General features: G+C 41.5%; 235 protein-coding genes, 8 tRNA genes, 2 pseudogenes, 1 riboswitch and 1 other annotated feature (2 of these 247 running past the window's edge). Of the genes and pseudogenes, 165 read left to right on the forward strand and 80 right to left on the reverse strand.

Annotated elements, in window-relative coordinates; genetic code table 11:
- The 19 genes and pseudogenes from LDO73_RS06710 to LDO73_RS06800 all read left to right on the forward strand — a co-directional run.
- On the forward strand, positions 1–1,187 hold the 3' portion of the coding sequence (locus LDO73_RS06710; protein ID WP_224060734.1) for a replicative DNA helicase. Its footprint begins 208 nt before the window's first position; the window shows 1,187 of its 1,395 coding nt (coding positions 209–1,395); the start codon falls outside the window, past its left edge; its stop codon occupies positions 1,185–1,187.
- Positions 1,188–1,439, forward strand: a complete 252-nt coding sequence (locus LDO73_RS06715; protein WP_224060735.1) for a hypothetical protein — start codon at positions 1,188–1,190, stop codon at positions 1,437–1,439.
- Positions 1,440–1,454: 15 nt separating this feature from the next.
- Positions 1,455–1,679, forward strand: coding sequence for a hypothetical protein (locus LDO73_RS06720; protein ID WP_224060736.1), 225 nt, complete (start codon positions 1,455–1,457; stop codon positions 1,677–1,679).
- A gap of 276 nt (positions 1,680–1,955) precedes the next feature.
- Complete coding sequence (locus LDO73_RS18105) at positions 1,956–2,195, forward strand: DUF551 domain-containing protein (protein ID WP_224060737.1); 240 nt, start codon at positions 1,956–1,958, stop codon at positions 2,193–2,195.
- Positions 2,195–2,362, forward strand: a complete 168-nt coding sequence (locus LDO73_RS06730; RefSeq protein WP_224061227.1) for a hypothetical protein — start codon at positions 2,195–2,197, stop codon at positions 2,360–2,362. Before LDO73_RS18105 ends, LDO73_RS06730 begins: the two co-directional genes overlap by 1 nt.
- A 2-nt stretch (positions 2,363–2,364) precedes the next feature.
- On the forward strand, positions 2,365–2,616 hold the full coding sequence (locus LDO73_RS06735; protein ID WP_224060738.1) for a DUF4752 family protein: 252 nt from the start codon (positions 2,365–2,367) through the stop codon (positions 2,614–2,616).
- A 9-nt stretch (positions 2,617–2,625) separates the two neighbouring features.
- Positions 2,626–3,069, forward strand: coding sequence for a recombination protein NinB (locus LDO73_RS06740; protein WP_224060739.1), 444 nt, complete (start codon positions 2,626–2,628; stop codon positions 3,067–3,069).
- Positions 3,066–3,281: a hypothetical protein gene (locus tag LDO73_RS06745; RefSeq protein WP_224060740.1), complete on the forward strand. Its 216-nt coding sequence runs from the start codon at positions 3,066–3,068 to the stop codon at positions 3,279–3,281. The genes LDO73_RS06740 and LDO73_RS06745 overlap by 4 nt, the downstream gene beginning before the upstream one ends.
- A 105-nt stretch (positions 3,282–3,386) precedes the next feature.
- Positions 3,387–3,980 (forward strand): annotated as a pseudogene (locus LDO73_RS06750) (recombination protein NinG).
- A 43-nt stretch (positions 3,981–4,023) separates the two neighbouring features.
- Complete coding sequence (locus LDO73_RS06755; protein WP_243441097.1) at positions 4,024–4,170, forward strand: phage NinH family protein; 147 nt, start codon at positions 4,024–4,026, stop codon at positions 4,168–4,170.
- Positions 4,167–4,766, forward strand: coding sequence for a DUF1133 family protein (locus LDO73_RS06760; RefSeq protein ID WP_224060741.1), 600 nt, complete (start codon positions 4,167–4,169; stop codon positions 4,764–4,766). Before LDO73_RS06755 ends, LDO73_RS06760 begins: the two co-directional genes overlap by 4 nt.
- Positions 4,767–5,042: 276 nt before the next feature.
- Positions 5,043–6,038, forward strand: a complete 996-nt coding sequence (locus tag LDO73_RS06765) for a YbgA family protein (RefSeq protein ID WP_224061144.1) — start codon at positions 5,043–5,045, stop codon at positions 6,036–6,038.
- A 522-nt stretch (positions 6,039–6,560) separates the two neighbouring features.
- Positions 6,561–6,896 (forward strand): phage holin, lambda family, encoded by a 336-nt coding sequence (locus LDO73_RS06770; RefSeq protein WP_224060742.1) that lies wholly within the window; start codon positions 6,561–6,563, stop codon positions 6,894–6,896.
- Entirely contained in the window at positions 6,893–7,225 is a 333-nt protein-coding gene (locus LDO73_RS06775) for a M15 family metallopeptidase (protein ID WP_224060743.1), read from the forward strand. The genes LDO73_RS06770 and LDO73_RS06775 overlap by 4 nt, the downstream gene beginning before the upstream one ends.
- Position 7,226: 1 nt before the next feature.
- The gene (locus LDO73_RS18110) at positions 7,227–7,574 is read left to right on the forward strand and encodes a hypothetical protein (RefSeq protein WP_224061228.1); all 348 of its coding nucleotides are present in this window, start codon (positions 7,227–7,229) and stop codon (positions 7,572–7,574) included.
- Positions 7,510–7,779: an Rz1-like lysis system protein LysC gene (lysC, locus tag LDO73_RS18195; RefSeq protein ID WP_224061145.1), complete on the forward strand. Its 270-nt coding sequence runs from the start codon at positions 7,510–7,512 to the stop codon at positions 7,777–7,779. Before LDO73_RS18110 ends, lysC begins: the two co-directional genes overlap by 65 nt.
- 403 nt (positions 7,780–8,182) lie before the next feature.
- Entirely contained in the window at positions 8,183–8,341 is a 159-nt protein-coding gene (locus LDO73_RS06790) for a hypothetical protein (RefSeq protein ID WP_224060744.1), read from the forward strand.
- 293 nt (positions 8,342–8,634) lie between these two features.
- On the forward strand, positions 8,635–9,147 hold the full coding sequence (locus tag LDO73_RS06795) for a KilA-N domain-containing protein (RefSeq protein WP_224060745.1): 513 nt from the start codon (positions 8,635–8,637) through the stop codon (positions 9,145–9,147).
- A gap of 403 nt (positions 9,148–9,550) precedes the next feature.
- Entirely contained in the window at positions 9,551–9,682 is a 132-nt protein-coding gene (locus tag LDO73_RS06800; protein WP_336431852.1) for a hypothetical protein, read from the forward strand.
- 71 nt (positions 9,683–9,753) lie between these two features.
- On the opposite strand, the gene LDO73_RS06805 is transcribed toward LDO73_RS06800, so the two are convergent.
- The gene (locus tag LDO73_RS06805; RefSeq protein ID WP_224060746.1) at positions 9,754–10,305 is read right to left on the reverse strand and encodes a YfbU family protein; all 552 of its coding nucleotides are present in this window, start codon (positions 10,303–10,305) and stop codon (positions 9,754–9,756) included.
- A gap of 64 nt (positions 10,306–10,369) precedes the next feature.
- Between LDO73_RS06805 and LDO73_RS06810 the strand changes: the two genes are divergently transcribed.
- From LDO73_RS06810 to LDO73_RS06885, 16 genes are all read left to right on the forward strand, one after another.
- Entirely contained in the window at positions 10,370–10,972 is a 603-nt protein-coding gene (locus LDO73_RS06810) for a hypothetical protein (RefSeq protein ID WP_224060747.1), read from the forward strand.
- Between the two features lie 2 nt (positions 10,973–10,974).
- A complete protein-coding gene (locus LDO73_RS06815) occupies positions 10,975–12,462 on the forward strand; it encodes a terminase (RefSeq protein ID WP_224060748.1) in 1,488 nt (495 codons plus the stop codon).
- Entirely contained in the window at positions 12,462–13,832 is a 1,371-nt protein-coding gene (locus LDO73_RS06820) for a DUF4055 domain-containing protein (RefSeq protein ID WP_224060749.1), read from the forward strand. Before LDO73_RS06815 ends, LDO73_RS06820 begins: the two co-directional genes overlap by 1 nt.
- Positions 13,829–14,950, forward strand: coding sequence for a phage minor head protein (locus tag LDO73_RS06825; protein ID WP_224060750.1), 1,122 nt, complete (start codon positions 13,829–13,831; stop codon positions 14,948–14,950). Before LDO73_RS06820 ends, LDO73_RS06825 begins: the two co-directional genes overlap by 4 nt.
- Positions 14,951–15,062: 112 nt before the next feature.
- Positions 15,063–15,839: a hypothetical protein gene (locus LDO73_RS06830; protein WP_224060751.1), complete on the forward strand. Its 777-nt coding sequence runs from the start codon at positions 15,063–15,065 to the stop codon at positions 15,837–15,839.
- Positions 15,840–15,852: 13 nt separating this feature from the next.
- A complete protein-coding gene (locus LDO73_RS06835; RefSeq protein ID WP_224060752.1) occupies positions 15,853–16,815 on the forward strand; it encodes a major capsid protein in 963 nt (320 codons plus the stop codon).
- 87 nt (positions 16,816–16,902) lie between these two features.
- Positions 16,903–17,382: a DnaT-like ssDNA-binding protein gene (locus LDO73_RS06840; RefSeq protein WP_224060753.1), complete on the forward strand. Its 480-nt coding sequence runs from the start codon at positions 16,903–16,905 to the stop codon at positions 17,380–17,382.
- 2 nt (positions 17,383–17,384) lie between these two features.
- Positions 17,385–17,735, forward strand: a complete 351-nt coding sequence (locus LDO73_RS06845; RefSeq protein WP_224060754.1) for a hypothetical protein — start codon at positions 17,385–17,387, stop codon at positions 17,733–17,735.
- Position 17,736: 1 nt separating this feature from the next.
- Complete coding sequence (locus tag LDO73_RS06850; protein ID WP_154599374.1) at positions 17,737–18,318, forward strand: hypothetical protein; 582 nt, start codon at positions 17,737–17,739, stop codon at positions 18,316–18,318.
- Positions 18,318–18,719: a phage tail terminator-like protein gene (locus tag LDO73_RS06855; RefSeq protein ID WP_224060755.1), complete on the forward strand. Its 402-nt coding sequence runs from the start codon at positions 18,318–18,320 to the stop codon at positions 18,717–18,719. Before LDO73_RS06850 ends, LDO73_RS06855 begins: the two co-directional genes overlap by 1 nt.
- A gap of 48 nt (positions 18,720–18,767) precedes the next feature.
- Positions 18,768–19,421, forward strand: coding sequence for a phage tail tube protein (locus tag LDO73_RS06860; protein WP_154599373.1), 654 nt, complete (start codon positions 18,768–18,770; stop codon positions 19,419–19,421).
- Positions 19,422–19,460: 39 nt separating this feature from the next.
- Positions 19,461–19,763 (forward strand): phage tail assembly chaperone, encoded by a 303-nt coding sequence (locus LDO73_RS06865; protein WP_224060756.1) that lies wholly within the window; start codon positions 19,461–19,463, stop codon positions 19,761–19,763.
- Positions 19,764–19,792: 29 nt separating this feature from the next.
- On the forward strand, positions 19,793–20,065 hold the full coding sequence (locus LDO73_RS06870) for a DUF1799 domain-containing protein (RefSeq protein WP_423810877.1): 273 nt from the start codon (positions 19,793–19,795) through the stop codon (positions 20,063–20,065).
- Between the two features lie 131 nt (positions 20,066–20,196).
- The gene (gene umuD / locus LDO73_RS06875) at positions 20,197–20,610 is read left to right on the forward strand and encodes a translesion error-prone DNA polymerase V autoproteolytic subunit (RefSeq protein ID WP_224060758.1); all 414 of its coding nucleotides are present in this window, start codon (positions 20,197–20,199) and stop codon (positions 20,608–20,610) included.
- Positions 20,610–21,872: a translesion error-prone DNA polymerase V subunit UmuC gene (gene umuC, locus LDO73_RS06880; protein WP_224060759.1), complete on the forward strand. Its 1,263-nt coding sequence runs from the start codon at positions 20,610–20,612 to the stop codon at positions 21,870–21,872. The genes umuD and umuC overlap by 1 nt, the downstream gene beginning before the upstream one ends.
- Before the next feature lie 160 nt (positions 21,873–22,032).
- On the forward strand, positions 22,033–24,492 hold the full coding sequence (locus LDO73_RS06885) for an AAA family ATPase (RefSeq protein ID WP_224060760.1): 2,460 nt from the start codon (positions 22,033–22,035) through the stop codon (positions 24,490–24,492).
- 350 nt (positions 24,493–24,842) lie between these two features.
- Here the strand turns inward: LDO73_RS06885 and LDO73_RS06890 are convergent, their stop codons facing one another.
- Positions 24,843–25,160: a hypothetical protein gene (locus tag LDO73_RS06890; RefSeq protein WP_224060761.1), complete on the reverse strand. Its 318-nt coding sequence runs from the start codon at positions 25,158–25,160 to the stop codon at positions 24,843–24,845.
- A gap of 82 nt (positions 25,161–25,242) precedes the next feature.
- Here LDO73_RS06890 and LDO73_RS06895 point away from each other — a divergent pair, with 82 nt between their 5' ends.
- The 8 genes from LDO73_RS06895 to LDO73_RS06930 all read left to right on the forward strand — a co-directional run bounded on the left by LDO73_RS06895 (position 25,243) and on the right by LDO73_RS06930 (position 32,841).
- Complete coding sequence (locus tag LDO73_RS06895) at positions 25,243–25,977, forward strand: ORF6N domain-containing protein (protein ID WP_224060762.1); 735 nt, start codon at positions 25,243–25,245, stop codon at positions 25,975–25,977.
- A 230-nt stretch (positions 25,978–26,207) separates the two neighbouring features.
- A complete protein-coding gene (locus LDO73_RS06900) occupies positions 26,208–27,071 on the forward strand; it encodes a TIGR04255 family protein (RefSeq protein ID WP_224060763.1) in 864 nt (287 codons plus the stop codon).
- 14 nt (positions 27,072–27,085) lie between these two features.
- Positions 27,086–27,715 carry a hypothetical protein gene (locus tag LDO73_RS06905; protein WP_224060764.1) on the forward strand — a complete coding sequence of 210 codons (630 nt, stop codon included), beginning with the start codon at positions 27,086–27,088 and terminating at the stop codon, positions 27,713–27,715.
- On the forward strand, positions 27,708–28,574 hold the full coding sequence (locus LDO73_RS06910; RefSeq protein WP_224060765.1) for a hypothetical protein: 867 nt from the start codon (positions 27,708–27,710) through the stop codon (positions 28,572–28,574). The genes LDO73_RS06905 and LDO73_RS06910 overlap by 8 nt, the downstream gene beginning before the upstream one ends.
- Positions 28,575–28,717: 143 nt before the next feature.
- Positions 28,718–29,173 (forward strand): hypothetical protein, encoded by a 456-nt coding sequence (locus LDO73_RS06915; RefSeq protein ID WP_224060766.1) that lies wholly within the window; start codon positions 28,718–28,720, stop codon positions 29,171–29,173.
- Positions 29,174–29,307: 134 nt separating this feature from the next.
- Positions 29,308–29,589: a hypothetical protein gene (locus tag LDO73_RS06920; RefSeq protein ID WP_224060767.1), complete on the forward strand. Its 282-nt coding sequence runs from the start codon at positions 29,308–29,310 to the stop codon at positions 29,587–29,589.
- 57 nt (positions 29,590–29,646) lie between these two features.
- Positions 29,647–32,586, forward strand: coding sequence for a phage tail tape measure protein (locus tag LDO73_RS06925; protein ID WP_224060768.1), 2,940 nt, complete (start codon positions 29,647–29,649; stop codon positions 32,584–32,586).
- A gap of 33 nt (positions 32,587–32,619) precedes the next feature.
- On the forward strand, positions 32,620–32,841 hold the full coding sequence (locus LDO73_RS06930; RefSeq protein WP_224060769.1) for a hypothetical protein: 222 nt from the start codon (positions 32,620–32,622) through the stop codon (positions 32,839–32,841).
- Here LDO73_RS06930 and LDO73_RS06935 read toward each other — a convergent pair.
- Positions 32,828–33,106, reverse strand: a complete 279-nt coding sequence (locus tag LDO73_RS06935; RefSeq protein ID WP_224060770.1) for a hypothetical protein — start codon at positions 33,104–33,106, stop codon at positions 32,828–32,830. The genes LDO73_RS06930 and LDO73_RS06935 overlap by 14 nt on opposite strands.
- Before the next feature lie 144 nt (positions 33,107–33,250).
- On the opposite strand from LDO73_RS06935, the gene LDO73_RS06940 reads away from it, so the two are divergent.
- From LDO73_RS06940 to LDO73_RS06965, 6 genes are all read left to right on the forward strand, one after another.
- Positions 33,251–33,595: a phage tail protein gene (locus LDO73_RS06940; RefSeq protein WP_224060771.1), complete on the forward strand. Its 345-nt coding sequence runs from the start codon at positions 33,251–33,253 to the stop codon at positions 33,593–33,595.
- On the forward strand, positions 33,592–34,335 hold the full coding sequence (locus LDO73_RS06945) for a phage minor tail protein L (protein ID WP_224060772.1): 744 nt from the start codon (positions 33,592–33,594) through the stop codon (positions 34,333–34,335). The genes LDO73_RS06940 and LDO73_RS06945 overlap by 4 nt, the downstream gene beginning before the upstream one ends.
- Positions 34,332–35,042, forward strand: coding sequence for a C40 family peptidase (locus tag LDO73_RS06950; RefSeq protein WP_224060773.1), 711 nt, complete (start codon positions 34,332–34,334; stop codon positions 35,040–35,042). Before LDO73_RS06945 ends, LDO73_RS06950 begins: the two co-directional genes overlap by 4 nt.
- Entirely contained in the window at positions 35,039–35,626 is a 588-nt protein-coding gene (locus tag LDO73_RS06955; protein ID WP_224060774.1) for a tail assembly protein, read from the forward strand. Before LDO73_RS06950 ends, LDO73_RS06955 begins: the two co-directional genes overlap by 4 nt.
- Positions 35,627–35,682: 56 nt before the next feature.
- A complete protein-coding gene (locus tag LDO73_RS06960; RefSeq protein WP_224060775.1) occupies positions 35,683–39,564 on the forward strand; it encodes a host specificity protein J in 3,882 nt (1,293 codons plus the stop codon).
- A 73-nt stretch (positions 39,565–39,637) separates the two neighbouring features.
- Positions 39,638–41,506 carry a hypothetical protein gene (locus tag LDO73_RS06965; protein ID WP_224060776.1) on the forward strand — a complete coding sequence of 623 codons (1,869 nt, stop codon included), beginning with the start codon at positions 39,638–39,640 and terminating at the stop codon, positions 41,504–41,506.
- A 4-nt stretch (positions 41,507–41,510) separates the two neighbouring features.
- On the opposite strand, the gene LDO73_RS06970 is transcribed toward LDO73_RS06965, so the two are convergent.
- Positions 41,511–41,726, reverse strand: coding sequence for a helix-turn-helix domain-containing protein (locus tag LDO73_RS06970; protein ID WP_224060777.1), 216 nt, complete (start codon positions 41,724–41,726; stop codon positions 41,511–41,513).
- A gap of 468 nt (positions 41,727–42,194) precedes the next feature.
- Between LDO73_RS06970 and LDO73_RS06975 the strand changes: the two genes are divergently transcribed.
- Genes LDO73_RS06975 through LDO73_RS06985 form a run of 3 tightly spaced genes read left to right on the forward strand, consistent with a single transcriptional unit; the run spans position 42,195 to position 43,416 of the window.
- Positions 42,195–42,608 (forward strand): hypothetical protein, encoded by a 414-nt coding sequence (locus LDO73_RS06975; protein WP_224060778.1) that lies wholly within the window; start codon positions 42,195–42,197, stop codon positions 42,606–42,608.
- A 24-nt stretch (positions 42,609–42,632) separates the two neighbouring features.
- The gene (locus tag LDO73_RS06980) at positions 42,633–43,046 is read left to right on the forward strand and encodes a hypothetical protein (protein WP_224060779.1); all 414 of its coding nucleotides are present in this window, start codon (positions 42,633–42,635) and stop codon (positions 43,044–43,046) included.
- A gap of 10 nt (positions 43,047–43,056) precedes the next feature.
- On the forward strand, positions 43,057–43,416 hold the full coding sequence (locus LDO73_RS06985) for a hypothetical protein (RefSeq protein ID WP_224060780.1): 360 nt from the start codon (positions 43,057–43,059) through the stop codon (positions 43,414–43,416).
- Positions 43,417–43,499: 83 nt separating this feature from the next.
- Here LDO73_RS06985 and LDO73_RS06990 read toward each other — a convergent pair whose 3' ends face one another.
- A complete protein-coding gene (locus tag LDO73_RS06990; RefSeq protein ID WP_224060781.1) occupies positions 43,500–43,976 on the reverse strand; it encodes a DUF1097 domain-containing protein in 477 nt (158 codons plus the stop codon).
- Between the two features lie 147 nt (positions 43,977–44,123).
- Between LDO73_RS06990 and LDO73_RS06995 the strand changes: the two are divergent.
- Positions 44,124–44,306, forward strand: a pseudogene (locus LDO73_RS06995) (peptidoglycan-binding protein); the annotation flags it as partial.
- 131 nt (positions 44,307–44,437) lie between these two features.
- On the opposite strand, the gene LDO73_RS18115 reads toward LDO73_RS06995, so the two are convergent.
- On the reverse strand, positions 44,438–45,601 hold the full coding sequence (locus LDO73_RS18115; RefSeq protein ID WP_224060782.1) for a YadA C-terminal domain-containing protein: 1,164 nt from the start codon (positions 45,599–45,601) through the stop codon (positions 44,438–44,440).
- Between the two features lie 289 nt (positions 45,602–45,890).
- The gene (locus LDO73_RS07005; RefSeq protein WP_224060783.1) at positions 45,891–46,373 is read right to left on the reverse strand and encodes a DUF4822 domain-containing protein; all 483 of its coding nucleotides are present in this window, start codon (positions 46,371–46,373) and stop codon (positions 45,891–45,893) included.
- Between the two features lie 562 nt (positions 46,374–46,935).
- On the opposite strand from LDO73_RS07005, the gene def reads away from it, so the two are divergent.
- On the forward strand, positions 46,936–47,442 hold the full coding sequence (gene def, locus LDO73_RS07010) for a peptide deformylase (protein ID WP_224060784.1): 507 nt from the start codon (positions 46,936–46,938) through the stop codon (positions 47,440–47,442).
- A 146-nt stretch (positions 47,443–47,588) separates the two neighbouring features.
- On the opposite strand, the gene fliT is transcribed toward def, so the two are convergent.
- The 3 genes from fliT to fliD are packed head-to-tail and all read right to left on the reverse strand — an operon-like array spanning position 47,589 to position 49,804.
- Positions 47,589–47,978 carry a flagellar protein FliT gene (fliT, locus tag LDO73_RS07015; protein WP_224060785.1) on the reverse strand — a complete coding sequence of 130 codons (390 nt, stop codon included), beginning with the start codon at positions 47,976–47,978 and terminating at the stop codon, positions 47,589–47,591.
- Positions 47,968–48,366: a flagellar export chaperone FliS gene (fliS, locus tag LDO73_RS07020; protein WP_224060786.1), complete on the reverse strand. Its 399-nt coding sequence runs from the start codon at positions 48,364–48,366 to the stop codon at positions 47,968–47,970. Before fliS ends, fliT begins: the two co-directional genes overlap by 11 nt.
- Before the next feature lie 4 nt (positions 48,367–48,370).
- A complete protein-coding gene (fliD, locus tag LDO73_RS07025; protein ID WP_224060787.1) occupies positions 48,371–49,804 on the reverse strand; it encodes a flagellar filament capping protein FliD in 1,434 nt (477 codons plus the stop codon).
- Between the two features lie 358 nt (positions 49,805–50,162).
- Between fliD and LDO73_RS07030 the strand changes: the two genes are divergently transcribed.
- The 3 genes from LDO73_RS07030 (at position 50,163) to LDO73_RS07040 (ending at position 52,396) form a co-directional block, all read left to right on the forward strand.
- The gene (locus LDO73_RS07030) at positions 50,163–51,275 is read left to right on the forward strand and encodes a FliC/FljB family flagellin (RefSeq protein ID WP_224060788.1); all 1,113 of its coding nucleotides are present in this window, start codon (positions 50,163–50,165) and stop codon (positions 51,273–51,275) included.
- A 176-nt stretch (positions 51,276–51,451) separates the two neighbouring features.
- Positions 51,452–51,619: a hypothetical protein gene (locus tag LDO73_RS18120; protein WP_224060789.1), complete on the forward strand. Its 168-nt coding sequence runs from the start codon at positions 51,452–51,454 to the stop codon at positions 51,617–51,619.
- Positions 51,620–51,679: 60 nt separating this feature from the next.
- Positions 51,680–52,396: an RNA polymerase sigma factor FliA gene (locus tag LDO73_RS07040; protein WP_224060790.1), complete on the forward strand. Its 717-nt coding sequence runs from the start codon at positions 51,680–51,682 to the stop codon at positions 52,394–52,396.
- A 204-nt stretch (positions 52,397–52,600) separates the two neighbouring features.
- On the opposite strand, the gene LDO73_RS07045 is transcribed toward LDO73_RS07040, so the two are convergent.
- Positions 52,601–53,041: a GNAT family N-acetyltransferase gene (locus LDO73_RS07045; RefSeq protein ID WP_224060791.1), complete on the reverse strand. Its 441-nt coding sequence runs from the start codon at positions 53,039–53,041 to the stop codon at positions 52,601–52,603.
- A gap of 305 nt (positions 53,042–53,346) precedes the next feature.
- Between LDO73_RS07045 and LDO73_RS07050 the strand changes: the two genes are divergently transcribed.
- Positions 53,347–53,709: a hypothetical protein gene (locus LDO73_RS07050; RefSeq protein ID WP_224060792.1), complete on the forward strand. Its 363-nt coding sequence runs from the start codon at positions 53,347–53,349 to the stop codon at positions 53,707–53,709.
- Between the two features lie 75 nt (positions 53,710–53,784).
- On the opposite strand, the gene LDO73_RS07055 is transcribed toward LDO73_RS07050, so the two are convergent.
- Positions 53,785–55,827, reverse strand: coding sequence for a choline transporter (locus tag LDO73_RS07055; RefSeq protein WP_224060793.1), 2,043 nt, complete (start codon positions 55,825–55,827; stop codon positions 53,785–53,787).
- A 209-nt stretch (positions 55,828–56,036) separates the two neighbouring features.
- Here LDO73_RS07055 and betI point away from each other — a divergent pair, with 209 nt between their 5' ends.
- The 3 genes from betI to betA are packed head-to-tail and all read left to right on the forward strand — an operon-like array spanning position 56,037 to position 59,840.
- Entirely contained in the window at positions 56,037–56,639 is a 603-nt protein-coding gene (gene betI, locus LDO73_RS07060; RefSeq protein WP_224060794.1) for a transcriptional regulator BetI, read from the forward strand.
- Positions 56,640–56,660: 21 nt separating this feature from the next.
- A complete protein-coding gene (gene betB, locus LDO73_RS07065) occupies positions 56,661–58,139 on the forward strand; it encodes a betaine-aldehyde dehydrogenase (protein WP_224060795.1) in 1,479 nt (492 codons plus the stop codon).
- A gap of 33 nt (positions 58,140–58,172) precedes the next feature.
- Positions 58,173–59,840, forward strand: a complete 1,668-nt coding sequence (betA, locus tag LDO73_RS07070) for a choline dehydrogenase (RefSeq protein ID WP_224060796.1) — start codon at positions 58,173–58,175, stop codon at positions 59,838–59,840.
- A gap of 45 nt (positions 59,841–59,885) precedes the next feature.
- Here betA and LDO73_RS07075 read toward each other — a convergent pair whose 3' ends face one another.
- On the reverse strand, positions 59,886–60,233 hold the full coding sequence (locus LDO73_RS07075) for a carboxymuconolactone decarboxylase family protein (protein ID WP_224060797.1): 348 nt from the start codon (positions 60,231–60,233) through the stop codon (positions 59,886–59,888).
- Between the two features lie 359 nt (positions 60,234–60,592).
- Positions 60,593–60,940: a divalent-cation tolerance protein CutA gene (gene cutA, locus LDO73_RS07080; RefSeq protein ID WP_224060798.1), complete on the reverse strand. Its 348-nt coding sequence runs from the start codon at positions 60,938–60,940 to the stop codon at positions 60,593–60,595.
- A gap of 697 nt (positions 60,941–61,637) precedes the next feature.
- Here cutA and LDO73_RS07085 point away from each other — a divergent pair.
- Together LDO73_RS07085 and LDO73_RS07090 are read left to right on the forward strand one after the other, a co-directional pair.
- Positions 61,638–63,110 carry an anion permease gene (locus LDO73_RS07085; protein WP_224060799.1) on the forward strand — a complete coding sequence of 491 codons (1,473 nt, stop codon included), beginning with the start codon at positions 61,638–61,640 and terminating at the stop codon, positions 63,108–63,110.
- Between the two features lie 274 nt (positions 63,111–63,384).
- Positions 63,385–63,705, forward strand: coding sequence for a lipoprotein (locus tag LDO73_RS07090; protein WP_036951331.1), 321 nt, complete (start codon positions 63,385–63,387; stop codon positions 63,703–63,705).
- Positions 63,706–63,795: 90 nt separating this feature from the next.
- On the opposite strand, the gene LDO73_RS07095 is transcribed toward LDO73_RS07090, so the two are convergent.
- Positions 63,796–64,887, reverse strand: a complete 1,092-nt coding sequence (locus LDO73_RS07095; RefSeq protein ID WP_224060800.1) for an NADH:flavin oxidoreductase/NADH oxidase — start codon at positions 64,885–64,887, stop codon at positions 63,796–63,798.
- A gap of 608 nt (positions 64,888–65,495) precedes the next feature.
- Between LDO73_RS07095 and LDO73_RS07100 the strand changes: the two genes are divergently transcribed.
- The 7 genes from LDO73_RS07100 to LDO73_RS07130 all read left to right on the forward strand — a co-directional run bounded on the left by LDO73_RS07100 (position 65,496) and on the right by LDO73_RS07130 (position 71,503).
- Positions 65,496–66,812, forward strand: coding sequence for a CitMHS family transporter (locus LDO73_RS07100; RefSeq protein WP_224060801.1), 1,317 nt, complete (start codon positions 65,496–65,498; stop codon positions 66,810–66,812).
- 425 nt (positions 66,813–67,237) lie between these two features.
- Positions 67,238–68,053, forward strand: coding sequence for a VanW family protein (locus LDO73_RS07105; protein WP_224060802.1), 816 nt, complete (start codon positions 67,238–67,240; stop codon positions 68,051–68,053).
- Positions 68,054–68,078: 25 nt separating this feature from the next.
- Positions 68,079–68,477, forward strand: coding sequence for a lipoprotein (locus LDO73_RS07110; protein ID WP_224060803.1), 399 nt, complete (start codon positions 68,079–68,081; stop codon positions 68,475–68,477).
- A gap of 38 nt (positions 68,478–68,515) precedes the next feature.
- A complete protein-coding gene (locus LDO73_RS07115) occupies positions 68,516–68,896 on the forward strand; it encodes a hypothetical protein (protein WP_224060804.1) in 381 nt (126 codons plus the stop codon).
- Between the two features lie 40 nt (positions 68,897–68,936).
- On the forward strand, positions 68,937–69,446 hold the full coding sequence (locus LDO73_RS07120; protein WP_224060805.1) for a beta/gamma crystallin-related protein: 510 nt from the start codon (positions 68,937–68,939) through the stop codon (positions 69,444–69,446).
- A gap of 216 nt (positions 69,447–69,662) precedes the next feature.
- Complete coding sequence (locus tag LDO73_RS07125; RefSeq protein WP_224060806.1) at positions 69,663–70,373, forward strand: RNA ligase family protein; 711 nt, start codon at positions 69,663–69,665, stop codon at positions 70,371–70,373.
- The gene (locus LDO73_RS07130) at positions 70,370–71,503 is read left to right on the forward strand and encodes an AAA family ATPase (protein ID WP_224060807.1); all 1,134 of its coding nucleotides are present in this window, start codon (positions 70,370–70,372) and stop codon (positions 71,501–71,503) included. Before LDO73_RS07125 ends, LDO73_RS07130 begins: the two co-directional genes overlap by 4 nt.
- 48 nt (positions 71,504–71,551) lie before the next feature.
- Here LDO73_RS07130 and LDO73_RS07135 read toward each other — a convergent pair whose 3' ends face one another.
- The 8 genes from LDO73_RS07135 to citC all read right to left on the reverse strand — a co-directional run bounded on the left by LDO73_RS07135 (position 71,552) and on the right by citC (position 79,620).
- Positions 71,552–72,607, reverse strand: coding sequence for a 4-oxalomesaconate tautomerase (locus tag LDO73_RS07135; protein ID WP_224060808.1), 1,056 nt, complete (start codon positions 72,605–72,607; stop codon positions 71,552–71,554).
- 85 nt (positions 72,608–72,692) lie between these two features.
- Positions 72,693–74,126 carry an anion permease gene (locus LDO73_RS07140; protein WP_224060809.1) on the reverse strand — a complete coding sequence of 478 codons (1,434 nt, stop codon included), beginning with the start codon at positions 74,124–74,126 and terminating at the stop codon, positions 72,693–72,695.
- 269 nt (positions 74,127–74,395) lie between these two features.
- A complete protein-coding gene (gene citG, locus LDO73_RS07145; protein ID WP_224060810.1) occupies positions 74,396–75,289 on the reverse strand; it encodes a triphosphoribosyl-dephospho-CoA synthase CitG in 894 nt (297 codons plus the stop codon).
- The gene (gene citX, locus LDO73_RS07150) at positions 75,270–75,815 is read right to left on the reverse strand and encodes a citrate lyase holo-[acyl-carrier protein] synthase (protein WP_181478433.1); all 546 of its coding nucleotides are present in this window, start codon (positions 75,813–75,815) and stop codon (positions 75,270–75,272) included. The genes citG and citX overlap by 20 nt, the downstream gene beginning before the upstream one ends.
- Positions 75,816–75,818: 3 nt before the next feature.
- Entirely contained in the window at positions 75,819–77,345 is a 1,527-nt protein-coding gene (gene citF, locus LDO73_RS07155; protein ID WP_108479053.1) for a citrate lyase subunit alpha, read from the reverse strand.
- Between the two features lie 11 nt (positions 77,346–77,356).
- On the reverse strand, positions 77,357–78,253 hold the full coding sequence (gene citE / locus LDO73_RS07160; protein WP_224060811.1) for a citrate (pro-3S)-lyase subunit beta: 897 nt from the start codon (positions 78,251–78,253) through the stop codon (positions 77,357–77,359).
- Positions 78,253–78,549, reverse strand: coding sequence for a citrate lyase acyl carrier protein (gene citD, locus LDO73_RS18125; protein WP_036951301.1), 297 nt, complete (start codon positions 78,547–78,549; stop codon positions 78,253–78,255). Before citD ends, citE begins: the two co-directional genes overlap by 1 nt.
- An 18-nt stretch (positions 78,550–78,567) precedes the next feature.
- Positions 78,568–79,620, reverse strand: a complete 1,053-nt coding sequence (citC, locus tag LDO73_RS07170; RefSeq protein ID WP_224060812.1) for a [citrate (pro-3S)-lyase] ligase — start codon at positions 79,618–79,620, stop codon at positions 78,568–78,570.
- 371 nt (positions 79,621–79,991) lie between these two features.
- Between citC and dpiB the strand changes: the two genes are divergently transcribed.
- From dpiB to LDO73_RS07215, 9 genes are all read left to right on the forward strand, one after another.
- Positions 79,992–81,629, forward strand: coding sequence for a sensor histidine kinase DpiB (gene dpiB / locus LDO73_RS07175; RefSeq protein WP_224060813.1), 1,638 nt, complete (start codon positions 79,992–79,994; stop codon positions 81,627–81,629).
- Entirely contained in the window at positions 81,622–82,305 is a 684-nt protein-coding gene (dpiA, locus tag LDO73_RS07180) for a two-component response regulator DpiA (RefSeq protein ID WP_224060814.1), read from the forward strand. The genes dpiB and dpiA overlap by 8 nt, the downstream gene beginning before the upstream one ends.
- A gap of 141 nt (positions 82,306–82,446) precedes the next feature.
- On the forward strand, positions 82,447–84,081 hold the full coding sequence (locus LDO73_RS07185) for an AAA family ATPase (RefSeq protein WP_224060815.1): 1,635 nt from the start codon (positions 82,447–82,449) through the stop codon (positions 84,079–84,081).
- Positions 84,074–84,934 carry an HNH endonuclease gene (locus tag LDO73_RS07190; protein ID WP_224060816.1) on the forward strand — a complete coding sequence of 287 codons (861 nt, stop codon included), beginning with the start codon at positions 84,074–84,076 and terminating at the stop codon, positions 84,932–84,934. Before LDO73_RS07185 ends, LDO73_RS07190 begins: the two co-directional genes overlap by 8 nt.
- Before the next feature lie 259 nt (positions 84,935–85,193).
- Entirely contained in the window at positions 85,194–86,348 is a 1,155-nt protein-coding gene (locus LDO73_RS07195; RefSeq protein ID WP_224060817.1) for a hypothetical protein, read from the forward strand.
- Entirely contained in the window at positions 86,345–87,484 is a 1,140-nt protein-coding gene (locus LDO73_RS07200; RefSeq protein ID WP_224060818.1) for a hypothetical protein, read from the forward strand. Before LDO73_RS07195 ends, LDO73_RS07200 begins: the two co-directional genes overlap by 4 nt.
- The gene (locus tag LDO73_RS07205) at positions 87,481–88,485 is read left to right on the forward strand and encodes a Rieske 2Fe-2S domain-containing protein (RefSeq protein WP_224060819.1); all 1,005 of its coding nucleotides are present in this window, start codon (positions 87,481–87,483) and stop codon (positions 88,483–88,485) included. The genes LDO73_RS07200 and LDO73_RS07205 overlap by 4 nt, the downstream gene beginning before the upstream one ends.
- A 304-nt stretch (positions 88,486–88,789) precedes the next feature.
- Positions 88,790–89,341, forward strand: a complete 552-nt coding sequence (locus tag LDO73_RS07210) for a helix-turn-helix transcriptional regulator (protein WP_224060820.1) — start codon at positions 88,790–88,792, stop codon at positions 89,339–89,341.
- Positions 89,342–89,365: 24 nt separating this feature from the next.
- A complete protein-coding gene (locus LDO73_RS07215; RefSeq protein WP_224060821.1) occupies positions 89,366–89,848 on the forward strand; it encodes a glutathione peroxidase in 483 nt (160 codons plus the stop codon).
- A gap of 23 nt (positions 89,849–89,871) precedes the next feature.
- Here the strand turns inward: LDO73_RS07215 and LDO73_RS07220 are convergent, their stop codons facing one another.
- The gene (locus tag LDO73_RS07220; protein ID WP_224060822.1) at positions 89,872–90,933 is read right to left on the reverse strand and encodes an SEL1-like repeat protein; all 1,062 of its coding nucleotides are present in this window, start codon (positions 90,931–90,933) and stop codon (positions 89,872–89,874) included.
- 1,018 nt (positions 90,934–91,951) lie between these two features.
- Here LDO73_RS07220 and dtpA point away from each other — a divergent pair.
- The gene (gene dtpA, locus LDO73_RS07225; protein WP_224060823.1) at positions 91,952–93,421 is read left to right on the forward strand and encodes a dipeptide/tripeptide permease DtpA; all 1,470 of its coding nucleotides are present in this window, start codon (positions 91,952–91,954) and stop codon (positions 93,419–93,421) included.
- Between the two features lie 95 nt (positions 93,422–93,516).
- On the opposite strand, the gene glpX is transcribed toward dtpA, so the two are convergent.
- Together glpX and LDO73_RS07235 are read right to left on the reverse strand one after the other, a co-directional pair.
- Complete coding sequence (gene glpX, locus LDO73_RS07230) at positions 93,517–94,494, reverse strand: class II fructose-bisphosphatase (protein WP_224061147.1); 978 nt, start codon at positions 94,492–94,494, stop codon at positions 93,517–93,519.
- 175 nt (positions 94,495–94,669) lie between these two features.
- The gene (locus LDO73_RS07235; protein ID WP_224060824.1) at positions 94,670–95,593 is read right to left on the reverse strand and encodes an AEC family transporter; all 924 of its coding nucleotides are present in this window, start codon (positions 95,591–95,593) and stop codon (positions 94,670–94,672) included.
- A 499-nt stretch (positions 95,594–96,092) separates the two neighbouring features.
- Between LDO73_RS07235 and LDO73_RS07240 the strand changes: the two genes are divergently transcribed.
- From LDO73_RS07240 to LDO73_RS07315, 16 genes are all read left to right on the forward strand, one after another.
- Positions 96,093–98,855, forward strand: a complete 2,763-nt coding sequence (locus LDO73_RS07240; protein ID WP_224060825.1) for a DUF2339 domain-containing protein — start codon at positions 96,093–96,095, stop codon at positions 98,853–98,855.
- 23 nt (positions 98,856–98,878) lie between these two features.
- A complete protein-coding gene (locus tag LDO73_RS07245) occupies positions 98,879–100,387 on the forward strand; it encodes a DUF3999 family protein (protein ID WP_224060826.1) in 1,509 nt (502 codons plus the stop codon).
- Positions 100,388–100,448: 61 nt separating this feature from the next.
- Positions 100,449–100,859: a GFA family protein gene (locus LDO73_RS07250; RefSeq protein ID WP_224060827.1), complete on the forward strand. Its 411-nt coding sequence runs from the start codon at positions 100,449–100,451 to the stop codon at positions 100,857–100,859.
- A 223-nt stretch (positions 100,860–101,082) separates the two neighbouring features.
- Entirely contained in the window at positions 101,083–101,490 is a 408-nt protein-coding gene (gene psiE / locus LDO73_RS07255) for a phosphate-starvation-inducible protein PsiE (protein WP_224061148.1), read from the forward strand.
- A gap of 295 nt (positions 101,491–101,785) precedes the next feature.
- Positions 101,786–103,339 (forward strand): AbgT family transporter, encoded by a 1,554-nt coding sequence (locus LDO73_RS07260; RefSeq protein ID WP_224060828.1) that lies wholly within the window; start codon positions 101,786–101,788, stop codon positions 103,337–103,339.
- A 16-nt stretch (positions 103,340–103,355) separates the two neighbouring features.
- Positions 103,356–104,588 (forward strand): peptidase T, encoded by a 1,233-nt coding sequence (gene pepT, locus LDO73_RS07265; protein WP_224060829.1) that lies wholly within the window; start codon positions 103,356–103,358, stop codon positions 104,586–104,588.
- A 229-nt stretch (positions 104,589–104,817) separates the two neighbouring features.
- Entirely contained in the window at positions 104,818–105,504 is a 687-nt protein-coding gene (locus LDO73_RS07270; RefSeq protein ID WP_224060830.1) for a LuxR C-terminal-related transcriptional regulator, read from the forward strand.
- Positions 105,471–107,303: an excinuclease ABC subunit UvrC gene (gene uvrC, locus LDO73_RS07275; RefSeq protein ID WP_224060831.1), complete on the forward strand. Its 1,833-nt coding sequence runs from the start codon at positions 105,471–105,473 to the stop codon at positions 107,301–107,303. The genes LDO73_RS07270 and uvrC overlap by 34 nt, the downstream gene beginning before the upstream one ends.
- 56 nt (positions 107,304–107,359) lie before the next feature.
- Complete coding sequence (gene pgsA / locus LDO73_RS07280; protein WP_224060832.1) at positions 107,360–107,908, forward strand: CDP-diacylglycerol--glycerol-3-phosphate 3-phosphatidyltransferase; 549 nt, start codon at positions 107,360–107,362, stop codon at positions 107,906–107,908.
- A 164-nt stretch (positions 107,909–108,072) separates the two neighbouring features.
- Positions 108,073–108,148: transfer RNA gene (locus LDO73_RS07285), tRNA-Gly, on the forward strand.
- 25 nt (positions 108,149–108,173) lie between these two features.
- A tRNA-Cys gene (locus LDO73_RS07290) sits at positions 108,174–108,247 on the forward strand.
- Positions 108,248–108,254: 7 nt separating this feature from the next.
- A tRNA-Leu gene (locus tag LDO73_RS07295) sits at positions 108,255–108,341 on the forward strand.
- A gap of 104 nt (positions 108,342–108,445) precedes the next feature.
- Positions 108,446–108,532: transfer RNA gene (locus tag LDO73_RS07300), tRNA-Leu, on the forward strand.
- 241 nt (positions 108,533–108,773) lie between these two features.
- Complete coding sequence (locus tag LDO73_RS07305; protein WP_154604110.1) at positions 108,774–108,932, forward strand: MbeCy; 159 nt, start codon at positions 108,774–108,776, stop codon at positions 108,930–108,932.
- 98 nt (positions 108,933–109,030) lie between these two features.
- A complete protein-coding gene (fabV, locus tag LDO73_RS07310) occupies positions 109,031–110,230 on the forward strand; it encodes an enoyl-ACP reductase FabV (RefSeq protein WP_224060833.1) in 1,200 nt (399 codons plus the stop codon).
- A gap of 131 nt (positions 110,231–110,361) precedes the next feature.
- Entirely contained in the window at positions 110,362–111,564 is a 1,203-nt protein-coding gene (locus LDO73_RS07315) for a nicotinamide mononucleotide deamidase-related protein YfaY (RefSeq protein ID WP_224061149.1), read from the forward strand.
- Positions 111,565–111,631: 67 nt separating this feature from the next.
- Here LDO73_RS07315 and LDO73_RS07320 read toward each other — a convergent pair whose 3' ends face one another.
- Positions 111,632–112,051 (reverse strand): DUF5339 family protein, encoded by a 420-nt coding sequence (locus tag LDO73_RS07320; RefSeq protein ID WP_224060834.1) that lies wholly within the window; start codon positions 112,049–112,051, stop codon positions 111,632–111,634.
- 300 nt (positions 112,052–112,351) lie between these two features.
- Here LDO73_RS07320 and map point away from each other — a divergent pair, with 300 nt between their 5' ends.
- Both map and LDO73_RS07330 read left to right on the forward strand, forming a co-directional pair.
- Positions 112,352–113,122: a type I methionyl aminopeptidase gene (gene map / locus LDO73_RS07325; RefSeq protein ID WP_224060835.1), complete on the forward strand. Its 771-nt coding sequence runs from the start codon at positions 112,352–112,354 to the stop codon at positions 113,120–113,122.
- A 268-nt stretch (positions 113,123–113,390) separates the two neighbouring features.
- Complete coding sequence (locus LDO73_RS07330) at positions 113,391–114,197, forward strand: hypothetical protein (RefSeq protein ID WP_224060836.1); 807 nt, start codon at positions 113,391–113,393, stop codon at positions 114,195–114,197.
- Positions 114,198–114,256: 59 nt separating this feature from the next.
- Here LDO73_RS07330 and LDO73_RS07335 read toward each other — a convergent pair whose 3' ends face one another.
- Genes LDO73_RS07335 through LDO73_RS07345 form a run of 3 tightly spaced genes read right to left on the reverse strand, consistent with a single transcriptional unit; the run spans position 114,257 to position 116,279 of the window.
- Positions 114,257–115,513: a PTS ascorbate transporter subunit IIC gene (locus LDO73_RS07335; protein ID WP_224060837.1), complete on the reverse strand. Its 1,257-nt coding sequence runs from the start codon at positions 115,511–115,513 to the stop codon at positions 114,257–114,259.
- A gap of 11 nt (positions 115,514–115,524) precedes the next feature.
- On the reverse strand, positions 115,525–115,812 hold the full coding sequence (locus LDO73_RS07340) for a PTS sugar transporter subunit IIB (protein ID WP_224060838.1): 288 nt from the start codon (positions 115,810–115,812) through the stop codon (positions 115,525–115,527).
- 20 nt (positions 115,813–115,832) lie between these two features.
- Positions 115,833–116,279 carry a PTS sugar transporter subunit IIA gene (locus LDO73_RS07345; RefSeq protein ID WP_036953691.1) on the reverse strand — a complete coding sequence of 149 codons (447 nt, stop codon included), beginning with the start codon at positions 116,277–116,279 and terminating at the stop codon, positions 115,833–115,835.
- A gap of 236 nt (positions 116,280–116,515) precedes the next feature.
- Between LDO73_RS07345 and LDO73_RS07350 the strand changes: the two genes are divergently transcribed.
- Positions 116,516–117,550 (forward strand): LacI family DNA-binding transcriptional regulator, encoded by a 1,035-nt coding sequence (locus LDO73_RS07350; protein ID WP_224060839.1) that lies wholly within the window; start codon positions 116,516–116,518, stop codon positions 117,548–117,550.
- Positions 117,551–117,773: 223 nt separating this feature from the next.
- Positions 117,774–118,667: an endonuclease/exonuclease/phosphatase family protein gene (locus LDO73_RS07355; protein WP_224060840.1), complete on the forward strand. Its 894-nt coding sequence runs from the start codon at positions 117,774–117,776 to the stop codon at positions 118,665–118,667.
- 54 nt (positions 118,668–118,721) lie between these two features.
- On the opposite strand, the gene LDO73_RS07360 is transcribed toward LDO73_RS07355, so the two are convergent.
- From LDO73_RS07360 to LDO73_RS07370, 3 genes are all read right to left on the reverse strand, one after another.
- Positions 118,722–119,009 carry a hypothetical protein gene (locus LDO73_RS07360; RefSeq protein ID WP_224060841.1) on the reverse strand — a complete coding sequence of 96 codons (288 nt, stop codon included), beginning with the start codon at positions 119,007–119,009 and terminating at the stop codon, positions 118,722–118,724.
- 596 nt (positions 119,010–119,605) lie between these two features.
- Positions 119,606–121,228: an FGGY-family carbohydrate kinase gene (locus LDO73_RS07365; protein WP_224060842.1), complete on the reverse strand. Its 1,623-nt coding sequence runs from the start codon at positions 121,226–121,228 to the stop codon at positions 119,606–119,608.
- Positions 121,229–121,264: 36 nt separating this feature from the next.
- On the reverse strand, positions 121,265–121,993 hold the full coding sequence (locus LDO73_RS07370) for an SDR family oxidoreductase (protein WP_224060843.1): 729 nt from the start codon (positions 121,991–121,993) through the stop codon (positions 121,265–121,267).
- A 238-nt stretch (positions 121,994–122,231) separates the two neighbouring features.
- On the opposite strand from LDO73_RS07370, the gene LDO73_RS07375 reads away from it, so the two are divergent.
- Positions 122,232–123,290, forward strand: coding sequence for a LacI family DNA-binding transcriptional regulator (locus LDO73_RS07375; protein ID WP_224060844.1), 1,059 nt, complete (start codon positions 122,232–122,234; stop codon positions 123,288–123,290).
- A 58-nt stretch (positions 123,291–123,348) separates the two neighbouring features.
- On the opposite strand, the gene fetB is transcribed toward LDO73_RS07375, so the two are convergent.
- Complete coding sequence (gene fetB / locus LDO73_RS07380) at positions 123,349–124,089, reverse strand: iron efflux ABC transporter permease subunit FetB (RefSeq protein ID WP_423810887.1); 741 nt, start codon at positions 124,087–124,089, stop codon at positions 123,349–123,351.
- 54 nt (positions 124,090–124,143) lie between these two features.
- Positions 124,144–124,797 carry an iron efflux ABC transporter ATP-binding subunit FetA gene (gene fetA / locus LDO73_RS07385; protein ID WP_224060846.1) on the reverse strand — a complete coding sequence of 218 codons (654 nt, stop codon included), beginning with the start codon at positions 124,795–124,797 and terminating at the stop codon, positions 124,144–124,146.
- A 144-nt stretch (positions 124,798–124,941) separates the two neighbouring features.
- A riboswitch (Fluoride riboswitch) is annotated at positions 124,942–125,011 on the forward strand.
- Positions 125,012–125,119: 108 nt separating this feature from the next.
- Between fetA and crcB the strand changes: the two genes are divergently transcribed.
- The 3 genes from crcB (at position 125,120) to LDO73_RS07400 (ending at position 128,585) form a co-directional block, all read left to right on the forward strand.
- Positions 125,120–125,500 (forward strand): fluoride efflux transporter CrcB, encoded by a 381-nt coding sequence (crcB, locus tag LDO73_RS07390; RefSeq protein WP_224060847.1) that lies wholly within the window; start codon positions 125,120–125,122, stop codon positions 125,498–125,500.
- Positions 125,501–126,096: 596 nt separating this feature from the next.
- Entirely contained in the window at positions 126,097–127,320 is a 1,224-nt protein-coding gene (locus LDO73_RS07395) for a hypothetical protein (protein ID WP_224060848.1), read from the forward strand.
- A gap of 80 nt (positions 127,321–127,400) precedes the next feature.
- A complete protein-coding gene (locus tag LDO73_RS07400) occupies positions 127,401–128,585 on the forward strand; it encodes a M20 family metallopeptidase (RefSeq protein WP_224060849.1) in 1,185 nt (394 codons plus the stop codon).
- 172 nt (positions 128,586–128,757) lie between these two features.
- On the opposite strand, the gene LDO73_RS07405 is transcribed toward LDO73_RS07400, so the two are convergent.
- Together LDO73_RS07405 and LDO73_RS07410 are read right to left on the reverse strand one after the other, a co-directional pair.
- Entirely contained in the window at positions 128,758–128,934 is a 177-nt protein-coding gene (locus tag LDO73_RS07405) for a DUF2526 family protein (RefSeq protein WP_224060850.1), read from the reverse strand.
- A gap of 27 nt (positions 128,935–128,961) precedes the next feature.
- Positions 128,962–129,531, reverse strand: a complete 570-nt coding sequence (locus LDO73_RS07410) for a helix-turn-helix domain-containing protein (RefSeq protein WP_224060851.1) — start codon at positions 129,529–129,531, stop codon at positions 128,962–128,964.
- Between the two features lie 99 nt (positions 129,532–129,630).
- On the opposite strand from LDO73_RS07410, the gene LDO73_RS07415 reads away from it, so the two are divergent.
- Together LDO73_RS07415 and LDO73_RS07420 are read left to right on the forward strand one after the other, a co-directional pair.
- Complete coding sequence (locus LDO73_RS07415) at positions 129,631–130,302, forward strand: AzlC family ABC transporter permease (protein ID WP_224060852.1); 672 nt, start codon at positions 129,631–129,633, stop codon at positions 130,300–130,302.
- A complete protein-coding gene (locus tag LDO73_RS07420) occupies positions 130,302–130,625 on the forward strand; it encodes an AzlD domain-containing protein (RefSeq protein WP_224060853.1) in 324 nt (107 codons plus the stop codon). The genes LDO73_RS07415 and LDO73_RS07420 overlap by 1 nt, the downstream gene beginning before the upstream one ends.
- A gap of 154 nt (positions 130,626–130,779) precedes the next feature.
- On the opposite strand, the gene LDO73_RS07425 is transcribed toward LDO73_RS07420, so the two are convergent.
- From LDO73_RS07425 to hxpB, 5 genes are all read right to left on the reverse strand, one after another.
- Positions 130,780–131,082, reverse strand: coding sequence for a hypothetical protein (locus LDO73_RS07425; RefSeq protein WP_224060854.1), 303 nt, complete (start codon positions 131,080–131,082; stop codon positions 130,780–130,782).
- A 212-nt stretch (positions 131,083–131,294) separates the two neighbouring features.
- A complete protein-coding gene (locus LDO73_RS07430) occupies positions 131,295–131,684 on the reverse strand; it encodes a YkgJ family cysteine cluster protein (protein WP_224060855.1) in 390 nt (129 codons plus the stop codon).
- A 284-nt stretch (positions 131,685–131,968) separates the two neighbouring features.
- Positions 131,969–133,360 (reverse strand): L-cystine transporter, encoded by a 1,392-nt coding sequence (locus LDO73_RS07435; protein ID WP_224060856.1) that lies wholly within the window; start codon positions 133,358–133,360, stop codon positions 131,969–131,971.
- Between the two features lie 166 nt (positions 133,361–133,526).
- A complete protein-coding gene (locus LDO73_RS07440; RefSeq protein ID WP_224060857.1) occupies positions 133,527–134,117 on the reverse strand; it encodes a metal-dependent hydrolase in 591 nt (196 codons plus the stop codon).
- Between the two features lie 192 nt (positions 134,118–134,309).
- Entirely contained in the window at positions 134,310–134,975 is a 666-nt protein-coding gene (gene hxpB, locus LDO73_RS07445; protein ID WP_224060858.1) for a hexitol phosphatase HxpB, read from the reverse strand.
- A gap of 303 nt (positions 134,976–135,278) precedes the next feature.
- Here hxpB and LDO73_RS07450 point away from each other — a divergent pair, with 303 nt between their 5' ends.
- Positions 135,279–135,818 (forward strand): YniB family protein, encoded by a 540-nt coding sequence (locus tag LDO73_RS07450; protein ID WP_036950502.1) that lies wholly within the window; start codon positions 135,279–135,281, stop codon positions 135,816–135,818.
- Positions 135,819–135,936: 118 nt separating this feature from the next.
- Here the strand turns inward: LDO73_RS07450 and LDO73_RS07455 are convergent, their stop codons facing one another.
- From LDO73_RS07455 to LDO73_RS07475, 5 genes are all read right to left on the reverse strand, one after another.
- Positions 135,937–136,806, reverse strand: a complete 870-nt coding sequence (locus LDO73_RS07455; RefSeq protein WP_224060859.1) for a fructosamine kinase family protein — start codon at positions 136,804–136,806, stop codon at positions 135,937–135,939.
- Positions 136,807–137,242: 436 nt separating this feature from the next.
- Positions 137,243–138,109, reverse strand: coding sequence for a metal ABC transporter permease (locus LDO73_RS07460; protein ID WP_224060860.1), 867 nt, complete (start codon positions 138,107–138,109; stop codon positions 137,243–137,245).
- Positions 138,102–138,992, reverse strand: a complete 891-nt coding sequence (locus tag LDO73_RS07465) for a metal ABC transporter permease (RefSeq protein WP_224060861.1) — start codon at positions 138,990–138,992, stop codon at positions 138,102–138,104. Before LDO73_RS07465 ends, LDO73_RS07460 begins: the two co-directional genes overlap by 8 nt.
- Positions 138,989–139,879: a manganese/iron ABC transporter ATP-binding protein gene (locus LDO73_RS07470; protein ID WP_224060862.1), complete on the reverse strand. Its 891-nt coding sequence runs from the start codon at positions 139,877–139,879 to the stop codon at positions 138,989–138,991. The genes LDO73_RS07465 and LDO73_RS07470 overlap by 4 nt, the downstream gene beginning before the upstream one ends.
- Positions 139,880–140,791 (reverse strand): metal ABC transporter substrate-binding protein, encoded by a 912-nt coding sequence (locus LDO73_RS07475; protein ID WP_154604085.1) that lies wholly within the window; start codon positions 140,789–140,791, stop codon positions 139,880–139,882.
- Positions 140,792–141,160: 369 nt separating this feature from the next.
- Here LDO73_RS07475 and LDO73_RS07480 point away from each other — a divergent pair, with 369 nt between their 5' ends.
- Entirely contained in the window at positions 141,161–141,820 is a 660-nt protein-coding gene (locus LDO73_RS07480) for a transglycosylase SLT domain-containing protein (protein WP_224060863.1), read from the forward strand.
- On the opposite strand, the gene LDO73_RS07485 is transcribed toward LDO73_RS07480, so the two are convergent.
- The gene (locus LDO73_RS07485) at positions 141,814–142,518 is read right to left on the reverse strand and encodes a MarC family NAAT transporter (protein WP_224060864.1); all 705 of its coding nucleotides are present in this window, start codon (positions 142,516–142,518) and stop codon (positions 141,814–141,816) included. The two genes, LDO73_RS07480 and LDO73_RS07485, sit on opposite strands and share 7 nt — an antisense overlap.
- A 543-nt stretch (positions 142,519–143,061) precedes the next feature.
- Between LDO73_RS07485 and LDO73_RS07490 the strand changes: the two genes are divergently transcribed.
- The 13 genes from LDO73_RS07490 (at position 143,062) to ihfA (ending at position 153,375) form a co-directional block, all read left to right on the forward strand.
- Entirely contained in the window at positions 143,062–143,460 is a 399-nt protein-coding gene (locus tag LDO73_RS07490; RefSeq protein WP_224060865.1) for a hypothetical protein, read from the forward strand.
- Between the two features lie 113 nt (positions 143,461–143,573).
- Complete coding sequence (locus tag LDO73_RS07495) at positions 143,574–144,023, forward strand: methyltransferase family protein (RefSeq protein ID WP_224060866.1); 450 nt, start codon at positions 143,574–143,576, stop codon at positions 144,021–144,023.
- 183 nt (positions 144,024–144,206) lie between these two features.
- Positions 144,207–144,569, forward strand: coding sequence for a hypothetical protein (locus tag LDO73_RS07500; protein WP_224060867.1), 363 nt, complete (start codon positions 144,207–144,209; stop codon positions 144,567–144,569).
- Positions 144,570–144,690: 121 nt separating this feature from the next.
- On the forward strand, positions 144,691–145,068 hold the full coding sequence (locus LDO73_RS07505; RefSeq protein ID WP_224060868.1) for a hypothetical protein: 378 nt from the start codon (positions 144,691–144,693) through the stop codon (positions 145,066–145,068).
- Positions 145,069–145,325: 257 nt separating this feature from the next.
- Positions 145,326–147,254 carry a threonine--tRNA ligase gene (gene thrS / locus LDO73_RS07510; RefSeq protein ID WP_224060869.1) on the forward strand — a complete coding sequence of 643 codons (1,929 nt, stop codon included), beginning with the start codon at positions 145,326–145,328 and terminating at the stop codon, positions 147,252–147,254.
- A gap of 3 nt (positions 147,255–147,257) precedes the next feature.
- Positions 147,258–147,797, forward strand: a complete 540-nt coding sequence (gene infC / locus LDO73_RS07515) for a translation initiation factor IF-3 (RefSeq protein WP_224061150.1) — start codon at positions 147,258–147,260, stop codon at positions 147,795–147,797.
- 287 nt (positions 147,798–148,084) lie between these two features.
- Positions 148,085–148,624 carry a translation initiation factor IF-3 gene (infC, locus tag LDO73_RS07520; RefSeq protein ID WP_224061151.1) on the forward strand — a complete coding sequence of 180 codons (540 nt, stop codon included), beginning with the start codon at positions 148,085–148,087 and terminating at the stop codon, positions 148,622–148,624.
- Positions 148,625–148,717: 93 nt separating this feature from the next.
- Positions 148,718–148,915: a 50S ribosomal protein L35 gene (gene rpmI / locus LDO73_RS07525; protein WP_005968897.1), complete on the forward strand. Its 198-nt coding sequence runs from the start codon at positions 148,718–148,720 to the stop codon at positions 148,913–148,915.
- Positions 148,916–148,961: 46 nt separating this feature from the next.
- The gene (gene rplT, locus LDO73_RS07530; protein ID WP_224060870.1) at positions 148,962–149,318 is read left to right on the forward strand and encodes a 50S ribosomal protein L20; all 357 of its coding nucleotides are present in this window, start codon (positions 148,962–148,964) and stop codon (positions 149,316–149,318) included.
- 120 nt (positions 149,319–149,438) lie between these two features.
- Positions 149,439–149,569, forward strand: a sequence feature (Phe leader region).
- The gene (gene pheM / locus LDO73_RS07535) at positions 149,445–149,489 is read left to right on the forward strand and encodes a pheST operon leader peptide PheM (RefSeq protein WP_126437459.1); all 45 of its coding nucleotides are present in this window, start codon (positions 149,445–149,447) and stop codon (positions 149,487–149,489) included. (Overlaps the previous feature by 45 nt.)
- Positions 149,570–149,688: 119 nt before the next feature.
- Entirely contained in the window at positions 149,689–150,672 is a 984-nt protein-coding gene (pheS, locus tag LDO73_RS07540; RefSeq protein ID WP_036950469.1) for a phenylalanine--tRNA ligase subunit alpha, read from the forward strand.
- A gap of 14 nt (positions 150,673–150,686) precedes the next feature.
- Complete coding sequence (pheT, locus tag LDO73_RS07545; protein WP_224060871.1) at positions 150,687–153,074, forward strand: phenylalanine--tRNA ligase subunit beta; 2,388 nt, start codon at positions 150,687–150,689, stop codon at positions 153,072–153,074.
- Positions 153,075–153,078: 4 nt separating this feature from the next.
- Complete coding sequence (gene ihfA, locus LDO73_RS07550; protein ID WP_004263721.1) at positions 153,079–153,375, forward strand: integration host factor subunit alpha; 297 nt, start codon at positions 153,079–153,081, stop codon at positions 153,373–153,375.
- Between the two features lie 72 nt (positions 153,376–153,447).
- Here the strand turns inward: ihfA and LDO73_RS07555 are convergent, their stop codons facing one another.
- Positions 153,448–154,596, reverse strand: coding sequence for a RhoGAP domain-containing protein (locus LDO73_RS07555; RefSeq protein WP_224060872.1), 1,149 nt, complete (start codon positions 154,594–154,596; stop codon positions 153,448–153,450).
- A 122-nt stretch (positions 154,597–154,718) separates the two neighbouring features.
- Between LDO73_RS07555 and btuC the strand changes: the two genes are divergently transcribed.
- The 11 genes from btuC (at position 154,719) to LDO73_RS07610 (ending at position 165,764) form a co-directional block, all read left to right on the forward strand.
- The gene (gene btuC / locus LDO73_RS07560; RefSeq protein WP_224060873.1) at positions 154,719–155,723 is read left to right on the forward strand and encodes a vitamin B12 ABC transporter permease BtuC; all 1,005 of its coding nucleotides are present in this window, start codon (positions 154,719–154,721) and stop codon (positions 155,721–155,723) included.
- Position 155,724: 1 nt separating this feature from the next.
- A complete protein-coding gene (locus tag LDO73_RS07565; RefSeq protein ID WP_224060874.1) occupies positions 155,725–156,492 on the forward strand; it encodes an ATP-binding cassette domain-containing protein in 768 nt (255 codons plus the stop codon).
- 124 nt (positions 156,493–156,616) lie between these two features.
- A complete protein-coding gene (gene arnB, locus LDO73_RS07570) occupies positions 156,617–157,762 on the forward strand; it encodes a UDP-4-amino-4-deoxy-L-arabinose aminotransferase (RefSeq protein ID WP_224060875.1) in 1,146 nt (381 codons plus the stop codon).
- On the forward strand, positions 157,762–158,754 hold the full coding sequence (gene arnC, locus LDO73_RS07575) for an undecaprenyl-phosphate 4-deoxy-4-formamido-L-arabinose transferase (RefSeq protein WP_036950457.1): 993 nt from the start codon (positions 157,762–157,764) through the stop codon (positions 158,752–158,754). The genes arnB and arnC overlap by 1 nt, the downstream gene beginning before the upstream one ends.
- Positions 158,754–160,739 (forward strand): bifunctional UDP-4-amino-4-deoxy-L-arabinose formyltransferase/UDP-glucuronic acid oxidase ArnA, encoded by a 1,986-nt coding sequence (arnA, locus tag LDO73_RS07580; protein WP_224060876.1) that lies wholly within the window; start codon positions 158,754–158,756, stop codon positions 160,737–160,739. Before arnC ends, arnA begins: the two co-directional genes overlap by 1 nt.
- Positions 160,739–161,632: a 4-deoxy-4-formamido-L-arabinose-phosphoundecaprenol deformylase gene (gene arnD / locus LDO73_RS07585; protein WP_224060877.1), complete on the forward strand. Its 894-nt coding sequence runs from the start codon at positions 160,739–160,741 to the stop codon at positions 161,630–161,632. The genes arnA and arnD overlap by 1 nt, the downstream gene beginning before the upstream one ends.
- A 7-nt stretch (positions 161,633–161,639) precedes the next feature.
- Positions 161,640–163,298: a lipid IV(A) 4-amino-4-deoxy-L-arabinosyltransferase gene (arnT, locus tag LDO73_RS07590; protein WP_224060878.1), complete on the forward strand. Its 1,659-nt coding sequence runs from the start codon at positions 161,640–161,642 to the stop codon at positions 163,296–163,298.
- The gene (gene arnE, locus LDO73_RS07595) at positions 163,295–163,642 is read left to right on the forward strand and encodes a 4-amino-4-deoxy-L-arabinose-phosphoundecaprenol flippase subunit ArnE (RefSeq protein WP_224060879.1); all 348 of its coding nucleotides are present in this window, start codon (positions 163,295–163,297) and stop codon (positions 163,640–163,642) included. The genes arnT and arnE overlap by 4 nt, the downstream gene beginning before the upstream one ends.
- Positions 163,639–164,046: a 4-amino-4-deoxy-L-arabinose-phosphoundecaprenol flippase subunit ArnF gene (gene arnF, locus LDO73_RS07600; protein WP_224060880.1), complete on the forward strand. Its 408-nt coding sequence runs from the start codon at positions 163,639–163,641 to the stop codon at positions 164,044–164,046. Before arnE ends, arnF begins: the two co-directional genes overlap by 4 nt.
- Before the next feature lie 141 nt (positions 164,047–164,187).
- A complete protein-coding gene (locus LDO73_RS07605; protein ID WP_224060881.1) occupies positions 164,188–164,673 on the forward strand; it encodes a C40 family peptidase in 486 nt (161 codons plus the stop codon).
- 74 nt (positions 164,674–164,747) lie between these two features.
- Positions 164,748–165,764 carry a lipoate--protein ligase A gene (locus tag LDO73_RS07610; protein WP_224060882.1) on the forward strand — a complete coding sequence of 339 codons (1,017 nt, stop codon included), beginning with the start codon at positions 164,748–164,750 and terminating at the stop codon, positions 165,762–165,764.
- Positions 165,765–165,848: 84 nt separating this feature from the next.
- On the opposite strand, the gene LDO73_RS07615 is transcribed toward LDO73_RS07610, so the two are convergent.
- From LDO73_RS07615 to ppsR, 4 genes are all read right to left on the reverse strand, one after another.
- Entirely contained in the window at positions 165,849–166,220 is a 372-nt protein-coding gene (locus LDO73_RS07615) for a helix-turn-helix domain-containing protein (protein WP_006813273.1), read from the reverse strand.
- Positions 166,221–166,711: 491 nt separating this feature from the next.
- On the reverse strand, positions 166,712–168,844 hold the full coding sequence (locus LDO73_RS07620) for a TonB-dependent receptor domain-containing protein (protein WP_224060883.1): 2,133 nt from the start codon (positions 168,842–168,844) through the stop codon (positions 166,712–166,714).
- A gap of 276 nt (positions 168,845–169,120) precedes the next feature.
- Positions 169,121–170,170, reverse strand: a complete 1,050-nt coding sequence (locus tag LDO73_RS07625; protein ID WP_224060884.1) for a 3-deoxy-7-phosphoheptulonate synthase — start codon at positions 170,168–170,170, stop codon at positions 169,121–169,123.
- A gap of 136 nt (positions 170,171–170,306) precedes the next feature.
- Positions 170,307–171,149 (reverse strand): posphoenolpyruvate synthetase regulatory kinase/phosphorylase PpsR, encoded by an 843-nt coding sequence (gene ppsR / locus LDO73_RS07630; RefSeq protein WP_224061152.1) that lies wholly within the window; start codon positions 171,147–171,149, stop codon positions 170,307–170,309.
- A gap of 280 nt (positions 171,150–171,429) precedes the next feature.
- Here ppsR and ppsA point away from each other — a divergent pair, with 280 nt between their 5' ends.
- On the forward strand, positions 171,430–173,808 hold the full coding sequence (gene ppsA / locus LDO73_RS07635; RefSeq protein ID WP_224060885.1) for a phosphoenolpyruvate synthase: 2,379 nt from the start codon (positions 171,430–171,432) through the stop codon (positions 173,806–173,808).
- 684 nt (positions 173,809–174,492) lie between these two features.
- Here ppsA and ydiK read toward each other — a convergent pair.
- Positions 174,493–175,608, reverse strand: a complete 1,116-nt coding sequence (ydiK, locus tag LDO73_RS07640) for an AI-2E family transporter YdiK (RefSeq protein WP_224060886.1) — start codon at positions 175,606–175,608, stop codon at positions 174,493–174,495.
- 254 nt (positions 175,609–175,862) lie between these two features.
- On the opposite strand from ydiK, the gene ydiJ reads away from it, so the two are divergent.
- From ydiJ to LDO73_RS07685, 9 genes are all read left to right on the forward strand, one after another.
- Positions 175,863–178,919, forward strand: coding sequence for a D-2-hydroxyglutarate dehydrogenase YdiJ (gene ydiJ, locus LDO73_RS07645; RefSeq protein WP_224060887.1), 3,057 nt, complete (start codon positions 175,863–175,865; stop codon positions 178,917–178,919).
- The gene (locus LDO73_RS07650) at positions 178,916–179,332 is read left to right on the forward strand and encodes a hotdog fold thioesterase (RefSeq protein ID WP_154627943.1); all 417 of its coding nucleotides are present in this window, start codon (positions 178,916–178,918) and stop codon (positions 179,330–179,332) included. The genes ydiJ and LDO73_RS07650 overlap by 4 nt, the downstream gene beginning before the upstream one ends.
- A 383-nt stretch (positions 179,333–179,715) precedes the next feature.
- On the forward strand, positions 179,716–180,084 hold the full coding sequence (sufA, locus tag LDO73_RS07655; RefSeq protein WP_224061153.1) for a Fe-S cluster assembly scaffold SufA: 369 nt from the start codon (positions 179,716–179,718) through the stop codon (positions 180,082–180,084).
- A gap of 16 nt (positions 180,085–180,100) precedes the next feature.
- Positions 180,101–181,600: a Fe-S cluster assembly protein SufB gene (gene sufB, locus LDO73_RS07660; protein WP_132494846.1), complete on the forward strand. Its 1,500-nt coding sequence runs from the start codon at positions 180,101–180,103 to the stop codon at positions 181,598–181,600.
- A 45-nt stretch (positions 181,601–181,645) separates the two neighbouring features.
- Complete coding sequence (gene sufC / locus LDO73_RS07665; RefSeq protein ID WP_036950422.1) at positions 181,646–182,392, forward strand: Fe-S cluster assembly ATPase SufC; 747 nt, start codon at positions 181,646–181,648, stop codon at positions 182,390–182,392.
- On the forward strand, positions 182,367–183,674 hold the full coding sequence (gene sufD / locus LDO73_RS07670; protein ID WP_224060888.1) for a Fe-S cluster assembly protein SufD: 1,308 nt from the start codon (positions 182,367–182,369) through the stop codon (positions 183,672–183,674). Before sufC ends, sufD begins: the two co-directional genes overlap by 26 nt.
- Before the next feature lie 4 nt (positions 183,675–183,678).
- Complete coding sequence (gene sufS, locus LDO73_RS07675; protein ID WP_224060889.1) at positions 183,679–184,917, forward strand: cysteine desulfurase SufS; 1,239 nt, start codon at positions 183,679–183,681, stop codon at positions 184,915–184,917.
- A gap of 72 nt (positions 184,918–184,989) precedes the next feature.
- The gene (gene sufE, locus LDO73_RS07680; RefSeq protein ID WP_154599990.1) at positions 184,990–185,406 is read left to right on the forward strand and encodes a cysteine desulfuration protein SufE; all 417 of its coding nucleotides are present in this window, start codon (positions 184,990–184,992) and stop codon (positions 185,404–185,406) included.
- Positions 185,407–185,656: 250 nt separating this feature from the next.
- A complete protein-coding gene (locus LDO73_RS07685) occupies positions 185,657–186,712 on the forward strand; it encodes a L,D-transpeptidase family protein (RefSeq protein WP_224060890.1) in 1,056 nt (351 codons plus the stop codon).
- A 107-nt stretch (positions 186,713–186,819) separates the two neighbouring features.
- On the opposite strand, the gene LDO73_RS07690 is transcribed toward LDO73_RS07685, so the two are convergent.
- The 6 genes from LDO73_RS07690 to LDO73_RS07715 all read right to left on the reverse strand — a co-directional run bounded on the left by LDO73_RS07690 (position 186,820) and on the right by LDO73_RS07715 (position 191,238).
- The gene (locus LDO73_RS07690; RefSeq protein ID WP_004263789.1) at positions 186,820–187,056 is read right to left on the reverse strand and encodes a major outer membrane lipoprotein; all 237 of its coding nucleotides are present in this window, start codon (positions 187,054–187,056) and stop codon (positions 186,820–186,822) included.
- Positions 187,057–187,530: 474 nt separating this feature from the next.
- A complete protein-coding gene (gene pykF, locus LDO73_RS07695; protein WP_224060891.1) occupies positions 187,531–188,943 on the reverse strand; it encodes a pyruvate kinase PykF in 1,413 nt (470 codons plus the stop codon).
- 449 nt (positions 188,944–189,392) lie between these two features.
- Positions 189,393–189,469, reverse strand: a tRNA-Val gene (locus LDO73_RS07700).
- A 41-nt stretch (positions 189,470–189,510) separates the two neighbouring features.
- A tRNA-Val gene (locus LDO73_RS07705) sits at positions 189,511–189,587 on the reverse strand.
- A 41-nt stretch (positions 189,588–189,628) separates the two neighbouring features.
- A tRNA-Val gene (locus LDO73_RS07710) sits at positions 189,629–189,705 on the reverse strand.
- 159 nt (positions 189,706–189,864) lie between these two features.
- On the reverse strand, positions 189,865–191,238 hold the full coding sequence (locus LDO73_RS07715; protein WP_224060892.1) for an MATE family efflux transporter: 1,374 nt from the start codon (positions 191,236–191,238) through the stop codon (positions 189,865–189,867).
- A gap of 282 nt (positions 191,239–191,520) precedes the next feature.
- Here LDO73_RS07715 and LDO73_RS07720 point away from each other — a divergent pair, with 282 nt between their 5' ends.
- Positions 191,521–192,198 (forward strand): riboflavin synthase subunit alpha, encoded by a 678-nt coding sequence (locus tag LDO73_RS07720; protein WP_224060893.1) that lies wholly within the window; start codon positions 191,521–191,523, stop codon positions 192,196–192,198.
- Positions 192,199–192,279: 81 nt separating this feature from the next.
- On the opposite strand, the gene LDO73_RS07725 is transcribed toward LDO73_RS07720, so the two are convergent.
- The 3 genes from LDO73_RS07725 to punC all read right to left on the reverse strand — a co-directional run bounded on the left by LDO73_RS07725 (position 192,280) and on the right by punC (position 194,719).
- Positions 192,280–192,552 carry a putative quinol monooxygenase gene (locus LDO73_RS07725; protein WP_224060894.1) on the reverse strand — a complete coding sequence of 91 codons (273 nt, stop codon included), beginning with the start codon at positions 192,550–192,552 and terminating at the stop codon, positions 192,280–192,282.
- Between the two features lie 24 nt (positions 192,553–192,576).
- Positions 192,577–193,332, reverse strand: a complete 756-nt coding sequence (locus tag LDO73_RS07730) for a helix-turn-helix transcriptional regulator (RefSeq protein ID WP_224060895.1) — start codon at positions 193,330–193,332, stop codon at positions 192,577–192,579.
- A gap of 163 nt (positions 193,333–193,495) precedes the next feature.
- Complete coding sequence (gene punC, locus LDO73_RS07735; protein ID WP_224060896.1) at positions 193,496–194,719, reverse strand: purine nucleoside transporter PunC; 1,224 nt, start codon at positions 194,717–194,719, stop codon at positions 193,496–193,498.
- A gap of 122 nt (positions 194,720–194,841) precedes the next feature.
- Here punC and punR point away from each other — a divergent pair, with 122 nt between their 5' ends.
- A complete protein-coding gene (punR, locus tag LDO73_RS07740; RefSeq protein ID WP_224060897.1) occupies positions 194,842–195,747 on the forward strand; it encodes a DNA-binding transcriptional activator PunR in 906 nt (301 codons plus the stop codon).
- A 15-nt stretch (positions 195,748–195,762) separates the two neighbouring features.
- Here punR and purR read toward each other — a convergent pair whose 3' ends face one another.
- Complete coding sequence (gene purR, locus LDO73_RS07745) at positions 195,763–196,788, reverse strand: HTH-type transcriptional repressor PurR (RefSeq protein WP_006660078.1); 1,026 nt, start codon at positions 196,786–196,788, stop codon at positions 195,763–195,765.
- A 267-nt stretch (positions 196,789–197,055) separates the two neighbouring features.
- Here purR and LDO73_RS18200 point away from each other — a divergent pair, with 267 nt between their 5' ends.
- On the forward strand, positions 197,056–197,139 hold the full coding sequence (locus LDO73_RS18200) for a YnhF family membrane protein (protein WP_108479009.1): 84 nt from the start codon (positions 197,056–197,058) through the stop codon (positions 197,137–197,139).
- Between the two features lie 88 nt (positions 197,140–197,227).
- On the opposite strand, the gene sodB is transcribed toward LDO73_RS18200, so the two are convergent.
- The gene (gene sodB, locus LDO73_RS07755; protein ID WP_224060898.1) at positions 197,228–197,806 is read right to left on the reverse strand and encodes a superoxide dismutase [Fe]; all 579 of its coding nucleotides are present in this window, start codon (positions 197,804–197,806) and stop codon (positions 197,228–197,230) included.
- 600 nt (positions 197,807–198,406) lie between these two features.
- Here sodB and LDO73_RS07760 point away from each other — a divergent pair.
- The gene (locus LDO73_RS07760) at positions 198,407–198,754 is read left to right on the forward strand and encodes a Grx4 family monothiol glutaredoxin (protein WP_036953526.1); all 348 of its coding nucleotides are present in this window, start codon (positions 198,407–198,409) and stop codon (positions 198,752–198,754) included.
- Between the two features lie 96 nt (positions 198,755–198,850).
- Here the strand turns inward: LDO73_RS07760 and rnt are convergent, their stop codons facing one another.
- The gene (rnt, locus tag LDO73_RS07765; protein ID WP_036953524.1) at positions 198,851–199,495 is read right to left on the reverse strand and encodes a ribonuclease T; all 645 of its coding nucleotides are present in this window, start codon (positions 199,493–199,495) and stop codon (positions 198,851–198,853) included.
- A 128-nt stretch (positions 199,496–199,623) separates the two neighbouring features.
- On the reverse strand, positions 199,624–200,031 hold the full coding sequence (gene gloA, locus LDO73_RS07770) for a lactoylglutathione lyase (RefSeq protein ID WP_224060899.1): 408 nt from the start codon (positions 200,029–200,031) through the stop codon (positions 199,624–199,626).
- 184 nt (positions 200,032–200,215) lie between these two features.
- Between gloA and LDO73_RS07775 the strand changes: the two genes are divergently transcribed.
- A complete protein-coding gene (locus LDO73_RS07775) occupies positions 200,216–200,455 on the forward strand; it encodes a DUF1289 domain-containing protein (RefSeq protein ID WP_224060900.1) in 240 nt (79 codons plus the stop codon).
- Positions 200,456–200,961: 506 nt separating this feature from the next.
- Entirely contained in the window at positions 200,962–201,396 is a 435-nt protein-coding gene (gene slyA / locus LDO73_RS07780) for a transcriptional regulator SlyA (RefSeq protein ID WP_224060901.1), read from the forward strand.
- 455 nt (positions 201,397–201,851) lie between these two features.
- Here slyA and LDO73_RS07785 read toward each other — a convergent pair whose 3' ends face one another.
- A complete protein-coding gene (locus LDO73_RS07785; RefSeq protein WP_036953512.1) occupies positions 201,852–202,319 on the reverse strand; it encodes a glycine zipper 2TM domain-containing protein in 468 nt (155 codons plus the stop codon).
- Between the two features lie 524 nt (positions 202,320–202,843).
- Here LDO73_RS07785 and anmK point away from each other — a divergent pair.
- The 4 genes from anmK (at position 202,844) to pdxY (ending at position 207,052) form a co-directional block, all read left to right on the forward strand.
- Positions 202,844–203,968 carry an anhydro-N-acetylmuramic acid kinase gene (gene anmK, locus LDO73_RS07790; protein WP_224060902.1) on the forward strand — a complete coding sequence of 375 codons (1,125 nt, stop codon included), beginning with the start codon at positions 202,844–202,846 and terminating at the stop codon, positions 203,966–203,968.
- Positions 203,969–203,988: 20 nt separating this feature from the next.
- Positions 203,989–204,642 (forward strand): pyridoxamine 5'-phosphate oxidase, encoded by a 654-nt coding sequence (gene pdxH, locus LDO73_RS07795; protein ID WP_224060903.1) that lies wholly within the window; start codon positions 203,989–203,991, stop codon positions 204,640–204,642.
- Between the two features lie 160 nt (positions 204,643–204,802).
- The gene (gene tyrS / locus LDO73_RS07800; RefSeq protein WP_224060904.1) at positions 204,803–206,077 is read left to right on the forward strand and encodes a tyrosine--tRNA ligase; all 1,275 of its coding nucleotides are present in this window, start codon (positions 204,803–204,805) and stop codon (positions 206,075–206,077) included.
- A gap of 111 nt (positions 206,078–206,188) precedes the next feature.
- Positions 206,189–207,052: a pyridoxal kinase PdxY gene (pdxY, locus tag LDO73_RS07805; protein ID WP_224060905.1), complete on the forward strand. Its 864-nt coding sequence runs from the start codon at positions 206,189–206,191 to the stop codon at positions 207,050–207,052.
- 226 nt (positions 207,053–207,278) lie between these two features.
- Here the strand turns inward: pdxY and gstA are convergent, their stop codons facing one another.
- Positions 207,279–207,893: a glutathione transferase GstA gene (gstA, locus tag LDO73_RS07810; protein WP_224061154.1), complete on the reverse strand. Its 615-nt coding sequence runs from the start codon at positions 207,891–207,893 to the stop codon at positions 207,279–207,281.
- Between the two features lie 290 nt (positions 207,894–208,183).
- Between gstA and LDO73_RS07815 the strand changes: the two genes are divergently transcribed.
- Entirely contained in the window at positions 208,184–209,050 is an 867-nt protein-coding gene (locus LDO73_RS07815; protein ID WP_220127910.1) for a DUF817 domain-containing protein, read from the forward strand.
- A gap of 50 nt (positions 209,051–209,100) precedes the next feature.
- Here the strand turns inward: LDO73_RS07815 and sapF are convergent, their stop codons facing one another.
- The 6 genes from sapF to pspF all read right to left on the reverse strand — a co-directional run bounded on the left by sapF (position 209,101) and on the right by pspF (position 215,797).
- Positions 209,101–209,904: a putrescine export ABC transporter ATP-binding protein SapF gene (gene sapF, locus LDO73_RS07820; RefSeq protein ID WP_224060906.1), complete on the reverse strand. Its 804-nt coding sequence runs from the start codon at positions 209,902–209,904 to the stop codon at positions 209,101–209,103.
- A complete protein-coding gene (sapD, locus tag LDO73_RS07825; RefSeq protein ID WP_036953491.1) occupies positions 209,904–210,899 on the reverse strand; it encodes a putrescine export ABC transporter ATP-binding protein SapD in 996 nt (331 codons plus the stop codon). Before sapD ends, sapF begins: the two co-directional genes overlap by 1 nt.
- Positions 210,899–211,789: a putrescine export ABC transporter permease SapC gene (gene sapC, locus LDO73_RS07830; protein ID WP_224060907.1), complete on the reverse strand. Its 891-nt coding sequence runs from the start codon at positions 211,787–211,789 to the stop codon at positions 210,899–210,901. The genes sapD and sapC overlap by 1 nt, the downstream gene beginning before the upstream one ends.
- The gene (gene sapB, locus LDO73_RS07835) at positions 211,776–212,741 is read right to left on the reverse strand and encodes a putrescine export ABC transporter permease SapB (RefSeq protein WP_224060908.1); all 966 of its coding nucleotides are present in this window, start codon (positions 212,739–212,741) and stop codon (positions 211,776–211,778) included. The genes sapC and sapB overlap by 14 nt, the downstream gene beginning before the upstream one ends.
- Positions 212,738–214,423 carry an ABC transporter substrate-binding protein SapA gene (sapA, locus tag LDO73_RS07840; protein WP_224060909.1) on the reverse strand — a complete coding sequence of 562 codons (1,686 nt, stop codon included), beginning with the start codon at positions 214,421–214,423 and terminating at the stop codon, positions 212,738–212,740. Before sapA ends, sapB begins: the two co-directional genes overlap by 4 nt.
- A gap of 372 nt (positions 214,424–214,795) precedes the next feature.
- Entirely contained in the window at positions 214,796–215,797 is a 1,002-nt protein-coding gene (pspF, locus tag LDO73_RS07845) for a phage shock protein operon transcriptional activator (protein WP_224060910.1), read from the reverse strand.
- Positions 215,798–216,082: 285 nt separating this feature from the next.
- Between pspF and pspA the strand changes: the two genes are divergently transcribed.
- From pspA to LDO73_RS07885, 8 genes are all read left to right on the forward strand, one after another.
- A complete protein-coding gene (gene pspA / locus LDO73_RS07850) occupies positions 216,083–216,748 on the forward strand; it encodes a phage shock protein PspA (RefSeq protein ID WP_224060911.1) in 666 nt (221 codons plus the stop codon).
- A 74-nt stretch (positions 216,749–216,822) separates the two neighbouring features.
- Positions 216,823–217,053, forward strand: coding sequence for an envelope stress response membrane protein PspB (gene pspB / locus LDO73_RS07855; protein ID WP_224060912.1), 231 nt, complete (start codon positions 216,823–216,825; stop codon positions 217,051–217,053).
- The gene (gene pspC, locus LDO73_RS07860) at positions 217,053–217,409 is read left to right on the forward strand and encodes an envelope stress response membrane protein PspC (RefSeq protein WP_224060913.1); all 357 of its coding nucleotides are present in this window, start codon (positions 217,053–217,055) and stop codon (positions 217,407–217,409) included. The genes pspB and pspC overlap by 1 nt, the downstream gene beginning before the upstream one ends.
- A 92-nt stretch (positions 217,410–217,501) precedes the next feature.
- Positions 217,502–218,899 (forward strand): YcjX family protein, encoded by a 1,398-nt coding sequence (locus LDO73_RS07865; RefSeq protein WP_224060914.1) that lies wholly within the window; start codon positions 217,502–217,504, stop codon positions 218,897–218,899.
- Positions 218,896–219,951: a YcjF family protein gene (locus LDO73_RS07870; protein ID WP_224060915.1), complete on the forward strand. Its 1,056-nt coding sequence runs from the start codon at positions 218,896–218,898 to the stop codon at positions 219,949–219,951. Before LDO73_RS07865 ends, LDO73_RS07870 begins: the two co-directional genes overlap by 4 nt.
- Before the next feature lie 231 nt (positions 219,952–220,182).
- On the forward strand, positions 220,183–221,748 hold the full coding sequence (gene tyrR / locus LDO73_RS07875; RefSeq protein WP_224061155.1) for a transcriptional regulator TyrR: 1,566 nt from the start codon (positions 220,183–220,185) through the stop codon (positions 221,746–221,748).
- Position 221,749: 1 nt separating this feature from the next.
- Positions 221,750–222,181, forward strand: coding sequence for a hypothetical protein (locus LDO73_RS07880; RefSeq protein ID WP_224060916.1), 432 nt, complete (start codon positions 221,750–221,752; stop codon positions 222,179–222,181).
- Positions 222,182–222,453: 272 nt separating this feature from the next.
- The gene (locus LDO73_RS07885; protein ID WP_181478522.1) at positions 222,454–222,828 is read left to right on the forward strand and encodes an ATP-binding protein; all 375 of its coding nucleotides are present in this window, start codon (positions 222,454–222,456) and stop codon (positions 222,826–222,828) included.
- A gap of 86 nt (positions 222,829–222,914) precedes the next feature.
- On the opposite strand, the gene tpx is transcribed toward LDO73_RS07885, so the two are convergent.
- Entirely contained in the window at positions 222,915–223,415 is a 501-nt protein-coding gene (gene tpx, locus LDO73_RS07890; protein ID WP_224060917.1) for a thiol peroxidase, read from the reverse strand.
- 461 nt (positions 223,416–223,876) lie between these two features.
- Here tpx and LDO73_RS07895 point away from each other — a divergent pair, with 461 nt between their 5' ends.
- Entirely contained in the window at positions 223,877–225,499 is a 1,623-nt protein-coding gene (locus LDO73_RS07895; RefSeq protein ID WP_224060918.1) for a peptide ABC transporter substrate-binding protein, read from the forward strand.
- 360 nt (positions 225,500–225,859) lie between these two features.
- The gene (gene zntB, locus LDO73_RS07900; protein ID WP_224060919.1) at positions 225,860–226,843 is read left to right on the forward strand and encodes a zinc transporter ZntB; all 984 of its coding nucleotides are present in this window, start codon (positions 225,860–225,862) and stop codon (positions 226,841–226,843) included.
- A gap of 266 nt (positions 226,844–227,109) precedes the next feature.
- Here zntB and ttcA read toward each other — a convergent pair whose 3' ends face one another.
- The 4 genes from ttcA to LDO73_RS07920 form a co-directional block, all read right to left on the reverse strand.
- Positions 227,110–228,024 (reverse strand): tRNA 2-thiocytidine(32) synthetase TtcA, encoded by a 915-nt coding sequence (ttcA, locus tag LDO73_RS07905; protein ID WP_224060920.1) that lies wholly within the window; start codon positions 228,022–228,024, stop codon positions 227,110–227,112.
- A gap of 628 nt (positions 228,025–228,652) precedes the next feature.
- Positions 228,653–229,303, reverse strand: coding sequence for a DUF421 domain-containing protein (locus tag LDO73_RS07910; RefSeq protein WP_224060921.1), 651 nt, complete (start codon positions 229,301–229,303; stop codon positions 228,653–228,655).
- Between the two features lie 8 nt (positions 229,304–229,311).
- Positions 229,312–229,758, reverse strand: a complete 447-nt coding sequence (locus LDO73_RS07915; protein WP_224060922.1) for a DUF3290 domain-containing protein — start codon at positions 229,756–229,758, stop codon at positions 229,312–229,314.
- A 226-nt stretch (positions 229,759–229,984) separates the two neighbouring features.
- Positions 229,985–230,059, reverse strand: a tRNA-Gly gene (locus LDO73_RS07920).
- A 214-nt stretch (positions 230,060–230,273) separates the two neighbouring features.
- Between LDO73_RS07920 and LDO73_RS18130 the strand changes: the two genes are divergently transcribed.
- A complete protein-coding gene (locus LDO73_RS18130; RefSeq protein ID WP_224060923.1) occupies positions 230,274–230,492 on the forward strand; it encodes a hypothetical protein in 219 nt (72 codons plus the stop codon).
- Between the two features lie 75 nt (positions 230,493–230,567).
- Positions 230,568–230,686, forward strand: the 5' portion of a protein-coding gene (locus tag LDO73_RS07930; RefSeq protein ID WP_211888131.1) for a hypothetical protein. 166 nt of this gene lie beyond the right edge of the window; 119 of the gene's 285 nt are visible here — the first part of the coding sequence; the start codon lies at positions 230,568–230,570; its stop codon lies beyond the right edge, outside the window.

A 230,686-nucleotide genomic window follows, 5' to 3' on the forward strand; every position in this document is an offset into this window, starting at 1 on the left:
GCTTGAAAGCAACTGGCAGCGAAGGAACTACTGGCGGATTAGGTTATCTGGCTGAAATTGCAAAGAACACACCAAGCGCTGCAAACGTGATCCACTACTCGAAGAAAATCAAAGAGTATGCCAGTGAGCGTTACGCTATTGAGAAAATCAACGAAGCCACTCGGTTACTGATTGAGCCAAGCACTCTAAGCTTTGGTGAAAAAATGGAGTTCGTTCAAAAGCTAGTAACTGACGCAAGCGAAAACGGCGTTACTGGTCGAAAATCTGGCTTGAAGAACATGGCTGAGCTATTGCCTGAATGGTTCGAGGGCGTAGAAAACATGTTTAATAATCCAGATCAGTTTATAGGACTCAAAACAGGCATTAAGCCACTTGATGACATGCTGGCACCTAAATTTGTCGTGCGAGGATCTCTGTTCGTTATCGGTGCGCGTCCAAAGATGGGTAAGACAACCGTTCTAACTGAAATGGCGAAGAACGTTTCTGATAATGGTCTGGCAGTGGCTTTGTTCAGCATGGAAATGTCCAATGAGCAATTGGTTGAACGGATGGTAAGCCAGAAGTCAGGCTTGAATTCAGACATGTTCTACGGCGGCACTGAGGATGATTTCGAATGGGCACTACTCGGCAAGGCTATTAGTGACTTGAGCGAAAAACCTAACATTTGGGTTGATGATACAGCGGGAATGACACTTGAACACATTCAGTCAGAGTGCAGAAAGCTGAAACGCAAGGTTGGAAAAATCGGTTTTATCGGCGTGGATTATTTAACACTGATGAAAGCTGGCAAAGCAGACCGCAACGATATCGCCTACGGTGAAATCACTAAAGGTCTCAAGCAACTGGCTAAAGAGCTTGATACCACAGTGGTATTGCTCACGCAGCTAAACCGCAAACTTGAAGATAGACCCAACAAGCGCCCCATGCCAAGTGATAGCCGTGATACTGGTCAAATCGAGCAGGATTGTGATTACTGGATGGGAATATACAAAGACTCAGTTTACAACGACAAAGCCGACAAGACGCTTACAGAGCTGATTGTAAGACTTAACCGTCACGGCAAAGCTGGAACCGCATTTGTAGACCAGAAAGGACTTTGTTTATTCGACACCGATCAAACCCACGCAATGGCTAGAGCTGATATGGCAACCGCCAACCGTAACACACCAAATCATAAGGACTTCTAGATGAGCGGATACGCAATTCTTCAAGAGTACATGTTTACTGACAAAGACAAACACGAATGGACTGATGCCATGTGCTACTTGCTAGGGAAGTATGACGAATTTCCTAGTGATATGGATGTGAATATTCAGCCTAAACCTGAACATAAAGATTTCAGATTCATCAAGTCGCCAGAGGGAAAAATACTTTTCGGTAATTGCATAGTGCCAGCAATAACAGCCGAGGATTTTTACCAGTTTAAAGCCATAAATTAAGCGAGGTGTTGAGTGATGAGAGTTAGATTATTAAATAATGGCGAGTTTGAGACGCTCGAACATTTGCAGTTTCCTATAGAGGTTAATGGCTCTAAACACGGCGACGGACGTCTTATTGAGGTTCCAGTTAACACGTTAATCGATATAGATGACGTTGATAGTAAAGCTCTTGAGCGTGATGTCCGTCCTCATGATTTTTATTTATTTGAGATTGGAACTGAGTGCGAGGTTATTGAGTGATGAAAGGAACAACGTTAACAGAGCTGAATAAAGCGTACTTGCGCCAAGGTAGATTTATAGCGGGTAGATACATTCATGCGAACGTTAAATATTTTAGGCAGCACACAGATGCAGTGTTTCTTGAACATGAGTTAGCAGCCGATAAGCATAGCCCTAGAGGCAAGGCGTATCAGAGAATAATGGCGATAGAGAATGCAGCCAGGATGATTAAGTTTCAAGAGCTACAGAAAATAATCACCTCTCGCACAAGCCAGAATAATTACAGGGAGGCATCTAATGCAGGGAACTAATTGGGTAAATAGGAAAGAGAAATCGCCTGATATCGATGGTAAGTATTTTACATTCGGATCTCATGGTCGGACTACTGCATGGTGGAAAGGCGATATCGAAAAGTTTCAAAATGCTGAATCTGGCGAAAATGAAGGAATGCAAGACATGGATGGTGAAGTTTACATGGTCACGCATTGGATGAATTTACCAGAAAAGCCACTCCCACCAATGCCAGAGGGTGAATGATGAACATCACCAAATTACCCATTGATAAAAAATTCCAAGCTAATGGTGAGCTATCTAAACGCCTGCTGGAATTAATTCACGAATATGACGGTGAAATTAGCTTAGCTGAAGCAATAGGGGTTATTGAGATTGTTAAGTTAACGCTGGTCGGTGAACAGGAGAGCTAACAGTGAGTGATGAAACATACAAATGGATAGTAGCCACGCTATCAATGATGGGCTACGTGTGGATTGTTACACAAGCGTTTTGCTGGTTCGTAAGTTTGATATTCAGCAAGCTATTTAAACGTAAATCAAAGGAACGCAAGCAAGCGGCAATTAATGAGCTGTACGATGCTTTTGAACTTGGCGAAATCAAAGATAACCAAACAATTAAGGTCGCAACCAAAGGCGGTTTAGTCATTATGATTTATCGTCAATAGGAGGCTAACTTGGAAGCAGATTTCCTCTTCCACGAATCAACCAAAAATACCGCATGGCAACATCTCAAAGAAGTTCTAGCAACAAACCAACCACACCGAATCATTATCAAGCCTTGGAAAAATCGCAGGTCATTATCTCAAAATTCACTTTCACATATGTGGTATGCCGAAATTAGTAAGCATTTGTGCAAGAACGGCATCAAACACACTGATGAGAGCGTTAAGGAGATGATGAAACATACCTTTTTAGGTTACGAAGAGGTTGAGATGATTAACGCTGTCACGGGCGATATAGAGCTAATTAGGCGGCTAAGAAAAACTTCTGATTTAGATACTGGCGATATGTATTTCTACATGGAGCAGGTCGAACGCTGGGCGGTAGATATTGGTTGTTTCGTGACAACCCCACACACAAGCGAATACATGAAACTCAAGGAGCAGCAAGAGCGATGAAACTAGAAAAAGGAAAGGTCTACGAGATATCAGAACAGGCTTTTGATTTTTACCACAAGCATAACCGAGCTGAATACCACTCTACATACCCAAGAGAAACTGATGGGGAGCCACTGCACAACGTAATTATAAGAATGGTTAGTGGAGATTTGGAAGCATCCATATTGCTTACCGACGAAATAGTCAAAGTTGCTGATATCCAAGAGGTGTAATGATGAAGCGTAAATACCCAAACTTAACACTCGGAGCCAAGTTATTTATGGTGGCCATATTAGCTTGTCTATTTGCATCGGCGTGGATATTTAAGGCGGCGATATATGGCTAAACCAATTCGACGGCGATGTGCAATATGCAAGGAATGGTTTCACCCAAAGTATGACAATATCGAGTGGTGTAGCCCAGAACACGGAGCAGAGTTAGGAATAAAACGACAGCGAAAGAAAAATGAAAAAGCACAGGCCAAGCTTAGAAAAGAACGGCAGCAAAAAGAAAAAGAATCCCGCGATAAACTAAAGATCAGAAAGCTAGCAGTAAAACCCCTCAAATACTTCACCCAGCAAGCTCAGAACGCATTTAACGCATACATCCGACATAGAGACCGAAATGAACCTTGCATCTCCTGTGAGCGATTTCACGAAGGTCAATATCATGCAGGTCACTATTGAACCACAGGCGCTAATCCTGAGCTTAGATTTAACGAGGACAACACTCACAAACAATGCGCCCCATGTAATAACCATCTATCAGGCAATATAGAAAAATACACTCCTAATTTGATAGCGAAAATCGGACAGGAGCGATTCGATATTCTGATGGGATTTCATGAGCTACCCAAGTGGAAGCGCGAGGACTATGAGCGAATACGCGACTACTACAGGAAGAAATTGAAGGAGCTGAAAGATGCAAGCTGAAATCACGACCATTCCTGAGTTACTTATTAAGCATTACGGGAATATGACCGCTGTTGCAAGAGAGCTTGGTGTTTATAGGGCAACAGTAAGGCGGTTCGCAAGGGATTTGAATGGTAGTGAACATTTGGTATCGCGCGGGCAGTTATTCACAATGTGCAGACAGCGTGGAACGTCGGGTAATAAATTATGAGAAGAGATGAGCCATTCTATTTGTTAACTCAGCATGCCAAAAAAAGCGATATTCGTAGGGTATGGTTTGGGCATCGTAAAAACATCAGTGACTCTCAACGTGTTTGGGTTAGATATATGCTTCTCTTATGGGGTAGGGTATATGGAGGTGATGATTACGCAGAAGGTGGTGAGTGTAGTGTCATCGGGCGGCTTATGGTTCACTCAGACTGGAATGAAAATGAAGGTAAGCGGATTATTCAGGTAGTTAATGACTTACATAAGATGGGTTACAAAGGTGATGAACTTTTTAAAAAGTCACACGAAATTCTAAATCCAAAAAGTATTTTAAGCGACCTCATCGCTCTCGCCAAAGAACAAGATGATGCCGCTTTTATTGAATCAGTCATTAACAAGACGTTTAAGTTAAGCAACCCAATTCGTCATGTAGCTATTAAACGATATTGTGATCGCAAATACCCGCAAAAAATGGCTCGCGAATTAAGGTTTGGTCAAAACGTTAGTATTCAGCAATGCACTCGACGTATTGAATGGGCGCTTGAAATACTGGAAGAAGAGCTATATTACGCAATAAAAAGAGAGGAACCGGAATATTAGCAATCGAACGATGCAATATTGGCTATTTTCGCAGAAGAAAGACTGGATATCGCGAAATTTACATGTAATATCTGTGATAAGCTCACGGCATTAAAACACAGAGCGGTAACAAGCTCAAAATAGAGCCTCTACTTCGGTAGGGGCTTTGTTGTTTGTTTTATTGTAATGTGGAGTAGTGATTTATAAAGCTAGTAAATAAAGTGCAATGTTACTAATATGAATTCAATTATTATAAATCAATTTCGTATATAAGTGATTTCATATAAGGTGGCAATGATGGTTAATATTCTTACCTCTAATGATAAGAGCAATACATCAGGTAAAAAAATCACTGTAGGTATTAGCTCATGCTTATTGGGCGATAGTGTTAGATTTGATGGTGGTCATAAGCGCTTTCATTTTGCTGTAGATGAGTTATCAGATTATTTCGAATACCAGCAAGCATGCCCGGAAATGGCGATTGGTTTACCAACACCTAGACCTGCATTGAGGCTAGTTAAATCTGACGAAGATAGCGTTAGACTCAAATTCAGCGATGGTCGTGAAGGCGATTTAACTGAAGAAATGCTTCAGTTTTCGACTACTTATTTGAGTAAACTTTTAAATTTAAGTGGTTATATTGTATGTAAAAACTCACCTAGCTGTGGTTTGGAAAGGGTTCGAGTATATGATTCTGTTGGCAATGGTAATAAAAAGTCTGGAATGGGGCTTTTTACTGAACAATTACTCAAAGCAATGCCTTGGTTGCCTGTTGAGGAAGATGGGAGGTTAAGCGACCCTCATATTCGAGAGAATTTTATTATACGGGTATTTGCTCTTCATGAGCTAAATGAACTAAAGAAAAACCCCTTCAATCGGCACTCATTAATCGACTTTCATACTCGATATAAGCTCCTTTTATTGGCGCATTCACAGCCTCTTTATCGAGAACTTGGTCGTTTTGTTGCTAGTAACAATGAATGGGATTCAATCGATTCTTATTTTGATGAGTATCGAAATAAGTTTATGAATTTATTACAACACCAAGCAACTAGGCGCAATCACACTAATGTGCTTATGCATATCCAAGGTTACTTTAAACGCTATCTGACATCAAACCAAAGACAAGCATTGAGTAAGTTAATCCTCGAATACCGCCAAGGAACACAGCCTTTATTGGCTCCATTAACATTAATTACGCACTATTTATCTGAATATCCAGATAACTATTTGAATAATCAAAAATATTTTCATCCTTATCCTCAGTCATTAAGACTGCGATATGGATTATGATATTAAAAATACTACTTCAGTATTTCAAAGTTGTTCATATGATTGGTTCTTCCGATCATATGAATATTAAACGTGACTTTACCTGCACCAGAATAAACATGAACCATCCATGATAAGCCTCACCTCGGTGGGGCTTTTTGCGTTGTAGATGTTTATATGCTTGATGAATATGAAGGCTTTGACGAGCATCCTGATTTTTAATTCCTCCGAATTCGAGGGAATAAACAGAACGTGGTAACAACGGGCATATCGCCCTAGTAAATCCCGACTGGTGCATGAGTAGCGCACCATGCCGTTAGCCCACGAAACGGGCATTAATTCCAACCTGTCGGTATGACCGACTAGTTCAAAATATCGTTGGCAAATAGTCCCAACAGAACAATATTTCAATAAGTCGCCTAGTGCGGCCTTTTTCGTATACGCCGCCACAGAATTCTAATCAACCAAACGAAAATTGACGCATAGAGATTGTGCGCGGCTATCTATTAACTTTAATCACGGAACACTCCGCAGGGGGTGAGTATGCGCATGCCTGAAAAAAATACCGAGTTCTGGGTGCAGGTCTGGGACTGGATAACAATTAATGCGCCACTTATCGCAGGCGTTTTGTTAGCCGCTATGACTGCGCTGACACGAGAAAAGAGAGATGGTGCAGGATGGAAGTCATCACTCGCCGAGGCCTTTATATGCGCCTGTATCAGTATTGGGATTATTACCGCTCTGGAGTATGCAAAGTTACCGATTAGCCTTGCTCAATTCTGCGGCGTATTCATCGGGTTTTTGGGTACCAAGAAAATTGGTGGAATTGTTGAGGTGGTAATGTCGTTCTTCAAAAATAAATTCGGAGTTAACAAATGACACTAGGTGAAAAACAACGCAAATTTACTCGTATGATTGCTGATTTGATTATCTTCGCGTACGACAATGGGTATGAGCTTTCATTCAATGAGGCTTACCGAACCCCAGAGCAAGCGGCGCTGAATGCCAAAAATGGCTCAGGCATTAAAAGTAGTCTGCACACTGAAAAGCTAGCAGTGGATTTTAACTTATTCAAAGATGGAAAATATCTAACAGCTACCAATGACCATAAATTACTTGGTGAGTATTGGGAATCTATCGGTGGTACGTGGGGCGGTCGATTCAATGACGGTAATCACTACTCGTTAGAGCACAACGGCGTGAAGTGATATGAGTGATATAGCCAAAGAGCTATTAAAGATATCGATAAAGTATTTGATTGCTTTCGTACCGATATTTGTAGTTCTCTTTTTCATTTACCAAAACTCAAAGTTAGAGCGTGAAATTAAGTCGCTGAATGGTGAGCTTTCGCGACAATCACTCATATCTGATAACGCCTACACCTCAATATCTATCTTTGACCGTATCTCTGGAGCAACCATTGATGCTAAACAACAAAACACACTGGACGCACAGGGAGCCAAGAAAGACGTCAAAGCTATTCTTGTGGATAATGACTGCGCTCCCGTTGCTGCTCCTGATAGTCTTATTAACAGGATGCGGCAATACAAAGACTGAATATGTATTAGCGCCTCACATCCCAATTCCTGCAAGCTTACTAGCTGATTGCCCGATACCAGATATCCCCGACAAAATGACGTGGGGTGATATTGCTGAATACAATATTGAGCTGATGTCGGTAATTAAGGCGTGCAACTTGGACAAGAAAGCAATACGGGAAATTGAGTATCATAGGTTACATGACAAGGGTGATAGTAATTAGAAATGCACCATACACTGATACAAGAATAAGCAGGATTCCAACCATAGATCTAAATGCCGCACCAGCGTTTGAAGCCTTTTTTATATCTTTGAAGCAATAGTATGCGCACATGATTAACATAAACTCTATGGCAATTCCTGTCATGTGATACTCGGTCATAATCAACTCCATCTGTTTGGTATGTTGCAATCAATTGTACATAAGCTAAATATTCATAGCCATAAGCTAAAAACAAAAATGCCCCAGATATCGGGGCAAAGTAGAGAATAATAGTTCATGAATGAGCGTCACTATACGTTAATCATGAATGACCACAACCTTGAAAAGGTAGTAATCTCAAGCGGATATTACAAATATGAGCCTCGCAAAATAGCGGGGCTTTTTAATATCAAAAGGAAATAAGATGTTTGAAATTATCATCCCGGTCATTACCGCAATCGCTGGATTCGTCGCTGGCGCTCTTGTCTATCGAAAGCACACAAAAGAAGCGGAACGAATCGTTCAGCAACTGAAAGCTGAGAAAGAGCGATTACAGAAGCGTTTAGATGAGCACAAGAAGTAATACGTCGCGAAGCTACCATTGCCAATGGTTGAGAATGCCACATATTTGTGGTTTTTAATGCCATTGGTATAAGAAAATAAATTCAATTAAATCAATACGCAAAAATACAACTTCATATAGGAAGACCCATTCATGCGTATTGATAACCCATCTACATAAAGCGTATCTCACGCGCAAATATCACAACCCGAGACCATTCACAAAAGCGACTTCAGAGGACTGCCTGTTTAGGTGTGCTCGGGTCAGGCTTGTTCTGTGAGAACTGAGGTCTCTTTTTTGAAAGGTAACATCCTATGAAAGAATTATCGGTTTTTAACACACCAGTAAGAGTGGGTGATGATGGATATATATCAATCACTGATATTTGGAAGGCTGCAAAGGCAGCGGGTATGAAAGTAGATAACTTACGACCAGTTGACTTCCTAAGAAGTTCAGTAACTCAGTCATTTATCAATGAGTTAGTAAAAGGTGGAAATTCTACACCTTTTATAATATTTAAAGGTCGCAACGGTGGAACGTTCGCAACTAAGTTCTTGGCTTATGAATATGCTGGATATATAGACCCTGCGTTCAAGGTTGGCGTTTACACGGTTCTGGATAAATATTTCTCTGGTGAGTTAATCTCAGTTGCTAGCTTTATGGCTGAAGCAAATATGGCAGGGTATATATTCAATCAAGAATCATCAGTTGTCAGTGACTGTGCGAGAACAATGAATTACTGGGGTAGAGGTGGAAGAAAAGCCCACTTGCTACACAATAAGCAAGAAGCAGAAAACAAACTGCAAATTGCACTGGATTACAAGTAGGTCGCTCAGCGGTCTTTTGTTATTCCCCTTGAGGCATGGTTGAAGTTTTTATTAAATTGGCCGCTATTTATATTTCAATGAATTTGAATAGCGAGTGAAGAAATGCCAGAAATACATAAATGGAACTCTGATGGTGAGGCAACAGCTTATATGCAATGTGGCTACTGCGAGCCAGGGAAAATGAAATATATGGGTGTTAAAAACGAAAAAGGGGAGCATCTACATAGGTGTGTTGAGTGTGATAAATCGGCGTATTACATGCATGAATATCCTTATCGTGATCCAGTATTTGATAGGTAAATATAGGAATCAACCCGCCAAGCGCGGGTTTTTTATTGGGTGGAATATGAAGAAATACACAGTAATCGCAACAAAGAAAGACGGCACTACATACGAAGGCCTGATGACAACGAAAGAGCCTCGTGTGACTAACGGCCTAATCGCAATTGCTCAGGCAGACGGTGCATGGATATACATTTCACCTGATGAAATCAGTAGCGTTGAATATGTGCCAGTGATTGAAGTAGCAGAATAACCAATCACAAAGCCAGTTCGAGTGAGCCGGCTTTTTAATTGGAATGTACGTAATATAGAGTAAGTCGATAGCTATCTATTACTCGGGTGAATTCGCTCTAACAGTATATCTATTAACTCTTGCTTGCGGATTCCTTCATTAAATACAAACTTATGACGTATAGGTAAAAATATATCTAACATTCGTCTATATGTTTCTACTGAGGGGGAGTGAGAGTTTTTAGTTAGTTCTGTACCTGAGAAACGCCCCATGGTTTTTAACAATCTACCTATTTGTATGTATTCAGATTCATTATTCCCATCGAAGCCAGGGAAAGTTAGAGAATATTCTGGAGAGAAATGAGGTACGGCTTCGCTGACATCTTTCTTATCCTCATCACTAAGTCTTTTATATGTATATGAAAGCATGTCATACATATCAACGGTATCACCAAATAATTTAACTTTAGATGGAGTTTCATCTTCAGTTTCTAGAGATGGGTATTCCCATGACAGGGCCCAATAGTTATCAGTGGAAATAGCCTCTTCAACGAGGTCAGGATTAAAACTATTTTCTATTCCCATAGCTCTGTAAATTTCACAAAGCATCATTAATTGAAGTTTTTCGGCTTGAGAATATTTCATTTATTGCTCCTATTTATGAACGAAAATCTACTATAGCATTAATTTAATTTATGGAAGGTGATGTATGGCTAAAAGACCAGATTGGGAGGCCATCGAGTCGGCTTACCGAGCTGGCGCGATGTCACTCCGAGAAATAGCTTCACAGCATGGCATATCTGAAGGAGCTATACGCAAAAGAGCAAAGAAAGATGATTGGTCGCGAGACCTTAACGCAAAGATAAAATCCCGTGCAGATGATTTGGTACGCAAAGAGGAAGTACGCAGGCAGGTACGCAGAGAAACAGTGCTTTCAGAGCGCGTACTTATTGAGGCGACCGCCGAAGTCATCGCTAGTGTTCGCATGGAGCACAGGGGAGATATTCGCAGGGCAAGAGAGTTGACCAATAACTTGTTTGATGAGCTATCGGCTGAATGTGCTGATGTGCCAGCTTTAAGTAAATTGGGCGAGCTAATGCTTAACCCTAATGATAACGGACGTGACAAGCTGAATGAAATTTATCATTCAATCATCTCTCTCCCTGAGCGAGTTAAGTCAGTCAAAGCGTTAAGTGAAACACTTAAAAATCTAGTCGGTCTTGAACGTCAAGCTTACGGGCTAGATGAAGTACAGCCGAATAAGACAGCTAGTCAGCTATCAGAACTAATGGACGACTTATCTAAGGAATAATCATGAAGCCAGAACATCTTGCATTATTGAGAGATAAACTCTGGCGATTGAATCATCTCTACTGGATCACCAACAAAGAAGGTAAGCCAGTTCGATTTAAAATGACGCCTGAGCAGCTTGAATACTTTGAAGGGATGCACACGCGAAACATTATCTTAAAGGCTCGTCAGCTGGGTTTCACGACTGAGGTCTGCATCATCCAATTAGATGCAGCGCTATTTGAGGCGGCTAAATGTGCATTGATAGCCCATACGTTAAATGATGCCAAGCGACTATTCAGGGAAAAGATAAAGTATGCCTATGAAAAGCTACCCGAAGAAATTAAAGCTGCAAATCCGGCGAGTAATGATGCGGCTGGTGAATTGGTTTTTAGCAAAGGCGGGTCACTTTATATCAGCACGTCATTTCGTGGCGGCACACTCCGATATTTACATGTATCTGAGTTCGGTAAGATATGTGCTAAGTACCCAGAGAAAGCCCGTGAGATTGTCACTGGTGCTTTTGAGGCGGTATCAAGCGATTGTTTCACGACGATTGAAAGCACAGCGGAAGGTCGAGCAGGTTATTTTTATGATTACTGCCAGTCTGCTGAGAAAGCGCAACTCCAGGATAAGAGATTATCTAACCTAGACTGGAAATTCTTTTTCTTCTCATGGTGGAAGAATCCTGAATATGCCATTGACCCTGTTGAGCAATTACCACAGCGATTAGTTGACTACTTTGATGAAATATCTAGTAAGCATGGCGTTCAATTAAACGAGCGCCAGAAAGCTTGGTATTACGCCAAAGAGAAAACACTTGGCGACGATATGAAACGGGAATACCCGTCAATACCGTCTGAGGCATTTCAGCAATCTGTTGAGGGTGCTTACTACGCTAAACAATTCCGTTTCCTGTACGAAAATAAACGCATTGGTTCACTCCCTGATAACTCACATTTACCCGTACATACGTATTGGGATATTGGCGTGGGTGACTCAACATCAATCTGGTTCATTCGTGAAGTTGGTGAGGAGTTTCACGTTATCGACCATTACTCAAACAGTGGCGAGGGTCTACGGCACTATATGAAAGTGTTGAAAGATAAAGGCTACAACTATGAGAGTCACAATGGGCCACACGATATTGAGAATAGGGAATTTGGTTCTGATGCTAAATCACGTAAAGAATTAGCGCGTGAAGGGTATGAGATTGACGGGCAGATTTACTCAATTCGATTTGAGGTCGTGCCAAGGGTGTCTATCGATGAAGGTATCGAGGCTGTGCGTGAAATATTGCCGCTCTGTGCTTTCGACGAGCATAAATGCGGAGATGGTATTGCTCACTTAGAAGCCTATCGCAAAGAGTGGGACGACAAGAAAGGGTGCTGGAAAGACAAGCCACTTCATGACTACACATCACACGATGCTGATGGGTTCCGTTATTTTGCTGTAAGTAGACGGAATGTTAAACGTCCAGCATTCGAAATTAACCTAGGAACAACCTTCTGATGAGTACAACAAATGTAGATTTTACTCGGCCAGAGTATAAAACGGCTGCTCCTCAGTGGGAGTTAGTACGCTCTGTTTGCCGAGGTGGCGAAGATGTAAAAAATTACCTTCCTGAGCTTGAAGAGCAGGACAGCAAGCGCAAAAAGAAACGAAATGAAGACTATCAGAGCCGGGCTGTGTTTTATCCCATAACGGGCAATACTCGAAACGGCATGATAGGGATGGCATTCAAGAAAGACCCATTAGTTGCGGTTACTGAAAAGCTATCTAGTTTAAAGGACGATGCTGATGGGGCTGGTTCAAGCATTTATCAACTAGCTCAGTCTTCACTAGAGTCTGTATTAGAAGTTGGTCGGCATGGTCTGTATGTTGATTACAACAGCGATTCGAAGCTCCCGTACATATTCCAATATCGCGCCGAAGATATCATTAATTGGCGTACTGACCGGATAAATGGTCGAACTATGTTAACGCTGGTGGTGTTGCGTGAAACAGTTGAAGAAGAAGACGGATTTGGATTTAAAGACATTCTTCAGTACCGCGTATTGGCTATTGAAGACGGTAAATTTATTTGTAGAGTATATCGCAAGCCCACTGGAAGTAGTGTATTTCAAATCGATTCTGAATACATTCCTGAACGTGCAGGCAATGGCCCATGGGATGAAATTCCATTTACGTTTATTGGCGCTCAGAATAACGATCACACCATCGATGAGGCTCCACTGTTGGGATTGGCAAAAATCAATCTAGGGCATTATCGAAACTCTGCTGATTATGAGGATTCAGTATTCTTCTGTGGGCAGGTTCAGCCGTATATTGGCGGACTCAATGAACAATGGCGTGACTGGTTACAAGAAAAAGGCGTAATGGTTGGCTCTCGTTCACCAATCTTGCTACCCGAAAAAGGGGATTATGGCTACGTTCAAGCTCAGCCAAATATGCTGGCTAAAGAGGCGATGGACAGCAAGCGCGATTACATGGTTGCTCTTGGTGCACAATTGGTTTCTGCTGATAGTAAAGTAAAAACAGTTATTCAATCTGTGGGTGAGCAGAACGCCCAAACCTCCATTCTCAGTATCTGTTGCTCAAATGTGTCAGAAGCACTGAGCAAAGCCTTAACATGGTGTGCTGAATATCTTGGATTAGACACGAAAGACATCTCCTTTGAAATTAACAAAGACCTCGTTAATCACATTGCTGATAGCGCGATGATCCGCGAAATTGTTGTAGCATGGCAATCGGGTGCAACACGTAAATCTGACCTAGTCAGAAGTTTGCAGAAATATGATGTTATCAATCCTGCTGATGATGTGGATGTGGTGGTGGATGAGCTTAATAATCAAGAGCCAACAATGGTAGGTGCGACATGAGTTCAGTGAATGAGCGGTTGATGGATGAATTAATTGCTCACTCGTTGTTCTCTGGTCGCTATTCTGCTGGTGTGGCAAGGCGAATGGTAAAAGCGCTGAATGAGTTTGATGCTGAATTAACGGCGTCTCTTATTGTGACCTTAGATGACGCCAATATTGATATTAATAGTTTCACGGCAAGGCGATTGGAATCATTGCTATCCAGTGTAAGAAGCATCAATAAGCGTGCTGTTGATAGTGCTTTTTCGTTACTTACGGAAGAAATGAGAGAGCATGCATTGCATGAATCAGACTATTACCCATCACTGTTTGATGCTTTATTACCAGAGTCGGTACTTCGCAAATATCCACTCATGAGTATCACAGAGGAGATGTTATTTTCTTCTGTAATGTCGCGGCCGTTTCAAGGAAAACTATTATCAGAATGGTCTAGTGGATTAGAAGCTGATCGCATGACTCGCATAAATAATGCAGTTCGCAATGGTTATTTGAATGGCGATAGCGCGTTAGATATTGGGCGTAAGATTCGTGGGCATGCAAACCAAGGCTATAAAGATGGAGCATTACAACTAAGTAGGGCGAATGCGACAACGATAGCCAAGACTGCCGTGAATCATCTTCAAGCTACGGCTAGAGAGCAGTTTGCAGAAGCTAACAAAGACATCATTGATTACAAGCAATGGCTTTCTACTCTCGATAGTAAAACATCCAATGATTGCATCGTCAGAGACAGATTAAAGTACACACTTGAAGGCAAGCCAATAGGACACAAAATACCCTACAAACAAGGCCCCGGTAAAATCCACTGGGGATGCCGCTCGACAGAAACATTAGTCACTAAATCATGGCGTGAACTAGGTATTGATTTAGATGAAATGGACTCAGGCACTCGAGCTTCAATGGATGGGCAAGTTCCAGCTAACACAACGTTTATTGAATGGATACAACGACAGCCGGAGTGGCGGCAGCGCCAAGTATTTGGAGAAACGAGATTCAGGCTTATGAAGGATGGAGGTATGAGCCCATCTGAGTTCTACACAGATAAAGGTGAGTTTATTTCCCTAGAGCAACTCAGAGAGATAGATGAGCAGGCATTTAAAACTGTTGGTTATCGGTAAGCAATGAATTTTCACACAAGGTCACTTCGGTGGCCTTTTTTATTACCTAAATTCAGCTTAGGGCTGAGTTATTTCAACGTGCTAGGCGCAAATCAAACCCAAGGGGTATCACATGTTATTTATGAATATTGAACGCAAATACTACTCACAGGCAGGTGGCGAGGATAAAGGAGGCGGTGCTGGTGGCGCGCCAGAAATCACTCCTGAAATTCAAACCATCATTGATAAGGCTGTAAGCGAGCAAGTATCTGGATTAAAAGCCAAGCGTGATGAGTTGTTAGGCAAGCTTAAAGAGCAAGGAGACAACTTAAAACGTTTTGATGGTATCGACCCTGAATCAGTGAAGGGAATGCTTAAACGTTTTGAAAATGACGAAGAAGCCAAGCTTATTGCAGATGGCAAGATTGATGAAGTCATTAATAAGCGTACTGAGCGTTTGCGTGGTGATGTTGATAAGCAATTGAAAGACGCGAACACCAAAGTTGAGAAGGCAGAAGCGTTTGCAAATAAATTTCGTGCGCGAGTTCTTGGCGATGAAATTCGCTCAGCATCTGGTAAAGCCGGGGCACTAACTAGTGCGCATGAAGACTTGATTTTACGAGCTAAAGGCATTTTCCAAATCAACGATGAAGGTCAGGCCGTAGCCGTTGATGACGATGGTAATCCAATCATGGGCAAAGATGGTCGCACGCCATTATCACCAATTGAGTGGGTTGAATCACTTAAAGAAAGCGCTCCTCACTTATTCCCTTCGGCTTCTGGTACGGATGCGGGGATGCATAAGCAAGGTGGCGCACATCTTAAACGTTCACAAATGTCCGCGCAGCAAAAAGCTGACTACCAGCGACGCTACGGGCGTGAAGCATATTTAAAACTTCCAAAAGAGTAAGGAAATATAAGCAATGACTACGACAACAAATAGCGATTTAGTAATTTATAACGACTTGGCACAGACAGCATTCTTAGAGCGTCGCCAAGATAATTTAGCCGTATTTAATCAGGCATCTAATGGCGCAATTGTGCTGGATAACCTGTTTATTGAAGGTGATTTCCGCAAACGTGCTTTCTATCAAATCGGTGGTTCTATTGAACATCGTGATGTTGATTCAACAAAAGCCGTGGAGAGCAAAAAAATTGGTGCAGGAGAATCAGTAGATGTGAAAGCGCCGTGGAAATACGGCCCTTATGCAACAACTGAAGAAGCATTTAAACGCCGAGGGCGTGATGTATCTGAGTTCTCTGAACTTGTAGGCACTGATGCAGCAGACGCTTCGTTAGAGGGCTACATTAAATACTCTTTAGCTGCTTTAGGTGCTGCGATTGGCAATAACAAAGAGATGGTTGTGACGGCTGATATTGCGACCGATGGCAAGAAAACACTGACAAAAGGATTGCGTAAATACGGTGATAAATTCAACCGTGTAAACCTGTTTGTCATGCACTCAACGACATATTTCGATATTGTCGATCAGGCCATTGATAACAAAGTGTATGAAGAGGCGGGGGTGGTTATCTATGGCGGTCAGCCCGGCACGTTAGGGAAGCCTGTTTTGGTGACGGATACAGCACCAGTCGAGGCTATCTTTGGTCTTGTCCCCGGAGCTGTCACTATCACTGAATCCCAAGAGCCTACTTTTCGCTCATTTGAAATCAATGACAAAGAGAACTTGGAGGTTGGTTATCGTGGTGAGGGTGTGGTTAACGTGGGTGTACTTGGCTATAGCTGGGATGAAGCTAAGGGTAAAAACCCTGACTTAACCAAGCTTGGAACAGCGGGGAACTGGAAAAAGCATTTCACGAGCGACAAAATGACAGCCGGTGTAATGATTAAACTAACTGCAGCTGGTGCAGAAACGGGAAAGTAACTAAGCCAAAGGTGGCAGAAACCAAGAAAGCTACTGATGGTAAATGACAATAGGGGTGTAATGCCCCTTTCTTATTTTGAGGGGATTATGATTGATTCAGATAAAACCTCAACGACCTTTAATAGCTATGCCAGCGTAGCGGATTTAAAGGCCTATGCTTCAGTAAGGCAGTTAACGCTCCCTAATGAGGGATTAGAAGGATTGCTCATTGTGGCCATGGACTATCTCGAATCCCAAAAGTGGTTAGGCAAGCGAACCGATGTTCATCAGCCGCTCTCTTTTCCGCGTACGGGATTAATTCGCGATGGTATTGCGGTTTCAAGTGAGGTTATCCCTCAGCAAGTTATCCAAGCCCAATGCCGCTTGGCGATTGAATCACAAGAGAGCGAGTTACAGCCAACATTAGGCGCTGAAGTTATCGCTGAGCGTATTGAGGGTGCAATTGACTTGAAGTATGCAGAAGGTACCAATACAGGCGCACCGAATTTCGCTTGGTTGAAAGGTTTGTTATCCGGCTTGATTGATATCTCTGATGGGTTTGCCATTAATACATTTGCAATGAGGTAGCCATGAATATTTATCAGCGCGGTTACCAAACAGCGTTACGAATGCTGAACAAGTATGGCGCTTCATATCAAGTTAAACGCGATGGAAAGCATTGGGTTGATGATGATGGCATAGAGCATCATGAGCCCGAGTCTCTCCTCTCTGTTACTGGTGTAAAGGTTCTGTACAAACCTTATGAAGTTGACGGAACTCTAATTCTCTCTACGGATATTAAAATAGTTCTTTCTCCAGACGTTGATATTCGAAAGGGCGATTCTATTCTTGTTGATGGTATATGGTTTCGCGTGCATAAGCCTAACCCGGTTAAACCTGCTGATATTATTATTTGCTACAAGTCTCAGCTGAGGGCTTGATATGGCTGATTCATTTATGACGTCCGTTAATTTGTTTGTAGAGAAATCTCAAGCAAATATGGAAACAGTAGTAAGTAAAACAGGGTTTAAGATTTTAGCTCAGTTAGTTGAAATGTCGCCAGTTGGTAACCCTGAGCTTTGGGAAGTTAATCAGACAGCGGTTAATTATAATCAAGCTGTATTTGATCATAACGAAGAGCTAAGAAAGGATCCGAAAAATCTTACCCATAAAAAGCGACAATTGAAAAAACGTGCCAGAATCAGTGATTCAATGGATGTTTATTCACCTCCGGGATATACAGGTGGACGCTTTAGAGGTAACTGGCAAGTCACTTTTGATGCGCCAGCTGAAGGCGAGACAGGGCGAATTGATAAATCAGGCAGGATGACAACAGCGGTTGGCAAATATGTACTGGAACAGTTTAAGGTTGGAATGAATGCCATCTATTTTACTAATAATGTTCCCTATGCCTATCGTTTGGAGGTGGAAGGTCATTCAAAGCAAGCGCCTAACGGGATGATAGCGGTAACTGCTGCTGATATTGGCAAATTCTTCAGGGAGGCGATAGCGGAGGTGAAATAGTGAAGCAATCCGATATTAATCAAGAAATACGCACGCTGGTAGCAAGAATTGCTAAGCAGAATGATGTGAAGGTTGCTTGGCCAAACATTGAGTTTAAAGATATTGGTGCACCATATCTGCAATTGCATATCATGCCTGCTGCTACAGAAAATCTAGGGCTTGGGCTGGATATGCTAGTTCTGAAAGGTGTCATTCAAATTAATGTGGTTGGTAAAGTTGGAAATGGTGATTCGGCAATTATGAGCTTGTCTGACAATATCAAAGAGCAACTAGAAAACGGTTTAACCATCACTAATACGCTGTATTTGGATGGTGAGCCAAATCAATTACCACCACTTATCAGTGATACAAATTACACAATTCCAATACGCACATCTTACCGATGTGATTCAGTTCGATAATCAACCGCCTAAATGGCGGTTTTTTTATGCATAAAAAAGAGGTTAATAATGGCTTATAACATTCCTAATGGCTCACGTGTTTATATAGCGAGCAAATACGGTAAAGATGTTGAGTTTACCGCTGCAAGTAATGCAACAGAGGCTGTTTTAACGGTTGCTGCATTAAACGGTATTAAAGCGGGTGATACTGTTCAGGTGGTTTCTGGCTGGAAGCGAATGTCTGGCGTATTTCGTGTCAAGGTTGCTGCTGATACAAGTGTGACACTAGAAAATGTGGATACATCTGATGTGGATCGCTTCCCTGTCGGTGGAGGCAAAGGGACGTTGAAAGCAGTTCAGGAGTGGGAGGTCATGCCGCAAGTTATGACTCTGTCTACTGAAGGCGGTGAGCAGCAAACACAAGAAATCCAATTCCTAGAAGATGAACAGGCTGAGACAGTTGATACCTATAAATCAGGTATCGTTCAGGTTTATACATTTGCACACGACGCTACATTGCCAATTCGTCCTTTGCTGATGAAACTGGATGACAATAAGCAACTGACAGCTATCCGTTTCCATAATAAGCGTGCTGGAGAAGATCGATATTATTCAGCAAGTGTATCATTTCAGCGCGTACCTAACACGGCAATTAATGAAGTTGAAAACGTGTCTGCTCGCTTCTCTCTTAAATCTGATATGCAAATTTACACTGCCGCATAAAAACAGCCCTTAACAGGGCTTAAATATTAAGGTCAATAAATGGCAAAGTTTACGTTAACGCCAAACCCAAAATTTAAAGCTGATGTGAAAATTCCGGTTGCCGGCAAAGAAAAGCCAGAGGTTGTGACATTCACATTCAATCACATGCCAATGAGTAAGCTAGAAGAATTACGAGATGATTCGATTGATGATTTCTTTAAAACGATTATTGCTGATTGGGCGATTGAAGAGTCATTCAACGAAGAAAATCTTAAATTGTTATTTGATAATTACCCATCAGCCGCTGGTGCAATTACCTCAACGTATTACAGCGAATTGCTTGGTAATCGCGAAAAAAACTAATTGCGGTCGCAGAGGCAATGTATGGAGGAATGACAAAGCAAGAGGCTGCAAGTTTTGAGAGAGCTTTTGGATTTCCTCCAGATATTGATGATATTGAAGTACTCCCTGATGTTTGGGATTCATATCAGGCATTCTCAGCCATGAGTACGCAGTGGAGAATAGGCATGAATGGTGCTACAGGTCTAGACTATGGTGCCATTCATCATGTTATGAAATTGCTCAATATAAAAAACGAAACGACCGTGTTTGATGACCTTCGAATTATGGAAATTAAAGCCTTAGAGCTGATGAATAAAAAATAGGGCAAGGATGCTCTAACGTTATTGAGTGGCCGGGTTGTGACGTGCGCACAGCGTTTGATGAGTTGAAATGATCTTTACAACTAAAATGCTTGGAATATACTGTATATAAATACAGTTATATTTGGTGTGTCATGAAGCTAGAACTTATCGATTCCGAGTCAATTCTCAATATTCCGTTATTCCTAGACCGTGTGCCTGCGGGGTTTCCATCGCCTGCAGCTGATTACATGGAGGAACGAATAAACCTTAACAGCACGCTGATTAAGCATCCTGACAGCACGTACATGTTACGCGTAGAAGGTAATTCGATGATTGATGCAAACATTAACGATGGTGACGTTGTTATTGTCGATAGCGCACTGGCGGCAAAGGATGGTGATATTGTAATTGCTAGCGTTGATGGCGAGTTCACTGTTAAAAGACTGAAGTCTCATCCGCCGATGCTGATGCCAATGAATCCTGATTTTCAGCCGATATTCATTGGTGATGCGCAGGACTTACAGATATTTGGTGTGGTTACATTCATTATTCACAAGGCTCAGTAATGTTTGCCTTGGTTGATGTTAATTCGTTTTATGCAAGCTGTGAGAAAGTATTCAGGCCAGACTTGGTAGGTAAGCCAGTCATCGTTCTGAGTAACAATGATGGTTGCGTAATTGCCAGGTCAGCCGAGGCAAAAAAACTCGGCGTGAAAATGGGTGAGCTCTACTATGAGCGACGAAGTTATTACCAACAAAACAACATCAATATATTTAGTTCTAACTACGCCTTATATGCGGACATGAGTAATAGAGTGATGTCTCTGTTATCAATGTATGCTCCGCGCTTAGAAATATATTCGATAGACGAAGCGTTTCTTGATTTCACTGGTATGACCCATACGTTTAATTTAGAAGAGTACGGTCGAGAAATTCAATCAACGATATTGCAGCGAACTCATTTACCCGTTGGCGTAGGAATAGGGCCAAGTAAAACACTGGCTAAGATTGCTAATCATGCAGCTAAAACGTGGAAGAAAACGGGTGGTGTTGTCGAGCTATCTGATAGAAGTCGGCAAAGAAAGCTGCTGTCACTTATTCCGATTGAGGAAGTATGGGGCATTGGTCGTAGAATTTCAGCTAAGTTGAGAGTTATGGGTATTTATACCGCTTTAGACTTAGCCAATGCGCCAGTGGCCACAATACGTAAAACGTTTGGTGTGACACTAGAAAGAACGCTCCGAGAGCTGAATGGCGAGTCCTGCATTGAGCTTGAAGAGGTCAGGAAAGTTAAGCAGCAAATACTATGTTCACGCTCGTTTGGTAAGAAGGTTTTAGATATTGAAACTATGCGCAAGGCCGTTTGTGACTATGCAGAACGAGCAGCGGAGAAGCTACGCGAAGAAAATCAGCGATGCCGAAGTATTGGTTTATTCATACAAACCAGTCGCCATGCATCAGGTGAAGATTACGCCAATAGTGCGAGCATCAAGCTTGAATACCCTAGCAGCGACACGAGAGACATCATCAATGCTGCGATGCGTGGGCTAGGCTCCATTTGGAGAGACGGTTATCGCTACTATAAAGCAGGGATAATGTTGTCCGACTTCACAAATGCAGACATTACTCAGTTCGATATGTTTTCGACGCAGAAGCCATTTAAGAATAGTGATGAACTGATGAAAACATTAGACACGATAAACAATAGTGGCCTAGGTAAAGTCTGGTTTGCTGCGAAAGGTGGCGATAGTGGGTACCAGATGAAGCGCGAAATGTTGTCACCAGCGTACACGACAAATTTCGATGAGTTGCCTTTGGTTAAGTGTTAATCCTTGCTCAAATGAACACAAAACTATAAATGGTAATATTGAGACTTAGATTTTATATTCAAACTATACAGGTGATAAATTTTAGTTAGTGACTATAATAATTTCCTTAACTATGAGCATCTCCATTCTGTCTAGTGAATGGATAATTCAGGAAATTAACATGAACTCACTTCATGAATCTTATGAAATTTTACGAGAATTATTAGCTACTCTTGATGATAATATTAAGGATTACAATGAAGCACAGACTAGATTTCATATTATAGATATTGTTCTTAAACAGTGTCTTAACTGGGATGGCGCTATAGAGGTAGAAAAACATGAGTCAAATAATGGGTTTACTGATTTTGAGCTAGGAAATCCAAGGAAAGTAATAGTTGAAGCCAAAAAGGAAGGAGTTAGTTTTGATATACCATCAGGAAAATCATTAAAAAATACAATTCCGATAAAATCACTAATCATGGCTAGTGACAATATCAAAAGAGCAATGGATCAGGTGCAACTCTATAGTTCTAGTCGGGGAGTTCCGATATCTATAATAACTAATGGACATCAATATATTGCATTTATATCAAGCAGGACTGACGGCATTAGTGTTCAAGACGGTAAGGCTTTAGTATTTACCTCTTTGCAGGACATCTTAAATAATTTTCCATTGTTTTGGGAGTGTTTATCATTACAAGGAATAGATGATAATAAATTGATGAGACAATTAACTGTTGGTGATGTTAGGTTGCCATCTAAGTTATCTAATAATTTAATTAAATACCCTAAAATACTTTATTCAAGTGAATTACAGACATCATTAAGGCAATTATCTGAGGTTTTTATTCAAGATATTGTTGAAGATCCAAATCTTGAATCATCATTTTATCAACAATGTTATTGCGAGAGTGGTAGACTAAACCAGTATTCATTATTAAGTAAAAATATTCTTAATTCTCGTTATGCCTCTATTTTCGCAGAAAATGAAAAACAACCATCGGTTCAGCCAATAAATGATAGAAAAAAATTAAACCTTGACGGTGCGATATTTGCTGATGCCATATCAAGAAGGCCTATTGTGTTAGTTGGCGATGTTGGTGTTGGAAAAACTTCATTTATCAAAAATTTAATACATAACAGCGCATCTAGTGAATTTAAAAAAGCCATCTACATCTACATAGATTTAGGTTCAAAAGCCACTTTAAATACAGATATCAAAAACCTCATTCTAAACGAAATTTGCTCCCAGCTTTACTCTAAGTATGATGTTGATATTGAAGAGTCTAGCTTTATAAAACGATTGTATGTAGAAGAAATAAGGAAGTTTGAAAGAGGCATCTATGGAGAGATGAAAGAAAGCAATCCTGTAGCATATAAAGAAAAACTTATAGATAAGTTATTTATGCTGCAAAGTGATAAAAACCAGCACACTCAAAAATCTGTTGCATTTATTTCAAAAGAACATAAAAAACAAATAATCATTTGTATTGATAATGCAGACCAAAGAAACTTTGATGTTCAGCAAGATGCTTTCATTATTTCTCAAGAATTATCTAAAGAATGGAGTGCTATAGTTTTCCTTTCAGTTAGGCCCCAAACATTTTATAAGTCAAAACATTCTGGTGCATTAAATGCATATCCACACAAGATATTTACAATATCCCCACCTCGAGTGGATGAGATGATTTCAAAAAGATTGAGGTACGCAGTAAGGCTAGCGAGAGGAGAAGAGGTTTCTCCATTGAATAATGCTAATGTAACCTCCGAGAATTTGGCTTTATTTTTAGAAGTACTTATATCTTCATTGCAAAAAAATAAAGAAATTAATGAGTTTTTGGATAATATTACAGGCGGAAACATACGTAAAGTCATAGAGTTTGTAACTGGATTTATTGGATCTCCAAATATAGATGCGGAAAAAATTATAGATATACAAGAAGAGCAAGGTAGATACATTATCCCAATTCATGAGTTCACCAAACAAGCTTTGCTTGGTGACTATTCACATTATAGTCGAGAAACATCATCTTCGATGAATGTATTAGACCTTAGTACACCAGATCAGAAAGAGCATTTTTTAGTGCCGCTAATTATAAGCTACTTGAGCTTCCAAGGTGATCACTTAGATAAGAATAGCTTTTGTAGATACACGAATATAATAGAAGAATTTCAAGCGTCAGGGTTCACTCCGAAACAGGTAGATGATGCTCTCAGGAGAACCACAAACAGAAAATTGATAGAAACCTCTCTGAGGGTGACGTTCGAAGAGGACGAAGATAAGGTGTTAATTGGTGATATGCCAGATAGCTTTAGGATAACAACGATAGGTGCTTATCATATTAAAAAATGGCTAGGTGATTTTGCATATTTGGATGCAATGCTTTTTGATACACCAATCTTAGTTTCGAGTGTTAGAGAGGCAATTTCAACAAATTTATCATCAATGGAAATAAAAGATCGATACCTCAGGGCATTAGAGTTTAAGAAATATTTATTGCAGTCTTGGAAACAATTTATAAGAGCTCCATCGTACTTTAACTTTGAAGAAATTTGTGAAGAGCAAAGTAGCGGCTTTGAAAGAGTAAAACAGCACTTAATTAATGTAAAAAAAATGAAGCCTAATGAGCTAGCTTAATGGACAATAAAAAAGCCTGTTTAACAGGCTTTTTTATTAAGATTTAACCATGCGAGATATCCATTTTTATTGAAAATAAAAATAAAAATTATGCCAGAGCAGCGTAATATCAAAACATTTACTTTGCAAGTAAATGTGATTAAAAATTGATATTGCTCAAAATGACATTTTTAAAGATAGAAAGCAAAATGGTTACTATCATGTACTTCTGGGATAAAAAGGGAAAAGCTGCGACTTTACTTTGAGGAAACTAACCTGCTTCGGCAGGTTTTTTGTTTGCTTCAGTTTGCACTCCAACATCGATGACACTTGGTGGATAGCTAGCCCGTCCTTGGGCTGGGTGGTTATTTTTATAGGGAATAATAGTCAAACTTTGAGAGTAAATAATCAGCCTCTTCATTAGTTATACAATCACCAACAATAGACATAAATTTATCTTTATCTTTAATTGACCAAAAACTTTCAAACGCAGAACGTACTTCTCTTAGCTTATCATCGGATATTTTAGACGTAATACTATGTGCTTTATAATACTGAGAATGCCTAGCCGTTGGGTCAAGTGATGTTATAGGTGAGTTGATTGGAGTTATATTGCAATATGGAGTTATGTACTTTCTGTACATATCCTCTGCAAATTTAACTGCAACGCCTTCATCTAGTCGTTGCACTTCGTTCTTAAGATTCCCTGTAGCAGGGCTTAGGAGGTGAATGCACTCGTGGCACAATTCATAGAAAACTGATTCCCAAGAAGTGCAAGCATTACAAGAAATCATACATGATGGTGTTCTTGTGGTAACAAGCGAAACATTAGCTCAATTATATGGGACGCAGGTGAACAATATAAAAGTTAATTATTCACGCAATGCTAATCGTTTTATTGAAGGGAAACATTATTTCCTTGTACAAGGCGATGAATTAAAAGAGCTAAAGGACTTACCATCTTTAAGAGGGTTAGTTGATAAACACACTCCAAAGTTAACATTATGGACTGAGCGCGGAGCATCACGCCACGCTAAAATGTTAGAGACAGACCAAGCTTGGGATTACTTCGAACTACTAGAAGAAACTTATTTTACATCACGTAAAAATTCTGGCTTGCCTGTTAACTATATTGAAGCTTTGGAAAACTTACTTCAGTCTGAGAAAGAGAAGGCTGTCATTGCAGCTGAACGTGACCATGCAGTAGAAACAAAAGCATGGATTGGACATAAGCGCGAAGCTACAGCAATGGACACTGCATCAAAGGCAGTGCGTGAAAAGAACGCTTTAGCGGCTAAGATTGGCGAAAGTAAAAAACATGCCACGGTTTTATCTGTAGAGAAGAAGCTAGACAAAAAGTTTAAATGGCATCCATTGCGTAAATGGTGTTTAGAAAATAACGTCACACCAATGGAAGTACATGACGACAGGTACGGTTCAGTAAAATCATGGCCTGCCGAAGCATGGAAAGCTGTTCACGGTGTCGAACTAGCCAAACTGTTCTAGCCACATAGCCCAAGGACGGGCTTGTACATTACCAAGTAGGTATTATTGTGTATGTATACAGTGTTTTTGCAAGGTAAGTTAACTAGTAAATTGGAAATAGATGAGGCGGTATTGATTTTCTTGGTTACTCATAAAAATCTAAAATGAGAGGCTGAGGCTTTTTTTTTATTGAATGTATAAAGATAAAAAGATACATTATTGTATAATTGACTGTCAATTTAAGGCTTAAGATGAAAAAATATATTTTAAAAAACTCTCCTTTGATTATGGTGATTTTCGACCTAAGATTCAGCGCAATCTTAGATGAAATACTTAATAATGGTATTGGCGAATTTAAAATGGCACTGTATAAGCTTGGGTATACAATGCAAGAAGAGACGATGATTAATAGTGTTGATGCTAGTCCTAGTAAAATTCAAGGGTTTGAATTTAAAATGGACACAAAAAAAAGATGGGATTTTATAACTATTAATAGAGATGCAGGTGTTGTTTTAACTGATTCAGGCTTATGTTTGCGTGTTACAAATTATAAATCTTTTGAAAACTTTCAAAGCGAGTGGGTAAAAGTATTAAAGTCATTTTTAGTTTGCTTTCCTGATGCAGTAAATGCTGGAATTAAAAGAGTTGGTTTAAGATATGTGGATGTATTCTTTCCCCACAAAGGCCGGCCATATTCTGACTTAATAGCTGAAAAATTCCTGAGTGAACATCAAAGAAATTTAAGTAACAATCAAGATTCACTTCATTTTAATATTCATAAACAGGATACAAAGCATGGAGTACTTAACTCTATTCTAGAAGAGAGATACCCAATAAATGGAGCATTCAATGTTTTTCCTGAAAATTTAATGGACCCAGACCAGCTAAGTATGACTTTACCACCAAAGCCGTTTTGGGAAGAGAATGCAACATTAGGTAAATACGCGATTTTAGACATAGACCATGCGTGGAAGTGTAAAGAGCAAACAATAAATCTCTCAGAAGAGAATGTATTGGACAAATTAACTAGCTTGCATAGTGATAGCTCATCTCTTTTTTGGGATTATTTGAGTGAATTTGCAGATGCTGCTTGGGAAAAACACTCAATTTCTTAATGCTTGGAGGGGATATGATAATCCAATCAAATTCATGCAAAAAAGGGCTGATTACATCTATATTAGGGGTAGGTGCAATCATTCTGTCTTCATCAATTTCTGCTGGTGAATTAGAAAGTAATTATAGTCACATGTCTGTAGAGGTCGCCGATAAAAATGCAAAATGGAATAGGCTAATTCAAGCAGAAAGTGGCAGCTTTGCCCCTATACGCTCCAATGAAGCAGATGAGTCAACATTGAGTGCGTCAGAAATGATTTCGACCGTTTTCTCTAGCCTAGGAGTTAGAGTTTCGGACTTAGAAGATGTTTTGAAGGTAAAAAGAGCTACCTTGTATAATTGGAAGAATGATGGTGACGTAAAATCAGATGAGAATATAAAAAGGTTAAAGTTAGTATACTCAATAGCAAATGAAATTAGTGAGTTTAGCGCCAAGCCTTTTGGCCGTCTGGCTAAAACACATTTGTATCATGGGAAAAGCTATTTAGAGAGATTGAGTGAAGATCAATTAGACACAAAATTAATTATTGAACACGCTAAAATATTGAGCGATATAGTAGTTGCAAGAAGGGTTGCAGGCAAAAAAACAGCTCATGCCATGAATGATATAGTGAATATATCAGGAGAGCTTGCGCCTTATGAGTGAAATTGAAAAGTTACGATCGAAGATTCTGAATAATAACTGGTTACAAGGAAGTGTAATTGATTGTTATACGCTTAAAGAAGCAGCTGCGAAGATCACCGATAGTAACATAGATGACTTTATTTTGGGCATAGAGGAAAGAGAGCAGTACTGTGTTGTTGTTATAAGTATGAGCTGTGATGTTGTTTATGGTAACTGCGATGCTCTACCTAATGTTGAGTGCTACATAAGTCCTGTAAAAAATGGAACCGCAAGAAATGAGAATATAGCCGATCCAAGAAGGATGGTGTTGAACCACAATGGAAAGAAACTTGAATTGGATATGGCAAAGAAAATATCTATTGATAGACGAATACTAGCAATAGTAGGCCCTGACTCTCAATTGGCTGGGAATGCAATTAATTCAATTATTAGATGGACTGTTTCACAATATAATAGACTAGGATTGCCTGAATCGTTAGTGCGCAGAATAGGTAATATATTAAGAGATAAGGATTTTTGTCGTTGGCTTTCTGAAAACTCAAATGTAATAGAAGGCATCTTTATTGAGCTACCAACTTTAAAAGAACTAGATGATGAAGAAGTTTATGAAATTGGGTTTGTTTGTTTAGCTGACTGCTCTGGACAAGAAGCCATTGAACTAGATGAATTAGAAAAAGAATTCTATGATGTATTTTTAACAAAATTGGATAAGATTGAAACGATTAAATTACTGAACCATACGGATTATAGTGATCAAGATATAAGTGCCGTGATAGCAACTGATGACTTTACATATGATATGCTAAAAAGATTTCGTCGTTATCATTTAGATCATTACTCATTAGATTCTGGCAAAAATGAAAATTTGGTGGTAGCTTGATATTATACTTGCTAAAAACCCACTCCGGTGGGTTTTTTATTGCCTGAAATCAGGCGGATGACCCAACTACATAAATAAAATTTACCTTGATTTACATTTATTCGTGCGTAACATAAGAAAAAATTAACTATTGTGGTGGGATGATGTGTAACTTTAAAAGTCAATATCCTAGTGAAGTTGAAGTGGATGTTAAAATAAAAGAAAAAAATGTGCTTAAGACTCTTATAAGCATCGCTGGTATGTATATAGGAACAACATTATTAACTTTTTCCATTGCATTCGTTGCTCCTTTTCTTATAACCCAAGTTTTTGGTGGCGGCGTAAGTGCGTATGAAAAACCAGCACTAATAGCAAGTATAATTACCTTTATATTCGTAAAAATATTGGATTTATACTTACTTAGTGATAAATATCAAAATAGCACTCTAAAAAATAGAGTGAGAATTTTAATTGTTCAGTATGGGCTAGATATAGTTACACCTATGTGCTTCATCGTAGGATTTTTAGGGTATTCAACATGGTGGTATGTGGTAGTTGGGGTAGTGTCATCCGCTATTATGGGTATTTCTTATGGACGTAAATTAGCGACTACTAATTAAAGTTTGTACGTCTATTCATTTTGTTATTTCAGTATGATGTATGAACGCTTTATATACCTCTTAACTGAGGTCTTTTGCGTTCAATTGCTACAACTATTTGCTAATATTCAATCATTGATAATTAAGAGGTATTGATGATGAAAAGAATATTATTAGGGCTATTGCTTTGTTCTGTTGGGTTTGGAGTTGCAGCTAGCGATGAAGATAAAGAAATAAAAGTCATTGAGCATGCGAAGCAAGAGGCGTGTAAAGGCGATAAAAATTGCGAAAAATATTTCGTTGACGCTATAGGAATATCAGCGATGGTAGCGCGTTATCATGGAGAGTGCATTGTTGATAAAGATACATCAGAACAATGCAAGGATGCCGAAAAGCTATATAGGCATATTATGAATAAATATGAGAGCAATGGCTAACTACCAAAATAAACATAACCACCCACGGGTGGTTTTTTTTCGACTGGAGAAAGGTAAATGACAGATATTGCAACGATTTCGCTCAAGGCTGATACCTCAGATTTAGAGAGAGGGACACAGAAACTAAAAGAATTTGGTAGTGCTGCCGAAAAAGTTAATAGTTCGACAGAAGATTTAAATGAACAAATGAATAAGGGCGTTAGTCATCAAAAGAAAATATCTGATGCAGTAAAGAGGCAAAGGAAGGATTTTGATGACCTGCTAGATTCTATAAACCCGACTAACAAAGCATTTCAAAAATTAGACGAGTGGCAAGCTAAATTAGCTAGCGCTGGCAAAAAAGGACTTTACCTCAGTGACGAACTTTCAACATACAACAAGATACTCGATCAGACTAGAGATAAATTAATACGAGTTGAGATGTCTCTTACTGCTGAAGGGCAGGCGTTGTTAGCTCAAGAGGCTGCGACAAATAGAGCAAAGCAGGCTGCGGATGATTTCCTTAATTCATTAAAAAATCAGACCGATATTCTTGGAAAGACAAGAACTGAAATTCTTGAACTGAAAGCAGCTCAAATGGGCGTTTCGCAACAAGCAGCTCCAATGATAGCCAAACTGAAAGAACAAGAAAAAGCTTTCATGAATGGCTCTGTGACGATCGGGCAATACAAGCAAGCAATGCGACAGCTTCCAATGCAAATGACCGACATTGTGACATCGCTTGCATCTGGAATGCCAGTATGGATGGTAATGATTCAACAGGGCGGACAGATAAAGGACTCGTTTGGTGGCGTAGGTAACTCACTGAAAGCTTTGACATCGCTTATTACCCCGGCAAGAGTTGCAATGCTTGGGTTTTCTGGCGCTGCGGCAGCTGTTGCGATAGCCGCATATCAAGGGTCTAAAGAGTTTGGTGAATTCAACAAGCAGATTATTCTAACTGGAGGATACGCAGGGAAAACGGCATCACAACTTGATGCTTTAGCTAGAAGCCTATCTGGGAATGGCATCACGCAACATAGTATGGCAGATGCAATTTCGAAAGTGGTTGGGTCTGGCTCATTTTCTGGCGGCGTTGTTGATATGGTGTCAAAAACAGCAACTGCGATGGAGAAGGCAGTTGGCCAATCAGTAGATGAAACAATTAAACAATTTCAAAAGCTGAAAGATGACCCTGTGAGAGCTGTGACTGAATTAGATAAGTCTCTTCATTTTTTAACTGCCACTCAGCTAGAGCAAATAATGACACTGCAAGAGCAAGGCAAAGAGCAGGATGCCGCTAAGATAGCTATGGAGTCATACGCTAATGCCATGCAAGACCGCAGTAAGCAAATTAAAGATAATTTAGGGTCTCTTGAGTCCGCATGGGAAGGCGTGAAGGAAATGGCAAGCGGAGCATGGGATGCGATGCTAAATATTGGTCGAGAAAGAACGTTAGACCAGCAAATTAGAGAGTATGAAGAAAAGCTTGTTGAGTTTCAGGTAAATGTAGCCTCAAAAGGAATACACTTCAACAATACAGGCCAAACAGCTGACGACTTGCGTTATGAACTAGGGATACTTAAAGAGAAAAAATACCAGCGTGATATTGAGTCCGCAAGGGAAAATGGTGAAAGGTTAAGGGATGAAAAGGAGAAGGAAAGACTAAGAACTAGAGATGATTTGCAAAACAAGTACGCCAATAAAAAAATGCGCAGAGAAATTGACTATGCAAATCTAGAATCAAAAAAATGGGCGCTGACAAAAGAAGAGTATGAAGCCTATAAAAAAGAAATAGGCAGAAAGCATGCCGACCCAAGAACTCCTAAAACACCAAAAGGTAAAGAATACCGTCCAGATTATGGAACTCGAGCCGATGAATCAGCTAATGAAGCGCTTGTCTCTCTCCAGTCTCAACTGAAAGTATTGAAGGAGCATAAAACTGTTGCTGATGTGATAAGTGCAGAGCGCAAAAAGCTTTGGGATATGGAAGCTAAAATATCAGTAATAGAAGAAGCAAGGTCAACACGCAAACTCACCAAAGATGAGCAGGCACTATTAGCGAAGAAAGAAAGTGTCCTTGAATCACAAAAGGCATTAGCAGTTGCCGGGGATGCTGTCGAGCTTCAGAAGCAACATAACCGAGAGCTGGATAGACAACTCAAACGAGTAGAAGAAATCAATGCTAGAAGTCGTGCGTTGGATGTTGGGGCTGGTAAATCTGACCGCATGTACCAGCGTGATATCGCTCTTGAGCAAGCTAAATCACCAGCAGAGAAAAAGGCACTAGAGGATTATTACGGAAAAGAGGATTCTCTACGAGCCAATTGGGAAGCTGGGGTTAAAAAGGGGTTCGCAGAATTCCAAGACCAAGCGACGAATGTTTACGGTAACGTGGCTCAAATCAGTCAGTCTTTCTTTCAAGGAATGAGCAACAGCCTTTCAGACTTTGTTATCACAGGTAAAGCGAACTTAGGTGACTTCACTCGTTCATTCTTAGAAATGACCACTAAGATGCTAATGCAAATGGCGATGCTGAATGCAATGAAGGCTGCATTTGGTGGAACGGCAGTCGGTGGTTTCCTAGGGTTCGCTGGCGGCGGGTACACTGGTGATGGAGGCAAGTATGACGCCGCTGGAGTTGTCCATAGAGGTGAGTTCGTATTCGACAAGGACAGCACAGCCAAGCTAGGTAAAGCCAACCTATACCGTCTGATGGACGCTGGTAAGAAAGGCTACGCTTCAGGTGGTTATGTTGGTGGCTCTCAGCCAATGTCAGTTAATCAACCACGAGTTCAGGTTTACGGTGCTCAACCTGCTGGTGGGGTTAACGTGAATGTTAACCTTGGTGGTATTAGTGTTGAGGGAGGCGGTCGGCAACAAGGTTCTATGCAGAACACAGATATGAAAGCTGCTGAGCAGTCATTAACAAATAAGATTAAACGCCTAATGGTCTCCGAAAGTCGTGAAGGCGGCGATTTATACAAGATAATCAAAGCTGTTTCTGGTGGAAGATAAGAGCAGCAATTACATTGAAAATAAGAGGTAGTTATGAATATCGAAACATTACAACGTGAAATTATGAGCTTGAAAGAATCGGCGCTCATCCAGTCCAATCAAATCACCACATTGCAAATGCAGGTCGCCGACATGCAAAAGGTAGCGACCTGTGATGACGGAACTAAAAAAAATATTTTGGCCGCACTGGCTAAATCAGTATCTGATGAAAACAGTGCATTTTATGATGTTATACCGAGAGTTATGACTTCTTAAATTTATTTAGAATAATATTTAAGTGATTGATTTTATATGCATGGTTCTCTTTGTGAATTTGGATATCATCACCACTTTTAACTAGTGTTTCTAGTGTCTCATCAAGTATTTTTCTTACTAAAGATAAATCGTTTTCATCTAAGTATTTAGTGGTAAGGATGCCAAGTATCGTGGCATGAACAATCAATTTATTCTGAATGTCATAAATAATAGGGATGATTGATTCTAATTCATTTCCTGCATCAATCTGATGTTTTTTATCCATGTAAAACCTCACGCCGAAGCTAATCAGCCATCACTTCGGTTAAATTCACTGGGCTGACCTTTAACCATAAACCAAATTTAACTATTTAATATCCTGATATTTGATCATTAGGCTGATTCGTATCGTCTATTTAAGAGGTAATCCATGATTGAAGAATTTAAGTGGCGAACTCAAACGCAAGACGCGCCAACCGGCGAATTCAAACATCGAATAAAAGAGGTTGAATTTGGTGATGGATATAAGCAAGTGGCAGGCGATGGTATTAATACAGAGTCTCAATCATGGCCTATCACCTACACAGGGCATAAATCTGAGGTGATGCCTATTTTTTCCTTTATCCGAACACACACAGCAAAATCATTTATCTGGACACCGCCATTTGGTGATAAAGGGCTGTATCGAGTGAAAGCGGATTCAATCACGCTGAAACCGATTGGTGGTAGCTCTATCACCATATCTGCAACGTTTGAACAGGCATTTAGTGCATGAACATAACATCTGATATTCAAAGGTTAGAGCCGGGCAATAAAGTTCAGTTGATTGAAGTAGACGGCAGTGAATTTGATGGTCCAGTTCTTCGATTCCATGCTTACAACCTACCGCACACGCCAGAAGAAATTGACGCCTCTAGGGGTAACATCAAACCTAAACCTATTTGGTGGCAAGGCAATGAGTACGGTGCGTGGTCTTATGAAGTCGAAGGGATAGCGAAAAATAGCGATGGAAGTCCTGCTAGGCCTATATTGAGAGTGGCTAACATTGATGGGCTCATCTCTTCTCTGTGCTTGCAATTTGATGACATGGCATTAGCAAAAGTCACTATTTATGAAACCTTTGCTCACTATCTTGATGATAAAAATTTCCCAGATGGAAACCCAGCGGCTAACCCTGAAGAGTGTTTTAAACAAGTTTATTACATTGACCGCAAGACTAGTGAAGTCGCCGGGGAATCTGTTGAATTTGAGCTGTCCAGCCCATTCGATTTGCAGGGGATAATGATACCCGTTCGCCAGATACACAACCTCTGCTACTGGTGCATGAAAGGTGATTACCGAAGCGGTCGAGGGTGTAATTATACGGGGAATAAATACTTCGATGAGCGTGGCGAACCTGTCGATGATCCAGCATTAGATAAATGCGGTGGACTCATCGGTGATTGTAAAAAACGCTTTGGTGAAAATGAACCTTTAGATTTTGGAGGGTTCCCTGCGGCGGGATTAATACGATGATCACAATAAAATTAACTGAGGCGATATTTCAGCATGTAAAAGCTGAATATCCCAAAGAGGCGTGTGGCATTATTTGCCAAAAAAGCAGAGTTAAAAAATACTTCCCCTGCCGTAATCTATCCGATAATCCCATTGAACACTTTGAGCTTTCCCCTGAAGACTATGCCAATGCTGAAGATTGGGGCAATCCTATAGCGATAGTGCATAGTCATTGCGGGGATGGCGTGACGTCTCAGCCGAGTGAAATTGATAAGTTACAGTGTGATGCGACAGGGTTGTCGTGGGTAATAGCGTCATGGCCAGAAGGTGATATTCGTACTATTCAGCCTCGCGTAGAACGTGAGTTAGAGGGGCGTCCGTTTGTGTTGGGTCATGCGGATTGCTGGTCGCTCATCATGGATTACTACCGACAAACTCACGGCATAGTGCTGCGTAACTACAGCGTCGAAAATCACTGGTGGGAAGAGGGCGGAAACCTGTACATGGACAACTGGCAGCAAGAGGGCTTTGTTGAGTTCTCCGGTGACTTGAAAGAAGGTGATATGGTCATTATGCAAGTACAGGCGGACGTTCCGAACCATGCGGGGGTGATAGTGAATGGCATGTTACTTCATCACTTGTACGGACAGCTCAGCCGAATAGTTCCTTACAGTGATTACTGGCGCGATAGAACGGTAAAAATAGTCAGACGCAAGGAGTTGGCATGAGTTTAAAAACAATACGGCTCTATGGCATTTTGGGTGCCAAGTTTGGACGTGAGCATAGACTTGCTATCGATTCACCACGCGAAGCAATTAAGGCGCTATCTGTTCTCTATGATGGGTTTGAACAGTTCTTGGCAAATGCACACCTGAGGGGGCTAGAGTTTGCTGTGTTCAAAGGCAAGCGAAATATTGAAGAAGATGAATTGCATCTTGATACCTGCGAAGAAATTCGCATTGCTCCTGTAATCAAAGGTAGTAAGCGTGGTGGTTTCTTCCAGACTATTTTAGGTGTGGCACTAATTGGTGTTGCCATGTTTGCGCCGTGGGGAGCTGCACTGTGGGCCAGCGACATGATTGGTGCGATTGGTGCCGCAGTGGCATTGGGTGGTGTTGTCCAAATGCTATCCCCTCAACCAAAAGGCCTGTCAATGCGACAAGATGCGGACAATAAGCCATCCTATGCTTTTGGCGGATCAGTGAACACAACAGCACAGGGTAATCCGGTACCGCTTTTGTATGGGCTAGACCGACGTGAGGTCGGTGGGGCGATTATCTCTGCGGGGATATATACCGAAGACCAAAAATAGCGAGATAAACAGAACAATATTAGCGGCTTAAATGCCGCTTTTTTTATGGGTGAAATATGGAAACGATATACGGTGCCAAAGGTGGCGGTGGTGGCGGTCATACGCCCGTCGAATCAAAAGACAGCTTACTCTCCGAATCTACCGCAAAAATTCTGTTAGCGGTCTCTGAAGGTGAAATTGCAGGCGGGCTGGATGATACTCGTATTTTCCTCGACGATACACCGATAGGCAACTCAGACGGTACCAAAAACTTCGAAGGCGTGACGTGGGAGTTTAGACCGGGCAGCGAGCAGCAAGAATATATTCAGGGTATTCCCTCTGTCGATAATGATATTTCTGTCGGCATGGAGCTGAAAGACGACCAACCGTATGTCAGAATGATTAACAATACTCAGCTATCCGCCGTTCGTGTTCGCTTGTCGGTACCGCAATTAATGCGGCAGCATGATAATGGGGACACGACAGGCTACCTCATTGATTACGCTATTGATTTATCGACGGATGGAACAGGATATAAAGAACTCGTTAAGTCAGCGTTTGATGGAAAAACAACAAGCGAATACCAACGCACCCATCGCGTTGATTTACCCAAAGCCACCACTGGTTGGCAATTGCGTATTCGTCGGCTTACGAAGAATCAGAACACTGCTCGCATCGCTGATAAAGTCACGATTGCGGCTCTAACTGAGGTGATTGATGCAAAGTTGCGTTACCCAAACACAGCACTTCTCTTTATCACATTCAATGCACGCCAATTTAATAATCGCATCCCTAAAATCAGTGTTCGTCCGAAAGGTGGATTACTGATTAAAGTACCTAATAACTATGATCCGGTTAATCGAACTTACTCAGGTGTATGGGATGGCACCTTTAAGCTGGCCGCAACCAATAATCCAGCGTGGGTGTTCTATGATTTAGTGCTCAATAATCGCTATGGTTGCGGTGACCGGATCAAGGCTTCTCAGATTGAAAAGTGGGACTTGTATAAGATTGCACAATATTGTGATGAACTAGTGCCGGATGGGCGCGGTGGTGACGGTAAAGAGCCTCGTTTCTTGTGTGATGTGTATATCCAATCGCAAGAGTCAGCCTACACCGTACTGCGTGACATTGCGGCGATATTCCGCGGTATGACGTTTTGGGCTGATAATAAAGTGAATGCAGTTGCAGACATGCCATCCAGTATCTTCCGTACGTTCACCAATGCCAATATTGTCGGCGGTAAACCATCATATTCAGGTGGCAGTATCCAGAATCGCTATACGCAAGCACTGGTATCTTTTACTGATACAGATAATCACAGTAATGATGATGTTGAAGCGGTTGCTGACCTAAAGCTTCAGCGTCGTTATGGTGTACGCAAAACTGAGTTATCCGCGATTGGCTGCACCCGTAGAAGTGAAGCAAATCGTCGCGGACGTTGGGCATTACTCACAAATGCGAATGACCGCATGATCACCTTTGCTACAGGACTAGAAGGGGCTATTCCTTCTCCTGGTCATATTATCGCGGTAGCCGATTCAAATTTGGCTGGGCGTGATACCGGTGGGCGTATCTCTTCTGCGAATGGGAGAAATATTACCCTCGATAGAGTCACCTCAATTAAAGCGGGTGACCGCCTGATCATCAACTTGCCTGATGGGAAGTCAGAGGGGCGAACCGTTACTTCGGTAAACAAAAAAGTGGTCACGGTTTCCGTTGAGTATTCGCAAGTACCGCAAAAAGAGGCTGTATGGGTCGTTGATTCGGATGATTTAGCCGTCCAACTATATCGAGTGATTAATATCAGCGACAACGGCGATAACACTTACACTATCAGTGGTGCCATTCATAACCCTGACAATTATGAACACATTGACTCCGGCGCACGAATTGATGAGCGTCCTATTACCGTTATTCCTCCAAGTGTTCAGTCAGCGCCAATAAATGTGAAAATTTCTTCTTACTCAAGGATTGATCAAGGCATAGCATTTTCAACATTAAGTGTCAGTTGGGAAGCGCCTGTGAGTGCTATTGCGTATGAGGCACAGTGGCGTCGTGATAACAGTAACTGGGTCAATGTACCTAGAACTTCATCACTGGGATTTGATGTTGACGGGATTTACTCTGGACGATATCAAGTGCGTGTTAGGGCGATTAATGCGTCTGAAATTTCCAGTATTTGGGCAAATGCGCCAGAAACCACATTAACAGGAAAGGTAGGAAACCCACCGAAGCCAGTAAACTTTAGGGCCTCACCACTTGTGCTCGGTATTAAGCTTGATTGGGGATTGGGTGATAACACGGGTGATACGTTAAAAACAGAGATTCAGTACAGTAAAACCAATGATGGCAATGGGCTCATGTTGCTTGCAGATGTTCCTTACCCATCGCGTTCTCATGAGTTAGCGGGTTTAGCTGCGGGCATTGCTTTTTACTTCAGGGCGAGGCTGGTGGATAAATCAGGCAATGAATCGGAATGGACTTCATTTGTTCGCGGGGAGTCTGAGTTTGACGTTGACACTATCATGCCTGTGCTGGACGAACATTTCATGTCATCTGAGGCGGGGAAGCAATTAGATAAAAAGCTCGAATGGTTAAATGAAGCCGCATTAATTAATAGTGCAGCGACCTATGAACTTCAAGAGAGTTTACTTACTCTTCATGGCGATTCTAGAGCCGAAGTTAAAGAATTGAAGCGTGTCTATGCAGACAGTGAGAAAGCGTGGGCAGAGAAGTACACGACTGTTACTGCTTCAATTAACGGGGTTCAATCTGAAATCAAGAGATTAGACCAAGCGATTTCTACGTTAGATAGTGCATTTTCTCAATCAATCACCGAAGTTACAGCATCAATTAATCAAGTTGACAAATCACTGGGAGAAACAAATAAATCGGTTTCTGCCATTGAAGCGGGTGTAGTCAAACAAGATAAAGCGATTGCTGAATTAAATAAGTCATTCGCTGAGTCTCAAGCCCAAGTGCAAGTGAAGTTTAAAGACCAGGAAGCGTTAATCAATACCAAGATGCAAGCTGAGTTCGAACAGGGAGCAGGCTATGCGATGCACAGTACGAATATCACTATTGTTGTTGATGGTAAAAAATACAATGCCGCAGGTATGGTGATTAGTGCTGAATTAAAGGCGGGTAAGGTCGAGTCATTCATCGGTTTCAATGCGAATAATTTTGCTTTCTACAATCCTACGAGTGGAAAGATGGAGATATTCATGTATATGAAAAATGGACAACTTTTTGTTAAAGAAGCCTTTATCGCAGACGCATCAATAGACACTGCAAAAATCAAGGATGGTTCCATCACAAACGCAAAAATCGGCAACATTATTCAGTCCAATGATTACGAGGCTGGCAAGAAAGGCTGGAAAATATCTAAAGGTGGTGATACTGAGTTCAATAATGCCATTTTCAGAGGGAAAATTGACGGTGCTGATGGGGACTTTAAAGGTACTGTGTATGTTGAGAATTTGAAAGGAAACATCGTATCTGTGACAAGGGATATCTATATAAATAAGAGCTGGCAAGGTTCAGGTGTTGTCGAGTTGTTTAAAGTTAAACGTCGAACTAAATCGTGTTATGTATGGGTGCAGGGGGCGTTAAATCCGACAGAGAAAATCCCGTCATACATGGGAGTTGAGACCCCAAATAGGGCTGCGCTGGCTTATCGTGCTCCGGGGTTTTCAACTAATGGAGGTGGTGAGAAAGGGTTTTGCACAGTCTATGTTGATGGTGCAAGTCCAACCAATGCATTCTCTTATGGGCTTTCAAATGGAGATAATATGAGTGATTTTTACGCGGTAAATGAGTTTGTTGTCGAAGTACCTGCCGGAGAAGGAACATCGAGTATTGGAATAAGCATTCCACACAAAGGCGGAGAAGTGACTCGTTTTGTTATGCGGGCCCGAGTAATTGTGTTCCCTTATACAGATGAAGTTATTGTGTAGTGATGCATAGTAAGATTAATACAACAAGCCGCTTAATTGCGGTTTTTTTGCGTCCAAATTTTGGAGTTAAAAAATGATTTATCAAACAGGCACAATCGCAACTACAGCAGGACAAACAAAAATAAAAGGCACAGGAACGCGCTGGAAAGATAATTTGGCCGGCGTCTCTGAAGGTTGCCCAATCTCAATCTTTATCAATAATGCTGTGCATATGAACACCGTGTTATCCGTGAATTCAGATACAGAGATTAATCTTACCTATCCGGTATCTGTAACAGCTTCAGCGGCCAAGTATCAGATTGCCACATTCGTTCTGGACAGCATGAGTGACGGCGTTCGCAAGATGCTTGCGAATCAGCAGTATATCCAGTATTTCCTCCGCAACATGGATACGTGGATGACGCAGGATGGCATTGTTGAAATCAAAACTCCAACCGGGGAAACAGTAAAGCTAGAAAGTATCATTGCGCTGAAAAAACTGATTGATGGAAAAATGGCAGTGGGAGCTAATGGATTAGGAGCAAGTCCATCAGGTAACACTCAACCAGTAACTTACAAAGATGCCGACAAACTAGAGGCTAATGGATTCTATGCGGCATCTGGTGGCGACGCCATAAACTTTGCCCAGCTATACTCAGCTATTTTAGTTATGACAAGGCAAGGCGGTTCAGATAATTCAGGAATGGTAGACCAACTTCAACTTGGTAACGGAAGACTATACGGTCGTAGCCGAACTGGCATGAGGTGGTCTGGTTGGATGTCGCCAATTTATCCAGGTGACTATGGGATTGGTTTGAGTCCAAGTGAAGCAACTAATATACCTTTTCTTGATAACGTCAACAGGACGGATTTAAGATCGGGGCGCTATCGTATAGGTCCAACTACATCTGGAACATTTCCACCGAATAGCGCAGGGTACGGCGGTGTCCTATATCACGATACCTATGGCATCCATCAAGCAACCGGTAGAGTCTATTGTACTCAGATGCTACTCAGATATTCTGATAAGGACGATCAAATCGCTAGAAGGTCTTTTGACCCGATTGCTAATAGCTGGACTCAATGGAAAGAGATTCAAAGGGTTGGTGATTTCGGATGGGGCGGCAGAGGTGAAGGCGTCGCCCAAAACTGGACTGATGCAAGTATAGTTGAGCACTTTAGAGCCAACGCGTCTACTATATGGCGAACAGAAGCTGTTAACAACTGGGCTTACAGATACGCGCCAAATCTAATGTTCAAGACTGGGGACACGTTTGCAAGTATTTCTATCGATATATATTCAGGTAAAGTGAAAACAGCTGCGGGCATAACCGCAAACACAGCAACCTATAAATCTAATACTCTATGGGGCTCCTCTAACACTACAGTAGATAGTGCCGGTAACATTAAATCAGCGTCCCCGGTTGTTAAGCTGTTTAATGATAAAGCTGAGAACAATGACGAATCCGAAGGTGTCACTCTCGAAAAACTTGGTACCGGGCTTTATAAACTCAAAGGTACTCTCGGTATGAACTCTGATGCGAGTTGGGGGGGCTATAATGGAGGTATTGTCATTCCAAAAGGAATCAATGGATTGGAACTAGTCTGGGCTGATTACAAAGTTCTTGCCGACGGTGACATTCTCATTGAGACACACTACCGCAAACACACTGATTTACCGCCACCGATTCTACTCAAACGCCTGACTACATACCCTGAATTCATGGACGAAAACGGCGATGAACTCGAAAGCTACGCTCCGTGCGATATCCCAACGGGCCACTGGATTGATGTTCGTGTAAATATGCCGAGTGATTCCATCTACAATCAGAGGCTAGCTGAAGCAGAGCGATTAGCGAAAATTGAAGCTGAACGGGTGGCGCGAGAAGAGGCTAAAAAAGCTGCGTGTGGGGAAGCTGAGAGTGAAAAGCAAGATATCTGTGAGAATGACACCTTGCTGTAATGCTCTACTTACGCTCATATACTTCCAACGCTTCACATACATCAATACCAAGTATCTCGGCAATAACCATCAAGTCATCTACATAGACTAAATCATCCCCGTTTTCGATGCGAATATACCCAGCTTCTGAGATTGTTAAGTTTTTAACAATTTCCGATGTTGAGATATTTTTCTCTATGCGTTTTTGCTTGATGAAGTTGCCGAGATTTTTATTTTTCATTGAGAGTTGCCGGGGAATGATTTTGAGGAAGTATAGCATGGAGGGGAAATCACTGTGTCGAAATTGTGATTTGAGGATGAGGGAATTTATCTAATGGGGCATATTTGGGGCAAAAAATTACCGCAAATGAACTCGAACTATCTAACAGTTCTAAATCAGCTTGCGGTAATTGTCTGTATTTTCACGTTGTAGCACGAATATGCTAGCTTACTTATTTGTATGCCGTCATATTATGTCAATGCCGGTGTGATTATTATTCTCTAATACTCAAGTATTGATACGAAACGCAGGCAATGCCTGCGTTTTTTATTTGCTTTAAAATTGTGAAATATGCATCAAAAAATAAGTTAATCTATTACTGTTTTATTTTAACATTTTAAATATAACCATTTCTTACTCAATATAGGGTAAATAGGTCATATGCTAAATCAGCATTTATCTTATGAACTCAATGATAGTGAGTGTGTTATGAGTAATGATATTAATGAAATTCACGAGAATAATATTGTTAATAGAATAGAATATGAAAGTGTGATTAAGAAAGGTACGTTTTTTATATTAAATAGTAGTGGTGAAACCATTAATTCTATTGTTGTAAGTTATTATTCAGGGTTGAAAGGAAATAAAACGACACAACGAATTGATAAGCTAGAACATTTAGAAATGGCTACTTCTGGATGCGAATTCACATACACTGTAATGGCATGGAGTCATACGGACTATTGGGATATTGATTTCAAAATATCAACAGGGAAAATCATATCTTTTAGGAAGAAGGCCTGTAATATCCGGCATTGGGATAATGGAATTGTGATTATTAATATAGTTAAAGATTTTAAATTATATATAAAATTTTCGAATTCAGGTGGTTGCCATAGTTAATTTTTCAATAAAGATTGGAGACAAATGGATAACGTAATAGAAAAAGCAATTTCAACTAACCATACTGGTTATTTCTATGTGATGAATTGTTCTTTACAAGAGCTAAAATCTGTTAGTGTCACACATTCTACAGATTACTCCCATAGTATGCTCCATATTACTGCTGATTACAGTAACCTACAAAATATGAATACAACTAAATTAGGACATTCATTTCCATATGAAACGGGTTTTTTATCCCACTTTGATTACTGGACTGTTGAGATAGAAACTGCATCTGGGTACAAATATAAAACTAATGACTATTTTCTTTGTAACCTAAGTTATGACGATGATGGTTTTGTGTATATGGCTATTCTTCCTGATTTATCAGTTCATACTATTTTTTCTTATTCAACAGGGTGTGTGAATCATTTAATAAACAATTTTTCTAAATAGGATTTATGTAATGAATAAAAAAATAATTTTATTAAATTGTGTATTATTCTCAAGTTTTTCGATGGCAAATCAAATTAATATAAATAGGGCATTTGCAGATAATTGTAATACTTATATCAATAAAGAGAAAAGAATTTCTACTATCACATTAGGTGAGCAGGATGTGAATAATAAAAGGGCTTTTTTCACAATAACTTTGCGTGATGGTGATTCAGATACAAAGGAAATATCTATATTGGAATCGGTTGGAAATGATTATGGTAGAGCAATGTTCCAGCTTATGAATACTGCATATCTATCAAATTCAAATATTAAAATAACACGTTGTGAGCTCAATAAAATTGCGGGTGCTTCAATAGCCTATAAATAAAGAAATACGTTTTTTGACAGCTAGAGGGTACTTAATACCCTCATTTTTATAAGCCGCTTAGATGTTTCTGATTAAGAATATGTTTACTTTATACATCTGGAAGTGCTATCGAGTTTTTTGACTAACCAGAGACCACTTTGCTTCATCGCGTAACCAAATAAAACGCCGACAATAAGCGACGGGATAGTCAATTGCCAATTTCCTTGAGCGGCAAAGGTTGCACAGGCACCAATAAAGGTTCCTGGGATATAGGCAAGCCACGATTTTTGGGCTTGAAAACACATGATAAAAGCGATAACCGTAGTCACAAAGTAGCCTGCAAAATTAGGTAAGTCATGGGTGAGTTTATCGCTATGAATAATGACTAATCCCCAAACAACACCACTTAGCGCTGTTAATGCAGTGACAAGCAATCCCTTTATCCCTTCTTTGGGATAAGCAAAATAAGCCGTGCAGCCTAAAAATCCCGCCCAACTGATCAAGCCAAATACATCTGCAACCCATGCCCATAACCCAGAAAGAATTGCAGTCGTTAATGATAGAGAAAAAAGTAGTTTCACAATGCGTACTTCATGAATGAGTTAAGATAACAAATTTAAGAAAGCTGAGCATTGTATAGAGGGATGTAACGCGTTGCAATTGGAGAGTTATTTTTTTGAAGTAGGTCATACTGAGGACATATTAAATTAGGCCCTACCTTATCTATACTATTTATGCGTGTTCAATACGCACTGTTTGATAGAGGATACTTTAATGGTCCTATTGATGGTGTGATGGGACCTGCAACACGTACGGCAATTAACAATTATCGCAGAGCACATGGCTTGCCATTAACCGCTTATATTGATGTTGATTTACTGAATTCATTAGGAATTTATGCATCAAGTTAAGATCTTCTGGATAAAGACTAAATTGTTATAGAAATTAAAAATAGCACCAATAAAATTGGTGCTATACATTAATGGCATTAGAGAGGAAAGCGTAAGAGATTACTGGCTTTTAATCTTGGCAGTTACCAATATCACCAGCCGTAGGCAATACCTGCACCAATAACCGCACTATCAGAATTATTCCAAGAAATAGAGCTACGGACGTTTAAATTTTGTTTAATTTGATATTGAGCACCCGCGGCGACGGCTTTGCCATTCTTGAAATTACCTGCGCCTAAACCCATGCTGAAACGGTTGCCCGTAACATAGGGAATATTGCTCATTGCAGCTACGGAAGCGATACCTGCATTGGCATCACGAGCGGTTTGGTTGATTTTACTTTCCATTTGGTCCAGTCGCGAATTGAACTGCTTAAATTGTCTCTTATCGAGAGTATTTTGTTGATCAAGTTTATTAAAGCGCTCTGTATTTAAGGTTTGTTGATTACGCATGATTACATCTGCGTACTCCTTGCTTTTTTGTTCCGCCTCTTCAATAAGTAGGCTAGTCACTGCATCACTATCTTTAACGCTGATCTTTAATTCCTCGATAGCTGTATTTAATACTAACGTATCTTTTTCATGTTTTTTGTTTGTATCATTAATTAATAATGTCGTAATTGCTTCGCTTCTAAATACTTCATCATCAATATTTTTTTTATTTTTAGTTTCACTCTTGACAATACTTTTTTCTAGATTAGATAGTGAGCCTTTCATTTTTTGGAGAGAATTTGATAATGTATTACTATTTTTTAAGCTCTCTTCTTGATAGTCATTGGTTTTATCAGTTAAATCGTTAATAGAACTATTTAATACATTAATTGATAAACTATTATCTTTAATTTTATCGTCTAAATTATCTAGTGTATTTTGTAGATGTAGAGCAGAAGGAGTAGGTGATGAAAGCGATGTACCTATAACTGGTGTTGGAGGATTGTAGTTCGGTCTAAATAAAGGATCATTGGATGACGGGTTAGAGCTTTCTGCAGTGGATATGTTAGTTAATGGTGATAACGTTTCTATAGCTGTACTGTAGATATCAAGGGCTGGCATCATCTCATTTACTATGTTTATATATTTTTCAGCTTTAGCTTCATTCGCAATATCTATAGTGCTTCGATTATCTTCATGTCGATGTTCTGGATAATCATAAGGTGCATTTATCTCATCTTTATAGTTATCTATTGCAAATGTTTGAGAGGATAGAGATGTGAGAATAACCACACTAAGTGTACTTAATAATAATTTATTTTTCATAACGAAATTTCCATATAACGAATAAAAATCAGAAAGGAATAATTCAGGTAAATTATTCTTCAGAAAAAAACGTTGGAATGATAATTTGGATATTAAAAAAAATAAAATCCGTTTTTATTTTTAATTAACTCGGAAAAATCGTGTTGGATGAAGATTAATACAATGGGATTGATGAAGGGAATGAAGTGTAATCCTTAGATGCTTTAAAGCAATTTAAAGATTAATTTTTACTAGGCTAATAATTTAGAAAAAGGGGAATACTAAATACATTCCCCAATTATGGTATGAACTATTTTTTCACTTTATGGATGATGTCAAAATACTTGGTTTTATCATCCTGTGATGGGTAGATGCGGTAAGTGTACTCTTCCGGTGTCACCGTCACGTTTTCAACCACACGCGTGAACAGGACTTCACCTTTGTCATCTTTGGCCGTTAATGAACGGGTTTTGCCATCTTCGCTGAATGACCAATCACCCTGCATTTTTGGAGCTCCTTCAAGAGTTAGCATCTTAAAAGTGCCATCGGGGTAATATTCTGCAAGCCCAAAGAAGTTTGCCACTTGTTTATCTGTTGCTGGCACCTCTTTTTTATCTTGATCGACAGCTTGAGTCGTCACCCAGACTTTATCAATCATAATCTCTTCATAGGCATTGGCTTTTTTGGCGCTAACGGCTTGTTTTGCAACAGGTGCTGTTGAGTTAGCTTGAGCCGTAAAAGCGGCAGTGGTGGACATCACAATCAGGGCGGCAATAATCGGTTTTAATTTCATAAGAACTCCATTTATTAAGATTAGAAATGTGAGTAACAAAATCGAACAGGTCTTCATCATTAATTAAACAGCGAACAAAGCAAAGGTAAGAATTATGATTAAGTATTAAAAACGTAAGCTTATGTTGGGTTATGTATTCAAAGAAAAGGGTTATCAGCAAACAGAATTCGGCTTATCCCGTGTAAATTTTCTGTTAAAAACAGTATTAAATAGAAAGTCGAAATAAAATTATAGCTAAGCTATCTAATCAGTGTTAATTCAGATTTATATTTTGATCGGTTCGCCATGTAAAATTTACAAATACTATTTTATGCGGACTATCTGATCTCGATGAAATACGTTGGGCCTGCCTGTAGAAATGGGCTGTACGGAGAGTTTTCTGGTGATTTCAGATGTATTTTGTCTTAGATCATGTTATTTTTCTGTGAAATTTTCATCTCCAAGCCACTTTGCCATTTTTTGCATCTTTTGTGGGCAAAAAAAGGGCGATACTTTGACTCATAGGTTTGAGTAAAAATACATGGGCTTGAGTAAAAGTCATTGAATCAACAGGATTTTAGCTATGGCAGTAAGAGAGATTATTGAAATTCCAGATGAAAGATTGCGTATTCAGTGCAGTCCCGTTACGGATTTCGCAGCAGTACAAACATTGGTCGATGATTTAATTGAAACCATGTACAGCACTGACAACGGTATTGGGCTGGCGGCAACGCAAATCGCCGAAACTAAAGCCATTATGGTGATTGATATTTCGGAAGAACGTAATGAGCCAATGGTATTTATCAACCCGCAAATTATTGAGAGCGAAGGGGAGACAAGCTATCAAGAGGGTTGTTTATCCGTACCAGATGTTTACGCGGATGTACCACGCTTTTTACGTGTGAAGGTGAAGGCGTTTGACCGTGACGGCAAGGAGTTTGTTGTCGACAGTGACGAGTTTTTAGCGATTGTCATGCAACATGAAATTGACCATTTAAACGGTAAAGTGTTTATTGACCACTTATCCACGTTAAAGCGCAATATGTTGTTGAAAAAGCTTAAAAAGCAGCAAAGATTGAAACAGCAGTAAAGATTAAAATAACAGCAATCCCCGTCTATTTTACGGCTTCCCGAGACCCAACAAGTGTGATTCGGGGAGCTGCTATTGCGTGCTTTGTGCCAATTGGGTTGTCCTATTAAGTTAAGCGTCAGGTGAACTGCCTGACACTTTACCGTTTACTCGAGAGGTTTAATAACCCTTGGAGCATCGGGTTGATCAAATTGGCCGTAGCTATTATTCAAAACCTTTTGTTGGTCGAGCTGTTTGATTTCTTTACTTAAAAAATTCAAATGATTTTGTAAGTGTTCTTTTGTCACTCGTTCGTTTTCAATGATCTGGTGTAGTAACTGCACAAAGTCGTCAGTAATAGGTTGTTCCTGCTCATATTCTTCAGTCAGAGCCGTTAAATTCTCAACGGCAAGGACATATTCAGTTTCACGGGAGATTAATGACTCCCATTCCCCTGATTGTGCGAGCGAAACTAAGTTTTCACTTAATATTAAGACATTACGATATATTTCAAGTAAATAGAGAGGATTTTTATTGTCCACCTGGTTATCTTTCATCCACATTTGCACCGATTTGTTGCCATGCAGAGGCGATATCGGAGAGTAATTGGTAAACTTCTTGGACATAAGTCACGTTATTTTCTATGTTGGCGCGGAGCAATTGCCGCGTCATGTATTCATACAAATTCGCTAAATTTTCAGCAAGTTCGCCACCAGCCTCGTAATTTAGCGATTGTTTTAATCCCGTGTCAATGATGTCGATTGCTTTTGAGATTTCTTTACCCTTTTCAGCAATGTTTCCCTGCTCCATAAAAATCTCTCCCCGTTTAAGGGCACTTAAGGCCCCTTTAAACAGGATTTGGATCAGTTGATACGGGGTCGCATTGGCGATTTCACTCTCCAAACTGACCTGCTGATAGGCTTGATTAGCTTTACGTTGATACATACGGTTAACCTAAAAGTCTGCCTAATGAATTAGTGGTGCTGTTCAATGAACTCATCATTTTATCGAGGTTCTGGAACTGTCTACGGTGCATATCCATAGTATTTTCAATTTGCTTATTAGTTTGTTCAATACGCTTGTCTAAGCTTTTTTTCTTACGTTGAACACCATCGGTTGCGTTATGTAGCGTACCTTCTTTCGTATCTAACGTTTCTTTTAGAAAGTTAAAGTTTTCCGTGGCAAATCCGGTTTTTTCACCGTCACCAGCAAAGAATACTTTTACGCTAGATGGGTTATCTTTTAGTGCACTATCGAGTTTTTTACTGTCGATTTCTAATGTACCGTCCAGCTTTTGCTTAATCCCCATTTTATTCAGCAGGTTTAATTCACCGCTATCTTGTGGGCTACGTACTTGGGTACGTAAGGTACTTTGAATAGTGCGAAGAGTAGAGTCGCCAATTAATGGTCCATTGGTTTTATCTGGAGTGGTGCCATTTTTAGTTGGTGTATATTTAGTGAGTTCTTTGGCTAAGGTTTGGAACTCATTATAGGCATCCACCCACGCTTTGATTTTAGCTTTAGCTGGTTCAATATCTTCAGAGATAATTAAATGGTCTGATTTACCATCTTCACTTTCTTTCTTTAAAGACAGAGTTAAACCAGGAAATAGGTCTTTGGCTTCGTTAGTTTGTGACTCTAATTCGAAACCATCAATAATGAGTTCAGCATTTTGTGGTGGAACTTTTTGTTCCATGCCGCTCTTGGCTTCATCCACAATCGTGACTTTACCATCGACTAAGGTTGATTCGACATTCAGCACTTTTGCTAATTTATCATCGCCATCAACACTGATACTCATACGGTTATCAGTACCCGCTTTTTTCGAGGTGACAACTAAGTGGTATTGATTGTCTTTATCTTTGATAACAGAAGCAGAAACGCCTTTATCGGTTTTATTAATGGCGTCGGCAATCTCGATTAATGATGTGCTACCTGCATCAAGCTTGATGACGATTTTATCTTTATCTTCTTTTTGTGAAGGCTGAGTGATCGTAATCGTGCGTTCTTTCTCTGAACCACCTAGTAATTCTTTATTATCGCTATGCCCTTTAGTGGCGATAGTTTGCGCCTTAGCCAGTTGGGTGACTTTAACGTCATGTACACCAGCAACCGCTTTACCATCGGTTTTGACATCAAAGGCTTTATATTCACCACTCACTTTGGTCGTACTGATGTCTTGATATTTCTTGAGATCTTCCGCCGCTTTTTTCAGTTTTTCTAATGAAGATTGCATCTTACCAAATGCACTGATTTGCGCATCATAGCTGGCTTTTTGTTGTGTTAATGGATCTAAGCGGCGCTTTTCCATCGCCTCCAATTGGTCCATTTGTACATTTAAGTCTAAGTTAGCCCCGATACCAAGTGTGGATATGCCTGCCATAAATCTCTCCTGAATATTAAACCCTGAAAATAAATTCGTATTTAGTCCTTTATCGGCGAATTGGGGAAAAATATTAGACTATTCTGAGAAATAATAATGGAAGGAGTTAAACCGTAAAAAGCAGGTAATTAGGCTTATTGAATAAAAATGATAAGGACATTAACCATAATCGAAGGGTTTAATAAAAAATTTAGTGTGAAAAAAGCTGATTCCAACGCACTTTTGCCGTTATTCGTGAAAAAATTTTATAAAAATGGCTAAAGGGGTTTTGGGTGCCGCCGATAATGTTATTGCTGACAAAACAATTACACGGTTAAGCCGCAGGCTTGACTTACATTGAATAATTAAGGAATACATCATGGCACAAGTCATTAACACCAACATTCTGTCTCTGACTACTCAGAACAACTTAAACCGTTCACAAGGCGTATTAGGCTCTGCTATTGAGCGTTTATCTTCTGGTTCACGTATCAACAGCGCAAAAGATGACGCTGCGGGTCAAGCAATTGCTAACCGTTTCACTGCAAACATCAAAGGTTTAACTCAAGCTTCTCGTAACGCAAACGACGGTATCTCTATTGCACAAACAACTGAAGGTGCACTGAACGAGATTAACGATAACTTACAACGTATTCGTGAGCTGACTGTTCAAGCGAAAAACGGTTCTAACTCTAACTCAGATATCACTTCAATCCAAAACGAAGTGACTGAACGTTTAGCTGAAATCACTCGTATTTCAGATCAAACTCAATTTAACGGCGTGAAAGTTCTGAGCGGCGAAAAAACTGAGATGAGCATCCAAGTAGGTACTAACGATAACGAAGTGATCAAATTCAGCTTAGACAAAACTAACACTGAAACATTAGGTGTTTCTAGCGATAAACTGTTTGAAGCTACTCCTGCAGGTAAAAAAGGTGTTACTGCTAAAGGTGCAACAGATGTTACTGCTGATAAAGTAGGTGTTGCAGGTGGTACTGCTTATGAAACTGGTTTAGCAGTAAAAGAGTATACTGTTGATGGTAAAGCAGTCGCGGGACAATATATTGCGACAAAAGGCGGTAAAGATTATTTAGTTTCTAATGCAGACTTTGAGGCTGGAACAGGTACAGAAGTTAACTTAAAAGCGACTTCAGCTGTTGCAGGCAAAGAGTTTACTCCAGATGCAGGTAAAGATGCACCTGCTGGATTGGAAGTTAAAGGCGACGCTCTGGCAACTTTAGACGCTGCAATCAACAAAGTTGATGAAAGCCGTTCTAAATTAGGTGCGATTCAAAACCGTTTCCAATCTACTATCAACAACCTGAACAACTCTGTTAACAACCTGAGCGCAGCACGTAGCCGTATCCAAGATGCTGACTTCGCGACAGAAGTTTCTAACATGAGCCGTGGTCAGATTCTGCAACAAGCAGGTACTGCTGTGTTAGCGCAAGCTAACCAAGTTCCACAAGGTGTGTTAAGCCTGTTACGTTAATTCGTGATCGGTTTCTGAGATAAAAGGCCAGCAATGCTGGCCTTTTTCATGCCCGTTATACTTCGCGCCGCAGCGTTGTTGGCTGCACTAAATTACCCTAGTCACATACTTCAGTATGCTCCTAGGGATAATTCAGCTTGCCGCCTAGCTGCAACACGAATTATTTAGGGCGGGCTTTGGCGTTGTTAAGAGCAAAAGCAAGGTCAAAGGCAAGGTCAAAAGCAAAAGCAAAAGCAAAAGCAAAAGCAAAAGCAAAAAATAGACTCAAAAAATATTGGGCTCCATCAAATTTATTTAGGATAAAAAGAATAACGGCTGATTTAGTGCCTTACTCTGCGGATTGAAATTACGCGTAACACAGATAATGGCTACCTTTAGTTAAAACTTGAAGGGTGATTCAGGTTGTGAGTGATTTATATACTGCCGAAGGTGTCATTAATAAAAATAGCCTATGGGAGCGTTATTACCCTCTAATACGCCATGAAGCCCTGAAACTGCAAGTCCGACTTCCTGCCAGCGTTGATATCGATGACCTAATCCAAGCGGGTGGCATCGGGCTACTCCACGCATTAGAACGTTTCGATGCCTCATTAGGTGCCTCTTTTGCCACTTATGCTGTGCAGCGGATCCGCGGATCCATGCTCGATGAACTGCGTAGCCGTGACTGGGTTCCCCGTAGTGTACGTCGCCAAGCCCGTGAAATGACCAAAGCCATTGGTGAACTTGAGCAAAGCCTTGGGCGCAGTGCCACAGAGCCTGAAATTGCCAAAGCGCTGGATATCGACCTATCGGAATATCGCCAAGTGCTACTGGATACCAACAATAGCCAACTGTTCTCCTATGATGAATGGCATGAAGTGCACGGTGAAAGCTGCGAACCTTCAATGGATGAAGACGATGGCGGCAACCCACTGAGCTTATTAATGGAATCCAGCCTGAAAGAGCAAATCGTGGCGGCAATAGAACAATTGCCAGAGCGCGAAAAAATGGTGCTGACGCTGTATTACCAAGAAGAGCTGAATTTGAAGGAGATTGGTGCGGTGTTGGAGGTGGGGGAGTCGAGAGTTAGTCAGCTTCACAGTCAGGCCATCAAACGGTTGCGTTCTAAATTACGCTCGTAGCTCGAACGCTCGTCATACTTCGAACCACAGCGTTGTTGGCTGCTCTCAGCTACCCGAATCACATACTTATGTATGCTCATCGGGATATCTTCGTTTGCCGCCTAGCCGTGGATTCGAATTATTTAGAGCATTGGGGGAGTTATAATAAAGTACAAAACCAAAACCAAAGCAAAAATAAGGGCGAAATTAAGGAAAAATAAAAAACTAACTTTTCATTTTATCTAGAAAGCGTTTGGCGGAGATATGCCATGTGTTGGGGCAGGGATTGAAGCCGAGTTTGGGGTAAGTGTTTTGAGAGTCGGGGGTGGAGCGAAAAATTAAATGACACTCGGGGGGAAGCTCCTCGGCGGTGAGGCGCAGCAAATGCTTGCCGACACCTTGGTGAAGATACTGAATATCTACCGCAATTTCAGAGATATAGCAGCAAAAACTATAATCCGTGATCGCGCGAGCGAAACCCACCACCTGCCCATCTACCCAAGCACTGATTAGTAAATCCGCATTATTTAACATCGAATCCAGCAACGCGACATCGTCAGTGGGCACAAACGTATCCAGTGGGGATTGCTTCAATAAATTCAAAAAATCATCCACCGAAATCGAATGGTTCACTTTATACGTGATGTGGCTATTCACTGGCTCCATGTCATTCCCTCATAAATAAAAACGCTAATATAGTTTTAGCTCGGAATCATGAAAATTGCCTGTTTTTCTTTGTGTTTTTGCGCGATAGCATCGAGATATTTGACGGGGAATAATGGAGCCAATAAATAAAAATGCAGAAACAATCACTACGGATATTAATGTATATTCAATCAATTGATTTTATAGTTAATTAATCATAAGTATTTAATAAATAATGAAATATAAAAAATAAAAAATATATTTTCTACACCGATATGTTGTAAGTGCATATAATGCCAAATTATGCATTTACAGTAGGTATCCATATGTTCAAAAAGGTTATTGTTGTCTTTTTTCTTGTTTTTTGTGCTCCTTTTGGCTTTGCCACCGACTTGTCATTTAAAGAAAAATCACCCGTTGATCGCCTATATCATGAAAATTACCAAGGAATGGACACACTGCGGGAAGAGCAGAAGTTCAAATTTGACCCTAAATTAAAAATTGCTCAGCAAGATCGTAGCTACCAATCGCTACTCGAACAGCGGGATGAAGATGAAAAATCCCTACTCAATCACATACGCCCTTGTGATATCAACCCAACGGCAGCAGGCTGTCCGGGGCATTTATCATGGATGAACAACCCGCGTGAGCTTCAATCCATGCTAGAGCAAAAATATCAGAATGAATAATTAGCATTCCCCCGTGTTGCAAATAAAAGGCGCTTATTGAGCGCCTTTTGCATTGTTTAAATAATCAGCTTTCTATCAATTTCCTTCGGGAAAGGTCAATGTCGCCCCCGGTGCTTCGCGGCTTAAATGAATAAAGTTTAAATGCTTCTCATATTGGTCGAGGATATCGCTGATCACCTGCTCTTTGGTGTAGTCCATTAAATCGTTAGCTTGGGTGCCTTCCCACAAGTAAGTTTCAAGGCGGTAATAGTGGGATTTCCCTGAACGAGCGCGGTAGGTAAAGCTTGGTACCGTATAGCGACGCGGCCAGATTTGGTAGATAAAACTTTGTTCTTCTTCTAAATCGACAACTAACTCTAAGTGATTAAGTCGCTCTTCTTCAGCAAGAGGATGGGTCGCAAATTCCACCTTAGCCCCACGCAATTCCAGCTCTTTAGCCACGTCTTGCATTGCAGGAATACAGACTAAATCTAACATCCGTTGGGTGTAGGTGGTACCCGGGAAATTCATCACGCGTCCCAGACGCTGTTTCCACTTAATAGGCTCGTTGCCATACAGCGGTGCAGGGGCATTGGTATTAATGGCACTGACGCGGCGATAATCTTCAAACCGCAATGATTTATACAGCCCCGCCATAATAAAGAAGATCACAAAACTAAACGGCAGCCCCATAATCACAGTGGTATTTTGCAGGGCGGGCACCCCATCAGTCATTAACATCCCAAGGGTGAGTAAACCGATGGCCACTGACCAGAAAATTCGCAGCCAATTAGGGGAATCGTGATTAATATCGCTCAGTTTTGAGGTGAAATTTCCCAGCACTAACGAGCCTGAATCCGCGGATGTCACGTAAAAAAGTAACCCTGTAATAGTGGCAACGGAGGCAGTTAATCCAAACCCCGGATATAACTCAAGTAGGGAATAAAACCCTTTTTCGGGAGCCTCTAATACCGTTTCGGCTAATGCTTTATTGCCATGAATAATTTCATACAGAGCGCTATTACCAAAGATAGATAGCCAAAGTAGCGTGAAAACAAACGGGATGATCAGCGTGCCAATCACAAACTGGCGAATGGTGCGACCACGGGAAATTCGGGCTAAAAATAGGCCAACAAAAGGCGACCATGCTACCCACCATGCCCAGAAAAACAGGGTCCAGCTATTCATCCAGTCGGTCGGCCTATCAAACGCAAAACTGTTAAGGGTCATGCCCATAAAACGGTTCACATAATCCCCAACGTTGAGTACCAGCGCATTGAGCAGAAATTCCGTATCCCCTACAAAGAGGATAAACAGGATCAGCCCCAAGGCCAGTAATACGTTCAGTTCCGAGAGAATGCGGATCCCTTTATTGACCCCCGATGTGGCAGAAATCACCGCCATGACCACCGAAAGGAAAATCAGCCCACCTTGCACCGTTAACCCTTGGGGAAGGTCAAACAGCACTTTTAGCCCGTAATTGAGCTGCACCACGCCAATACCGAGGGTAGTAGCGATACCGAAAATCGTCCCGAGCACAGCGGCAATATCGACGGTATGACCAATCGGCCCGTTAATCCGATTACCAAAAATCGGATATAGGGCAGAACGGATGGTTAATGGCAAATTATAGCGATAACTAAAGTAACCGAGCGCAATGCCCATCAAGGCGTACATTGACCAGCCCGTGAGTCCATAGTGAAACAGTGTCCACACCATCGACTGACGAGCCGCTTCAAGGGTTTCGCCTTCACCCGTTGGCGGTAACATATATTGAGTGACCGGTTCAGCCACCGAGAAAAACATCAAATCAATGCCGATCCCCGCGGCAAATAGCATCGCCGACCAGCTGAGTAAACTAAATTCCGGTTTGGATTGTTCCGGTCCCAGTTTGATATTCCCAAAGCGCGAGGTGGCGATAAAAATCACAAAAACGATATACAAGGTGGCGGCGAGTAAATAATACCAGCCGAAGGTTTTTGACACCCAACCCAGTGTTGCAACAATCCATTGATTTGCGGTGTCAGTCATCAGGATGGTGAAAAAAGAAAACGCCAGTATTAAGGCGGCGGAGGTAAAAAAAACAACGTGATTAAGTTGGTCTTTCTGCCCATTTTTTGGACTTTTTGAATTTGTCATTGGCAGTTCCACAGTTTTATCTGGATGAAAATTTAAAGTTATATCATTTACTAACACATTGAATTATTAGTAAATATTTAAAATTTCACGGGTATCTCCTCGAGTTGATTGTGAATGAATTGTTGTAAACCATAGTTAATATTGATTGAACATTCAATTAAAAAATCGTTTAATAAATGGGTTCAATGGTCTTATTAGGTTTTCATGCCATGCCGAAAATAGGCGTTCAATCGATACGTAAACAGCAGTTAATTCAGGCCACTTTAGCGGTCATCAACGAAGTGGGAATGCAAGAAGCCAGCTTTGTGCTGATCGCCCGTAAAGCGGGAGTCTCTACTGGGATTATTAGCCACTATTTCCGTGATAAAAGCGGTTTATTGGAAGCCACTATGCGCCATATCCAGTATCAATTAGGGTTTGGTATTGCGATGCGACTCAGATTATTGAGTGGCGAAAATCCTAAAGCGCGAATCCAAGCGATTGTGGAAGGGAACTTTGACTCGACCCAAATTAGTGAAGCCGCAATGAAAACATGGCTGGCATTTTGGGCGAGCAGTATGCACCAACCAAATCTGAATCGCTTACAGCGGGTGAATGACCGTCGCTTATATTCCAACCTAAGCTATGAGTTTGGGCGAGCGCTAAGTAAACCTGCCGCACGCCGTGCTGCTAAAGGGCTGGCTGCCTTGATTGATGGCTTATGGTTGCGCAGTGCGCTGAGTAATGAGCCTTTTCCTGTGACGAAAGCGCTTAGTATCACTAACGAGTATATCGATATGCAATTGGCACGAGCAGGAGATCATTCGACCTAACTATTTTTCAAAGGAGAAGTTATGCAACATCCACCGATTCATAAGCTTTACATTCATGGGGGATATGTCGACAGTTCACAACCTGAATGCGGGCAGTTTGAGGCAATAAACCCAGCCAATGGCGAGGTGATTGCGCATTTGCAGTCAGCTAGCATCGACGATATTCACTGGGCGGTGGAGAGTGCAAAACAGGGGCAAAAAATTTGGGCGGCAATGACCGCGATGGAGCGCTCACGTATCTTGCGCCGTGCCGTAGATATTTTACGTGAACGTAATGATGAACTCGCCTATTTAGAAACTCTCGATACGGGGAAGCCGCTTTCTGAAACGCGCTTTGTCGATATTGTGACGGGCGCGGATGTTCTTGAATACTATGCAGGATTAATCCCAGCCCTAGAAGGGCAGCAAATTCCGCTACGTGAAACCTCGTTTGTCTATACTCGCCGTGAGCCGTTGGGGGTGGTTGCAGGTATTGGCGCATGGAACTATCCCATTCAAATTGCGTTATGGAAATCCGCACCAGCACTGGCGGCGGGCAATGCCATGGTATTTAAGCCCAGTGAAGTCACCTCATTAACCGCATTAAAGCTGGCGGAAATCTACACTGAAGCAGGTTTACCTGCGGGAGTGTTTAACGTGGTAACGGGCATGGGCAGTGAAGTGGGGCAATGGCTAACGGAACATCCTGATATCGCCAAAATCTCATTTACCGGCGGCGTCCCGACAGGGAAGAAAGTGATGTCCAATGCCTCTAGCTCAAGCCTCAAAGAGGTCACTATGGAGTTGGGTGGAAAATCACCGCTGATTATTTTCGATGATGCCGATTTAGACAAAGCCGCTGATATCGCCATGATGGCGAATTTTTACAGCTCTGGGCAAGTGTGCACCAATGGGACGCGGGTATTTATCCCAGAAAACCTGAAATCTGCCTTTGAAGCCAAAATCGCACAGCGTGTTGCTCGCATTCGTATTGGTTCACCAACCGATGAAAATACCAATTTTGGGCCTTTGGTCAGCTTCAAGCATCTGGACAATGTGCTGCGCTATATCGAGATTGGCAAGGCGCAAGGGGCGACAGTGTTGTGTGGTGGTGAGCGTCTGATGACAGAATCACTGGCAAATGGCGCTTATGTGGCTCCGACCGTGTTTACCGATTGTACTGATGAGATGCAAATCACCCAAGAAGAGATTTTTGGCCCTGTGATGAGCATTCTAAGTTACCGCACAGAAGGTGAGGTGATTGAGCGAGCAAATCATTCTATTTATGGTTTAGCCGCAGGGATTGTCACGCAAGATCTCGCCCGAGCTCATCGCGTTATTCACCAATTGGAAGCGGGAATTTGTTGGATCAATACTTGGGGAGAATCCCCTGCGCAAATGCCAGTGGGGGGGTATAAACACTCTGGTGTCGGGCGTGAAAATGGTCTGGTGACACTGCAAAATTACACTCAAATCAAATCCATTCAAGTTGAACTCGGAGAGTTTTCATCCATTTTTTAATCACTTAATTTGACTGAAACAGAGGAGATAACAATGGTCTATGACTACATTATTATCGGTGCTGGTTCAGCCGGTAACGTTCTTGCTACCCGCCTGACAGAAGATACTGATGTTACTGTGCTGCTCCTTGAAGCAGGAGGACCGGATCACCGGTTCGACTTTCGCACACAAATGCCAGCGGCATTAGCTTACCCACTTCAGGGACGCCGTTATAACTGGGCTTATGAAACAGAGCCTGAGCCTCATATGAACAACCGCCGTATGGAATGTGGGCGCGGTAAAGGGCTTGGCGGCTCTTCATTGATTAACGGTATGTGCTATATCCGTGGAAATGCCATGGATTTTGATGGCTGGGCGCAAGCGCCGGGGCTAGAAGATTGGGCTTATGCCAACTGTTTGCCTTATTTCCGTAAAGCAGAAACCCGCGATATTGGTGGAAATGATTACCACGGCGACCAAGGTCCTGTGAGTGTGACGACGCCAAAATCCCACAATAATGTGCTATTCCACGCGATGATTGAAGCCGGCGTTCAAGCTGGTTATCCGAAAACGGATGATTTAAACGGTTACCAGCAAGAAGGGTTCGGTCCGATGGATCGTACGGTGACGCCAAAAGGGCGTCGTGCGAGTACCGCCAGAGGGTATTTAGATCAAGCTCGCGCCCGTAAAAACTTAACGATAGTCACTCAAGCCACCACGGATACCATTGAGTTTGAAGGGAAAAAAGCGGTTTCTGTGAAATATTATTTAGGAAAGCATCAGCAAGCCCATGTGGCGAAGGCGCGCAAAGAAATCTTGTTATGCGCTGGGGCTATCGCCTCCCCACAAATTTTGCAGCGATCCGGTGTCGGCCCTAAAGCGGTGTTAGCACAGTTTGAGATCCCTCCCGTTCATTATTTGGAAGGGGTTGGGGAAAACTTGCAAGATCATCTGGAAATGTACCTACAGTATGAATGCAAGCAACCTGTTTCTCTGTATCCCGCATTGAAATGGTTTAATCAGCCAATGATTGGTGCACAGTGGCTATTTAAAGGCACGGGTATCGGTGCGAGTAATCAGTTTGAGGCGGGCGGGTTTATTCGCAGCAGTGAAAAATTTGCATGGCCAAATATTCAATTTCACTTTTTACCCGTGGCGATTAACTACAATGGCAGCAATGCAGTTAATCAGCATGGTTTTCAGGCGCATGTGGGGTCTATGCGTTCGCCAAGTCGCGGTCGAGTGCAGATAAAATCTCGTGACCCGCATCAACACCCTAGCATCTTGTTCAACTACATGTCTTGTGAGCAGGACTGGGAAGAGTTTCGTGCAGCGATCCGCATCACGCGAGAAATTATGGCTCAGCCAGCGTTAGACCCGTATCGAGGTGAAGAGATCAGCCCCGGTAAGCACATTGTCACCGATGAACAACTTGATCAGTTTGTACGAGAACGTGCGGAAACAGCGTTTCATCCTTGTGGCACCTGTAAAATGGGCTCGGATGCAATGGCGGTCGTCGATGGTGAAGGGCGTGTTCATGGTATTGATAACCTGCGAGTGATTGATGCGTCCATTATGCCGCTGATTATTACAGGCAACTTAAATGCCACAACCATTATGATTGCAGAAAAAATGGCGGACAAAATTCGTGGCCGAGATCCATTAACTCCCAGTCAAACTCCCTACTTTAAAGCTGGTGGTCAGACGGCTAGAGCAGGCTAAAACGTGATTTATGGGTGAGGAGACATCCTCACCCTTTACACAGGCTTATCCGCATTGGCTGGTAAACTCTTTATAGGCATTCCATGTCTGCGTTGCATACGCAACTGAAGGGCCTCCTCCCATCAAAATGGCGACAGCTAAAGTTTCAGCAAGCTCTTGCTGCGTTATGCCTAAATCGACCAAGGCTTTTGTATGGAAGGCAACACAACCATCACAGCGGTTGGCAACCGCAATACCAATCGCAATCAGCTCTTTGATTTTTTTATCCAGAGCCCCCTCTATCGAGGCCGCTGCAATTAAGTTGGAAAAATGTGTCATAACTTCAGGAATAAATTGAGCCAGCTCTGGCATAGTTTGCAGTAGGTTTTGATTGATCTCAGTAAATTTTGACATTATTTCCTCTTCTTACGTTATGCAACATTATAATATATATTTAAATATAATATAAAGGTAACATTGAGCAAGGCAAGTATTCGAAATAAGATATAAAACAGATTTATACTTTTTATTTAATAAAGGGTAGTGTATTGAATTAAAAGGTTCATATTTAGATGTATAATCCGAAATTTAACGCTATCGGTGTCAATTTGACAAAAAAATCCTCCAAACGAAGGAGGAAAATAAATATTAAGCGAGACTATTTATATAACACTAATTTTGTATTTACCAAAGCTGACCAGCTAATAAAAACGATCACAATTTGCCATATGAAAAAGGAACATAAACTGAAAATAATATGGTAGATGTAAATGTTAACGAACAGAATTAACCAGCCACTGTAAATAGTTATCCTCTACCTGATTAGGATCTAACCGAATTAATTCAGGAATTTCATAGGGATGAATTTCTTTGATGGCATCAAATAGCGCTTTCTGATTACCAATCGTGCTTTTTATCAGTAATAGAATTTCATTATCTTCCGTCACATTTCCTTTCCATAAATAGACTGATTTCATTTCTGGTAATAATGAAACACAGGCCGCAAGATGGTTATTCAACAGATGCTGTGCAATTTTTATCGCACTTTCTTGGCTATTAGTCGTGCTTAAAACGATGCAGGGTTGTTGCTGGCTCTTATAATGAGTGTCGTCAAATGTCATTTTAATCTCCTTTATTTAAAGGGCCTATTTAAATGAGTAGTCTGATTCATTCTAGTTTAGCTGCCCATAAGAAAACGTAGCCACATAATGATACAAATAGAGAAGTGCGTTATTAATGTGGAGGTGATTATTACTTATAACGATTATCTTGTTGGGTAATGAATTGGCTGCTCATGGGATAGCAATATATTTACCCTAATAGCTTAAGGCTTGAGCTAAATAATTTCATTAATCAATTAGCCTGTTTGATTTTTATTCGCGCCATTAAACGAAAGTAAATCTATTTACAAGGGGCTTTATTGCTATTTTTGATTAATTATGAGTAATTCGATTCAGCATTAAGTTTTAGATAGGTGAATATCAATAATTATTGAAATTTTGTATATTAATTAAGTTTTGGGAAATATTCTAATATTTAATCGCTTTAATCCGATGGAAGAGTTAGTGACGTTTTTACATATAACTGTTACTCGTTTTTATTTTATAGTCACTTTTAACTCACTTTAAGGGAGTGTGACTGTTTGTGAATTTTAATTACATTTTGTTACATAATGGATTGAAATTCATATGAAACTCAGTAACCAAATGATAACGATCAATATTTTCAGATGATTATTTGCTAACATCAACTGAGAATAAAAAAATATATATTGCACTTTCTCTGTCATTCCATCTCAAAAACTGTATGGATACCCTTATGAATAAACTGACTCCGTTAAAACCGATACCCACCTTAATCGCCGTCGCGATTACGTTAATTATCTGGTTTGCTATTCCTGTTCCTGAAGGTGTTAATCCGAATGCATGGCACTTATTAGCCCTGTTTGTCGGAACCATTGCTGCAATTATTGGTAAAGCGTTACCGATTGGTGGTGTTTCTATCGTTGCGATTTCATTGGTGGCCGCAACTGGTGTCACCAACCCTGAATCCACGAAAGGCGCGATTGCGGATGCATTAAGTGGTTTTTCCAATGACCTGATTTGGCTAATTGGTATTTCCATTATGGTTTCCATGAGTTTGAATAAAACAGGGCTAGGAGCGCGTATTGGTTATTACGTTATTTCCCTGTTTGGTAAAAAAACCATTGGGATAGCTTACTCATTGGCTATTGCAGAAACCATTCTTGCACCTGTGACGCCAAGTAACACCGCGCGAGGAGGGGGAATTATTCACCCGATTATGCGTTCGATTTCAGACAGCTTTGGATCTAAGGCGGAAGACGGTACTTCGGGGAAAATAGGGCGCTACCTCTCCTTAGTGAACTACAATATCAACCCAATTACCTCCGCGATGTTTATTACGGCAACGGCACCTAACCCACTGATTGTGAGCTTAATTGTCAGCGAAGCTGGTAAAGGTAATGAGCTAACTTGGGGGATGTGGGCGATTGCGGCATTTGTACCGGCGATTGTGTCTCTGATTTTAATGCCGCTGGTTATCTATTTTATGTATAAGCCAGAAATTACTTCTACGCCGGATGCACCAAACTTCGCCAAAGAACGTTTACAGCAGTTAGGGTCAATCTCTTTGCCTGAAATGATCACATTAGGGGTCTTCATCTTGTTGTTAATGATGTGGGCAGGGGTGCCTGAAATGTTATTTGGGCCATCTTTTAGCGTGAATGCAACCACCGCCGCCTTTATTGGTCTGAGCGTATTACTGGGCACTGGGGTTATCAACTGGGATGATGTCCTGAAAAATAAAGGGGCATGGGATACCGTTGTTTGGTTTGCTGCACTGGTTATGATGGCGAGCTTCTTAGGTAAATTAGGTCTTATTAAGTGGATGTCTGTCACAGTAGGAAGTTCGATAGATAGTATGGGAATTAGTTGGGTTTGGGGTACTTTAATTTTGGTACTGATCTATGTTTACTCCCACTATTTCTTCGCCAGTACAACCGCGCACATTACCGCAATGTTCGGGGCTTTCTTTGCGGCGGGTCTCGCATTAGGTGCACCGCCAATGCTGTTAGGTTTAACCTTGGCATTCTCCTCATCCTTAATGATGTCATTAACTCACTACGGCACGGGTACAGCACCGATTATCTTCGGTTCGGGTTATGCCACACTGGGCGAATGGTGGAAAGCAGGCTTTGTGATGAGTGTAGTTAACTTAATTATTTGGATCAGTTTAGGGAGTATTTGGTGGAAATTCCTGGGTTACTGGTAATGCCATTGAAGATTAACTAAAAATACTTATTCACTAAAAGCCGGAATTATCTTCCGGCTTTTTTGTCCTCTATCGACTGTGAGTAAAATTATATTTTACTGGGCGGGAAACCATAAAATTTAAACCTTAAATTAGTGAATTTATTGAAATAAACAGGGCAGCTAAATATTCAATGGAAACAAGCTTTTTTAATTTAAAGCAGCTATGATTAATACTAAGGCATGTTGTAGGGTTTTAATGTAATCCGATATAAACAAAGATAAATAGGTTAAAAATGAAAAAGACAGCATTAGTATTGGGTATGGCGGGTATGATGGCATTGTTGTCAGCGTGTTCAGACGAGAAAAAAGAGATTGCAGAGTATCGTTCTGAGTTCGTAAACAACTGTGTAAAAGCAGCGGGCGAATCTGATACAGAAACAGCACAAGCTATTAGCGCAATCTGTGGCTGTGCTTACGATAAAACTGTTGAAAAATATGGTTTAAAAGAATTTAAACGTTTAGACAGCGAACTGCAAAAATCACCCGCTGCTGCGCCTGAATTCCAACAAACTATGATTTCATTTGTTCAAGAATGTGCAACTAACGCGCGTTAATTGAATAGCTTTAGTTATTGTTAAATAAAGCCACGGTGATAAAAAGCCCCGTGGCTTTGCTGTTTTTAGGACCGATTTTTAAATCAACGCTTATTTAAATAGCTGTTTAAATTGATGCGGAGCACAGCGTAAATATTGTGGTGCCACATTAATTTGCTCATTGAGTACACTGGCGGCACGCCACGGCCAGCGCGGTTCATATAAAATGCCGCGACCAATCGCTATAAAGTCAGCTTGCCCGGTCGCAATAATCGCTTCCGCTTGGTGAGGTTCGGTGATCAGCCCCACAGCAATAACGGGCATATCGGTATGTTCATGAATAGCCTGCGCCAGTGGCACTTGGTAATTTGGGCTGACCGGGATCTGCTGTTTGTCAGACAATCCACCTGAAGAAACGTGGATATAATCGCATCCTAATTCTTCTAGCACTTCAGTGAGTTCGATGGATTGAGCCAGATCCCAGCCACCGGCAACCCAATCCGTCGCTGAAATACGGATACCGACAGCAATATTTGGGCTGACCGCCGCACGCACTTCACGAAACACATCCACTAAAAATCGAGTACGGTTAGCAAAACTGCCGCCATATTCATCTTGTCGCTGATTAGCAATAGGAGATAGGAATTCATGCAGTAAATAACCATGAGCCGCATGGATCTCAATTAAATCAAAACCTGCTTGTTCAGCGCGTTTTGCAGAATCTACAAATTGTTGAGTGATTTGGTGGATCTCATCCACAGTGAGAGCCTTCGGTGAATAACTGTCTCCGAAAGGCAGGGTGGATGGCGCGACTGTTTGCCAACCATGTAGATCGTCTGGCGCTAAATTTTGCCCGCCTTCCCACGGTAGTGCGCAGGATGCTTTTCTGCCTGCATGGGCAATTTGAATACCTAATTTTGCATAGGCAAAACTTTTGATGTTCGTTAGCAGAGCTTTAAATGCCTGCATTTGAGAGTCATTCCATAAACCTAAATCTTGGTAAGTAATTCGCCCATCGGGGTTTACAGCGCTGGCTTCGACAATCACAAGGGAAGCGCCGGATAAGGCAAGGTTCATATAATGAGCTTGATGCCAAGGAGTGATAAGACCTTCATGCGCAGAATATTGGCACATAGGCGGAACAATAATGCGGTTAGTTAGCTGAACTTGACCTAAGTTAGCCGGTGAAAATAGGTAACTCATTCCTTTTTCCTTATAACGAAACCTAAGATAATTCTGACAGTATACAAAAAAAGAACAGCCATTCTTGTGATAAAGCGGCAAATTTAGGTACTCAAAAAATTTTTTCGTTATAAGCAAGCTGAAAAAGCAATAACGCATAGATAATTTTGAGGAAAAGAATAAAAAGTATAAATCTCTACTTGCTATTTTTTATTATGAATAAAAGAACGAAAGGAAAAGTATAAATATATTGTAATGAACCATTTCAAATCATGATAAATACACGCTTAGTGTACATCTCTTTGTTAACTCCATGATAAATAAAACATGATAAACTTAATTTGGTTTTATGGTTTTTATGGCGCTAATAGATTTTCACACTGAGTTTCTATTTTATTAAGTGATTTTATTTACCTTGAAATCAATATTGCTGACGCAAAAAAACAATTTTCATCTTGCAACCTAAATAAGGGCTTTATATAAGCAATAAGCAGCCCTGTGCAATATTAGTTTTATGTAAAAAGAGCAATGGAGATGAAAATAAAATTACAACTGTAAAGTTGTAGCTGCTTTATTTTCAACAACGTGTATTAGCCTGTGAAAATATAATTCTAAAAAGGAAGGTCAATGTGTTAACAATTATTGGTATTTTAATCATCGTGACAATCGTCACTTTACTGATGATGGGTAAAGCTAGCCCAATTATTGCAATGTCTTGTATTCCTTTTATTGGTGCACTGCTAGCGGGATATTCCATTGGTGAAATCTCGGTCTTTTTCGAAAGCGGCATTAATAAAGTGGCAAAAGTGGCAGCAATGTTTTTGTTTGCCATTTTGTTTTTCAGCATGATGAAGGACTTACATATTTTTGACCCATTGATCCGCATGATGGTCAAAATGACCCGTGGTAATGTAATCATCGTCTGTATTATGACCACGCTGATAGCGGGGGTAGTGCACTTAGATGGCTCCGGCGCAGCAACGTTTTTAATCATTATTCCAGCATTATTACCGCTATACCGACAATTAGGTATGAGTCCATACCTTATGTTATTGCTGATGTGTGCCAGTATGGGGATTATGAATATGGTGCCGTGGGGCGGGCCATTAGGTCGTGCGTCAGCGGTAACAGGCATTGATGCCTCCACATTATGGCAAGGTTTAATTCCCGTGCAATTGATTGGTATGGGTGGCGCGGTGGTATTTGCCATCATTATGGGAATGCGCGAAAAGCGCCGTATTGCTTCGGCTGCATTAAATGGCACCACACCGTATCAAATGGATTCACTATTAGGTGAAAGTGAGCAAATCGCAGATGTAGTTGACATTGCTCATAAACCTAAAAAGCCATTAATTAATGGTGGACTAATTGTAGGGGCGATTATCTGTTTAGCATTCGGGCTACTTTCAGCACCGTATGTGTTTATGATTGCACTTTCTTTAGCGCTATTAATTAACTATCCAAATCCAAGAGAGCAGATGAAGGTACTTTCCCTGCACGCACCACAGGCGTTAGGTATGGTGGCAATTATTCTCGCCGCAGGGGCATTTTTGGGTATTTTATCCGATGGTGGAATGTTGAAGTCCATTGCGATGGATTTGACATCAATTTTGCCAACGGAGTGGGTATCAAAAATTCATATTTTTGTGGGTATCCTCGGTGTACCAATGGATATTTTTACCAGTACTGATGCTTATTATTTTGCATTGTTACCGATTATTCAGCAGATTGCTGCGACGGCAGGCGTTGATCCTTCAGCGGTGGTGTACGCCATGGCGATAGGGAATAACGCCGGTACGTTTGTGAGTCCGTTCTCACCGGCAGCGTGGCTGGCGATGGGGCTGGCGGGAATTGATATGGGCCGTCATTTGCGGTATTCGTTCGGGTGGATTTGGGTGTTCAGTTTTTTCACGCTAGCCGTCGGTGGGGTTTTAGGTCTCTATTGATCTGCTCGTCGTCTTTTGCGCTGTAGCGGTGTTGGCTGCGCTTGCTAACCCTAGTCACATACTTATGTATGCTCCCAGGGATTAGCTGCACTTGCCGCCTTGCTACAGCACAAAATCCATAGAGCCAATGTTTGGAAGTTAAAAGCTAAATACGAAAACTTAAATTCTAAGAATTAATTTTAAAATCAAACGTGTATCCCTAGCAGCAGCGCCGCTAGGGATTTTCTTTTTTGCCGCCTTGCTACAGCACAAAATCCATAGAGCCATAGTTTGGAAGTTAAAGAAAAACCTAAAATCTTAAAAGATAAAAAACAGTGAGAAAAAATAGTTGCTAAGTGGAACATCGATTATCGGACTGTGACTATATTGATGATGAGGGAATTATGTGAGTATGCCTTTATTATCTGAAATCTATAAGGCTCGACATGCGCAGACCACTTTCTTCCTATCATCCTATCTTGTATTGGCTGCGCGTGAATCAAAAACGGCTACTTAGGCGTTGGCACTGGGCCTTTTCAGGACGCAAATATACCCGCAATCTGGCTGAGCAACCGCTGGAATACCGTTACCATAAACACACATCACGGCTGATCCGCAAGCTGGGTCAATCAGACCTTCGGCTACAACATAACAAAGTAATAAACCTCGGAATTGCGATTGAAACGATGAACGGCGTTATCATCGCGCCGGGGGAATACTTCTCGTTTTGCCGTCTTGTGGGAAAACCCACTGCCAAACGCGGATTTGTGGAAGGAATGGAACTTTCCTATGGCGAAGCTCGCAGCGGGATTGGCGGGGGAATTTGCCAACTCAGCAATTTAATCCACTGGATGGTGCTGCATTCACCTTTAAAAGTGGTAGAGCGGGCCAACCACAGTTTTGACCCATTTCCCGATGAGGGCCGCGTGTTACCGTTTGGATCGGGTGCCGCTATCTTCTATAACTACATCGACCTTGTACTGTATAACCCAACCCAAGCAACATTTCAGTTAGTGTTTAACATTGGCGAACACCAAATTGAAGGGGAGCTATTGTGCTCAGAACCCCGCGAAAATAAATACCATATTTACCAACAGAACCATAAGTTTGTTCGGGAGCGTGGCGTGATTTATCGCCATAATGAAATTTGGCAGAAAATCACCACCAAAGGGCAAGAGCCACTCACGCTCAGCGATCACTGTTTATACCGCAATAAAGTGGTGGTGAAATACCCTCTGGATGAGTCGCAACTTAGTGAATAATTGTACATTAATGACGAGGTAATAAATGAAAAAAATCTTATTTTTACTCGGTGCTGTTTTTGTCTTATCTGCTTGCGCTAACTCCACACAATATAAAAAAGGGAATGCGTATCCGCCTCAACTGATTGTTCATAAAGACCTCGGTTTTTTTGATTTATTATTTCAAAGTGATGCGGTTAACGTGACGTGCAAACGAGAGCTGATCAATTTTAATCCGAATTATCGTTCTTATGATCAATCGGTGTATAGCACCGTGAGAAATGCTCGACGTATTGTGATTATCGAAAGCCAGACAGGCCAACATAATAAAGTCGAAACGACGAAAGCATGGTTAAAGCAAAATGGCGCTCGCGTGGAAATTGAGAATGGCACCCAAGCCCGTTGTGATGGTAACGATTGCACCGTCACGATTTGCTTTGACTAATTCAATGGCCACACAATAAAAATATTGAGTTTGATAAGATGAATAAATATCTAATTTTGGCGTTATCGTGGATGTTAAGTGGGTGTGTTTCGGGCCTAGGGGGGCAGTTTAATACAGGTGGGCAGTTTAATACGGGGGGCCAATTTAATGCGGGAAATCAATTTGGCAATAATACCCCTTCTGAGGTGTATATCTGCGTTTTACAGCCATTTAACGAAATGTACTTTGATGCGGGAGTGTCTGAAATAGTTGCCAGAGAAAAAACGGCAAGACGTTGTGAGCAAAACAGAAGTTCTATTTTCTGTAAGAAAGAAGACGCTAAATGCAAATTAAGCTCACTGTCCGACTCTAATTCAGGTAATGGAAGTACCATCACATTATTTTCGTGGTCATCAACGACCTCCAGTACGGTTAAATAGACTATTTAACATGACACCTTAATCAATTTGAGTCATTAAAATGAAAAAGATAGCGTTATTATTTATGCTGTTTACCCACATGGCATTTGCGCAGTTGAACAATGATAAAACAATTTATCTCTGTGGATTGCTACCCTTTTCAACGCCGATAGTTGAAGCGGGAGTGACGGAGAGTGCAGCGCGTGAAAATGTTGTTCGAAGCTGTAAAAAAACGCACGGTGAAATTTTTTGCAAAAATGAAGATGCCCAATGTGTTACTACGGTTCTCGCTAAAGATGAAACGAAGAATATAAAGGAAAATGCCATCCTGATGTATAACGATAATTGGCTAAGTGGCAAATATATCGGTATCACAGAAAGTGTGCCTGACTTATCGAAGATGGAATTGTTTGGTGAAATAAAATCGTTCAGTATTCCCTTTGGTTGGCGTGTCACATTTTATGAAGAGACAAATTATCAAGGAAAAAGTCATTCAGAATGGAGTGGTGAAAGTAGAGCGGTGAGTTACGGTGAGAAAATCCGCTCGGTAAAAATTGAGAATCGTCTCTAATTTTATTATGGGTAACCGTGCTGAGTTGGATTTTATTCCAATTCATGTAAAATTCCCCCAACTAAGTTATTTCTTGCTGTTTTTCTGATAAAACACCCAAAATGAGGCCGTCTCGCGGACTAGATATGTAATACCAACACTTGATTTCTCAATTATCGCAGAGGCAAATCTTGCACAAGATTTGTTGTGTTTTGTTATTTCTGTAGAGAAAGCATAATGAATATGCAATCAAGGAAGTATGGTAGAACGTATCACTATCCGTTCTCACCGGGCACCACCAACGACGATCGTATTAATAGCGATTGGTGGGCGCACATCCAAAATATTGAACAACTGGTTCATACTGAAAAACTCGATGGTGAAAATAATTGCTTGAATCGTCACGGCGTATTTGCCCGTTCCCATGGCGCAGCGACTCAGTCGGCATGGTCGCAGCAAATTCGTCAGCGCTGGCAATTAATTAAAGACGATCTGGGTGATATCGAATTGTTTGGCGAAAATCTGTATGCCGTGCACTCCATCGAATATCAACATATCGAAGATTATTTTTACGTATTCGCCGTACGCCAAGGGGATTATTGGCTCAGTTGGGATGAAGTGAAGTTTTACGCCTCACTGTTTGATTTCCCGACTGTACCCGAGCTTCATTTGGGTATCGACAAAACCCTCACAGCCCAACAATACAGCAGCGAATTAATCGCCGCAGCAGGGGAAGATAGTCAATTTATTGCACGGGATACCCACACTGGAAAACCGTGCAGCATGGAAGGCATTGTAACGCGCAATCGCCAAGGTTTTGCCGTGGATGATTTTATACAGCACGTTTTTAAATATGTGCGCAAAAACCATGTAAAAACCGATATCCACTGGAAACGAAATTGGCAGCGCGCGAAATTAGCATTTGAGATGCAAGGAGGTGACCAATGAGTTGGCAACTGACAAAACAACGGGAATGGTCACAACTTGCTGATCATTTTGAATTTGTGCGTGATATGCATGGCGTCCCTCAAGATGCGCTGCACCATGCCGAAGGGGATGTGGCTATCCATACCCAAATGGTATTAGCGGCGCTGGAAGCCTTACCGGAATATCAGCAATTGCCTGAAGCACAACAGCAGATTGTCTGGGCAGCGGCGCTCTTGCACGATGTGGAAAAGCGCAGCACCACTCGAGAAGAAGAGGGGCGTATTCGCTCACCGGGGCACGCAAAAAAAGGGGAGTTATCCGCTCGCCATATTTTGTTTCGTGACGTGGAAACGCCATTTGCTATCCGCGAGCAGATTGCCGCATTAGTGCGCTTTCACGGTTTACCATTATGGTTGATGGATAAGCCAGATCCAGATCGAGCGTTATACGCCGCATCATTACGGGTCGAAATGTCCTTGCTGTGTATGTTAGCGAAAGCAGATGCTATCGGGCGTAAATGTGAAGACAAAGCGGATTTATTAGCGCGCATTGAGCTATTTGAATTATTTTGCCGTGAACATGATTGTTGGGATCAGCCAAAAGCCTTCGCCTCATTGGCGGGGCGTTTTCACTATTTCCACACCCAGCGCGGCACGCCGGATTATCAACCATTTGATGAAGACGGTAGCGAAGTGATTATGTTGTGTGGTCTGCCGGGAATGGGGAAAGATCATTTTATTCAACAGCATTACTCTCAAACGCCGATGGTATGTTTGGATGAAATTCGCCGAATGCATAAAATCAGCCCAGCGGATAAAAATGCCCAAGGTTGGGTTGCGCAGCAAGCGAAAGAACAAGCGAAGGTCTATTTGCGTAGCAAACAAGATTTTATTTGGAATGCGACATCGCTAAGTGCTTCATTGCGTGAAAGTATGATTAGCCTATTTGCTCGCTACCAAGCCAAGGTGCATTTGATTTATCTGGAAGTGCCGTACAAGCAGTGGCAGCAGCAAAATCGCCAGCGCAAATATGCGGTACCGGAAAATGTGATGGAAAGAATGGCGGGGAAACTGGAAATACCAACCCCTGATGAAGCTCATCAAGTTTCTTACTATATCAATGGTGAGTTTTTGAGTGAGCCGGTGAAGTAAGTTTTATTGTCCTGCCTCTGTCAAAGCGGCAGGACAATCAGCTCGCCATCAAGGCACAAAAACTTTCCCTTCAAATAATTTTCTGGCAGTACGAATAATCGAAGCTTGAATGCCTTCAGGCTTATCTGTCGGGTTACTTAACGCTACCTCAAATTTGCCACTGAGATGTTCAATGGCAATCTTCTGCATATCCACATCTCCTTGCAGATAACGCTCGATAACAGTGCCTGAAATGACGCAGCCCGTGGCAATGGCAATTGCACCCGTTACCGCTAATGCGCCATGGCATTTATGGGGCATAAAGTAGCGCACATTAATGGTGCCGCCGTGAATAGCAGGGGAAACCAATATGGGTTTGGGGATCACTTTTTTGCTGACATCGCCTAACCCCATCATGGCACCAGCTTGCAGACGAAGGTGCTCCAGTTTTTGCATAAACTCGCTATCGCCTTCAAGTTGATCCGCCGTTTCATACCCCGTTTTATTCAGTTGAGGGGCATCGATAAGCACCACAGGCGTCGCCATATCGAGGCAAGAAACTTCAACACCATCAATGATATCGACCACATTTCTGGTAGGGAACAGTTTCCCTGTTTTGGTTCCGCTGGCATTAAGAAAAGTTAAACCAACAGGGGCAGCCTGACCGGGAGCACCGGCAATAGTTGCATTACCGTTATATTCCACTTGCCCATTAGGGGTCTGAATGGTGGCATTGATAAAGGTATTGGTGTTGACGTTACGCACTCTGACGGTGGTCACATCCCCGGTAATGGGTACTAACCCTTTTTCTAACGAGAATGACCCGACCGCACACAGAATATTGCCACAATTAGGGGCGGTATCGACAATACGCTCAGTAATGGCGACTTGTGCAAAAAGGTAGTCAACATCCGCATCTGGGTGTGTCGATGGGCTAATAATGGCAACTTTACTGGTTTGCGGGCTACCGCCACCAATACCATCGATTTGTAAAGGATGGCCGGAGCCCATAATGGCGAGGATCAGCTCATCACGCTGTTGAATGTCAGTCGGGAGGTCATCAGCGAGGAGAAAAACGCCTTTTGATGTACCACCGCGCATTAATGTACAAGGAATTTGTTTCATCACACTTCCTTTTTGAATGCTTTGCTGGGAAGAAAAATGGAGCGCAATTGCTTGCACTCCATTGTCTATTATTCCAGTAGGGGGATTAGATTAAGCCCATATTGATAAGGATTTCCCACCAACCTAAACCGATAGTCATGTGAACTAACAAGCTTAAGAAGGCGACAACTCCACCAATGATCCACCAAGAACGAATATCGTTGTAACCTGCACCGAAGACGATTGGAGCTGCCGCGCCTCCGTAGTGGGTTAAGCTGCCGCCGTAGGCGTTAGAGAACAGTAAACCCAGCGCTAACAGCATCGGCGGTGCGCCTGCGACCATACCAACGGTGGCGAAAACAGGGACCATCGCCGCCACATAGGCACCACCAGAGGCGAACAGGTAACGAATCGCGACACTGATAAACATGATGACAAAGAACGCTAACATCGCTTGATCACCGAAGGAGAGGTGTTCGCTCATCACATCGGCTAACCATTTGAAGAAGCCTGCTTTGGTGAGTACGCCGGACATCCCGATAATACCACCGTACCAAATCAGGGTGTTCCAGCCACCTTTGTTCTTTAACACATCATCCCAAGTCACGACACCGAGGATCAGTGTTAATGCCATAACCGCAATTGCGACGCTAGAGGCGCTAACCCCAATTTTATCGGCAAAAATCCAGCCTGATAACGCCAGCACAAAGATAATGCTGAGCAGTTTTTCGCGCATGGTCATTGGACCTAAATCCGCTAAACCTTTTGCCGCGATCTCTTTGTTATTCACCTTTTTCAATTCAGGTGGATACATTTTGTAGATAATCAACGGAGTGAGGATCAACATGATTAAGCCCGGTACGGCAGCGGCTAATGCCCAACCACCCCAGCTTAAATGGATGCCCATAATGTCGGTCATCATTGCTAATGCCAGCGCGTTTGGTGCCATGGCGGTTAAGAACATATAGCTGGTGGTTTTGGTCACCATATACACGTTTACCAGCAAATAGTGACCCGCTTTACGGGGGCTTTTTTCAGGATCAGACCCTAACGCCACCGCCACACTGTTGATAATCGGGAACACAATCCCACCGGCCCGCGCCGTATTTGATGGCGTAGCAGGCGCGATGATCAGGTCAAGAATCGCAGTAACATAACCAAGTCCAAGAGTGGTGCCACCTAACTTTCCAATAAGAATGTAGGAAAGGCGTTTACCTAGACCGGTAATGACGAATGCAGCACTCAAGGTGAACGCGGCGAAAACTAACCACGTTGTACCCGATGAATAACCACTCAGTACTTCGCCAACTTTGACGTCTTTAGTGCCTGTCACACCGATGATCACCGCACTGGCGGCAATCGTGGCTAACAAGATCACAGGCTCGGAATAAGGTTTTAATACCAGCCCCACAATGGCGGCAAGGTACAAACCAAATAATAGCCATGCAATACTCGGTAGCCCTGCGGGCGTCGGTATTAAGGCTATGATTATTGGAATGGCTATTAAAACTAATAGCTTCCATATTTTATCTTTTTGCATAGGCTAATCCTTCAAGAATATAAACTTTAAATTTTTTAAATCACATAAAACGAATATCTAAAATGTGTGGAAACCTATTTCTGGATATAGCGGTATCTTGAATAGTGTTATTTTTTTAATAAAACTATTGGTTAACGCTTATTGACAGAAATGTTATTAATGATTGAAAAGCAAAATCAGTTTTTATTTAAAAATTATTTTCTCTGGTTTTAATTAATCAATTTTGTGATGTTTGTTCCTTTGTTAATGAATATTTAAGTTGTTTTTATTTATGAAGATAAATAAGCATTCGCAGGTAATCGCGCAAAAAACCACGTTAGAATTAATAAATCTGCGCTGCCTCCGGGGCTTAGATTTTTTTCAATACACTGCAAGTCAAATTGTTGGACTTTGCATAAATCCTGTTCGTCTTGAATCCCTTGCTGCAACAGGTTGTTGGCTTGCTGTTTTACCCACTGAAGCCCCGCCATGCCACCGCGATTGGCAATGTTGGTATCGTCATTGAGGCTTATCAGCAAAATTAACGTATCGAGTAGGGCAATATCGGCTTGTTTACCATCAGCCAGCTGTTTCAAATAATGGGGCAGTGCATGAGCTATCACCAATTGATAACCTTGTTCTGCTTCCCCTCTAGCGCCGGTGAATCCATATTCTTGGAATAAACGTTGCCCTGCTGTTGGGCGTTCTGCGGACTGTTGCAGCTCAGCGGTTAATCCTTGGCACATGCCAGAAACGACTTGGCTGATTGCGTTGGGTGTCACTCGCTGCTGTAACCCTAATAAATACCCCACGGCCGTGAGCACTAAACCTAATGAAAAAACTGAACCTTTGTGGGTATTCACCCCTTGAGTGGCACGAAACATCGCTTTTTCACAATCGATACCGATACCGCGAATTTGGTGAAGTAGCTGATTAATCGGTAATTGACAATATTGGTAACCCGCTTGCAAAAAGAGTGGAAAGAATTTTGCAATCGCATTGGCACTTAAATGAAAATCGGTCAGCGCCATATCTTTATGAGCGCCAGTGTTGCATTTATCCACTAAACCCGGTTTAGGGGTTAAGTTGACTTCAGCAAGCATCGCTTGCCAAGCCAGTTGGCTGTAGTGACTCACCACGTCATCATTTAACGTACGTTCTTGGCTAATTTTTTGCTGGAGCATAGGCTAACTCCTCGATACGACGCAAAATTTCCTCAAGGGAATGGCTGCGTTGGCGCGCACACACCTTGGCTTCATTGTCACAAATCAAGCAGCGTCTAGTCGGTAAATTGAATTGGCTGCGAGAATATAAAACGCCATTTGCATCAAAAACATCAAAGTCCCAAAGTCGGCCGACGGGGGATAATTCTTCCGCTTCCATTAAGGCTTTTTTGACCTCAAGGGCATCGGCATTGACGGCGACTAAACATTCCGGTCCGGTAACGAAAGGGAATGATTGTTGTGATAAAAGTACCCACTGCCTGCATGAAGCAACTTGCTTAAGCGCATTTAAGCCTTGATTAAAAATGTCTCTGACCAGTTGATTGTCTTTAACCGGTCCCGGAAAAACGACAGTAAATGAAATCAAGGTTACCTGATGGAGACCAATCCACTCTTGCTGACGAGCCTGACGGGCATCACGGCTCGCCAATAAGTCAGGTAAGGAAATGTCAAATTGCTCTTGGGTATCAGGCAGTGGGTAAAACATGTTCTACTCCTTCACTTGATGGACAACATCAATCACAGAACCGTCACGATAACGCACCACCGCCACTACTTTGTCGGTAAATTCGATAGGGTTTGGTGTGCCCGTTAATAATTGGGCGCGTTCACGTAACCATTGAATAGAAACGGTTTTGATGCCTTGGCTTTCTAGCTGTTGCTTCAGCTCAGGGCGTGCTGGGTTAACGGCAATACCATGGTCAGTCACCAAAATATCGACGCTGGAACCTGGTGTAACGCAAGTCAGCACATCGTCCACCAACGTTGGGATACGACCGCGTACTAACGGCGCAACGATGATAGACAGTTTCGCCGCCACCGCTGTGTCACTGTGCCCACCGGATGCGCCGCGAATAACCCCATCGGAGCCGGTTAACACATTGACATTAAAGCGAGTATCAATCTCTAAAGCACTGAGCACCACCACATCGAGCATGTCCACCGAGGCACCTTTGGAATCAAAGCAAGCATATTGGTTGGCACTGATTTCAATGTGATTAGGGTTACGCGCGAGAGACTCGGCAGCAGCGCGGTCAAAGCTTTGTACATCGAGTAATTTTTTAATTAAGCCTTTTTCATGGAGATCAACGATGGTTGAGGTGATCCCACCTAACGCGAAGCCTGCATGAATATGATGACGGCGCATTTTATCTTCGAGGAAGCGAGTGACTGCCAGCGAAGCCCCGCCAGTACCGGTTTGCAGTGAAAATCCTTCTTTGAAGAACCCTGATTTTTCAATCACATCAGCGGCGGTACGCGCTATCAATAATTCACGCGGATTGGAGGTCATGCGAGTGGCATCGGCACCAATTTTGTCAGCATCCCCCACACGTTTGACTTTGACAATGTAGTCCACTTCATCTTGCTTAATGCTTGATGGGTTATGTGGGTAAGGCAGAAACTCTTCGGTCAACATGACCACTTTTTTGGCATTTTCCGCATCGATTTTGGCATAACCCAGTGAACCGCAGCTTGCGTTGCCTGTGTATCCGTTAGCATTGCCGTATTCGTCACAAGACGGAACGCCGATAAATGCTACGTCGATTTTTAATTCGCCACTATGAACAAGGTTGGCACGTCCACCATGGGAGTGAACTTGCACGGGTTCCGCTAATTCGCCACGAGAAATGGCTTCGGCTAATGGGCCACGTAAGCCAGAGGTGTAAATCTTAGTGACGACGCCATGGCGAATGTGTTCAACCAGTGGCGAGTGGCAAGCGCTGAGTGAACTAGATGCCAGTGTTAGGTTGCGAAAACCCATTTCAGCAATCACTTGCATCACCATGTTGATGGTTAAGTCACCGCCACGAAAAGCGTGGTGGAAAGAGATGGTCATACCATCTTTTAATCCTGAACGGCGGATAGCCACTTGCAGGTCATCACACAGTTTGCGATTGCGTGGTTTTTGAACTTGCTGCTGAACTTTACCGATATCTTTGAATTCACGCAGTAATTCATCGTCTTTAGGTGCTAAGTAGGCTGATACGCGAGCCTGACGCAATGTATTGGTTGTCATAATGTTCTGCCTCACTCTTCCCGAATGCCTGATAATGCCGCGCGCGATAACACTAAGCGGGCTCTTTCAATTACAGGGCTGTCTACCATTTTGCCATTGAGGGACACGACGCCTTTGCCTTCTCGCTCTGCGGCATCAGCGGCGTCTACGACGCGCTGCGCATGGTCGACTTCTTTTTGGGTTGGGGCATATAAGTTATGCAGTAATTCAATTTGTCTTGGGTTAATTAATGATTTGCCATCAAAACCAAGCTGCTTAATGAGTGCGGCTTCTTTGAGGAAGCCTTCTTCATTATTGGCGTCAGAATAGACGGTATCAAAGGCTTGAATACCGGCAGAACGCGCGGCTTGTAAAATGGCGCACCGAGCATAGAGGAGTTCAATGCCGTCTGGAGACCGCTCGGTGCGCAAATTGCGGACATAGTCCTCGGCACCTAATGCGATGCCTATTAATCTTGGAGAAGCGTGAGCAATATTCACTACTTGAGTGATCCCCATCGGAGATTCGATAGCGGCGAGTAACCCGGTGCTACCTTCTTCGCGCCCACAGCTTTTTTCAATGCGTAGAATTTCGTTTTCAATATCAATAATATCTTGCGCAGTATCGGTTTTCGGTAAGCGCACAATATCAGCGCCACCGCGAACGACGGCTTCGAGGTCAGCAACCCCATAAGCAGAATCGAGGGCGTTAACGCGCACGATGGTTTCAATATCTTGATATAACGGGTGTTGCAGTGTGTGATACACCAGACGACGCGCTGTATCTTTTTCTCGAATGGTGACGGAGTCTTCGAGGTCAAACATCAAAGCATCAGCTTTATAAATAAAGGAGTTACTGAGCATCGCGGCGTTGGAGCCCGGGACGAACAGCATACTTCTGCGAGTGCGGCTTTTTCTTCCCGGTGTCATTATTTATCCTCCCATGGCAGAGCATCGAGATCACAGGCGCGAGCCAGTAAGGCTTCGAGGCGAGCGCGTAGAACGCACTCCAATGCACCTTTATCATCCACCACAATTTCAGCGCCTTGAATGTCGTATTTTTCAATCATTTCAAGCACGATGGCATTGATGGCATCACCAAATTGTTTTTCAACACTGCTGGTGATCTGCAATGAGACCTCAAGAGTGTCTTCAAGAGGCTCGATTCGTACCATGACATCACTGGATTCGAGTGTGCCAGCAACCGCTGCGTGTAGTATCTTCATATTTCACCTATAACTAATTCAAGCTTGTAGTGCGGGGGTAGGCGACGGTGTCTGAACTGCTAGCATCTCTTGTAAATAGTGATACGTGGCAGGGGGCACAATCGGCTTGATCGCCGCAAGATCTTTTTTAGCGAGCAGTTTTCGAACTTGCGAGGCGGAAACCGCCGTACCGTCGATCACTGTCCGCGGGAATTCGACCAGTTCAATGGGTGGGAATGGCATTTCATCGGTTTCCAGCCAGTAGCGCATGTCTTGGTTATATTGGTTAGTGACTTGGCAAAATGGCTCTGAGCCGACGAAACGATGGGTAATTCCCAGCGCCGGAGCAATATATTGGCGAAAAATCTTAATATCGATTTCTGTATAACAGTTGTTGGCTACAGTAATGTCTTTAATAAAATAACAAGGGAATGTAGCCCGTGAAATAATGTATTCCGAACCTTTATGAATAGTGAGGTTATTAATTCCTTTTGTACCTTCTTCAATTAATTTCAGGCGAACTTTATACGGAAAACGGGAAGTGTCTTCTTTGACAACAAATAAATGTAGCCAATCACAGTTCTTTGAAGCTTGTTCAATTAAGTAACGATGCCCTAATGTGAATGGGTTGGCATTCATCACGATAGCGCCAATTTTTTTTCCTGCTTTATATTGGGCTTTTAAACTTTTAATATAGCGATTTAAATAACAGCAGCTATTTTCCATTAAAACCATCACATTGGGCACAGTAGCAATGGTATGAAATCCACATTGATGAAATAGCTCTTCATTTTGGTATTTGGTATAGATAAATAGGTGCGTGGTATTATTTTCATAAGCGAGGTTCACCAATTCAGTCGCTAATTTTAAAGCTAAACCTTCGCCGCGAACTTCATCGCTAATCGCAACGCATTTAATGACATTCTTCGCGAGACCACCACAGGCAATTAACTTTTCGTTACGTGTGATCGTAATAAAGATGTCAACGCTGGCATCAATGTCTAAATCATTCTCTTTTAAAAATTGAGTGATATCATTGAGCTTTCTGTTCTCATGACGTTTTACTTGGTTAAACGTTATGCTGTCGAACATAATGGTATCCTGCATCTCATTTAGAGATGTATTAAAAATGTTGCTAATGTTAAAGTTAATTAAATAAATATTTTTGGCTTACCGTTAATTACCTAAGTTCTCAATTTTTATTTAATTATCCTTTTCAATATTCATATTAAATACCCTGCATATAATATATTTGACCTATTTCATGTTTCTAAAATGAGTTTGTATTTGTTTAATGGTTTTAATGTTTTTAATTAAGAGTTATGAACTTTACTCAGTGGTTTTAATGTGTTTAATTAATAATATGTGCATTACTAAGCGGACTACGTTATCTTTTATCTTCATTATTGGTATTTTTGCGTGTAACAATAATTTTACTTTTTAGCGAGTTATAGAGAGACGAGATGAAAACAGAGTTTTCACAGATTCCATTTAAAAAAGGGAATATTTTTTCATTCTCTGGAAGAGTCTTTCTTCTATTGTTACTGGCTTCCGTGTTATTGACGTTTGGATTAGGCAAATATTTTACGGATACCACAGAAAACCGCATGATGGCGAACATTCGCGTGCTCGCCATGAGCCAAGCCAAAATGATCGCTTCATTGGATGGCATCGTCAGTACTGTAAAAGATAAAGATATTCCTAAGCTAAAAGTTATTGCCGATAAGCTCAATCAAGATTCCAGTTATGACTATGTCGTTATTGGTGATGAACATTCGGTTCGTTTATATCATCCGAATAGTGAAAAGATTGGCTACCCAATGCAATGGAATAAACCGGGGGCGCTAGAAAATGGTGAAAGCTATTTTATTAAAGGCGAAGGCTCCATGGGGAATGCAGTTCGTGCAAAAACGCCTATCTTTGATGAGAACGGTAAAGTCATTGGCGTTGTTTCCATCGGTTATCTCACCACCAAAATAGATACCTCATTAGCTGAGGTATTTGTGCAAACGTCAGCAACATTTTTAGGGGTGTTGGTGATTTTGCTATTTCTATCTTGGGCATTCGCCCGATTAATTCAGCGGCAAATGCTCGGCATGGAACCCGAAGAAATAACCCAATTAGTATTGGTGCAAAAAGGGATTTTTGATGCGGTGTTTGAAGGCATTATTGCCGTCGACCGTTATGGGAAAATTATCAATATCAACCATAATGCCAGAAAAATGTTAGCGCTGAGTGAGTCAGCAAAACAGTTAATCGGTAAACCGATTTCCGATTATGTTTCTCCTGCAGGCTTTTTTACGAAAGAAATCGCGAAAAACCATCATGATATAGTTTGCGAGTTCAATGGGTTGAATGTGATAGCCAGCCGAGTTGCTATTATGGATGGTGAGTTGCTTGCGGGAGCGGTGATCAGCTTCCGTAGCCAAAATGATATTGAATCCTTAAATGCTCAGCTTTCTCAGGTTCGCCAATATGTGGATAATTTGCGCACATTGCGCCACGAGCATTTAAATTGGATCTCTACTTTAAGCGGCTTGCTGCAAATGAAAGAGTATGACCAAGCCTTAGCGTTAATTAAGGGGGAGTCGGAATCTCGACAACAATTAATAGACTCCCTACGCGAACAATTTGCAGATAAACAAGTGGCCGGGTTGTTATTTGGTAAATATCACCGTGCGCGAGAACTGGGGTTGCAGCTTATTTTTGTACCGGGTTGCCAACTCCGTGAATTACCTAACTCATTAAATAGCACGGAACTCTGTGCTGTATTAGGAAATTTATTAGATAATGCCTTCGAAGCCAGCTTAAAGAACGAAGCGGGTAATAAACAGGTAGAATTGTATATCTCAGATGAAAATAATGAGATTGTGATTGAAGTTGCTGATCAAGGATGTGGTTTTCCTCTTGAGCTGCAAGATAAATGGTTTGAACGCGGAACAACAACAAAAACGGATGCTGTCGATGGACATGGTATAGGGCTATTTTTGGTGGCTTCCTATGTTAATCGATGTAATGGGGCGGTGATCATTGAAGATAATCAACCGTATGGTACTGTATTCTCTATTTTTATACCGAAAGTGAAGACGCAAAATGGCTAAGATAAAAATCCTCATTGTCGAAGATGAACTGCTCCTTGCGGAGATGCACGCGGAGTACATTAAAGCTTATCCTGCTTGTGACAAAGTCTGGCTTGCGGGCAATCTTGCGGAAGCAAGAAAAATGATTGAGTACATGAAGCCTGACTTGATTTTGTTGGATAACTATTTACCTGACGGGAAAGGGATTGATTTAGTTCATGAACTGCTTCAGGAACGCAATAGCGCGGATATTGTATTCACCACCGCCGCCAGTGATATGGATACAGTCTCTGAGGCTATTCGCCTCGGTGTGTTTGATTATTTGGTTAAGCCGATAGCTTATGAGCGTTTAGGGCAAACGTTAGATCGCTATATTCAGCGTAAAGCGGTTTTGCAGGGTGCCAATAAAACCAATCAAAGCCAGATTGATGATATGTTTAATACCTATGCGCGCGGTGAGAGTAAAGAAGAGTTACCGACGGGGATTGATGCTATTACGCTTGATAAAGTGCTCGCGTTATTTGCAGTACCCGATGCGGAATATACGGCAGAGACAATTGCAGAAACCATAAAATTAAGCCGCACCACCGCCCGCCGTTATTTAGAGTATTGTTTAGCCCAACGTAAAATTGAAGCGGAAATTGAGTACGGCAAAGTAGGACGTCCCCAGCGGATATATCGGGGTAATTTTCAGTAGTTATGGATAGAGAAATGAAGGGGCATAAAGGTATTTTATAGTGATGTGTTTATGATGATAAATTATTTATAATGAACATTTACTGTAACATGTTGTTGTATAGTAAATAGTTAAATGGTTGTATAAAGAGGTTTTTCATATATGCATAATAGCAATTACAAGCTAATATTTAGTAAAGATTCAATTAATTTTTTGGGTGTTATTAATAATAAAGAAAGGTATATTAATATTTATCCAGATAGCGATAACTTTAATGATTTTGGAATGGATGCTAAAATTTATATAGATGTTGTGGATAAGTATGAAAATAAAGCCGTTCATCTTTCTGGATTTATTGGGTTCATTGAACAAGATGCCATTTCAAATGGCAAGTATAAATTAGAAAACTTATTAAGAGAGTTTGAATATATAATTGATAATTTAACTTTAAAAATGGAGTATTTTTTTACAATGCTTCGAGAATTAAAACAATATAGGGAGTTAGTAGGTGTTTTTGGCACGCAAGAAGCTAGTAATATATTAAATACAATACATGATATTACGATTGAATATGATAGTAGTGAATTGAATAAAAACAAAAATGCTGCATTGGAAACTGATATATTTAATAAATCTTTTTTAAGGAATTCACAATCATATTTTGCTTTTAAAAATTCACATGCAGTTTTAAAAGGACTTGAATATGAAAAAACTGGGCTTCTATCTTCAAATATAACATTTTCATCTGGGTTGAAAGGGACGCCTACTTTTAACTTTAATTTTGATCATTATAGTGAATTACCAAAAAGAATAAGTGTATTAATAGGTGAGAATGGAGTGGGAAAAAGTCAAATATTGAAGGGTATTGCATTGTCAATAATAAACAATACAACTGATATATTTGATGGGGAGAGAGAAGAAAATGATAATAGGATTAAAGTAAATAGGCTTTTAGCTTTTTCTATGGATAATGCTGATGAGTCTGTATTTCCAGTTGATGTAGGTGCTGAATCAAAAATATGGTATAAGAATTATAATTTAAAGAATAATAATTTAAAGAAAGTTAGCGAGGCCATTTTAAGTTTGGCCAGAATGGACGAAATAATTTTAAATACTACTAGGTTTGATATATTTTTTAAATCAATTTCAAATATTAATAATTTCCATGAAATAGCTTTGCCCTTAAAGAACTCTAAGAAAAAGTGCATCTACATTACGGATTTGTATTCTTATGGAGAGGAAAATAGACTTAATTATTATCGTTATGTTGATATAAAAAAAGAACCAATAAGGTATATTGAAGGTAAATCGTACCCATTAAGTAGTGGTGAAATGTCATTTTTATTCTATTGTTCTGAAATTTGTTTGAACATTGAAAATGGAACATTAGTTCTACTAGATGAACCTGAGGTGCATCTTCATCCAGCTTTTATAAATAAATTTTTTGCATTGTTAGATTCTTTACTAGATTCAACTGGTTCATCTGCAATTATTTCTACTCATTCTGTTTATTTTATTAGAGAAGTTTTTAAAGAGCAAGTTTATGTTTTACGGAAAAAAGAAAATGGAAATATTGAAGTAGAAAAACCAAGGTTAAGTACATTTGGTGCAAATATTGGGAATATATCTTATTTTGTTTTTGGTGAGACTGGTTATACAGATATTTTTTTGAAAATAAGAAATAAAATATTGGAAGAAAACATTCCTTGGTCAGTAGTTTATGATAAATATAAGGATGACTTTTCCATAAACATTCTAACTCAGTTAAGAAATTCTATAGATAAAAATTATGAATAAAATAAATAGACCAAAATTTAACGATTCTGTAGCTATATCAGAATTGATATCTAATTCATCCTTGGGATATCACTATGTTCTTAATAGTTGCTTGCCTAAATTAAAGCTCGCTTACAAAGATTATATTTTAAGTTTGGGCGCTCCAACCGGTAATTACCCAAAATTAACAGAAGAAGAAGGAAGTGCCTTAAAGTATTATTATTCGTCTCCGCCAGTTAGTCATGAAAAAATTAACGATATTAGAAGGGTTAATAATAATTCATTATGCCCAATGTGTGGTTCAATGCATCGTGGTACTCTTGATCATGTTTTACCGAAAAATATATTTCCAGAGTTTTCCATTTTTTCTAGAAATTTAGTACCCGCATGTAAGTGTAATAGTTTAAAAGGAATAACTGTTTCTAATGGGGCAGGTGCGAGAATATTGCATCCTTACTATGATAAAATTTTAGGGAATAGGTTAATATCTGCTAAATTTAGCGAGCTAGGCGAATTTCCTATTATTGATATAAAAATCATACTCTCTAGTAATCATGCTTTGTATCCTTCAGTTGTATATCATGTCGATGAGGTTGTAAAGAAAAATAATATTATTGGATATTTATCTGAGCAATGGGAATCTTTTTATTTGCAACCGGAGCTAATTGTTAGAGGGTTAAACCCTGACATTAACAATGAAAAAAATTATTTTAGCCTAATTAAGAAAGAATTATCTTTCTTAGATAGGAAACATAAGGGAAAAAATAATTGGAACTCTGTTTTTGTTTCAGGTTTATATAGTAGAGATGTAGCTAGATGGGTTTTGAATGAATTTAAATCTATAAATCGAGATAATAATGGTTCATTGATATGATTTGCGAATAGTAAAAAGGAATAAGTTAAATAAGGGAACGGTTTATCAATTATGTGTTCATTGTATGTTTCCTATCATAAGGTTTTTATTTTTCGCTTAAGTAACTTCACGTAATCATCGCTTTTTTTAACCATGAGTCGATACCAATATAAGGCTTTGCTATCATGAGAAGCTGAAATAAAAAGGCAACGAATAAAAAGATTTGTGATTCCTCAAATTCGCTGCAATTTCCCAAGAGCAATGTCCCCAAAAGGTTGCTATGAACGTACTGATCCTTGGCGCTCGTGCGCCAGCCTGTCTCGAATGGGCGCGAGCGTTTAATGAGGCAGGATGGACTGTCAGCGTCGGTGATTCGTTAAGCCAACCGCTGAGCCGCTTTAGTTGCTCTGTACAGCATTATGTCCGCTTACCGGAACCTCGACAGGACCCGACCGCTTGGATTGAAGCCCTTGCGACGGCGATCGAAAGTCAACATATCGACCTGCTGCTACCAACGTGCGAAGAAGTGTTTTACTTGGCTTATGGCCTTGAACGCTTGCAACCGTTGTGTCGGGTGTTAACCAGTGACTTTCCACTGTTGCATCGCTTGCATCATAAAGGGGATTTTGCAGCCATGACGAATGGCTGGCCTGTCGCTGCCCCTGAAACCCATCTACTGACAGACCGCCAAGCAATGCCCACATTCGCGGACGATGCTGCAAGCTGGGTGTTCAAACCCGCGTATTCACGCTTTGCCTCACAAACCTTGATTCGCCCGTCAGCCCAACAGCTTAATAATGTGCAGCCGACTCAAGCCGAGCCTTGGGTCGCACAGCGATTTATCGAAGGGCGGGAGTTTTGCAGTTTTAGTGTTTTAGTTGACGGTGAGTTGCGCGCCCACAGCTGTTATCACCCGCGCTATCGAGTCGGTCGAGGCTCGGGGATCTATTTCCAGCCGAGCGCACCGGAACCTGTGCGCCAGTTCCTTGATAATTTTGGGCGTGAAACAGGTTACAGCGGGCAAGTGGGGTTCGACTTTATCGAGGACAAAAATGGTTGTTTCCATGTGCTGGAGTGCAACCCAAGGGCGACCAGTGGTGTGCACTTGTTCGACAATCAGCGACAGTTACTAGTAAATAGTTTGAGTCAACAACTCGAGCGGACACTTGAGCCAACATTAGAGCCTCGAATGATTGCATTGGCAATGCTGTTATTTGCAGCACCGCGACGAGCCCTGAACCCGACGTTCTGGCGTGATTATGCCGCCGCCCGCGATGTTATCGTGCAAAAAGGTGACTGGTGGCCGTTGATAGCACAAGTGGGAAGCCTTACGGAAATCGTTGCTCGAGCGGTATCTCGACGCTGTGGATTATTAACGGCGTCCACGGCTGATATCGAATGGAACGGCCAGCCGCTAGACGAGCGTATACCATGAAATTATTGTTCGAAAATCAAATTCTGAGCGAGAGTGCCAGCCCGAATGACAGCTTGGCTAGGCGCTATGTCCGCGCTTGTACCAGCGAGTGTTTGATAGGCAATGTCAGCACGAAAATGGCGCTGCTCGATACGGGAACGCAGCAATTTCCAGTTAGTATCACAGACGGTAACGAACCCGACGACAACTGCTATGTGGTGTCTCCTCAAACAGCCTACAGTGGTTATGCCCGCGAGGAAATCAAGCGCCTTGGTCGACCCTATCTGACTTGGCCGTTGAAGCTGCTGACTCAAGCTGTTGAACGCTTACTGAATGCGGGCAAAATCAACAAATTGGTGCAGGTAAACAACTGGCTGCTATCGACCAATCTTTATCCTGCTGATTGGGATGTCAGTGAATTGCCAGCGATCACCGCATTGCTGAAGCAAAATTTTCCTGAGCATGGGATTGGTTTTCGTTCGCTCAATGATTTCAGTAATCGTGCATTGCGCCAATGCCTGCAAAACCACGGATACCTGAGTATTCCTAGCCGGCAAGTCTATTTGTTTGATGGCCTGGCAGGGGAGCAAGCGCCATTTCTCAAACACCACAATACTCTGCTGGATGCCACTTTATTACGACGTAGCCCGTATACTGTTGTACCCGGTAGCGAATTGAATGATGACGATTTTAAAAGAATTGAACATCTTTATAACCTGCTTTATTTGGATAAATATTGCACATTGAACCCCCATTATAATGCGCAATGGATGCAGCAGGGGCAACGTGAAGGTTGGCTAGAGTTTCGCGCTTTGCGTAATGCAGAAGGGCGTATTGACGGTGCGTTGGGTTGGTTCTCATCTTCCACCGTGATCAGCACGCCAATAGTAGGTTATGACACCGCGTTGCCCCAACGGCTTGGATTGTATCGACAATTGACCCGCCTGTGCCTGCAAGAAGCGGCTGAACGCCGGCAGATACTGAATTTTAGCTCTGGCGCGGCTGAGTTCAAGCGCTTGCGGGGTGGTCAACCGCAGATCGAATACAGCTTAGTTTATGTCGCCCATTTATCTTGGGGGCGACGCCTTGTGTGGAAGATGCTGAGTGCTCTGTTACATGGTATCGGTGTGCCGATGATGAGGAGGCTAAAGCTGTGAATCCGTTTACTCATCAATGGTGGCCTGTGGCCCTCAGCGACAAATTGCGAGGCAAACCTGTGGCGTGCCAGTTACACGAGACTCCGTTGGTGCTGTTTCGCGACAGTGATGGGCATGCAGCTGCGCTGCCAGATCGTTGTCCGCACCGTTTTGCGCCATTGAGCGCGGGTAAAGTGTGTGATGGGCAGATTGAGTGCCCTTATCATGGCTGGCGGTTTTCTGCCGATGGGCGTTGTACTCGAGTGCCTGGTACTGACCTTGCGGCAGGAAGTAAGCCGCTGCTTGAGAGCTTCCCTTGTTGTGAAGCCCACGGGTTAATCTGGGTTAGCCTGAGCACGGAGCGCCCGCAGATCCCACCAGTTGCGCCCTCTGATAGCTCGCAGATAGTCGATACGTTTTGGATCACCGATGAAGTGCGGTGTTCGCTGCAAGACGCCGCAGAGAATTTTCTCGATGGTTTTCATACGCATTTTGTTCACTCTGGCTGGATCCGTCACGATAGGGAACGGCAACAAATCAGTGCCCGAGTTCACCCATTGGCAGATGGCGTCGAAGCCGTGTATAGCGAAGAGGGTAAACAGTCAGGATTTATTTCGCGATTGTTTGAGCGTGAGCGTGGAATCAGTATGGGGCGCTTTCGTCTGCCGTGCCTGGCAGAAATTGAGTATCGCGACCGCCGTGACAAGCTTAATTTGCTGGTCAGCGCTTGGCTAGTCCCCTGTGGCAATGATCAGCTACGCCTGTTTGCACGAATAGCGACTCGGCGCGGCAAGCTTCCTGCAGCCATCAAACGTTATGTATTAAGCAAGTTATTCCGCGTGATCCTCCGTCAAGACCGCCAAATATTGGAGAAAGTCAGTGCCAATAAGCTGCGTTTTCAAGGTACTCTACCTACACCACTGGATGGTGAGCAAGATTTACTAGGGCCAAGTATTCGCCAATTACTTGAAGAGGGTGAGTCATTGGTGTTTGAGGAGCGGACGTTTTGTTTTCGGCTTTAAGTCGCTGCGAGGAATATTGCAATATGCTTTCCAGACATATTTGGAGCCTATAAAAAGGCTCTTTTTATAAATTCAGCACCATCAATCTCTTTCCTGTCTTTTATTCTCAAGTGTAAGTCGTCAGTTGTATTACTTAGCAATAATGTCATTAAAGAGTGTTGACGATAGTCAACAAACTGCATATTGTTAATGCACGCAAAGCAAATCCGTAGAATGGTTGACCGCTGTACCCCGAAGAAATATAAGGGTTGATTCGGTTTTTTAAGGTAAGGCGGGTAACCGCCTTTTTGATGAGGAAAGCGGAATGGAACTCTACAATTTCACCCTGACGTTATCAGGCGTTCAAATGGAGACAGAGGGTCTTGCGGATGCTCTGTATTCTAACGGCTGTGATGATGCACTAATTTGCTACTACGGTAGCTCAGTGTATATAGAATTTGACAGAGAAGCAGAGAGCTTAGACTTAGCAATCCAATCAGCGATAAATGATATTGAAACAGCAGGTATTGGGGCTGTTGTTGAGTCGGTGGACTCGGCTCTAGTTGGCCTGAGTGATATTGCCCAGCTTTCCGGTTTAACTCGCCAAGCTATTGCTTTACTCAAAGACGGCTCACGAGGTAAAGGCGATTTCCCTTGTCCTATCCAGCGTATTAGTGGCCAGTCACCACTTTGGGATTGGTCGAAAGTTGCTAAATGGTTGAATGATAGCGGTCGCCTCGACAGTAAAGGCGTTCAGGCTCGAGAACAGTTGGTGAGTAACGCACGTACATTGAGCAAGTGGAACCTTGCGCTGAGAATGCGGTCATTTGGAAATATTAAAGAAGTAGAATCCATCACATCTTCACTAATTTCATAATATTTTATCTTTGAGGATTTTACGATGACCACCTTTTATCAACTGACAGCAACAAGCCTTGGCGGCCAGCCCATCTCTATGGCGGACTACGCGGGTAAGGTGGTTTTAGTTGTAAATACCGCCAGCCATTGTGGTTTTACACCGCAATATGAAGGTCTTGAAGCACTCTACAAAAAATATGCAGAGCAGGGTTTGGTGGTGCTTGGTTTCCCCTGCAATCAATTCGGTAAACAGGAACCCGGCGGCGCAGAGGAAATCGGGCAGACCTGCTACATTAACTACGGTGTGAGTTTTCCGATGTTCGAGAAAATAGACGTCAATGGAAGCGCAGCCCACCCAATATTTCGTTATCTAAAAAGCGAGTTACTGGGGCTGCTAGGTGGTCGAATCATGTGGAATTTCACTAAATTCCTGATTGGACGCGACGGTAAACCGCTCAAGCGTTTCGCACCGTTCACAACCCCAGAAAAAATAGAAGCGGCGATTGTTGCGGCACTTAAAGTTTGAGGGCTTGTGCAGATATTCTGAGGCTATTTCCCTTTCCCTGCATTCTGCAAATCATTTTCCATAATCATCACTTTCTTTTGGGCGCGCTCGTCGCCTTGCTTGGCGGCGAGTCGATACCAATCTAAGGCTTTCGTATCATCTTGCGGTACGCCCATTCCATATTGATAACACGCTCCGCTGGCATACTGTGCATCGCGGCTGCGTTGGTTGGCGGCCTTGATAAACCACTGACAGGCTTTAGCTTGATCGGCGGTGATGCCATCACCTCGTGCATAAATTAACGCTAAATTAAACTGGGCGGAAACTTCCCCTTGCTGAGCGGCGAGGGTTAGCCACTTAATGGCGGAAGCGGTATCGCGTTTGGTGCCTTGACCTGCCAGGTAGAGCATACCGAGGCTATTTTGTGCGGGGGAAAATCCTAACTCCGCAGAACGCGTAAAATATTGAAACGCAGTGGGGTAATTGATTTTGTCATACATCCCTGTTGCCGCTTGATAACCTAATAAATAGAGCGCTTGTGGCTGATTTTTTTCAGCTAGAGCGAGGTAGATTTGATTGGCTTTTTGAGGGGCTTTATCTCCAACGACACCTTTTTCATACCAATAAGCTAAAGTTAGCTGCGCTGCGGGTAACTGCTGTGCCGCGGCTTTTTCTAGCCAGCTTAATGCTTGTTGTGGATCTTTCACTAACAGGTTAGGAATGCCTTCTAGGGTATATTCGGCCATATTCATTTGACCGATAGGGTCGCCTGCATTAGCTGCCGCTTCCATCCAATGCAACATCTCTTTGGGATTTTTGCCGACGCCAGCCCCTTGCTGATACATTAACGCGAGGTTGATTTGTGCTTTGGTAAAATTTTGGCTGGCAGAAAGTTTATACCAATAGGCGGCTTTATCTAACTGACCATGAGATTGATAAAACATGGCTAAATTAAACTGTGCTTCCGCTTGCCCGCTATCTGCTAATTGAATTAACGTTTTTTCATCCACGACTGAAGAGGGTGCAACAGGAGCCACCGTTTTTGCATGACTCAAATTAATGAATAATGAGCAAAGGATGATGAAGGAGAGAGTAAACTGTTTCACTGAGCTTCCTTGAGATGAATTTTAGCCATTTATTCCTAATAGGTAGGTTAACGGGTTGCAGTTAGCGGCGCAATTGCCATTCTTGCTATTTTGAAAAGTATTTTCACGCATTAAACGAAGATAAATCATGATGTTATAAAAAAGATTAAAAATAATTAAAAAAAAGATGAACCTTTGAGGCTATCAAAGGTCTTAATTACATATATATCACTGTTTGCTTGTGTAAACATTCATATATTTACCCTCAACATTCATTTCTTTACATGAAGTAATGCAATAATGCATCTATGTAGTGTAGTTTGAATTAGTAGTACGATCCTTAATAGAATGCATTATGCCCAGTTTTAGTCGCTGGGCTTTTTTTTGCATAAAATACGAACCTTCCTGAAAATACCGCTTTATTTTTATCTCGCTCCTCTTTTTTGTTCGATAAATAAACACGTAATAGTGACCTCAATAAATAATCACCTATCTAAATTCATTTTCTATTCAGTTTTTATTATTACCAAGACGAAATATCCGCAGGGTGCTGCGCGGTATGTTTGAGATGTTTATAGGGTGTTACTCTGAGAGTAAAATGATTAAAGATAGAACAATATGCTTAACATATAGTGAACAAGTGATTATTTAATGGGCGATAATAATTTCATGATTTTGTAAAAAATTGAAGTTAATCACGATATGCATCTATAAGCATGGTAATTAATGCTGGCTAAATTATTAGTTTTAGTGCATAAATAGCATATATTGCTTAACTGATTATTCTGTTTGGCTTGGCATATATTCGCCGTAATGCTGAATAAATAATCAAATATGCTTTATCTCATTGAATTTTATGTTCGCGATTCATAAACAATATTTACACACAGTTTTGTTTGTTTTGAGGTCAGGGATTGATACTCCTCCTTTCAAAAGTGAATCTTCTAAAGCTTGAATTCTTGAGACCATAACAATGCGAGGGTGCAGACAGCGCTCCGTGGTTTTTTTGCATACGTACAGGTTGTATTAGAGGTAACTTGTGTCCACAACAAATAACAAAGAGGAAGTCAGTCTTAACGCGTTTAAGCAACCTCGTTCATTCTATCTCATCTTTTCTATCGAACTCTGGGAACGTTTTGGTTACTACGGTCTTCAGGGGATCCTCCCAATTTATCTCAGCCAAGTGCTTGGTATGTCGGAAGCGGAATCTATTACGCTGTTCGCGGCATTTTCTGCACTGGTTTATGGCTTTGTTGCTATCGGTGGTTGGTTAGGGGATAAAGTTCTAGGGACTAAGCGCGCTATCGTTCTTGGCACGATAGTTATGATTGTCGGTTATGCCTTCGTTGCCTACTCTGGGCATGATGTGTCGATGGTTTACCTTGGCCTTGCGACTATTGCGGTAGGTAACGGTCTATTTAAAGCAAACCCATCATCATTATTATCTACCTGTTATGACAAAAATGACCCACGTTTGGACGGTGCATTCACTATGTACTATATGTCCGTTAACATTGGTTCATTCTTCTCAATGCTGGCAACACCATGGCTAGCAAAACATTACGGTTGGGATGTCGCATTCTCCCTGAGCGTAGTGGGCCTGATAATCACCTTAATTAACTTCTATATGTGTAAAAAATGGGTGGCAGACCACGGTTCAAAACCTGACTTTGCGCCTGTTGTTATCTCCAAATTGTTGATGACTATCGTCGGTGTGGTTGCACTGATCGCGATTTCAAACTGGCTACTGCACAACTTAGGTATTGCTCGTGTGGCACTGGCGGTGATTTCTCTGGGTATTTTAATTATCTTTATCAAAGAGATGATGGCACTCAAAGGTATTGCTCGTCGCCGTATGATGGTTGCGTTGATCCTGATGCTCGAAGCGATCGTTTTCTTCGTACTTTATAGCCAAATGCCAACCTCACTGAACTTCTTTGCACTGCATAACGTGGAGCATGAAGTTTTCGGTTTTTCGATTGAGCCGGCTCAGTATCAAGCATTAAATCCATTATGGATTATGATTGGTAGCCCAATTTTGGCTGCTGTTTATAACAAAATGGGCGATAACTTACCGATGCCACATAAATTTGCTATCGGGATGTTACTGTGTTCTGCGGCATTTTTAGTGCTGCCATTAGGGGCAAAATTCGCTAATGAAGCGGGTATTGTTTCTGTTCAATGGTTAGTTATCTGCTACGGTTTCCAAAGTATTGGTGAGCTGATGATTTCTGGTCTGGGTCTGGCGATGGTGGCACAGTTAGTTCCACAACGACTGATGGGCTTTATCATGGGCGCATGGTTCTTAACTAACTCTGCTGCGGCATTTATCGCAGGTTATGTTGCTTCTATGGCGGCTGCACCTCAAGGTGAGCTCACCAGCAAAGTTGAATCTCTGGCTGTCTACAGTGATGTCTTTATGAAGATTGGTCTGGTAACGGGTGCAATTGCTATTGTCATGGTATTCACCGCGCCATTATTAAACCGTATGACGCAAGAACAACATTAATTTGTTCTGCCAGTTATAAAATTGAAAAGGGCGATAGAAATATCGCCCTTTTTTCATTCATGATTATTGAAAGCAGTCGTGATTGAAAGTATTTGCTATTTAAAATACCGATTACTAATTAACTTCATGGAACGGTTATTGCCGTTGACTAAAATGGTGCTCGCGCTACGGCTGTGCAGATCATTCGAGATACCATTCATCAGCACTGTTTGGGTGATAGCAGTAGCCGAGAAAATCACATCGGACGTATTCACCATCATATCCAACGTTAAAATTTCGCCAATTTCTATGCCCATCTGTTGGCAACGAATCGCTTCTTGCGCCGCTAACAGTTTATTTTGTTCGGTGTCTTCTTTGGCTTTATTACGTGGAACAAGGCGTGCTTGCATGTCACCCCCTAATGCTCGGGCAATGGCTGCACTAATAATGCCTTCTGGCGCACCGCCGATGCCATACATCATATCAATAGGGTGTTCGGGTAAAATTGTCAGCAGTGATGCAAGAACATCGCCATCAGGGATAGTGATGACATTGGCACCAAAGTTACGGATAGTTTTAATAATGTGCTGGTGGCGAGGTTTATCGAGAATGGCAATATTGAGCATGGAAATCGGTTTATCCAATGCAGCAGAGAGAAACTCAAGGTTCTTCTCTAATGGATTTTTTAGGTGAACGGCATCCTTTGCTGCTGCACCAACGACCATTTTTTCCATATACATATCGGGGGCTTGCAGTAATGTTCCTGTTGGCGCTGCCGCCAAAACTGCAATGGCATTGTGCTCATTACATGCCACCATACGGGTTCCATCAATGGGGTCGACCGCGATATCTAAATGATGTTCGCTCGATTGCTTACCGACTTGTTCACCAATATACAGCATTGGCGCTTCGTCAATTTCTCCTTCACCAATTACTATTTTCCCATGAAAATCAATCTCATTGAGTCGATTTCGCATGGCTTCAACCGCAGCGTTATCCGCTGCATTTTTATCTTGTTTCCCTACCCATTCAAACGCGGCAATGGCGGCAACTTCCGTCACTGACGCGATAGCAGACGCGAGTTCATCGCTAATTTTCATTTTGATGTTATTCCTAGGACTAAAAAATTATCGCGCCTATGATACGTTTTTTGTGATCAACTTGGTAATTTTTTGGTGAATAAAACGGCGTTTTATTGAGGTCGGAGAGGGGCATTAAGCAGATGGAAAGGGCGGAGCGAACTCCGCCATTTGACATATCAAAGACGCACTACAGCATTTCGACGATGGAGATCCCGCCAATAATTGAAATCAATGCCGCAATGGTACTAAGTAATACGGTCCCCGCAGAGGTTTCAGTATAGGCTTTATTACTGATAGCTAACGCTGGTACAGCTGTTGCCGTCGGTAACACACCGATAATAAATGCCGCTTTTAATAAATCACTTTGTAATCCTAATGCGAGGCCGGTTCCAAGAATAAGCGCCGCCTGTACAAAGTTTTTCACAAAAACGTTAAAGATAATTTCTTTATTGATTGTGAGTTTAATACCTGAAAGTAATAAACCGAGGAAGAAGAGGGCGACACCACCTGCAGTTTTCCCGAGTTCATTGACTGAGTTTTGTAGGATTTCAGGTAATTTCACGCCGCAAATTGCCAGAATTGCCCCTAAAACAGGCAGGAAAACTAATGGCTGAATGACGGCTTTACCAATAGATTTCAGAATACCATTGCCATTCGCTGATCCGCTGATCATCAATAAGGTAAATGGAATTATGATGACGGTATAAATTAAGTTACCGAGAACCATGGCAATTAAACCGGATGAACCGACGGTTGCCAGTAAAACTGGTGGCCCACAGTACGCCATATCCGGGAATGAAACAGACAATGCTTGCATCGCAGCATCGGTTTTATTGTGACGGAAAAATACTTTACCAACCACAAAACCAATGACATAGGATGCAATTAACCCGACTGCGAGCGCTATCAAGTAATCAACATTCAGTAAAACTGAAGGAGGGGCTTGAACGGCAGCAAGGAATAATGCAAATGGTAAGGCGATTTTGACAACAAAGTCAGCAAACGCTTGCGAATATTCCCGTTTCACGAAGCCATATTTACCCGATAACCACCCAACAGCAAGGCCGAGTACGATGGGACTTAGGGCTTCAAGTATTATGTGTAATAACATAGGTATTCCTTTGCGTTATTTAGGACAGTACATATTTTTTCAATATATCGATAAAAGATAGTCGTTATTTGTTAAATAACTTATTGGTGAATTTGTCTATAAATTAATAACATAATCACACGAAAAAACACCTATTATCTGCATATTTTCTCTAATAAATAGAAAGTATCAAAAATAGATTATTGAAATTAATAAGTCATTAATAAAGTAATAGGGGATTCAGCGGGGAGAAAAATAATTATTTGAAAATATGTTTTTCTGGCCTAAAAATGTACTATCATTTTATGATAGTTAAATAATAAGAAGTTAGAATAGATTAATCCGTGAATACTCTTAAAAGGAGTTATTTTGTAACAGTTTGTTACCCGCTGTTGGCAATTTAGTTATTCGTCTCTAAACTAGGACGATTATTGAATAATGTCGATTGATACTGTGTATTCTAAGATCCTGTTAACTAATCTTGGGTTACTGGCATTGGATTAAAGAAGGAAACCTATTTGTGGATACATGGATACTCCTAGGGCTCATTTTAATTGCGTTTGTGATAGTTGCCCCTGTGCTAGCTATCATTGCGATTAATCGCACTGGTCGAATGCAATACCAAATTAACCAGTTAAACCAAAAGGTTGCCTCGCTAGAAGCCGAAATAGCCCGTGATAACGGACTTCAGCCTGTTCACACTATTCATATGGATGAAGAACATCCAGCATCCCATCAAGGTGATATCCAACATAATAAGCATCAAGTGGATGCACTTAAAATTGCAATCCAAGATCCTCAACCCCAAACGCCTCAAATTATACCGCAACCGGTGGAAGTATCCATCGACAAACACGCTAATGTAGTTAACCCGATGGCGGTTAATCCGAATCGTTTTGATAAGCCGAAACCAAGCCAGCCTGCATCATCTCAGAATAAAGCTGAAGATAAATCCATTTTTGCCCATTTCTTTACGTGGCTAGTAACAGGTAATCCGCTGGCGAAGATAGGAATTTTATTATTATTTCTAGGCGTTGCCTATTTACTGAATTACAGCGTGCAAAATGAGATTATTTCGCCTGAGTTAAGGCTTGTCTTCAGCGCTGCGGGTTGTTTAGTTTTATTAGGTATAGGTTGGTGGCTACGCAAGAAAAAAGCGTTATTTGGCCTGATATTACAAGGCGGTGCCATCGGCTGCTTATACATTACAGTTTTTGCCGCTTTCAAGTTATACATCATGATCCCTTATGGGTTTGCATTTGCGGCGATGCTAATCATCTGCAGTGCAAGTATTGGGTTGGCGTTATTACAGCGTACGATTAGCTTAGCAATTTTAGCGTCTTTAGGTGGTTATTTAGCGCCAATATTACTGTCCACTGGGGGTGGTAGCCATATTGTTTTATTCTCCTATTACTTGATGTTGTCGATAGGTATTTTAGTCATCAGTTTCTGGCAAGCATGGCGTCCGTTAAATTTAGTCGGCATGTTTATGACCTATGGCGTGGCAATACTATGGGGAATGGAAAATTATGATTATGATTATTATCTATCATGCCAGCTATTTATTATCGCTAATTTAATTGTATTCAACGCATTAACTCAGTTATTCGCCTTACGTTTCGAGCATAATAAACAGCTCGTTGTCGATAATACGCTATTATTTTTCCCGCCATTGATGAGTATTGCTTTACAATTTGCCATCTCGGATGGCATCGGATTATTGCCAGCATTTATTTCTCTATTTATCGGGTTACTGTATCTCATTGCCAGTTTACAGCTTCATAAACGTTTTAATGCCGCGGGCAAAAATATGGCTCTAGGCAATATCATTATTGGTGCTAGCTTCGTCACATTGGCGGTGCCACTCGCCTTGTCATTTGGATGGACAACAATTATTTGGTCATTACAAGGCTTCGCCATGCTGTGGTTTGCCCTTAACCAAGGGCATAAAAAATTAGCGTTGCTCTCGTCATTGCTTATTGCGGTTAGTGCTTTAATGATATTAAGCGACTATCCATATTATTATTGGAGCGACAATGTTATTTACATGCTACCAAGCCTGATAGCCGCTTGCTTTTTTGCGGGCGGGTTATTTCATGTTCACCAGAAAGAAGCGAGCTATTTTACCGCGCTCAGTTATGCATTTTTGCTCCTTGGGTTATTAGTCTGGTTCGCCTGGGTACCTGAATTTACCGATATGCTGTCATGGAACAGTGAAACGGAAAGCTTAATTATTTTGGCGATGGTGTTGATCTCCGCGTGGTGTTGGCGTCTTGGTGGTCAAAAAATCAATTGGATCCCATTAGTTTTATGCCAGTTCTTATTATGGGCCGTGGCGTATTACTATTTAACATTAGATTTTATTTATGCAGAAAATCCGATGGGGCGTGGTGAAGGTTCGCTGATTTGGCCTGTGATATTGGGCAGTTCAGTTCTGTATGTGATGCACGCCTATCGTACCCAAAATTTGTATATTCGACGTGGAATGCACGTTGCCAACTTATGGTTAATCATTGGGTTTGGTGCGACGCAAGTTAATTGGTTTGTGGCTAACCTTCCGTGGGGAATGCACGAACTGGGTTACTTCATTTACATTATGTCGATAACCTTAGTGGTATTAATCCTCTACTGGTTGCAACATAACAAATTTGTACCAATGCGCCGTAAAGGTTTGCTGTATTGGTATAGTTTATTACCACTTATGGCAGTATTGGTGGCGCTTTCATGTTGGTCAAACCATGAAGATGGTAAGCTCACATTTTGGAGTTACGTCCCATTAGTTAACCCGCTAGATGAAGCAGGTCTATTTAGCATTGCAGCACTGTTATTGATGCGTAAAGGTTTTATCGCGAAGCTAAGAAAAATAACGCCTATTGAAATTGGGGTGGTGAAAGGCCTGATGGTGGTGATCATTGGATTAGCTATATTCTGGTATAACGGCATCATTCTTCGTGCGACGGCTGATTTTGCGGATATACCTTGGAATAAGAATATCTTATTTGATTCGCGTCTAGTTCAAACGGTCCTTTCTATTAGCTGGGCAATAGCCGCGCTATTCTGCATGGTGATTGCTGCCGTGAAGAAGAGTCGAACATGGTGGTTTGGTGGTGCAGCGATTTTCGCTTGCGTGATTGCAAAACTATTTCTTATTGATGTGTATGGACAGGATGGTATTTCCCGTGCGGTCTCCTTTATTGCCGTGGCGGTGTTGATCTTGGTTGTGGGTTATTTCTCCCCATTACCACCAAAGCATAAAACGGACATTGAGGTACAGGATAAATAGTGATGAACTGCATGAAAATAGTCGTGAAAAACATAACAAGATTATGTACATGGGGTGCTCTCTTTTCCTCAATATGCTTATTATCATTCGGAAGCTATGCTAGCGATTCTAAAGCCAATGACTCAAGAGCTAATGATTCTAAGCAAGCAAGTCCTTACGACTTTTATCAAGGAAAAGAGCTTACTACACCAGATAGGAACAGCCCGTTCTACTGGCTAGAGTTACCCGCAGCTGCTTATATGGGATCGGCGTATCCAGATACTCTGCAAGATATTCGTATTTTCAATGGAACAGGGAATGAAATTCCAACAGCATTATTCTTCGATACCAATAAATCTGTTGCGACGACCAATGTTAAATTTAATTTTCAACGCTTAGTCACTCGTGTGGATAATGTGAACCCTAACGATGATGCTCAATATGATAGCCAATATATACTGGTGGAAGCGGAGCCAGGAAAAACAACCCGTATTGAATTGCCAAATTTACAACGAAAAGATAAAACCAATTTTCAAGCCTATTTGCTGACGCGTGACCAACTCAAAGATAACGGTGTTTTATCGACTTTAAATTTAGGTTGGGATCAGAACAATCAGGACTGGCAAGCCAAAGTTTTTATTTATTACAGTACTGATAAGAAAAATTGGGTAAATATTGCATCGAATCAGCCTGTTATGAGCTTGAAATTAGACTCAGGCGTTGTGGCGAGTAATACGATTGAATTATTAAAAGGGGAAAGTACTGGGCCTGTTACACCATACCTAATGTTAGTGACGGCCAGTATCCCAGAGCATGAAATTCCACCTCTTCAATCTGTGACTGGATTGCAGTATGTGATGAACGCTTTCCATCGTCAGGAATCCTTCCTCTTTGAAGTGACGAATGATGGTATCACTCGAGAACAAGTGATTTATCGCTTAGCGACTCCGCAGCCATTGAATGAAATCAGTATTAAGCTGCAACAATCAAATCGCGTGGTACCGCTGAAAATAGAATATATTGCCAATAGTGATGAGGAATGGAAATTGTTGGCGAATGTGATGGTTTTCAACCAAATCACTGAAGGTGATAAAGCGAGCAACCCGAATTTAATGATCCATGATAAGCAAATTAAAGGACTCAGAATAACTGCATTAAAAGGCAGTTGGGATGAGCTGCCACCTACGATTTATGGTTTGCGTGATGCTGTAAATTTGATTGTGAATATACAAGGTGCTTCTCCTTATTTGCTTGTGTGGGGAAATAAACAAGCCACTTTAGATAATGTTAACTACACTCAACTTATTGGTAAAAATGAAAGCGTTGAAAACGTAATGGATGATTTCCCTGAAATCACAACGACGGGGAACGTATTGGATTTAGGTGGTGTGGAGAAGAGAACCCTAGATAAGCCCGTTGAAGAAGGCTTACATTGGATGACTATCGCATTGTGGGGGTTACTTATTGTTGGTATTTTCGCACTGCTTTATTTCTGCTGGTATCTTTTCAAAGAGGTTGGGTTATCAAATAAATCCAACTCAGACGATCTTTAATTAAAAAAGGAGCCTTAGGTTCCTTTTTTTGAATCTAACTGCATCAATAGAGGACAGGATCATGCCTAAAGGACAATGCTTATGTGGATCCGTTAAACTGACGATTAATATGCCTATCGATACCGTTCATGTTTGCCATTGTGGCATGTGCCTAAAATGGAATGGTGGTCCCGGAATGACCATCGACTATGAAAGTGAACCCGAAATTGAAGGCAGCGAGTTTATTACCTGTTTCGCTTCATCGGAATGGGCTGAAAGAGCTTTCTGTAAGCAGTGTGGTACTCACCTATTTTATCACCTGCATTCGCCGTCAAGGTATTACCTTTCAGCTCCGCTATTTGATGAAAGCAAAAATGCTAAAATGGGAACGCAGATTTATATTGATTGTAAGCCGAATTATTATAATTTTGCTGAGAAGACGCCAATGCTAACTGAGCAAGATATATTAAATCTATTCGCCAATAAATCCTAAATCCCAATCTTATAGCAGGTATTATTGCCTGCTATTTATCTTAAGGTAATCTAAACATTCATTTGTAATGTCAGCGTCAAAAAATTCAATTATAATTAAGTCATTCTATTTTGTTTTTTTACATAACGTTGAAAGGTTATGCTTAGTTTAAGATAAATAGAAAAAGATAACTTATTTATTTTAAACGTAGAAAGAGTAGCCCGAGGAATGATCAATGAATAATATGAAAGGAATGCGTCACGCGAGTAATATCGCTTGGGTATTACAATGGGTTCTTAACGCAGGTTTAATTGTACTTGCCGCGGTATTAGTTTTCTTTTTAGCGAAAGAAACATTTACGATGGCATCGTTAATGTTTGGAGGAAACCAAGAAGCTAAAGCGTATGAGCTTTTAGAAGGAATTGTCATTTATTTTCTGTACTTTGAGTTTATTGCATTGATTATAAAGTACTTTATGTCAGGTTATCATTTCCCATTACGCTATTTTATCTACATTGGTATCACGGCAATTATCCGCCTAATCATTGTTGATCATAGTGATCCGATGACTACGCTGCTGCATGCTGGCGCTATTTTAGTTTTAGTTATCACGCTTTATATCGCTAATACTGAAAAACTAAAACGAGAATAATAATCTTTAGATTAATTTATCAATCGCGCTAAGGGGAATAATAATCATTTCTTTTAGCGTGAGTTTAAATAAATAAAAAAATGACTTAAGCAATATAAAACGAGAGTTAACATAAGCTAAAATAAAATTTCAGACAATTGATTTTAGAATAAAACTAATAATATAAGCATTATTAACTAGAATGATTGTTTGATTTTTATTCTGTTAAAATAAAGTAAGAAAGTGTTTTACTTTTCTAAATGGGTTATTTACTGTGATAAAGTTTCTATTCTAATAACATAAGTAACTTGCAACTATGACAACTAAAACACTACCTCAAAAAAAGGGTTTTTTAAATCGTGTTGAGCGCATCGGGAACGTTATGCCAGATGTAACAATGCTATTTGTTTACGCCCTAGTAATATGTTGGTTTTTATCCTATCTACTCTCATTTGTAGATTTCAGTTATCACCATCCTATTTCTAAAGAAAAAATCTCCGTTATTAATATGTTTCAGTATGAAGAAATCATATTATTTGTGACATCAGCGGTTAAAAACTTTATTAATTTCCCTCCTCTGGGAATAACAATTGTTGCCACCTTAGGTATAGGGATTGCAGAAAGTAGCGGCTTTATTAATACCGCGCTGAAAAAAATGCTTTCTTTTATTTCACCTAAAATGTTGACTCCAACAGTTGTGTTCGTCGGGATCGTCTCTCACGTTGCTTCTGACTCAGCCTACGTTATTTTGATGCCAGTTGCCGCAATGATGTTCTATGCCAGTGGTCGCCATCCTTTAGCGGGGATTGCAGCGGCATTCGCCGGTTTGGCGGGGGGATTCACAGCAAGTTATACACCATCGATTATTGACCCAATCATGCAGAGCTTTACGCAAGATGCCGCGCAAATGTTAGCGCCGGGCTACAGCGTAAACGTGCTGTGTAACTATTTCTTTAGCTTGGGCGGAACCTTCGGCGTTATTTTAACTTGCTGGTTTATCACCGAAAAAATCGTTGAACCATGGTTAAATAAAAACGCGCCAATCAACAAATCTGATGTTGATACTGATGCTGAACAAGATTTAGGTAAAATTACCCCACAAGAGCATCGTGCATTTCGTGTGGCTGGGTTGATGGTGATTGCATTAGGCGTGGGGTTATTTGCGCTATTATGGCCTGAAAACTCACCATTACGCGGTCCAGATGGTAGCTTAACTAGCCCGAAAGCACCGATCATGCAGATTGTTGTACCATTATTGTTCGTCTTCTTTGCACTGCCGGGCATAGTGTATGGCTATATGACCAAATCTTTCACCTCGACCAAAGATGTGGTTAAGGCGATGGAAAATATTACCAAATCACTGATCCCATTTATTGTGTTTGCCTTCTTTGCGGCGCAATTCCTGTATTCGTTCCAACACTCTAACTTAGGAACATTATTAGCCTTATCGGGTGCGGAATTACTGCGAACTTTAGATATGCCATCGGGAATGACGGTATTTGGGGTGATTTTATTAACTGCCGTGTTAAATATCATGATCACGTCAGCGACCTCAAAATGGGCGATTATGGCACCAGTTTTAGTGCCAATGTTAATGGCAGTCGGAATTTCGCCAGAATTAACCCAAGCTGCCTTCCGTGTGAGTGATTCTGCGATGAACGTGAGTACGCCAATGTTCCCGTTCTATCCGCTGATTTTAATGTATTGCCAGAAATATTATAAAAATGCAGGTATCGGAACCTTATGTTCCATGATGATCCCGTTCACCATCGGCTTATTAATTACCTTAACAGCGACACTGTATCTGTTCTGGGCATTCGATATTCCAATTGGGTTTGACAGTGGTTATACATGGCAGCCTGCGCAATAAGTAAAAGGTATGTGAAATGAAAGAATTAGGTAAGAAATTAGAAGAACGTTTTTATCGCTATGTGGCCATTGAAAGCCAAAGTGATGCGGCGAGCTCTGTTGTACCAAGCACAGAAGGTCAGCGCGAGCTGGCAAATCTTCTGGCAAAAGAATTAGAAAGCTACGGCTTGAAAGATGTGTATGTTGATGAACATGCCATTTTATATGGGATGCGCCCAGGTAATAAACCTAATGCCCCTAAAATTGGGTTTGTGGCTCACTTAGATACTGTTGATGTAGGCTTATCTCCGGTGATTAAGCCGCAAACTTTGAAGTATGAAGGCGCGGATTTATGCTTAAATGCGCAGGAAGATGTGTGGTTTAAAACCGCAGAACACCCAGAAGCCGCAGCTTATGTAGGTGATGAAATTATTTTCAGTGACGGAACCAGTGTTCTGGGTGCGGATGATAAAGCGGCCATTACAGTTGTCATGGAGCTGATGGATAAACTGCAAAACGCAGATTTTGACTGTGGCGATATCTATGTGGCGTTTGTGCCAGATGAAGAAATTGGTCTTCGTGGCTCGAAGATCATGGATCTTTCTCGCTTCAAAGTGGATTTTGCTTACACCATTGATTGCTGTGCGCTCGGTGAAGTGGTTTTTGAGACCTTTAATGCGGCTTCTATTGAAGTGGAAATTAAGGGGATCACTGCTCACCCAATGTCAGCGAAAAACGTATTGTTAAACCCAATTCGTGTGGCGCATGATTTTATTGGTTGTTTTGATCGTTTTGATACGCCGGAACACACTGAACACCGTGAAGGCTATTTCTATATTACAGATTTAGCAGCAAACCCGAATGAAGCAAAAATCAAGATGGCGATCCGTGATTTTGACCGCCCAAGTTTTGAAGCCCGTAAGCGTTTCATTGCTGAAAGTATTGAACTGATTCGTACTCGTCACCCTCGCGCGAAAGTGGAATTCAAAATTGATGATGTGTATAGCAATATCAGCGATTCAATCGGCGAAGATCGTACTGCGGTAGATATTATTCTCGAAGCGTTAAAAATTCATAATATCGAGCCAAATATCATTCCAATGCGTGGGGGGACTGACGGTTCAGCACTGTCTGCTCGCGGAATTGTGACGCCAAACTATTTTACGGGTGCGCATAACTTCCATTCTCGCTTTGAGTTTTTACCAATCACGTCATTCGAGAAGAGCTATTTAGTGTCTGAAACTATTTGCCGCCTTGTTGGAAAAAAGTAGTTCATACCTGATTTAGCTTTAGCTCGTTAAAGTAAGAGCATTAAAAACCGATAGCTGCTAATTATTTAGCGGCTATTTTTTTGAAAGTAACCCATTCAAGTTTTAAATGTTATTTAATGAATTATAACTAGGATAATAGATTTAAATTTCGATTTAAAAAGAAGATATGACTTATTGGTTTTTTCATTTATTATCCTCCCATTATGGTTGCGAGTAATAGGAGAGGTATTTGATTAATATAATAATTATTGATGATAGTAATATTTCGATTCGAGGTATTGACGCGATGCTCACTCGAAATACTCGCTATAAAGTTGTCGCAACGTTTCCTTCTTTAGAACCGGTGATCACTTGGAACCGGCAAAATAAAGCAAATATTATTTTGATTAATCGGGAACATTGCCATTTCGATTCATTGAAAACCTTCACGACAATCCGCCGTACTCAACCTGATGTTGGGCTAATTATCTTCAATGTTCGTCATAATGATATGTTTGTTGTGAAAGCGCTGGATATTGGCATTTTTGGCATACTAAGTGCCAGTATTGCAGAAGAAGAGCTTATTGAGGCTCTACAAATAGTGAATGCGCGTCAACGAATTATCTCTCCTGATATTGCTCAACAGCTGGCTTTACAAAGATTAAATCAACGCGAACAGCTAGATATATATGAATTGCTTTCTGCAAGAGAGCTCGAAATTATGCTCATGATTACTAGGGGGCTTCCGGTTAAGCATATTGCGGATGCATTATCTTTAAGCCCTAAAACGGTAAATACCTATCGATATCGAATGTTTGGTAAACTTAATATCTGTAGTGATGTAGAATTAACACATATAGCAATCGGTTATGGTTTAATCACCGCAAAACAGGGTTCATCAGGGTGGAACAACAGTTTGATCCAAAAGTTTTCTTAAAAACAGTCACAAACCAACCCGGCGTTTATCGTATGTATGACGCTGGGGGAACCGTGATTTATGTCGGGAAAGCGAAAGATCTGAAAAAAAGATTATCGAGCTATTTCCGTGAGAATGTCGGTAGCCGCAAAACAGAGCAACTCGTCAAGCATATCGCCTCTATCGATGTGACGGTAACCCATACCGAAACTGAGGCGCTACTGCTGGAACATAATTACATAAAGCTATACCAGCCTCGTTATAACGTCTTGCTACGAGATGATAAATCTTACCCTTATATTTTTCTGAGCAGCGAAACACATCCCAGAATTTCAAGCCACCGTGGTGCGAAACATAGGAAAGGGGAGTATTTCGGGCCATTCCCAAGCTCTTATGCGGTGCGTGAAACCTTAGCGGTGATGCAAAAACTGTTTCCTATCCGCCAGTGTGAAGATAGCGTTTACAAAAACCGTTCAAGACCTTGTTTACAGTATCAAATTGGTCGCTGTTTAGGGCCGTGCGTGAAAGGTTTAGTGACAGATGAAGAGTATGATCAGCAAGTCAACTATGTCCGTCTGTTCTTAACGGGTAAGGATAAGCAAGTCTTGACTGGGTTAGTCGAGCGCATGGAAAAAGCTAGCCAAGAGCTACGCTTTGAAGATGCAGCGCGTTTTCGTGACCAAATTCAAGCCGTGCGCGCGGTAACCGAAGAGCAATACGTGTCGGGCGGTGATGATGACCTTGACGTTATCGGGGTCGCATTTGATTCCGGTTTGGCTTGTGTTCATGTTCTATTTATTCGCCAAGGAAAGGTTTTGGGAAGTCGCAGCTACTATCCAAAAATTCCGGCGGGGACGTTATTAGAAGAAGTGGTTCAAACCTTCTTAGGGCAGTTCTATTTACAAGGCAGCGAAAACCGCACATTGCCAGGGGAAATATTAATTGATTTCCCATTGACGGAAAAAGAGTTACTGGCGGAATCGTTGTCTGGCATTGCCGGTCGTAAAATTAATATTCAAAGCCAGCCACGAGGCACCCGTGCTCGTTATTTAAAACTGGCTCGAACCAATGCCTCTATCGCGCTATCCACCAAATTGGCGCAGCAATCGACGATTCAACAACGCATGGCGGCGCTGTCAAAAGTGGTGAATATAGAGAATATTTCGCGCATGGAATGTTTCGATATTTCCCACACGATGGGGGAGCAAACCGTGGCTTCTTGCGTGGTATTTGATAAAACGGGTCCCGTAAAGTCAGAATATCGTCGATACAATATTACGGGGATCACGCCTGGGGATGACTATGCGGCAATGCACCAAGTATTGACTCGCCGTTATGGTAAACATCTGGATGAGAGCAAAGTTCCCGATATTATCTTTATTGATGGTGGTAAAGGGCAACTGGGTCAAGCTCGGGATGTATTTGATTCTCTTGAAGTGGATTGGGATAAAAACCATCCTTTATTAATTGGGGTTGCTAAAGGTAGCGATCGTAAAGCTGGGTTGGAAACGCTGTTTTTAAAACCCGAAGGTGAAGGTTTTGCGCTTCCCCCTGATTCGCCGGCATTGCATGTAATTCAGCATATTCGTGATGAGTCGCATAACCATGCGATTACAGGACATCGCCAGCGCCGTGCGAAAGTAAAAAATACCAGTGCGCTTGAATCTATCGAAGGGGTGGGGCCAAAACGTCGCCAAATGTTATTGAAGTACATGGGGGGATTACAACCTTTGCGTAATGCGAGCATAGAAGAGATCGCAAAAGTGCCCTCGATCTCATACGCGCTGGCAGAAAAGATTTATAATGCATTGAAACAGTAGGTATCTTAGGGCAACATACTAAGGTATCCGTCTTGGACAAAGAGTTAGTGAGCGCGATGAAATTAAATATACCAACGTGGTTGACCTTATTCCGTGTCATCCTGATACCGTTTTTTGTATTAGCATTTTATCTTCCCTTCAGTTGGGGGCCTTTTGCTTGTGCGCTGATTTTTGTGATCGCCGCCGTGACGGATTGGTTCGACGGATTTTTAGCGCGTCTATGGAAGCAAACAACCAAGTTTGGTGCTTTCCTCGATCCTGTTGCAGACAAGGTTATGGTTGCGACAGCGTTAGTCTTAGTGACTGAGAGTTATGATGTTTGGTATGTCACTTTACCCGCAGCAACTATGATTGCCCGTGAAATCATTATCTCTTCGCTCAGGGAGTGGATGGCAGAAATTGGTAAACGTAGCAGTGTTGCTGTCTCGTGGATTGGTAAGTTCAAAACTACCGCACAAATGATGTCGCTGGTGGGCTTATTATGGCGTCCAAATCCGCTGATCGAACATCTGTCTATTGCGCTTTTATATGTGGCTGCAATTCTGACTTTCTGGTCAATGTTCCAATATTTAAAGGCTGCGTGGGGCGATTTGAGCGAAGCGTGATCGAAATGATTGAAAAAACAGCGAACGATCCAATTATTTCAATAATTGTATTGACTCGATAGGTGAAATCAGTAGAATGCAACGCATCGAACGGCAACGTGGTTTACGAAAATAAATAAGTAAATCAGCCAGTTTGAGAGCAGAAACTGAAAAGTGAAGCTTAAGCGGGAATAGCTCAGTTGGTAGAGCACGACCTTGCCAAGGTCGGGGTCGCGAGTTCGAGTCTCGTTTCCCGCTCCAAATCTTGAAAAAGACTAGGGTGTAAGGCGCGTTAGCAAAGCGGTTATGCACCGGATTGCAAATCCGTGTAGCTCGGTTCGACTCCGGGACGCGCCTCCAAATTCTAGCCCAGGTGGTGAAATCGGTAGACACAAGGGATTTAAAATCCCTCGGCTGTAAGGCTGTGCGGGTTCAAGTCCCGCCCTGGGCACCATATTCAGTGAATGGACCGATAGGTCCATTTTACTTTAAAGATTTAAACTAGTTAGTTAATAAAGTTAACAACTAGACAAGCAGTAAAGCAGTACTAAAAATTTGGCCCAGGTGGTGAAATCGGTAGACACAAGGGATTTAAAATCCCTCGGCTGTAAGGCTGTGCGGGTTCAAGTCCCGCCCTGGGCACCATACAAAACTTAACTGAGTTTAATCAGTAAGTTAGAAAAAGAAAAAGCCACCCAATGGGTGGCTTTTTTGCGTTTAAATATAAAAATAATTATCGGCTTTTCAATGGGTTTTGCGAATCCAATTTTTTGTCATTTTTCTCCCATTTTTATCAAGATCCCGAAAAACTAAGTAAAAATAAGTAAGTCAGACCCATCCCACCTTGAACTGTGCCAATATCAGCGTTTTAGAAAAAGGAGAGGTGATGTCTAATATGAAAACTGAAATTGTGGTTGTCCGCTTAACGAAGCATGAGCGTGCGATGTTAGATGCGATAAAAACCACGCCATTACTTGCTGATTGGTTGAAAGCGCTCGCTTTTTCTCAAGTAGAACAGCACGAAAAGAGTCAAAATCCTAAATAAACTGGTCTGTTCACTATGTTTCTTGCCTATACATCTTAAGTATAAGATGAATATCAGGTATATTAGTGTTCGATTGTAAGCTACCAAGAAAAATTACTATGATTATCAAACCTAAAATTCGTGGTTTTATCTGCACTACAGCTCATCCAGCAGGCTGCGAAGCCCATGTTCGTGAGCAAATTGCCTATGTGAAATCTCGTGGTGAACTGAAAAATGGACCGAAAAAGGTTCTGGTAATTGGTGCATCCACTGGTTATGGTCTGGCTTCACGCATCAATGCAGCTTTTGGCAGCGGTGCAGCGACCATTGGTGTTTTCTTCGAAAAGCCCGGCAGTGAGAGTAAAACAGGTTCCGCAGGCTGGTACAATGCCGCTGGTTTTGATAAAGCAGCAAAAGAAGCGGGTCTGTATGCGAAAAGCATTAACGGTGATGCATTCTCCAATGAATGCCGTCAAACCGTAATCGACTTAATTAAGCAAGATTTAGGTCAAATCGATTTAGTGGTTTATTCACTGGCTTCCCCAGTGCGTAAAATGCCTGAAACAGGTGAAGTTGTACGTTCAGCATTAAAACCAATTGGTGAACCGTACAAATCTGTTGCGCTGGATACCAATAAAGATGTGCTGATCGAAGCCGTTGTTGAACCTGCCAACGAGCAAGAAATCGAAGACACAATAAAAGTGATGGGCGGTCAAGATTGGGAATTGTGGATGAACGCATTAGCGGATGCTGGTGTTCTGGCTGACAATGCTCAATCCGTTGCTTACTCCTATATTGGTACTGATTTAACTTGGCCAATCTACTGGCACGGTACATTAGGCAAAGCGAAAGAAGATCTCGATCGCGCAGCACAGGCTATCAACGAAAAAATGGCACAGACAGGCGGTTCCGCACACGTTGCTGTACTGAAATCTGTGGTCACTCAAGCATCTTCAGCAATTCCTGTCATGCCTCTTTATATCTCAATCGTGTTCAAAATCATGAAAGAGCAAGGCATTCATGAAGGTTGTATCGAGCAAATTCAGCGTCTGTTCGCAACTAAATTATTCAGCGGTGAAACCCCAGAAGTTGACGAGAAAAACCGTCTACGTTTAGATGACTGGGAACTGCGTGATGACGTGCAAGAAACCTGTCGTCAAATCTGGAAACAGATTAACGACGACAACATCAATGCACTGACTGACTATCAAGGCTACAAGGCTGAATTCTTACGTTTATTCGGCTTTGGCTTAGACGGTGTTGATTACGAAGCAGACTTAAGCGGCGAAGCTAATTTTGAAGTGAAAGAATTGGTTTAATAGATAGCTATCTATTTCGCTGAAAACCCCGAGCACTGGTAAAACGGTTCTCGGGGTTTTATTTTTTGTACTCTAGGATAATAATGATTAAATTGGCTTTTAATGATGAGCCTCAAAAAGGGAGTGCAGGGATGTTAATTGTAGAAATGTTAAGTACCGGTGATGAAGTGCTGCATGGACAAATTATTGATACCAATGCGGCATGGCTAGCGGATTGCTTTTTCCAACAAGGATTACCGCTACATAGCCGTACAACGGTTGGTGACTCCCTTGATAGCTTAGTGGAAACATTTATCGAGCGTAGCCATCATGCCGATGTGGTTATTGTTAATGGTGGATTAGGTCCTACAAGTGATGATCTCAGTGCTTTAGCGGCTGCAACGGCTGTGGGTGTACCGCTTCTTGAGCATCCTGAATGGATTGCGGTAATGGAAAGCTATTTTACTGCTCGAGGGCGTAAAATGCCGGCAACAAATCGCAAGCAGGCCATGTTACCCGCCAATGCCGAGCTTATCGATAATCCTGTCGGAACTGCTTGTGGTTTTACACTGCACCTTAATGATTGTTGGTTCTTTTTTACGCCAGGCGTCCCTTCTGAGTTTAAAGTGATGGTCAATGAACAGATCATTCCTCGTTTACGTCAAAAGCTTACATTACCAGAGCCACCAATTTGTTTGCGTCTAACCAGTTTTGGCCGCAGTGAAAGTAGCCTTGCTAGGCAATTTGACCCACTTGAGTTACCAAAAGAGTGCGTGTTGGGTTACCGTTCTTCAATGCCAATCATTGAATTAAAATTGACAGGACCGGCGAGTAGGCGTGATGCGATGGAGCAAGTTTGGCAAGTCGTTAAAGCGGGTGTCGGTGCTAATAAAGTATTTGAAGGAACCGAAGGTATTGGCGCATTAGTGCGGGAATCACTTGAACAACGACAGCTTTCGGTTGTGACTCACGAACAGTTCAGCGCTGGTTTACTCTATTGGACATTGAATGCAGCAAAAGCGCCTATCACTCAAGGGAATATTGAAAAATTGGCAACGCATTCAGATTTGGCCGCATTAGTCCAAACTGCAAAAAATAGTCGGGCGTTAAATCAGTGTGAGATTGGCTTAGTGGTTGGTGACTATCATGAAGGCGTGTTATCTCTAGCACTATCAACACCAACGGGCAGTTATGCTCAGTGCGTAAATTATTTACCTCGTAATCACTCGGAACTGGAAAAACAGCAGGTTAGCGTGATGTTGATGTTGGATATGCTATCTCGTTGGCTAGAAGGGAGGCCAATCATTGGGGCTTATGAATGGTTAGAGCAAATTCAAGTGATGGAAGTTAACTAAAGTCATTAGCGTGCCGCTAGGATTATTTGCAAAACCACCCTCAATGAAATGGGGTGGTTAGTATCCATTATTCAGTGGGTGAGATAGTTTCAATCATAAAATTAAGCCCAGAAATCCCTTTTTCACAGGCTTTATCTTGAAAAACGGAAGGGGCTTTTTCAATTTTATGTTTTAATGCAGTAATTTGATTGGCATAAATATCTGCGCCTGCAATGTCTGGATTATCTTTCAAATATTCGATAAACACATCCACATTCTGATAAAAATAGTCGCAAGGTTTATCGGTGACATCAATCTTAGACAGATCTTTTAAAGAGTCAGGTAAAATATTATCTTTGGCCAACTGAATATATTCACCGTCTTTCACTTGCTGAATTGCGTTATCCACCTTCGCTTTTAAATTAAATAGCATCACAGCGACAGAGATCAGCGCAACGAGTAAAATAGCATTGGCGGCTAAACTAATACTCAGTAAATATTTTTTCATTTGCTCTCTCAAATTAGTCTCAATAACCGATTAATAACGTAAGAAATTTAAATCTTCTGCTTAATAATCTAGCAGTAATAATTCTAGCTGTAACTAAGACAATCCTTGAAGATTAATAAATTATCACTTATTTATTCTATGCCATTTTGTGCCTTTCAATAGTGGAGCGCTTTAATGGGATGAATTGATACGTTATGATCATACCAATTTATATGCATAGACAATTTATGTTAAGTAAGATTTTTAGCACGTTATTTAACGAAAAACTGAATACGTGAACGGCGGTTTAAAGGAAACTCAATGGAAAATATCACGATTAAAAATGTTGAAGAGATAGAATTAATGCGAGAATCTGGCCGATTGCTTGCCAGCGTTTTTAAAATGTTGGATGAGTTTATCGTTCCCGGAATATCCACAATGGAAATTAACGACAAAGTCGAAAGCTATATTGTGAATGAACTTCAAGCGCGTCCTGCCAGCAAAGGCCAATATGGTTATCAATATGTTCTAAATACATCAATTAACGAAGTTGTTTGCCATGGTGTGCCAAAAGTTGATGAAATTTTAAAGCCAAAAGACATTATTAACGTGGATATTACACTGGAGAAAAATGGTTTTATTGCTGATTCAAGTAAAATGTATGTGATGCCAGAGGCTTCCCCGCTTGCCCGAAAATTAGTGAAAGATACCTATAATGCAATGTGGGAAGGGATAAAGCAGGTAAAACCGGGTGCTACGTTAGGTGATATTGGATCTGCCATCCAGCATCATGCGGAATCAAACGGGTATAGCGTTGTTCGTGAATACTGTGGACATGGTATTGGTCGAAAAATGCATGAGGATCCGCAAGTATTACATTATGGAACCCGTGGACGCGGTGTGGTTCTAAAAGAAGGTATGACATTCACCATTGAGCCGATGGTCAACCAAGGTGGCATGAAAATAAAAACCAAAAAGGATGGTTGGACGGTCGTGACGCGAGACAAAAAACTTTCAGCGCAGTCGGAACACACCGTTTTGGTCACTAAAGATGGTTATGAAGTACTGACTCTGCGTGACGAAGAGCGCTAATCCGATATAGCTTTAATAGGGTTTACTTCTGATACTGCAAATCGCCATATTCACCATAAATGGAATATGGCGATATTTTTCATTAAGTTAATTTAATGCTTAAATTCTGAAACTATTCATTTATTGACGTCATTTCAACTTGGGTTATCGTTATTGTCTAACAGACATGAAGCTTATGACTAAAATACCCACCAAAAAGGTAATTTACATGGATATTACACATTTTATCGTGTTATATATCGGCAAATAAACTTTTCTGGTGCCACGCATGTTTAACCTCTCTGAATTAATTAACGATACGCCCATTGATTCTATTCTTTTATTTATAGTCACCTTCGTTTTATTAATTATTTCTGCTTATATTGGAAAATATATTTTTAAACGCCGCAATGCTCATGAAGAGCTAGCGGATGATGAGGCTAAAATTATTTTAGGTGCGATTTTGTCGTTATTGGGGCTGTTGATTGGCTTTGTATTATCGATTTCTATCAATGGCTATAATAACCGCCAACAAACAGAAGAAAATGAAGCGATTGCGATTGGTAATGCATATCAGCGAGCGCAATTACTCAGCGGCGATGAGCGGGCGGAAGCCTCATTGCTTATCCAACAATATCTTGAAGCGCGTATCGAATTTTTTAAATCTGGAGTTAGTGACGAAAATAACCAATGGCGGATGACATCGCTGACTAAACAAGGGCAACTTTGGGAAATTGGCGTGAAGCAGGCTCAAGAATCGCCGAATCCCGTGGTCTCTTCGGTTTTATCGGCGTTTGGTGATTTATATGTTTCCCAACAAAAAACCATGGCGAGCTGGCGACACCAAATTCCGAATGCTGCTTGGTTCTTACTGATATTTTTCGCCATCTGTTCTAATGTCTTGATAGGCTATAACATTCGAGGAACAAAAGGTAAAAACTGGCTCATTGTTATTTTGCCATCGTTGACGACATTGGCACTGTTTATGATTGCAGAAATTGATATCCCAGGAGAAGGGGTGATCCACGTTACGCCAGACGATTTACTTTTATTGCAAGATTTCTTATTCAAGGATGGTGCTTGGCTGGGAAAGTAAGTTAGGCAGTGCAGAAATGAAGGAAAACCCTCTGAGTATAAGCTCAGAGGGTTGAAGGATTATCGAACGATAATACCTAATAAAATTCCGATAGCGCCGAAGTCAGCATCACTAAAGGTAGTATTTGCAATACCTATATCACCGAGGACTGGCAGCAAGAATACAGGTAAGAAGGTAATTAACAGACCTTGAGCAAAGGCACCAAGAATTGCACCACGGCGTCCACCCGTTGCGTTACCGAATACCCCAGCCGCCGCACCTACGAAGAAGTGTGGTACAACACCCGGAATAATTACCGTCATGTTCAGTGCATACAGAATAAACATGCCTAATACACCCGCTGCAAAGCTGCTTAAAAAGCCAACTAACACCGCATTTGGCGCGTAAGGGAAGACCACTGGGCAGTCTAATGCAGGTTTTGCATTTGGCACCAATTTGTCAGAAATCCCTTTAAATGCAGGAACGATTTCGGCGATAACCATGCGTACACCTTGCAGAATGATGTAAACACCCGCTGCGAAAGTAATGGATTGCATCAACGAGAACATAAACCAGTTTTTACCACCGCTCACTTCACGTACAAAATCACCGCCTGCAAACAAGCAAGTAATGATAAAGATAATGAACATAGTGAACGAAATAGCCACTGGCGTATCACGCAGGAACAGTAAGCTTTTTGGTACATTCATATCTTCAGTAGAATGTTCTTTATTACCAAATTTGCTACCGATAAAACCCGCTAACACATAAGAAATAGTGGAGAAGTGACCAATTGCCACATCATCAGAACCAGTGACTTTTTTCATGTACGGGTGTGCAATCGCAGGGAAGAACACCATACAGAAACCCACAATCATTGAACCGACAGCAACGAGCATGGTTCCTTCCATACCTGCAGTCGCCAAGATAACCGCAATCATCATAGACATGAATAAAGTATGGTGACCGGTTAGGAAGATAAATTTCCATGGGGTCAGGCGAGCAATCAAGATATTGATTAACATCGCAAAGAACATGATCATTGCCATTTCACGACCGAAGCTTTTTTGTGCAATAGACACAATTGCTTCGTTGTTCGGCACGACACCATTGATACCAAATGCGTGTTGGAAAATCGCGGAAAAATCCCCTAAAGAGCTGACAACTAACCCTGCACCGGCACCTAAAATCACAAAACCCATAATGGTTTTGATGGTGCCTTTAATGCATTCGGTAACAGGTTTCTTTTGAGCAATCAGACCGATAAGTGCTATCAGACCGACGAGTACCGCCGGTTCAGAAAGCACATCTTGCATCAGAAAACGAAAGAATTCCATGAAGCCTCCGGTTACATCGCGCCGAGTTTCTGTAAAGCCACGCTCAGACGTTCTTTCATCGCGACTTTATCAATCATATTTTCCAGAGCAACAATTTCGCCGTCAACTTGTTGAGCAACTAATTGTTCGGCGATATCTGTGGTACCGACAAAAATATCACTCACAGTACCTTTGGCTGAACCTAAGTCAACGTGGTCAACATCAGCCGCAACTTGCAGGTCTTTTAAAATTGTCTTGATGCTCATTTCCATCATCAGACTTGTACCTAAACCATTTCCACAAACAACAGTGATTTTCATAATATTTACCTATGACTCAATTATTCATATTTAGCGATGATGTTAAGGATGTCATCTACGTTTTCTGATTGCATGATGCTATCAATATCTTCTTGGTTATCAAAAAGTTCAGCCAGTTTTGCAATCGCACCGATATGGCTGTTGCTGTCTGTTGCTGCAAGAACAATCAATAACTTAATTGGATCGTTACCTTCTGAACCAAACTCAACCCCTTGTTTAATGACCGTTAAACCGAGAGATAGCTGGTTAACTCCATCTTCAGGGCGGGCATGTGGCATTGCAATGCCCGGGCCTAATACATAGTAAGGGCCGATTTTTTCGTGGGATTGAATGATGGCATCAATATAGCGAGGTTCGATGAACTTATTATTAATTAAGGGATTACAGGCAATTTTTATTGCATCACGCCAGTCATTGGCGCTGTCAACCACCTGAACCACATTTGGGGTTAATAACGTAGTTAGCATTGGCTTGGCTCCTGGTAAAAAAGAAATTCTATTAGATGTTTTAGTAATGGAATGAATAGTAGTGATCTATGGTAGCGCTATCTAGCTGAATTATTCATTTTCGTGATAGCGCTATCATTTTGGCTAAATATCGTTAATAAAATCATTTTTAGTGCATTTGGCAGTTAATTAACAAATCGGAGCTGTGATAAGTTATCGTCGTTGAATAATAAGTTTAGACGAAACAAAGTAATTTCATGCAGAAAACCCGAAAAAGAAAGAATACAGGCAGAGTCACATTACAAGACGTCGCAAAATATGCGGGGGTCGGTTCAATGACGGTATCGCGCGCTTTGCGGACACCGGAGTTAGTCTCGGATAAATTGAGGGAGAAAATCAATGAAGCTGTTGAGGAACTCGGCTACATTCCCAATTCCGCTGCGGGCATTTTAGCATCAGGCCAAAGCCGAACCATTGCAGTATTGATCCCATCATTACGAGACAACGCAAGCTCAGCTTTTCTGCAAGCTTTACAAGAAGTCTTGAACAAAAATAATTATCAAGTGGTGATTGGTAGTCACGATTATCAGCATAAGAAAGAGTCTGAGGTGTTACTCACGCTGTTGCAAAGTAGCCCCGCCGCATTGGTGATTTTTGGTGCAATGAATTCTGAAAGTGCCTTGGGGACTCTGAATAATTTGCCGATCCCCGTAATTAACGTGACGGGGGATCCCGCTCATCGCTTTACACTCAATATAAAAAATAATTTAGGAGAAGCTGTCAGCTTCCTCACACACTATTTGCTGCAAAAAGGTCACCAGCGCATTGGCTACATTGGTGCGCAAATGGACAGTAAAATGCAGGGTCAACAACTGAGTGGCTGGAATAACACTCTGTTAAAGCATAACTTAAGTGCAGAGCAGAGTATTACGACGCCTTATGTGGCAACTATGGACTTTGGTCGGCAGGCGATTAGCGAAATGTTGACCCGTCAACCAGAATTAGAAGCCGTGATTTGTAGCCATGAAATGATAGCGTTAGGGGTCATGTTTGAGTGTCAGCGGCGGCTAATCAAAATTCCAAAGATGCTGGCTGTGGTGTGCGTTGAAGGGTCGGAAAATTGCGATCATATTCATCCATCACTCACCTCCGTGCGCATTGATTACAGTAAAATGGCGCGGGAGACGGCGAAAAAACTCTTAAAATGGTTGGGAGATACCGAAGAAAGCTTTGCTGATATTCAGGATGAAATTGTTTTCCCTTATAAATTTGAGGCAAGACAAAGCGGCTAGAGCTCACTGTATTTGTTGCAATACATTGTGTGTCCGGTCACAGAATCACGTAAAGGTTAAAAGTTATTTTTAATCTCGAAATAAGAATGCCGTAGAGGTCACTGTTTATTTATCTTTCTGTGCTAATTTCCTCATTATATCTATCGTGCATGTTCGGATTTTATGCAGAGATAGATGCTTTGTTTAACTTGAATATAGTTATTACACAGGGGATAAGTACATTATGAAATCAATAAAAACACTCATATCTGCCGCAATTTTAGTTTCGTGTGGCGCGACAGCCGCAACAACAGGTTCTGAAGTTTTAATGGTGCAAAATGGCGGAACGCCGAATAAGGTGTATTCTGCGAATAAACCAACGATCAAAGTTGCTACTTATAATATTGGTAAAAATGAGCTGGCGGCCGATGTCGCTAATTTAGATGAATTGAGCAAAGCGATCGCTAAGATTGATGCGGATGTAATTGTCTTAACTGAAATTGATAATAAAACTGCGCGTAGCAAGAAAGTGAATCAATTAGAGGAGATTGCCAAAGCGAACAAAATGGATTTTGCGTTTGGTAAGGCACTTGATTTTGATGGTGGTGAATATGGTGTAGGAATTTTATCAAAATATAAAATTGAGAAATCCCAAGTCGTGAATTTACCATCAGGCGGAGCAGAGCAACGGGTGGTGTTATTATCACAAATTACAAAGCCTGGCTTTGATTCACCAATTATTATCATGGGAACTCACTTAGACTGGCAGAAAGATCCTACCATTCGCATTGGCCAAGTTCGCCATATTCTCGATGCGACGATTGGAGATACCGAAACAGGCTTCGATAATATCGCGGCCTCTATCAAAATTCTCGCAGGGGATTTCAACTCAACAGCCAAAGAGCAACCTATTCAGGAAATCAGCTATTTTTGGGATCCTGTTGAGAAAAAAGGGGTAAATTATCGCACATGGCCTGCGGTTAATCCTGCTATTGATATCGACCATATCTTTACCTATAAAGGCCAAGTATGGGACGTGAAAACCATGACAATTCCAACAGATAGTAAAGACTTTCAATGGTCAAAAGTCAGTGACCATTTGCCTGTTATTGCAGAACTTGAGCTGCAAGAACAGTAAGTTTATGGGGTAGTCGACAGGCCTCTATTTGAGGTCTGTTTTTGTTTAAGTTATTTACTTTTGCAGGAATTTTTGACGTTGAATATAGCGGACTTGAGCTATCCCTAAGTACTCTTCAATAGTGGCGTAAATGCGTGAGCTTAATGCGTAAAAATCCACTTCACTTTCTAAGGCTGGTTTAGTTAATGTAATGAATTCATACATAAATTCTTTAATTGTCGAGAATTTATTAGCGACGTTTTCATAGTAAAATTGATAAACATAGGACTCTTGAGAATGGCTGAGTTCGGTATTATTTTTGATGTTGTTGGTTGCCAGCAACAGTAGTTGAGTATTTGTCATGAATGAGCCCTATTTTGTTTTTTGACCCGTTTTTGGTTTTTCAACCTGATATTGGTTTTGATCGGTTTTCGACTTTTTGACTTATTTCCGATGTTGGAAATAGTACACAAGTTACTATAAATCTTTTATCAAAATTAGTCGGATAATTTTAGTTTTTGGTTTTTAAATTAAATCTATAATCGTATTTCTCATTATATCATTGTGTTAGCAATTTATTTCACTGAAAGAATATTGAAGGGTGAAAGTCATAATTTAATCCCTGTAGACATTAATGGAATGCTATCATATTAAAAAATATGGAAATAAATATTTCATCAGATGATCTCTCTGGTAAATCTGAGCTTTCCCTTGCTTTCTGCGTGTAAGCAGCGAGTTTTCAATGTGCTATATCATGCATTAGTACGTCTATTTTATATGTAACTAAGGGTTATTCATATTCTTGCTTTATTTTAATTATAATAATTAACATTAACTCTAATATTTAATGTTAATTATTTATTTGTGAATTATTTAATATTGTTTTGTTTTTTTTATTAAAGATAATAAAAAGGGATAAATAAAATTTATCCCTTTAGCTGATTATTTAAATTAGCAAATTAACCTTTTAGTTCTCTCGCACTTTGTTGTAAATGCTGGAAAGAAGTGAATCGAGTTTGATGATGTAATTTAAATTTCTCATTAGGTTGATACGTTAAATCAATATTTGCAAATTGAGCCATTGCTTGCGCAACATTCTCACAAACACTTCCTGCGACAGCTCCCAAAATAGCAGAGCCCAATAATACAGGTTCATCCGCTTGAGTTGAAATCACCGGAACACCACAGGTATCGGCTAGAAGTTGACGGATTAGCGGGTGCTGGCCGGCACCACCACTGATAGCGATATTTTGGATAACAGCACCTGATTGTGCCTGAGCCTCAATAATTTGTCGTAATCCATAGCCAATACTGCACACGCCAGCGGTATAGAATGCAAGTAAGTTATCAAAGCTGTTATCCATGGTTAAGCCTGCAATGATGGCTTTCGCGTGGGGATCAGCGAAAGGGGCTCTATTGCCTAAAAACTCAGGAACAATATGAATACCTTCAGCTAATTTAACTGCTTGTGATGGGGTGCCTGATTTTTCTAATACTTTATCTGCCAGCATAACGGGCAAGGATTTACCTTGCTCTTTTGCCATCGCTTTGGCTTGTGCGGCCATCGGATGTAACGAAAGTAGCTGGTCAATTGCCGCACCGGCAGCACTTTGTCCTCCTTCGTTGAGCCACATCCCCGGTACCATTGCAGAATAATAGGGGCCCCAAACGCCAGGGATAAATACCGGTTCTTGGGTGGTGGTCATCGTGCAGGAAGACGTACCGAAAACATACGCCATATTTGCAGTCGCATCACCATTCACCCCAACTGTACCAATTCCGCCAGCATGAGCATCAATCATTCCTGCGGCAACTGGCGTTCCAACTAACAGTCCCATTTGCTCAGCAGCTTGGGTGGTTAAGCCGCTTCCATTCGGTGTGCCTGGCTCGACAATTTCCTGGCCAATGCGAGCAAAATTTTCGTCCGCTAATTCGGCGAGACCAATTTGACGAAAATAGTCAGCATCCCAGCGTTTTTCATGGGCCAAGTAAGTCCACTTACAGGTTACTGTGCATGTAGAACGTGCTAAGGAACCCGTTGATTTCCAAGTTAGGAAATCTGCCAAATCAAAAAATTGCCACGCATTATCATAAGTTTGGCGGCGATTTTCTTTTAGCCAAAGAATTTTGGGGGTTTCCATTTCAGGGGAAATCTTGCCCCCAACATAATTCAATACTGGGTGCTTCAGGCTATTGATACGTTCGGCTTGTTCCGTGGCGCGATGATCCATCCAAACAATAATATTGCGTTCAGGATCTTCACTCGGGCTGACGGAAATAGGTTGCTGGTTTTTATCTAAAACAACCAGAGAGCAGGTCGCATCAAAACCAATTCCTGCGACGCGTTTCGCATCAATCTTGGCATCTGCCATTGCATGTTTCACACAATAACAAACGGCATTCCAAATTTCGTTACTTGATTGCTCAGCGTAATTGGCACCATCACGGTAGAGCGTAATATCGTGTTTAACTGACGCAAGCATGTTGCCATGCAGATCAAAAATACCTGCACGGGCACTGCCTGTACCGACATCAATACCAATGACGACGTCGTCATTTTTACTTTGCGTAGGGCTGTTCATATGTCCTCCCACAATCTTTATGTTTATCGGTAAAAACTAGAGGTCAACGCTGTTTGGCAGGATCACAAGATCACGGATGGTGATATTTCTTGGGCGAGTCAGCATAAATAGAACCGCTTCAGCGACTTCGATAGGTTGCATTAAGCTGCCATTGGCTAATGCTTCTTCCATTTTTTCTTTTGGCCAGTCATCCAGTAATGCAGTGACAACAGGACCCGGTAATACAGCTCCAACGCGAACACCGTGTTGAGATACCTGGCGGCGAGTTGAATGAACAAACGCTTGAACTGCAAATTTAGACGCGGTGTAGATAGGCTCCCAAATTACGGGCACCATGCCTGCTATTGAGCTAGTAAACAGGACATCCCCTGATTTTTGCTCAATAAAATGTGGGAGAACGGCGCGCACGCTGCGAAATGCAGCATTGATGTTGAGGTTTAATACTTTATCCCAAACATCTGGGTCGCCTTCTGCGACTGGGCCACCGATATAAGCGCCTGCGTTAGCGTGGAAAATATCTAAGCGCCCCGTTTTGGCTAAAATAGCATCTAACATGCCATCCACTTGTTCTGGTTTCATTAAATCAACAACCAGAGGAATTGCATTGTCGCCTAATTCGGCAACTAACTGATTTAAGCGTTCTTCGGCACGGTCAATTAAAACAACTTTCGCGCCAGCTTTGAGTAGGGTACGTGCGCACTCAAGTCCAATACCAGAAGCCGCACCTGTGATTGCGGCAACTTTGTTTTCTAATGAGATAGCCATGATGTTCACTCCGGATAAGTTAGTTAATCAATAAGGAAGTCAAACTGAGTATTAGAAATTAATGTAATTTTAATAAGTTACGAGGGGATTTGGCGGAGTGTATTCAGTGAGTGAGAATGCAGGCAAATCGCCATATCAACTCGATTCTAGGTTAATTTCGATGTCGCTCAATCGATGGAGCAGTATTGCGACTTTTACGCTTTGGTGTCAAGCTAGGAAAAAATGGAGGCATAAATTTGTGAGCAAGATCAGACAAAACAAGAAAACCACGATCTATGACCTTGCAGAATTGGCAGGGGTTTCAGCCAGTGCCGTTAGCGCTGTATTGAATGGAAATTGGCAAAAAAGACGTATTAGCGCCCAATTAGCTGAAAAAATTATGCGAATAGCGCAGGAGCAAAACTATTCGGTGAATAAGCAAGCGAGCCTATTACGCAGTAATAAATCCAAAATCATTGGGATGTTAGTTCCTAAATACGATAACCGTTATTTTGGGTCGATTGTGGAGCATTTTGAGGAGATGGCCCGTGAACGTGGGTTATTTCCTATCATTACCTGTACGCGTCGTGATCCCCAATTAGAGTTAGAAGCCGCAAAGGCAATGCTCTCATATCAAGTGGATTGGTTGATTTCAACGGGGGCAACCGATCCTGATAAAATTACACAAATCTGCCACGCATCAGGTGTACCGACACTCAATTTGGACTTACCCGGTACACTGGCACCTTCGGTGATTTCCGATAACTATCATGGTGCAAAGCAGTTAACGCTCAATATTTTGCGCAAAAGGCAGCGGCGAGCGGCGTCGTCAGAATCGCTGGTGTTTGTTGGAGGACGGGAAGAAGAGCATAACACTCGAGAGCGAATTCGAGGGTTTATTGATGCTCATAATTCCCTGAATATAGAGGTTCCTCAACACCATATTCTGACTTGTGGTTATGCTCCAGAAAAAGCTGAGCAGGCACTCTCGACGTATTCTTTACGGCATTCCTTTTTACAGAAAGGAATACCGCAAGAGCCTAAATACATTGAACTTTGTGGACTATTTGTCAATTCAACCATTTCCTTGGAAGGGGTGGTGAGATGGTTAATGAAAGAGGGGCATACGGGAGCACATCAGCCGCCAATGGGATGTTTTGACTGGGATCCATTTGTCGCATTACTGGGGAATGATATTGAGATGGTGAAACAGGATGTTCCCGCTATGCTAGAGCAAATTTTCACCTTGATAGAATCGGGAGAAAGCCAGCCTCAGCTGATTGAGGTGATGCCTGTCATGGTTGGAAAAACGGAATAAAATTAAATCAGGCTTAAAGCAGAAATATTAAGCCTGATTATTGGTCTATTTAATATTTTTATTTAATGCTTTTATTTAAAGTATCTAAACGCAATTGGTGGCGCTGATTATAAAATTTCACATAGGTTAAATACCCAGCCAAAATCGTGGAGAGACTTGCTGTCGCTAATAGCATAAATGTCACCATAATTTGGTATTTAACTGCCTGTAAAGGATCGACTCCCGCAAAAATTAGCCCTGACATCATACCGGGTAAACTCACTATCCCAACCGTCTTGGCAGAATCCACCGTCGGAATTAATGAAGCTCGAATACTTTCGCGAATAATTGAGGCAGAAGCAATTTTAGGTGTGGCACCCAAGCTAAGCATTTCTTGAATTTGCTGTTGTTGGCTATTAAAGCGCTGCCCTAAGTTATTGAAGCAAAGCCCGACGGCAATCATGGCATTCCCAGCAATCATCCCTGTAATTGGGATCACTTGCATTGGGGTAAACGCGATGGCTTCAGTGAGAATTAATACCAGCAAAGTTAAAAACGTGCCTGAAGTAATCGCAATTAACGCGGTTGGAAATAGCTTATCGAGGTATTTACTGCGTTTTTTCGCATTCCACGCAGCGTTAAAGCAGATAAATAACACTAATAAAACAGTGAGTGCCTTATGGTCAACGTGGAAAATATATTTGAGGATATAACCGGCAATTAATAGTTGAACAATGGCGCGGCACGTACTCCAAATAATATCTTTTTCAAGAGAGAGCTTCTCTTTATGGCTAATAAAAATAGCCACTAAGACTAACATGATAGAAAATGCGAGCGACTCATTGGAAATAGTAGGTTGATGCACGATTAATTCCTATTTTTCGCTATGGTGTACGGGAAGGGTAATAATATCGTCAGCATGGCCAATTTCATCTTGATCATGAGTCACCCAGAGGACTGCTATATTATTCTTGACCGCTAATTGATGAATAAGCTCATTCACTTTGATCTTATTTTGTTCGTCTAAGGCGCTAGTGATTTCATCCAGTAATAAAATTTTCGGTAAGAATTGCAAATTACGGATCAACGAGACACGCTGTTTTTCTCCGCCTGAAAGCTCATTAATGCCTTTTTCTAGGATGGTATCAGGTAGCGAAAAATAGCTTAAATCATCGAGAATTTTTTGTTTATCAAGTGGTTGATTCCGTATTTGATAAGGAAAAAAGAGGTTGTCATACACGGTATTGCCAAAGAGTGCAGGCGTTTGAGTGCAATAGGAGACTTGTTGACGATATTTCTCTGGCGCAATTGCGTTGATACTTTCGCCAGCAAAGAGAATTTCACCGCAACTTGGTGGGATGAGTGAAGAGACAATTTTTAATAATGTACTTTTCCCGCAACCAGAAGGGCCCGTGATCAATTTAAATTCACCGGGGTATAGGTCAATCTGCACATTATCTAAAATTATCTTCTGACCAACCTGAAAACCGATATTCTTAAGTTGTAATAAGGGCTGTTTTGTTTCCATATTTGACCTAATCCATCTAATTCTATTATCGATATTACGGATATTATGCGCCAATTTAGGGTAAATAGACACCGCGTTATCTGGAATAGGTTTGGCAAATTAGATTTGCATGAAGAAAATAGTTGCCTTATTATTTTAATCAACGTCTCGTTAGGAGATGGCATTCCTCCTAGTTTAACCGTCCTTGATGTGGACTGATGATGCCTACGTAAACCTTTTCATTTGAATGGGCGCGTAGGTTATGTGCCCGAACTTAGGGCATAAATGTCTGCAGGAGCTTTTCCTTGCATTTATTCCCATCTAACTTGTAAGGAAAGTGGCAATGTACTCATCTCTCATTTCTATTGCTTTAGGTTCCGTTTTAGGTGGCTGGTTAAGATGGTTGATTGGCTTAAAGCTGAATAACCTGCACCCTCATATTCCATTTGGTACTGTTTTTGTCAATTTAGTTGGCGGCTTTATCATTGGTTTTGCTGTCTCTTACTTTGCTAGCGCAAATATTAATCCTGCCTATAAACTGTTTATTGTCACAGGCTTTTGTGGGGCGTTTACGACGTTTTCGACATTTTCGTTGGAGGTGTTGGTGATGCTGCAAGAAGGGAAGTTGGCTGTGGCATTCAGCACGATCGCAATTCATGTTCTCGGCGCTTTATTATTTACGTTACTCGGCATGCTGTGCCATAACATGATCTCTCAAGGATAATAGATTCTAATAAAGTATTTGTTTCCCACTCATTATTTTCGTACGATTAATAGTCTATTTTCAGATGCAAATAGGCTATTTTTGTTTCTATTTTGAGCAAAAAAAGAGAATGGTGAAATAAAGCAGAATATATTAATAACTGTAGTAATGAGCCATTTTTATCATGATATAACTGCATCAAAATGGTGAAAGCATAAAAATATATAGCAGGGCAATAGATTATAAATTTAGCGTTTCCCTTACCCTGAAGAAGTATGAATTATCATCAAATATAACGCATAAAACATATCCTATTAAAAACGGTTCTGAATACGAAACTATTGCTCTGTATTTTCATTCAATCCCCTCATATATGACTTTTGAATCTACAACTTTTTGCTAGTGTATTTTCAAGCTTACACTGTAACTTAATCTATACATCTATTTATTCAATGTTATGATGAAATTGTTGTTTAAATGTAATGGCTTGGATGGATATGTGCTATTTGGCTTTGTTTTGTTCTTTGTTTTGAATGAATAAATCTGACATATCAAAATTAATAGATTAAATAACTAAAACAGAAATAAATAAAAATAATAAATACGGGGAAAAACTTATGTCACAAATGTTAGCTCTGTTATTAATTGTCGGGATACTGTACATCGGGGATGCCATCGCAGTACGAACAAAAGCGTGGATCCCATCGGTGTTTGTTTGCGCTGTATTATTCCTTTTAGGTTATTGGACATTCTTTCCTAAAGATATTGTGAGCATTGCGGGAATACCAAAAGTTGTCGCCGTGATGCTGATGTATTTACTCATTACCAATATGGGTACATTGCTCTCATTGAAAGAACTTTTACACCAATGGAAGACTATTTTAATTTCGTTATCCGGTATTTTGGGGATCATAGTCTTTATTTATGGGGTAGGTCTGGCGTTATTTGATTTAAATACGGTATTAGTTGCAATCCCGCCATTAGTCGGTGGCATTGTCTCTTCATTAATTATGTCAAAAGGTGCCGCGGAAGCTGGGCTGGTGGATCTCTCGGTATTTGCCATCTTAATTTATGTGATGCAAGGTTTTGCCGGTTATCCGCTAACGGCCATCATGTTGAAGCGTGAAGGTCGCCGAGTGCTTGAGCAATATCGCAATGGTACTTGGAAAGAGTCATTGGCCGTTGACGGTGCGGATGATGTGGAAGTCAAAACACTGGCATCTGAAAGTGCAATGCCTCGCATGTTCAAGCGAATTCCAAGCCACTATAACACCAGCTATTTCCAATTTTTACGCTTAGTGGTGGTGGGGTATCTCGCCTATTTAGTCTCTACCGTTGCCGCGCCTTATGTCAGCATCAGCCCGTTTGTTTTGTGCTTATTATTTGGCGTTATTGCTTCGTCGATGGGCTTTTTAGAAAGGCAGCCTCTGCAGAAAGCCAACGGTTTTGGCTTTGCTATCATGGCATTAATGCTGTTTATCTTTGATACGTTAAATCATGCGACACCGGATATGTTGTTAAGATTGGTCTACCCAATGGTGGTGTTGATCGTGGCCGCGGTCATCGGCATGTTTATCGCATCTTGGATTGTGGGAAAAATTCTAGGAGTATCAAAAGAGATGGCTTTCGCGGTCTCATTGACGGCACTGTATGGTTTCCCTGCGGATTATATCATCACCAATGAAGCCATTAACGCACTGACCAAAGATGAAAAAGAGCGTCAAATTTTAACTAGCCATATGTTAGGACCAATGTTAGTTGGTGGTTTTATCTCTGTCACAATGGTTTCCGTGGTATTAGCGGGGATTATGGTCGCCTACATCGTGCCTGTTGCGGCATAACGATATATAGAATATTAGAATTTAACACGCTGAAAAATAACAGTTTAAGAAAGCGAAAAGAATAGAAAAAGGACAGGAAAATGGTCAATAACAGCATCACAGCATCCGTTAAAAAACACACAGAAGCGATGATTGCTTTTCGTCGCGATCTTCATTCACATCCAGAATTGCCTTTTGAGGAAGTGAGAACCACGAAGCGTATTGCACAAGAGTTGGCAAAAATTGGTATTGAGTATCGTCTCACTGAACCTACCGGAATTATTGCGGACATTAAAGGCGGTAAACCCGGAAAGACGGTCGCTTTACGTGCGGATATTGATGCATTGCCTGTTCAGGAATTGAATGATTCCCTTGAGTACAAGTCGACAAATCAAGGGAAGATGCACGCGTGTGGGCATGATGCGCATACCGCGATGTTATTAACCGCAGCCAAAGCGTTATATGAAGTGCGCGATGAGTTAAAAGGAAATATTCGCCTGATTTTTCAACCGGCTGAAGAAATAGCGCAGGGCGCTAAAGCGATGGTAAAACAAGGCGCAGTGGATAATGTCGACAACGTGTTTGGTATGCACATCTGGTCCACGACACCATCAGGAAAAGTATCGTGTAATGTCGGCGGGACATTCGCCTCTGCAGACTTGTTGGTCGTGAAGTTTAAAGGGCGTGGTGGGCACGGTTCGATGCCGGAAGCGACCGTTGATGCCGCAATCGTTGCCTCGTCATTTGTGATGAATTTACAAGCGGTGGTTTCCCGTGAAACTTCCTCGCTAGACTCTGCCGTTGTGACTATCGGAAAAATGGAAGTAGGTACCCGATTTAACGTGATTGCAGAAAATGCGGTACTGGATGGAACGGTACGTTGTTTTGACATTGAAACTCGTACTCGTATTGAAGCGGCGATCCGCCGTTATGCCGAACATACTGCCGCGATGTACGGTGCCACCGCTGAAGTGGATTATATCTACGGTACGCTGCCAGTGATTAACGAAGAGCGCAGTGCATTACTGGCCCAGTCGGTGATCAGTGAAGCATTTGGTGAAAATGCATTAATGGCAGAAAGACCAACACCAGGCGGGGAGGATTTTAGCTTCTATATGGAAAACATCCCGGGTTGTTTTGCATTATTAGGTTCCGGTAACCCAGAAAAAGATACCCAATGGGCTCATCACCACGGCTGTTTTAATATTGATGAAGATGTGATGGCATCAGGTGCAGAACTGTATGCGCAATATGCATGGTCTTATTTGCAGCAAGATAAGTTTTAATAAAAGAATAAGATTTAATGCAGGAAATAGGCGGTTTGGGTTTCACATCATTATAATAGATTATTGAATCAAGCCTGAGCAATAAATACATTGCTCAGGCTTTTCTTTTGTATTTTAAATCGAGATATTAACCGCCCAATCCCATTTAATTAAAGGGTGGCTAGGAATTTTATTACGAATTATGGTGAATAAAAATGGCGTCTCTAAGACGTTGTTGCAGCTCGAAGCGTTGCTCTTGAGTAAGCTTATCATCATGAGAAAGCTGCATTAGCATTTCATTCATATTATGAACGGAGTTTTCATCTAGCAATAAAACGACTTTGTTTGTTATTTCTTGATAGTAATCCACGGTAAATCCTCCAGCTTATTGGGCTAATTAATTCTGTTTATCAATCACCATGACTGCCATAGTGTTTGGTTCAAGTGCGCGCATAATGTGGGGCTCATCACCTCGGTAGTGAATATAGTCACCGACATTGAGCTCCACAGGGTTGTCGAGTGGCCCAACTAATGCTCTGCCTGACATCAAAATTATATGCTCAGTGACATCATGCATATGGGGTTCTGAAACGCGATCTCGACCCGGCTGTGCAACAACCGTATAAATATCCCGTTGAGAATTAGCGGGCGCAGAAGAGAGCAAATAGGCCAAATAGTTGGCGTGCTCTGCACTCACAGGGGTACCTTCGCCATGGCGGATCACACTCACTGCCGCACGTTTTTCTTCAATTAAACGGGAAAAAGGAATATCCAGCGCAACACATAACGCCCATAGGGTTTCAATGCTGGGATTACCGCTACCCGCTTCTAATTGGGATAGTGTGGATTTGGCGATCCCCGCTTTACGCGCAAGTTCAGAGAGAGAAAGTCCACTTTTTTGCCTTTCACAAGCCAATGATTTTGAGATTAATTCGATAGGGGGTGTGAATAAGGTCAACTTTAACATCCTATTTGATTGCACTTAATTGATTGAACTTAATTGATTGCACTTAGCCTAAGATATCGACATAATGAACGAATGTTTTTTATATCGAACGGTTGTTCTATGCAGACATCTACATTTCAGTTTTCTATTCTCCATAATAGCACAGTGAAAAATATTGCACTGGTGTGTATTGCAGACTTAATTGTGGGAATTTCCTATGGTGCATTAGCCCATTCACAAGGTTTTGATTGGTGGGTGCCGTTGATGCTATCCATTTTTGTGCTAGCAGGTGCCTCCGAGTTTCTGTTTATTGGCGTGGTATTTTCAGGGGGAAGCCCTCTGTCCGCCGCCTTAGCTGGGTTATTAGTTAACTCGCGCCATATTCCATTCAGTTTTGCCGTCAGTGAGTTAACAGGAAAAGGGGCAAAATCGCTGCTGGGATATCACATTATGAATGATGAAAGTGTGGTTTTTGGCTTAGCGCAAGACAGCGAAAGAGAGAAAACAGCCGCATTTTGGTTATGCGGATTAGGGATTTTAATCTGCTGGCCTGTCGGTGTGGTCATCGGAGAAATTCTGGGAAGCTTTATTCAAGATACCCATGCGCTAGGGATGGATGCCATGTTTCCCGCCATTATTTTAGCGCTGAGTTTACCCGCGTTGAAAGATAAGCGCTTAAGACTCGCTGCGATAGTAGGAGCTGTGGTTGCTGTGGTAACAACACCGGTATTACCTGTGGGGATCCCAGTTTTACTAGCCTTATTGAGTTTAGTTATCTATATAAGGAAATGATGATGATGGAACATCCGTGGTTAATTATTAGTGGTATTTTTGTGTTAGCGATTGGCACTTATTTGATGCGGGCATCCGGCGCATTGCTGAAAGGGCGGGTCAATTTAACAGAGCAAAATAAAGCCCTGTTTTCGGCTGCTGCCATTGTAATTTTATTTTCAGTCGCGATGACCTCAACACTCTTTTCAGGTAATGAATTATCGGATTTACCGAAAATAATTGGGGTGGTGGTGGCAGGTATTCTGACTTGGTATCGTAAGCCATTTATTGTGATTGTTTTGTCAGCGGCGATAGTCACAGCGCTATTGCGCTGGTTATTTTAGTTAAAAAAAAGCCCCTATGGCATTAGGGGCTAAAATTAGGGATATACCTAAACGTTATTGTGTCAATTAAGATACTGATTTTTAACTAACAATGCCAAAAGGTTGATGTTATCAGTGTAACAGGCACAGCCTATGGTTTAGGTTGACGCATTCATTATTTAGCTGCGGGAGCCGTAGCAGGAACAGGCATCGGTTGTGCGGGCTTGAATTCTGGCACTTCCACGACAGACATTTTCACCATATAGCGCTTGCCATCTTCAATTTTAGGCGTATCGTTCGCCAGTTTTTTCAGGGTTTCATTAGGTTTGGTGGTTTGTTCAGTCACGCTATACACCATATTATGATGATTTCCACCGTGATGGCGTGGTGATTTGTTCATATCAACATTAGCGGCTGCAGCAGCAAAGCCAACAGACAGTAAAACAGCAGCAAGCAAACCTTGGTTTAATTTGTTCATCTTTTATCTCCTCATTAACGTGATGAGAGGATAATTCATCAATTAGATTTTCCTCGCAATGGCTTTTACCTGCTTTGACTGAAGCTCCATATTTCCTGCACGCTTTATCCTTTCTTTACACATTTTATTGAAAATAATGAGATTATTTTACGTAGGAAAGGGGGTGAAAGGGGAAGGAAGATAACCCAGAAAAATCTCTGGGTCATTGACGGTTAGCACGCGATTTGCGGTTGCTGTGGCTCTAGAGGGGGTAAACCATAGGCTGCGCGAGCACGGTCGCAGGCCTCATTATGGATGCCGTTATGCCACGATTGTTCGAATTCTCGGCATGGCGTTGGCCGTTGTTCATAAATGGAGCAAGAGACACATTCCCCGACGGTGCCTCCAAGTGCGGTGCAGCGGGTATTCGGCTTTTGATTTGTACCTTGCATACAGCTCATAAAGGGGGTGATTTGCTCTGTTAAATGTTGAGGTACCGAACCACCGCCAGCTTCTGATTCGGCCCAATAAAATGAGACGCGAAAGTAAGCACAACAAGCACCACAGCTGACACAGGGGTTATCTGAAGGATCAGTTTTTAGTATATGAATAATATTGGTCATATAAAAAATCTAACAATGAAGTTGATAGTTCCCGTAGGAAACGGGAGACGCAACACAGGCAGGAGGCCTAAGAAAATGTTGCTCAGCCTTTATTATGTTACGCATCTTTACGTACTGGCAATATTTTTTAGAGTAAAAACCCGGTATTTTCCATCAAGTCAAAATAAAGTAAAAAATTTCAATCTGTTGTAGTTTGATAAAATGTACGAATGCAGAAAATGTAGACACAAAAAAACCTGCCGTTTGACGGGCAGGTTTCAATGAGTGTTAGGAGATTGGAACGATTAGACGTGTTTTAAATCACCGTCATCATCTTGATTGAAAACTGACTTGTCCGTTTCGCCCATTAACTGGCTAGTTACGGTACCTGCAGTCATTGAGCCACTTACGTTCAGAGCAGTACGACCCATATCAATCAGAGGCTCGACTGAAATTAACAGCGCAACTAACGTGACAGGTAATCCCATCGCTGGCAGCACAATCAGTGCAGCAAAGGTTGCACCGCCACCGACACCGGCAACACCGGCAGAGCTGATAGTCACGATACCAACTAAGGTTGCAATCCACAGTGGATCAAATGGGTTGATCCCCATCGTTGGTGCGACCATCACTGCTAACATCGCAGGGTAGATACCCGCACAACCGTTTTGACCGATAGTTGCACCGAAAGATGCCGAGAAACTTGCGATAGATTCTGGCACACCAAAACGACGAGTTTGGGTTTCAATATTCAGTGGAATACTGGCTGCGCTTGAACGGCTAGTGAATGCAAATGTCAGTACGGGACCCGCTTTCTTAAAGAACTTAATTGGGTTTAAGCCCGTTGTCGCAACTAAGATACCGTGAACCACAAACATAATGGCTAACGCGACATAGGACGCGATGACGAAAGTTCCTAAGTTAATGATATCGGCTAAGTTAGAGCTTGCGACCACTTTGATCATCAGCGCCATTACACCGTAAGGGGTTAAACGCATGACTAAGCGAACGAGTTTCATTGCCCATGCCTGCATCACATCGATAGCCGCTAATGCTTTTTCACCGCGCTCTTTATCATCTTTAAACAGTTGCAGCGCAGCTACCCCTAAGAAGGCAGCAAAAATAACTACACTAATGATAGATGTTGGGCTTGCACCCGTTAAATCAGCAAACGGGTTTTTCGGGATAAAGGACAGGATTAACTGAGGAACCGTTAAATCTGAGACTTTACCAATATAATTTGTTTCAATGGCCGCTAGACGTGCAGTTTCAGATTGACCTTGAACCAGGCCTTCAGCGGTTAAGCCGAACAGGTTTGCGATCAAGATACCCACTAAAGCAGCAATGGCTGTGGTAAACAGCAGTGTGCCAATGGTTAAAAAGCTAATTTTCCCTAAAGAAGATGCCTTGTGGAGTCGAGCGACCGCACTCAGAATGGAGGCGAACACCAGAGGCATAATCACCATTTGTAACAGTTGAACGTAACCATTACCGACGATATTAAACCAAAGAATGGAGTCTTTTACCGTTTGGTGACCGGAACCATACACAAGGTGAAGTCCGACACCATAAGCAACACCGAATACGAGACCCAGTAAAACTTTTTTGGACAGGCTCCAACCATTCGATCCGAGTTTTGCTAACAGTATTAAAAGTGCTACGAAAACGAGCACATTGATAACCAGAGGAATATTCATTCCACACTCCAAATTGTAATTATTTTACATAATGATTCTTGTTGTTAATCCTTAATAGGTATAAGGATTTCATTTCTTCTAACAACTGGTTATATGATATCAGTTGAAGTTAGTCATTACTTATAATCAAAAGTTATAATTTAGGTTGATTCATGCTTACAGTATATTACAAAAGTGAGCTTTTTGTCGGTAAGTGTATATTTATCTGATTATTAAAATAATTTAGTGCGCTTTCAATTTGCTGGAACCAATCAGCGGAATGACCTGTTGGAATTAAGACAGCACAGACGGTCAAAAGCACAGCAATAAAGCGTTCCCCGCGTTTGCTGGACTTGCCACGTAAGATAGGAAAACAAAAACGTGTCGGTAGAGGCCATAAAAAAGGAACTCCCGATGGAGTCAGCATATCAGCCACTAAATGGCTCATATAACCGAGTAAAAATGCTTGGATAAGGTCGGTAGGTAAGTCCCAATAGTGAGGCAGCCACTGGTAACTGCTAATCAGTAAAATTAGCCAAGCAACTAGGCTGTGAGTGAACCCGCGATGCCCGCACAGTTTTGATATAGGTAATGAAATAATACGAAAAAGCCGCCCGAGGATAGATGAAGGGTGGTCAATATCAGGTAATAAGGCACCTAGCAACACCCCTGGCATCATATGTAACCAATCACCCTGAGCGAACTCTGGGGTAATTTGCAATTTATGAGCCATTACAAGCGATGCGACGGAAAAAAGCAGATGCCCTTCAGCAGTCATGGTGGATAAAATACCATCTGTTTATCTATACAGTAGGCGGGTAGTATAAAGGGTTTGTAGGAAATATGGTAGTAGGTGAGAGTTAAAAAAACTCTTATTTATTAGTTAATAACCGTAGGTTTTTATACTTTTTAAAAATTTCCCCTACGTGAAAAACGTAAGGGAAATCATGTTTCGTTAACTTATTTAAGATTAACGTAAATTTTCTGGGCGTAAATCGTTCAATGAGGCGATTTTAACATCAGCCAAACCCCAGCGTGGGTCATTGAAATGCTTACTATCAGGTACGACGATTGAACGCATTCTTGCCGCTTTTGCAGAAATCATTCCATTAAAGGAATCTTCTAAAGAAGCACAATGGATAGGTTTGGTGGATAATTCAGCGGCGGCTTTTAAATAAACTTCTGGATGAGGCTTACTTAATGGTAAGTCTGCTGCTGAAACTACAGCAGAAAAATAATGGCGGATATCAAATAAGTTCAGTACTTTTTCCAGCATATAATCTGGAGATGCAGAGGCTAAAGCGATGTTCAAATCCATTGAGCGGCACAGTTCAAGCGCATGTTGTACGCCCGGTAGCAATGGACGTTTTTCTTCCACTAAACCAATAACGCGGTCAATAATACGCTGTTTTGTTGCTTCTAAACTACAACCCTGCCAAGGAGATGCGTTGTACCAAAGTTCAACAACGTGGTCGATACGTAAACCGAGGGTGTCAGGAAGAGTGTGCTTAATGGATAAATCGAGGCCTAACTCTGCAAAAACTTCATCTTCCCCTTGTTCCCAAAAAGGTTCCGAGTCAATCAGCAAACCATCCATGTCAAAGATGACAGATTGGATAGGTAATTTATGATACATAGCAAACTCCATTCATTTAGATACCCGCTTAAAAAGAGGGTATGGGGATTATCGCTGTACTTTAATCACAGTCATTTTGGTTTCTGAAACGATTCTAACAAGCTATGACTTGGGGTTATAGAGATATATGTGCCATCACATGATTTTATTGGAAATTTGAGTTTAGCTATTGATGTGAATTCGATTCATTCTTTGAATAATCCGAAACTCGGTTTTTAACTATCATTTTTTTATAGAAATTTGGAGCCAGCAAATATTATCGGCTATGATTAGCGTAGAAAAAAACTTTAAGGAATAGTTGTAATGAATTACCACAAGGCAAATTCTCTTGCGATTGGCAAACGTATTTTGGGCTGGATCGTATTTTTTGTGGCGTTAATTTCCACATTGACATCGTTAATTAAATTAGCGGCTCTGAAAGGAATTCAAGGCGAAGGAATTAATGCGGTTGCCAATGATTTTGTTAAATTAATGGCGGAGATGACGCGACAAAGTACGCCGTTTCTCAATGTATTTTGGAATAATTCACCAGTCCCTGAAGTGAGTCATGGTTTTTCAGGTAGCTGCATCGGTTTTTTTGTTATTTTTATTTTTATCTTTGTGGGGCTAGCCCTAAGCGCATCAGGCTTACGCATGTATCGACAAATTAAATTCATTCGCGAAAGCATTGAAGATCATGTCATTCTTGAAAATGCAAAAGGCAGTGAAGTGACCAAAGAAGAGTTAGAAGCTAAAGTCACTATTCCTCGACATACTATTTTCAAACAGTTCTTTTTGATGTATTTCTGGCCGATTGTTTTAGGGATAGCCATTTATTTTGCATTGAAACTTCTGAATTGGTAGTTTTTCATCATGTTGGCCATTCCCCGTCACATTGATACTTTTCCATCATGATAATGGCACAGCATCGGTATTCATTCCGCTGCTGTGCATCTCTTATTTCTGTCTATTTGACTCGCTGTTATTCGTCGTCTAGTAAATTATCAATAATGCTGCGAGCGTGCAGATAGCTTTGCTCATTACCAAACATGTTGGCTTGATTGAGTAAGAAATAGAGTTGATAGATTGGTTGTCTGTCTAAGAAGCCGGCAGGTAATGGCCAAACACTTTGGTAACCATCAATAATTTGAATCGGAATTTCTTTATATAATGGCAACATGGCGATATCACATTCCCGATCACCCCAATAACAAGCAGGGTCATAGAGTACGCCATCCATTTGGTTAGTGACCGCGCAGTTTGCAGGCCATAGATCCCCATGTAATAAAGAGGGTTGTGGTTGATGGCCGGATAAGCGGTGTTTAACAATATCCACTAATTTTTGAATATCACCAAAAACCATGCCTTTCTCAGATGCAATTTGTAATTGAAGACCAATGCGCTTTTCTGCAAAGAATGCATTCCAACGTTTTTCCCACCCATTAGGCTGAACAATGGTACTGAGCATAGTATCAAAATCAAATCCATAGCTCGGCTGTTCTTCCCATTGATGTAATCGCGCCAATTGTTGACCAAAGTGCCACGCGTTAGTGTTATCAAAGTGTTTTAACGGGAAATATTCGAGAAGAAGAAAGCTATGGTGCTTGTTGCTACCCAAGCCGTAGACTTTAGGAACGGTGATGGTTTGGCTTTTCGCTAGCATTTCAAGCTGTTCTGCCTCTTGTTTAAAAAGAGGGAGAAACTCGCGGCGATTTTGTTTTACGAACACCGTATGCTCACCATAATCGATTCTTAATGTATGGTGAATATCCCCACCAGAAAGAATCACTTTATTTCGCAGCTCTGCCTCACCAAAGTGTTCAATTAATAAACGATTCATCGCTTGCCACATGATCCACCTCGCTATGATTTGGTCTTCACTCATATCATACTATAGCGTCAATTTAGGAATTAACAGTGATCATTGTTTAATAATTAGGCCTTATTCCGAAATGATTGATGGCTGATTTTGTTCAAGAATTGGGGGAGGGTTGTCTTTGACGATAACGGATGGATATCGTGTTTTTTCTTTTATATAGAGGAAGCTTCAAGATAAAAGAGAGTCGAATAGAAGAGAGGAAAAGCTGAATAGGTTTTGACCGTATTCAGCTGAGGTTGATGACAAAGAGGGATAAAAGCGTGGTTTTTCCCTCTTTGTGTTATCAGGCGAAAATCAATAAATTGATTTTCCTCGTTAATTTTACAACCCAAACGAGCCATTTCCAAACCTGATGGGTTTGTCAATGGCCTGAGCTGAATAGGTTTTGACCGTATTCAGCTTTTTATCATTAGGCAGTATGCAAATCTTGGCGTGTGATATGGGATTTGCGGCGTGCGAGGATTAATTTGCTATAGAGCAAGGCGATAACAAAGTAGCCTGCTTGGATCACCACAATTGTTGGGCCAGTTGTCGCATTAATATGGAAGCTGACAATAGTACCCAGTACGCTGGAAGTGACTGAGGCGATTATCGCTACCACCAACATCCAACCAAAACTCCGACACAGAACAAAGGCGATGATCCCTGGTGAAATCAACATTGCAATCACCAGAATGATCCCGACAGCTTGTAGTGATGCCACGATGGTTAAAGCTAATAGCGAAAGTAATCCATAATGTAGCCATTTAACGGGCAAGCCGATAACACGCGCTTGGTTTGGATCAAAGCAGTACAGCATAAAGTCTTTACGTTTGAGCAAGATAATCGCAATAGTTATCCCTGCAAACAGTAAAATTTGTTTAAATTCTTCGTTGGTGATCCCCAAAATATCCCCGAATAAAATATGGGTAAGATGTTGTTCTGTATCAATTTTGGCGAACATCACCAAGCCGACAGCAAACATACCCGAGAAGACAATACCCATGACGGTGTCTTCTTTTATTCGGCTGTTTTCTTTTAAATAGCCTGTAGCAACGGCACAGAATAGCCCTGAAACAAAGGCACCAATCGCCAGCGGAATGCCGATCAGCGACGCAATGATAATACCGGGTAATACCGCATGGGAGATGGCATCTCCCATCAATGACCAACCTTTTAAGACCAAAAAGCAGGATAAAATAGCGCAGACGGTTCCCGTAACAATGGCCGTGATCAGGGCTTTTTGCATAAATGGGAATGCGAAAGGAGCCATCAGTAAATCCATAAAATCACTCATGGGTTGCTCCTTGTTGCTTACTTTGATGCAGCTCAGCGACTTCACTGCGGGCTTTGCGACGAGAAGCAAAAAGCCCGTGTTTTGGTGCAAAGAAGAATGCCAGTAAGAAAATCACTGTTTGGAACGTAACAATTAGCCCACCCGTAGCGCCATTTAAAAAGTAACTGAGGTAAGCTCCGATGGCGCTAGTGGCCGTTCCGATAGAGACGGAAATGATCAGCAATGTTTTAAATTTATCTGTCAGTAAATAGGCAGTTGCACCCGGAGTGACCACCATAGCAATGACCAATATCGCCCCAACAGTTTGCAGTGCGGCAACGGTACATGCGCTTAATAAGGTGAAGAAAATGATTTTTAGGCGTAGTGGATTTAAACCGATGGAACGTGCATGGCTTTCATCAAAAAATACCGCCAGTAAATCTTTCCATAGGCACATCAGGACAACAAATGAAACGGCAATAATAATTTCGACTTGAAGCACGTCAGCATCGGCGATCCCCAAAATATTACCGAAGATAATACTTTGCACATTCACTGAGGTTGGATTCAACGAAACAATCAATAGCCCCGCCGCAAAAAAGGTGGAAAAGATGAAGCCGATAACGGCATCTTCCCGTAAGCGAGTGAGATGTTTAACAAACGTCATGGCGAGGGCGGCGAGAATACCTGTAAAAAAAGCCCCTGCGGCGTAAGGTAATCCAAGCGCATAAGCACCTGCTACACCGGGAACAACAGAATGGGAGAGAGCATCTCCCATCAGCGACCAACCTTTGAGCATTAAATAAGCTGATAAGAAAGCGCACACCGCTCCGACGATGGCACTCACCCAAATAGCTTTAACCATAAAGTTGTACTCAAAGGGTTGCAGTAACAACTCAATCATTCAGATTCCTTAGGCTGATTCTTTCTAACCGGTGCATCGTGATCGTGACCATAGAAGACGGCGGCACGTTCGTCATCAGTAATCACCGTGACAGAGCGCGGGTCATCATCGTCGTGAAGTTCTTGACCTGACAAGTTAATATGACGCAGTACGCCACCAAATGCATTTTGCAGATTACGCTGGGTAAAGGTAGTTTCCGTTGGGCCACTGGCCAGCACAGTGCGGTTTATCAAAATCACATGGTCACAAAATTCAGGCACGCTTCCCAAGTTATGGGTTGAGACTAGAATTAAATGCCCTTCATCGCGCAGACTACGGAGTAGGTCAATAATGGCATTTTCTGTTTTTACATCGACCCCCGTAAAGGGTTCGTCGAGTAACAGAACTTTACCTTGCTGGGCGAGGGCGCGAGCCAAAAATACCCGTTTTTTCTGTCCACCAGAAAGTTCACCAATTTGGCGATGTTCCAATCCGGCTAAATCTACGCGTTCTAATGCCATTTTTACGGCTTCTTTGTCTTCTTTTTTAGGAATACGAAAGAAACCCATTTTGCCGTAACGCCCCATCATCACGACATCAGAAACCAGTACTGGAAAATTCCAATCCACTTCTTCTGTTTGTGGAACGTAGGCAATAACATTCTCTTTTAATGCCGCTTTAATTGGCTGATCATTGAGGGTGACACTGCCGGACGAAGGCGTCACTAACCCCATAATGGTTTTAAATAGCGTTGATTTTCCACTTCCGTTCACGCCCACAAGAGCGCAAATGGAACCACCGTGAATATTGAAACTTGCATCATAAATCGCGGTATGACCATTGTTGTAGGTGACAGTAGCGTCATCAACAACCAACGTCGGATGTTCGAATTGATTTGTATGGCTCATTTACTGTGAAAATCCTTTTGCGATGGTATCGACGGTTGTGTTCAACAGGTCTATATAAGTTGGTACAGGGCCTTCAGCGGTTGATAGTGAATCGACGTATAATACTCCGCCGTATTTTGCACCAGTCTCTTTACTGACCTGCAGAGCTGGTTTGTCTGAAATGGTGCTTTCGCTGAAAACAACGGGAATATTGTGCTCACGAACCGTATCAATTACTTTTTTAACTTGCATTGGTGAGCCTTGCTCTTCAGCATTGATTGGCCACAAATAGACTTCTTTAAAGCCATAATCTTTAGTGAGGTAGCTAAATGCGCCTTCACTGGTCACTAACCAACGTTTATCTTCAGGAATACGATTTAAACGTTCACGTAAAGGTGCATCAAGTGCCGCAATTTCTTGGGAATATTTTTTAGCGTTCGCATTATAAGTGTCGGCGTTTTCTGGATCATATTTCACCAGCGCTTTACGGATATTTTCGATATAGATTTGTGCGTTAGCAGGGGACATCCAAGCGTGAGGATTTGGATTATCTTTATATTCCCCTTCACGGATTGGCATCGGCTCAATGCCTTCAGTGACTACAACTGCGGGCACATCTTTAAGGTTTTCAAAGAAACGCTGGAACCAAACTTCCAGATTCATTCCGTTCCATAAGATAAGGTTAGCATCGTAGGCTTTCATTATATCTTTTGGTGTCGGTTGATAACCGTGGATTTCTGCACCCGGTTTAGTGATGGATTCGACAATTGCGGCATCACCGGCTACATTTTGAGCAATATCTTGTATTATAGTAAATGTGGTGACCACTTTAAATTTTTTAGCCAAAGCAGGTTGGCTGACAAATAAAACGGCAGCTAATGCAATGAAGGTGGTACGTAATAGCGTTGATAATCGGAATAAACAGTTTGTCATAAAATAGATCCTAACGTTGGGTCACGAGTTCTATTAACTAAATTAATCGCATTAAATGGTTAATTTAAATAAGTGCGTTATTGGGTTTTAATGTATTTTCTCATTTATATTGACCTCATTGACTCTACAATGAGTATGGTCTTTCGGACTGATAGTATTTATATCCCAATTGATAATGATTATCAATATCAATTATGAAAAATCCCGCTAAATGGTAAAAGGGTTATTTTTGTAATCGATGGGTTGCTGGTTATCATTATTATTTAACATGACTAAAACACGTCCAGAAGTAAAAGTTAAGTAAAAAATGTATTATTTTTCTAAAGATTAGCTATTCTTTTGGTGTTTTAATTTGCAGAGGATACAACAGTGAAAAAAATGGTCGGCAGTGCGCTTGTACTTTTGCTATTGGCAGGTTGTTCAAGTGATCCCAATAAAACCGCGAACAAAACAAGAATGCTAGATAATCGCAATCAAATGCCAAATACGGCAGCCAATACTAGCTATCCACGAACTCCTTATGATGAGTTTATTCGTGAATCTGCGAATCGCTATAGTGTGGATGAAACACTGATCAGAGCCATTATTGAAGTAGAATCTAACTTCCGACCTGAAGTGGTGAGTAAATCTAATGCCATTGGTTTAATGCAAATTAAAGCGTCAACAGCAGGGCGTGATGCATATCGTTATCAAGGACGTTCTGGTGAGCCAAGTTCTAGGGATTTAAAAGATCCACGTAAAAATATTGATATCGGTACAACTTATATTCGTATTCTCAAAGAGCAACATTTGGCGGGTATTAGCCACCCGCAGACTATGTATTATGCGACTGTTGTGGCTTATGTGAATGGGGCTGGGGCATTATTAAGAACATTTGATAATGATAAAACTAAAGCTATTGCGATGATAAATAATTTATCGCCAGAAGAGTTCTATCAACATGTACAGTCTAAACACCCCGCACCGCAGGCTCCACGCTATTTGTGGAAAGTTAAGAATGCGTATAATGCATTAGCGGTGAATTACTGATATTCCGCCATTAAGTGTGGGAGTTGCGCGATAATTTCAACGATGCCGTTGATGACGAATTGCACTCCCATACAAATTAATAAAAAACCCATTATCCGCCCGATTGCGTCAATCCCGCTGTTTCCTAGCCATTTCATAATTGATGTTGCACCCCGTAATCCTATCCAAACAAACATACTGGCAATCAGAAAAACAATAATGGGTGCGACGGTGATAACCCATGGCGTAAAACCAATATCCCCTTGTAAAGAGGCGGTAGAACTAATAATGATCGCGATGGTACCTGGACCTGCAGTACTCGGCATCGCGAGGGGGACGAAGGCAATATTTTGATTACCTTGACGTTTTTTGGGAACACTTAAATCGTCAGTGGAAACATTACTGTTGTCTTCACTATTTTCTGAATTAGGAAATAGCATCCCAAAACCAATAAAAACGACGATAAGCCCCCCAGCAATGCGTAGCCCAGGAATGGAAATTCCGAAGGTATTCATGACTAATTGGCCCGCATAAAAAGCGACAAGCATGATGCAAAAGACATAAATTGCAGCTAACCGTGATTGGTGATCACGTTGTTCTTTGGTCATGTTGGCGGAAATACTGAGCATCACAGCAATGGCAGTCAGTGGGTTAGCCAATGGAAGGAGTAAAACTAAGCCAAGACCAACGGCTTGAAAAAGTTGTAAAATATCTTGCATGTCGAAAATTACCCTCCAAATTAACCTAGAATGGCTCCTTGTTGGAACTATAACAAACATTGTTACTAATTTGTGGAATCAGAAGGGTATTCTCCCAACAAATTTAGGGTAAGGAGACTTGTTTGCGTGAAATCACGTAATGTTTTTGCTTAGTGAACAACAAAGTTGTTCACATTAACTGTGGATAACATCCCGATTCATGTGTGAATAAGTGTTATTATTTGTTGAATAACAAAGAGGTATGTCACTGGATTAAAAACATTCAATATTTTGAGCAAAAAAAAACCTTTTTATGTGAGATAAAAAGGTCAAGGGCATTATTGCTAGAGGGGGTTTATGTTCATTTGTTAGTGAGTATATACAGTGCTATCTATTTTACTGACAGGTTATGTAAATTCGTTAAAAGATTATTGTCAGACGATAATCTTATTTCTTGGTAATATAATTGGAATATTCTTTACAAACTCTTTTTTATTTTAAAAACTGCTTTACGGTTTATTGTGTATTCTAAATTCCATGTTAAATAGAATTTTAGGATAGCCAATGAGAAAGTTACTGTCACCATTAGTGACTTCATCAATGTTGCTTGTTTTGGCTATTGCAGCCTTGCTGATCCTGTTCCCACAAACGTGGAAACAATCTATTTTTCCTTCGCTTTCTCAATTATTACCCGCTTCAGTCAATTCCTTTATGGTACAAAACGGATTGGCGAATAATGCGTGTGATAGTTTAGAAAATAATTTAAGAAGCTTTACAGATTATCTGCAAGCAAATGCAGATGTTGTCGAAGTGAAGGGAATGAATGGATTAGAAGAGCAAATTGCTAATATCCAAGCCAGATTGAATGATTTACCCAGTGATGTGCGTAATTCAGTATGCCAACAAGAGTATGCTAATCTTGAAGGGCTAAAAAGCGTTTTTTCTTTAGGGTACCGCTCATAAAATAACAGAGTATTCATTCACACTGTGTTATTGAATATTATTGACATCAGTGCCAATTTTTATCGTTTTATCCATGATATGCTTGCCAGATGAATATCAATTTAGGATCTGTGATGAGCATTTTTAAACTTCCATTTGTGAATTGGTTAGCGCTCAACGGATTTGCTGCTTATTATCTGCATATCAAAGAGGGCTTTTTTTGGAGTTTTTCTGGTTGGATGGGAATTATTGGTATCCTGATTGCCTTAGAGGCTTTCGGCTGGATTGGTGCAAGTCTATATTATTTTATTCAGCAAAAAACCTCACCGAATCCTATTAGTCCCGCATCTTCGCTTATTACTAGAGGCCCTTATCGGTTATCTCGTAATCCGTTATACCTTGCTTTTACCTCGATGAGTTTAAGCTTCGCTTTATTTTCGCATTCACCTTATTTCTTGATTTCTGGTTTGGTTTTCTGGTTAATTACTGATTTGTATACTATTCCCCAAGAAGAAAAATTCTTATCTGAACGTTTTAAAGAGGAATGGCGTGCATATACGCAGCAAACTCGGCGTTGGTTGTAATTTTTATTGGCCCAATTTATTGATTATTATTTTTTAATAAGCGTTTTCACCTACACTTTTTTGCTTTTTTTATCATTAATATCTATAAATTTAGCTTTTGGTGCGGATTTTGATGTTATTCAAGGCGAGTTCCTTTAGGTAAATGTAAACTGGTATAACCCAAATACTTGTGAGGTTATTGCCGTGAACAAAAAAGTGTTATTAGGTGCGATTGTCTCTTCTATATTACTGTATTCGGCATCGGCAGCAGCATGCCCTTACTGTAATGGAAACAACGATCACCGCTATCAAAACAATTACAGCCAAAACAATTATCGCCAAAACAATGAAATCGCTAAGTTAGTGAAAGAGTTTGATGATAAGCGTTTTGAACTGAACAAACTGTACGATGCGGGAGCCAGCGATGATGATGCGAAAGTGAAAGCGTTGGTGAAAGAGCTTGATGATTTATCACTGCAACTTCGAAACGAAGAAGACAAACAATATAACCGCCCATATCGTGATGGTGGATGGGGGGGACGCGGTAATCATCGCGGTTGTTGGTAACGTTTCGTTTTAATAAGGCTATTCAAAGTAATGTTGGGTAGTCTTTTTGTCGTTTTTCGCAGGATGATGGAATAGTATTTTTCTCCCCTTAACGATTTATCGTAAAAAAGTGTGGTGAGAGATGAAAAAAGGAATAATTACCGCGTTATTGGCGCTATCAACCTTTGTGTTACTGACACCGAGTGTCTCCGCACGGCTTGTTTATACCGCAGATGAAATGAATACAATCATCGATAAGCAAGGTGCCCCGTATCATGAGGATTGGCATGCTATTTATGCTGATCATATTAATTTTGAGCTCTGTTCAGCCACCACAGATTTAGTCTATCTTATTAGCGCATTAGAGCATCCGACAATCCTGAATCTTTCATTAACACATTCAAAATCACGTATTGCATGGTTACCTGAATATGCGGTGAGAACGGATTGTAATGGTTATGGTAATAATGTTTTTATTATGACGGCAGATTACGTGTCAATTAGCCCAGAGCAGCCGTAATTTTAGCGCTAGAATAATCAACAACTGGCTATCGCCATAAAATATGTCTGTGTTATGATTATGCGTTGAGTTGCTAGCGATGTACATAATTGCGTTATCAATTATATCTGCTTCGGCTTATATGATGTGTGCATGGTTGTGTACCTATCTCGCATAGTGAAGTGAGAAATCGTAAGTAACGTATTGATTTATAAACTTTGGAATAATCAAGCAAGTGATCTTTCGTGTGGGTCACCACTGCTGATAAGGATTTTTTAATGCCTGTTATTACTCTTCCTGATGGAAGTCAGCGTCAATTCGACCATGCAGTTTCTGTCATGGATGTGGCTCGCGATATCGGAGCCGGCCTAGCAAAAGCATGTATCGCTGGTCGTGTTAACGGTGAGCTGGTGGATGCTTGTGAACTGATCGAGCATGATGCAAACCTGTCAATTATCACGAGTAAAGATGATGAAGGTCTAGAAATCATTCGTCACTCTTGTGCTCACTTATTAGGTCACGCAATTAAACAGTTGTGGCCAAATACTAAGATGGCAATCGGTCCGGTAATCGACAACGGTTTCTATTATGATATTGACCTTGACTATACGCTGACCCAGGAAGATTTGGACAAGTTAGAAAAGCGTATGCTTGAACTTGCCAAAACAGATTATGACGTGGTTAAAAAACGTGTTTCTTGGGCTGAAGCTCGTGAGACATTCGTAAATCGTGGCGAAGATTATAAAGTTGAAATCTTGGATCAAAATATTAGCCAAGATGATCGCCCAGGTTTATATCACCACCAAGAATATATTGATATGTGTCGCGGTCCACACGTACCAAATATGCGTTTCTGTCACCACTTTAAATTACAAAAAGTGGCAGGGGCATACTGGCGCGGTAACAGTGACAATAAAATGCTGCAACGTATTTACGGTACTGCATGGGCAGATAAAAAGCAGCTTGCTGCGTATCTGCTGCGCTTAGAAGAAGCAGCGAAGCGTGACCACCGTAAAATTGGTAAGCAATTAGATTTATATCATATGCAGGAAGAAGCGCCGGGTATGGCGTTCTGGCATAACGATGGTTGGACAATTTTCCGTGAACTGGAAACCTTTGTACGTACCAAACTGAAATCCTACAATTACCAAGAAGTTAAAGGCCCATTTATGATGGACCGCGTATTGTGGGAAAGAACAGGTCACTGGGAAAACTACAAAGATGCGATGTTCACAACCTCATCTGAGAACCGTGAATATTGTGTTAAACCAATGAACTGCCCAGGTCACGTTCAGATCTTTAACCAAGGGTTAAAATCTTACCGTGATTTACCACTGCGTATGGCAGAATTTGGTAGCTGTCACCGTAATGAGCCATCAGGTGCACTGCATGGTTTGATGCGCGTACGCGGCTTTACTCAAGATGACGCCCATATCTTCTGTACGGAAGATCAAATTCTGGGCGAAGTGACTAGCTGTATTGAGATGATTTATGACGTTTACAGCACTTTCGGCTTCGAAAAAATCGTTGTAAAACTGTCTACTCGTCCTGAAAAACGTATCGGTACAGACGATATGTGGGATACAGCAGAAGCAGACTTAGCCAATGCGCTGAAGTCGAAAGGTATTGAGTTTGAATACCAGCCGGGCGAAGGTGCATTCTACGGTCCGAAAATTGAATTTACACTGTATGACTGCCTTGACCGTGCATGGCAATGCGGTACTGTACAATTAGACTTCTTCTTACCGGGTCGTCTAAATGCTTCTTATGTTGGCGAAAATAATGAGCGTATTACGCCAGTTATGATCCACCGTGCGGTTCTGGGTTCACTAGAGCGCTTTATCGGTATCTTAACGGAAGAATATGCAGGTTTCTTCCCAACATGGTTAGCACCACAACAAGTTGTTGTGATGAACATTACAGATAGTCAAGCGGACTATGTTCAAGAATTAGTTAGCAAGCTGCAAAGTGTTGGCATTCGTGCGAAAGCGGACTTACGTAACGAGAAAATCGGCTTTAAGATCCGCGAACACACCCTGCGTCGTGTTCCTTACATGTTGGTTTGTGGTGATAAAGAAGTTGAATCAGGTAAAGTGTCTGTGCGTACCCGTCGTGGTAAGGATTTAGGCAGCCTTGATGTTAACGAATTCATGACTAAACTACTGGAAGAAATTCGCAGTCGTCAACTCAATCAGATGGAGGAATAAGGTATTAAAGGCGGAAAAAAACTCCCAACAGCACGTCCAAATCGTATTAACGAAGAGATCCGTGCAACTGAAATCCGTGTTACTGGCATTGACGGTGAACAACTTGGTGTAATGAGTGTGCGTGACGCACTTACCAAAGCGGAAGAAGCTGGTGTTGATTTAGTTGAAATCAGCCCAAACGCAGAGCCACCAGTTTGTCGAATCATGGATTACGGCAAGTATCTTTACGAGAAGAGTAAATCTCAGAAAGAGCAGAAAAAGAAACAAAAAGTTGTTCAAGTGAAGGAAATTAAATTCCGTCCGGGAACAGATGAAGGAGACTACCAAGTTAAATTACGTAGCCTCATTCGTTTCTTAGAAGATGGTGATAAAGCGAAAATCACACTGCGTTTCCGTGGTCGTGAAATGGCTCACCAACAAATCGGTATGGAGATGCTTAACCGCATCAAAGCTGATTTGGAAGAGCTAGCCGTCGTTGAATCATTCCCTTCACGTATTGAAGGGCGTCAAATGATCATGGTGATGGGACCTAAGAAAAAATAATAGGTCATGGTTAAGAACGCGAGTGGGGATTGCACCTCACTCGCGTTTTTTTATTGATAGACTTGGCTATTTACATGATCCTCTGTGAATAATTTGAATATCTGCTTGAGTAATCTCACAATAAGCAGTAAAATCCGCGGTCGAATCGCTTTGTAAAACTCGTCTTGTTCGAGTTAAAGCCAAAAAAGAATATCGCGTTTGGGTAATGGATTGTTTAAAAAGAAATTACCGAGGCGCTTGCTTTAGAGAATGTAGCAAATCTCTTTATCCAGTTGGAGGAATGTAGTATTAAAGGCGGAAAAAGAATCCCAACAACACGACCAAATCGTATCAATGACGAAATTCGTGTTCCTGAAGTCCGTTTAACCGGTTTAGACGGCGAACAGTTAGGCATCATGAGCGCACGTGAAGCGCTTGAAAAAGCTGAAGAAGCGGGTGTTGACCTTGTTGAAATCAGCCCAAATGCTGAACCGCCAGTTTGCCGCATCATGGATTACGGCAAATTCCTTTATGAGAAGAGCAAGTCTCAAAAAGAACAGAAAAAGAAACAAAAAGTTGTTCAGGTGAAGGAAATTAAATTCCGCCCTGGTACAGATGAAGGCGATTATCAGGTCAAACTACGCAACCTGATTCGTTTTCTTGAAGATGGTGATAAAGCGAAAGTAACACTACGTTTTCGTGGTCGTGAAATGGCTCATCAACAAATCGGTATGGAAGTGCTTAATCGCATCAAGGCTGATTTGGAAGAACTGGCGGTTGTTGAATCATTCCCTTCAAGAATTGAAGGGCGTCAGATGATTATGGTGCTGTCACCGAAGAAGAAGTAATTAGGCCATCAAGTAGTAACTTCACAGCGATGTGGCTGTTATTCGCCTAGTTAATTCGTAGTTAATCACAATGCGAAGTCGGAAATAAAAGAAATGCCTAAGATTAAAACTGTACGTGGCGCAGCAAAGCGCTTTAAAAAAACTGCAGGCGGTGGCTTTAAGCGCAAGCATGCAAACCTTCGTCACATTCTGACTAAAAAGTCTACTAAGCGTAAACGCCATTTACGTCCGAAAGGAATGGTATCTAAGGGCGATCTGGGTCTGGTAATTGCTTGCCTGCCTTACGCATAAGTAAACATTTTAGTTAATTAAGAATATAGACGATTAGGAGAAAGCTATGGCTCGCGTAAAACGTGGTGTAATTGCACGCGCAAGACACAAAAAAATCATGAAACAGGCGAAAGGCTACTACGGAGCACGTTCACGTGTTTACCGCGTAGCGTTTCAAGCGGTAATCAAAGCTGGTCAATACGCTTACCGTGACCGCCGTCAACGTAAACGTCAGTTCCGCCAACTGTGGATCGCGCGTATCAACGCTGCGGCTCGTCAGAACGGCCTGTCTTACAGCCGTTTCATCAATGGCTTGAAAAAAGCTTCAATTGAAATCGACCGTAAGATCCTAGCAGACATCGCAGTTTTCGATAAAGCAGCATTCACTGCTTTAGTTGAAAAAGCAAAAGGCGCTTTAGCTTAATGTTTGCTTGAAAAGAGGAAGGAAACTTCCTCTTTTCATTTATAATGTTTGTATTAAAAATCAGCTTGTGTTAATAATTTCAGTCTATATTAGTAACCTTAACCTTGTGTTTTTGAGACTCTTTTAATGAACAACGTTATTTTTCGTTTCTTTTTTTACTTTAGCACCTGAATCTCGGGGGCTTTTGCGTATAGCGAGTAGAATAGAAACGAAAAATTACGCTAAAGCCTCCGTCAGGAGGCTTTTTTGTTTTTGGTTTGATAGAAAATACAGTAAAATCAGTCAGGTATTCACATCTTGTTAATATGATTTGTGATGATAAATTTAGTGAATAACTAGCAAAAGACCGAGTGGTCATAAAGGGGAAACAATGCCACATCTCGCTGAATTGGTTGCACAGGCAAAAGCAGCCATTGAACAGGCCCAAGATGTTGCGACGTTAGAGTCAGTGCGTGTTGAATTTTTAGGCAAAAGCGGCCACTTCACACTCCAGATGAAAACGTTGCGTGATCTGCCTGCGGATGAACGCCCAGCAGCAGGGGCTGTGATTAATGAAGCTAAAGTCCAAGTTCAAGATGCACTGAACGCCCGTAAAGATGCAATGCAAGCCGATATTCTGAATGCACGTTTAGCATCAGAAAAAATCGACGTTTCATTACCGGGTCGCCGTATGGAAAATGGTGGATTACATCCAGTAACTCGCACCATTCAGCGAATTGAAGAGTTTTTTGGTGAATTAGGTTTCTCTGTTGAGACAGGGCCTGAAATCGAAGATGACTACCATAACTTTGATGCTCTGAACATTCCTGCTCATCACCCAGCGCGTGCTGATCACGATACATTCTGGTTTGATGCAAAACGTTTATTACGTACTCAAACATCTGGCGTGCAGATACGTACGATGAATGGTCAGCAACCACCAATCCGTATTATTGCACCAGGTCGCGTTTATCGTAATGACTACGACCAGACTCACACCCCAATGTTCCACCAGACTGAAGGCCTGATTGTTGATAAAGACATTAGCTTTACCAACTTAAAAGGCACACTTCATGACTTCCTGAACAACTTCTTTGAAGAAGAAGTCCAAGTTCGATTCCGTCCTTCTTATTTCCCATTTACAGAGCCTTCTGCTGAAGTTGATGTTATGGGTAAAAACGGTAAGTGGCTGGAAGTATTAGGCTGCGGTATGGTGCACCCTAATGTATTACGCAATGTCGGTATTGACCCTGAGGTCTACTCTGGATTTGCATTTGGTATGGGAATGGAGCGCTTAACCATGTTGCGTTATGGCGTATCTGACCTTCGTGCATTCTTCGAAAACGATCTTCGTTTCCTCAAACAGTTTAAATAAGGCGGGTCTATCTCATGAAATTCAGTGAACTATGGTTACGCGAATGGGTGAACCCGGCGGTAAGCAGTGAAGAATTATCAGACCAAATCACCATGGCGGGTCTGGAAGTTGATGGCGTTGAAACCGTCGCAGGTCAATTCCACGGTGTTGTTGTGGGTGAAGTTGTTGAATGTGGACAACATCCTAACGCAGATAAACTGCGTGTCACGAAAGTGAATGTCGGCGGCGATCGCTTATTAGATATCGTATGTGGCGCACCAAACTGCCGCCAAGGCTTACGTGTTGCCGTTGCAACCGTTGGAGCTGTGTTACCGGGTGATTTCAAAATTAAAGCTGCGAAATTACGTGGCGAACCGTCTGAAGGTATGTTGTGCTCATTCTCTGAGTTAGGCATTTCTGATGACCACAGCGGCATTATTGAATTACCGCAAGACGCTATTATCGGTACTGACATCCGTGAATACCTAAAATTAGATGATCACGCGATTGAAATCAGCATTACACCAAACCGTGCAGATTGCTTAAGTATCTTAGGTGTGGCTCGTGATGTGGCGGTTATCAACAAATTAGATTTAGTTGAACCTGCAATTAACCCAGTGGCTAGCACAATTAAAGACACATTCCCAATTCGTGTTGAAGCGCCCGCTGCATGTCCACGTTTCTTAGGTCGTGTTATCAAAAATATCGATGTTAGCGCACCAACGCCAATGTGGATGAAAGAGAAACTGCGTCGTGGCGGTGTTCGTTCTATTGATGCTGTAGTTGATATCACGAACTATGTTCTGTTGGAATTAGGTCAGCCACAACACGCTTACGATTTAGATCGTTTAAATGGCGCAATCATTGTGCGCATGGCGAAAGATGAAGAGAAGCTAGTGCTGTTAGATGGTTCAGAAGCCACTCTGAAGTCTGACACGCTGGTTATTGCCGACGAAACTCAAGCTTTGGGCATCGCGGGCATCTTTGGTGGTAAGCACTCAGGTGTTAACACTGAAACTAAGAACATTTTATTAGAATGCGCATTCTTCGAACCACTGTCTATCACTGGCCGTGCTCGTAATTACGGTCTGCACACTGATGCTTCACACCGTTTTGAACGTGGTGTTGACTCTCAACTGCAATTTAAAGCGATGGAACGTGCAACCGCATTGATCGTGGAAATTTGTGGTGGTGAAGTTGGCGACATCATTGATGTTTCTAGCGAAGCTCATTTACCGAAACAGGCTAATATTAAGCTAACGCGTAAAAAATTAGATCGTTTAATCGGTCATGTGATTGCAGACGAAACGGTGACCGATATTCTGACGCGTTTAGGTTGCCAAGTACAAGTTTCCGCTGATTGCTGGGATGTTGTGGCACCAAGCTGGCGTTTCGATATGCAAATCGAAGAAGATTTAGTTGAAGAGGTCGCTCGCGTATACGGATATAACAATATTCCAGATGTACCACTGCGTGCTGATTTGATTATGACTGACCATAAAGAAGCTAATTTACCGCTGAAACGCATTAAAGCGATGTTAGTTGACCGTGGTTATCAAGAAGCGATTACTTACAGCTTCGTAGACCCTAAAATTCAGAGCCTATTACACCCGCAGGAAGAAGTGCTGTCCTTGCCAAATCCAATTTCAGCTGACATGTCCGCAATGCGCTTATCTCTGTTGACTGGTTTATTAGGTACTGTGGTCTATAATCAAAATCGTCAACAAAACAGAATTCGTTTATTTGAGACAGGTCTGCGCTTTACGCCTGATAATCAAGCAGAATATGGGATTCGTCAGGAAAACATGCTGGCAGGTGTGATCACGGGCAACAAATTCGATGAACATTGGTCATTAGATAAACAAGTTGTTGACTTCTTTGATTTAAAAGGTGATCTTGAAGCTGTTTTTGAATTGACTGGAAAACTAAATCAAATTACATTTAAATCAGAAGCACATCCAGCACTACATCCTGGGCAAAGTGCTGGGATTTATCTGGAAAATGAACATATTGGTTTTATCGGTGTTGTTCACCCAGAACTAGAACGTAAACTCGATTTAAATGGTCGTACAGTCGTGTTTGAAGTTCGTACTGATGCAATCGCACAGCGTGTTATTCCAGAAGCGAAAGCGATTTCGCGTTATCCGTCGAACCGTCGTGACATTGCTGTGGTTGTGCCAGAAACTGTAGCAGCTGCCGAAGTTTTAGCAGAATGTAAAAAAGTTGGCATAAATCATATAGTTGGCATAAACTTATTTGATGTGTATTGTGGTGAGGGGATAGCAGAGGGTTATAAGAGTCTCGCTATCAGTCTCGTCTTCCAAGATACCCAGCGTACCATGGAAGAAGAAGAGATTACCGCGACCGTTGATCTGTGTGTTGCTGCGTTAAAACAGCGATTCCAAGCCTCCTTGAGGGACTAAACTTATGGCGCTTACTAAAGCTGAAATGTCAGAAAATTTGTTTGAAAAACTAGGTGTTAGCAAACGTGATGCGAAAGACCTTGTTGAAACTTTCTTTGAAGAGGTTCGCCTTTCCTTAGAAAACGGTGAGCAAGTTAAATTATCTGGATTCGGTAACTTTGATTTACGTGATAAAAATCAACGTCCCGGTCGTAACCCTAAAACTGGGGAAGATATTCCAATCACTGCTCGTCGTGTTGTTACTTTCCGTCCAGGCCAAAAATTAAAAAGCCGTGTGGAAAAAGCAACGCCAAAAGAGTAATCCTATTCTCTGAATAGCAGAGTAATAAAAAAGACCGCCTAGGCGGTCTTTGTTTTTAAGTAAAGGCTATTTTTAAATGCGGTGAAATAGACTTTTCTCTTGATGGATTAACGCGGCAATATAATTTTCAGCTAGTTTAGTGGCTTCAGCTTCTTTTCGGAGCTCAGCAAGAGAATCCTGGCTATTATGTTGCGGTGTGCTGCTTGTATTGATCAAGTGCGGCGCGAAAATCATGGCTAAATTTCTGATGGACATTTTATGGGATGCTTCATCATTGGAAATTAGAGCGCAAAAGCGAGTAACAAGTTGCAATGTTAATGGCGGTGGTGCTAGGCGACTCAATGCACTGTGGATCTTATTGTCACAGTTTTTTAAAATCGAAGGGGCTTTATTTTTTAATTGTTCACTAGTTTTAATTTGTTGGGTCACATCTTCTTTGTTTTTAACTGCATCAGCACAGGCTTGTAAATCATTAAATGAAATATCTGATTTGAAGTTGATATTGTTATCTTTTCTGAGTGATTCTCCAGCTATTTTTTTAAACGCGCTGGTTAATGTTTGTAAAGAACAGTTCTCGGGGAGTGTAAGACGGTAATTCGGGTCATTTATCATATTAACGAGTTCACTGACAGCATTTTTGCTGCCTTCAGTACGAAGTATACCTTCACTTGTTGCATACTCATTATGCTTAAGAATTGCAGAACCTAGCAGGTTAATGGCGTGGTTTTTCTCTCTATCTATGCCAGAAAGACGGTCATAACTATTAATGAGCTCCAAATTGCTTTGCTGCAATTTAGTGGTTTCGTTTTTTCGTGTTTTTTCTGCTCGCTGGGCTTTATGTTGCGCGACGACGTGTAATGCAGCGGCTCGTGCAGCATCGACTCGAGAATTCCCGGTTAAGCCCGTTTTGGGAATGATTTCATCTTGAGGTGATAAGTTTTTTGTGGAAGTTTCATCTGCAAAGGAAACTACGCGTACTGATGCACCCTTGTTTGGACGGCTAATCATAACAAAGGGTTCATCTGAAACGGTTTTTTTCTTGTTTGCTTGTTTGCTTTGGCAACTAAAAAGCAAAGAGAAAAAGCTAGTAAATGATTGAGTTACTTTTTTTAGCGATGTTTTAAAATGACTGCTAGCCTTATTCTCAGTTTGATCAGTCTCTTTTGTGCTGTGTACAGAGAGTTGTGGTTTGGGAGAATGATTGACTGTATTTAGTGCCATATGTAAACCCTCATTGTGGTTAAAAGTAGAATTAAAATTGGCAGCAGTTTAAATTTTTTCTTATGCTCTCTCTTATATAAAACGCGCTTATTTTTTAATAAAAGATAATTATTGTAAATGTAATGACTATTCCATTGAAAAACTTACAAAAAAAACAAAATCAATCCGATATGGGTTTGATTTTTTTGTTGTTACTGAGTCTTTTTATCATTGCAATGTTATCGCTCAGTGCAGGGGAAATTTGGTATTGGCCGAACCAATGGATGGATGATTCTGCACAATTATTTGTCTGGCAAATTCGCTTACCTCGGCTCCTTGCGGTGATCACCATTGGAGCATCATTGGCAGTAACGGGTGCCATCATGCAAGCGTTATTTGAGAACCCATTAGCGGAACCAGGATTGCTAGGGATCAGTAATGGTGCAGGAGTCGCCGTTATTTTTACAGTATTGCTCTCCTCTGGAGTTACCTATTATTGGTTGGTTAGCATGAGTGCCATTATTGGCGCTTTAGTCCTCACGGCTGTTTTACTCTATTTTGCTCGGCATCAACATTTGAATAATGCCAGCTTATTATTAGTTGGTGTTGCGCTTGGTGTGATCAGCGGTGCATGCATGACATGGATGGTCTACATGAGCAGTAATTTAGATTTACGCCAATTGCTGTATTGGATGATGGGCAGTTTCAGCGGTGTTGATTGGCGTCAAATAGGATTAGTCATTGCCTGCCTCCCATTTTTATTTTGGGTCATAGCTCAGGGAAGAATTTTAAATTATTTATTACTGGGTGATATTCAAGCCTATCAACTGGGTCTTTCTACGCATCGCTGGCGATTAATATTAATTATCATTACCGGAATATTAATTGGACTCAGTGTAGCAATTGCGGGGGCAATTAGTTTTATAGGATTAGTGATCCCTCATATATTAAGGCTAAGTGGGATCACTGATAACCGTTTTTTATTACCTGCCAGTGCAATTGCTGGGGCGCTATGCTTATTAATTGCAGATTTGTTGTCCCGATTATTGATAGACAATGCTGAAATTCCGATTGGCGTGATTACCGCGACCTTGGGGGCCCCTATTTTTATTTATCTTCTCGTCAAAAATCATACGTGGCGACAATAATATGAATAAAACAGTGATGATTGAGACGCAAAATCTGACAGTGGAAAACCGGTTACGGGGCATTAATCAGTCGGTTTTGGCAGGGGAGCAGATACACATATTAGGTGCCAATGGAGCAGGAAAAAGCACATTACTTTCAGCGTTGAGTGGTTGCACATCTTACACAGGAACGATTCTTTTTAATAATGTCAATTTGAAAGATTATGTCGTTCAAGATATTGCAAGGTTTCGTTCTTATCTCACACAGCAAATGGGTATTTTACCAAGTTTAAAAGTGTTTCAATACTTATCCCTGTTTATTGAGCAGCATGTCGTTCCGCCCACGATTTTTAGCGGATTATGCGAAGATTTTCAACTTTCACCATTGTTATCGAAGCCTATTAACCAATTATCTGGTGGGGAGTGGCAACGAATTCGGATAGTCGCTGTATTTTTGCAGGTATGGGATAGGGACTGTTTGAGCGGAAAAATAATCTTATTTGATGAACCAATAAACAATTTAGATATTATTCAGCAAGGAATGCTAGATAAATGGGTGAAATGTTTTTGTCATTGCGCAGGAACAGTTATAATGAGTGGACATAATCTTAGTCATTCTTATAAAAATGCAAGTCGAATTTGGATGATGAAGAAAGGCGCAATTATCTATGCGGGTGAGCCTGACAATGTCATGACAGAAAGTCATTTGTCAGATGTATTTATGGCTGATATAAAACTCAATCAGAGCTCATTGAATAAAGTATGGCAAATTAACGATCATACTAATTAGCTAATCGTGTTCTTATTGCCCGTATCACGGCAATTATTGCAGTAATGATGACTGGTGTTGAGGTTCGGTTAAAGTAATTTTAACTAGAATATCCTATTCATAATGAAACTAGGCTACAGACAATATGAGCAATTTCCTTCCGTTTTCAAAACCAGCAATCGGTGATGAAGAGGTTAAGGCAGTAGAAAACGTTCTGCGTTCAGGCTGGATCACTACAGGCCCACAGAATCATCAATTAGAAGAAGATTTTTGCAAACGCTATGGTTGCAAGCATGCGATTGCCCTTGCATCGGCAACTGCAGGTATGCATGTTGTTTTGATGGCGCTGGGTATCGGTCCAGGCGATGAAGTTATCACTCCGTCACAAACATGGGTTTCAACTATCAATATGATTGAGCTGCTAGGTGCAACGCCAGTTATGATTGATGTTGATCGTGATACCCTTATGATTCAGCCAGAAGCAGTAGAAAAAGCCTTAACGAGCAAAACGAAGGCAATTATCCCTGTTCATTATGCGGGTGCTCCTTGTGATTTAGATGCCCTACGTGCCATCGCGCAAAAAGCGGGTGTTTTCCTCATTGAAGATGCAGCTCATGCGGTCGGAACACGTTATAAAAATGAGTGGATTGGTGAGAAGGGCACTGCCATTTTTTCATTCCATGCAATCAAAAACGTGACCTGTGCTGAAGGTGGTTTAGTCGCCACTGACGATGATGCACTTGCTCAGCGTGTTCGTGCATTAAAATTCCATGGTTTAGGTGTAGATGCGTTTGATCGCCAAATGCAAGGCCGTAAACCACAAGCCGAAGTTGTTGAGCCAGGTTTCAAATATAACTTATCAGATATTCATGCGGCGATTGCAGTAGTACAATTGTCCCGCGTTGAGTATTTAAACCAGCGTCGAGCTGAACTGACGGCACGCTACCGTGAGTTACTAAAAGACTCTCCATTACAAATGTTATCTGTGCCAGAATACCCACATTTACACGCTAACCACTTATTTATGGTACGTGTTGATGAATCTGTGTGTGGCATTGACCGCGATGCATTTATGGAGAAGTTAAAAGAGCATAATATTGGTACGGGATTACATTTCCGTGCGGCTCATACACAAAAATATTACCGCGAAAAATACCCAGAGCTGTCATTGCCAGAATCAACATGGAATAGTGCAACGCTTTGCTCATTGCCTTTGTTCCCAGACATGACTGACGCGGATGTTGAACGGGTAGTGAGTGCGATTAATACAGTCCTTTTGGAGTCAAAATAGTGTCATTAGCTGATGAATTTGATGAGATTAAAAAAGTCTCAGTGGTAATCCCTGTTTACAACGAAGAGCAAAGCTTGCCTCAGCTGTTAGAACGTACGATTAAGTCCTGTAAACAACTGACTCAAGCTTATGAGTTAATTTTAGTTGACGATGGAAGTAGCGACCGTTCTGCAAAAATGTTGGTTGAAGCGGCTGAAAATCCAGATAACCATGTGATTGCGATCATTTTAAACCGCAATTATGGTCAACACTCTGCGATCATGGCGGGTTTCAATCAAGCGGATGGCGACTTAGTTATCACTCTTGATGCGGACTTACAAAATCCACCAGAAGAGATCCCTCGTTTAGTACAAACAGCGGCTCAAGGCTATGATGTTGTTGGAACTCGTCGTGCTAATCGTCAAGATTCATGGTTCCGTAAAACGGCATCAAAAATGATCAATGCGATGATCACCAAGGCGACTGGTCGTTCAATGGGTGACTACGGCTGTATGCTGCGCGCTTATCGCCGTCATATCATTGAAGCGATGCTTCAATGCCATGAACGCAGCACATTTATTCCTATTTTAGCGAATACATTTGCGCGTAGAACCATCGAAATTGATGTAGCGCATGCTGAGCGTGAGTTTGGTGATTCAAAATACAGCTTTATGAAGCTGATTAATTTAATGTATGACTTATTAACTTGTTTAACGACTGCGCCTCTGCGTTTGTTAAGCGTGGTTGGTAGCATTATCGCTGCTGGTGGTTTTGTGCTGGCAGTGTTGTTAATTGTTTTACGTTTACTGTTCGGTGCGAGCTGGGCAGCTGACGGCGTATTTACACTGTTTGCGATACTCTTTATGTTTATCGGCGCGCAGTTTGTTGCTATGGGATTATTGGGCGAATACATCGGTAGGATCTATAATGATGTGCGCGCGAGACCTCGTTATTTTATTCAAAAAGTCGTCGGTGCAGACCTTAAAACCGACAAAAATCAGGAAGAAAACTAATGAAAGCTATTGTTTTTGCCTATCATGATATTGGCTGTGTAGGGATAAAAGCGCTTGAGAAAGCGGGTTTTGATATTCAGGCAGTATTTACGCACACTGATGATCCAAATGAAAACCACTTTTACTCTTCTGTAGCTCGTGTCAGTGCAGATATGGAACTTCCTGTTTTCGCTCCAGAAAACGTTAACCACCCACTGTGGATTGAACGTATTCGTGAGATGAAACCTGATGTGATTTTCTCTTTCTACTATCGCGATATGTTAAGCGAAGAACTGTTAGCATTAGCACCGAAAGGCGCTTTCAACCTGCACGGTTCTTTACTGCCTAAATACCGTGGTCGTGCACCAATCAACTGGGCACTGTTAAATGGTGAAAGCGAAACTGGCGTAACACTGCATAAAATGGTCGCTAAAGCGGATGCTGGCGATATCGTAGCGCAAGAAAAAGTGGCTATCACGGATACTGATACTGCTCTGACTCTGCATGCGAAAGTACGTGAAGCAGCAGAAGTGCTATTAGATAAAACTCTGCCATTAATCGAAGCAGGCAGTTATAAAACTGTTGCTCAAGATGAGAGCCAAGCAAGCTACTTCGGTCGTCGTTGTGCCGATGACGGTCAAATCGACTGGAGCCGCAGCGCGAAAGAAATTAGCTGCCTGATCCGCGCAGTCACTGAACCATACCCAGGCGCGTTCACCTATTTAGGTGCACGTAAAATGGTAGTATGGCGTGCTCGCGTATTAGACGATAACCAAGGTAAAGCAGCAGGTACCGTATTATCTAGCGACCCACTGCGTATTGCTTGTGGCCAAGGCGCACTAGAAATCGTTAGTGGTCAGAGCGAAACGGGTCTTTACATGCAGGGTAATCGCCTAGCTAATGAAATGGGCATTATGGCTGACATGCATGTTGGGATCAAACCAACAACACAAGTCAAACGCCGTAAGCGTGTTCTGATTTTAGGTGTGAACGGTTTTATCGGTAACCACTTAACTGAGCGTCTGTTACAAGATGACAACTATGATATCTATGGTATGGATATTGGTTCATCTGCCATTGAGCGCTTCATTGGTAACCCACGTTTCCACTTCATCGAAGGTGACGTGAGCATTCATACTGAATGGATTGAATACCACATCAAAAAATGTGACGTTATTCTGCCATTGGTTGCTATCGCGACACCAATCGAATATACCCGTAACCCACTGCGTGTATTCGAATTAGACTTCGAAGAAAACCTGAAAGTTGTTCGTTACTGCGTGAAATACAACAAACGCATCATTTTCCCATCAACTTCTGAAGTTTATGGTATGTGTGATGATAAAGAGTTTGATGAAGATGAATCTCGTCTGATCGTCGGTCCAATCAATAAACAACGTTGGATTTACTCTGTATCTAAACAGTTACTTGACCGAGTTATCTGGGCATACGGCGCGAAAGAAGGTCTGAAATTCACCTTATTCCGTCCATTTAACTGGATGGGACCACGTTTAGATAGCCTGAACTCTGCACGTATTGGTAGCTCACGCGCGATTACTCAGCTGATCCTGAACTTAGTTGAAGGTTCACCAATCAAGTTAGTCGATGGTGGTGCACAAAAACGCTGCTTCACAGATATCAAAGATGGTATCGAAGCACTGTTCCGCATCATTGAAAACAAAGACGGCAAATGTGATGGTCAAATCATCAACATCGGTAACCCAACTAACGAAGCAAGTATTCGTCAGTTAGCGGAAATGCTGTTAGAAAGCTTCGAAAAACACCCAGCTCGTAGCAAGTTCCCGCCATTTGCTGGCTTCCGTGAAATCGAAAGCGCGAGCTACTATGGTCAAGGTTACCAAGACGTTGAGCATCGTAAACCAAGTGTTGAAAACGCACGTCGTTTACTTGACTGGGTTCCGACTATCGACATGAAAGATACCATTGAAGAAACATTAGACTTCTTCTTACAGGGTGCTGTAGAAGAGCTGGAAAGCAAAAAATAATGAAAAAAGTTGGCTTGAGAATCGATGTGGACACCTATCAAGGTACATTGAAAGGGGTCCCTCAATTACTTAAAGTGCTCAAAGAGCATGATATTCAGGCCAGCTTTTTCTTCAGTGTAGGACCCGATAATATGGGGCGTCATTTATGGCGCCTTTTGCGTCCTAAATTTCTGTGGAAAATGCTACGGTCGAATGCGGCATCTTTGTATGGTTTAGATATTTTACTGGCGGGTACTGCGTGGCCAGGTAAAAAAATCGCCAAAGATTTAGGCTATTTGATGAAACAAACCTTGGAAGCTGGGCACGAAGTCGGCTTACATGCGTGGGATCATCAAGGATGGCAAGCCAAAGTGGCTAAATGGAACGAGGCTCAACTCACTGAGCAAGTCAAATTGGGTGTCGATGCATTGCAACACGCGACAGGCCAACGAGTCACTTGTTCTGCGGTAGCCGGGTGGCGTGGTGATGAGCGTGTACTCGAAGTTAAACAAGGGTTTAATTTTGACTACAACAGTGACTGCCGTGGAAAATTTCCATTTAGACCTATTCTACGTGATGGTTCTTTGGGAACAGTACAAATTCCGGTGACGTTACCAACCTACGATGAAGTTGTTGGTACAGTTGTGGCAGATGAAGAATTTAATGATTTTATTCTTCAAGCAATAAAAGATGACCAAGGTGTTTCGGTTTACACTATCCATACGGAAGTGGAAGGAATGTCAAAGTCACAACAATTTTCACAATTATTGGAACGAATTAAGCAAGAAGAAATCCAATTCTGTACATTGAGTGAATTGTTGCCTGAAGACATCAATACGCTTCCAAAAGGAAGAGTGGTTCGCGCCCCATTCCCGGGACGAGAAGGTTGGCTGGGCTGCCAAGAAGAGGAATAAAATACCCATGTTGAATAACCGAGCGAGCAAAGTAGGAGCCTCTCTGCTGGCTCTTTTTTTTGTCTTGACCTATTTGTTGCCGTTAAACAGTCGTTTACTTTGGCAGCCGGATGAAACCCGTTATGCAGAAATCAGTCGCGAAATGTTGCAACGCGGCGACTGGATTGTGCCGTACATGCTGGATATTCGTTACTTTGAGAAACCAGTGGCGGGGTATTGGATCAACAATATTAGCCAAATGATTTTTGGTGACACAAACTTTGCAGTCCGTTTTGGTTCTGTCTTCTGTATTTTATTGAGCACACTTCTGGTTTACCGCATGGCAAAAATGATGTGGCGTAATAGTCATGTTGCTTATGTGGCAAGCTTCATCTACATCTCGATGTTCTTGGTGTTTGCGGTGGGAACATACAGCGTTCTCGACCCGATGCTATCGTTATGGATAGCCGCCAGCATGTTTTGTTGCTTATGGGCAATGAAGGCTCGAGAGGTGAAGACCAAACTCGCCGCGTGGGGAGCGCTTGGCTTGGCCTGTGGTATGGCATTTATGACCAAAGGCTTTTTAGCTTTAGCTATTCCTGTCATTGTGATGCTGCCAATCACCTTGTATCAAAAACGTTTCCTTGAAATGCTCAAATATGGTCCATTAGCGATTGTCACCGCGGTGATCATCAGCTTGCCATGGGCATTGGCAATAGCCAAACAGGAACCGGATTACTGGAATTACTTCTTCTGGGTTGAGCATGTGAAACGCTTTACGGCAGATGATGCTCAGCACGTCGCGCCATTCTGGTACTATATTCCGATTATTTTGCTTGGGGCTATTCCGTGGATGGGCTTAGTGCCTGGCTCCTTAATTAAAGGATGGAAAGAGCGTAAATCTAGCCCAGATATGTTCTTTTTATTATGTTGGTTTGTGGTTCCGGTGATTTTCTTCAGTATTTCGCGCGGAAAACTACCGACTTACATGCTGCCGTTTATGGCACCATTGGCACTGTTAATGGCGAAATATGGTGTGGATTGTGTACGCAATGGCACCATGAAAGCATTGAAAGCCAATGGAATTATTAACATTGTTATCGGAATTGCCGCTGTGATCGCGGTGATTATCGTCAGCAGTGTGATCAAAAAGCCCCTATATGAACATGATGAATGGTCAAAAATGGTGCTGGGGGTTGTGGCCTTTTCGATTTGGGCAATCATTGGCTATCTCTGCACCGTATTAAATGCAAAATATTGGTTGTGGGCGGCATCTTGCTCATTGGCTGTCAGCTTGTGTATTGGTAGTGCATTGCCAAATAACACCATTGATTCGAAGTTACCGCAGAATTTTATTCATCAAAATCATGATCTCTTGATGAATAGTCAATATTTGATGGCAAGTAATGTCGGGGTGGCTGCGGGGCTGGCATGGGAAACCAAAAATTCCAATATTTATCTCTATAATAGTAGCGGTGAATTAACCTATGGTTTGGAATACCCAGACAGTGCTCATCGTTTGGTGAAACCGGATGAATTTGCTGCATGGCTGGCAAAAGCTCGCCAAGAAGGGCAGGTCACCGTGGTGTTCTTGTTAGGTAAAAAAGAAGGTTTGCCAGACATTCCTAAGCCGGATGAAGTCATTAAGAATTCCCGTATGGCGATAGTGGTTTACCATAAACAATGATAGCGCAATTACTTCTGTTACTTCTTGTCAGCGTGTTGACATGCATTGGGCAAATTGCCCAAAAGCAAGCGGTCGTCACTTGGCAAGGAGAGAAACATAATAAAGCCGCATCCGCCATTCGTTGGCTGGTGCTGGCAGCATTAATGCTAGGGTTGGGAATGCTGTTTTGGCTAAAGTTATTGGAAACAATGCCACTCAGTATTGCCTACCCGATGCTCAGCATTAATTTCGTCTTGGTCACATTGATAGGGCAATTTGTCTACCATGAGCAAACTGGGCTAAACCACTGGCTCGGAGTTGCCTCAATCATGATAGGAATACTACTGATGAGTATAAGTGTATGAATAAAGGATACTTATGGGTACTCGGTAGCGCGCTATTAGTCACCGTCGCACAACTCAGTCTGAAGGCGGGAGTTGTGGAACTACCTTCGTTCTCTCTAGGTTGGCACTGGTTACAGCTAGAATGGCTGACAGATAATGCGACAAGTTTAGGGATTATCTTTGTTGGATTAGTCTGCTATGCGCTATCGATGCTGTGTTGGCTATTTGCGTTAAAATACATTGCGCTCAATAAGGCTTACCCGCTTATCAGCCTCAGCTATGTGTTTGTTTACATACTGGCGGTGGCGTTGCCATGGTTCAATGAGCCCGCCACTGGGTTAAAAGCTGCGGGGATTACGTTTATCCTGTTAGGCGTATGGCTTATCAGTCGACCTTCCAAGCCTTTAACGAAAAAAGCTAAATAGCATCAGATAATTAGCCTTAGGTGTTATTTTTTATGCGCTGTACTGTTGATCATTGTACATTATAGTCTCGCGTATTAAGATATCACTTAAGGTGATTATTTTTGAGTTATCTATACCCACGGGTTATCTATAAGGTACGCTATGATAGTGAATCTCAAATACCTACCATTGCTGTGTTGCCTGGTGTTGATTGGCTGCTCTTCATCCGTAAAACGGACGTCAGCACCGCCAATGAAAACCCAATTATCAGACCCCATCATGACTATCGCTCAGCTCAAAGACCAACTAATCCAATGGTATGGTACGCCGTATCACTATGGCGGAATGAGCCAAAATGGTGTGGATTGTTCAGGCTTTGTTTATCGAACATTTAGTGACCGCTTTGCGATTGAAGTCCCGCGTACGACTGTTGACCAAACACGTTTAGGTACGCGCATTGATAAATCGGATTTAATGCCGGGTGACCTTGTATTCTTTAAAACGGGATCAGGGGAAAACGGTCTGCATGTTGGGATTTACGATACTGACAACACATTTATCCATGCATCCACCAGTAAAGGCGTGATACGTTCATCGATGGATAATAGCTATTGGCGAAAAGTGTTTTGGCAGGCGCGGCGCATCTAATTTCGCTTCATTCCTCATTAATTCCTCAGTGATTATGCTATCTTAGGAGCAAGTTTTGCTTTTAGGATAGCCGAATGTCTACATTACGTTTATTTATCTCTGAATCCTTCGACCCTTGGTTTAATTTAGCGGTTGAAGAAACTATTTTTCGCCAAATGTCAGCTGACCAACGCGTGATGTTCCTATGGCGTAATGCCGATACCGTGGTCATCGGTCGCGCTCAAAACCCATGGAAAGAATGTAACACTCGCAAAATGGAACAAGATAATGTTCGATTAGCGCGTCGTAGCAGTGGTGGCGGAGCTGTATTTCAAGATTTAGGGAACACCTGTTTTACTTTTATGGCAGGAAAACCGGAATATGATAAAACCATCTCAACGCAAATTATTGTAGATGGGCTAGCAAAAGTTGGGATCCACGCAGAAATTTCTGGACGCAACGATTTAGTCCTCGAAACCGAAAATGGCCCACGAAAAATATCAGGTTCAGCCTACCGTGAAACTAAAGATCGTGGCTTCCACCACGGTACTTTGCTGATTAATACCGATTTAAGTCGTTTAGCAAACTATCTCAATCCCGATCCTAAAAAACTGCAAGCCAAAGGGATTACGTCAGTGCGTTCTCGCGTCGCCAATTTAAATGAGCTGGTACCGGATATTTCCCATGAAAAAGTGTGCGAAGGGATCATAAATAGCTTCTTTAGCTACTACGGTGAAACAGTGGAGCCAGAATATATCTCGCCGGAAAAACTCCCTGATTTACCCAATTTTGCAGAAACATTCGCGAAGCAAAGTAGCTGGGAATGGAACTTTGGGCAAGCGCCGGCTTTTAGTCATATGGCGGATACCCGCTTCCCGTGGGGCGGGATTGAATTTCATTTTGATATTGAAAAAGGTGTGATCACGCGCTGCCAATTTTTCACCGACAGTCTAGAACCATCGCCATTGGAATGGTTAAGTCAGCAACTAGTGGGGCAAGCTTATCAAACGGAAACTGTCCGTCAGTTAATGGCAAAAATGACCGTGTTGTGGCCGGAATTGACTGAGCAATGTGCAGATTTAGAGAATTGGCTCGTTAACGAACTGAAATAAAAAAAGAGCCGATTATTTATCGGCTCAAAAAATAGATTTCGTTGGAATGGGTGTTTGAGGGTGTAACGAAAATCTAATGCGCGCTTAATGATGGCAATTGCAAGTCATAAAGGTTTTGCATTCTGGTAACTCACCGGCCTGACGGAATTTAGCCGGGGTAGTATCAAAGTGTTTTTTAAAAATACGCGTAAATGTTGCTTGAGAGCTAAAACCATATTGCAACGCGATATCGAGAATAGGTAAGTTGCCTTCGCGTAATGATTTAGCGGCTTCTAATAGGCGACGTTTACGAACATATTCGCCTAGCGTGCAGCCCTTAAGCTCTTTAAATACACGCTGTAAATGCCATTTCGAGTACCCGCTTTTATCCGCGATAGTATCGATTTTGATGCCTTCATTGCGTTGTAATTGGCTTTCAAGCCATCTAATGATTTCGTTGACTACACTTTCTGACATATCTACCTCCTACTCTAGTAGGCTATTGTTCATTAATAACTAATAATAACTCATGAAATTATGGTCTATTCTTCCTTTTTTTCCGATATATCGATAGGCCAATCGTGCGGTTTTTGAATGAGAATAACTATTGTTACGATAGTTTCTATTGAAATGCGAAAAACTAAACATACACAAATGAATGTTAAAATTCATTATAATACAATAGGTTAAGTTAATTAATCTAACGTAAAATATGTAAATTCAAGGTGGATATAATCTTGTTCAAATTTATTGTGGATACTGTTCGATTTTATTAACCAAGTAAACTATTGAGTTTTTATTTGGCTGAATAATGAGCAATCTGATGAAGTGGAATATAACAATTAACAGGAAATTCCGAAGTGAATTGTTTTTTAAGTGATGTTGTTGTGCAGTAAAAGGTTCATTTATCCATAAAATCCTAAGATTGAGATAAATGAACCTCGTTTTAGCATTTTGTTATTCGTTAATTACCACTGATAATTCACATTCCAATAAAAATTACGACCTTCTTGCGGTACACCCATAGAAGAGACATAGTCTCTATCAAACGCGTTCTTAAGGGTTAGGGTGGTATTTAGCCCTTTGACAAATTGGTCGGCTTTATAGTTGATATAGAAATCATGAATGCCATAACCAGCCTGCTGGAAAATCTCACGGCGGTAGCGATCTAGATCGTTAGAGTTTTTTCTATCAGGCAGTTTATAGGTACTATCTCCCGTAATTTTCGTTCTTGCGGCAAACTCTCCAGTCCAACCCACATTGACTCCTGTATTAGCCACTGGTGCATTGAATTTAATCATCATTGATTCAGGTCGAATAGAAGAGAGGGTATGATTTTCTAAATCCTCTTTACCTGTCGTAAAGTTATGATTAAGGCTTAAATCAAACCATGGTGATTGGTAATGAATAAAGCTATCAAACCCCGTTATTGTTGCTGATGGCACATTAATATAGTAAACCTCTCTAGGGAACCATTGATAATACATGTCTCGCCCAATAACTCTTTTATACTTACTCTCCATGGCAATATAATTTTGCGCCTTGGTGTTAAAGTACGTTGTGCCAAGCTGTAGGGTATCGCCATTAACGACGAAATCATCGAAACTCAGTTTTAACCCAGCTTCCAGTGTTTTATTGGTTTCTGGTTTCAAATCAGGAGATGGTCTAAAAATGGAGTTACCATATATCGGTGTTTCAAAATGCATGGAGTTATTATATAGCTCGGCCATACGTGGCGTGCGATAGCCTTCAGCATAAGAGGAATGAAGACTTAACCAATGTGTTGGGGTTGCACTAATGGCAAAACGTGAAGACCAATTGGTGTGCTTACTTTTAGCAAAGTCATCACGATTAACATGATACTGTGTAAAACGCGTTCCCGCTGAAAGCGTTACAGGTACATGAGTTAGAGTAAGGTCACTATTTAGCCAGCCTGACGTATTTGATAATTCTGTGGGTGGATAACTAATGGCATATTGGTTAGGTTTTTGTTCTTGTTGATAGTGTTCAATGCCGCTTTGAATATTGCTGTATGCCCAGCTTGATACTGGTAAAGCAAAGTGGTTTGAAAACTTAGAACCATAAGTATATTGATTACGGCTTTCGGCACCATACTCCGTTGGTTTTTTTGCAGCTTTAACTAAATCTAATTGGCTTAGGCTGAGATCAGTATAATAAATACCCCACTCGCCTTCCCATTGAAGCCTATTTTCAGGCTTAAACACTTGATTAATTAAGATATCGCGTTGATGAATATTACGCTCTGTAGGGTCATTCTTGAATTTAGTTACAATCTGCGCAGGCTGTTTTAGACTCAAGCCATCATTACGATATTCTCGAAGCTGCAAACCAATGTGATAAGCAGGGTTTGCCATCCAAGTGGTTTTAAACATCCAGTTATGAATTTTTTCTTGGTTATCAAAAGGTGCTGAATCAATTGATGCCATTAAATATTTTTTGCGTTGACTATAGCTGAGTAGGGCATCAACAGAATCACTGCGTCCAAGTAATGTTCCCCCCGCATAATAACCATGATCATTGCGGTTGATACCACTGAATAAACGGCCTCCGATATTTTGTCCGGGAGCTAACACTTCTGAAGCGCTGAGGGTTTTAAGGGAAATAACACCGGCAAGCGCGCCGCTGCCGTGTTGTACAGAGGATGCGCCTTTATGTACATAGGCTTTGCTGATCAGTGAGGGGTCAATCAGTGTGGCATCAAATAGGCCAGAGTTAAAATCCTGAACTACATTATCCACCATAATTTTGACACCACGGGAGTCGTAACCTCGCATCTGCACCGACTGCCCATAGGTACTGCCTGCACCTGTCACAAAAATACCAGCCTGACCCTTTAATAAATCGAGGGCGGATGATGCAGTTTGTTGTTCTGGTGCGGTTGCGTCAATCACCTCAAATTGTTCAGCCACGGCAAACTTTTCGTGGCTCAATGGCGTGGTGGTGACGTGAATGATATCGTCGGTGGCAAAACTTGCAGTACTGAACCCAGTCATAGCAAGGGCGACGGTTAATGTTGATAAAGAAAATACTTTGCTGTGTGAAGCACCTGAAGTTGATGCTGATCTCAATGTAAACGCCATTAGGAAATCCTTTCCTGAGTAATATGATTCTGGCAGCCAAGATAATAAAAAAATTATCCATGGGTGGCTTATAGTTAAAAACGAGAATCATTATCGTTAATAAAATGGCGGTATCAAGTATTTTTCGGTGAATAATGTCAAATTATTTAAAATAATCAGGCAATTATATTGATTTGTGAATACGTTGATGGTGATTTATTGGCTCAGAGAATGGAAATAAGCGCTTTAGATTAGAATACAATCTAAAGCACTTATTTTGGTTGTGGACAGCGAGACTTATTTAAAGCGGAAGTTAACAGCGTCAGCCAGAATTTCAATCAACTGTTCGGTATCTTCCCAACCTAAACATGGATCGGTAATCGATTGACCATAAACAAGAGGTTGGTCTGCACAGATTTTTTGATTACCTTCTTTTAAGAAGCTTTCTGCCATCACACCACTAATTGCTGTGGAACCTTGCTTAATTTGTTGAGCAATATCCTGCGCCACATCTAATTGGCGACGATGAATTTTCTGGCAGTTACCATGGCTGAAGTCCACCACTAAATGCTCAGCTAAACCAAATTCATTTAATTTTTCACAAGCTTGTGAAATGTACTGTGCTTCATAGTTAGGCTTTTTGCCACCACGCATAATGATATGCCCATGAGGGTTACCACTGGTTTGGTAGATTGTCATCTGCCCGTTCTTATCTGGCGATAAAAACATATGTTGCGCTTTGGCGGCACGAATAGCATCAATAGCGATATTGATATTGCCGTCTGTACCGTTTTTAAAACCAACAGGGCAGGAGAGCGCCGATGCCATTTCACGATGGATTTGGCTTTCAGTGGTACGAGCACCAATCGCTCCCCAGCTAATTAAGTCCGCAATATATTGCCCCGTTACCATGTCGAGGAATTCAGTAGCGGTTGCTAATCCTAATTGATTAACTTCAATCAAAAGCTTGCGCGCTAAACGGATACCAGTATTCACTTGGCATGAATTATCAAGGAGCGGGTCAGAAATTAAGCCTTTCCAGCCCACAACGGTACGCGGTTTTTCAAAATAGGTGCGCATGACAATTTCTAAACGGTCTTGATATTTTTGACGTAACGTATTTAGCTTATTAGCGTATTCAATTGCGGCATCAATGTCATGAATAGAGCAAGGACCTACAATCACCAGCAAACGCGGGTCTTCACCGGATAAGATCTTTTCAATTCGCTTACGTGACGCTGTCACGTTGTCGGCGATTATTTGGGATATCGGAAATTCCTCAGCGAGCGCTTGTGGTGTAATTAAACTGTCCACTCGCTGAGTTCGTAACTCATCTGTTTTATGCATTTTGTTTCTCAAAACTTTTACTCGGCTGAGCCATTTCGTACAGCCGTATTAGTGACTAAGGTCACAATAAACGAAACTGGCTCAAATTCAAACCACCAACTTGGGTTGAATGAATAATTTTTTATATTTTATTTTGTTAAAAAATACGACGCTGTAATCCCATCGTATCAATTACTTTCGCTGAAATTTCTTCAACAGAGTAGTTGGTAGTATTTAAGTAATTGATTTTATTCTGTCTAAATAGGGCTTCTACTTCAGCAATTTCAATACGACACTGGCGAAGTGAGGCGTAACGGCTATTTTCACGTCGCTCTTCACGAATTGCTGCAAGGCGTTCAGGGCTGATGGTTAAACCAAAAAGCTTATGGGTATAGGGGCGTAATGCGACAGGCAGCTGCAAATTATCCATATCATCGGCAGTGAATGGGTAGTTGGCGGCCTGTATGCCAAATTGCATTGCTAAATATAAGCTTGTTGGTGTTTTGCCGCAGCGAGAGACACCAATTAAGATCACTTGCGCTTGCTCAAGGTTACGTAATGAAATGCCATCATCGTGAGCAAGGGTATATTCAATTGCTGCAATACGGGCATCATATTGATTCATATTTTGCATGGATAACCCGTGAGTACGATTAAGTTTTGGCTCGGGTTCTAACCCGACTTCTCGCTGTATTGGAGCGACCAAACTTTGTACGATATCCTGACAGAAACCCGCGCTTTGAGTGATGATTTCTTTCACTTCCGGGGAAATTATTGAATAAAACACCAGAGGTCGAAGATCTGTTTCAGCATAGATTGTGTCGATTTTTTGTTTAATTTCAAGCGCTCGAGCTTGTGTGGTAACGAACGGCAAGGTGTAAGAAATAAAGGATAATGGGAATTGAGATAAGACGGCGTGCCCTAACGTTTCAGCGGTGATTGCGGTACCATCAGAGATGAAAAAAACGGTACGTTGGACTTGGCTGGCATTTTTACTCATAGAATTTAATTCGCTCATAACTGGCTTCTTTTTATCGTATTTTTTCTGAGTTTTGAAAAATATTGTAAGTGAATAAACGTTTAAAAATCATTTCTGGGGGAAGTATAGACAAATTTTGAACAATTTTTAGAACAAAAAAATTTTATTAATTGATGGAACGATTCACCAGTCCATCTTCCCATAACGTCTGTGCTAGTCTAGTCGCGAGGCGAATTTTCGCCAACGAGATTTTTTACGATTTGTTGTCTGTCACTAAATTGCTATAAAAGGATCGCTTTCAATGTCCACAAATGGCCTCACTCCGTGTAATGTACTTTGGTATAACCAATTAGGGATGAACGATGTTGACCGTGTTGGAGGCAAAAACGCTTCCCTCGGTGAAATGATCACCAACTTGTCCGATCTTGGTGTATCCGTACCAAACGGTTTTGCGACAACCGCACAGGCGTTTAATGATTTTCTGGAGCAGAGCGGTGTAAACCAGCGTATTTACAACCTGCTAGATGAAACGGATATTGATGATGTGAACCAACTGGCGGTAGCCGGTGCTCAGATCCGCCAATGGGTGATTGATACTCCATTGACGCAAGCATTAGAGCAGGATATTCGTGAAGCTTTCCTTCAATTGTCTGAAGGTGAAGCAGAAGCGTCATTCGCTGTTCGCTCATCAGCAACCGCTGAAGATATGCCTGATGCCTCATTTGCTGGGCAGCAAGAGACATTCCTCAACGTTCAAGGGATTGATGCGGTATTGGTTGCCATTAAACATGTATTTGCATCGCTGTTTAATGACCGTGCTATTTCTTACCGTGTACACCAAGGCTACGACCATCGTGGCGTCGCGTTATCTGCGGGTGTGCAAAGAATGGTACGTTCTGACCTCGCTTCTTCCGGTGTTATGTTTACTATCGATACTGAGTCTGGTTTTGACCAAGTCGTCTTTATTACCTCCGCTTATGGTCTTGGTGAGATGGTCGTACAGGGCGCGGTAAACCCAGATGAGTTCTATGTTCATAAACCAACCCTGCAAAATAATAAGCCTGCGATTGTACGTCGTACACTAGGTTCTAAAAAATTGCAGATGGTCTATGCCGACAGTAAAGAGCACGGCAAACAAGTGAAGATTGAAGATGTGCCAGAAGCACTACGCAATCGTTTCTCTTTAGCTGATCACGAAGTGGAAGAGCTGGCTCGCCAAGCTTTACAGATCGAAAAACACTACGGTCGTCCAATGGATATTGAGTGGGCAAAAGATGGCCATAATGGTCGTCTGTATATTGTTCAAGCACGTCCAGAAACTGTTCGTTCTAACCAGCAGGTTATGGAACGCTATCAACTGAAAGGCCAAGGGCAGGTCTTAGTTGAAGGTCGTTCAATCGGTCATCGTATTGGTGCAGGTTCGGTCAAAGTTATCCATAACTTGAGTGAGATGGATAGAATTCAGCCGGGTGACGTATTAGTGACGGACATGACGGATCCTGATTGGGAACCTATCATGAAAAAAGCCGCTGCTATCGTAACAAATCGTGGCGGTCGTACTTGCCATGCGGCGATTATCGCGCGTGAACTTGGGATCCCAGCAGTTGTTGGTTGTGGAGATGCAACTGAGCGCTTGAAAGAAGACCAAGAAGTCACGATTTCTTGTTCTGAAGGGGATACAGGCTTCGTTTATGATGGCAAATTAGATTTTGAAATTCATAGCTCCGAAGTGGATAACATGCCTGACTTGAACGTCAAAATCATGATGAACGTGGGTAACCCAGATCGTGCATTTGATTTTGCTTGTTTACCAAACGAAGGTGTCGGCTTAGCGAGACTCGAATTTATCATCAACCGCATGATTGGTGTTCATCCAAGAGCACTGTTAGAGTTCAATGCTCAAACTCCAGAATTGCAAGCAGAAATCCGCAATATGATGGTCGGCTATGACGACCCTGTTGAATTCTACGTTAGCAAGCTGACGGAAGGGATTTCAACACTCGCCGCGGCATTCTGGCCAAAACGCGTGATCGTGCGTTTATCTGACTTCAAGTCCAATGAATATGCCAACTTAGTCGGTGGGGATATTTATGAACCTAAAGAAGAAAACCCAATGCTGGGCTTCCGTGGGGCTGGGCGTTATGTGTCGGATAGCTTCCGTGCATGTTTTGCACTGGAGTGTGAAGCTGTTAAACGCGTTCGCAACAAAATGGGTCTGACTAACGTTGAAGTGATGATTCCATTTGTTCGCACAGTAGCGCAAGCCGAGTCTGTGGTTGCTGAGCTGGCAAAACATGACCTGAAACGTGGTGAGAATGGCTTAAAAGTGATTATGATGTGTGAAATCCCATCTAACGCACTGCTAGCTGACCAGTTCCTTGAACATTTTGATGGCTTCTCCATTGGTTCTAACGACATGACTCAGTTAACCCTCGGTCTTGATAGAGACTCTGGTGTTGTATCTGAATTGTTTGATGAACGTAATGATGCAGTTAAGGCAATGTTGTCAATGGCAATCAAGGCTGCGAAGCGTCAGAACAAATATGTTGGTATATGTGGCCAAGGTCCATCAGACCACCAAGATTTCGCACAATGGCTGGTGGATGAGGGCATTGATAGCCTATCGTTGAATCCAGACACTGTTGTGAAAACTTGGCTAACAATCGCTGAAAATCAATAATTTAATTATTCATTTTTAGATTGTTCATTATAAGAAGGTCGGTAAATAATTATTATTTACCGACCTTTATTTATATATAGAGACAACCTATTACAGCGATAGAATTAAACTCAGTATAAGTTTAATTTACGTAAATATTCATAATATATTATTCAGATTTTCAGCAAAATAAAACTATAGTCTCATAAATAGATTCATTATTAATGTTAAATAAAAATTTATTAAATAATTAAAACCATTAAATCCACTACTCTAATTATGCGTAATTACGTATAGAGAGAGTAATTGGAATATTATATTGTCTAGGCAATAGTGAGGGCTAGGTGTGGGGGATGGAGAGATAAAAAAAAAGCCTATCATGGGCTGACAGGCAAAGACTACACACAGCAATTTGGTTAAGTAAGTCACGTTAGAAATTAAATAACATAACTTATTAATTCGTTATCGACGAGATATTAACAGAGATATATTAAACTGTTTAAATAAGTTAATCACTCGGAACACTCTTAATAAAATATTACTTGTTGTTCCCAAATGATTATTCATTCGATGGAGGGAATATTAACATAATTAAAGATAAAAACTAACAGTAGTGTGTTAAATATTGTTTCTAAATATTAATGAGAATAGATAATCAAGAAAACATGTTCAAAATGAAACATGTTTTCTCGAATTAAATGAAATTTATTTCTTCATTAAGAATTCTTCTTCAAGGAATTTTTCGGTGGCATCTAAATTTTCACTTGGTGGTGCCACTTCATTCATCCATGCTTTGAGCAGGCTATAAGAAACCGCTAATACCACAGGGCCAATGAATAAGCCAATCATACCGAATGATAAGATACCACCGATAACACCCACTAAAATAAGCACCATAGGAAGATCTGCGCCCATCTTAATTAGCCAAGGTCGTAGCACGCCATCCATCGTGGCAACAACTGCAGCCCAGACACCGAGAATAATTGCCCAAGTGGTATCCCCCGTCCAAAATAGCCACAGAACGGAAGGGACCATGACTAATAGTGGGCCAAGTTGTGCGACGCAGCAGATAAAAATCAAGACCGTTAAAATGGCAGCATAACTAATACCAGATAGCGCTAAACCGACGCCACCTACAATGGCTTGAATTAACGCAGTAACAACCACGCCAAGCGCGACTGCACGAATAGATTGTGCTGCAAGTACCACTGCAGCATCACCACGGATGCCCGCAAGACGTACGGCAAAGTGACGAACACCGATTGTCACCAGCTCACCTTTATAATAGAGCAATCCACTAAACAGTAGCATTAATACGAGGTGGAATAAGAAGCGGCTAGCACTAACGGCCTGCGTTGCAAACCATCCCGCGGCTTGACCGAAATAAGGTTGAACTTTAGCTAATAACGCGTTACCGCCACTCGCCACTAAGCTGTGCCAAGCGTAGTACAGTTTTTCTCCGACCATGGGCACTTGATTCAGCCATTCTAAAGCCGGCAAGGTGATACTGGTTGGTGACTTCGCCAATTCGATAAGTGGTGCACTGTTTTGAATAATGCTGCCAATCAAAATACTGGTTGGAATAACAAAAAGAAGGAAGATCAGTAGAACCATGGTCAGCGAAGCAAGCCAGCGCTTATTCCAAAGGCGTGCTTGTAGTCGTAAGAGAATTGGCCAAGTAGCAATCACCATCATCCCCGCCCATACGAATCCTAAAATAAATGGGCTTAAGACCCAAAAACAGGTCGCTATCATAAAGATAATGGAGAGCAGTCCAAGGACGAGTTTGGGTAAATCCAAACGTTTTTGCGATTTTTCCATTAATGATCAATCCTTAACAAATGAAAATTCTGTGAGGTTAGTGCTTTTACAGGTGAAAATAACGTAATTATTTTTCATGCTTAAAAGAAACGATATTGTGATATGGTTTTACTGACAATGTCACCGGCAGATGCGCTATCTTTACAGGCGGCGAGGAAACACTCCAATAAACCTTGTGCCTATTGTGCTACTTAAACTAAAGATAGTACATAACGACAAATGCGATTACTCAACAACAAGAGTCATGATTAACAATGATCCCGCGTATATCTGAAGCACCACATCTTAGTCAGCTAGCTATCCAATTTCTGCACGAGCTACAACAGCAAGGTTTTACTGGTGATACTGGCACCAGTTACGCTGAGCGCTTATCCATGGCCACTGACAACAGTATTTATCAACTGTTACCTCAAGCCGTCATCTTCCCGCGTTCCAGCGCTGACGTACAAATTATTACGCGCCTTGCAGGGCAAGACAAATACCGCGAATTAAGTTTCACACCACGCGGCGGGGGAACGGGCACCAATGGGCAATCGCTCACTGAAGGGATTGTGGTGGACATGTCCCGCTATATGAATCGAATTTTAGAAATCAACCCAGAACAGGGATGGGTAAAAGTTGAAGCTGGCGTGATCAAAGACCAACTTAACCAATTTCTAAAACCGTATGGCTACTTTTTCTCTCCAGAGCTATCTACAAGTAACCGTGCGACACTGGGCGGAATGATCAACACTGATGCCTCTGGACAGGGATCATTAGTGTATGGCAAAACGTCAGACCATGTTTTAGGTGTCAAAGCGATGGTTTTAGGGGGGGCTTGCCTCGATACTCGTGCTATGCCTATCGAACTCGCCCAAACGATTGCGTTGGAAGATTCAGTCGAAGGGCGTATCTATAAAACCGTACTTGAACGCTGCTTAGTGCAACGTCCGTTAATCGAAGAAAAATTTCCAAAACTAAACCGATTTTTAACGGGCTATGACTTACGCCATGTTTTTAATGATGACCTTACTCAGTTTGATTTAACGCGAATTTTAACGGGGTCTGAAGGATCACTGGCGTTTATTACGGAAGCCACACTGGATATCACGCCGCTACCGAAAGTGCGCCGTTTAGTGAACGTCAAATATGATTCATTTGAATCCGCGTTGCGTAACGCACCATTCATGGTGCAGGCGCAAGCGCTCTCGGTAGAAACTGTCGACTCGAAAGTTCTGAACCTCGCAAAAGAAGATATTGTTTGGCACTCTGTAAAATCGCTGATCACTGATGTGCCGAATAAAGAGATGCTTGGGCTGAATATTGTTGAGTTTAGTGGCGATGATGAAGAGGAAATTAATCGTTTGACTGATAGCTTATGCCAGCGGCTTGATGAATTGATGGCGAGCCATCAAGCGGGGGTGATTGGCTACCAAGTTTGCCATGATCTTGCTGATATTACCCGTATCTATAATATGCGTAAAAAAGCGGTGGGATTATTGGGCAACAGTAAAGGTGCTGCGAAACCCATCCCATTTGTTGAGGATACTTGCGTACCACCAGAACATCTAGCAGATTATATTGCGGAGTTCAGAGCGCTCTTGGATAGTCATAAACTGAATTACGGGATGTTTGGTCATGTGGATGCGGGTGTTTTACACGTTCGCCCAGCATTAGATATGTGCGACCCTCAGCAAGAAATATTAATGAAGCAAATTTCGGATGAGATTGTTGCTTTGACCGCAAAATATGGCGGGTTGCTGTGGGGGGAACACGGTAAAGGCTTCAGAGCACAATATAGCCCAGAATTCTTTGGTGAAGTTCTTTACAGTGAGCTGCGCAATATTAAGGCGGCATTTGACCCAGATAACCGATTGAACCCCGGAAAAATTTGTCCACCAGCGGGTATCGATGCCCCAATGAAACAAGTGGATGCAGCTAAACGCGGCACATATGATCGCCAAATTCCCGTTCAAATACGCCAAGAGTTCCGAGGAGCGATGGATTGTAACGGCAACGGGCTCTGTTTTAACTTTGATGTAAAAAGTCAAATGTGTCCATCGATGAAAATTAGCCGCCAGCGTGTGCATTCACCGAAAGGTCGTGCAACGTTAGTTCGTGAATGGCTACGTTTATTGGCGGAGCAGGGCGTCACACCAGAGCAAATTGAAAAGGGTGTGAAAAGCGAGTCTCCATCGTTACGTGGATTGATTGAAAAAACGCGTAACTCATGGCGGGCGAAGCAAGGGGATTATGATTTTTCCCATGAAGTGAAAGAGTCGATGTCTGGGTGTTTAGCCTGTAAGGCGTGCTCGACTCAATGCCCAATTAAAATTGATGTGCCGTCTTTCCGCGCAAAATTTCTTGCTCTGTACCATAGCCGTTACTTGCGACCTGTTCGTGACCATATTGTGGCGAATGTGGAAGCCAGCGCTCCGTTAATGTCAAAAGCGCCGGGCGTTTTTAACTTCTTCTTGCGTCAAACGGTGGTTCAGAAACTTAGCGAGCACACCATTGGTATGGTGGATTTACCGTTATTTTCTCAACCGACGCTGAAACAGGAATTATCAGGGCATGCAGCGACCTCCCTGACATTGGAACAGCTTGAAGGAATGTCCGCCAGCCAGCGTGAAAAGCATGTGCTCGTGGTGCAAGACCCATTCACCAGCTACTACGATGCAAAAGTGGTGGTGGATTTTGTTCGTCTGATTGAAAAGTTGGGCTATAAACCTGTGTTACTTCCATTCTCACCGAATGGCAAAGCACAGCATATCAAAGGTTTCTTAAGCCGTTTTGCGAAAACCGCACGTAAAACATCGGATTTTTTAAATCGCGTTGCTAAACTGCAATTACCGATGGTGGGTGTCGACCCTGCATTGGTGCTGTGTTATCGCGATGAGTACCACGAAATTTTAGGTGAGCAGCAATGCCAATTTACGGTAATGCTGGCTCATGAATGGCTAATTTCATTACCTGAACAAACTAAAAATGAGGGAGTGGATGAGCAGCCTTGGTATCTCTTTGGTCACTGCACTGAATCAACGGCATTACCCAATAGCACCAATCAATGGGCGACACTGTTTTACCGTTATGGACGCAAACTTACTAACGTGAGTGTTGGATGCTGTGGAATGGCTGGGACTTATGGTCATGAAGTGGCTAACCTTGAAAATTCAAAAGGTATTTACAACCTATCGTGGAAACCTGCGATAGAAAAACTGCCCCTAGAACGCTGCTTAAGTTCGGGATATTCTTGTCGTAGCCAAGTAAAACGAATGGAAAAAACGGCAATCAAACACCCAATTCAAGCCTTACTGGAGATTGTTTCATGATTTGGAAGCGTCAATTTAACTTACAACAAATGGCGGCGATGGCTGAAAGCTGTATGTTAGGCCACATAGGGATTGAAATTACAGGCTTTGGTGATGACTACCTTGAAGGTACCATGCCAGTCGACCATCGCACCAAACAGCCTTTTGGCTTGCTACACGGTGGTGCCTCGGTTGTGTTGGCTGAATCCTTAGGTTCAATCGCTGGCTACCTATGCAGTGAAGGTGATCAACGTGTAGTTGGCGTGGAAATTAACGCAAACCATATTCGAGCGGCGCGAGAAGGCGTGGTGAGAGGCGTATGCAAACCGATTCATCTGGGGCGTCGTCAGCAAGTGTGGAATATCGAAATTTTTAACGAGAAAGACCAACTGTGTTGCACTTCCCGTTTAACGACCGCTGTATTGTTTGAATAATCAGCAGGTTGTTTCTTCAGATACCCTCAGTTTATTTGAGGGTATCAATCATATATTTATCCTTCATATCAATTCGTTATAACCTATCTAATTTATTTATTCTTATTTAATCAATGTGGTTTTAAACTGAATATCACTTTATTAATTTGTGTTATTTTTATGTACTCAATAATACATAAAAAACATTGTCATGAATGAAATTTATTTCTTAATTATTAATTGGTTAGATATCTCCATAAACTAAAACCCTGCCAATAAACCGTTCTCATCGCTATAACCTCTTAAAACAAATGGTTGAAGTCATATGGGTAATCATTACCATGTCATATAGAGAAGAAATCGCTGATAACAGGCTGAAAAACCATAAGAAAAGTGAGGTCAATATGACTAATGGTGTAGAAACATTTTCATTGGACGAAAATTCATGGCAGGGCGTCAGCCTAACCCCAAGTGCCGCTAAACAGATCAATAAATTGGTTCTTCAAACACCCAATAGCAAAGGTTTATCCCTCGGCGTGAAACAGTCGGGATGTGCAGGTTTTGGATACGTCTTCGAGATGATTGAAAACCCAACTGATGACCACTTAGTGTTTGAACTCGATGGTGCTCATTTGTATGTGCCTAAAAAAGCAATGCCATTCATTGATGGTACGGTAGTGGATTATGTCCAAGAAGGGCTTAACCATATTTTTAAATTTAATAACCCGAAAGCTCAACATGCCTGTGGGTGTGGTGAAAGCTTCGGCGTTTAACTTGTGAAGCTAGATTATGTCTCAGAGCAATGTAGAAGTTGGTGAAGATGTTCAAAGCTGGCTTGATGAAAAACGTTATAAAGAAGGCTTTTTTACCCAAGTTGCCACCGATGAGATGGCGAAAGGGCTAAATGAAGATGTGGTTCGCGCCATTTCTGCGAAACGTAATGAACCTGAGTGGATGCTGCAATTTCGTCTTGATGCCTTTAACCACTGGAAAGGCATGGAAGAGCCACACTGGCTGAAAGCCCATTATCCAAATCTGGATTACCAAGATTATAGCTATTATTCCGCGCCATCTTGCGGGTCGTGTGATGATGCCTGTGGTTCACAACCAGGCGCGACGCAATCAACAGGCGCAGCGGAAGAAGCGAATTACCTGACGAGCGAAGTCGAAGATGCCTTTAATCAGCTCGGAGTACCTGTCCGCGAAGGCAGCAAAGTTGCGGTAGATGCAATTTTTGACTCCGTTTCTGTATCGACAACCTACCGTGGCGACTTAGCCAAACACGGGATTATTTTCTGCTCGTTCAGTGAAGCTATTCAAGAATACCCTGAACTGGTGCAAAAATATTTAGGTAGCGTCGTCTCCAGTCACGATAACTTTTTTGCTGCACTGAATGCAGCTGTGGCATCGGACGGAACCTTTGTTTACATCCCGAAAGGGGTGCGTTGTCCTATGGAGTTATCGACCTATTTCCGTATTAATGCGGCAAAAACAGGGCAATTTGAACGCACGATCTTAATTGCCGATGAAGGCAGTTATGTGAGCTACATCGAAGGGTGTTCAGCACCGGTGAGAGATAGCTACCAATTACACGCGGCTGTTGTGGAAGTGATTATCCATAAAGATGCGGAAGTGAAGTACTCGACAGTTCAAAACTGGTTCTCAGGTGGTGATAGCGAAACGGGGGGAATTCTCAATTTCGTCACTAAGCGTGCCCTGTGCGAAGGGGAAAATTCCAAAATGTCATGGACACAATCCGAAACGGGTTCTGCCATTACGTGGAAATACCCAAGCGTGATTTTAAAAGGGGATAACTCTGTCGGGGAATTTTTCTCTGTCGCGCTGACCAACGGTAACCAACAAGCCGATACGGGCACTAAAATGATCCACATCGGCAAAAATACCCGCTCAACGATTATCTCGAAAGGGATCTCGGCAGGTAAAAGCCAAAATAGTTATCGTGGACTTGTCAAAATACTCCCGAGTGCACACAACGCCCGTAACTTTACCCAATGCGACTCCATGCTGATTGGCACTCAATGTGGCGCTCATACCTTCCCGTATGTGGAAGTGAAGAACAATACTGCGCAATTAGAACATGAAGCGACAACTTCGCGCATTGGTGAAGACCAGCTGTTTTATTGCTTACAACGTGGGATCAGCGAAGATGATGCTATCTCAATGATTGTTAACGGCTTCTGTAAAGATGTTTTCTCAGAATTGCCATTAGAGTTTGCCGTTGAGGCACAAAAATTATTGGCTATCAGCTTAGAACACAGTGTGGGCTGATCCTAACCAAGTTTAGTTGCGCTTGAGCGCTAAAGGCATGTTGATATGTTAAGTATTAAAGATTTACATGTAAGTGTAGAAGGTAATGAAATCTTAAAAGGGCTGTCACTGGAAATTAAACCAGGGGAAGTTCATGCCATTATGGGGCCAAACGGTTCGGGTAAAAGCACCTTATCTGCAACCCTCGCAGGCCGTGAAGATTACCAAATTGATAGTGGTGAAGTGACGTTCAACGGTAAGGATTTACTTGAGTTAGATCCTGAAGAACGTGCGGGTGAAGGGATCTTTCTTGCATTCCAATATCCGGTTGAAATTCCGGGTGTGAGTAACCAATTTTTCCTGCAAACGTCAGTGAATGCAGTGCGTGAATATCGCCAGCAAGAGGCGTTAGACCGCTTTGATTTCCAAGATTTCATCGAAGATAAAATTGAATTATTGGATATGCCACAAGACTTGCTCACTCGTTCAGTTAACGTGGGTTTCTCCGGTGGAGAGAAAAAACGTAATGACATTTTGCAGATGGCGGCGTTAGAACCTAAGTTATGTATTTTAGATGAAACCGATTCTGGTTTAGATATCGATGCGCTAAAAATCGTCTCCAATGGCGTAAATTCACTGCGTACTCCTGAGCGTTCATTCATTATCGTGACCCATTATCAGCGTATTTTGGACTATGTAAAACCTGATTTTGTGCACGTCCTGTATCAAGGGAAAATCATCAAATCCGGTGATTTCAGTTTAGCGAAAAAACTGGAGGAGCAAGGCTATGGCTGGCTTATTGACCAACAGTGAAAGAGCGGAAAAACGCGCTGCGGTTGATGCTTTAAATCAGCAGGCAATGCGCCGTTTTGAAACGCTATATGAGCAAGGATTAGGTAGAAAATCTCAGCACGCTCAAACCCATTGGAGCCTCGCTAAACACGTTGGGCTGCCAGCTTTTCGTCATGAAGATTGGCACTATACTCCGTTAAATAGCGTGTTAAATACCCACTACCGTTTTAGCTCACAAGAACAGCAGGTACCGCTAAGTGAGGGGCTCGCATTAGCTATCGATGCTTATCGTATTGTGCTGGTGGATGGACGTTACAATGCGGAACTCAGTTCTGTCGATACGGGAGAGTTTCAAGTTTCTCTGCTCGATAGCCAAGACTGGCTTCCTGATGCGGTGAGTAGCGAGATTTTCTTACATTTAACGGAATGCCTAGCGGCTCAACCGCTTATTATCCAGTTAGCTGCCAATAAAGTTGCTACTAAGCCACTCTATTTATTGAATATCTCCAGCGGCAGCCATGATCCAAGCTCGATGAACATGAGTCAATATCGCTACCATTTGACTCTGGGAAATAATAGCCAGTCTCAAGTAATTGAACATTTTGTCAGCTTAGATGACCAACCGCATCTCACTGGAGGGCGCTTGACTGTCGAAGTGGGAGATAACACTCAGTTTACCCATTTTAAGCTGATGACAGAAAACCCACAGGCTCAGCACTTTGCCCACAATGACATTGTGGTGGGACGCGATAGCCAAGTGAAAAGTAGCAGCTTTTTATTAGGTGCAGGGCTAACTCGTCATCATACAAGTAGCCGTCTTGACGGTGAAAATACGGAATTTGAGTTAAACAGCCTGTTGTTGCCGCAAGGTAATGAAATAGCCGACACACGTAGCTATCTTGAGCATAATGCGGGTTATTGTAATAGCCGACAGTTGCATAAAGTGATCGCCATGGATAGCAGCAAAGCGGTATTCAACGGTATGATCAAAGTTGACCCTAATGCGCTGAAAACAGACGGTCAAATGACTAACAATACCCTGTTACTGGGTGAAAAAGCGGAAATTGACACTAAGCCTCAACTGGAGATTTATGCCGATGACGTGAAATGTGGTCATGGGGCAACAGTTGGGCGTATCGATGATGAGCAACTCTTTTATCTACGCTCTAGAGGGATTGGTAGCCAAGCTGCTAAGCAGATGATTATCAATGCATTCGCAGCTGAGTTAACCGAATCTATTACTATCGATGGGTTAAAACAGGCCGTGATGGCGAGTATTCATCAACGCTTAGCGGAGGTGTAAACCGATGCCATTTGATGTTGAAGCAGTCAGGCAGGATTTTCCTGCCTTAGCACAATTAGTGAATAACCATCCGTTGGTCTATTTAGATAGCGCGGCGAGTGCTCAAAAGCCTCAGCAGGTTGTGGATGCTGAGAGTCAATTTACGTTGTATCAATATGCGGCAGTGCATCGTGGGGTTCATACGCTAAGCGCGAATGCCACCACGTTGGTGGAGAATGTTCGCCAAAAAGCAGCGGATTTTTTGCACGCGGCTTCCCCTGAAGAGATAGTGTTTGTTAAAGGGACGACGGAAGGGATTAACCTTGTTGCTAATAGCTTTGGGCGTCAGTTTATCCAGCAGGGTGATAATATTATTATCACTGAGATGGAGCACCACGCGAACATCGTTCCTTGGTTTATGTTGGCGCAAGAGCGTGGTTTTGAAGTGCGAATTCTGCCTATTCTTGAGGATGGTACTCTTGATATTACTCAGCTCGAACAACTCATAGATGCGCGCACAAAGCTATTTAGTTTTACTCATATTTCCAATGTGCTTGGTACCGTTAACCCGGTGAAAAAATTGATTTCGCAAGCGCGTGAAATTGCAGGGCAGTATGAAAACATGCTGGCTATCCTAGTGGATGGTGCGCAAGGGGCGATGCATCAGCAGGTGGATGTACAAGCGCTGGATTGCGATTTTTATGTGTGTTCAGGGCATAAGCTATACGGGCCAACAGGTATTGGGATCCTCTACGGCAAAAAGGCATTGCTTGAGCAGATGCCTCCTTGGGAAGGTGGCGGAGCGATGATCCGCCAAGTCAGCCTGAAAAAAGGGATTACATTTGCGGATATTCCATGGCGATTTGAAGCTGGTACACCGAATATCAGCGGTATGATTGGTTTAGGCGCAGCTTTAGACTATCTCAATAGACTTGGATTAAGCGAAACTTTTGCGTATGAAAAGCAATTGATGCAATATGCGACGGATTTGCTTAAGCAAGTGCCTTCTCTTCGTTTATATGGAAATGACCAACGTGAAGGTGTGATAGCCTTTAATTTAGGTGAACATCATGCTTATGATGTTGGGGCATTTCTAGATAGATATGGGATTGCCATTCGTACTGGGCACCACTGTGCGATGCCATTAATGGAGCATTATCAAGTTCCAGCGATGTGCCGGGCATCTATTGGTGTTTATACGACTAAGCAGGATATCGATGCATTGTACAATGCATTATTGCGCGTTAAGCAATTACTCGGCTAGACACCGACGGTATATCGAAGCCACCGTATTGCAGTAAATAGAGATTGTAGCAAATAGATAGAAGGAAAAATTATGTCGGCGTTACCCGATGAAGCGAAGCTATTACGCAATTTTGCACGTTGCCAAGATTGGGAAGAGCGCTATTTGTATATGATTGAACTGGGCGGGCGTTTACCTGCGTTATCTGAAGCTCAACAGGTGGATGATAACTTGATAGCGGGTTGCCAAAGCCAAGTGTGGATTGATATGCAAAAACAACCGGATGGTCATGTTGTTCTTGCTGGAGATAGTGATGCCGCTATTGTTAAAGGGTTAGTAGCGATTGTGATTATTCTCTTTCAAGGAAAAACACCTGAACAGATCCTTACAGTGGATGTAAAACACTTTTTCCAGCAATTGGCTCTTGAACAGCATCTGACACCTTCTCGGACTCAAGGTTTAAATGGCATGATCAAGTCGATTTTAGCGCGAGCTCACCAACTTCTTTAAGTACTCTGTGGGAAATTGTCAGAATTTCCCACACTTTTCTTTTCTTCCTAGTATTTTTATCCTAGAAAATATACCTAAGTAACTCACTGTATTTTATTGTTAAACTAACAATAATGAGACAAAGTTAGCTCACATTCAAATTATTAGCAGGCTAAAATATTTATTAAGTATTAAAGATATTCGAGATAGTTGCTATTATGAGCGATATTGTTTGAATTTTGTAATGAATCTTATTTTCCTTGGAGTAGGTATGAAAAGAGTTTTGACGGCGGTAAGTCTGTTTGTCATGAGTGCGGTGCTAGCACCAGCGCAGGCTAAAGATTATCCATTACCCAATAACAACACACGCCTGATCGGGGAAAATATCACCTATGTGGTGCCTAACGATGGACGCCCACTGGAAGCTATCGCAAGCGACTATCAGATTGGTTTGTTAGCGATGTTAGAGGCGAATCCAGGGACAGACCCTTATTTACCTGAAGTAGGTAAATCGCTGATTATTCCTGCTCAAATGTTATTACCTTCGACACCGCGTACAGGTGTCGTGATTAACTTGGCGGAAATGCGCCTTTATTATTACCCTGAAAACAGCCATAAAGTGGCAGTGTATCCGATTGGCATTGGTCAGCTAGGGCGAGACACACCTGAAATGGTGACGTCAATTAGCCAATTGATTAAAGACCCAACATGGACACCGACCACGAATATCCGTAAACATTATGCGCAGCAGGGTATTACACTTCCGGCGGTGGTGCCTGCAGGCCCAGAAAATCCTATGGGACTGTATGCGTTACGCCTTTCTTATGGTCGTGGCGAATACTTAATCCACGGCACTAACGCCAATTTTGGTATTGGTATGCGTGTTAGCTCTGGCTGTATTCGTTTACGCCCAGATGATATTAAGGCACTGTTTACTCATGTTCCAAAAGGAGCACGCGTTCAAGTTATCGATCAGCCAGTTAAATATGCAAAAGAGCCAGATGGTAGCTATTACATTGAAGTGCATCAACCATTGTCACGTAAAGACAGTGATGACCCACAGACAATGCCAATCAAACTGACTGAAGATTTTCAAGCGTTTTTAGCGAGTAATCCGGGAATTGATAAAGCGAAAGTTCAGGCAGAGCTATCTAGACGTTCAGGACTGCCAGTTAGGGTGAATGTGGGGGATGATTCAGAATCGATGAAACGCGATTATCAGCAATTAAAACCAATTGCGCCATTCACGATTACTCAACCACAACCTATGTTTGAAGGGGAAGTAAAATCTTCTATTCCTGCGAAATATCAGTCATTTAAAAGCTAATGACTTTCTATCTTAAATGAGTTTCGAAGTAAAAAATAAGGGCCTATAAAATAGGCCCTCAACAATAATTCAGCTATTAAGCTTTTCTAGATAACATCAAGCCGAACTTATTTTTTGTAAGTACGTACTTGGTTGTCCAGACGTTGGTTTGCACGAGCTGCTTCTTCTTGTGCAGTTTGTACATCAGAACGCAGTGACTGAACATCGTTGCTCAGTTGGTCAACTTTACCGTTCAGCGTTTGCACGTCTGAAGAGAGCTTTTGCACTTCAGTGCTGTTAGAACAACCCGCCAGTAATGCTGAAGCTAATACGATAGAGCCCAGTACAATTTTAGTACGAATCATTATTTTACCCTCTAGATTGATTTATCTTGAAAATATAAAAGCAAGTAACCAAAAAATAGACTTAAGAGCGTTATCTTAAAGCTACCTCTATCCCTTTAAAACAACCTAATGTAAATTAGGGTATGGTACTTACTAAGTCTTATGCTAGTACGTAATTCAAAGTTTTGCTAGAAATACTTTATATTTAACAGGGTGAAAACGAATAAAAATTTCAATTAAGGGTTGTTTAGTTTGAAATTTGAGCGAATAGTTATCGTTTTATGATTTGTTTTGTAAATGCTTTGTAATCAAAATCTGGGTGAATTATATCTTCGTGGATCATAACGTAACTTATTGAAATTATGTTTCGCTCTGATTACTAAATTTTAGTTATTCCAGATAATAAAAAACCCTACTGCAGTGAAGCAATAGGGTTAATGTCACGCTAGGTTATGCAGGACAACTGTTATGCAAGACAACTGTTATGCAAGACAACTACAGAACATGTACTGATGAGGTATTTGTTGTACCACTTTGTACTAATGCCCCGGATACCATCACGACTGCATCACCTTCTCCTGCTAATCCGCTTTCCAGCGCCGCACGTTTACCTTCACGATAGAAATCATCGGTTGATTCGAAAGGACCCACGATCATTGGAATAACGCCTTTAACTAACAGCAACTGACGAGCAGTTTCTTCGTTAGTTGTCAGAGCCAGAATTGGTGCAGTAGGGAAATATTTACGTACTGATTTTGCAGATTTACCACCATAAGTTGCAACAACGATTAATGGCACATCCAGTTTTTCAGACATTTCAACGGCACCACGGCAGACAGCTTCAGTCACACGTAAGCGCTGGGTTGGTTTTTGATTTTCAACACGGGTTGGCATAACGCGGTCAGTACGTTCACAGATAGTTGCCATGATAGTCACAGCTTCAACTGGATACTTACCTTTCGCACTTTCCCCAGACAGCATAACAGCATCAGTACCGTCTAAGATGGCGTTTGCAACGTCACCCGCTTCTGCACGGGTAGGGCGTGGGTTTTTGATCATTGAGTCTAGCATTTGAGTCGCAGTGATAACGACTTTGCGCGCTTTAACACATTTTTCAATCATCATTTTTTGGGCGAAGATAACTTCTTCTACAGGGATCTCAACCCCTAAGTCACCACGAGCGACCATGATACCGTCAGAGGCTTCAAGGATTTCGTCGAAGTTATTTAAACCTTCTTGGTTTTCGATTTTAGAGATGATTTGAATATTTTCGCCACCGTGTTTTTTCAGGTGAGCACGAATTTCTTCAACGTCTGAACGTTTACGGATAAATGAAGCTGCAACAAAGTCGACACCTTGTTGGCAACCGAAAACGAGATCTTCTTTATCTTTTTCTGCCAGCGCAGGTAAACCGATAGAAACGCCCGGTAAGTTAACACCTTTTTTCTCACCAAGATCGCCATTGTTTAATACTTGGCAGATCACTTCAGTTGCAGTGATGTTGGTTACGGTCATACCGATTAAGCCATCATCAACTAAAACGGTATCACCTACTTTCAGGTCTTTGGTCAGGCCAGGGTAAGTCACTGCAACGCGTTCTTGGTTACCGACAACAGAAGTATCTGTTGTGAAAGTGAAAGTCTGACCTGCAACGAGAGAAACATCATTGCCGCCTTCCAGTTTCATGGTACGGATTTCTGGACCTTTAGTGTCCAGCAGAATAGCTGCTTGTTTACCGGTTTTTGCACAGACAGAGCGGAGGTTGTTGATACGTTGACCGTGTTCTTCATAGTCACCGTGGGAGAAGTTAAGGCGCATGACGTTCATGCCTGCATCCAATAACTGAGTTAATTTCTCTTCTGATTCGGTTTTTGGACCGATGGTACAAACAATTTTGGTTTTTTTCATGGCAGTCTATCTAATGGTTATAAAGGAAATCGGTATTGCCGCCGATGCTTAATGCGCAAGATAGTCTATGTTGCGCAACTCATTTATAAGAATAGGCGACAGTCTGGTATTCAAAATCTGGTTATTTAAAAAACGTCACTTTTTGACTCTTATTATAGTGTAGATGACATTTTTCATTAATGCTAACATGCTGATTTGTCTTTGTTGAAACCTTTCAGCATGTGGGATTATTATAAACAACATCAAACTGTGAGACAAATCAAATTTTGCTAAATTTGATGCAGAAGTAATTAAGATCAAACAACAGCGAGATTTTCAGTTGAAAGTGGGTTGCGCAACAAAATAAGGGAAAACAAAATCACAATCAAGACAAATATGATATTTGCAAAAAGCAATTCTAATCAGGGTAAGTAGGGCTCAGGATAAATAATGATTCAGGATAAGTAGAATGGTGCGTCCGAGTAGACTCGAACTACCGACCCCCACCATGTCAAGGTGGTGCTCTAACCAACTGAGCTACGGACGCACTGAGATGAAGCTTAGTTTGTCACTGATGACAAAGTTAAATGGTGCGTCCGAGTAGACTCGAACTACCGACCCCCACCATGTCAAGGTGGTGCTCTAACCAACTGAGCTACGGACGCACTGAGGTGAAACTTTGTTTGTCGTTAATGATAAGTTTAAATGGTGCGTCCGAGTAGACTCGAACTACCGACCCCCACCATGTCAAGGTGGTGCTCTAACCAACTGAGCTACGGACGCATATCAATTATTACTGCTTTAACGACGGGGACGAATATTAACGTTCTGCTGTCAATCTGGCAAGGAGAAAATGTAATTTCGCGAGAGTTTGCTCGTATTTAAAACTATTCGCAGAAAAACATTCGCCGCCTTACCATAAAATGCTGAAAATTACGCCAATTATCGCGTTGAACGTAATAAAACGGTGCTGTCAGGTTGGCGGTGGATCCACAAAATTCGTGTTGCCATACCAATAGCTGCAGCGGTGAGTCCGATAATAAATCCTAACCAGAAACCTTTTGGCCCCATCGGTTCGGTAATGAAGTCGGTTAACGCCAAAATATAGCCAGATGGTAAACCTAAAATCCAATACGCCGTAAAGGTAATAAAGAAAATAGAGCGAGTATCTTTATATCCACGTAACACACCGGCCCCAATAACTTGAATAGAATCTGAAAGCTGATAAAGCGCGGCATAGAGCATCAAGCTAGATGCCAAAACAACCACTTCAGGATTCTTGTTATACATCATCGCGATAGGTTCACGGAACGTGCTGGTAAAGATGGCCGTTAAGCAAGCTAAAGTTAATCCCACCGCTAGCCCAGTATAGGAAGAGACTTTTGCGGCTTCGGTAGACTGACGTCCCAAGTTATAACCAACTCGGATAGTGACAGCGATACCCATTGATAATGGGAACATAAACATCACAGAACTAAAGTTAAGTGCTACTTGGTGGCCTGCGACCGCAACAACCCCTAAAGGTGCGACCAATAGGGCAACAACCGCAAACAGTGTGACTTCAAAAAACAGCGCTAATCCAATCGGTGTTCCGAGCACAATAATGCGTTTCAAAATATCCGGGTTTGGCGCGCCTAATGGTTGAGCAGGGCGAATATCTCTCTGGTTTGGTGCGTGCTTAACATACCATCTCATCATCAGGCACATTGCCCAATACACCGTTGCTGTTGCCACACCGCAACCGACACCACCTAAGGCAGGTACGCCAAAGTGACCATAAATGAAGATATAGTTCACCGGAATATTAACCATCAAGCCAAGAAAACCAATCACCATGCCGGGTTTTGTTTTTGATAAGCCTTCACACTGGCTACGGTATACTTGATAAAATAGGTAACCCGGGGCTCCCCACATAATCGCGTGTAGGAAGCGAACCGATTTATCGGCTAACTCTTGGTCAATATGAGGCATATTGCTGATGATCAATTTACTGTTATATAACAGCAACATGATACTAATGCCTAAAATAAAGGCTAACCACAAGCCTTGTTGAACTTGGTCGCCAATCAGGTTTCTACGACCCGAACCGTTCATTTGAGCAATGATTGGCGTGAGTGCCATGAGAATACCTTGCCCTAATAAAATAGCAGGCAACCAAATAGAAAAACCAACAGCCACAGCTGACATTTCGATTTCGCTAACACTTCCCGCCATAATAGTGTCCACAAACCCCATTGCGGTTTGGGAAAATTGGGCGAAGAAGATAGGGATACCGAGAGCCAGCAAGCTACGCGCTTCTGTAATATATTTCTGCACGCATACACCTTTACAATAAGTTTCGAATTAAAAAAAGAAAAAAGCGGAATGAAATTCTATGATTTACTAAAAAATCAGATAGTTAATGCTAACCCCTTATTCTATCTCTTTTATGTAACCAATCCAACATAGTTATCGATAAGAATAATAAAACAGCAGATTTGTATAGAAATAGTTTAAATATTTTGTGATGGCAGCATAAATATAACCACTCAAATAAGATAGATCTCTGAAAATTCTTAGGTAAACTGAGTTCATTAATTCACTGCACTGAGAGTCATTATGTTTACAGGCATTGTTCAAGGAACCGCTCCAATTATCGCAATCACGGAAAGAGCTAATTTCCGTACTCATGTCATGAAATTCACGCCGGAATTATTAGTGGGTTTAGAAACGGGGGCGTCCGTTGCGCATAACGGTTGCTGTTTAACCGTGACTAAAATTGAGGGGGAAAATGTTAGCTTTGATTTAATCAAAGAGACATTGCGCCTCACTAATTTAGGTGAGTTAAAAGAAGGGGATGTGGTTAATATTGAACGTGCTGCTAAATATGGTGATGAAATTGGCGGACATGTGGTTTCGGGTCATATCGTGACCACTGCAGAAATTAGCAAGATTTTCACCTCTGAAGATAACCATCAAGTTTGGCTATCTATTTATGATAAAGCCTTGATGAAATATATCTTACATAAGGGATTTGTGGCGATTGACGGAATCAGCTTAACGGTCGGTGATGTTATTAATAACCGCTTTTGTGTGCATCTGATCCCAGAAACGTTGGCGAGAACAACACTGGGTAGCAAGCGACTTGGTCATAAAGTCAACATTGAGATTGATCCACAAACTCAAGCTATTGTTGATACTGTTGAGCGTGTTTTGCATCAGAAAGAGCAAGAAATATTATTGAAGCAGAAACAAGAAAGTGAAGACTCAGTAGACAACGAGAAATCATCAATCTAGTTTTTATTTGATGAGGTTATAGCTCTATGCAGAGCTATAACCTGTTGAATCGGTAGGTGATAAATTCACCGAAGTATTCTATTACTTCTCACTAAAATTGACCGAAAAAGTGGCATTGTCACGTTCAATCGCGTCAACAAGTTGTTTAAAATGAGTGCTTTTTTGATACATTTCTAATGCTTGAGCATTTTCCCACTCTTCAAACACAATGTAGCCGTTTTCTTTTGCCATCAGATCATACTGCAAACATCCTTTTTCCATCCGACTGCGCTTGGCAATTTCGCTAACGATTTTCTTCGTTAAATACCCATCCTTTTTTTCGGTAGTGATTTGGGCATATACAACAATACTCATACCATTCTCCTTATGTACTCAGAACTATCTTAATGGAGACTTTGTTTTTGTATTGTAAAAAAGCGAATAATTTGACTTTAAAAACGCCGACGGTGTCATGGTAAAGTAACGCTTAAAATCACGATAAAAGTGGGATTGATCATAATAGCCCGTTTCAAACCAACGATAAGTATCTTGTTCTTTCACCATGGTTTTCATCACTTGCTCTAGGCGACAATTGATCTGGTAGCGTTTTGGTGTGATCCCAAATTCTTTTAAAAATTCTTTTTGAACTAAGCGTGCGCTGTAGCCAATATCATCGGCAATCTCGGTAATTTTTTTATTTGGATTTCGATAAAGGGAATCGATGACTTGGTCAATAAAATGGTTTTTTTTGGTTGCTTTAGTGACGTAAAAACACGAATTCAACTCTTTAAAAGAAGAATTGGCCAATGATTTAAACCAGTTATCACTCCAAACTTGGTTAAGCGGAGTGGGGATATCCGTATAATTTAACGTGCGCTGGGGAAGCAAAAAACGTAAGGCATCATGGCGAATACGCAGCACCATCACACTGGCATTATTCGGGATAGCCGTAAATATATTGACTCTGGGGATGATTAACTGAAATGGATTGACGGATGTATGCTCGTGAGTCGACATGCTAATATTTTCAGTCGAAACCCAGATTTCAGCACCTGTGCCTGGGAAGACTTTAATAGCATCAGTAAATTTCTTGATAATCAAAACTGAACTAACAAACTCTTTTAATTCATCAGGAGGATAATACTGTGTCAGCATGGCTCTTCAAAACGTCATAATTGAATATGCTAATAATAGCGTGTTATAGGAAAAAAATTAACTCCAATAAATACGTATTAACCAAAATAAAAAATCAGCCACGTTATCAATAATGGTAACGTGGCTGACTATAATGATTCTAAAAAATAACTTTAATTAACGATTAATCATGCTGATATTCAGTATGCTTAATCGCATTATTTGATTTGCTGGCACAACGCTGCATGAAATAGCCTATAATCATTGGGATCACCGTGAATGCCATCACGCCAGTAGTAGCAAGTAAAGGGTTAAAGGTAAGCGCAGATACTAATAAGCTAGCTAAGAAGCATAACCCTAACTGTAAGGCATTTTGTAATGCAGCGGCCTTACCACTAGCTGATGGGAACGTATTGAGGGCTTTGGCTACTGCAATTGGGTATGATGCTCCGTTCATTGCTGCCATAAAACAGAATGGAACTAAAATCATGGTTAATGTTGGCTGAGTATAAATCGACATGGCGAAGAGAATCATCATGCTAACGGCATAACCGGCTAGCAAGATTGGGAACAACGTTTCAGCGCGAACTTTAGCTAATACGAAGCGGCAGCCGTATCCCCCGACAATAAATGCCAGTGTTTGAGGAATATAACTCAGGCCGATATCTGCAGGGTTAAAGCCCATATTGCGTAGAATAAACGGTGAACCCGTTAACCATGCAAAAAAGCCAGCGCTACATGCTGCGTACACAAGCACGTTACCACTGAAAACAGGGGAGCGTAACAAGGTAGCAAAGGAAATTTTGGTTTGTGGCTGGTTTTCTTCTGCTGTGACTTTCGGGGCAACTTTTTTTAACATCAAAGTCGGTAGCAAAAGTAAAACGCCCACCATCATCAGCACGATGAAGATAAATTCCCAGTTTTTGTGTTCAAGCACCCAGGCACCTAAGAGGGGCGCTAAGGCGGGAGAAAGAGCCACTAAAGGCATGATAGAAGCAAATACTTTTTGAGTATCAGCTTCGTTATAGCGGTCGATAACGAGGGCTTGCCATAAAACTGCAGCAGAACAAACGCCAACAGCCTGTAAGAATCGAAGGATTAATAGCTGAGTAGCATCGGTGACCCAAATCATTGCTAAGCAGCTAACAATAAACAGGGAAAGCCCCACAATAAGGATAGGTTTACGGCCTAATTTATCTGAAAGGGGTCCCCATAGTAGCTGGGCAAAAGCAAAGCCCGCTAGAAAGATACTCAGAGATGCGCTGATAGCGCCTTCAGTCGTATTTAAGGATGTTTGCATTGAACCAAAGGCAGGCAGATACATATCGATGGCTAAAAACCCCAGCATGCTTAGGCCAGCAAGGTAAATCAAAAATCCAGAGGAGTTTTTTGTCGCAGTATTTGTCATAGTTTTTGCTTAATCTATATTTAAAATAATGTTAATAGTTATCTTATTGTATAGGCTATTTTTTTACGTTGTGAAACGGTAATATTTGGACTCTGCTATCAAATAATTTGAAGGGAAAGAAAATGTGGTCAGCTCATGCACTTGAAGTCATAGACGCAGTTGCTCGAACGGGAAGCTTTAGTGGTGCTGCGGATGAGTTGCATCGAGTCCCTTCAGCGATCAGTTACACAGTAAAACAAGTCGAAGAATGGTTGGCAGTTCCGCTATTCGAGCGCCGTCACCGTGATGTAGTATTGACGGAAGCTGGGGTTATTTTTATTAAAGAAAGTCGAAGTGTTATCAAAAAAATGATTGATACTCGACACCAATGCCAACAAGTTGCCAATGGGTGGCGTGGACAGTTCAGTATTGCTGTTGATTGCATCGTAAAACCGCAGCGTACAGAACAGTTGATTTTGGACTTTTATCGTCATTTTCCTGACATTGAACTGTATATCCACCCTGAAGTGTTTAATGGGGTTTGGGATGCTTTAGCGGATGGACGTGTGGATGTCGCGATTGGCGCGACCCGAGCATCACCAATTGGTGAGCGCTATAGTTTCCGTGACATGGGTTTTATGTCATGGCGTTGTGTTGCGAGCCCCGATCATCCATTAGCGAAAATTCAGGGCAAGCTGACGGATGACCAAATGCGTGAATATCCAAGTTTGTGCTTAGAAGATACCTCAAGAAGCTTACCGAAAAGGGACACTTGGGCGCTGGACAACCAACGTCGCTTAGTTGTGCCTTACTGGGAAAGTGGTTTAGCGTGTTTGGCAAATGGTTTGTGTGTGGGGATGGTTCCAGAGCACCGTGCGGCTCCGTTGTGTGCAGAAGGCAAGCTAGTTGAGCTGGAATTAGCGCAGCCGTTTCCTGAAAGCCCTTGCTGCTTAACGTGGGTTGAAAAGGATACATCTCCAGCGCTGAGATGGCTTCTTGACTATCTTGGTGATAGCGAAACGCTCAACGCGGAGTGGTTTTCGAGCTAATGTTCTGAGATAGGATTAGCGGCGATAATCAATAAATGGACCGTCAGCCACGGAACGGCGTTCAACTAAACGCGGGTGAACTTCAATCGTTTGCGCATCTTCGCGTTTATTCACAATACGATCGAGCAACATCGCAAATGCCATCTGACCTAAACGCTCTTTTGGCTGGTGGATTGTGGTTAACGCGGGGGTGAAATAGCGCGCATTACGCACGTTATCATAGCCAATAATGGAAATATCTTGAGGGACGCGTAATCCCATCTCGTCAGCTGCACAGATTGCTCCCATCGCCATGATGTCTCCTCCACAGAAGACAGCTGTAGGACGGTGTTTGTTACTGAGGATTTGCATCATTGCTTTGTAGCCTGATTCTGGTTCGAAATCCCCTTGAACAATCCATTCATCTTTCAACGTAACTTTGGCTTCTTCCATGGCTTTTTTGAAGCCTGTTAAACGCCCAATACCTGTATTTCTTTCAAGGGAGCCGGGGATCACGCCAATTTCACGATGACCACGATCAATAAGATAACGACCCGCTAAATAACCACCGTGGAAAGAGTTATCAATAATACTGTCAGTGAAATCCCCGCGAGAGGTACCCCAGTCCATGACAACCATTGGAATATTTCGGTAATCTTCTAACATTCCAATCAAGGTGTCGGGGTATTCTGAACACATCACAAGTAGCCCATCGACACGTTTTTGTGCCAACATTTGCAAGTAAGCTTTTTGCTTGCCTAAGTTATTGTGAGAGTTACATAAAATTAGAGTATAGCCTTTCTCATAGCAACTATTCTCGACAGACTCGATCACTTCTGCGAAATAGGGGGCTTCACTTGATGTTGCCAACAGGCCAATTGATTTGGTGTGGTTGACTTTTAAACTACGCGCAACCGCACTCGGAGAATAATTGAGCTCTTTGATGGCGGCCCAAACGGCTGTTTTTGTATCATCAGCGACAAAACGCGTCTTGTTGATAACATGGGAGACGGTTGTGGTAGAGACGCCCGCACGTTTCGCCACATCTTTAATTGTTGCCATGAGAAGAAAAAACTCCTAACCAAAACTTGGTCTCTAAAATAATTCTAGTTAAATAATTACCTGCATATTGATGCATAGTACCTTTGCTGGCAATAATTTAGCGATTTGTTATCGATTTTGTCTGATCTAGCGCAAAAACGAAAGAAATAATTGATGTTATAACATGTGATATAGACACTGGTTTTACATTTTTGTGCATGTATACTGAAATAACCTTTTTATTTTATGGTTATTTGATAATTCAATTTCTTTATATGAGAGGGTCTCATGGATACAGATTTTAAATATGGATTGCTAGCTGCGTTTGGCTCTTTAGCGGTAATTATTTTGTTTGCTGTGCACATTTTTTGATTTCATTTCCATCCTAGCGACTAAGGATGAGAAATAATTAAGGGCGAGTATTACACTCGCCCTTAGTCATTTTAGAACTGAACTAAAATTAAGCCAGATTTTCTTCAACAAATTTCCAGTTAACCAGCGCCCAGAAGTTTTCTAAGTATTTTGGACGTGCGTTACGGTAGTCGATGTAATAAGCGTGTTCCCAGATATCTACAGTCAGAACTGGCTTGTCGTCACCAGAAATTGGTGTTGCCGCGTTAGACGTATTAACGATAGCCAGGCTGCCGTCTGCTTTCTTCACTAACCAAGTCCAACCTGCACCGAAGTTTTTAACTGCGGCATCAGTGAATTGCTCTTTGAACTGAGCAAATGAACCGAATGCTTTATTGATAGCTTCTGCAACTTTACCTGTTGGCTCTCCACCTGCATTTGGTGCCAAGCAGTGCCAGTAGAAAGTGTGGTTCCAAACTTGAGCGGCGTTGTTGAATACGCCAGCTTCAGAAGTTTTGATGATATCTTCTAAAGACAGACCTTCAAATTTGGTGCCTTTGATCAGGTTGTTCAGGTTAACAACATAGGTGTTGTGGTGCTTACCGTAGTGGTATTCTAAGGTTTCAGCGGAGATATGAGGTTCTAAAGCATCTTTAGCATAAGGTAGAGCTGGTAATTCAAAAGACATTGCGTACTCCTTGATTGCTTTTATTCAGTGTTTAGGGTGTTTGCTCGTAAAATGAGCGAAATTAAATGTACTTCTATTAATTAATCTACTTCTAGTATCGCGACGTCAAGCTATGGTTAGCTATTGCGCCGCATTGTAAGTCATGTTTTTATCATAACAGAATACAGGTTACAGTAAGAAAAAAACTGTTCCATGATGCTATTTATGCCTTAATTGTTAGTAAGTTGCATAATTATTATTCCACTGCGTGTCGTTATTGTCATTGAAGAGCAGGGGAATACATCAAGTGTTATTAATTTGCTAATATATTAACAAATAACTCCTATGATTACACGGCAAAAACACCTAACGTGAATTTTTTATAGTAAAAAGAAAACGTTGCTATTTGCTTTTCACCTTTTGAGTACAGCAAATAGGAGTGCTATAGTATTCAACTTATAAAACTGGCATATTGTATGAAACAATCATGGAACAATTTGCGATGTTTTGACTATGCCGGCGATTACACCGGTCAATGTGTTCTGTCTAATGAGTTACCTTGCAAATGATTCAAAGTGGCTCAGTGACTGCAAAATCAGCACCCACGTTTTAGGATATAAAATGACAACAATCGAAAAAATTGAGCGCCAAGTTAAAGAAAATCCAATTTTATTATACATGAAAGGCTCTCCAAAACTGCCTAGCTGCGGTTTTTCTGCTCAAGCTGTTCAAGCACTGTCTTCTTGCGGTGAGCGTTTTGCTTACGTTGATATTTTACAAAACCCGGACATTCGTGCGGAGCTGCCAAAATATGCTAATTGGCCAACATTCCCACAGTTATGGGTTGATGGCGAGTTAGTTGGCGGTTGTGACATTATCGTTGAAATGTTCCAACGCGGTGAATTGCAAGCGCTGATCAAAGAAACTGCGGATAAATACCGTCCAGCAGACGAAACCATCACTGAGTAATCAAATGGTTCAATAAGCTTTCATGCTTATATTGATGAAAACCGTATTAGCGTAAAACTAATACGGTTTTTTTATATTTGAGGAATTAAAACTAAATTACTGTGGTTCACTAGGTAGTGGCCATCCGCCCAATTTTTTCCATTTATTGACTAATTCGCAAAATAATAGCGCGGTGCGATTAGTATCGTATAGGGCTCCGTGGGCTTGCTTGCCATCAAATGGAATACCTGCGGTGACACACGCTTTCGCAAGAATGGTTTGTCCAAAGACTAATCCGCTCAGTGCTGCAGTATCAAAGGTTGCGAAGGGATGAAAAGGGTTGCGCTTTAACCCTGAACGCTCTGCTGCATTCATAACAAAGCTGTGATCAAAATTTGCGTTATGAGCCACCATGATCGCGCGATTGCAATCAGTATTTTTCATACCTTTTCGAATTGTTTTAAAAATGGCATGTAATGCTTCATATTCGCTCACTGCACCACGTAGGGGGTTAGTGGGGTCAATACCTGTGAACTCCAGAGCTGAGGGTTCCAAATTCGCCCCTTCAAATGGTTCTACATGAAAATGCAGTGTTTCATCAATGGCTAACCAGCCATCTTTGTCCATTTTGAGTGTAATGGCCGCTATCTCTAATAGGCCATCAGTTTTGGGGTTGAACCCACCAGTTTCGACATCAATAACGACTGGGTAGTAACCCCGGAAGCGGTTAACCAGTGAGTTAGGATTATTTTTTTCAGACATTAGGCTTTCAATTTACAGTTTCTGGTTGGCTTTCATTATGCCAAAGGGAATACATTTTTGCAGGTAGATACTGAAGAAATTTTAGGTGATGGTTATCACCACCTAAAATATAAAATGTATGTGAGGGATTAATTGCCTAATCCTTTGCTTGCACTTTTGTTCTCGATAAGCTCAATTTTATAGCCATCTGGATCTTCAACAAAAGCGATAACGGTTGTACCACCTTTGACGGGTCCTGCTTCACGAGTGACATTTCCACCAGCTTGACGAATGTCTTCACAGGTTTTAGCAACATCATCAACACCTAATGCAATATGACCATAAGCATTACCTAAATCATATTCTGTTACGCCCCAGTTATAAGTTAACTCGATAACAGCACCTTCACTTTCATCGCTGTAACCGACGAATGCTAAAGAATATTTGTATTCTGTATTTTCGCTCGTGCGTAGTAAGCGCATACCTAATACTTTGGTATAAAAATCAATGGAGCGTTGCATGTCGGTAACACGGAGCATGGTATGTAGTAAGCGCATAATAGTAGTTTCCCTATAAATTCTTCAGGCAATAATGCTTAAAGTCGAATCGATTTATCTATCAATATAACGTGACAATATGACTAAATACAGCGATTGAGGTTTATTTTTTAGTCATATCATGGCTATACTCAATTTAAGGGAGTATATCATAATTTTATGTTTATATTACGGGTGGTTAACGATGGCAGAACAACTTGAGTTTTTTGACATTCCAAGCCCTTGCCGTGGAATATGCCAGACCAACGAGCAGGGATATTGCCGAGGTTGTTATCGAACCCGAGATGAACGTTTTGGTTGGTTACAGTTCACTAACGCTGAAAAACGTCATGTCATCCGTTTATGTCGCCAGCGATTTTTAAGGGCAAATAATAAGAAAACGGCTCAAGAAGACATGAATGATCCTCAACAGTCTCTATTTTGATTGTCAATAAAACTATTATAAGTTAAATGATTTAATAATAAATCAATTCATTTGAATTAATTCCAATAGTTACATTTCAATAAAATTTTATTTATTCAAAACGATGATGAAACTCATATAAATCAACTGTAAATGACATAATTTTAAGAATAACTATATTACTTTGTTTTTAAAGGTTTTATTTGCTATCGCGTTTTTTATTGTTAGTTGTAATTACTATAAGGGTTAAAATAGATAGATTTGAAAGAAGAGTAAGGCTATTCTTATTAATAAGATAATTGATAGATTGTCTTATTAAGTGATTATATTGTTTTCATATGAAAAATCATGGGGAAAAACAAGGTGTATGTCACCAAATTATTTATTGATACTCACTATATATAGGTATTTATTAGGTGCTAGCTCAATAAAAGGTTGTAAAGATAAAAGGGAATTAATATATAATTTAAAAAATAATATTTATTTGGCATATTTTTTAGGCATATAATTATATAAAGGAGGGTAAATTGGAATCTCAAATTGGAACTGAATTATCTCGAGTAGTCCGTATGTGGCGAGCATTGATTGACTATCGCCTCAAGCCACTTAAACTCACACAAACACACTGGGTAACACTGCATAATATTAGTCAGTTACCGCCCGAACAGTCGCAGATTCAATTGGCAAAAGCAATCGGTATTGAGCAACCATCTCTGGTCAGAACATTAGATCAATTAGAAGAAAAAAGGCTCATTTCTCGTCATACATGTTCGAATGACCGACGCGCCAAGAGAATCAAACTCACAGAGGAGTCGGAGCCTTTTATCAAAACGGTGGATCAAGTGATTAATAATACTCGGACAGAAATTTTAAGTAATATTAGTCATGATGAGCTAAGCCAGTTATCTTTACTACTATTAAAATTGGAGAAAAATATTCTACGCTTACAAAACGATTCATAGACTAATAATTGTATTTTTCTAATTTCATTTTATTTATATGAATATAATGTATATAAATATACGTTAAACTAATAACTATGGCCACCATGCACGTAATATGTGTTTTTATATAGATGCATGATTTTTTACGTGAGGCGGCTTTGTATTCTATTACTATGGATTAATTCTTAAAAAATAGGGCATTAAGGTGTACATATATGAATAACAAATATTGGTCAAGAAAAACAGAGAATACAGATTATGTAAATTACATTTTACTAGAATGATATTAATCACAATTATTCAAAAAAGTTCTATTGTAGAGCTCATAAACAAAAAGATAGTGAAGAGCTCAGATTCGATAAAAAATTATTACTAATAAGCTAAAACATAAAATACTAATCATGATTTAAATAAAAAATGCGTTCATCGATTAATTAGTCGGTGAACGCATTTTATTTTCAATTTATGTCAAATTAGCGAGGTGACACAGTCACTGTATTTCCGCTGTTTGCGATCATAACACGCTGACCTACACGGAAAGCGGCAGGATCTTGTTTCTGAACAACAACAATGTTTTTACCACTGTCTAAACGGATTTCAAGCTGCACACCTTGGCTTTTGTTTAGGGCACCTTGTGCTTGTTGACCCGCTAAACCACCTGCGATTGCACCAGCCGCTGTTGCTAGTGTTTTACCAGTACCACCACCGACGGTATTACCTAACAGGCCACCGATAACTGCACCGCCAATTGCACCAATCACGTTACCATCTTCACCTGCTTGAATGGTCACTGGGCGTGCGTTGAGTACCGTACCATAAGTCACAGTTTGGACTTGTTTAGCATCTTGAGCTGAAATAGTATCACCAGAAAGCGTACTTGTATTGACACAGCCAGATAACGCAACAACCGCAGCAACACCTACAAAAACTTTCTTAAGCATAATAACTCCTATGAGACTTGCTGTTCGTGGCAGTAACGTAGCATCGAAGATTTGTTCTTACCATAAGCACAACAACATGAAAAATTTGTTTTAGATAACAGAGCCTAGACTACTAATTTTGAATTAAATAATGCATCAACACTAGGTAAAATATCTCAAATTCCACCCAAAATCCCAACGTAAGGCACCCTTTGCTAAAGAATTATCTATTTTTTGACTATTTTAGAACATCAATTTATGGCAAAGGCTAAGTAAGGGATTTTCACCTGTAATAAAAACCACTCACCTTAAGGTGTAGCAGATAATTACAGAATGAACCATTATAAATCAAATTAAATAAATGAGAGATAGAAAAACGATTCATTGTTGCTATTTTGCTCACTATTTTCATCTCTTCTATCAATTATTTATTATTCCTGCGAAGCGCTACGAGAAATTGAATCAAGCAGTTGACAAATTCTTCTCCCACAGCACAATCTTTCCTAGTTTATCTCATCGGGTGAATAGACACGTTAAAGGGAATAATGATGATTAAATCGGGTCGCTATATCGGTGTTATGTCAGGAACCAGCCTAGATGGTGTTGATGTCGTATTAGCTGCAATCAACGATAAGTTTGTTGCAGAGCAAGCTAGCTTGAGCGCCGCATTTCCGATTGAACTGAAAAAGCGCATTCTTAATATTTGCCAAGGGCAAGAAACAACACTTTCTGAATTGGGAAAAATAGACAGAGAGCTTGGCACAATATATGCGGATGCTATTCATCAGCTGCTTCATCAAACGGGCCTATCTCCTGAAGATATTATTGCGATTGGTTGTCACGGGCAAACGGTTTGGCATGAACCTGATAGTGAAACACCGTTTACTATGCAAATTGGTGATAACAACCGCATCGCGGCATTAACGGGAATAACGACAGTAGGTGATTTTCGCCGTAGAGACATGGCTTATGGTGGGCAAGGTGCTCCGTTAGTTCCTGCATTTCATTTAGCCGTATTAGGGCATCCGACTGAAAAACGTATTGTGCTTAACATTGGCGGGATTGCTAATGTTACTGCATTGCTGCCAAATGCATATGTAAAAGGCTATGACACAGGACCTGGCAATATGTTAATGGACACTTGGGTCTGGCGTAATAAGCAACAAGCGTATGATAAAGATGGTGAATGGGCAAAAACAGGAACGGTGAATCAGGCATTATTAAATGCGATGCTTAATGATAACTATTTTAAACGTTCGCCCCCTAAGAGTACTGGGCGTGAATATTTTAATATGCAATGGCTAGAACAGCATTTGTCGCATTTTCAATTGCTATCTCCTGAAGACGTGCAGGCAACATTGTGTGAGTTGACCGCGGTATCTATCGTGGATCAAGTTAAGTTATGTGGTGGCTGTGAACGTTTAATTGTTTGTGGCGGCGGCGCACAAAATAAATTCTTGATGTTGCGATTAGCGACATTACTGCCGGGGATTGAAGTCGCACCAAGTGATAAATTTGGATTGAGTGGCGATGATATGGAAGCACTGGCATTTGCTTGGCTTGCTGCTCGCACAGTTTCAGGCTTATCAGGTAGCCTTGCATCAGTAACGGGTGCAAGCAGAGATAGTATATTAGGTGCGATATATCCCGCAAATATTGATATAAAATAACCGCTTGAAAGGACTGTAAAATGAACGAACTTGAAGAGATCGATCTTGCTGCGGTACGACGTGAATATACAAAAGGTGGATTGAGACGCAAAGATTTAACACCAGATCCTATTCCACTGTTTGAGCGCTGGTTAAAGCAAGCCTGTGAAGCGCGATTAACTGACCCGACAGCAATGTGTGTGGCAACAGTCGATGAAACCGGGCAGCCTTATCAACGGATCGTATTATTAAAGCACTTCGATGAAAACGGATTAGTCTTTTATACCAATCTGGGAAGCCGTAAAGCGCAGCATTTAGAGCATAACAATAAAATCAGTTTGCATTTCCCATGGTATCAATTAGAACGCCAAGTTCATTTTACCGGCATTGCTGAGCGTTTAAGCCCTATTGAAGTACTGAAATATTTCCATAGTCGCCCAAAAGATAGCCAAATAGCGGCTTGGGCATCTGCTCAGTCTTCGAGGATTTCGGCTCGTGGGATCTTAGAAGGAAAATTTTTAGAACTTAAGCAGAAATTCCAAAATGGCGAGGTTCCATTACCGAGTTTTTGGGGGGGCTATCGCGTTGTTTTTAACAGTGTCGAATTTTGGCAAGGTGGAGCTCACCGCTTGCATGACCGCTTTCTATACCAAAGAGAAGGGGATGGCTGGGTAATTGACCGATTAGCCCCGTAATAAATGGTTTTTTAGCTGGCACTTAATTGATATGCGCTTTATGCTATAGCCTCGTTTAAGAAAATTGACAAATCATACTGGCGAGCCTTTGAGCGACGTCTCATTCTGTCAATTTCCTACATTAAAATAGATAGACAAAATTCAACCGATGGAGTCATTGATGTCTAGCAATAACCTGATTAAACAATTGCAAGAGCGGGGCCTCGTTGCCCAGGTAACGGATGAGGATGCGTTAGCAGAGAGACTGGCGCAGGGCCCTATCTCTCTCTATTGTGGCTTCGACCCTACCGCCGATAGCTTGCACTTGGGACATCTGGTTCCTTTGCTGTGTTTAAAACGATTCCAACTAGCCGGGCACAAGCCTGTGGCATTGGTCGGTGGCGCAACGGGCCTTATTGGCGACCCGAGTTTTAAAGCTACTGAACGTAAATTAAACACCACAGAAACCGTTCAAGAGTGGGTAGATAAAATCCGTAACCAAGTTTCACCATTCCTTAGTTTTGATTGTGGTGAAAATAGCGCACGTCTAGCTAACAACTATGATTGGTTTGGCAAAATGGACGTGCTGACATTCTTACGTGATATTGGTAAACACTTCTCCGTTAACCAAATGATCAACCGTGAGTCTGTTAAGCAGCGTTTAAACCGTGATGATGTCGGGATCTCTTTCACTGAATTCGCCTATAACCTATTACAAGGTTATGATTTTGCGAACATGAATAAAGAGATGGGTGTTGAGTTGCAAATTGGTGGTTCAGACCAATGGGGTAACATTACTTCAGGTATCGATTTAACTCGCCGTCTGCATCAAAACCAAGTGTTTGGTTTAACTGTTCCACTGATCACCAAAACAGACGGTACCAAGTTTGGTAAAACCGAAGGTGGTGCAGTATGGTTAGATCCGAAGAAAACCAGCCAATATAAATTCTATCAATTCTGGATCAACACAGCGGATGCTGACGTCTATCGCTTCCTGAAATTCTTTACTTTCATGGAATTAAGCGAAATTGATGCGTTGGAAGAAGAAGACAAAAATAGTGGCAAAGCACCTCGCGCACAGTACATCTTAGCAGAAGAAGTGACTAAGCTAGTTCACGGTGAAGCGGGTCTCGCGGCTGCAAAACGCATTACTGAAAGCTTATTCTCTGGCGCAGTATCTGATTTAACTGAAGCTGACTTTGAACAGTTAGCTCAAGATGGCATGCCATGCATCACCCTAGAAGATGGTGCAGACCTCCAGCAAGCATTAGTTGATTCAGAACTGGTACCTTCTCGTGGCCAAGCAAGAACGGCAATCAGCTCAAATGCAGTCTCTGTCAATGGTCAGAAACAAACTGAACCAATGTATGTATTCACTGATGCTGACCGTTTATTTGGTCGTTATACACTTATCCGCCGCGGTAAGAAAAACGACTGCTTAGTTAACTGGAAATAGCTCTGACGAACCTTTGTAATATATAGCCCGGAAATCTCCGGGCTATTCATATTGGCAAATGGCTACTCACTGATTTCTCTTCATTCGACATAACAATTCTCTGGGTTTCCAATGAAAAGCGTATTATCAATTCAATCCCATGTTGTTTTCGGCCATGCAGGAAACAGTGCTGCTGCATTCCCTATGTGCCGTATGGGCGTAGATGTGTGGCCACTTAATACAGTGCAATTCTCCAACCATACTCAGTATCCACAATGGACGGGTTCGGTATTTCCAGCTCAGCATTTGACAGATATTGTCGAAGGATTAGCAAAAATCCATAAACTGGCAATCTGTGATGCCGTGTTAAGTGGCTATATTGGTTCTGCTGAGCAAGGCAATGATATTCTAGCTATTGTTCAAAAAGTCAAAGTGGCAAATCCGCAGGCCATCTATTTTTGTGACCCTGTGATGGGACATCCAGAGAAGGGATGTATTGTTGCACCCGGTGTCGCAGAGTTTCTTTGCCAACAAGCGTTAGTGGCGAGTGATGTGATTGCGCCTAACTTATTAGAGTTAGAAACTTTAGCGAATGAAAGAATCACGACTGTAGAGCAAGCCGTTCAAGCGGCACGTCGATTATGTCAGAAAGGCCCTAAAACGGTATTAGTTAAGCATTTAAGCCGTGCAGGCTATCGTGCAGACCGCTTTGAAATGATCTTAGTCACTGCGGAACACAGCTGGCATGTTAGCCGCCCATTAGTAGATTTCGGTGAAAAACAGCCGGTGGGAGTCGGCGATTTAACGAGTGGTTTAATGTTGGTCAACATCTTAAAAGGTGAGCCACTAGATAAAGGCTTAGAGCATGTTGCAGCAGCAGTCTATGAAGTGATGCTGAAAACCAAAGAAATGGGTGAGTACGAACTTCAATTAGTCGCCGCCCAAGATTTGATGGTCAGCCCTCAACATAAATTCTGCGCAACTCAGTTAGACTGATTGAGCTTCATAATAAAAAACAGCGCCGAATGGCGCTGTCAGACCATTGACAAACCCATCAGGTTTGGAAATGGCTCTTTCGGGTTGTAAAATTAACGAGGAAAATCAATTCATTGATTTTCGCCTGATAACACAAAGAGGGAAAAACCACGCTTTTATCCCTCTTTGTCAGCAACCTCACAGCGCCGAATGGCGCTGTTTTTGTAAATACGATTCAAGCGATAGATTACTTTTTCAGTAACCCTTCCGCTTCTAATGCCTCTTGTACTTTTGGACGCTTCGCAATCTTCTCACAATATTCATTCAGATGGCTTAATGCGCTGATATCAACGCCAACTAATCGAGTCCAGTTGGTGACGGTAAACAGATACGCATCTGCAACACAGAAATCACTTTTAGCGACAAAGTAAGGCTGATTTTTCAGAACATCATTCACGTACTGGAATTTTTTCAGTAAATTTGCTCGAACAATATCTTTATATTCTTCAGGGGTATTTGGCGCAAATAATGGGCCAAAATTCTTATGAAGTTCAGTAGAAATGAAGTTTAGCGCTTCTAACTGATGGTAGCGCTTCATTGAACCTGGCAGGGCAATTAAGTTTCTATTTGGGTTTTGATCTGCAATATATTGGACAATCACAGCACCTTCAGTTAATTGCTCATCATCATCTAAAACGAGAGTAGGAACTTGACCTTTAGGGTTAATTTCTAAGAAGTTTTCACCCGTTTCTGTGATTTTCTCTTTTAAATTAACACGAACAATACTGAAATCTAATCCTGCTTCACGCAGAATGATATGAGGAGAAAGTGAGCAGGCACCGGGAGCGTAATACAATTTCATCATAAAACTCCTAAGTCATAGAATGGTCATCATTATTGTTCTTCCAAGTATACACCAGATTTAAAAAGAGAATTGCTAAAGGATGCGGGATGGCTCTCAATATCTAAAATCACTGTAATATATGGCAAGCTTACGGTAGGCGAGTATTTCTTGAGGGAATTATCTATTTAATTGATAATTCATTAAAATTAAGAATGTTACAGGATAGGTATCTGAGAGGGTTTTGTTATAATTTTGCCTCACATTGAGCTATTCTCTCAATCCTTAGCCACATTTTATGAGCTGTCAAAATGGCATCTATTTTTCACAATCTTAATTACTTAACTAAGCTAGATGCCATCTTAATGGCTCATAAACCGAATAGTAGTAAAGGATTAAAACGCTTTATTCTTGAATTTTGGTTTTTTGGTTTAATTAACGCTCGTTCTTGTCTGTTTGCTGGTTTTTTCTTTTTGGCTTTATTCCTAGTGCCAGCAAAAGGGATTTTAGGTATTCCTCGTTATGATGTTTTGTTGATTTTCGCAGTCTCTTTTCAAGCGCTTTTGGTATGGTCAAAGTTAGAAACGTGGGATGAGCTAAAAGCCATTTGTGTATTCCATTTAGTGGGTTTTATGATGGAATTATTCAAAACCTCAGCGACAATTGGTTCATGGCAATATCCTGATGAGGCGTATACCAAACTTTGGGGAGTTCCACTTTTCACGGGGTTTATGTATGCGGCAGTTGGCAGCTATATCATTCAATCATGGCGTTTTTTTAATGTCAGAATTGAACATTATCCGCCTTATTGGATGGCGACATTAGTGGCTTTAGCCATTTATATTAACTTTTTTAGCCATCACTATATTGATGATTATCGTTGGTACTTAACGGCGTTTATATTTGGTTTGTATGCCCGCAGTGTGGTGTTTTACACCCCGTTAGATAAAGAACGTAAAATGCCGCTATTGCTTGCATTTATGCTGATAGGATTCTTCATTTGGCTGGCGGAAAACTTCGGAACGTTCTTTGGTGTTTGGCAATATCCAAATCAAATCGGAGCATGGTCGATGGTACATGCGGGGAAGTGGGGGGCATGGTCGTTACTGGTGATCGTGACTTTCACGATTGTGGTGCATCTCAAACACATAAAAAGTTGTGTATCCATAGCGCGCTAGCAACGAACTTTTTGTTAAAGACGGAGGCTATTTCCCCCGTCTTTAGGTCATTACAAATCTTGTCGCCACGCATCAATGGACAATGGCTCTCCAAAGTGGCTTTCAATCAGACGACGCGTTACGTCATGAAGTGGAGCTGCTAAAACTTCCGCTGTATTTCCTCGCTCAACCACTTCGCCTTTATCCATCACGAGCATTTTGTCACTAATATGCTTCATCATGCCTAAATGCTGGGTGACGTAAATATAAGCGATATCGTGTTTAGCTTGTAAGTCGAGCATTAAGTTGATTATCTGCGAGCGCATCGACATATCAAGCGAGGCAAGTGCCTCATCAGCCACGATAATTTCTGGTTGCAGAATTAACGCACGGGCGAGGGCGATCCGCTGTTTTTGACCCGAAGCTAGCATGTGCGGGTAATATTCTGCGTGATCGGCCAGTAATCCTACTTGGCGTAATGTCTGGATAATGCGTCTTTCCCGCTCAATACCTGTAAGGCTGGTATTCAGTTTTAAGGGTAATTCAAGGGTTTGGCCAATACGCTGGCGCGGGTTTAAGGAAGTACTTGGATCCTGAAATATCATGCGAATACGTTGGCTTCGGTAGCTATAATCGCCAAAACTTAACCGTTGACCACGGATCAAAATCTCTCCGCCAGAAGGTTCAGTCACCCCAGACAACATACGAGCAAGCGTGGATTTTCCTGAGCCGTTAGCGCCGATGATGGCTAAAGTTTGTCCCGCTTGTAGGTTGAAACTCAACGGTTTGACGGCTTGTAATTCATGACGACGAAATAACCCTTCACGAAAACGGAACGTTTTTGTCAGGTTACGTACCTCAAGTAACGTTTCCATTAGGGTTGTTCCTCAGTATTCAGTGGATAATGACAAGCAACTAGGTGCCCTTTAATGCTGCGCAGTGGTGGTGCATCGATACAGGTTCGTTGCGCGTAAGGGCAACGGGGCCCCAGACGACAGCCAATCGGCAAGTGCTCTAATGAAGGGATAGCACCAGGAAGCGTATTTAAACGACCTTTATGAGGAATTGGGCTTTCAAAATCAGGAATAGAGCGAATCAATGCCTGAGTATAAGGGTGGCGAGGTCGCTGTAAAATATCATTTGGAGTGGCACTCTCTACGGTCTGACCACAATACAAGACATTAATTCGATCAACCAATTTGGACATCATTTCCATGTCGTGGCTGATCAGCAAAATTCCCATGTTATTGTTTTGGTTTAATTTATCCAATAAACGGAAAATTTGTGCTTGTGTAGTGGATTCCATCGCGTTGGTGGGCTCATCTGCAATCAATAAGCGAGGCTGGTTGGCAATCGCAATGGCGATCATCACTTTTTGGCATTCACCATCCGTCAGCTCATACGGATAACTGTGCATGATGTCTTTGTGATCTTTGATACCCACACGGTGCAATAATTCAATTGCTCGGCGTTTACGCCAGTTGAAGCGTTGCCACCAACGCCCCTTGTATGTCCAGCCGGGGATTGATTGAATCAGCTGTTTTCCGATATCGGCCGCAGGGTCAAGACAGGATTGCGGCTCTTGGAAAATCATCGAAATATTATGGCCAATTAGGCGGCGACGCTTACGTGGGCTGAGCTTTAATAGGTCAATATCTTGGAAGCGAAAACGGTCAGCAGTGACGCGGATATTATCTTTGGTGATCCCACAAATGGCTTTAGCAATTAAGCTCTTACCGGAACCCGATTCACCTACTAAGCCACGAACCTCACCTTCAGATAAGGTCATGGAGACACGGTCAACGGCTTTGACAGGGCCGTTAGCTGTCATAAATTCAATGGTTAAATTACGAATATCAAGTAATGGCATTATTCCACCCCCGAATTAATCGCTCGGTGCAGTCCATCACCCAGTAAGTTCACAAATAAGACACTCGACATAATCGCAACGCCGGGCAAAATGACTGTCCACGGTGCCACATAAATCAATTCTAACGTATCGCCTAGCATAGCGCCCCATTCAGATGATGGGAGTTGCGCCCCTAAATCTAAAAAGCCTAATGCTGCAATATCCAAAATTGCAATGGAAAGGGCGCGGGTCAATTCAGTGACCAAAATAGGCGTGATGTTGGGCAGTACGGTGTACCACAAAATAAAAATGTTTGAGGCACCATCTAAACGTGCGGCCACAATATACTCTTTATCCAACTCATCATGCACGGCAACGTAGATGGTACGTACCATGCGAGGGATCAGTGCGAGGCAAATTGCAAGCATCGCATTGGTTAAACTGGCTCCCATAAATGCCACCACGATAATCGCCAGTAATAGAGAAGGAATCGATAGTAAGGTATCCAGAACGTGGTTAAACACAGCGGATTTTAGTCCACGAGTCATGCCCGCAAGACAACCTAATACTAAACCGATTATCGTCGCAATCGCAGTGACCAACAAGGCTGAGCCGAAAGTGGATTTAGTGCCAATCAAGAGACGGCTTAAAATATCACGTCCTAAATCATCAGTACCAAAAAAGAAAGCCACTTCACCATAGTGTGACCATGATGGAGGCGTAATTTGGTAACCCAAAAATTGTTGGTCGATGGCATAAGGTGCTAAATAAGGGCCTGCAAAACAGAGGAAGATTAAAAAAATCACACCAAAAAAGCCGATCATTGCCAGTATGTCGGAGGAGAAAATATTCCACACCACCCGTGTCGGAGATGGCATTTTCTGTTCACGATAAAAATTATCTGAGGACATACCAATCCTTATGTTTTAACGGATCCATCATCGCGCCTAAAATATCGGATAACACGTTCACGGTGATCACCAATGCGCCAATTAACATCACGCCTGCAGAAATTGCTGAGTAATCTCCTTGGCGTATTGCAGTGACCAACCAGCGACCTAATCCCGGCCAGTTAAACACTAATTCTGTCACCATGGTTAATGTTAGCATCGTGGAGAATTGTAGCCCCAATTTCGGGATGATTGGCGGTATTGCGTTATGAAAAATATGGCGGCGAATAATTTTAAAGCGAGAAAGCCCACGCGTGGCAGCGGCTTTAACATAGTTACTGCTAGCCACTTCATCCGTACTAATGCGAACTAAGCGAATGACTTCTGTGGTTGGTGCTAATGCGAGTGTGAGTACTGGCAGGATCATATGTTCTAATACATTGATGATCATATCTTTACGGTATGGCGAATCCGAAAGCCACGCATCCACAAGGGCAAAGCCTGTCACTGGCTTCAGGTTATAAAGCAGGTCGATTCGCCCAGAAACGGGGAGCCATCCTAAGTGAAGCGAGAAAAATAGAGTTAGCACTAACGCTAAAACGAATACAGGCACAGAAAAGCCCAGAAGGGCAAACGTGCTGATCGCGATATCAACGGGTTTGTTTCGCCAGAATGAGGCAATCATCCCTAACGGGATCCCAACAAATAACGCGAATAAAAAGGCGAGAATGCACAGTTCCATGGTGGCAGGGAATGTGTCTTTAAGTTGGTCCGTGATGGGCTCCCCGTTAATGCTAGAGACGCCGAAATCGAAATGCAGCAAGCCATCAAAATAGAAAATATACGCATCAATGAGTGATGCGCCGCTAAGAGGCGCATTTGGCGTGAAGTAGCTTAAGCTGAAACTGACCAGCGACAAAAAGAAGACCGTCACCAGCAATAGCAGAAATCGTCTCAGTGAGTAGATGATCATGGTTGCGGCTCCTGCTGCCGAGGCGGTGCTTTTTTCGGCTCCTGCATTTCGCGATAAACGCCAGCAAATGAGGTGTTGCCGAATGCGCTGATCACTAATCCTTTCATATCAAAACGATAAGCTTGTAAACGTAATGAATAAGCTAATGGTAATATAGGTAGTTCTTCTGCGAGAATTTGTTGTGCTTGATGATAGTAATCAATACGGTCTGCCAGCTCTTGCGTCAGTAAGGCTTTATGCAAAACGTCATCAAATTTAGAATCACACCAATGGCTTAAGTTGGTTTGTGAGCCAATAGCAGCACAACTGAGCAGTGGGCGGAAGAAACTATCTGGGTCATTACTGTCCGTTGTCCAGCCCGCTAATGTCATATCGTGGGAGCGATCCATTAATTGATTTTCTTGGAAGCGGCCTTCAACTGAGCGGATACTCATGACGATCCCCACTTGGGCGAGGTCAGCTTGGATTAATTCCGCCATTTTCAATGGGCTAGGATTATAAGATTGGGAAGCGACAGGAACCCATAATTCCAATTTTAACTTTTCTAATCCCATTTCTTGCAACATTTTTTTGGCAAGTTCAGGGTTGTAATCAGTTACTTTTGTCTGGTTATCAAACGCCCAAGATGCACGAGGTAGAATCGATGACGCCGTCTCAGCGGTACCATAATAAATGGACTGCATGAGTCGCTCATTATTAATTGCATAAGAAATGGCTTGGCGAACCTTGAGTTGGTCGAGAGGCGGCTTGCTGGTATTAAACGCAAGATACGCGATATTCATTCCCGAACGCATTGAAATACGTAGGCGAGGGTCATCACGTAGAACTTTTAACTGACTTGCGGCTGGGTAGGCGAGAACATCACACTCTCCGGTAAGCAGCTTAGAAATACGTCCTGTACCACCCGCACCCATATCCACCACTACTTCTTCCATGCGTGGTTCACCTTTCCAATAATCTTTATTACGCAATAAACGGACAAACTGCCCAGCTTGGTAATCATCAAAAGAGAATGGACCGGTACCTACAGGACGCCAATCAATCATTTCTTGGCGATTGCTAGCAGAAAGCTCATCTGCATATTCTGCAGATAAAACGGGCGCGTAGTGGGTCGCCAAATGCCATAAGAATGAAGCATCAGGGGATTTTAATCTAAATTCCACCGTGTAGTTATTCAGTTTTGTAATACTTTCGACGCTGCTCGCAAATTGCAAGCTGTCAAAATAGGGGTAGCGCCCGCCATTAATGAAATGGTAAGGATTGCTGGTTTCAAACATGCGAGAAAAACTGAATACCACATCATCCGCATTCATATTGCGTGTTGGTGTAAACCAAGGTGTGGTTTGAAACTTAACATCCTTTCTCAGATGTAACCGATAGGTCGCACCATTATCTAAAACTTCCCAACGGGAAGCCAACTCTGGGATTAGGCGATACGTAAAGGGGTCAACATCCAGTAAGCGGTCATACAGTTGTGCGCCTAGGGGATCAATAATTAACCCGCTACTGGCGAGTTGTGGGTTAAATGTGGTGACAATGCCATTGACGCAGTAAATAAAGCCATTTTGGCGAATATCCGCTGGGACATCATTGGCAATGGTGTCTTTGTAGCTTATGTCTGTTTGCTCTGCCAATGCAGAAAGAGAAACAGTAAATAAAAACCAAAGAGTTAAAAGGCGCATAGAGCTAATATCGTTGACCTGAATTGCCTTATTGTAGCGTAAAAATAGGGTAACAGGGTATAAGCAAAATTTGTGGTTGTATTTTGTTCATAGCGCTGAGGAAAGTGAAGGTTTTGAATTATAAATGAGAATCAAAAAGTTTCTATCTAATTGTAATAGTTAATATTATTTTTAATTTAATCTTAATGAGAAATAATCGCATTAAAATGCTTTACAAATGATACTAATAACTATTATCATTAACTCGGTCTCTTGAATGCTTAGCTTTAGCAGACAAGGCATGACATTGCTCACATTGCTTCCAGTGTTTTATTGCTTTCAGTGTTTTAGTTATATAGCCAGCTCGGGTGCTGGCTTTTTTTTGCGTAAAAATCAGCTTTCCAAGTTAATTTGATGTTTCTTTATTAATCCTCGAAATTGGTCATAGCTCAACGATAGGCATTGGGCGGCTTTGCGTTGATTAAAATTAGCTTGGCGTAGCGCCTCTTCCACATACTGTTTTTCTGATTCCAATTGCCATTGGCGTAAGTCAAAGGGAAAAACAGGGGTCAATTTAGGGTTTTCTGATGAGGCCGCTGGCATCTCATGAAGCTCTGCTAGCTTCTCACCAAAGGGATCTAAAATAATCGTATCCACCGGTAAGTCACTTTCGCTATGTCGATAAACTGAACGCTCGACGACATTTTTCAGTTCACGAATATTACCCGGCCAAGAATAGCGCATCAGTGTTTGCTGGGCTTTGTCAGAAAACCCGGTGAAATAAGCACGTTTTAGCTCGCGTACCATGCCAATGGCAAAGTGCTCAGCTAATAATAGGATGTCAGGAATACGTTCACGTAATGGCGGTATGCGGAGTACTTCAAAGGCAATCCTGTCGAGTAGGTCAGCGCGAAAAAGCCCTTGGCGAGCCAATTCAGGGAGATTGGCGTTAGTGGCACAGACCAAACGAACATCCACTTTTAATGACTGACTTCCACCCACACGTTCTAATTCACCATACTCAATGACACGCAAAAGTTTTTCTTGCACAGACATCGGTGCAGTTGCTAGTTCATCAAGGAACAACGTACCTTTATCTGCACGTTCAAAGCGACCTTGATGGCGCTTCTGAGCCCCTGTAAATGAGCCCGCTTCATGTCCAAATAATTCAGAATCCAGCAAGTTCTCATTGAGTCCGCTGCAATTTAAGGAGATAAAAGGCTCTTGCCAGCGGGGAGATAGATAGTGAAGGCGATCCGCGATTAACTCTTTACCTGTTCCTCGTTCACCAATAACAAGTACAGGTTTATTTAGCTTGGCAAGCTCGGAGGCACGTTCTAGGACATCGAGGAAATTACTCGATACACCAAGAATAGTATTATTAGTCTCTTTCATGGTTTTTTTTACCATATTTTGGTTAATTTCACCTGTTAGAAACTATAGTACAAATAGCCATTGATAGATATCGAAATAATATTTTTGTTATTTATTAATTGGTTATATTTTTTTAATAAAGTTGGCACGCCAATTGCTATCTTAGAGTTGTAAAAGATTTTGATTGAAATAATTATCGGTTTAATAATTTCAATTTTATATTCATGGAGCATCACGTATTGGTTGGACGCCAACATCGGGTTGAGGCTCTACAGAAAGATAACATCCATCAAGAGGATATAAATTATGGGTATTTTTTCACGTTTTGCCGACATCATTAATGCCAACATTGCTTCACTGCTTGATAAAGCTGAAGATCCGCAGAAAATGATCCGCCTGATGATTCAGGAAATGGAAGACATGTTAGTGGAAATCCGTTCCACCTCAGCACGTACCTTGGCTGAGAAAAAAAGTTTAGAGCGCCGCGTTGAAATGGGCGAAAAACAAATTGCAGAATGGCAAGAAAAAGCGGAACTGGCATTAATCAAAAATAAAGAAGATTTAGCTCGCGCTGCATTGATTGAAAAACAAAAAGTCAGTGCCATGGTCGATACGTTAAAACATGAACTGATTATTGTTGATGAAACGCTGACTCGCTTAAAAGGCGAAATCACGGAATTAGAAAATAAATTGCAAGAAACGCGTGCAAAACAGCAATCAATGACCGTGCGTTTAGAAGCTGCACAATCAAGCCGTAATGTTCGTCGCCAGTTAGACAGTGGTAAACTGGATGAAGCAATGGCGCGTTTTGAACAGTTCGAACGTCGCATTGACCATATGGAAGGCGAAGCGCAAAGTTACGGTATTGGTAAACAACGTTCTTTAGAACAGCAATTTGCTGAGTTAAAAGCGGATGATGAAATTAGTGCACAGTTAGCCGCGCTTAAAGCTAAAATCAATAAAGACGAATAATATTCAATAGGCAAGGCGCAGTGATTTCATTGCGCCAGTGCGCTAGGCTAAATAACCATAAATAAGGAAATGTGATGGGCTACGTTTTACTGTCTCTCGTATTAATCATTTTTATCATTTTTGTTCTGCCGATTTGGTTGTGGCTCCATTATGGTAAGAAAAACAATGGGCAGGGAAGTCAGCTTACTGAAAATGAAGTACAACGTTTGATGCAATTGGCAGAGCAGTCATCGCGTATGCAGCAACGTATCAAAACGCTGGAAGATATTTTAGATGCCGAGCACCCAAATTGGAGGCAAAAATAATGACTAATTTTCGCAACCGCAAGTTATATCGCTTAACGGATAAACGTGTTTTTGGTGGAGTTTGTTCTGGTCTCGCTGAATATTTAGAGCTACCGGTTGCTTTGGTCAGAGCATTGACTGTACTTGCCCTGTTTATGAGTTTTGGATTGACCTTGATTGTCTATGTGGTGATGTGTTTCTTTGTGGAAGCTGCGCCAAGCGGTTATCGAAGCGAGCAGGATATCGGACCAAAAGTGACAACACTATTAAACCAAATTGATGCTCAGCTACAAGCTGGGGAAATGAAGCTGCGCCAAATGGAGCGCTATGTCACCTCGGACACTTATACCGTTAACAGCAAGTTTCGTCATCTATAACAACTGATTTGCACCATCACATAAATGGGAATAGAGTTTAATAACTGTATTCCCTTTATATTTTTATTGGGAGCGCGAGAACTAGGAGCACTATGAAACGGCTACAAAATGAATTAACCGACTTAATGAACCGTAGCGTTGACCGCCATGTAAGGCTTGCTGTCACTGGATTAAGCCGCAGTGGCAAAACCGCATTCATCACTTCTCTCGTTAACCAACTTCTTAATTCCACCACGGGGGCGCGTCTACCGCTATTTTCGGCAGCAAGAGACAAACGAATTTTAGGGGTAAAACGCATTCCACAGCGCGATATGTCAATCCCACGTTTTGCTTATGATGAGGGAATTGCATCGCTTTATGGCGACCCGCCTCAATGGCCGACTCCTACCCGTGGTGTGAGCGAAATTCGCTTAAAAATTCATTACCGTTCGAATGACTCGTTTGTTCGACATTTTGTCGATAACTCCTCCCTGTACTTAGAAATTGTCGATTATCCGGGGGAATGGCTACTGGATTTGCCGATGCTAGATCTGAACTATTTAACATGGTCTGGCCAAATGAAAGTGCTACTTAAAGGTAAGCGTGGGGAGCTAGCTAATGAATGGCTACAGCTTTGCCAGAAATGTGACCCATTAGCCCCCGTTGATGAAAATTTATTGGCTGAAATTTCCAATGCATACACTACGTATCTGCTTGAATGTAAGCAACAAGGGCAGCATTTTATTCAGCCTGGTCGATTTGTTTTACCTGGAGAGTTAGCGGGAGCGCCAGCATTACAATTTTTTCCATGGCCAGATATCGAAAAGTATGGTGAAAAAAAGTTGGCGCAAGCGGATAAAAACACCAATATCGGCGCATTACAGCATCGCTATCAATACTACTGTAACCATGTAGTGAAAGGGTTTTATAAGGATCATTTCCAACGTTTTGACCGACAAATTGTGCTAGTGGACTGTTTGCAGCCTTTAAATAGCGGCGCAGATGCCTTTAATGATATGCGAATGGCGCTCACTCAGTTAATGCGTAGCTTTCATTATGGAAAACGCACATTGCTTAGACGCATGTTTTCTCCATGCGTTGATAAGCTACTCTTTGCCGCCAGTAAATCGGATCACGTAACGCCAGACCAACATGCAAATTTGGTCTCGTTATTGCAGCAATTAGTCCAAGATGCTTGGCAAAATGCAGCATTTGAAGGGATCAGCATGGACTGTGTGGGACTCGCTTCTATTCAAGCGACCGAAAGCGGCATAGTGGACTATAAGGGTGAAAAATTACCAGCTTTAAAAGGTGAGCGACTCAGCGATGGGCAACCTTTAACGTTCTACCCAGGTGATGTCCCAAGACGCTTGCCTAATGAACAGTTTTGGCAACAGCAAGGCTTTCAATTTGAAAATTTCCGCCCTCGGCCAACGCCGTTAGATCAACCGCTGCCACATATTCGCATGGACAGTGCTCTGGAATTTTTGTTAGGAGATAAACTGAAATGAGTGAACCTCTAAAACAGCGTGTGGATTTCGCCGATAAAGCCGATAAGCCGACCATGGAGCCATTAAAACAAGCACAAACCTTTGATGAAAAAGCGTTTGAAAAATTTGTACCGGTCGATATACAAGAAGAACAAGATAGCCAAGATGGCGAAGTCGAAAGTCTCATCAACGAAGCCTTAAAACCTAAACGCAGTTTCTGGCGCAAGCTAGTCGGTGCTGCGGCAGGCATTTTTGGGGTGAGCGTAGTCGCTCAGTTAGGCCTTTGGATCCATCAATCATGGATAACCCAAGACTGGACGGCGTTAGGTACCGCAGCTGCGGGGGGCTTAATTGTGGTCGCTGGTGTGGGTTCAGTCATCGGGGAATGGCGTCGCTTGTATCGGCTCAGAGAACGTGCAGAGGAGCGTGATTTTGCGCGTGAATTACTTCATAGCCACGGTATGGGGCAGGGTAAAGCATTCTGTGAAAAGCTCGCTAAACAGTCTGCATTACCGATGCAACACCCTGCAATTCAAAGCTGGCAAGCCACGGTTCACGACTCGCATAATGACCGCGAGGTTATTGAACTGTATAGCAAATTAGTACAACCGATCCTTGATGAGCAAGCGCGTAAAGAGATCAGCCGTTCATCGGCAGAATCTGCCTTGATGATAGCGGTCAGCCCATTGGCGATTGTCGACATGGCATTTATCGCGTGGCGCAATATTCGTCTAATCAACCGTATTGCAGCCATTTATGGTATTGAGCTGGGCTATTATAGTCGGATTCGATTATTCCGTATGGTGCTGATTAATATTGCTTTTGCCGGTGCTTCTGAGCTAATTCGTGAAGTCGGGATGGATTGGTTATCTCAGGATATTACCGCACGGTTATCAACACGCGCTGCGCAAGGAATTGGTGCTGGGCTGCTGACCGCTCGATTAGGCATTAAAGCGATGGAGCTGTGCCGTCCATTACCTTGGATAGAAGACAAACCGAAATTAGGTGATTTTCGCCGTCAATTAATTGGCCAACTGAAAAATGCTATTCCCTCAAAAAAAGAGAATCCATAAGCTGTAAATTTAGCTGGCAGGATGAGTTGACAGTTTTAATCATCCTGCTAGTTATGTCTAAAAGAACAATTCCTTGTCGAATTAATCAACAATCCTCGTGTTAAAGAAAAAAATGCTGCTGATATTTATTAGAAACTAGACGAGTGTCAACAATATGTGACACGGTTCTGTATTACTGGCCTGTTTAACGCTAAAATATCGGTAATTATGTTCTCTACAAAAGGTTTCATCATGCGCCTCGAAGTGACCTGCCAAGACCGTATCGGTTTAACGCGTGAATTACTTGATCTTTTAGTCCTACAAAACATTGACTTAAAAGGCATTGAAATTTCAGCTCAACGTCGAATTTACTTGAATTTTACACCTGTAGATTTTCAGGTTTTCAGTACGTTAATGGCAGAGATCCGCCGCATAAACGGAGTAATTGATGTTCGTCGCATCTACTTTATGCCATCCGAACGTGAGCATAAAGCGGTATGGGCTTTACTCAATTCCTTCCCTGAGCCCGTTTTATCCATTGATAATAAGCTGAATATTGAGCTGGTTAACCCAATGAGTTTGCAACTTTTTGGGGTTGATGAAACTAAAATCAAACAAAAATCCTTCTCCCAGTTAATCCCTAATCATGGTTTACACCGTTGGTTTGAACGTGAGTCACCAGAACTTTACACTGAACGAATTTCGGTCAAAGGCAGCGACTATTTAATGCAAGTCACGCCAATTATTCTCGCCGATGAAGATGGAAAATCTCACTGTACAGGTGCGGTGATCTTACTCAAGTCGGTGGCAATTCTTGAAAATCAACGTAAGCAAGTGGCTGAAGTTGATATTGAAAACCGTGGATTTAGCCAGATTGTAGCGGTCAGTCCTGCGATGATCCAAGTTGTTGAGCGGGCTAAGCGTGTTGCTATGCTGGATGAGCCGTTGTTACTCGTCGGGGAAACTGGAACAGGTAAAGATATTCTGGCAAAAGCTTGTCATTTGCACAGTGCTCGTGGCAATGCGCCATTTTTAGGGTTGAACTGTGCTTCTATGCCGGATGATGTCGTTGAAAGTGAATTATTTGGTTATGCAGCAGGGGCTTATCCAAATGCACTTGAAGGGAAAAAAGGCTTTTTTGAGCAAGCTAATGGCGGTACCGTCTTGCTGGATGAAATTGCTGAAATGTCCCCTCAAATGCAAATTAAACTATTACGTTTTCTGAACGATGGAACATTTCGACGTGTTGGCGAAGAGCATGAGGTCAAAGTCAATGTGCGCGTGATTTGTGCGACACAGAAAAATTTACCTGAGTTAGTGGAACAGAAAAAATTCCGTGAAGATCTCTATTACCGCTTGAATGTCATAACGCTCATGATCCCTCCATTAAGAGAGCGTAGCGAAGATATTAAACCGCTCACGAAAGTCTTTGTATCTAATTTTGCCAAAGAATTAAATATTGATGAGCCAAAAATCTCACCAGCATTAATTGAATCACTCAGCGCGTATTATTGGCCGGGGAATGTTAGACAATTACGTAATGCGTTATACCAGGGGTTGTCGCAATTTAATGGCGATATTTTGGATGTTAGTGACATCCAACTTCCTGATGCAGTTAACTCGCCTGCGATTGCTTTAGATACATTAAATGGGTCACTGGATGAAATAACTAAACGCTATGAAGCCTCGGTGTTGGCGAGATTATATCGTGATTATCCGAGTACGCGTAAATTGGCTAAACGTTTAGATATTTCTCATACCGCTATTGCCAACAAATTGCGAGAATACGGACTCAGTACTAAGAAAGAGCAAGATTAACATGATGAAAAAGCGGTTTAAATTAGGTCTACTTAGCATATTAATGAGTGTGAGTATTGGCGCTGTTGCACAAGAAAAGCCAAATAATAAGCTGATTGATAAACTCTGTAAAAATGCAGAGCAATCCATGGAAGAAGTGTATGAAAATGGCGCATTAACGCAGTGTCATTTCCCGAATAGCTCACTACTTAGTGCTTATCAAGAATATCGTAACCTGCTCGGTGATGATAAAAAGTTTTTAGAAGCCAAGTTAGAACCAAACAAAAACAAAGAAGTGATTTGCTCGGATAATAACTGTCAGTCGGTTATTTATCGATGGAGCGGGGATCAAAAATTAGAAATTGAGCAAAGTTTTCCGGGGGGAGAAACGTACCTCCAATTTATTCAAAACAATAAAGATACTTCGCTCGAAATAAGATATTTCCCTGACTAACGCCCATTCAGTCACTATCAATAAAACAGGCCACATAAATAAGCTCACTCATTCAAAATCAGTTAAAAGAATTGAGTGAGCTAACTCGATTACATTAAATTTACATATTTTCATCGTAAAACGACGTCTTGATCATTGCGGATTGTTTGTTTTTTCTGCTATAAAAATGGTGAGCAAAGTTTTAATTTCTAAATTAACGATAAAAAAATGCTTAAGTTGTGCATTGATTATTAAAACTAGCAACGCGGGTTTTATACCTTTAAGGAGTTGCAATGGAACAATTTACGATTAATTTTATTGTCAATTTCAAGCTACGTGAATATATGTCTAAATGTCACTATCAAGGTGATATGTTTGAATCCGCGAATACTGCCGCAGAACTTTATTTAATGAATAAGGCAGCTGCGAATTATTTAGCGAAAAAAAATCGTTTTACGTGGGATGCGTTAGTCAAAAATGGCGTTAAACCACGGGATTTGATTATTGATATTCTTACGTCTTGTTGCCCTGTGACCCAAGAGCAGGCTCAACGGGTATTAAGTACGTTGTCGCACTCTTTAGTGAGTATGATGAAAGAAAATATAATTTTTACGAATGTGGTCAACGCGAAAAATCACAAACCACTATTTTGGGCGTATGTTGATTAAAACATGATTGATATCCCTTCAATCCTTATCAAATGAAGCCACAATCACCGAAAGCATCGGCGATTGTGGTTCTTCATAATATAAGATTATTTCAGGCTATTTAGCGCATTGTCATAATCAGGTTCTTCAGTAATTTCAGGCACTAATTGGCTGTAAATTACGTTGTCGTTCTCATCTAATACAACGACAGAACGAGCCGTTAAACCTTTTAATGGACCAGTGGTCATTTCAACGCCGTAATCTTGGGCAAAATCACTACGGAATGAAGATAATGTCACCACATTGTCTAAACCTTCAGCACCACAAAAACGCGCTTGGGCAAAAGGTAAGTCAGCAGAGATACATAACACAACAGTGTTATCTAAACCGTTGGCTAATTGATTGAATTTACGCACAGAAGCGGCGCAAACACCCGTATCTACACTTGGGAAAATATTCAGAACTTTGCGCTTACCTTGGTAAGTTTCTAAGGTTGCTTCACTTAAATCTTTAGCGACTAAAGTGAAAGGTTTAGCGTGTGAGCCCGCTTGTAAAAAAGCACCTGCAAGTGAAATGCTATTGCCTTTGAGTTTTACTGTCTGTGACATTCGTTTTTCTCCCGTTTGTAGATTGAGTTACAGAAGATGAAAACATTAAATAATTTTTAAAATCAAATTATTACGTAATTTCACATTCCGAACTTTCTGTTTTTAAATCCTATTATTGACCGAATTGCATTGTTGCCTTCTCGGCGTGATAAGTAAGAAGGTTACGCTGCATTATACAAGTAATAAGCCCTATTAAGAGTTTATGTTTTTTATTATGTATCATCCTAAAATACCATATTCAACGCGATAAAAAGAGCGCTTTGTGCCGTGTTTTACTTGTTATATGATGAAGTGAAAGCTAATTTTAAACTGACAATCAAGTCAATGAGTTATTCGCCTATCACGGCTAATGTCTTGGCATGTCAAATATCAATTTAGCAGTTTGTAATGGGTTAATTCATCAAAGCTTAGCGAATAACGCTGAGCGATCCTCTTTTTGATTAATAGATAGAAATAATAATATGCATAAACGTTCATTGACCTCTTTAGCTGTATTCATTTCATCACTTTTCCTTTCTACACCGGTTATCAGCGCAACGGTTCCAGCTGGTGCTGTTTTAGCTGAAAATCAAGAAGTTGTACGTCATCTGAAAGATGAGCCCGCATCATTAGACCCGATAAAATCTGTTGGGCTGACTGAAGCTCAAGTGATGCGTGATTTGTTTGAAGGCTTAGTTAATCAAGATAATCATGGACAGCCGGTACCGGGTGTCGCACTAAATTGGCATACCGATGACAATCGTACTTGGATTTTTCAGTTACGCCCTGAAGCGGCATGGTCGAATGGTGAGCCTGTTACCGCTGACGATTTCGTTTACAGTTGGCGTCGTTTAGTCACGCCAGCTAACACTTCGCCATTTGCTTGGTTTGCCGCATTAGCGGGAATTAATAATGCACAGGATATTATCGATGGTAAGTTGCCACCAGAACAGTTAGGGGTGGAAGCGGTCGATAAACACACGCTGAAAATTGTGTTAAATAAGCCAGTTCCTTATTTCCCGTCATTAACCGCAAACTTCAGCTTATTTCCTGTTCATCGCGGAACCGTTGAGCAATATGGCGCAGACTGGATTAAAGTCGGTAATTTAGTTGGAAACGGTGCATTTGAACTTAATGACCGTGTTGTTAATGAGAAAATCGTATTAACACCAAATCCGCATTATTGGGATCATAAAAATACGGTGATCACCAAAGTGACTTTTGTTCCCATCAATCAAGAGTCTCATGCGACTAACCGCTATTTGGCAGGGGATTTAGATATTACGGAATCTTTTCCTAAGCAGCGTTATCAAAAATTATTACAAGATATTCCTAACGAAGTTTTTACGCCGGATCAACTCGGTACCTATTACTACGCATTTAATACCCAGCGCGCGCCGACCAATGATGTCAGGGTTCGTCAGGCATTATCAATGGCAATTGACCGCCAATTGATTGCTAGCAAAGTCTTAGGGACAGGGGAAAAGCCGGCTAATTATTTTACGCCTGATGTGACGGCAGGTTTTAAGCCGCAAAAAGGGCTGTATCAGACTCATAAACAAAAAGAGTTAGACCAACAAGCCAAAACGTTATTAAAGCAGGCTGGGTACAGTGAAGCGCATCCTTTGGAATTGACGTTGCTGTATAACAGCTCGGAAAACCATCAAAAAATTGCCATCGCGATTGCTTCTATGTGGAAGAAAAAACTCGGGGTACAAGTTAAATTAGTTAATCAAGAGTGGAAAACATATATAGATAGTCGTAATACCGGAAATTTTGATGTTATCCGTGCCTCTTGGATTGGTGATTTTAATGAGCCATCCACATTCTTATCACTGCTAACTTCTCAACATAGTGGCAATATTCCTAAGTTTAATAATCCGCAATATGACGCACTAATGACTTCAGCTAGCATTGAAACGAATGATGCTCAGCGTAATGTGTTTTACAACCAAGCTGAAGCCATGATTGCAAAAGAAGCGCCAATTGCACCAATCTATCAATATACGAATGCGCGCTTGATTAAACCATGGTTAAAAGGTTATCCGATTGAAAACCCAGAGGATGTGGCATACAGCCATAGCTTCTATATGATTAAGCATTAAGAATGATATTTAGCCAGTGCAGGTGTGCTGGCTAAATTTTGGGAGATCCAAAATAAAAAAACTCCTTCCACTGGAGAGTCGGAAGGAGGACCAAAAAGGAATAAACACTACAGGGCTAATAATAGGGAAAAACTTTGCGGTTTTATTGCTAATTTGTGTCAATCTAATGGGATCTCTTTAGCAAAAATTGAGAAATTTCATTGGGCTATAAATCTTGCATAACATCTTATTTTTATGCTTTTATTTTCCTTTGCTTAACACCTACTTAAACTTTGTATTTTGATTTTGTTATTGAAATCATTGCAATATTCCCTTTAATCAACTAAAAATACCTTACTTTTCAATTTAAGGAGATATTGCATGGCGTCGACCTATGGATCGCAATTCCAACACTCTAACCCCGTTCATGCCTTTCAGTTAGATGGAGTGGGCGGTGTTCTTCCTATCGATTTAAATGCCACTGCAACACAGCAATCTCCATTTTGGCTGCATTACGATTATAAAAATAAAGAGACGTCTAGCTGGATACAACAGACTGATTTGTTTAATGACCAAGTGAAGTCGTCATTGACAGGTAAAATGAATCGTATGCGGATGGTGCGTATTGGTGATGGCGTTCTGCTGACATTACAAACCCTGAATAACACCGCAGGGCAGCGCCCAGAGCAATTGGTCGCATTTCGTATTTTTATGAATAGCCGTTTAATTGTCTCATGCCGTCACCGGCGTGTTCACTCGTTGGATTCTGTTATTGATGATCTTAAAGAAGGCGTCGGCGCACAGAGTACTGGTGAATGGCTTGCCGATGTCACCGATGCGATGACCGATGAAATTAGTGATTTCACCGATTCTCTTCACGAACGTCTTATTGAAATGGAAGATGTGATATTACATGGCGAAATTCCTGAACGCGGGGAATTAGCGTTACTGCGTAAACAGATTATTGTCGTGCGCCGTTATATGGCACCGCAACGGGATATGTTTTCTCGATTAACTGCTGAAAAATTATTATGGCTAGATGACAACGACAGACGTCGTTTACAAGAGATTTCAGACAGATTAGGGCGCTGTATTGAAGATTTAGATGGTTTTATTGCTCGTACTGCCATTATGTCTGATGAAATTACGAATATGATGACGGAAATGATGAATCGCCGAATCTATACCATGTCATTAATGGCGATGATATTTTTACCAACCACATTTTTAACTGGTTTATTTGGTGTGAACTTGGGGGGTATCCCCGGTAATGAATTTAAGTTTGCCTTCAGTGCGTTCTGTTTATTACTCGCTTGCTTAATCGCTACGGTATTTTGGTGGTTAAAAAGAAGTCGATGGCTATAAGAACGGTGAATTGTTCTGGATAATGGGCGCTAGTTTGAGATAAATCAATAAAGGGTATAGGGTTTTAAGGCAATATTACTCCCGCAGGTGAATGCAACGTTGAGCGATGAACGTTGTGCTCCATAATTGTAGTTTTTCTCATATTGAGTTCTTATACAGAATAATTGACCACTGTAATGCCGATGTATTTTACATCGGCTTTTTTTTGCATAAAATCTGACGCCACCCTGAATTTCTCCAGAGGTAGCGGATCAATTTTTATTATCTTATTTAACTTCAATCACATCTAAGCGGTCAGCACTGTAGTCTGGCTGATCATCTTCATCAATCATTGGCTGAGCAGGTAATTCTTCGCGGTCAAAGGCCATATCGCCGCCATTGATCACTGCATCACCATGTGAAATACTTTTAAAATCAAATAGTTCAGTATCACATAAGTGAGACGATACAACGTTCTGAGTTGCACTAAACATGGTTTCAATGCGACCAGGGTAACGTTTATCCCAATCGCGCAGCATCTCTTTAATGACTTGGCGCTGTAAATTAGGCTGAGATCCACACAAGTTACAAGGAATGATAGGGAATCCTTTTGCTTCAGCAAAACGCTCGATATCTTTTTCGCGGCAATAGGCAAGAGGGCGAATAACAATGTGTTTGCCATCGTCACTCATCAATTTTGGTGGCATGCCTTTTAATTTACCGCCGTAGAACATGTTTAAAAACAAGGTCTGTAAAATATCGTCGCGGTGATGGCCGAGGGCAATTTTGGTCGCGCCTAACTCTGTCGCCGTGCGATATAAGATGCCGCGACGTAAGCGAGAGCACAGGGAACAGGTAGTTTTCCCTTCAGGAATTTTTTCTTTTACGATGCCATAGGTGTTTTCTTCGACAATTTTATACTCAACACCGAGTTCGTCTAAGTAAGCGGGCAAAATGTGTTCAGGGAAGCCTGGCTGTTTTTGGTCTAAGTTAACCGCGACCAAAGAGAATGAAATTGGGGCACTTTTTTGCAGGCTTTGCAAAATAGACAGCAGGGTATAACTATCTTTTCCCCCGGACAGGCAGACCATGATACGGTCGCCTTCTTCGATCATATTAAAATCGGCGATGGCTTGCCCAACATCACGGCGGATTCTTTTTTGCAGTTTGTTTAAGTTGTATTGTTCTTTTTGTGTATTCATTCTGTACTATTCTGTGTTGTCGCTGATTATTTAACTTTATAAAAAATAAAAGAAATTTTGTTTTTTCTGTTACTGTATTTCAGGCTAGAGTCTATAGAGACAAAGTCAAGATGCATAAAGGCATTTACGAAACAGATAAAAAACAGAAGCTCATTTATGGAGGTGAAGTTTTCAGGGGCACATGATAGCAGATGGATGAGGATTTTTGATACAGGTTAGTGAAAAAGGTTCTATCTTACGTTCATATTCTTCTCGATTTGAAAGTAAGTTAAGTCGGATGATAATAGGAAAATCTCCTGGTTTATCACTGAAACAGGCGTGAGATAAGCGGGGCCAGCTTAGGGCTATTTTGGCTTCAGGGCATGACCCAAAGCACGCAAAACTAGGTGAAGAAAACGCGGATGTCAAAATAACAATTAAGGATGCTATAGAGTACTTACCACATGTTGTTGAACAGTTGGTTGGATGAGTTGGATGAGTTGGATGAGTTGGAGAAGTTTGGGCTGAAATTAGATGTTATAAACTGACTTAACGATAACTTATTACCAATGGCAGCCCTGAGTTAATGGCTGCCTAATACCAAAAGCGGTAAGTGTTCTGTCAGTGCTATATAAGGTGTAAATCTAACTTAATCAGCGTTATTCTTTTTTTCATATCCATATAAATTAATCCTACCAGACAAATACTCACCTAAATACACTTCACTGATTTTACTGAAACCTTGTTTCAAGATATTGTCTTCTAACCACTCAATGTCTTTGTCGATGATTTCAAGTAGATCATGGTTAGCTAAGCCATCCACGATAATTGGATAACGTATATTTTCATCGCCACTTTGGATAATGGTTAATTGCCCATTTTGTTCGAGAACAACACGCTTTAGCTGCTCTATTTCGTAAATGCCATTTGATCTTAGTTTGAACATCAAATCATTAGCGGAAACACCATTTTTTAGACATTCTTTAACGTTAACGCTGCCATTATGTACCAATGTTATAGGTTTGCCGTCAATAATTCTTTTAATGAATGGATTGTTCTCTTTTAAAAATTTAAGGGCAAAAACAAGTAAAGTCCAGATGATTAACACAAGTATAAATTGCAGTACTGTTATTGATTCATTGTAAATGACACCACCAATAATACCGCCTAGAACATAGTTTTGAACTTGATCCATTGCGGATGAGGGGGCTAAATTCCCTTTGCCCATGAGGTTTATTTGAATAATCAGACATAAAATCCCCAATCCAAGCTTTATAATAATAGGTGTATAAATAATCATTTTATGCCTTATTTTTTTATGATTTTAATTTCGGGATTTGTTAACCAAACTTTTTCTAAGCTGTAAGTTTGTTGATCTACACTTAAGTGAATACGGTAATACCGGTCATCAATTTTAATTATGATGCCATCGGATAATTGTACCGAATTAGAAAATATAGAATTTATGTCTACACTTTTTTCTTTTGATAATAACCTAACGAAATTAACCATTTGGGATGATTTTGAGTGTATATTTTGGCTGTCGGTATAATCTTGATACTGAATACCTGAAATGAAAAGTAAGAATAGGAAGGCAATAATTGTTAAATCTCGATATTTAGTTTGTAAGCGATGACGCATATATAGGATGAAAAAAATGATTAAAGCAAATAAAGTTCCAAAAATGACAATGTATTTTAAATAATCATTTATATTAGACTGCGCTTGTAAATAGTCTATCCCATAAAAATTCATATAGAAATCATTCCTGATTGTTCACGATATTCATTTTTATTATAGTGACTTACTAAGCATTTAGCTTTGATAATAAAATCTAATTTTGAGTTGTTGGTCATTACTTGAGACCTGCCATTGATTTTTATGCCGAAGTTAAAAATTGTCGATGGTTTCAGTATTTATCAAGGGGAGTATTTCGAAAAAATGCTTGGATTGCATCAACTGTTTGATTGAACTCACAGGTTGGAGCGGCCAGTGGGAATCGAACCCACATCATCAGCTTGGAAGGCTGAGGTAATAGCCATTATACGATGGCCGCTAGGTAAAAACTGATTAATTAACGAGTTAACGTTATTAGGCTACGCCTCAAAACTAATTTTCGCAAGGGTAAAATAGGAGGCTAATTGACAGATGACATCTGTCTCCACAAATCTAATCTCAAAGGCATTTTCAAAACCCTCTCAGAAGTAGCAGAAACCAGTAAGCGATACCGAATCAAAATCACCGAATGGCGTGACCTCAGAACAATACCAATGAACAGAACATGGCACATGTGGATAGAAACCACAGGCGATTGGCTTCGTGCGCGTGGTGTTGTCATTGATACTAAAAATGGGGCTGGTGAAGTCGTTCTATCAAAGCCAATCACTAATGAAGAAACGCATGAATATTTTGTCGGTCACAGGTTAGGTCGCGATGAAAATGGAGAGCGTGAGAAAACTAGCAAGATGGATAAAGCACGGATGCTCTAGCGGTGTAATAGGTCGGATTGAGTTCACGTTACCTGATTGGTACCAGCAAGGGATCACTTATCAGATGGGGGATTGATGAAAGCTGAAATCACGACTATTCCAGAGTTGCTTATTAAGACATATGGAAATATGGCTGAGGTTTCTCGATACCTAGGATGTTATCGCGCGACAGTAAAAAAATATTCTACCGATGT

The sequence above is a fragment of the Providencia alcalifaciens genome (assembly GCF_915403165.1).
Classification (GTDB): Bacteria; Pseudomonadota; Gammaproteobacteria; order Enterobacterales; family Enterobacteriaceae; genus Providencia; species Providencia alcalifaciens_C.

Bases quoted from the DNA above. Each gene is read 5' to 3' on its own strand.
- LDO73_RS06715 (WP_224060735.1), top strand. From the start codon at position 1,188: ATGAGCGGATACGCAATTCTTCAAGAGTACATGTTTACTGACAAAGAC.
- LDO73_RS06720 (WP_224060736.1), top strand. From the start codon at position 1,455: ATGAGAGTTAGATTATTAAATAATGGCGAGTTTGAGACGCTCGAACAT.
- LDO73_RS18105 (WP_224060737.1), top strand. From the start codon at position 1,956: ATGCAGGGAACTAATTGGGTAAATAGGAAAGAGAAATCGCCTGATATC.
- LDO73_RS06730 (WP_224061227.1), top strand. From the start codon at position 2,195: ATGAACATCACCAAATTACCCATTGATAAAAAATTCCAAGCTAATGGT.
- LDO73_RS06745 (WP_224060740.1), top strand. From the start codon at position 3,066: ATGAAACTAGAAAAAGGAAAGGTCTACGAGATATCAGAACAGGCTTTT.
- LDO73_RS06755 (WP_243441097.1), top strand. From the start codon at position 4,024: ATGACCGCTGTTGCAAGAGAGCTTGGTGTTTATAGGGCAACAGTAAGG.
- LDO73_RS06760 (WP_224060741.1), top strand. From the start codon at position 4,167: ATGAGAAGAGATGAGCCATTCTATTTGTTAACTCAGCATGCCAAAAAA.
- LDO73_RS06765 (WP_224061144.1), top strand. From the start codon at position 5,043: ATGGTTAATATTCTTACCTCTAATGATAAGAGCAATACATCAGGTAAA.
- LDO73_RS06770 (WP_224060742.1), top strand. From the start codon at position 6,561: ATGCGCATGCCTGAAAAAAATACCGAGTTCTGGGTGCAGGTCTGGGAC.
- LDO73_RS06775 (WP_224060743.1), top strand. From the start codon at position 6,893: ATGACACTAGGTGAAAAACAACGCAAATTTACTCGTATGATTGCTGAT.
- LDO73_RS18110 (WP_224061228.1), top strand. From the start codon at position 7,227: ATGAGTGATATAGCCAAAGAGCTATTAAAGATATCGATAAAGTATTTG.
- lysC (WP_224061145.1), top strand. From the start codon at position 7,510: ATGACTGCGCTCCCGTTGCTGCTCCTGATAGTCTTATTAACAGGATGC.
- LDO73_RS06790 (WP_224060744.1), top strand. From the start codon at position 8,183: ATGTTTGAAATTATCATCCCGGTCATTACCGCAATCGCTGGATTCGTC.
- LDO73_RS06795 (WP_224060745.1), top strand. From the start codon at position 8,635: ATGAAAGAATTATCGGTTTTTAACACACCAGTAAGAGTGGGTGATGAT.
- LDO73_RS06800 (WP_336431852.1), top strand. From the start codon at position 9,551: ATGACAACGAAAGAGCCTCGTGTGACTAACGGCCTAATCGCAATTGCT.
- LDO73_RS06805 (WP_224060746.1), bottom strand. From the start codon at position 10,305: ATGAAATATTCTCAAGCCGAAAAACTTCAATTAATGATGCTTTGTGAA.
- LDO73_RS06810 (WP_224060747.1), top strand. From the start codon at position 10,370: ATGGCTAAAAGACCAGATTGGGAGGCCATCGAGTCGGCTTACCGAGCT.
- LDO73_RS06815 (WP_224060748.1), top strand. From the start codon at position 10,975: ATGAAGCCAGAACATCTTGCATTATTGAGAGATAAACTCTGGCGATTG.
- LDO73_RS06820 (WP_224060749.1), top strand. From the start codon at position 12,462: ATGAGTACAACAAATGTAGATTTTACTCGGCCAGAGTATAAAACGGCT.
- LDO73_RS06825 (WP_224060750.1), top strand. From the start codon at position 13,829: ATGAGTTCAGTGAATGAGCGGTTGATGGATGAATTAATTGCTCACTCG.
- LDO73_RS06830 (WP_224060751.1), top strand. From the start codon at position 15,063: ATGTTATTTATGAATATTGAACGCAAATACTACTCACAGGCAGGTGGC.
- LDO73_RS06835 (WP_224060752.1), top strand. From the start codon at position 15,853: ATGACTACGACAACAAATAGCGATTTAGTAATTTATAACGACTTGGCA.
- LDO73_RS06840 (WP_224060753.1), top strand. From the start codon at position 16,903: ATGATTGATTCAGATAAAACCTCAACGACCTTTAATAGCTATGCCAGC.
- LDO73_RS06845 (WP_224060754.1), top strand. From the start codon at position 17,385: ATGAATATTTATCAGCGCGGTTACCAAACAGCGTTACGAATGCTGAAC.
- LDO73_RS06850 (WP_154599374.1), top strand. From the start codon at position 17,737: ATGGCTGATTCATTTATGACGTCCGTTAATTTGTTTGTAGAGAAATCT.
- LDO73_RS06860 (WP_154599373.1), top strand. From the start codon at position 18,768: ATGGCTTATAACATTCCTAATGGCTCACGTGTTTATATAGCGAGCAAA.
- LDO73_RS06865 (WP_224060756.1), top strand. From the start codon at position 19,461: ATGGCAAAGTTTACGTTAACGCCAAACCCAAAATTTAAAGCTGATGTG.
- LDO73_RS06870 (WP_423810877.1), top strand. From the start codon at position 19,793: ATGACAAAGCAAGAGGCTGCAAGTTTTGAGAGAGCTTTTGGATTTCCT.
- umuD (WP_224060758.1), top strand. From the start codon at position 20,197: ATGAAGCTAGAACTTATCGATTCCGAGTCAATTCTCAATATTCCGTTA.
- umuC (WP_224060759.1), top strand. From the start codon at position 20,610: ATGTTTGCCTTGGTTGATGTTAATTCGTTTTATGCAAGCTGTGAGAAA.
- LDO73_RS06885 (WP_224060760.1), top strand. From the start codon at position 22,033: ATGAACTCACTTCATGAATCTTATGAAATTTTACGAGAATTATTAGCT.
- LDO73_RS06900 (WP_224060763.1), top strand. From the start codon at position 26,208: ATGAAAAAATATATTTTAAAAAACTCTCCTTTGATTATGGTGATTTTC.
- LDO73_RS06905 (WP_224060764.1), top strand. From the start codon at position 27,086: ATGATAATCCAATCAAATTCATGCAAAAAAGGGCTGATTACATCTATA.
- LDO73_RS06910 (WP_224060765.1), top strand. From the start codon at position 27,708: ATGAGTGAAATTGAAAAGTTACGATCGAAGATTCTGAATAATAACTGG.
- LDO73_RS06915 (WP_224060766.1), top strand. From the start codon at position 28,718: ATGTGTAACTTTAAAAGTCAATATCCTAGTGAAGTTGAAGTGGATGTT.
- LDO73_RS06920 (WP_224060767.1), top strand. From the start codon at position 29,308: ATGATGAAAAGAATATTATTAGGGCTATTGCTTTGTTCTGTTGGGTTT.
- LDO73_RS06925 (WP_224060768.1), top strand. From the start codon at position 29,647: ATGACAGATATTGCAACGATTTCGCTCAAGGCTGATACCTCAGATTTA.
- LDO73_RS06930 (WP_224060769.1), top strand. From the start codon at position 32,620: ATGAATATCGAAACATTACAACGTGAAATTATGAGCTTGAAAGAATCG.
- LDO73_RS06935 (WP_224060770.1), bottom strand. From the start codon at position 33,106: ATGGATAAAAAACATCAGATTGATGCAGGAAATGAATTAGAATCAATC.
- LDO73_RS06940 (WP_224060771.1), top strand. From the start codon at position 33,251: ATGATTGAAGAATTTAAGTGGCGAACTCAAACGCAAGACGCGCCAACC.
- LDO73_RS06945 (WP_224060772.1), top strand. From the start codon at position 33,592: ATGAACATAACATCTGATATTCAAAGGTTAGAGCCGGGCAATAAAGTT.
- LDO73_RS06950 (WP_224060773.1), top strand. From the start codon at position 34,332: ATGATCACAATAAAATTAACTGAGGCGATATTTCAGCATGTAAAAGCT.
- LDO73_RS06955 (WP_224060774.1), top strand. From the start codon at position 35,039: ATGAGTTTAAAAACAATACGGCTCTATGGCATTTTGGGTGCCAAGTTT.
- LDO73_RS06960 (WP_224060775.1), top strand. From the start codon at position 35,683: ATGGAAACGATATACGGTGCCAAAGGTGGCGGTGGTGGCGGTCATACG.
- LDO73_RS06965 (WP_224060776.1), top strand. From the start codon at position 39,638: ATGATTTATCAAACAGGCACAATCGCAACTACAGCAGGACAAACAAAA.
- LDO73_RS06970 (WP_224060777.1), bottom strand. From the start codon at position 41,726: ATGAAAAATAAAAATCTCGGCAACTTCATCAAGCAAAAACGCATAGAG.
- LDO73_RS06975 (WP_224060778.1), top strand. From the start codon at position 42,195: ATGAGTAATGATATTAATGAAATTCACGAGAATAATATTGTTAATAGA.
- LDO73_RS06980 (WP_224060779.1), top strand. From the start codon at position 42,633: ATGGATAACGTAATAGAAAAAGCAATTTCAACTAACCATACTGGTTAT.
- LDO73_RS06985 (WP_224060780.1), top strand. From the start codon at position 43,057: ATGAATAAAAAAATAATTTTATTAAATTGTGTATTATTCTCAAGTTTT.
- LDO73_RS18115 (WP_224060782.1), bottom strand. From the start codon at position 45,601: ATGAAAAATAAATTATTATTAAGTACACTTAGTGTGGTTATTCTCACA.
- LDO73_RS07005 (WP_224060783.1), bottom strand. From the start codon at position 46,373: ATGAAATTAAAACCGATTATTGCCGCCCTGATTGTGATGTCCACCACT.
- def (WP_224060784.1), top strand. From the start codon at position 46,936: ATGGCAGTAAGAGAGATTATTGAAATTCCAGATGAAAGATTGCGTATT.
- fliT (WP_224060785.1), bottom strand. From the start codon at position 47,978: ATGAAAGATAACCAGGTGGACAATAAAAATCCTCTCTATTTACTTGAA.
- fliS (WP_224060786.1), bottom strand. From the start codon at position 48,366: ATGTATCAACGTAAAGCTAATCAAGCCTATCAGCAGGTCAGTTTGGAG.
- fliD (WP_224060787.1), bottom strand. From the start codon at position 49,804: ATGGCAGGCATATCCACACTTGGTATCGGGGCTAACTTAGACTTAAAT.
- LDO73_RS07030 (WP_224060788.1), top strand. From the start codon at position 50,163: ATGGCACAAGTCATTAACACCAACATTCTGTCTCTGACTACTCAGAAC.
- LDO73_RS07045 (WP_224060791.1), bottom strand. From the start codon at position 53,041: ATGGAGCCAGTGAATAGCCACATCACGTATAAAGTGAACCATTCGATT.
- LDO73_RS07050 (WP_224060792.1), top strand. From the start codon at position 53,347: ATGTTCAAAAAGGTTATTGTTGTCTTTTTTCTTGTTTTTTGTGCTCCT.
- LDO73_RS07055 (WP_224060793.1), bottom strand. From the start codon at position 55,827: ATGACAAATTCAAAAAGTCCAAAAAATGGGCAGAAAGACCAACTTAAT.
- betI (WP_224060794.1), top strand. From the start codon at position 56,037: ATGCCGAAAATAGGCGTTCAATCGATACGTAAACAGCAGTTAATTCAG.
- betB (WP_224060795.1), top strand. From the start codon at position 56,661: ATGCAACATCCACCGATTCATAAGCTTTACATTCATGGGGGATATGTC.
- betA (WP_224060796.1), top strand. From the start codon at position 58,173: ATGGTCTATGACTACATTATTATCGGTGCTGGTTCAGCCGGTAACGTT.
- LDO73_RS07075 (WP_224060797.1), bottom strand. From the start codon at position 60,233: ATGTCAAAATTTACTGAGATCAATCAAAACCTACTGCAAACTATGCCA.
- cutA (WP_224060798.1), bottom strand. From the start codon at position 60,940: ATGACATTTGACGACACTCATTATAAGAGCCAGCAACAACCCTGCATC.
- LDO73_RS07085 (WP_224060799.1), top strand. From the start codon at position 61,638: ATGAATAAACTGACTCCGTTAAAACCGATACCCACCTTAATCGCCGTC.
- LDO73_RS07090 (WP_036951331.1), top strand. From the start codon at position 63,385: ATGAAAAAGACAGCATTAGTATTGGGTATGGCGGGTATGATGGCATTG.
- LDO73_RS07095 (WP_224060800.1), bottom strand. From the start codon at position 64,887: ATGAGTTACCTATTTTCACCGGCTAACTTAGGTCAAGTTCAGCTAACT.
- LDO73_RS07105 (WP_224060802.1), top strand. From the start codon at position 67,238: ATGCGCAGACCACTTTCTTCCTATCATCCTATCTTGTATTGGCTGCGC.
- LDO73_RS07110 (WP_224060803.1), top strand. From the start codon at position 68,079: ATGAAAAAAATCTTATTTTTACTCGGTGCTGTTTTTGTCTTATCTGCT.
- LDO73_RS07115 (WP_224060804.1), top strand. From the start codon at position 68,516: ATGAATAAATATCTAATTTTGGCGTTATCGTGGATGTTAAGTGGGTGT.
- LDO73_RS07120 (WP_224060805.1), top strand. From the start codon at position 68,937: ATGAAAAAGATAGCGTTATTATTTATGCTGTTTACCCACATGGCATTT.
- LDO73_RS07125 (WP_224060806.1), top strand. From the start codon at position 69,663: ATGAATATGCAATCAAGGAAGTATGGTAGAACGTATCACTATCCGTTC.
- LDO73_RS07130 (WP_224060807.1), top strand. From the start codon at position 70,370: ATGAGTTGGCAACTGACAAAACAACGGGAATGGTCACAACTTGCTGAT.
- LDO73_RS07135 (WP_224060808.1), bottom strand. From the start codon at position 72,607: ATGAAACAAATTCCTTGTACATTAATGCGCGGTGGTACATCAAAAGGC.
- LDO73_RS07140 (WP_224060809.1), bottom strand. From the start codon at position 74,126: ATGCAAAAAGATAAAATATGGAAGCTATTAGTTTTAATAGCCATTCCA.
- citG (WP_224060810.1), bottom strand. From the start codon at position 75,289: ATGCTCCAGCAAAAAATTAGCCAAGAACGTACGTTAAATGATGACGTG.
- citX (WP_181478433.1), bottom strand. From the start codon at position 75,815: ATGTTTTACCCACTGCCTGATACCCAAGAGCAATTTGACATTTCCTTA.
- citF (WP_108479053.1), bottom strand. From the start codon at position 77,345: ATGACAACCAATACATTGCGTCAGGCTCGCGTATCAGCCTACTTAGCA.
- citE (WP_224060811.1), bottom strand. From the start codon at position 78,253: ATGACACCGGGAAGAAAAAGCCGCACTCGCAGAAGTATGCTGTTCGTC.
- citD (WP_036951301.1), bottom strand. From the start codon at position 78,549: ATGAAGATACTACACGCAGCGGTTGCTGGCACACTCGAATCCAGTGAT.
- citC (WP_224060812.1), bottom strand. From the start codon at position 79,620: ATGTTCGACAGCATAACGTTTAACCAAGTAAAACGTCATGAGAACAGA.
- dpiB (WP_224060813.1), top strand. From the start codon at position 79,992: ATGAAAACAGAGTTTTCACAGATTCCATTTAAAAAAGGGAATATTTTT.
- dpiA (WP_224060814.1), top strand. From the start codon at position 81,622: ATGGCTAAGATAAAAATCCTCATTGTCGAAGATGAACTGCTCCTTGCG.
- LDO73_RS07185 (WP_224060815.1), top strand. From the start codon at position 82,447: ATGCATAATAGCAATTACAAGCTAATATTTAGTAAAGATTCAATTAAT.
- LDO73_RS07190 (WP_224060816.1), top strand. From the start codon at position 84,074: ATGAATAAAATAAATAGACCAAAATTTAACGATTCTGTAGCTATATCA.
- LDO73_RS07195 (WP_224060817.1), top strand. From the start codon at position 85,194: ATGAACGTACTGATCCTTGGCGCTCGTGCGCCAGCCTGTCTCGAATGG.
- LDO73_RS07200 (WP_224060818.1), top strand. From the start codon at position 86,345: ATGAAATTATTGTTCGAAAATCAAATTCTGAGCGAGAGTGCCAGCCCG.
- LDO73_RS07210 (WP_224060820.1), top strand. From the start codon at position 88,790: ATGGAACTCTACAATTTCACCCTGACGTTATCAGGCGTTCAAATGGAG.
- LDO73_RS07215 (WP_224060821.1), top strand. From the start codon at position 89,366: ATGACCACCTTTTATCAACTGACAGCAACAAGCCTTGGCGGCCAGCCC.
- LDO73_RS07235 (WP_224060824.1), bottom strand. From the start codon at position 95,593: ATGTTATTACACATAATACTTGAAGCCCTAAGTCCCATCGTACTCGGC.
- LDO73_RS07250 (WP_224060827.1), top strand. From the start codon at position 100,449: ATGCCTAAAGGACAATGCTTATGTGGATCCGTTAAACTGACGATTAAT.
- psiE (WP_224061148.1), top strand. From the start codon at position 101,083: ATGAAAGGAATGCGTCACGCGAGTAATATCGCTTGGGTATTACAATGG.
- LDO73_RS07260 (WP_224060828.1), top strand. From the start codon at position 101,786: ATGACAACTAAAACACTACCTCAAAAAAAGGGTTTTTTAAATCGTGTT.
- pepT (WP_224060829.1), top strand. From the start codon at position 103,356: ATGAAAGAATTAGGTAAGAAATTAGAAGAACGTTTTTATCGCTATGTG.
- pgsA (WP_224060832.1), top strand. From the start codon at position 107,360: ATGAAATTAAATATACCAACGTGGTTGACCTTATTCCGTGTCATCCTG.
- LDO73_RS07305 (WP_154604110.1), top strand. From the start codon at position 108,774: ATGTCTAATATGAAAACTGAAATTGTGGTTGTCCGCTTAACGAAGCAT.
- fabV (WP_224060833.1), top strand. From the start codon at position 109,031: ATGATTATCAAACCTAAAATTCGTGGTTTTATCTGCACTACAGCTCAT.
- LDO73_RS07315 (WP_224061149.1), top strand. From the start codon at position 110,362: ATGTTAATTGTAGAAATGTTAAGTACCGGTGATGAAGTGCTGCATGGA.
- LDO73_RS07320 (WP_224060834.1), bottom strand. From the start codon at position 112,051: ATGAAAAAATATTTACTGAGTATTAGTTTAGCCGCCAATGCTATTTTA.
- map (WP_224060835.1), top strand. From the start codon at position 112,352: ATGGAAAATATCACGATTAAAAATGTTGAAGAGATAGAATTAATGCGA.
- LDO73_RS07330 (WP_224060836.1), top strand. From the start codon at position 113,391: ATGTTTAACCTCTCTGAATTAATTAACGATACGCCCATTGATTCTATT.
- LDO73_RS07335 (WP_224060837.1), bottom strand. From the start codon at position 115,513: ATGGAATTCTTTCGTTTTCTGATGCAAGATGTGCTTTCTGAACCGGCG.
- LDO73_RS07340 (WP_224060838.1), bottom strand. From the start codon at position 115,812: ATGAAAATCACTGTTGTTTGTGGAAATGGTTTAGGTACAAGTCTGATG.
- LDO73_RS07345 (WP_036953691.1), bottom strand. From the start codon at position 116,279: ATGCTAACTACGTTATTAACCCCAAATGTGGTTCAGGTGGTTGACAGC.
- LDO73_RS07350 (WP_224060839.1), top strand. From the start codon at position 116,516: ATGCAGAAAACCCGAAAAAGAAAGAATACAGGCAGAGTCACATTACAA.
- LDO73_RS07355 (WP_224060840.1), top strand. From the start codon at position 117,774: ATGAAATCAATAAAAACACTCATATCTGCCGCAATTTTAGTTTCGTGT.
- LDO73_RS07360 (WP_224060841.1), bottom strand. From the start codon at position 119,009: ATGACAAATACTCAACTACTGTTGCTGGCAACCAACAACATCAAAAAT.
- LDO73_RS07365 (WP_224060842.1), bottom strand. From the start codon at position 121,228: ATGAACAGCCCTACGCAAAGTAAAAATGACGACGTCGTCATTGGTATT.
- LDO73_RS07370 (WP_224060843.1), bottom strand. From the start codon at position 121,993: ATGGCTATCTCATTAGAAAACAAAGTTGCCGCAATCACAGGTGCGGCT.
- fetB (WP_423810887.1), bottom strand. From the start codon at position 124,089: ATGTTAGTCTTAGTGGCTATTTTTATTAGCCATAAAGAGAAGCTCTCT.
- fetA (WP_224060846.1), bottom strand. From the start codon at position 124,797: ATGGAAACAAAACAGCCCTTATTACAACTTAAGAATATCGGTTTTCAG.
- crcB (WP_224060847.1), top strand. From the start codon at position 125,120: ATGTACTCATCTCTCATTTCTATTGCTTTAGGTTCCGTTTTAGGTGGC.
- LDO73_RS07395 (WP_224060848.1), top strand. From the start codon at position 126,097: ATGTCACAAATGTTAGCTCTGTTATTAATTGTCGGGATACTGTACATC.
- LDO73_RS07400 (WP_224060849.1), top strand. From the start codon at position 127,401: ATGGTCAATAACAGCATCACAGCATCCGTTAAAAAACACACAGAAGCG.
- LDO73_RS07410 (WP_224060851.1), bottom strand. From the start codon at position 129,531: ATGTTAAAGTTGACCTTATTCACACCCCCTATCGAATTAATCTCAAAA.
- LDO73_RS07415 (WP_224060852.1), top strand. From the start codon at position 129,631: ATGCAGACATCTACATTTCAGTTTTCTATTCTCCATAATAGCACAGTG.
- LDO73_RS07420 (WP_224060853.1), top strand. From the start codon at position 130,302: ATGATGATGGAACATCCGTGGTTAATTATTAGTGGTATTTTTGTGTTA.
- LDO73_RS07425 (WP_224060854.1), bottom strand. From the start codon at position 131,082: ATGAACAAATTAAACCAAGGTTTGCTTGCTGCTGTTTTACTGTCTGTT.
- LDO73_RS07430 (WP_224060855.1), bottom strand. From the start codon at position 131,684: ATGACCAATATTATTCATATACTAAAAACTGATCCTTCAGATAACCCC.
- LDO73_RS07435 (WP_224060856.1), bottom strand. From the start codon at position 133,360: ATGAATATTCCTCTGGTTATCAATGTGCTCGTTTTCGTAGCACTTTTA.
- LDO73_RS07440 (WP_224060857.1), bottom strand. From the start codon at position 134,117: ATGACTGCTGAAGGGCATCTGCTTTTTTCCGTCGCATCGCTTGTAATG.
- hxpB (WP_224060858.1), bottom strand. From the start codon at position 134,975: ATGTATCATAAATTACCTATCCAATCTGTCATCTTTGACATGGATGGT.
- LDO73_RS07450 (WP_036950502.1), top strand. From the start codon at position 135,279: ATGAATTACCACAAGGCAAATTCTCTTGCGATTGGCAAACGTATTTTG.
- LDO73_RS07455 (WP_224060859.1), bottom strand. From the start codon at position 136,806: ATGTGGCAAGCGATGAATCGTTTATTAATTGAACACTTTGGTGAGGCA.
- LDO73_RS07460 (WP_224060860.1), bottom strand. From the start codon at position 138,109: ATGAGTGATTTTATGGATTTACTGATGGCTCCTTTCGCATTCCCATTT.
- LDO73_RS07465 (WP_224060861.1), bottom strand. From the start codon at position 138,992: ATGATTGAGTTGTTACTGCAACCCTTTGAGTACAACTTTATGGTTAAA.
- LDO73_RS07470 (WP_224060862.1), bottom strand. From the start codon at position 139,879: ATGAGCCATACAAATCAATTCGAACATCCGACGTTGGTTGTTGATGAC.
- LDO73_RS07475 (WP_154604085.1), bottom strand. From the start codon at position 140,791: ATGACAAACTGTTTATTCCGATTATCAACGCTATTACGTACCACCTTC.
- LDO73_RS07485 (WP_224060864.1), bottom strand. From the start codon at position 142,518: ATGCAAGATATTTTACAACTTTTTCAAGCCGTTGGTCTTGGCTTAGTT.
- LDO73_RS07490 (WP_224060865.1), top strand. From the start codon at position 143,062: ATGAGAAAGTTACTGTCACCATTAGTGACTTCATCAATGTTGCTTGTT.
- LDO73_RS07495 (WP_224060866.1), top strand. From the start codon at position 143,574: ATGAGCATTTTTAAACTTCCATTTGTGAATTGGTTAGCGCTCAACGGA.
- LDO73_RS07505 (WP_224060868.1), top strand. From the start codon at position 144,691: ATGAAAAAAGGAATAATTACCGCGTTATTGGCGCTATCAACCTTTGTG.
- thrS (WP_224060869.1), top strand. From the start codon at position 145,326: ATGCCTGTTATTACTCTTCCTGATGGAAGTCAGCGTCAATTCGACCAT.
- rpmI (WP_005968897.1), top strand. From the start codon at position 148,718: ATGCCTAAGATTAAAACTGTACGTGGCGCAGCAAAGCGCTTTAAAAAA.
- rplT (WP_224060870.1), top strand. From the start codon at position 148,962: ATGGCTCGCGTAAAACGTGGTGTAATTGCACGCGCAAGACACAAAAAA.
- pheS (WP_036950469.1), top strand. From the start codon at position 149,689: ATGCCACATCTCGCTGAATTGGTTGCACAGGCAAAAGCAGCCATTGAA.
- pheT (WP_224060871.1), top strand. From the start codon at position 150,687: ATGAAATTCAGTGAACTATGGTTACGCGAATGGGTGAACCCGGCGGTA.
- ihfA (WP_004263721.1), top strand. From the start codon at position 153,079: ATGGCGCTTACTAAAGCTGAAATGTCAGAAAATTTGTTTGAAAAACTA.
- LDO73_RS07555 (WP_224060872.1), bottom strand. From the start codon at position 154,596: ATGGCACTAAATACAGTCAATCATTCTCCCAAACCACAACTCTCTGTA.
- btuC (WP_224060873.1), top strand. From the start codon at position 154,719: ATGACTATTCCATTGAAAAACTTACAAAAAAAACAAAATCAATCCGAT.
- LDO73_RS07565 (WP_224060874.1), top strand. From the start codon at position 155,725: ATGAATAAAACAGTGATGATTGAGACGCAAAATCTGACAGTGGAAAAC.
- arnB (WP_224060875.1), top strand. From the start codon at position 156,617: ATGAGCAATTTCCTTCCGTTTTCAAAACCAGCAATCGGTGATGAAGAG.
- arnA (WP_224060876.1), top strand. From the start codon at position 158,754: ATGAAAGCTATTGTTTTTGCCTATCATGATATTGGCTGTGTAGGGATA.
- arnD (WP_224060877.1), top strand. From the start codon at position 160,739: ATGAAAAAAGTTGGCTTGAGAATCGATGTGGACACCTATCAAGGTACA.
- arnT (WP_224060878.1), top strand. From the start codon at position 161,640: ATGTTGAATAACCGAGCGAGCAAAGTAGGAGCCTCTCTGCTGGCTCTT.
- arnE (WP_224060879.1), top strand. From the start codon at position 163,295: ATGATAGCGCAATTACTTCTGTTACTTCTTGTCAGCGTGTTGACATGC.
- arnF (WP_224060880.1), top strand. From the start codon at position 163,639: ATGAATAAAGGATACTTATGGGTACTCGGTAGCGCGCTATTAGTCACC.
- LDO73_RS07605 (WP_224060881.1), top strand. From the start codon at position 164,188: ATGATAGTGAATCTCAAATACCTACCATTGCTGTGTTGCCTGGTGTTG.
- LDO73_RS07610 (WP_224060882.1), top strand. From the start codon at position 164,748: ATGTCTACATTACGTTTATTTATCTCTGAATCCTTCGACCCTTGGTTT.
- LDO73_RS07615 (WP_006813273.1), bottom strand. From the start codon at position 166,220: ATGTCAGAAAGTGTAGTCAACGAAATCATTAGATGGCTTGAAAGCCAA.
- LDO73_RS07620 (WP_224060883.1), bottom strand. From the start codon at position 168,844: ATGGCGTTTACATTGAGATCAGCATCAACTTCAGGTGCTTCACACAGC.
- LDO73_RS07625 (WP_224060884.1), bottom strand. From the start codon at position 170,170: ATGCATAAAACAGATGAGTTACGAACTCAGCGAGTGGACAGTTTAATT.
- ppsR (WP_224061152.1), bottom strand. From the start codon at position 171,149: ATGAGTAAAAATGCCAGCCAAGTCCAACGTACCGTTTTTTTCATCTCT.
- ppsA (WP_224060885.1), top strand. From the start codon at position 171,430: ATGTCCACAAATGGCCTCACTCCGTGTAATGTACTTTGGTATAACCAA.
- ydiK (WP_224060886.1), bottom strand. From the start codon at position 175,608: ATGGAAAAATCGCAAAAACGTTTGGATTTACCCAAACTCGTCCTTGGA.
- ydiJ (WP_224060887.1), top strand. From the start codon at position 175,863: ATGATCCCGCGTATATCTGAAGCACCACATCTTAGTCAGCTAGCTATC.
- LDO73_RS07650 (WP_154627943.1), top strand. From the start codon at position 178,916: ATGATTTGGAAGCGTCAATTTAACTTACAACAAATGGCGGCGATGGCT.
- sufA (WP_224061153.1), top strand. From the start codon at position 179,716: ATGACTAATGGTGTAGAAACATTTTCATTGGACGAAAATTCATGGCAG.
- sufB (WP_132494846.1), top strand. From the start codon at position 180,101: ATGTCTCAGAGCAATGTAGAAGTTGGTGAAGATGTTCAAAGCTGGCTT.
- sufC (WP_036950422.1), top strand. From the start codon at position 181,646: ATGTTAAGTATTAAAGATTTACATGTAAGTGTAGAAGGTAATGAAATC.
- sufD (WP_224060888.1), top strand. From the start codon at position 182,367: ATGGCTGGCTTATTGACCAACAGTGAAAGAGCGGAAAAACGCGCTGCG.
- sufS (WP_224060889.1), top strand. From the start codon at position 183,679: ATGCCATTTGATGTTGAAGCAGTCAGGCAGGATTTTCCTGCCTTAGCA.
- sufE (WP_154599990.1), top strand. From the start codon at position 184,990: ATGTCGGCGTTACCCGATGAAGCGAAGCTATTACGCAATTTTGCACGT.
- LDO73_RS07685 (WP_224060890.1), top strand. From the start codon at position 185,657: ATGAAAAGAGTTTTGACGGCGGTAAGTCTGTTTGTCATGAGTGCGGTG.
- LDO73_RS07690 (WP_004263789.1), bottom strand. From the start codon at position 187,056: ATGATTCGTACTAAAATTGTACTGGGCTCTATCGTATTAGCTTCAGCA.
- pykF (WP_224060891.1), bottom strand. From the start codon at position 188,943: ATGAAAAAAACCAAAATTGTTTGTACCATCGGTCCAAAAACCGAATCA.
- LDO73_RS07720 (WP_224060893.1), top strand. From the start codon at position 191,521: ATGTTTACAGGCATTGTTCAAGGAACCGCTCCAATTATCGCAATCACG.
- LDO73_RS07725 (WP_224060894.1), bottom strand. From the start codon at position 192,552: ATGAGTATTGTTGTATATGCCCAAATCACTACCGAAAAAAAGGATGGG.
- LDO73_RS07730 (WP_224060895.1), bottom strand. From the start codon at position 193,332: ATGCTGACACAGTATTATCCTCCTGATGAATTAAAAGAGTTTGTTAGT.
- punC (WP_224060896.1), bottom strand. From the start codon at position 194,719: ATGACAAATACTGCGACAAAAAACTCCTCTGGATTTTTGATTTACCTT.
- punR (WP_224060897.1), top strand. From the start codon at position 194,842: ATGTGGTCAGCTCATGCACTTGAAGTCATAGACGCAGTTGCTCGAACG.
- purR (WP_006660078.1), bottom strand. From the start codon at position 196,788: ATGGCAACAATTAAAGATGTGGCGAAACGTGCGGGCGTCTCTACCACA.
- LDO73_RS18200 (WP_108479009.1), top strand. From the start codon at position 197,056: ATGGATACAGATTTTAAATATGGATTGCTAGCTGCGTTTGGCTCTTTA.
- sodB (WP_224060898.1), bottom strand. From the start codon at position 197,806: ATGTCTTTTGAATTACCAGCTCTACCTTATGCTAAAGATGCTTTAGAA.
- LDO73_RS07760 (WP_036953526.1), top strand. From the start codon at position 198,407: ATGACAACAATCGAAAAAATTGAGCGCCAAGTTAAAGAAAATCCAATT.
- rnt (WP_036953524.1), bottom strand. From the start codon at position 199,495: ATGTCTGAAAAAAATAATCCTAACTCACTGGTTAACCGCTTCCGGGGT.
- gloA (WP_224060899.1), bottom strand. From the start codon at position 200,031: ATGCGCTTACTACATACCATGCTCCGTGTTACCGACATGCAACGCTCC.
- LDO73_RS07775 (WP_224060900.1), top strand. From the start codon at position 200,216: ATGGCAGAACAACTTGAGTTTTTTGACATTCCAAGCCCTTGCCGTGGA.
- LDO73_RS07785 (WP_036953512.1), bottom strand. From the start codon at position 202,319: ATGCTTAAGAAAGTTTTTGTAGGTGTTGCTGCGGTTGTTGCGTTATCT.
- anmK (WP_224060902.1), top strand. From the start codon at position 202,844: ATGATGATTAAATCGGGTCGCTATATCGGTGTTATGTCAGGAACCAGC.
- pdxH (WP_224060903.1), top strand. From the start codon at position 203,989: ATGAACGAACTTGAAGAGATCGATCTTGCTGCGGTACGACGTGAATAT.
- tyrS (WP_224060904.1), top strand. From the start codon at position 204,803: ATGTCTAGCAATAACCTGATTAAACAATTGCAAGAGCGGGGCCTCGTT.
- pdxY (WP_224060905.1), top strand. From the start codon at position 206,189: ATGAAAAGCGTATTATCAATTCAATCCCATGTTGTTTTCGGCCATGCA.
- gstA (WP_224061154.1), bottom strand. From the start codon at position 207,893: ATGAAATTGTATTACGCTCCCGGTGCCTGCTCACTTTCTCCTCATATC.
- LDO73_RS07815 (WP_220127910.1), top strand. From the start codon at position 208,184: ATGGCATCTATTTTTCACAATCTTAATTACTTAACTAAGCTAGATGCC.
- sapF (WP_224060906.1), bottom strand. From the start codon at position 209,904: ATGGAAACGTTACTTGAGGTACGTAACCTGACAAAAACGTTCCGTTTT.
- sapD (WP_036953491.1), bottom strand. From the start codon at position 210,899: ATGCCATTACTTGATATTCGTAATTTAACCATTGAATTTATGACAGCT.
- sapC (WP_224060907.1), bottom strand. From the start codon at position 211,789: ATGTCCTCAGATAATTTTTATCGTGAACAGAAAATGCCATCTCCGACA.
- sapB (WP_224060908.1), bottom strand. From the start codon at position 212,741: ATGATCATCTACTCACTGAGACGATTTCTGCTATTGCTGGTGACGGTC.
- sapA (WP_224060909.1), bottom strand. From the start codon at position 214,423: ATGCGCCTTTTAACTCTTTGGTTTTTATTTACTGTTTCTCTTTCTGCA.
- pspF (WP_224060910.1), bottom strand. From the start codon at position 215,797: ATGAAAGAGACTAATAATACTATTCTTGGTGTATCGAGTAATTTCCTC.
- pspA (WP_224060911.1), top strand. From the start codon at position 216,083: ATGGGTATTTTTTCACGTTTTGCCGACATCATTAATGCCAACATTGCT.
- pspB (WP_224060912.1), top strand. From the start codon at position 216,823: ATGGGCTACGTTTTACTGTCTCTCGTATTAATCATTTTTATCATTTTT.
- pspC (WP_224060913.1), top strand. From the start codon at position 217,053: ATGACTAATTTTCGCAACCGCAAGTTATATCGCTTAACGGATAAACGT.
- LDO73_RS07865 (WP_224060914.1), top strand. From the start codon at position 217,502: ATGAAACGGCTACAAAATGAATTAACCGACTTAATGAACCGTAGCGTT.
- LDO73_RS07870 (WP_224060915.1), top strand. From the start codon at position 218,896: ATGAGTGAACCTCTAAAACAGCGTGTGGATTTCGCCGATAAAGCCGAT.
- tyrR (WP_224061155.1), top strand. From the start codon at position 220,183: ATGCGCCTCGAAGTGACCTGCCAAGACCGTATCGGTTTAACGCGTGAA.
- LDO73_RS07880 (WP_224060916.1), top strand. From the start codon at position 221,750: ATGATGAAAAAGCGGTTTAAATTAGGTCTACTTAGCATATTAATGAGT.
- LDO73_RS07885 (WP_181478522.1), top strand. From the start codon at position 222,454: ATGGAACAATTTACGATTAATTTTATTGTCAATTTCAAGCTACGTGAA.
- tpx (WP_224060917.1), bottom strand. From the start codon at position 223,415: ATGTCACAGACAGTAAAACTCAAAGGCAATAGCATTTCACTTGCAGGT.
- LDO73_RS07895 (WP_224060918.1), top strand. From the start codon at position 223,877: ATGCATAAACGTTCATTGACCTCTTTAGCTGTATTCATTTCATCACTT.
- zntB (WP_224060919.1), top strand. From the start codon at position 225,860: ATGGCGTCGACCTATGGATCGCAATTCCAACACTCTAACCCCGTTCAT.
- ttcA (WP_224060920.1), bottom strand. From the start codon at position 228,024: ATGAATACACAAAAAGAACAATACAACTTAAACAAACTGCAAAAAAGA.
- LDO73_RS07910 (WP_224060921.1), bottom strand. From the start codon at position 229,303: ATGATTATTTATACACCTATTATTATAAAGCTTGGATTGGGGATTTTA.
- LDO73_RS07915 (WP_224060922.1), bottom strand. From the start codon at position 229,758: ATGAATTTTTATGGGATAGACTATTTACAAGCGCAGTCTAATATAAAT.
- LDO73_RS18130 (WP_224060923.1), top strand. From the start codon at position 230,274: ATGAACAGAACATGGCACATGTGGATAGAAACCACAGGCGATTGGCTT.